This is a genomic window from Nocardiopsis sp. NPDC057823 (genome assembly GCF_042797335.1).
In the GTDB taxonomy this organism is placed as follows: Bacteria; Actinomycetota; Actinomycetes; order Streptosporangiales; family Streptosporangiaceae; genus Nocardiopsis; species Nocardiopsis changdeensis.
This window is the reverse complement of the sequence record NZ_JBHVLR010000003.1, coordinates 68622-295612: the sequence shown is the minus strand read 5'-3', so window position 1 is coordinate 295612 and position 226991 is coordinate 68622. Positions and strand designations below refer to the sequence as shown.

Genomic DNA, 226991 nt, shown 5'->3' with positions numbered 1-226991 from the left:
ACACCCCCCCCCTTGTGGCGGTGGGGGCTGTTTCTTGTGCCCCCGGGCCCCCCCCCCGCCGCCGGCGCCCCCCCCCGGCCGGGCGGGGCGGGGGGGCGCGCCGGCCCCGCCCCCCCCCCCCACGTCCGTGTCAGCCGCGGGTGCGGTAGCCGAAGAGCCGGACCGCGTACCCGGGGGAGTCGTTCTCGGCCTCCTGGATGAACCAGCGGTCGTCGTGCTCTCCCACCAGGAGCTCGTTCCACATCATGTCGATGAGCTTGAGCCGGGAGACCACCGACGCCTCGGGGTCCAGCACGATCGAGTAGGCCCGGTCGGTCAGCCGCTGCGTCACCATGCCCACGGACTGCCCGTCCCAGATGGCGGGGACGGGGGCGTGGCCGACCTCGACCCCGCACAGCCGCAGCTGCTCGACCTCTTCGTCCAGGGCCTCCGCGGCCAGCGCGCCGTCCAGGCGCAGGGCGTCCTCCAGCTCGTCGCGGTCCTCGTCGGCGCGCAGGTAGGCGTGGTACGTGCGACGGTTGCAGGTGCGGCACTTGCGCCAGACGACGCACCGGGCCAGTCCGTAGGCGGACTGGGCCTCGCCGACACTCTGGTAGTCGCTCACCTCGCGAATCGTGCCGCATTCGCAGCACAGGGCCGTGAGATCCTGCTTCATCAGAGTCCCCCCTCCCAGGTGAGTATGCGACGGATGCGGGTCGTTAGGGAACCCGTTCGGTGAGGAAGTCGCGGCAAGGACTCGTCATCAATGCCCAAAATGACCCGGTGACGGGTTTCGCGTGGGCAGGTCCCGGTTCTCGACGTGTCCGTTCTCACCTCCTTCGTCCGGGCGCGTCCCCGTCCGCAGGGGAGGGCGGGGGCGCCGAGTACGCATACAAGGTGACCTACGTCTCATGGATCCGGTCGGGGGAAGGGGGGATCGGGACGCGCCGGGATCAGTCCAGGGTCCGACCGTTCTTGTTGCGGGCGCTCCAGTCCCGCATCCGCTGGGGGTAGCCCATGATCTGCACGTCGTACACCGGGATGCCCCGCTTGGACGCCACCTTGCGGATGACCGCGGGGGAGCCGCAGCGGCGCCGGATCCACTCGCCGTCGGTGGCCACCGCCACCGCCGTGGTCTGGGTCGCGAAGGTCTCCGGCTCGACGAAGAACTCCACGCCCACCCTGCTCTGCGCGAACTCGATCAGAGCCTTGATGTCACCGTCCTCGGTGGCGCGGTCGAACCGGGCCTTGCCGGAACGATTGGCCTTGCGCAAGCCGAAGCGGTCTCGCCATCCCATCGGTGTCCTTGTCCCCTAACAGAGGTAGTGCGGTCGGGTGGCCCCGAGTCTATCGATGCGACTTTCATGATCAGAGGCCTCGACCGCCTGTCCTGCACCGGTTTCACGCGTTTTCCGGACAGGCCCGCACACCGGCTGCTACGTTCTGTTCCCACGGCACTACAGGGGGAGACGATGATGCCGATGTGGACGTGGGCGGGGGAGACCGCACGCCGACTCGCCAACGCAGGACAGGCCGAGCTGGCCGAGGCCGTCGTCGGCCTGCCCGAACTGGCGGAGGCGGGTGACGCCGTCCAAGTGGAGGCGGTCGCCCGCTCCGCACTGCGCACCGCCCGCCGCCTGGTGGCCGAGGCGGGCGCCGAGAACGCCGAGGTGCCCGGGGTGTTCGGCCCCGCCACCCTCTTCTTCCTGGCCCACTGGCCGCTGGCGGTCCGGGTCTCGGCCCTGGCCGAGGGCGGCCGGGCGCTGCCCCGCGCGGTGGCCGCCGCCGAGGACGCGCCGGGCCCGCACACCCACGGGCCGCTGCCGGTCTCCGCGCTGGAGACCCTGGTCCGCTGCCACGCCAACGTCGACGCCGCGGGCACCGTCGGCCTGCGCCGCGAACTGCTGTCGTCGCGCAACCTCGCCGGGTGGGAGCGTACCCCCGCCTGGCCGGCCTTCACCCTGGCCCGGGTGCACCTGCTCATCGACGAGGGCGACCCGGAGCGCGCCGAGGCCGAGCTGCGCCGCTACGAGCACACCGCCACCGGCCCCGCCCTGCTCGGCGCCGACGGCATCTTCACCCTGGTCCGCGCCCTGCGCCACCGCGACGCGCACACCCAGGCACTGGAGGTGCTGGACCGGATGGAGGCCGAGCTCGCGCTGGAGCCGAACAACCCGCGAAGGCCCGCCCTGCGCCGCCGGATCCGGTTCGAGCGCGCCCGGCTGCTGTCCTGGGTGGCCCGCCTGGGCCAGTGCCCGGCCCGCGACGCCGTGGCGCCCCTGCCCACCGTGGAGGAGGCCGAGGCCCACCCGGCCCTGCGGCCGGCCTGGGTGGAGGCGGTGGAGAACCTGGTCTGCCAGGGCATCGTCCGCAACGACTGGCGGCTGGGCGTGCGCGTCACCACCTGGTCCCGCTACTTCGAGCGCGTGGGCGCGCCCCGGCGCGGCGCCGAACTCGCCCTGGCCGCGGCCCGCCTGGCCGTGGGGCGCGGCGCCCTGTGGGTGGCGGGCTGCTCCGCCCGCCGCGCCGAACGCCTCATGGGCGACCTCGCCAACACGGGGGAGATCCGCGGCGACCTCGCCGAGGTGCACGCCATGATCGCCGCCATGCCGGCCGTGCGCCCCCTGGCCCCGCCCGACCGCATCCTGGACTTCCTGCGCGCCCAGCCCGCCGAGGAGGTCGACCCGGAGAACCAGGCCGAGCAGGTCAACGCCGCGCTGGAGCACCGGCCGCACGACACCCTGCTGCTCACCGCGCTGGGCCAGGTCGGCCGCACCCTGATGCTCTCCGACGCCGCCACCGAGCCCCAGTGGCGCCACGTCCGCGAACGGCCCGGCGACCAGCGCGCCGCGCTGTCCCTGCTGGAGACCCTGCTGCACGACAACGACACCGCGGGCGTGCGCGACCTGGTCCGCACCCTGGCCGCCGGCGCCCTGCCCGCGCACTCCGGCGACGTCCTGGCCGCCGACCGCGCCGCCGTGCTCGCCCCGCACAGCTGACCCGCCGACACCGACCCGCCGCGGACCCCGCCCCGTCCGCGGCAGGGCCCGTTCGCGCTAACGGGCGGGAGAGGGCTCCCCGGCGGCCAGTGCCCGGCCGGCCGGATAGGCCAGGGCGGCCGCGGGCAGGCGCGCCGGGCGGCCGCTGGCCAGCACCCGCACCCGGCCCCCGCCGACCGCTGCGGTCCCGGCGGCCCCGGCGTCTTCGGCGGCACCGATACGGCGCAGCGTCTGCGCGGCCACGGCGTCCGCCGCGGTGAACAGCTCCACCCCGGCCGCGGCGCCCGACCGGGCCCGCAGGGCCTCCGTGATCGCCTCACCGACCAGGTCGTAGTGCGTGCACCCCAGCACGATCCCGCGCACCCGGCCCGGCGTGCGCTCCGCCGCGTAGGCGACCGCGTCGGCGATCCGTCCCGGGTCGGCCGACTCCACCGCCTCCGCCAGCCCGACGCACGCCACCGGCGTCACGTCCACGCCCCGGGCGAAGGTCTCCACCAGCCGCCGCTGGTACTCGCTGCGCGTCGTCGCCTCGGTCGACCACACGGCGATCGGCGTGCCCGCGGCCGCCGCGGGCTTGATCGCCGGGACCGTCCCCACCACCGGCACACCCGGCTCGAACCGCTCCCGTAGCTCCGCCAGCCCGTGCACCGACGCCGTGTTGCACGGCACCACCACGGCGTCCACATCGCCCCCCGCCGCGTCCACGGCGGCCCGGGCGCCGGCCAGGGCGCGCTCGACGATCTCGTCGTGGGTGCGCGGCCCCCACGGCATGTGGTCCGGATCCATGGACAGGTACAGCTCGGCGTCCGGCCGGGCGGCGAACAGCGCCGCGGCGGTGGACAGCATGCCGATTCCGGAATCTACGACAGCGATGCGCATGAACCCCGATCCTATCCGCGGGCCCCCGTCCCCCACCCGACCCACCGCCCTGACCGGCGGCGCGGCCCCGGGGCGGGCCGTTTCCACCGCGACACGACATAAATGGGGTGGTCTCCTTCGTTACCGATAGGTAGAACTGAGGGGATCGGTCACTTCCGGCCCACCGCGACCGGATCCGACCGTTCCACGCTGTGCCTCACTCGCGCGCGCCACGACCGGGAACGGGATCAGGGATGAGTCCTCAACGGCAGGGAACGAACAGCGACACCGCCTCCGGCGGCGACACCGGGCTGGCCCGGCACATCGCAGCGGTCAACCGCCTGCGCCGCGACTACCGGTCCCTGCCCTCCGACGCGCCGGTCCGGCTGGCCAAGCCCACCTCCAACCTCTTCCGGTTCCGCGAGCCCACCTCCGCGCCCACCCTCGACGTCTCCGCCTTCACCGGCGTCATCTCCATCGACCCCGTCGAGCGCCTGGCCGACGTCGGCGGCATGACCACCTACGAGGACCTGGTCGCCGCCACGCTCCCGCACGGGCTCATGCCCACCGTCGTCCCCCAGCTGCGCACCATCACCCTGGGCGGCGCCGTCACCGGGATGGGCATCGAGTCCTCCTCCTTCCGCAACGGCCTGCCGCACGAGGCCGTCCAGGAGATGGAGATCCTCACCGGGTCCGGCGACATCGTCACCGCCACCCGCGACAACGCCCACGCCGACCTCTTCCACGGCTTCCCCAACTCCTACGGCACCCTCGGCTACAGCCTGCGCCTGCGCATCGAGCTGGAACCCGTCTCCCCGTACGTGCACCTGCGCCACCTGCGCTTCCACGACGCGGCCGAGGCCATGGACGCCCTGGCCCGCATCTGCGCCGACCGCACCCACGACGGACAGCCGGTCGACTTCGTCGACGGCGTCGCCTTCTCCCGCGACGAGCTGTACCTGACGGTGGCCCGCTTCACCGACCGGGCCCCCTGGGCGAGCGACTACACCGGGCAGGAGATCTACTACCGCTCCATCCAGGCCAACGCCGACAACGGCCCGGGCGACTACCTCACCGTCCACGACTACCTGTGGCGCTGGGATACCGACTGGTTCTGGTGCTCGCGCGCCTTCGGCGTGCAGAACCCGGTGGTGCGCTCCCTGTGGCCGCGCTCCCTCAAGCGCTCCGACGTCTACCGCAGGCTGGTGGCCTGGGACCGGCGCACCGCCTTCTCCCGGCTGCTCAACCACTATCGGGGCCGCCGCCCCCAGGAACCCCTCATCCAGGACATCGAGGTGGGCGTGGAGCGCGGGGCCGAGTTCCTCGACTTCTTCCACGGGGAGATCGGCATGACCCCGGTGTGGATGTGCCCGCTGCGCCTGAAGGAGCCGCGCCGGGCCGGCCTGGAGCCCGGCGGCCACGTGTGGCCGCTCTACCCGCTGGAGAACGACCGCCTCTACGTCAACTTCGGCTTCTGGGGCATGGTCGACATGAAGCCCGGCCAGCGCCGCGCCCACCACAACCGGCGGGTGGAGGAGCGCGTCGCCGAGCTCGACGGCCACAAGTCGCTGTACTCCGACTCCTTCTACACCGAGGAGGAGTTCTGGCGCCTCTACAACGGCTCCGCCTACGCCGACCTCAAGGAGACCTACGACCCGCGGGGGAGGCTGCTCGACCTGTACGCCAAGTGCGTACGCAATGGATGACACCGCACGGAAACGGGAGGCGACCCGTGGAGCGGGCCGCGTCCGCGAGAGGAAGGGAAAGAAGAACATGCGGCTCGCCGAGATCTTCGAGCGCGTCGTGGGACCCGACGCGCCCATCCGCTTCACGGCCTACGACGGCAGTGCCTCCGGAGACCCGGACAGCGACGTCCACCTGCACGTGCGCACCCCGGTCGCGGTCAACTACCTGGCCCAGTCGCCCAACGCGCTGGGCCTGACCCGCGCCTACGTCTCCGGGCACCTGGAGGTGGAGGGCGACATGTACACGATCCTCCGGCGGATGTCCGACTTCGTCTTCGCGGAGGGGTTCAACGTGTCCGCCCGCGACCTGGCGGCCATCGCCCGCTCCGTGGGCTGGGTCAAGTTCGTCAACCGGGTCGCCCCGCCGCCCCAGGAGGTGACGCGCGGCCGCCTGGCCGGGCTGGGCTGGCGCCACTCCAAGCAGCGCGACGCCGAGGCCATCCACCACCACTACGACGTCTCCAACGCCTTCTACGAGCTGGTGCTGGGCCCGTCCATGACCTACACCTGCGCGGTCTTCGACGACGCCGACGGGGTCCTGGACCGGGTGGAGGCGGACGACGGCGCCCTGGAGAGCGCCCAGTTCCGCAAGTACGAACTGGTCGCGAACAAGCTCGGCCTGGAGCCGGGCATGCGCCTGCTCGACGTGGGCTGCGGCTGGGGCGGCATGGTCATGCACGCGGCCCGCGAGCACAAGGTCAAGGCCCTGGGCGTCACCCTGTCCAAGGAGCAGGCCGAGTGGGCGGCCAAGCGCATCGCCCAGGAGGGGCTGTCCGACCTGGCCGAGGTCCGCCACATGGACTACCGGGACGTCCCCGACGGCGGCTTCGACCGGATCAGCTCCATCGGCCTGACCGAGCACATCGGCGCCCGCAACCTCCCCTCCTACTTCTCGTCGCTGAACGACAAGCTGGTGCCGGGCGGCCGGCTGCTCAACCACTGCATCACCCGGCCCCGCAACGACCTGCCCCCGATGGACACCGACGGGGTCATCAACCGCTACGTGTTCCCCGACGGCGAGCTGGAGGGGCCCGGGCAGATCCAGACGGCCATGAACGACGCCGGGTTCGAGATCCGGCACCAGGAGAACCTGCGCGAGCACTACGCGCTCACCCTGCGCCACTGGGGCGCCAACCTGGAGCGGAACTGGGACGCGGCGGTCGCCGAGGTCGGCGAGGGCACCGCCCGGGTCTGGCGGCTGTACATGGCCGGGTGCGTGCTCGGCTTCGAGCGGAACGTGGTGCAGCTCCACCAGATCCTGGGCGTCAAGCTCGACGGCACCGACGCCCACATGCCGTTGCGCCCGCGGTTCCAGTAGGGGGCGGGGCCGGGAACGCCGTTCGCCCGCGGCGATCCCGGCCTGTCCGCGCCCCGCCGCGGCCCGCGGCACGGCATCATGGACGCGAGACCCTACGAGGAGTGCCCGTGACCGAGAACGCCGGGGGGGAAGGCCCCCTCGTCCCGGACCAGCCGGACCACGTCAAGCGCACCGCGATCGACCTGATCGCGGCCTACGCCGACCGCAACCGGGACGAGCTGGAGCGGGTGATCCCGCGGGCGGCCGACGACGCCGGGGCGGTGCAGTCGGAGCTGCGCGTCATCTCCGCGTTCCTGGGCCGCCGGGTCCAGGAGACCGGAGTGGTGTGGAAGCCCGCCGACTCCCGGGAGGCCGTGGCCCGCACCGTCGCGGAGATGCTCCCGCCGGAGCTGGAGTTCGCGGTCTCCACCGCCTGGGAGGCCCACACGGTGGGCGAGGAGGAGGCCGCCGAGCGCTTCACCCGCGGCGACCCCATGGTCTACGTCCACATGCTCGCCGCCTTCTCCGCCGCCATCGGCCTGGCGGTGTACAAGCGCGCCGAGCTCATCTCCACCCTGCGCCAGGTGACCGGCCTCTCCGAGTAGGGGGCACGGGGCCCCGGGGCGGGGCCGGGGGAGGCGGGCCCTCCTCCGGCACGCCTCTCCGGAGCCCCGGAAACCCCTGCGGCACCGGGGTTCCCGGGCATGGCCGGCGGCGTCCCCTAACAGCTCAGACACAAAATGGAGTGGTTTACTTCACTCCGAGCCGTTCTTTACGTAGGTTTCCTACCAACCCCGAGGGGACCCACGACAGGAACGGGAGGCGAGCCCATGGCCCGCAGACGAACCCGAAAGCACGTTCCGCTCCCCGCAGCCGCACTCGCCCTGACCCTGGCCGCGACCGCGTGCGCGGGAGGCGGCGGCGACGGCGGCGGTGACACCGACAGCCTCACCGTGTGGATCATGGAGGGCACCAACCCCGACGCCACCGGCTTCTTCGACGAGGTCAACGCCGCCTTCACCGAGGAGACCGGCATCGAGGTGGTGGTCGAGTTCGTCCCGTGGGACGGCGCCCAGGACAAGATCTCCACCGCCATCGCCGGCGGCACCATGCCCGACGTCATCGAACTCGGCAACACCTTCGTCCCCGGCTTCGCCGACTCCGGGGCCCTGCACGACCTGTCCGCCTACGGGGTCGACACCTCCCTCTACGTGCCGGGCCTCATGGAGATGGGGGCCCTGGACGAAGGGGTCTACGGCGTCCCCTGGTACGCCTCCATCCGCTCCATGGTCTACCGCACCGACGTGTTCGAGGAGCACGACCTGGAGGTGCCCCGGACCTGGGACGAGCTCCGCGAGACCGCCCTGGAGATCAAGGAGGCCGAGCCGGACATGGTCGCCCTGCCGGTGCCGGGCGACGCCCAGTACTCGGTCATGCCGTGGATCTGGGGCGGCGGGGCCGAGATCGCCGTCCAGGAGGACGACGGCACGTGGGTGTCCGGGGTGGACTCCCCCGAGGCGCGCGAGGGCATCGCGTTCTTCACCGGCCTGGCCCTGGAGGACGGCACCTCCACCACCGGCGCCGTCAACTGGAACGAGATCAACATCATGGAGTCGTTCTCCGAGGGCGACGCCGCCATCGCGCTGCTCGGCAGCGCCAACCCCAAGGCCATCGTCGAGAACAACCCCGAGCTGGAGGGCCGGCTGGGCTCCTTCCCCATCCCGGGGCGGGAGGCCGGGACCTACACGCCGTCGTTCGCCGGGGGCTCGCTGCTGTCGGTGTTCGAGGGCACCGGCAACGAGGAGGCCGCCTGGAGCTACGTGGAGCACCTCACCGGCGAGGACAACATGATGCTCTGGGCCGAGCAGACCGGGTTCTTCCCCGGCCTCACCGGGAGCGTCGACGCGTTCACCGCCTCGGCCGACCCCGTCCTGGAGGCCTACGCCGTCCAGTTGGGGGAGGCGAGCAAGGGCGTGCCCACCGCACCCGCCTGGAGCCAGGTGGAGGCCGAGAAGGTCCTGGTCGGCATGCAGCAGTCCATCCTCAACGGCACCTCGGTGGAGGACGCCACCGCCCAGGCCGCCGACGACATCGAACGCATCCTCAACGGAGGTTGACACGTGGGAACACCGGTCGGGCAGGCGGTCGGCGGCACGGGCCCGGGGCTCCGGGCGCCGGCCGGCCCGCCCGGCCGGGGGCGGCGAGCTCCCGCCCTCGGCCTGAGGCGGCGCGGCGCACTGCTGCCCTGGGTGCTGCTCGCCCCCGCCCTGGCGGTCATCGCCGCCCTGCTGCTCTTCCCCCTCGCCCGGATCGTGTGGCTGTCGTTCCGCGAGTACCGGCTGCGCAACCTGGTGTCGGGGGAGTCGGACTTCATCGGCCCGGCCAACTACGTCACCCTGTTCACCGACTCCTACCTGTGGCGGGTCGCCCTGCCCAACACGGTGGGGTTCGCCGTGGTCGCGGTCGTCTCCACCGTGGTGCTGGGCACCCTCGTGGCCCTGCTGCTGTCCCGGCTGCGCCCGGTCACCCGGGTCGTCGTGGTCTCCTGCATCATGGTCGCCTGGGCCATGCCCGCCGTCAGCGGCACCTACGTGTGGCTGTGGATCTTCGACGTCGACGGCGGCGTCGTCGCCCAGGCCCTCAAGGGCGCCGGCCTGCTGGGCCCCGAGGGGTACAACTGGTTCGCCGACCGGCTGTTCTTCTATGCGGTCGTCGTGCTCAACGTGGTCCACGGCGGGTTCCCCTTCGTGGCCGTCACCGTCCTGGCCGGGCTGCTCACCGTGCCCCGTGAACTGCACGAGGCCGCCCTGCTGGACGGCGCCGGGGCGTGGAAGCGGTTCTGGCACGTCACCTTCCCGGTCCTGCGCCCGGTGTTCGCCGTCGTCACCATCCTGTCCACCATCTGGGACTTCAAGGTCTTCGCGCAGGTCTACCTGATGCCCGGCGGCGGGGTCGGCGGCTCGGAGATGCTCAACCTGGGCGTGTGGACCTACGTGAGCTCCTTCGGCCAGAGGGACTACGGAATGGGATCTGCCATCGCCGTGGTCCTCACCCTGCTCCTGCTGGCGGTCACCGCGGTCTACCTGCGGGCCCTGTTCCGAGAGGACGAACTGCGTTGAGCGCCCGGGCCGACACCGCCGCGGCCGCCGCCTGGGAGAGCCGGGTCCGCCGGGCCCGCCGCCGCGGCGGCGCCCTGCGCCTGACCCGGCTCGCCGGGCGGGCCGCCGGGGTGGCCGCGATCCTGCTGTTCACCCTGTTCCCCGTCTACTTCATGCTCGCCAGCGCGTTCTCCGACCGGATGACCTCCGCCGTCGGGACGCTGGTGCCCCGCGACCCCACCCTGGACAACTTCGTCCACGTCCTGACCGAGGGCGCCTTCGGGACGTACATGCTCAACTCGCTGGCGGTCGCCTGCATCACCGTCGCCGGGGCGTGCGTGCTGTCGCTGCTGGCGGCCGTGGCCGTGGCGCGCTTCCGGTTCCGGTTCCGCACCGCGATCCTGGTGATGATCCTCGTCGTCCAGATGGTGCCGCTGGAGGCCCTGGTCATCCCGCTCTTCCTCCAGGTCCGCGACCTCCGGCTGCTCAACACCGTGCTGGGCCTGGGCATCGTCTACATCGCCCTGTCGCTGCCGCTGGCGGTGTGGATGATGCGCGGGTTCGTGGCCGCGGTCCCCAAGGAGGTGGAGGAGGCCGCCTACATCGACGGCGCCTCGTGGCCGGTCATGTTCTGGAAGGTGCTGTTCCCGCTGGTCGCGCCCGGCCTGGTGGCGACCGCGATCTTCGCGTTCATCATCGCCTGGAACGAGTTCGTGCTCGCCCTGACGTTCATGCAGCAGAGCGACAAGTACACGGTCGCCGTGGGCCTGCGGCAGTTCTTCGGCGAGTACGCCAACGAGTGGGGGCACGTCATGGCCGCGTCCACCCTCATCACCCTGCCGGTCATGGTCTTCTTCGTCCTCGTGCAGCGCTGGCTGGCCTCCGGGCTGGTCCAGGGCGCCGTCAAGGGCTGAGCGGGCCCGGCGGCGGGCCGGGGGCGGGCCGGGGGCGAAGGGAAGGGGCGGGACCCGGCCGGGTCCCGCCCCTCGTCCGCACTGCGGGGTCAGTCGCGCAGCTCGCGCTTGAGGATCTTGCCGGTGGCGGTCATCGGCAGGCTCTCCCGGAACTCGATCTCTCGCGGGTACTTGTACGCCGCCAGGCGCTCCCTGGCCCACCCGGTCAGCTCCTCGGCGGTGAGCCCGGCGCCCTCCTTGAGGATCACGAACGCCTTGATCTCCTCGCCGTGGGTGTCGTGCGGGACGCCGACGACCGCCGCGAGGCTGACCGCCTCGTGCCCCATCAGGACCTCCTCGACCTCGCGCGGGTACACGTTGTACCCGCCGCGGATGATCATGTCCTTGGAGCGGTCGATGATGAAGTAGAAGCCCTCGTCGTCGCGGCGGGCGATGTCGCCGGTGCGGAACCAGCCGTCCCTGATCACCTCGGCGTTGACCTCGGGCCGGTTGTGGTAGCCCTTCATCACCAGGTGGCCGCGGATGGCGATCTCGCCGACCGGGTCCTCGTCGCCTGTCTTGACGACCTCGTTCCACTCCGGGTCGATCAGCTTCATCTCCACACCCCACACCGGCTTGCCGATCGAGCCGGTCTTGGCCTTGACGTTGGGGTTGTTGAAGGACGCCACCGGGGAGGTCTCGGACAGGCCGTAGCCCTCCTTGATGCCGACGCCGAAGGTGTCCTGGAAGTCCTGGGCGAGCTGGGCGGGCAGCGCCGCGCCGCCGGAGACCGCGTCGACGATGTTGTCCGCGATCGCCTTGATGTCGTACTTCCCCTCGCCGGCGGAGCGCACGGCGTTGAGCAGGCCCCAGTACATGGTGGGCACGCCCGCGAAGCCGGTGACGCCCTCCTTCTCCATTAGGCGCAGGGCCTCGTCGCCGTCGAACCGCGGCATCAGCACCAGGGTCGCGTGCCGGTAGAGGGCCGCGTTGAGCATGACGGTCTGGCCGAAGATGTGGAACAGCGGCAGCACCACCAGGGCCACGTCGCGGCCGTCCGGGTGGGGGTTGACCAGGCTGGAGGAGACGACCGCGTTCATCATCAGGTTGTTGTGGCTCAGCTCGGCGCCCTTGGGCTTGCCGGTGGTGCCGCTGGTGTAGATGATGACGGCCGTGTCGTCGGAGCTGGCCTGGACGGTCTCGAACTCGCCGGGCTGCCCCTCCAGGGCCTTCCACAGGGTCTGGGCGCCCTCGATGGCGGACTCGGTCGCCCCCGGGACGGCGGGCAGGTCGATGTAGGTCTCGCAGGTGTCCACCTGGCCGAACGCCTCGAAGGCGCGCTCGCCCAGCGGCAGCTCCGGGGTGCCGGTGAACGCGAAGATCGCCTTGGCGCCGGAGTCCTCCAAGTGGTAGGCGATCTCACGCGGCGTGAGCAGGACGTTGAGGGGGACGACCACCGCGCCCGCCTTGAGCGCTCCGTAGTAGACGAAGGGGAAGTACGGCACGTTGGGGCTGGCCAGGGCCACCCGGTCGCCGGGCCGGATGCCCCGGGAGACGAGGAGGTTGGCCACCTGGTTGGCGATCATGTTGGTGATCGCGTAGTTCAGGCGCAGATCGCCGAAGACCAGGCAGTCCTTCTCCGGGACGGATCTGGCACCGTCCTCCAGGACCACGGACAGGTTGAGCATGGGGCCTCCCGCAGGCAGATGTGTCCAGGGACGACAAGGGAACGGGACCCGGGTGTGATCCGGGTCGCGTGTTCTGCGCCACTCTCACGACTGAGTTGACGGAAGAGTAACAAACCGGACAGTCGGTGTGGAGGGGAAGGAGGTCCGTAATCTCACGCAATGTCAGGTGACGCACCGTGACGAACGCGGGGTGCCGCGGCCGGTCCGGGGGCGCCGTCCACAGGCGGGGAAACCCGTCCGCGTCCCGGTCCCCCAGCCGATAACCTGAGGGGGAACGGATCTCGCATGTTGGTCCGCGGATCCCATGTACGACCGAACCCGAGGGAACAAGCAGCGATGACAGCGGTAGACGGCGACCAGACGACGGGCGACACCTACGACGCCCGCGCCCTCCAGGACAAGTGGCAGGCGCGCTGGGCCGCCGAGCTCCCGTTCCAGGCCGACGAGGACCCCGGCGACACCCGCCCCCGCTCCTACATCGTCGACATGTTCGCCTACCCCTCCGGCGACCTGCACATGGGCCACGCCGAGGCCTACGCCATCGGCGACGTGATCGGCCGCTACCGCTTCCAGCGCGGCGACAACGTGCTGCACCCCGTCGGCTGGGACTCCTTCGGCCTGCCCGCCGAGAACGCCGCCATCAAGAACGACTCGCACCCCGCCGCGTGGACCTACGCCAACATCGAGACCCAGGCGGCCTCCTTCCGCCGCTACGGCATCGCCGTCGACTGGTCCCGGCGCATCCACACCAGCGACCCCGAGTACTACAAGTGGAACCAGTGGCTGTTCACCCGGTTCTTCGACCGCGGGCTGGCCTACCGCAAGGACGGCCAGGTCAACTGGTGCCCCAAGGACCAGACCGTGCTGGCCAACGAGCAGGTCGTCCAGGGGCGCTGTGAGCGCTGCGGCACCGAGGTCGTGCGCCGCAGCCTGAACCAGTGGTACTTCAAGATCACCGACTACGCGCAGCGCCTGCTGGACGACATGGACCAGCTGGAGGGCGGCAACTGGCCGGACGAGATCCTGGCCATGCAGCGCAACTGGATCGGCCGCTCCACCGGCGCGGACGTCGACTTCGCCATCGAGGGGCGGGAGGAGCCGGTCACCGTCTTCACGACCCGGCCCGACACCCTGTACGGCGCCACCTTCTTCGTGGTGGCCGCCGACGCCGACCTGGCCGACGAGCTGTGCGCCCCCGAGCAGCGCGAGGCCTTCGAGGCCTACCGCTCCGAGGTCGCCAAGCTCTCCGACATCGAGCGCCAGACCACCGAGCGCCCCAAGACCGGCGTCTTCCTGGGCCGCTACGCGGTGAACCCGGTCAACGGCGAGCGCATGCCCGTCTGGGCCGCCGACTACGTCCTGGCCGACTACGGCCACGGCGCCATCATGGCCGTCCCCGCCCACGACCAGCGCGACCTGGACTTCGCCCTGGCCTTCGGCCTGCCCGTGCGCGTCGTGGTCGAGACCGGCGAGCCCGACCCCGCAGAGACCGGCGTCGCCACCACCGGCGAGGGCAGCCTGCGCGACTCCGGCCCCCTGGACGGCCTGTCCAAGGCCGAGGCCATCGAGCGCATCATCGGCGTCCTGGAGGAGCGCGGCACCGGCCGCGGCACCGTCAACTACCGCCTGCGCGACTGGCTGCTGTCCCGCCAGCGCTACTGGGGCACGCCCATCCCGATCATCCACTGCCCCGCCTGCGGCCAGGTGCCCGTCCCCGACGAGCAGCTGCCCGTCACCCTGCCCGAGCTCAAGGGCGCCGAGCTGGCCCCCAAGGGCGTGTCCCCGCTGGCCTCCGCCACCGACTGGGTCAACGTCGACTGCCCGTCCTGCGGCGGCCCCGCCCAGCGCGACACCGACACCATGGACACCTTCGTGGACTCGTCCTGGTACTTCCTGCGCTACATCTCGCCGCACCTGGACACCGCGCCCTTCGACTCCGACCTGGTCAACGAGTGGGGCCCCGTCGACCACTACATCGGCGGCAAGGAGCACGCGACGCTGCACCTGATGTACGCGCGCTTCTTCACCAAGGTCCTGCACGACATGGGCATGGTGTCCTTCACCGAGCCGTTCCGCCGCCTGACCAACCAGGGCCAGGTCATCAACCAGGGCCGGGCCATGTCCAAGTCCCTGGGCAACGGCGTCGACCTGGGCAAGGAGATCGACGCCTACGGCGTCGACGCGGTCCGGCTGACCATGCTGTTCGCCAGCCCGCCAGAGGAGGACGTCGACTGGGCCGACGTGTCCGTCGTCGCCGCCCAGAAGTTCCTCAACCGGGCCTACCGGGTGATGAACGAGGCCGGTGCCGCCTCCAAGCCCGGCGCCGACCCGGCCGCCGGCGACATCGAGCTGCGCCGCGCCACCCACCACGCCATCGACCAGGTCACCAACCTGATCGAGGCCAAGCGGTTCAACGTGGCCATCGCCCGCGTCATGGAACTGGTCTCCGCCGCCCGCAAGGCCATCGACTCCGGCCCCGGCGCCGCCGACCCGGCGGTGCGCGAGGCCGCGGAGTTCGTGGCCGTCGCCCTGTCCCTGTTCGCCCCCTACGTGGCGGAGGAGGGCTGGGAGCGGCTGGGCCACACCGGCACCGTCGCCGTCGGGAACTGGCCCGAGGCCGACCCCTCCCTGCTGGTCCAGGAGACCGTGACCTGTGTCGTGCAGGTGCAGAGCAAGGTCCGTGACAAGCTGTCCGTTGCGCCCGACATCGACCCGGCCGAACTGGAAAGGCTCGCGCTGGCGTCAGAGAAGGCGCAGGGCTTCATCGGCGACAAGCAGATCCGCAAGGTGATCGTGCGCGCGCCGAAACTGGTGAACATCGTCGTCGGCTGACCACCGCGACGGCGGCCGCGACCCGCGGCCGCCGTCGCACCTCGGTCGATCGGCGGCCGGACAGGGAGGCGGTGACCGGTTGGGTCCCCTCGCACGGGCGGGTGTGATCGCGGCGGGCGCGGTGGTGGTGTCCGCGTTGGCGATCGGCGGCGGCCTGTGGGCCGCACAGGACGACCCGGACCGACCCCACCCCGGGGACGTCCACACCGCCGCGCCCGACTGCGGCGACCTCGGAGAACTGCTCGACGAGCACCTGCCCGGCGCGGTCCGCGACCTCGCCGAGCGCGGGCCGCTCACCGGAGGCGAGGGCACCGTGTGCCGGTGGACCTCCGCCGGGACCTCCGACACCCCCCGCCAGGGCGTCCTGCGGGTGGAGTACTCCGCCCTGTTCACGGACTCCACCGCCGAGGAGCCCGTCTCCGGTGAGGACCGGGTGAGCGCGGCCGCCGCCGCGCTGGCCCCCGACGCCGCCGAGACCGTGGACCTGTCCACCGGCCGGGGCCTGGTGTGGCGCGGCGGCTCCGGCGGCACCGAGCTCGCCTTCTGGGCCGACAACCTGCTGGTCCGGGTCTCCTACACGGCCGTCACCGGCGGCGAACCCGTCTCCCCCGACGAGGGCCGGGCCACCGCGGTCGCCTTCGCCGAACGGATCGGAGCCTCCCTGTGATGCCCCCCGGGCAGCCGCCCGAGACCGTGCCCTCCAGCCAGCCGCAGAGCCGGGGCTGCGCCACCGCCGGCGTGGTCGCCCTCGCCCTCCTGCTGCTCTCCGCCGCGGGCGGCGCCGCCTGGTACGTGCTGACCCGCGAGGACCCCGAGACCGGCGTGTACGACGCGGCCCCCGGCTGCGAGGTCGGCGAGACCGAGGCCCTGGACGCCCGGGTGCCCGAGCGCGAGCTCACCCTGGAGGAGCCCGTCGGCGGCGCCGCCGACCCCTTCGGCCAGGGCTGGCAGTGCCGCTGGGCCACACCCGGCGGCGACGGCGACTCCGTCCCCGCCACCGCCACCCTCGTCATGGTGGCCGCGCCCAACCCGGGCGGGGTGGTCACCGCGCGGGAGAACTTCGCCGAGACCACCGGGGCCCAGAGCACCTCCCCGGTCGACGACCTGGGGGAGGAGGCGGTGACCTGGCTCGACGAGACCGGTTACACCACCTCCTGCGTGGCGGTGCGGGTGTCCAACCTCTACCTGGAGAACTGCTACTCGGCCGCCGCCGGGTACGACGGCCGCGAACCCGCCGACGAGGAGCGCCTCTCCGCCGGCGCCGAGGAGATCGCCCGCGCCACCGTGGACGCCCTTCCCGAGGAGATCACCGCCGAGGGCGACTGACCCCGCCCCGGCGGATCGGGCCGCGGCGACGGACGCGCCGTCACCGCGGTCCGCCGCCGGTCACCAGGCGGTGTCGACGAACTCCGCCAGCGCCGGGGCGACCTGCGGGGCGAAGGGGCGCTCGGCGTCCAGCACCGTCGCCCCCGGCCCGTCCTCGTAGACGCGGAAGATGTGGTCGGCGTCGGGGATGTCCACCCGTTCGGCCTCGGGCAGGCCGGTCATCAGCCGGTCCACCTCCTCGCCGGTGATCTGGGCGTCGGCCTCGCCCCACAGCACCAGGACGGGGGTGTCCTCGGGCAGTTCCGCGGCCAGCTCCACCGGGTCCATCCGGTCCATCCGGGCCAGGAACCCGGTGTTCTGCGGCGAGTACAGGGTGCCGACGACGCCGGTGAGGTCGTCGGGGACCTCCCGGCCGCCGCGCACCGCGGCCCGACCGGCGCGGGCGTCGGAGAGCATGGTCACCGCCTCCGTCTCGGTGAGCTGCCCCGCCGCCTCGACCGCGCGCACCTGCTCGGTGAGCTGGCGGTCCAGCACGTCCAGGTAGCGGTCGCCCACCGGGGCGGCCAGCACCAGGGCCGGTGCGGCGTCCACCAGGGTGTGGGCGCGCAGCGCGTAGAGGGAGCCCTCGCTGTGCCCGACCACCGCGGTGCGGGCCGGGTCCACCTCGCTCTGCTCCACCAGCGCCTCGTAGGCCGCGGCCATCTGGGCGTCGAACACGTCCGGGTCCACCGGGGCGTCCGGGTCGAGGCCGCCCAGTCCGGTCTCGCCGCTGCCGAGCTTGTCGTAGCGCAGGGAGGCCACCCCCGACTCGGCCAGGAGGCGGGCGAAGTTGAGGTTGGTGTTCGCGTCGGGGCGCATGTCGGCGTTGCCGTCGCGGTCGGTGGGGCCGCTGCCCGAGACGATCAGCGCGCCCGGTACCGGGCCGGACGTGTCCGCGGGCAGGGTGAGGGTGGCGAACACCTCGATCCCGTCCACGGTGAAGCTCAGCTCCCGCTCGGAACCCGCCACCCCGGGCGGCGGGGCGGCCTCCTCCTCGGCCGGAGCGCAGGCGGAGGTCGACAGCAGGGCCGCGGCCGCGGCGACCGCCACGGCGCGCCCTCGGACACGCGGGAAGACGAGGGAAGCGAACACCCCCATAGCCTAGGCGCCCGGGAGGACGCCCGATGCCCCGGGCGGCCCGGAGCGGCGGGGGCCGCCACCCGTGTCCGGGACGGCCACCGGCCGCCGCCGCGGCGGCCCGCCGGTCGCACCCGTGGCCCCGCACGGGTGCGACATGTCCCGTACCGCCCGCGGACCCGCGCCCGGCGCCGCCCGGCGGGGCGGACCGGCCGGGGGACGACCGGGGGCGTATCGCTCAGACGCGGCGCATCACGGTGACGACCTTGCCCAGGATGGTGGCCGCGTCGCCGTTGATCGGCTCGTAGGCGTCGTTGCGCGGCATCAGCCACACGTGCCCGTCCTCGGTGCGGCGCAGCACCTTGACCGTGGCCTCCTCGTCCAGCAGCGCCGCGACGATGTCCCCGTTCTCGGCGTCCGGCTGCTGGCGGACCACCACCATGTCCCCGTCGGTGATGGCGGCGTCGGTCATCGAGTCGCCGACCACGGTGAGCATGAACAGCCGGCCCTCGCCGACCAGCTGCCGCGGCAGGGACAGCACGTCCTCCACCGACTCCTCGGCCAGGATGGGACCGCCCGCGGCGATCCGCCCCACCAGGGGCACCCGGGCGGCGTGCGCCGGGTCGGACTCCTCGGCGGCGACCAGCGCGCGCACCCCGGGGCGGCCCGGCTGGCGCAGCTCCACGGCCCGCGGCCGGTTCTGGTCGCGGTACAGGTAGCCCTTGCGCTGGAGCACCTTGAGCTGGTGCGCGACGCTGGAGGGGCTGGACAGGCCGACCGACTCCCCGATCTCCCTGATCGACGGCGGGTAGCCGCGCTCGCGCAGGTACCGCTGGATACAGTTCAGGACGCTCTGCTGGCGGGCGGTGAGCTTGGGCGCCTCCTCGGGCGCGCCCGCCTCGCCCACGGGCGCGAGAACGGTGGTGGTTGCGGAATCCAGGGGTCCGGGATTCTCCTCCGGCACGGCCGGCCTCCTCGGCATCGGTTCGGTCAGGGCCTGCTTGCACGACTGGCCACCACCGGTCTGCGACCGCTCCGGACCCTGTGTCCACGTGATGGCGAAACCGGCGTGAAATCAAGGCCAACGTTAGTCGTTGCGCACGGTGATATCAAACAAGCGTTCGAGGCCTGTGGACAATTGCCGAGAGGATTTTCCGCGGCGCTTTTCCGGCCTCACTTACGTGTGTACACGTGTTCACGTCGCGTCGCCCCCGGAATGGCGGAAGATGTGCCGACGGGTTCGAGAACGGGGGGATGCGGGGCGGATCACCCCCGGGCAAGGGCTCGACCGAAAACCCCGAGCCGCGCCGTGGAAGGGGATTCGCGGCGATATCCTGGGCGGCGCGCGGCTGTGACACGCGGGGCGCGCGAAAGTTGCGGTTCGTCCGACCCTCCGACTAGGTTCGACCACAACATCTGGTGTCGCTGTTTGAGGCGTCGGCCCAGGAGTTGTGGTTAAGTAGACCCAGGGTTGTCAGTTCGGCGAGGGAAGCAGGTGAGCCGGGATGCACTGTCCGTTCTGCCGCCATCCGGACACCCGGGTGATCGACAGCAGGTCCACCGACGACGGCGCGGCCATCCGCCGCCGCCGTTCCTGTCCTGCCTGCGAACGCCGTTTCACCACACAGGAGACCGTCCTGCTGATGGTCGCCAAGCGCTCCGGCGTCACCGAGCCCTTCAGCCGGACCAAGATCATCGCCGGGGTCCGCCGGGCCTGCCAGGGCCGCCCGGTCTCCGAGGACGCGCTGGCCAAGCTCGGCCAGCAGGTCGAGGAGGAGATCCGCGGCCGCGGCGTCGCGGAGGTCCCGGCCCACGAGATCGGCCTGGCCATCCTGGGCCCCATGCGCGACCTCGACGAGGTCGCCTACCTGCACTTCGCCAGTGTCTACCGCGGTTTCGAGAGCCTCGCCGACTTCGAGGCCGAGATCGCCAGCCTGCGCAGCGACCGCGAGGCCGAGGCCCGGGCCAAGGAAGAGGCCGACACCACGGCCTGACGCACCGCTCCCCGGGGGCGCCGAGGGAACGCCCCCGAGCGACGGTTCCGCGCGCGGGCCGCGCCCGCGCCCTATCTTCGGGGGACTCCGCCATGACGGAAACCACCAGCGGATCGACGGGACGCAAGGGCAAGGGGAGGCGCAAGGGGCTGAAGATCCCGCGGATCTTCACCACCGAAGGCGTTCATCCCTACGACACCCTGGAATGGGAGCGCCGGGACGTCGTCATGACGAACTGGCGCGACGGAACGGTGAACTTCGAACAGCGCGGGGTCGAGTTCCCCTCGACCTGGTCGATGAACGCCACACAGATCGTCGCCGGGAAATACTTCCGGGGCGCGCTCGGCACCCCGGAACGGGAGTGGAGCCTCAAGCAGCTCATCGACCGGGTCGTCGGCGTCTACACCCGCACCGGCCGCGAGCACGGGTACTTCGCAGGCGAGGCCGACGCCGAGGTCTTCGACCACGAACTCAAGTACGCGCTCGCCCACCAGCTCTTCAGCTTCAACTCACCCGTCTGGTTCAATGTCGGAACCCGCGCGAAGGCCCAGGTGAGCGCCTGCTTCATCCTGTCGGTCGACGACACCATGGAGTCGATCCTCGACTGGTACAAGGAGGAGGGGATCATCTTCAAGGGCGGCTCGGGGGCGGGGGTCAACCTCTCCCGGATCCGCTCCAGCAGGGAACTGCTCTCCTCCGGGGGCAGCGCCTCGGGGCCCGTGTCGTTCATGCGCGGCGCCGACGCCTCCGCGGGCACCATCAAGTCCGGCGGGGCCACCCGGCGGGCCGCCAAGATGGTGGTGCTCGACGTCGACCACCCCGACATCGGGGAGTTCATCGACACCAAGGCGCACGAGGAGCGCAAGATCCGGGCGCTGCGCGACGCCGGGTTCGACATGGACCTGGGCGGCGCCGACATGGCCAGCGTCCAGTACCAGAACGCCAACAACTCGGTGCGGGTCTCCGACGCGTTCATGCGCGCCGTCGAGGACGGCGGGCGCTTCGGCCTGGTCGCCCGCACCACCGGCGAGGTCGTCGACGAGGTCGACGCCAAGGCCCTGTTCCACCGCATGGCCGAGGCCGCCTGGGAGTGCGCCGACCCGGGCGTCCAGTACGACGACACCATCCAGGACTGGCACACCACCCCCGAGTCCGGACGCATCACCGCCAGCAACCCGTGCTCGGAATACCTCCATTTGGACGATTCGTCCTGCAACCTGGCGTCGGTCAACCTGCTCGCGTTCCTGCGCGAGGACGGCACGTTCGACGTCGAGGGGTTCACCCGGCTGACGGAGCTGGTCATCACCGCGATGGACATCTCCGTGACCTTCGCCGACTTCCCCACCGAGAAGATCGCCGAGACCACCCGCGCCTACCGCCAGCTCGGCATCGGCTACGCCAACCTCGGCGCCCTGCTCATGGCCACCGGCCACGCCTACGACTCCGAGGGCGGGCGCGCCGTCGCCGCCGCGATCACCTCGCTGATGACCGGCGTCGCCTACCGGCGCAGCGCCGAGCTGGCCGGTGTGGTGGGCCCCTACGAGGGCTACCGGCGCAACGAGGCGTCCCACATCCGGGTCATGCGCAAGCACGCCGCCGCCAACGGCGCACTGCGCACCGTCGGCGCCCTGGAGGAGCCGATCCACGCCGCCGCCACCCGCGCCTGGGCCGACTGCCTGGAGGCCGGCGAACGCCACGGCTGGCGCAACGCCCAGGCGAGCCTCCTCGCGCCCACGGGGTGCCTGACCGGGGACACCCTGGTCACCACCGACCGGGGGCTGACCCGGCTGACCGAGCTGGGCGATGTGCACGGCCCCCGTTGGCAGGACCTGTCCGCCACCGTCTCCACGGACGAGGGACCGAGGCGGGCCACGAAGTTCTACGTCAACGGCGAGGCGCCCACCCGCCGCATCGTCACCGAGGGCGGCTACCGGCTCCAGGGAACGCACACCCACCGGATCAAGGTGGTGGACGCGGACGGGGCCTGGAGGTGGAAGCGCTTCGCGGACATCGCCGAGGGCGACCTCGTCCCGCTGCAGCTGGGAACCCTCGTCGGCGTCCCGCGGAACGTGGCGCTGCCGGTCCTGGACCAGGCCTACTACACGGGCGACCGGGGGGTCACCGTCCCCGACACGGTCGATGAGGAGCTGGCCGAACTCGTCGGCTACTTCATGGGGGACGGCAGCCTGCACGCCGAGGGGATCCGGCTCTGCGTCGCCGACACCGACGAGGACGTCGTCGAACGCCTGGCCGTCCTGGCCAAAGGCTGCTTCGGGCTGGTCCCGAAGGTGACGCGCAGGCAGGGCTACCTGGAGGTCCTGCTCTCCTCGGTCCGGCTGGCCCGGTGGTGGAAGGCGGCCGGGTTCGCCAAGGGATCGCCCGGACAGGACCACACGGGCAAGGGGTGGACGCCCCGGGTGCCCCCGGCGGTCCTGGAGGCCAACGACCCCGCCGTGTACGCGGCCTTCCTGCGGGGCCTCTTCGAGGCCGACGGCACAGTGCTCGAAGGGGTCCCGAGCCTGTCCACCGCACACGACGCCTTCGCCGGGGAGGTGCGCACCCTGCTGCTGGCCCTGGGCATGGCGACCACCACCCGGACGACCCGCAGCGGCCTGGGCGGGGACCTGTACATCCTCCGGCTGCGCAACCTCGACCACGCCCTGCGCTTCGACGAGGCGGTCGGCTTCCTGGGCGACCGCAAGAACCGGCTCGTGGCGGACCTGGAACCTGACCGCGCGCCGAAGCGGGACCGGATCGTGCTGCCGCGTGCGGTCTGGGACGACCTGGTCCCGCCGGGGCACCCGCTCCGCGGCGACGTCCTGCAGGCCCTGCGCAAGTACGCGGGTGTGCCCCGCCGCACCGCCTCGCTGGTCCACGCCGAGACGCCGGACACCCGTCTGGGGCGCGCCCTCGGGTACCTCTTCGAGCGGGTGGCGGCCAACGAGGACGGGGGCGTGCAGCCCACCTACGACCTCTCGGTCCCCGACAACGTCACCTATGTGGCCAACGGGCTTGTCAGCCACAACACCATCGGGTTCATGATGGACTGCGACACGACGGGGATCGAGCCGGACTTCTCGCTGGTGAAGTTCAAGAAGCTGGTCGGCGGCGGGTCCATGCAGATCGTCAACCGCTCGGTGTCGCGGGCCCTGGAGCACCTCGGGTACCAGCCCGAGCAGGTCGAGGCGGTCGTCGAGTACATCGCCGAGCAGGGCCACGTGGTCGACGCCCCCGGCCTGCGCGAGGAGCACTACCCGGTCTTCGACTGCGCCATGGGCCGCCGGTTCATCGAGCCCATGGGCCACGTGCGCATGATGGCCGCCGTGCAGCCGTTCCTGTCCGGGGCGATCTCCAAGACGGTGAACGTGCCGGAGGAGGCCACCGTCGAGGACTTCGAGCACATCTACTTCCAGGGCTGGAAGCTCGGCCTGAAGGCGCTCGCCGTCTACCGGGACAACTGCAAGGTCGGGCAGCCCCTGTCCACCGCGAAGAAGGAGCCGCAGGAGGCCGAGGCGCCGGCGCGGCCGGTGCGGCGGCGGCTGCCCAAGAAGCGCCCCAGCGAGACCACGTCGTTCTCGGTGGGCGGCGCCGAGGGGTACATCACCGCGGGGTCCTACCCCGACGACGGGCTGGGCGAGGTGTTCATGAAGCTCGGCAAGCAGGGGTCCACCCTGGCCGGGGTCATGGACGCGTTCTCGATCGCGATCTCCATCGCCCTGCAGTACGGCGTCCCCCTGGACACGTACGTGGAGAAGTTCACCAACATGCGGTTCGACCCCGCCGGGATGACCGACGACCCCGACATCCGCATGGCGCAGTCGGTGATGGACTACATCTTCCGCCGCCTGGCGCTGGACCACCTGCCCTACGAGGAGCGGGCGGCCCTGGGGGTGTTCTCCGCGGCCGAGCGGCAGGCGCAGCTGGCGGGGGAGGACCCGGCGCAGGTCGCGGCGCAGGTGGAGTCCTACGCCCAGTCGGCGCCGACCGGCGAGCGGGAGCCGCGGGTCGCGCCGTCCGCGCGGGCTGACGACGCGCACTCCACCACGGAGGTGGTCGAGCGCGCGCAGGGGTTCGTCGCCGACGCCCCGCTGTGCGTCACCTGCGGGACCAAGATGCGCCCGGCGGGGAGCTGCTACGTCTGCGAGGGCTGCGGCTCCACCAGCGGCTGCAGCTGAACCCGGGGTGCCCCCTCCGCTACGCTCGCGGTGAGCGGAGGGAGCACCCATGGCGCGCACCGCCCACCACGCGCGGATCCACCGGGAGGGCAGGCCGCTGGCCGCCCTGCGGTACGCCCGCGGCCGCCCTCCGGAACGCGTGGTCCGCCGGGTGCGGGTCCACGAACTCGCCCGGGTCCTCGTCCGGGACGGGTCCCTGGCCGTGGAGGCGGCCGTCGCCGAGCGCCGCGAGCGACGCCGCGCCCGCCGGGCCGCCGGCCTGGCCCGGCACGCGGCCACCGCCGACGGGCGCCTCGTCCCCGACGCCGCCGAGGCGGTCCTGTGGCCCCCCGGCCGCCACCGCCGCGGCGCCCTCTGGTCCGTCTGAGCCCTTCTACGTACGCGACGTACGCGACGTACGTATAATGGGCCAGGGTTCGCCGACATCACCGGAGGTCTTCATGGGCGCGGTCCACTACGACAGCTACACCGAGGCCCGGGACCACCTGAAGCTCCTGCTGGACGCCGCGGAGCGCGGCCGGGTCGCCACCGTGCGCAGGCACTCGGCCAGAGCGGCCGTCGTCGATGTCGAGCGGCTGCGCCGGTACCTGACCGCGGTCACCCCGTGGCGGGCCGAGGTGGTGGCCGAGGGCGGCGGATTCTCGGTGTTCATTCCCGGGGTGCCGGTCGCGGCCGAGGGGGCCACACTGGAAGAGGCGGCCGCGGAGATGGTCGACGCCCTGCGCGAGTACGCGGAGGACTGGCAGGACCGCCTCCTCGATGCCCCCAACCACCGGGACAACTGGGCCCTGGTCCAGCTCGTCGAGTTCAGCGACGACCGCCAGCTGCGCGCCTGGATCCTCGGGGAGGCGCCGTGACCTGGCCGCCCCCCACACGTGACGACCACGAGCGGTTCTGCAAGGCGGAAGGGTGGGCGCCGGTCAGGGACTCCCGCGGCCGGACCGGTACCCACCACGTCACCTATGAGCTGGTGCTGCCCGACGGGCGGGTGCTGCGGACCCGCATCTCCCGCCCCGTGGACCGCACCGACTACGGCAGGAGCATGTGGGTGCACATCCTGCGGGACCAGCTGGGGGTGACCGAGGCGGTGTTCTGGGCGTGCGTCCGCGACGGAACGCCGCCCGACCGCGGATTCCCCGCCCCGGCCGCGGAGCCGCTGCCCGCCGAGCTGGTCCACCTCCTCATCACCCGGGTCGGCGTCCCCGAGGGGGAGATCGCCGGAATGAGCAAGGACGAGGCGGTGGCGCGCATGCAGAGGTACTGGACCGAGGGCACCTGAACCACGTCCGAACGCCTTGTGCGGGGCGGGGAGGCGTGGGAGCATTCCCCGCATGACCAACGGAAGCGAGTCCACGAACGCGTGGTGAGCCCGGCGCCCGGTGCCGGGATCCCCTTGTACGAGCACGCCCTGCGCCTGCACGCCCGCATCCCCGATCGTCCTCTGGAGCCGCAGAACGACCCCTTCCCCGAGGGGGCGATGAACCTGCGCCACGCACAACGCGGCCGGATCGGGATCGACGCCGCCGAGGCCGTGCGCGCCCACCTGGCCTGGCCGGACCTGCACCCTTGCTACCTGGGGTGGGCGGTGCGCGAGGTGGCCGTGCCGATCTTCCGGGACGAGCGGATCGCCGAGGCCGTGCGCGAGGCTGACCCGGCGCACGCCCGCCGGACGGGCCGCTGGCTGGTCCGCCGCGCCACCGACGTCAACTCCGTCCTCATCGGTCTGGCTCTGCTGCTGGAGAGCGCCGAACCCGCCGACATTCCGCTGGTACAGACGATCGCGCTGTACCCGGAGACCTTCGGCCCGCTGGCCTACCGGATCCTGGAGCGGCTGCCGGCCGCGACGGACTCCCTGCTCTGGGCGGCCGAGCGCTCCCAGGGGTGGGGGCTGGTGTACGCCGTGAAGGCGCTGCTGCGCCAGGACACGGAGGAGGCGCGGCAGTGGCTGCTGCGCCGCCCGGCGGACGGCGACATCGCCCAGGGGTACTTCGCGCACGCGGTCCTGGCCGGGACCCGGGCGCACGAGGAGGTGGCCCGGCCCGACGCCGACCCCGCCCTGGTGGACAACACCGGCCTGTTCCTGCTCACGCTCACCCACTGCCGGGGGATGGGCACCGACCTGCTCGGCTACGCGCACGCGCGGGTCGCCGTCACGGCGTTCTTCGAGCACGTGTCCCGGCTGGGGCCCACGTCCGCGAGGTTCCGCGCGGTGCAGGAGCTCACCCGCCACCTCCACGCGAACACGCCGGAGAGACTGGGCTGGGACCCGCGGCGGGCGCGCCGCCTGGGGCGCGCCCTGCTGGCGGCATGGGCGGGCCCCACCGAGCCCGTCCCGTGGGGCGGACACCGGTGGTTGGGCGCGCGGGGCGGCGGGTAGCCCTTCAACAGCGACACGCCCGCGGAAGGTGGACCCCATGCTGATCGCCGCGATCCTCCGGACCAAGGGACCCGACGTGGTGCGCGTCCCGCCCGACGCGACCGTCGCGCTGCTGCTCACCGAGCTCGCCCGGCACAACATCGGCGCCGTCGTCGTCACCGACGGCGACCGCCTGCTGGGCATCGCCTCCGAACGCGACGTGGTGCGCGGCCTGGAGCGGCACGGCGCCGACCTCCTGGCCGCGCCGGTCTCCTCGATCATGACCGCGGACGTGGTCACCTGCACACCGCGCGACACCGTCGAGGAGATCGGCGAGACCATGACCCGGCGCCGGTTCCGGCACGTCCCGGTGGTGGAGGGCGGCCGGCTGGCGGGCATCGTCAGCATCGGCGACGTCGTCAAGAGCCGGGTGCGGGGCCTGGAGTACGACCGCGCCCAGCTGGAGGCCTACATCCACGGCCGCTGACGCCCCGCCCGCGGTCAGTCGCGTTCGGCGGCGACCGCGACGGCGGCGGTGGCCGCGGTCACGCCCAGTACGGCCGGCCAGGAGCCGATCTTCTTGGCCAGCGGGTGGGACAGCCCGAACGCCGCCACGTAGACGCCGGTGAGGGCGACGGCGGTGCCCAGCCCGGGGCCGCGGCGCCAGGTCTCGAACGCGGCCGCGCCGAACCCGGCCAGGACGGCGCCGCCCAGCGGCCGGTTCCCGGTGGCCCTGGCCACGGTGTAGCCGCCGATGAGCCCGGCGGTGGTCAGGACGGCGCTCGGTACGGCGGCCATGGGAGCTCCTCGTGTTCGGGGACGGTACGCGCGAACGACGTTATCGCCCGCGTCCCGGGGGTGCCATTCGGCACGCTCCCGACGCGGGGTGATCACCGTACGGCCACGCTCCGGGGGCACCTCTGGGTTCCGGGCATCACATATGCGAAGGTCGGAACCATCCGCTATGGCATTCGCCCCACAGGAACCGCCGTCGACCTGGAACCGGTCCCCGATACGCGGCGTCGAAGCGGATAGTTCCCAGACATCTCCGAACCTAGGAGTTCCCGCCCATGTCGTTCGCGCAGACGGTGCGCGGCGCTGCCGCGGCGGTCGCCCAGGGAGGCGACCCGCGGCAGGCCGTGACCGACGCCCTGCAACAGACCTCCAGGCAGGTCACCGAAGGTGGTGGACTCGACCCGAGCGACTTCGTCGCCGCCCGCGACCAGGGCGGTTCCGTGGGCACTCGGATCGAGCAGAAGACCGCCTCGCTCAACAACGCCGGCGAGGCCATCAACCGCAGCAGTTACGAGCGCGGCCCCAACGGCCCGGTGCACGTGGTCTGCCCGATGGTCATCCCCCGGGGCCGCACGTTCGTCACCATGCTCCCGGCCGTCGCGCTCATCGCGCTGGGCCTGGTGGGCGCCCTCCTCGTCCTCCTGCCGTACTCCCTGGCCGGCGGCAACGCGCTGCTCAACCCGTTCTTCGGCCTCCACTACTGGATCATCACCATCGCGATCACCGCCTTCATGTGGTGGCGCCAGGGCATGGTCATGGTGCCGGAGGGCTGCGTCGCCATCGTCACCCACTTCGGGCGGATGGAGCGCATCTACCCGCCGGGCCTGGTGACCCTGTTCAACCCGTGGAAGCGGGTGTCCTACATCGTGAACGTGGTGCGCGAGTACCCGTTCAACGCGCCCATCCGCTCGGCCCCCACCAAGAGCGGGGTGCAGGCGTCGGTCGACCTGTTCGTCCAGTTCCAGATCAAGAACCCGGAGGGGTTCGTCTACACGCTGGGCGGCGTGCACGGCTTCCAGGAGAAGCTCAACAACGCGATCAGCGAGACCACCCGCAGCCTCATCTACGAGCAGGAGGCCTCGGCGATCTACGACCTGGTCGGGGAGAGCACCCAGGGGCTGCTGGCCCAGCTCAACCGCCAGTTCAGTGACATCGTCGTGCTGACCAGCGCCAACATCACCCACGCCGAGCCCTCCAGCCAGGAGTACCGGATGGACCTGGCGGCGTCGGAGATGGTGCGGGTCGCCAAGGACGCCTACACGTTCGAGTACGAGCTGCAGCTGCGCAAGGAGCAGAACGAGGGCGACCTGAACAAGGAGCTGGCCACCCTCAACGAGACGCTGTCGGCGATCCAGGCCGACATCGCCCAGTACCAGGCGCAGATGGACACCGCCCTGGAGCGGGAGACCAACCGCGCCCGCGCACTGGCCCGCCAGCGCTTCGTGGAGGCCGAGTCCGAGGCCAACGCCAACGCGGCCCTGCTGCAGGCCCAGGCCCTGGACATCCGCGCGGTCAGCGCGGCCGAGGCCCCGGAGATCCTCAACTACCGGTTCCGCGAGAGCCTGCTGGACAAGCTCTCGGAGGTCGCCGACAGCCTGCCCCAGGTCCTGCGGATCGGCTCGGGGGACGCGGCCAGCGTCGACTACCTGCGCATCGCGCAGGAGATCATCGGCCAGGCCGACGCCGCCCTGTTCTCCCAGGAGGACATGGAGGCGATCCGCTCCCGCCTGGGCGAGATCAACGCCCGCATCTCCGAGCGCCAGGGCGAGATCGACGCCCTGCTGCGCGAGGACGGCGCCGGACGGGAGCAGGCCGCGGCGGACGCGCAGGCCCCCGGCGAGGACCTGGTCGAGGAGATCCGCCAGTCGGTGTCCGACCAGGCCATCGACGAGCGGCTGGCCGAGGCGCGCGAGGCCGAGTCGGCGCCGCAGGAGCCGGCACCGGACGCCCCGCCCGCGGCCGAGCCCTACGCCGACCCGCAGGACCCGCCGCTGCCGCCGTGGTCCCAGGGACCCGACACGTTCGAGGGAGGCCGCTAGATGAGCCAGCAGGTCAATGTCAGGAGCGGCTCCAGCATCAAGGAGTCCCTCTCCTCCTGGAGCGATCTCGCCGGGCTGCTGCGCGGCGGCGACCAGGGCGCCGTGGTGCCCGTGGTCATCCCCAAGGACAACCGCGGCCTGCGGTGGATGGTCCTGGTGTGGATCGGGCTGTTCGCCCTCACCTCCGGCCTGGTCATGTCCATCAACGTGGCGATCGAGGGCGCGATGTCCGCGCCGATCAACGCGGTGCTGGCGCTGCCCGCCCTGTTCGTCGGCGTCATCTCCATCGTGGTGGCGGTGCTGTGGTGGTGGCGCAGCTCGATCATCGAGATCGAGCACGGCACCCAGGGCATCCTCACCAAGTACGGCAAGGTGCAGAAGGTCATCGCCCCGGGCCGCCACTACCTGTGGCACCCGTGGAAGCGCGTGGACTACGTGGTGGACACCAGCACGGAGATCCCGTACACCGCACCCGTGGTGGCCTGCCCGACCCGTGAGAACGTGCCGCTGAAGTCGATCGAGTTCTTCCTGAAGTTCCGCATCCACGACCCGCAGCGGTTCGTGCTGTCGATCGGCGCCAGCAACTTCGACCTGGTGCTGTCCAGCGCGGTGCAGGACGCCATCCGCCAGCGCAGCCGCCTGGTGCGCACCGAGGCCGCCTACGACCTGCGCGGGTCCAACGTCGAGGACATGCGCACCCTGCTCAACCAGCAGCTGGAGAAGTACGGTGTGGTCATCACCGGCTGCAACATCCCCGACGTGCAGCTGCCCAACCAGTACCAGCAGCACCTGGCCACCCGGGAGCGGGTGTCCAAGGAGCTGGTGGCCTACGAGCAGGAGTGGGAGCTGACCCGCAAGCGCCGCATCGACACCCTGCTGATGGACATCGAGCGGTCCAAGAAGGTCCGGGACGCCAAGATCGTCGAGGTCAACGCGTCCCTGAACAAGGCCCGCAAGGACGTCGCGCAGATGCTCCAGGAGCAGGAGACCGAGGCGCAGCGGGTGCGCTACGAGATCGAGACGCGCGGCCGGGCCGACCTGGTCGCCGCCGAGAACGAGGCCAAGGCCCAGCAGCGCCTGGCCACCGCCTACCGGGACAACCGGGCGGTGCTGGAGTACGAGCTGGCCCGCCGCCGCCTGGACGTGGGCGCGACCCTGGCCGAGCGCGCCCCGCGCCCGGTCGTGGTGCAGACCGAGGCCGGGTCGGGGGACTCCTCGGCGCTGTCGACGCTGCTCACCGCGCAACTGCTGCCGCAGGTGCTGGGCAACGGCGCGCGGGCCGCGAGCGCGACGGCCAAGGCGGTCGAGGGCCTGGAGTCCGCGCGCGGCGCGGTCGCCGCCGCTGCCGCCCGCCAGCAGCAGCTGGCGGACGAGTACCAGGAGCAGCAGGACATCGCCATGCGGCACCAGTTCGAGAACGGGGAGGGGTTCGGCGGCCGCCGCTGACCCGTACCCCCTGAGAGCGGAAGGGCTCCGCGACCGTCGTGGTCGCGGAGCCCTTCTCCGTTCCGGTCAGCCGCGGGGGGAGAGGTCGGCGTAGCCCGTTCCGATGTCGATGCCGTTGCGGGCGGCCAGTTCCACCAGGTCCTCGATCTCCCCGGCCTGGCCGAGGGCCAGGTCGTCGTCGCCCCGGGCGTGGGCCCGGCGCAGCGCAGTGATCGAGTCGTGGATGCGCAGGTGAAGGGTGAGCGTGAACTCGCGCATGAATCCTCTCCTCAGGGTCCGCCGTCGGGCCGGGGTCAGGGGGACCCCTCCCGGGCACCTCCCTGTCTACACGGCAAAGGTGAGAACCACGTTGGAGGAGCACAAGCCCCGGCAAAGGCACGGAGAAGGCCCGGCGGCCTGCGCCGCCGGGCCCTCGTCCGGATGTCGCGGTGCGCGGCTCCCCGGGGAGGGCCCCCGGCCGCGCGGCCCCGCCGCTAGTGCTCCACCCACACGTACCAGTCGTCGGTGACGTGCTCGTAGATGCGCGTGCCCTGCCCGCTGACGAACACGCCCTCGGGGAGGTCCCCGTCGCTGTGCGCCAGCCCGGAGCGGCCCACCAGCCCGGCGCCCTCCACCTCGTAGTGGAGCACCCCCTCGGTCACGCTGAGACTGCGCAGCGAGTACAGCCCGGCCCGCTCCCCGTTGAGGGGGATGGCGGAGGACTCGTCGGCCCGGTCGGCCATGGCCAGCAGGTCCTCGGCGGAGGCCTGCACCCGGGCGCTCAGCGGCACGTCGGCCGCGGAGACCCCGATGGCCAGGGCGGCGATCAGCGGCGCGGAGATCCAGCGCAGCCAGTAGTGGCGGATCATCGGCCGGGCGACGGCCAGGGCGATGCCCAGGCGCAGCGCGCCCATCCCGGCCAGCAGCATGCCGCCGACCAGGCCCACCACGAAGGTGGGCAGGTGGCCGGAGGGGACGCTGTCCTCGAAGAGGATGAGCAGGGCCACCACCGTGCAGGAAGGGATGTAGAGCCGCCCCGGGGGCCGGGAGGCCCAGCTGATGAGCCGCCGGCCCAGGGTGGGCTTCTCGGCGATCTCGATCAGTTTGGCCACGGACCCGTCAGGGGTCGGGCCGGAACCTACGGCGGACATGGTGTTCCCCCCACCGAATCCATGCTGGTGACGGACGCGGTCCCGGGAGGGCGTGAGAAGGAGGAGCCGGAACGGGCCGCGTCACAGTTGAGACGGCCGACGTACAGCGGCCTGTCCCACAGGATAGAGCAGCGGCGGAGCGTGTTCGGGGCGACGCGTGGAAATAGCGGGAGGTTTCCCCTCCGCCCGGTCCGGGCGGGGACGGGCCGCCCTGCGCCGTTCGGGGTGCTCGGCGGGTTCGGGGGCCAGGACGAGGTGGTCCCAGGACCACCGCCCGCCGTTGACCGCCATGAGCAGGCACACCGCCGTGACCAGCGCCGTCACCGGCCAGGAGTCGAACGGGGAGAGCCCGGGGGAGGCGGGGGAGAGGGTGCCCAGCACCGCGCACAGGGCGAGCAGGGGGCCTGCGAGCCATGTGAGCAGGCCCACGGCGAAGGACAGCGAGGTGGCGACCATGAGGGCGGGCAGCAGGTGGACCGCGAGGGAGGGCAGGGGCGTCCCGGACTCGGCCAGGTGGGCGGCCAGTCGCGCCTCCTGGCCGCGCAGGGCGAGGCCGTGGTCGGCGAACACCCAGCCGACGCCGATCCGGGTCAGCGCGGCCCCGATGTCGTACAGGCCGCGGCGGCGCAGGCGGACGCGCGACCGGGGGCGTGGCCTCTGGCTCCGGGGATGCCGGGTGGGGCGCTGCATGTCCATTCCTCCGGGTCACACCTGTGCGCGGTCCTGACAAGCGGAAACTACCGAAAGTCATGAGCCATGACGCGGTGTGATAAACGGCGAGTCGTGCAAAGACCCGTCCCGGACGCCCGTTCCCGGCGTTCGTCCGCTCCGCGGGCGCCCTGGCGGCGGCCCGCGGCCGGCCCGCGGTCGTCGCGGAGCCGCCCGGCCCCCGTGTCAGTCGGACGCGGCGCGCACCCCCGGTCGCCGCGAGGGCCTGTGGGCCTTCGGCGCGGCGGCCCTGCTCGTCGCGGGCTGCCTGCTGCTGGCCTCGGGGCCCGCCCTGCCCCTGGCCGCCCTGGCCCTGGCGCTGAGCGGGCTCCCGGTGGCCGCGCTGCTGGGCCTGCGCTCGCACATGATCGACCTCGCCGTCCCGCCGGGGCAGCGCGCCGGGTACTTCTCCTGGGCCTTCGCCGCCCAGAACGTCGGCTTCGCCGCCGGCAGCGCGGCCCTGGCCGTGGTCGGGCAGCCCGTGCTCCTCACAGCCGCCTCCCTGGCCACCCTGGCCTCACTGGTCGTGGCCGTGGGCCTGTCCCGGTCCTTGCGCGAACCGGCGGCGGAGCCCGCCGCCGCCCTTTAGGCTGGGGGCGTGTCGATCTCCGAGCCCGCCGCCAAGGCACCCGCCGCGGCCCCCGCCGCGCCCACCTACGAGGTGGAGGAGCAGCTCCGCGCCGCCGGGGCGCGCGTCGTCGCGGGAATGGACGAGGTGGGGCGCGGGGCCTGGGCCGGGCCGCTGCTGGTCTGCGCCGCCGTCCCCGGCGAGGGCGAGCCGCCCGCGGGCCTGACCGACTCCAAGCGCCTCACCCCCGCGCGCCGCCGCGACCTGGCCGCCCGGCTGGAACCCTGGGTGGCCGACCACGCCTTCGGCTGGGCCGAGGCGGCCGAGATCGACGAGGTCGGCATGACCGAGTCCCTGCGCCGCGCCGCCCGCCGGGCCCTGGCGGGGCTCACCGTCCGCCCGGACGCCGTCCTGCTGGACGGCTCCCACGACTTCATCGGCCGCCCCTGGCGGGTCCGCACCCAGGTCAAGGGCGACCTCACCTGCGTCAGCGTCGCCGCCGCCGCGATCCTGGCCAAGGTCCGCCGCGACGCGCACATGGCCGAGCTCGCCGAGCTGCACCCCGGCTACGCCTTCGAGCGGGCCGCCGGGTACCCCTCGCCCGTCCACCGCGCCCACCTGGCCGAACACGGCCCCACCCCGCAGCACCGGATGAGCTGGTCCTACCTCGACGACCTGCCCCGGTGGAGCCACCTGCGCAGGCCCCGGCCCGGCCCCGGGGGCCAGATCCCCCTGCTGTGACCGCCCGCGCCCCCGCGGTGCGCGGTGCGACACGCCGCCCCGCACTGGACAACCGGGGGCGGTTGGGGCAAGGCTGAAGGCGTGGCGTCGACCCCTCGACCCCCCTCCGGCCAGCGACCCCCGGCCGGAGGCCCGCCTCCGGACCCCCACGCAGGAAGGGGCACCGATGACGCGCGACACGCGCCCCGGTACCGAGGTCCCCGGACCTTCCGGGCTGGAACGCCTGCGCACCAGGTACCGGGCCGTCCCCCCGGCCAGACGGCTGGTCGCCGGGGTGGCCGTGCTCGCCGTCGTCGCGCTCGCCGCCCTGGTCGCCTCGGTGCCCGTGGTCACCGCGGTCTCGGTCGCGCTGGCCCTGATCCTGCTCTTCGCCGCGCTGATGCGCTCGGCCGACGCCCTGGTCACCGTGGTCGTCTGCCTGATCTGGACCGCGGTCGCCTTCCCGCTCTTCCAGCTCCCGCTGGCCGGGGAGCCGGTCACCCTGCTCGTCCTGCTGCTGCCGCTGCCGGTCGTGGCGGCGGCCGCCGCCGTGCGCGAGTTCCCGGTCTGGCACACCGCCGCGCTGTCCCTGACCGCGGGCCTCGTCTTCGGCTTCTCCCTGGCCCTGGTCGGCATGGTCGCCCCCACGCCGCCCTCCTCCTGGGGGATCGGGGCGCTCTACGCCGCCGCCGGCGCCTGCCTGCTGTGGCGGCTGTCCGCGTCCCGGCAGATCCGCAAGGAGTCCGAGGCCGCCCGGGAGAGCGCCCAGGCCGACACCCGCCCGGTCTCCCGCGGCGCCCGCCCCGAACGTGTGAAGGGCCGCGCCGACGCCTCCCGGCCCGCGGCACCCGCCCGCGGGCGCGCGGCGGCCGAGGGGGGAGGCGAGCCGGTGCCGGTCGACGAGGCCCTGGCCGAGCTGGAGGCGATGATCGGCCTGGACCCGGTCAAGCAGCAGGTCCGCGGGCTGGCCGCGTCCATCGAGGCGGCCCGGCTGCGCGCCGACGCCGGGTTCCCGGTCGAGCGGCCGCTGCGCCACCTGGTCTTCTCCGGCCCGCCCGGCACCGGCAAGACCAGTGTGGCCCGCACCCTGGCCACCATCTTCCACTCCTTCGGGCTGCTGCCCACGGCCCGCGTGGTGGAGGCCCAGCGCGCCGACCTGGTGGGGGAGTACCTGGGGGCCACCGCCATCAAGACCAACGCGCTCATCGACGGGGCCCTGGGCGGGGTGCTGTTCATCGACGAGGCGTACTCCCTGGTCAACGAGGGTGACGGACAGAGCGACCGGTTCGGCAACGAGGCGGTGCAGACCCTCCTCAAGCGCGCCGAGGACGACCGGGAGAACCTGGTCATCGTGCTGGCCGGGTACGAGAAGGAGATGGACGCCTTCCTGTCGTCCAACCCGGGCCTGGCCTCGCGCTTCTCCACCCGGATCACCTTCCCCAGCTACACCGCCGACGAGCTGTTCCGCATCGCCGGGAGCCTGGTCGCCCAGCGCGGCGACGTCCTGGACGCCGAGGCCGAGCGGACCCTGCGGCGAAGACTCGACCAGGCCGTGCAGCGCGAGGCCGTCGACGAGCTGGGCAACGGCCGGTTCGCCCGCTCCCTGGTGGAGAAGGCGGCCCAGGCCCGCGACGTGCGGGTGGTCACCTCCGGGGTGGCGGGCGACCGGCCCGCGCCCCGGCCCGAGGCCGAGGAGCTCATCACCCTGCGGTCCGCCGACGTGATCACCGCCTACGACGAGCTGACCGCGCACCTGCCCGGGTTCGGCGAGGCGCCGGGCATCGAGGAGGCCCTGGCCGAGCTCGACGCCATGATCGGGCTGGAGCCGGTCAAGGCCCAGGTCCGCTCGCTGGTCGCCCAGCTGCGGGTGGCCCGGCTGCGCGAGGAGCAGGGGCTGCTCAACCACGCGCCCATGCGGAACTTCGTCTTCACGGGGCCGCCGGGCACCGGCAAGACCACCGTCGCCCGCGTGCTGGGCCGGGTCTTCGCGGCCCTGGGCATGCTGGCCCGCGCCGACGTGGTGGAGGCCCAGCGCGCCGACCTGGTGGGCGAGCACCTGGGCGCCACCGCCATCAAGACCAACCGGCTGGTGGACCGGGCCCTGGGCGGGGTGCTGTTCATCGACGAGGCGTACTCGCTGATCAACCCGGGGTACGGCGGCGGGGACGCCTTCGGTGCCGAGGCGGTGCAGACCCTGCTCAAGCGCGCGGAGGACGACCGCTCCCGCCTGGCGGTGGTGCTGGCGGGCTATCCGGCGGAGATGGAGCGGTTCCTGGCCTCCAACTCGGGGCTGGCCTCGCGGTTCAACGTCCGGGTCCGCTTCCCGTCCTACAGCGCCGACGAGCTCACCGCGATCGCGGAGGCGCTGGCCGCCCGCACCGGCGACGCCTTCGACGACACCGCCGTGGAGGACCTGCGCAGCATCTTCTCCCACGTGTGCGCCGAGGGGTGGATCGACGAGCTGGGCAACGGGCGCTTCGCCCGATCCCTGTTCGAGAAGGCGTGCTCCCAGCGGGACCTGCGGGTCTCCCAGGAGGTCGGCGACGCGGCGACCGCCGCCGAACTGACCGTCCTCACCAGTGCCGACGTCCGCTCCGCCTACGCCGAGGCCACCCAGCAGAGCTGATCCGGCGGGCGCCGGTGGCGTACCGGCCACCGGATTCCGCGTACTGCTAGTGTCCGGGCATGACCGCTTCACCCTCAACCTCCGCGGCGCCCGTCACCCAGGCCCTGATCCTGGCCGGCGGGCAGGCCACCCGGCTGCGGCCCTACACCGACACCCGCCCCAAGGCGATGGTGGAGGTGGCCGGACGGCCCATCATCGACTACCAACTCGAATGGCTGACGGGCCACGGCGTCGAGCACGTCGTGGTCTCCTGCGGGTACAAGGCCGAGGTATTGCGCGAGTACCTGGCCTCCCGCGACGGCGGCCCCGAGATCACCCTCCTGGTCGAGGACGAACCCCTCGGCCGGGGCGGCGCCCTGCGTTACGCCTCCCAGGGGCTACCCGCGCAGGACGCGCCCTACTTCGCACTCAACGGGGACGTCCTCACCTGGTTCCCCCTGGACGAGATGACCGCCCACCACCGGGCCAAGGGCGGCCTGGCCACCCTGGCGCTGGCCCAGTTCCGCACCACCTGGGGCATCGTCGACGTCGACGGCCAGGACCGGATCGAGGGGTTCACCCAGAGCCCGCTGCTGCCGGTGTGGATCAACGCCGGCGTGTACCTGTTCGAACCCGGCATCACCCCGCTGCTGCCGGTCAAGGGCGACCACGAGTCGTCCACCTTCCCCGACCTGGCCGGGCAGGGGCGGCTCACCGCCTACCGCATCAGCGGGTTCTGGCGCGGGGTGGACACCGCCAAGGACGTCAAGGAGGCGGGGGAGGAGATCACCGCCATGCGGCAGGGGGCCTGACCCCGAACCGGGCTCGGGGCGCCGGGGAGGCGGTCGGTATCGTCGCCTTCGTGACGAACAACGGTTTCATCCTCTCCAGCGCCCCCAACTTCCGCGATCTCGGCGGCCACAGGACCGCCGGGGGAGGCACGGTCCGCCACGGCCTGCTGTACCGCTCCGACGCCCTGCACACCATCTCCGAGCCGGACCTGCCGGTCTACAACGGCCTGGGCATCCGCCAGCTCATCGACCTGCGCACCGCCCACGAGCGGGAGAGCCTGCCGGACATCACCCCCGAGGGCGCCGCCTACACCGCCATCTCGGTGCAGGACCCGACCGCGGCCGGGGCCAACTTCTCCCAGGCCCTGCTGGACCGTGAGCGAGCCCGGGCCATGTTCGCCGACGGCGCCGCCGAGCGCTTCATGTTCGGCGTCTACCGCGAGCTGGTCACCGACGGGGCCGCCCTGACCGGCTACCGCGACCTGGTCGAGCGCGCCGCCGAGGGCCCGACGGCCCTGGTCTTCCACTGCAGCGCCGGCAAGGACCGCACCGGGTGGGGCGCGGCCCTGCTGCTCACCCTGCTGGGCGTGGACCGGGCCGCGGTGGTCGCCGACTACCTGGCCAGCAACGAGCGCCAAGAGAACACCGACAAGTGGATGCGCATGCTGTCGGAGCACAGCGGCCTGGAGTGGGAGGAGGTCGTGCCGATGACCAGGGTGCGCGCCGAGTACCTCCAGACCTCGTTCTCCCACATCGACGAGGTGTACGGCTCCTTCGACGGCTACGTCTTCGACGGGCTGGGCCTGTCCCGGGCCACGGTGGACGCCCTGCGCGCCCGCATGGTCGCCTGACCCGCGCCTACAGGGCGTCGAGGCGGCGGCGCAGGTCGGCGCCGTCGGTGGCGGCGTCGAGCACGTCGCCCAGCTCGGCCAGGACCGAGGCCCGGTCGCGACCCCGGTCGAGCAGCCGCCGCGCGGCCGACCACAGTTCGGCGGGGCGCCCGGACCACAGCCGCTCGGCCAGCCGCTCGTGCCGGTCCAGTGCCCGCTCCCGGTCCGGGTCGTCGCCGGTCACCGGGCGGTACCAGTGGTCCTGTCCGGTGGAGTGGCGGCCGCTGGGCGGGGTGGCCGCCTCGTACTCGCCGAAGTGGTCCAGCCGCAGCAGCGCCCGGCGGCCCCGGGGGGTCGCCGGGTCGAACTCCTCGGGGGCCCACGAGATCAGGTCGCTGGCCAGCAGCGGGAACGCGAACATGCGCCGGGCCAGCGCCGAGAAGTCGCCGTCGGGCAGCAGTCTGCGCACCGCCTCCTGGCGCAGTCCCAGCGGTCGGGCGGGGTCCCGGTAGACCCTGGTGAACTCGGCGGTGGACTCCCACACCGCGTCCAGGGTCGCCCCGACGGCGACCTCGGGCAGGCCGGTGCGCGGACCGGCCCAGCGCACCCAGGCCGCCAGCACGTGGGGCATGGCCTCCTGCTCCTCGGGCAGCAGCACCACCCGGCCGGGCAGCCAGCGCAGCAGGAACGCCTCCACCTTGCGGGGGCTCACCCGCGTCGGCCGGCCGGCGTCCACGTCGCAGCCGTAGGCGATGATGTGGTCGACGCAGCGGCTCGCGGTGTAGGAGTCCGACAGCTCGGCGGCCTCGTCGGAGGACAGGAAGCGGGCGGCCAGCACCGCCCGTCGGTCGCGCCGCCACACCGGGACGCCGTCCTGCGCGTCCCGGCCGCAGGGCTCCGGCAGTGTCCGCACCCGGGCGTTGGCCAGGGCGAAGTGCGCGGCCAGGGAACCGCCCGCCAGGTCGGCGGCGGTGGGGCCGGCCGGCAGCGGGGCGGCGTCGGCGCCCCCGCCCGCGATCACCCGTTCGGTCACGCGCAGGGCGCGGACCAGGCGGCTGCGGGCCTGGGCGGGGTCCAGTTCGGCGAACCGGGTGAACTCGTCGGCGGCGGCCCGCTCCCGGCACCCCTGGAGGAGCTTCTCGACCTTGGTGGTGACCCAGGCGTCGCGCAGCACCCCGCCGGCGTTGTGGTCCACCACCAGGATGAGCGCGTGCTCGGGGACGGCCGCGGCTTCGCCCTCCCCGCGGCCGAACACGCACACCACGTCGTCGGTGTCCCCGAACAGGTCGCTGTTGACGTAGGCGCCCAGCGGTACGACCCGGCCCAGCTGGGACGCCCACTCGGGGACCTGGAGCCCCTGCCCGCGCAGCGCGATCATGCCCTGCTCGGCGAGGCGGCGCAGGCCGGGCGTGGTGCCCAGGGCGGCGACCGCGGCCAGCACGCCCAGTCCGGCGGGTTTGCCGGAGGCGGCGGCGTGGGTGATCAGGCCCTCGCCGAGCACCCGCTCGACGTCGAGCCCGGGCACGCGCTCGCCCCACCAGGTGCCGAGCAGCTCGCTGAAGGCGAGCTCGGCGTCGAGGGGGTGCCGCATGGCGAGCATCGCCCTGGCGGCGCGCAGCATCTCGTCGAAGGCGGCGCCGGGAACCGGTTCGGGGTTCGCGGATGAGGGAGGTGTAGGGGAGGGCACGGTCCGAGCGTATGACAGCCGGGGGCCCGTGATTCACGGTCCGGGGGTTTCACCCGGTTCCTCCCGGTGCGTCCGCCGCTCCGGAAAGGGGAGCGGGGCGTGCCCGGACGGGCACGCCCCGCTCGCCGCGGGTCGGGCGGATCACCGTGGCCGGGGCACCACCCGGTGGCCGGCGAACAGGGTCGGCCCCTGGGCCCGGGCGGCAGCTTTGGCCGCTTTGCGCGCGCCCTGGGAGGGCGGCACCGAGTTGACCATCGCCTCCAGGTGCTCGCGGGCGATGCGTTCGACGAGGTGCGGCGTGACCGCGATGCCCAGGTGTTCGGCGCAGTTCCAGGCGTCGCTGACGCACCGTTCGACGCAGCGGTGGGACAGACCGTTGAACTCGTCGTGCAGACGAGCCGAGATCCGTCGGAGATCCTGGACCGGGAAGGTCTGGAGCATTCTCGCTCACACTCCTGGTTGGTGATGGCCTGGACGGTGACCTCCACCCATTCCACTTGTTCTGAGCGGGCTGTCAACCCCTCTCCCGGCACGCTGTTGATAAAACCTGAGGTGGGCATCGTTTACTCGGACACCACCATCACCCCAGGTCAACAAGGCGAAAAGGACGTTTCGGGCATATAACGGAGCTGTTTCCAAGCTATGATCCCAAAGCGGACAAGTATCCCGATGCCTGGGAATTCGGGAGAAACCTCCTGTGGAAAACCAATGGTCTCCTCGTACGAGGTCCGCCGGTGGCCTACTATTTACCTCCCCGTCCGTGCGGGGCCCGCTCCCCGCGGGCCGTTGCGCCCGGACGGGCGTGTCCTATGCTTGAGCCGTGACAGCGGCCGAGAGGAGTCGTGGGAGTGACTCCCGAGGGCCGTGGAGCCCCCCGATCCCCTTTCGGCACCGCGCCGCGGATTCACATCACCCCCGCGCGGTCCGGTCCCCGGGACGAGGGGTCCGTGTGCTCGGTCGGTCGGGTCGGGAAATCCGAGGGTTCAGCGGAGGTGTCGAGCAGGTGAGCGCCGAGACGTCCATTCCTCCGCCCCGTTCCGACGGCGACGCCGTTCCGGACGACGCGGTCCGCGCACTTCTGGACGATTCCCCCATCGGATTCGCCCTGATGGATTCCACCGGGCGGATCATCGCCGCGAACCGCCTGGTCGCCGAGGTGCTCGGCCGCGCCCCCGAGCTGTGCCCGGGGCACGAGCCCGTCGAGCTGATGCGCGCCTGCGGCGTCCCGGCCGCCGGGTCGGCGGTCGCCGAACGCGCCGAGGACCGGGTGGTCCGCGTCCGCCACCGCACCGACGACGGCCGGCTGTGGGACCTCACCTGGTTCCCCGTCGTCGACCCCGTCACCGGTGACCCCCGGCTCGCCCTCATCGCGATCCGCGACGGCGGCGGCGTGCACCGCGACGAGCAGCGCCTGCGCGCCCTGCTCCAGATCGGCAACCAGGTCGTCTGGACCGCCGACGCCCGGGGCGAGGTCCACGAGGACAGCCCGCAGTGGCGCAACATCACCGGCCAGAGCACGCAGGACTACCTCGGCCGCGGCTGGCTCGACGCCCTGCACCCCGACGACCGGGCCTCCGTCGAGCGCGCCTGGGACGACGCCGTCCTGGACGGCACCCCGTTCGACGCGCTGTTCCGGGTGCGCACCCGCTCCGGCGGCTACGACCACTTCCGGGCCCGGGCCAAGCCCGTGACCGAGGGCGGAGCGCCCGTCGAGTGGGTGGGCAGCCTCGTGGACGTCACCACCGAGCGCGAGGCCGACGAGCTGCGCCGCCGGCTCAACCAGCAGCTCAGCGAGGCGGCCATGCGCACCGCCCGCCTCCAGCAGGCCACCTCCGACCTGGCCGAGGCCCTCACCGTCGACGAGGTCGTCGCCGCCATGTCCGAGATCGGCCGCTCCGGCGTGGGCGCCGACCACATCAGCGTGGTCCTGCTCGACCGCAACGGGGCGCGGCTGGACACCGTCGTCGCCGCCGGGGCCCACCCGCTGCCCCGCGCGTCGTTCCCGCTGGGCCACCCCGAGATCAGCGCGCTCGCCATCGCCGAGCGCGCCCCCCGCACCGCCGCCGACCCGGCCGGGCTCGCCGCCCTCCTGGAGGACGCGTCCGCGGTCGAGGAGCTGGTCCGCCTCACCCCCGAGCGGGCCTGGGCCGCGCTGCCCATGATGGTGGCGGGCCGCCCCATCGGGGCGCTGCGCCTGGCCTTCACCGCGCCGCGCGAGATCGGCGACGAGGAGCGCGTGTTCCTGGAGGCCCTGGCCGGGCAGTGCGCCCTGGCCATCGGCCGGGCCGCGCTCTACGAGCAGGAGCACAACACCGCGGAGGAGCTCCAGCGCAGCCTGCTCCCCGAGGAGCTGCCCGACGTGCGCGGGGTGCGCCTGGCCGCGTACTACCGGTCCGGCTCCCGCCACGTCCAGGTGGGCGGCGACTGGTACGACGCCTTCCCGCTGCCCGACGGGCGCATCGCCGGAGTGCTGGGCGACGTCATGGGCAAGGGCATCCCGGCCGCCGCGGGAATGAGCCGCATCCGCAATGCGTTGCGCGCACTGGCGTTCTCCATGCCGGAGCCCGCCGACGTCCTCACCGGGCTGGACCGCATGTTCAGCGCCACCGAGGCCATGGACCAGGTCACCACCCTGGTGTACTTCGTCCTGGACCCGGTCACCGGCCAGCTCGACCTCAGCAACGCGGGGCACCTGCCGCCGCTGGTCGTGGCGGGCGGGACCCGGCCCTCACTGCTGGACACCGACCCCGACACACCGCTGGGGATCACCTCTGTGCGAGGACACCACAAATTCTTCGTTCAACCCGGTAACACCGTCGCCCTCTACTCCGATGGACTGGTCGAGAACCGCAAACGGTCCGTCGACTCCGGGCTCGAGGAGCTCGTCGACGTGGCGTCCTCGGCTCCACCGGAAGTGGTGGGCGATCCACAGCAGATGCTGGAGTACCTTGTTGAGAGCATGCTCGAAGGGTATGAGCAGGACGATGACGTCACTCTGCTCGCCGTCCAGCTCCCGGTGATCGAGTCCGTCGCCGACCGTTGAGTCGCGTACGGAGGAGGACACCGTGGGGAGGAGCGGTGGACCGTACGAACAAGTCCATTCCTTTGCCTACAGTGAAGAAGCCGTTCCGCCCCGCACGGGGGTGATTCCGCGCAGCCGCCCGGAGAGCCGACCGCTCACCGTGCGTCTCCTGCGGGGAATGATCTCCGAGAGCGCATACGCTTGAAAGACAAACGGCTTCCCCGCCCCGGCGGGGACGATCCCAGGCCGCAGGTGGGAGAGGGCGCGGTGCCCGGTCCCGGCCAGGCGGACCACCGGGTCCGACAATCTCGCCACACGTCCGTTCGAGAGGTGTTTGTGTCATCTGCCAGTTCGACTCGCTCGAAGCAGTCCGAGTCACTGCAAGAGCCCGTCATTCAGCAGCTGATCGAGCGTGGGCGGTCCCAGGGCTATCTTGAGCCCGAGGACGTGCGCCGTGCCTTCGAAGAGGCCGAAATCCCGATGTCGCAGGCGCAGTCCGTGCTCCGCAGCCTCGCGAAGGAGGGCGTGACCGTACTCGTCCCCGAGTCCGCGTCCTCCCGGCGCAAGACCACGCGGCGCAAGACGACGGCCACGCGGTCCACCACCTCGACCAGGTCCACCAAGGTCACCACGACCTCCACCACGGCCCGGACCGCCAAGCCGGTGCGCGCCGCGGCCGCCCAGGAGCAGCCGGAGACGGTCACCGCCGTCGTCGACTCCGCCGAGGCCGCCGCCGACAAGAAGGCGCCCGTCCGCAAGGCCGCCGCCAAGAAGGCGACGACCGCGAAGAAGCCCACCGCGGCCGCCGCCAAGAAGACGGCCGCGCCCAAGAAGGCCGCCGTCGCCAAGGACCCCGCCGCGGCCAAGAAGACCGCCGGCCGCAAGACCGCGGGCAAGAAGGACCTGGAGCTCGCCCCGGAGGCGGACGCGGACGCGGAGGACTTCGACGAGGACGACCTCGACGACCTCGAGCACACCGGCGCCGAGCTGGAGCTGGTCGAGGACACCGCCGAGGAGGTGCCGGAGAAGGACCTCAAGCCGGCCCGCCCCGAGGCCGTCGGCGCCCCGGTCAAGACCGGGAACGAGGACGAGTCCTTCGTCCTGTACGACGATGACGACGACGCCCCCGCCGCGCAGGTGGTGGCCGCCGGCGCCACCGCCGACCCGGTCAAGGACTACCTCAAGCAGATCGGCAAGGTGCCGCTCCTCAACGCCGAGCAGGAGGTCGAGCTCGCCAAGCGGATCGAGGCCGGCCTGTTCGCCGAGGAGAAGCTCGCCGAGGAGGCCGACGGCCTCTCCTTCGAGCTGCGCGACGAGCTGGAGTGGATCGCCGAGGACGGCGGCCGCGCCAAGAAGCACCTGCTGGAGGCCAACCTCCGCCTGGTCGTCTCGCTCGCCAAGCGCTACACCGGCCGCGGCATGCTCTTCCTGGACCTGATCCAGGAGGGCAACCTGGGCCTGATCCGCGCGGTGGAGAAGTTCGACTACACCAAGGGCTTCAAGTTCTCCACGTACGCCACGTGGTGGATCCGCCAGGCGATCACCCGCGCGATGGCCGACCAGGCCCGCACCATCCGCATCCCGGTGCACATGGTCGAGGTCATCAACAAGCTGGCCCGCGTCCAGCGCCAGATGCTCCAGGACCTGGGCCGCGAGCCCACCCCGGAGGAGCTGGCCAAGGAACTCGACATGACCCCCGAGAAGGTCGTCGAGGTGCAGAAGTACGGCCGCGAGCCGATCTCCCTGCACACCCCGCTGGGCGAGGACGGCGACAGCGAGTTCGGCGACCTCATCGAGGACTCCGAGGCCATCCAGCCGGGCGAGGCGGTCAGCTTCACCCTGCTCCAGGAGCAGCTGCACTCGGTGCTGGACACCCTGTCCGAGCGCGAGGCCGGCGTGGTCTCCATGCGCTTCGGCCTGACCGACGGCCAGCCGAAGACTTTAGACGAGATCGGCAAGGTCTACGGGGTCACCCGCGAGCGCATCCGGCAGATCGAGAGCAAGACGATGTCCAAGCTCCGCCACCCGTCGCGCTCCCAGGTGCTCCGCGACTACCTGGACTAGGCCGTCCGGAGTACATCGCGGCCTGAGACGGCCTGAACCCGTGTGCCCTTCCGTTCGCTGAACGGGAGGGCACACGGGTTCCGCGGTGCCTTCGTCGGTCGACGGGTGTGGCGACGCCCGCGTTCCCGCACCATCGGCCGGCGCGTTCCCACACGCTCCGACCTGACCGGGTACCGCCCGGCCGCGGTGGATTCGATCCCAGGTGTTCCGTCGTCCATCCGACACCGACCATGCTCGCGCAGTGCCTGTAGGTGCGGGATAAAGTCGCGATGCCGGTTCGTTATCTCACGCAGAGCGACGGGGCGGTCTCCGGTCCTCCCGGTCCCTCCGGCTCAGTCGCGCACGACGACGTCGAGGACCCGCGGGGCCCCGGCCTTGGCCTCGGGCGTCTCCACCGTGTGCCCCAGGTCCCGCAGCGCCGCGGCCAGCTCCGCCACGCCGGCCGCCTCGACCCCCTCGGCCAGCAGCGACCGGGCGATGTCGCCGCGGGTGGCCTTGGCCATGTGGCTGACCACCGAGCGCCGGACCTCCGAGCCGACGACCCGCTCGCGCAGCACCCGCACCGACACCAGCCGCTCGGCCGCGGCGCCCCGGGGCTTGAACGCGGCGGCGTAGGTCGCCGACCGGCAGTCCACGAGCAGCCGGTCCCCGGCCAGTTCCCCCAGCGGGCCGGCCATGGCCCTGCGCCAGTAGGCGCCCAGTCCGCCCAGCGGCGGCAGCTTCACACCCATCGACAGCCGGTAGGGCGGCAGCGCGTCGTCGGGGCCGACCACGCCCCACAGCCCGGAGAAGACCAGGACCCGCTCCCGGACGCGGCCGGGGTGCTCCCGGAGCAGTTCGGGCAGGCCCAGGCGGTCGTAGAGGACGCCGGTGTACAGGTCGGCGGCGCGCAGGGTCGGCGCGGTGGCCGCGTCCAGGTCGCGCTTGACCGCGTCGGCCTGCCCCGGGGTGAGTCCCAGCACCTCCAGAGCGGTGTCCTCCGGACCCGAGCACAGCTCCTCCAGCGCCGCCAGCACCTCCCGGCGGGCGGGGGCCAGTGCGGGCAGCACCAGGGACTCCGGGTCCACGGCGGGACCGGTGCCGGAGGTGGCCTTGCCCTCGGACGGCGGCAGCAGGATGAGCATGGTCGAACGGTCTCCAGGTTCGATCGGGGTGGACGGTCCACATGCTAGGGCGTGACGGGCGCCCCGGCGGCCGGGGCGGGCCCGCGGCCCGCTAGGATCGCCGCTTCCGGAGAGAGGGAGGCGGCGGGCGTGCACGAGTGGGCGGCGCGGGTGGCGCGGGACTGGCCGGCGTTCGAGGTCGTCGAACGGGGCGGCTGGCGGTTCGGCACCGCGGAGGGGGTGACCAAGCGCGCCAACAGCGCCGTGCTCCTGGCGCCCGGTGCGGACCCGGCCGAGGTCACCGCGTTCTACCGGGAGCGGGGGCTCACCCCCTGCGCCCAGGTGTGGCCGGGGCAGGAGGAGGCGGACGCGCGCCTGGAACGCCACGGGTACGCGGTGGTGGAGCCCACACTGGTCCTGGCCCGGGAGCCGCTCGGGCGCCCGCCGGCCCCGGGCACCACGGCGGTCGCCGCCGCGCCCGGCGCCGACTGGCTCGCCCACGGCCCGGCCCGGGTGGACGTGGTCGCCCGCATCCTGGGCGGGACCACCGCGCTGTACGGGACCGCCCCCGGCGGCGCCGGCCGGGGCTGCGCGGTGCTGTCGGGGCGCTCGGCGGCGGTCTGCGCCATGGTCACCGCCCCCGGGGCCCGGCGCCGGGGCGTCGCCTCGGGGATCCTGGCCGACCTGTTGGCCGCGGCCCATGACAAGGGCGCGACCGACGCCTACCTGTGCGTGGTGACGGAGAACACGGCGGCGCGCCGCCTCTACGAGGGCTTCGGGTTCACCGAGGTGTCCGCGTACCACAACCGCGTCCTGGCCTGAGGCCGCTCCGCGGGCCGGGCACACGACGGGCGGCGGTCCCCTGTCGGGGGCCGCCGCCCGTGTCCGTGCGGTGCGACCGGCGCTACTTGTCGTCGTTGAGCTTGTCGGTCTCGTCGTGGATGTCCGAAGCGATCTTCCGGAGGGAATCGTCGTGCTTGCGCATGTGGTGCGCGCAGAACAGCAGCTCGCCACCGGAGTTCAGCAGCACCCGGACGTAAGCCTGTGCACCACAGCGGTCGCAACGGTCAGCAGCCGTCAGCGGCTGGGTGGGGGCAAGGGTTCCAGTCACTTCGCCATCCTCAATACTCGGCGTCGGTCACCTCAGACAACATCTAACCCGACCCAGACGTTCCCAACCCGGGGCCGTGTACGCCGACAGCGGAATCCGCCTGATTGGTGCCTGGAGATCTCCCTTTGGGGCCTTTGTGGCCGCTCGTCGTTTCTACTCCTTGGTGTACCCCCTGAACGCCCGACGCATCCCCGGAAAAGGGGAGTATCCAGGTCGCATCCACCGGAGGTGGTAGTCTCGCGCGGGGCAGGACCGTTCCGGCCGCCGCCGACCCCGCTCCCCGCGGTGTTCCCGGTCGCCGCCGACCCGCCCCGGGCGACCGTCCGGCACCGCCGCCGGACCCGTACGAACCCGCCCGAACCCTCCCCGGCGTACGAGGTGAACCGACCCGTACGCCGTGGCCTGGCCCTTTTCGTCGGTGCGGCGCGGTACAAAGGGCACGCACCGCATCCGAGCCCCGATGGCCCTCAAGACGCAGGAGATGTCCGAGTGACCGCCTTGACCGCAGCCGTCCACGACCCCGAGGACTATTCCGCCCGGCACCTGTCGGTCCTCGAAGGTCTTGAGGCGGTGCGCAAACGGCCGGGCATGTACATCGGCTCCACCGACAGCCGCGGCCTCACCCACTGCATGTGGGAGATCATCGACAACTCCGTCGACGAGGCCCTGGGCGGCTTCTGCACGCGTATCGACGTCGTCCTGCACAACGACGGCTCGGTGTCGGTGGCCGACGACGGCCGCGGGATCCCCGTCGACATCGAGCCCAAGAGCGGGCTCTCCGGTGTGGAGCTGGTCATGACCAAGCTGCACGCCGGCGGCAAGTTCGGCTCCGGCTCCTACACCGCCTCCGGCGGCCTGCACGGTGTCGGCGCCTCCGTGGTCAACGCCCTGTCCGCCCGCGTCGACGTGGAGGTCGACCGCCAGGGCCACACCCACGGCCTCTCCTTCCGCCGCGGCATCCCCGGCCGCTTCGCGGGGGCCGGGCCCGACGCCGAGTTCACCGCCGTCTCGGGGCTGGAGCAGTTCCGCAAGATCGCCAAGAAGCTCACCGGCACCCGCATCCGGTTCTGGCCGGACATGCAGATCTTCATCAAGGGCGCCGAGATCGCCCGGGAGTCCCTGCTGGAGCGGGCCCGCCAGACCGCCTTCCTGGTGCCCGGGCTCACCATCTCCGTCCGCGACGAGCGCGTGGAGGGCGAGGAGCAGCCCTTCGAGGAGGAGTTCCGCTTCGACGGCGGGATCAGCGAGTTCTGCACCTTCCTGGCACCCGACGACGCGGTCAGCGACGTGCTGCGCATCCAGGGCAGCGGCAACTTCACCGAGACCGTCCCCGTGCTCGACGACGCCGGGCACATGGTCCCCGCCGACGTGGAGCGCCGGCTGGACGTGGACGTCGCGCTGCGCTGGGGCACCGGCTACGACACCACGGTCCGCTCCTTCGTCAACGTCATCGCCACCCCCAAGGGCGGCACCCACATCACCGGGTTCGAGCGCGCCCTGGTCCGGGTCATCAACGACCAGCTGCGCGCCGTCAAGCTGCTCAAGAACAGCGACGACCCGGTCACCAAGGACGACACCCAGGAGGGGCTCACCGCGGTCGTCACCGTCCGCCTGCCCGAGCCCCAGTTCGAGGGCCAGACCAAGGAGATCCTGGGCACCTCCGCGGCCGCCCGCATCGTCTCCCAGGTGGTCGGCCGGGAGCTGCGCGAATTCCTCACCTCCACCAACAAGGCGGACAAGGCCAAGGCCCGCACCGTCATGGAGAAGGTGGTCAACGCCGCCAAGGCCCGCCTGGCCGCCCGCCAGCAGCGCGAGACCCAGCGGCGCAAGAACGCCCTGGAGAACTCGGCGCTGCCCGCCAAGCTGGTGGACTGCCGCAGCGAGGGGCTGGACCGCAGCGAGCTGTTCATCGTCGAGGGGGACTCGGCGCTGGGCACCGCCAAGCTGGCCCGCGACTCGGAGTTCCAGGCGCTGCTGCCCATCCGCGGCAAGATCCTCAACGTGCAGAAGTCGTCGGTCGCCGACATGCTCAAGAACGCCGAGTGCGCCGCCATCATCCAGGTGATCGGCGCCGGGTCCGGCCGCAGCTTCGACCTCGACGCCGCCCGCTACGGCCGGGTCATCCTCATGGCCGACGCCGACGTGGACGGCGCGCACATCCGGTGCCTGCTGCTCACCCTCATCTACCGCTACATGCGGCCGATGCTGGAGGCGGGCCGGGTGTTCGCCGCGGTCCCGCCGCTGCACCGCATCGAGCTCACCAACACCCGCCGCAAGCGGGGGGCCAAGCCCGAGGACAAGTACATCTACACCTACTCCGACGCCGAGCTGACCCGCACCCTCCTGGACCTGGAGAAGCGCGGCATCGCCTGGAAGGAGCCGGTGCAGCGCTACAAGGGCCTGGGCGAGATGGACGCCGACCAGCTGGCCGAGACCACCATGGACCCGCGGTACCGCACCCTGCGCCGCATCCGGGTGGAGCAGGCCGAGGAGGCCGCGAACGTGTTCAACCTGCTCATGGGCAACGAGGTCGCGCCGCGCCGCCGGTTCATCCAGCAGGGTGCCCAGGAGCTCGACGTCGCCCGCATCGACGCCTAGCCCCTGCGGCCGCCCCCGCCCGCCACGGCCCCCTCGGCCCCGGTCCCGGACACTCCGGGGCCGGGGCCGTCGGGGTCAGGCGGGCGGGGTCCAGACGCCCTCGCCGAGGAAGCGGTCGATGGCGTCCCGGTACGGGGCGGGGTCCAGCCCGCGCTCGGCCACCCAGGCGTCGTTGTAGTAGCTGTGCCGGTAGCGCTCGCCGCCGTCGCAGATCAGGGTCACCACGCTGCCCCGGCGCCCTTCGTCGAGCATCCGGGCCACCAGGTGCCACACGCCCCACAGGTTGGTCCCGGTGGAGCCGCCCGCCGACAGGCCGGTCCGGTCGTACAGGTGGCGCATGGCGGCGATGCTCGCGGCGTCGGGCACCGGCATCATCAGGTCGATCACCGACGGAACGAAGCTCGGCTCCATGCGCGGGCGGCCGATCCCCTCGATGCGCGAGGGCATCCCCGTGCCGTAGTCCGCGGCGCCGGTCACCCATCCCGGGAAGAACGCCGAGTTCTCCGGGTCCACCACCGCCAGCCGTGTGTGCAGCCGCTTGTAGCGCAGGTAACGGCCGATCGTCGCCGAGGTGCCGCCGGTGCCGGCGCCCACCACGATCCAGTCGGGGCACGGGTGCCGCTCCATCGACAGCTGCTCGAAGATCGACTCGGCGATGTTGTTGTTGCCGCGCCAGTCCGTCGCCCGTTCGGCGTAGGTGAACTGGTCCATGTAGTGGCCGCCGCTCTCCGCGGCCAGCCGCTCCGCCTCGGAGTACATGTCCGGCGGGGAGTCCACGAAGTGGCAGCGGCCCCCGTAGCGCTCGATCAGGGCGATCTTCTCCGGGCTCGTCCTGCGGGGGATCACCGTGACGAAGTCCAGGCCCAGCAGCCGTGCGAAGTACGCCTCCGACACCGCGGTGGAGCCGGAGCTGGCCTCCACGATCGTGGTGCCCTCGTCGATCCACCCGTTGGCCAGCCCGTACAGGAACAGGGACCGGGCGAGCCGGTGCTTGAGGCTGCCGGTCGGGTGGACCGACTCGTCCTTGAGGTAGAGGTCGATGCCCCATTCGGGGGGCAGCGGGAACACGTGCAGGTGCGTGTCGGCCGAGCGGTTCGCGTCCGCGATCACCTTGCGGACCGCCTCGTCGGCCCAGGAGCGCCGCGAGTCGCTGCATCGGTCCACCCAGGGGGTGCCGTCGGGGTCTGTCGGAGGTGCCATGACCAGCAGGGTAGCGGGCGGACACGGTGAGGCCCCCGGGACTTCGCGTCCCGGGGGCCCTCGGCGGGGTGCGGCCCTCAGTCGAGCGAGCCGCCCGACATCACCGCGTGCATGCGGCGGTAGGTGGCCGCCTCCTCGTGCCTGCTCTGGCGTTCCAGGGTGCGGGCGAGCGCGATGTGCGCCCAGTGGTCCACCGGGTCGAGCTCGATGATCCGGCGGAACGTCCGCTCCGCCTTGTTCAGCTGCGCGGAGTGGAAGTAGGCGCGGCCCAGGAGCTCCAGCAGGGAACGGCTCTCGGGCTCGTCCTCCACGGCCGGCTCCAGGGTTCTGGCCGCGTAGATGGGGTCGCCCAGCTCCATGAACATGCGGGCGCGGTTGAAGATGTCGTACGTGCTCTCTTCCACGAGTGCTCCTCCCGGCGGCACGGGGGCCGTCGTCGGGTCGAACGGTCGGGGGGACGACCGCATTCCCCTGATTGATCCCCGGTCACCGGGGGCGCACACGCCCGCGGGTCCCCCTCAGAAGTCGACGGGGGAGATCCGGCCGGTGTCCACGTCGTAGACCGCCCCCGCCACCGGCAGTCCGGCGGGCAGCAGCGGGTGGTGGCGGATGCGCTCCAGGTCGTGCCGCAGCGCCCCCAGCTGGTCGTTGTCGGTGTGGAAGTCCAGGCTGCGGGTGTCCACCCCGTACTCCTCCATGATGGTGTCGTGCACAGCGTCGTCGCTGGGGACGGACGCCATCTTGCACCTGGTGTGCGGCATGACCAGCACCCGCTCCACTCCCAGCAGGTACACGGCCAGCACCAGGGTCCGCAGGGTGTCATCGGTCACCCGGGCGCCCGCGTTGCGCATGATCTTGGCGTCGCCGGGCTTGAGGCCCAGCAGGTCCAGCGGCTCGATCCTGGAGTCCATACAGGTCACCAGGGCCAGGCCGCGCGCGGCGACGGGCTTGAGCCCGGCCAGCGAATACCGGGCCGCGTAGTCCTCGTTGGCGGCGATGACGTCGTCGAACGCGCCGCCCGCCGGGCCGCTCGTGCTGTCGTTGCTCATGAGATCCCCCTCAGTCCGTACCCAAGACGATGCCGTGCACATCGAACCAGGTCGGTGTGCACGGCATGTTGCGACTTCCTCAGGCCCCGGAACCCGGGGCCGTGATACCGAAGTCGGTCCGTCCACTCCCTACCGTAACGATCGCGCGCGGCAGAGCCTCACCCGACCCGTCCCGGCGCTCGGTCGTGTCGGGCAGGCGCACCGGCTTGCCGTCGGCGCGGGCGGCCCGCGCGGGGCTCCGGCCGATCCACGCCATGAGCAGGGTGTCCTCGCCCTTGAGGTAGCGGTGGCAGCGCACACCGCCGGTGGCGCGGCCCTTGGCCGGGTACGCGGAGAACGGGGTGACCTTGGCCGCTCCGGCCTGGGTGCCCTCCAGGGCGCTGCTCGCACCGGACACGGTCACCACGACCGAGTCCTCGGGGCTGCTCACCGCGCCGAACCACAGCACGCGGGCCTCCTCCGGCAGCCGTACGCCCGCCACACCGCCGGCCGGGCGGCCCTGCGGGCGCACCGCGGAGGCGGAGAAGCGCAGCAGCTGCGCCTCGGAGGTGACGAACGCCAGGTCTTCCTCGCCCGTGGACAGCTGGGAGACGCCGATGACGCGGTCGTCGTCCTTGAGGGTGATGACCTCGAAGTCGTCCTTGTTGGGCGGGTAGTCCGGGGCGACCCGCTTGACCACGCCGGCGACGGTGCCCAGCACGAAACCGGGCCCGGAGGCGTCCATGGACACCACCGAGACGACTCGTTCGTCCCCGTCCAGCTGGACGAACTCGGTGACCGGAAGGCCCGACGCCAGCGGCGGGGCCTCCTCGCCCTCGTCGGGCAGCTCGGGCAGCTCCACCACCGGTACGCGGATCATCCGCCCCAGGTCGGTGACCAGGCCGACGTCCGAACGGGAGGTGGTGGGCACCGACACGGCGATCGCGTCGTGCCGCACGCGCAGCCCCTCGAACATGGGCGGCGGGACGGCCCCCCGGCTGCGGCCGATCCGCCCGTCCACGTCCATGAGCACGTGGCAGGGCTGGTCGGCCATCTCCAGCGGGATCACCGCGGCGCGGGAGACGCCGTCGCTCTCGCGCAGCTGCGTGCGGCGCGGGGTGGCGAACTTCTTGGAGACGTCGCCCAGCTCCTTGGAGACGACCCGGCGCAGCTTCTTGTCCGACTCCAGGATCGACGTGAGCTCGTCGATCTCGCTGTTGAGCTGGTCGCGCTCGGTCTCCAGCTCCAGCCGGTCGAACCTGGTCAGGCGGCGCAGCGGGGTGTCCAGGATGTAGCGGGCCTGGATGTCCGACAGGTCGTAGGCCGACATCAGCGACTCGCGGGCCGCGGTGGAGTCATCGGCCTCGCGGATGAGCGCGATGACGCGGTCGATGTCGAGCAGGGCCACCAGCAGGCCGTCCACCAGGTGCAGCCGCTCGCGGCGCTTGCGGCGGCGGAACTCGCTGCGGCGGCGCACGACCTCCAGGCGGTGGCCGACGTAGACCTGGAGGAGCTCGCGCAGGCCCAGGGTCTGGGGCTGGCCGTCGACCAGGGCGACGTTGTTGATGCCGAAGGACTCCTCCATCGGCGTCAGCCGGTAGAGCTCCTCCAGGACGGCCTCGGGGTTGAAGCCGTTCTTGAGCTCGATGACCAGTCGCAGCCCCTGGTTGCGGTCGGTCAGGTCCTTCAGGTCGGAGATGCCCTGGAGCTTCTTGGACTGCACCAGCTCCTTGATGCGGGCGACGACCTTCTCGGGGCCCACGTTGTAGGGCAGCTCGGTGACGATCAGGCCGGTGCGCCGGGCGCTGACCTTCTCGATGGCGACGGTGGCGCGGGTCTTGAACGTGCCCCGCCCGGTCCGGTAGGCGTCGCGGATGCCGTCCAGTCCGACGATGGTGCCGCCGGTGGGCAGGTCCGGGCCCGGGACGAACTCGGTGAGCTCCTCCAGGGTGGCCTCGGGGTGGGCGATGAGGTGGCGGGCCGCCGCGATGACCTCGCCAAGGTTGTGCGGGGCCATGTTGGTGGCCATGCCGACCGCGATGCCGGCGGCGCCGTTGACCAGCAGGTTCGGGAAGGCCGCGGGCAGGACCTCGGGCTCGGTCTCCTGGCCGTCGTAGTTGGGCTTGAAGTCGACGACGTCCTCGTCGATGCCCGACACCAGCAGCTCGGCGGCCCGGTCCAGGCGGGCCTCGGTGTACCGCATGGCGGCGGGGGCGTCGTCGCCGCCCAGGGAGCCGAAGTTGCCGTGGCCGTCCACCAGGGGGACGCGCATGGCGAAGGGCTGGCTCAGGCGCACCAGCGCGTCGTAGATGGCGGAGTCGCCGTGGGGGTGCAGGCGGCCCATCACCTCACCGACCACGCGGGCGCACTTGACGTGCCCGCGCTCCGGGCGCAGCCCCATTTCGTTCATCTGGTACAGGATGCGGCGCTGGACGGGCTTCATGCCGTCCCGCGCGTCGGGCAGGGCGCGCTGGTAGATCACCGAGTAGGCGTACTCGAGGAAGCTGCCGCGCATCTCCTCGGAGACGTCGATGTCGATGATCTTCTCTGCGAGATCCTCGGGGGGGTGGGAAGTTGTACGGGCCATGTCCGTAATTCTGGCCCGAACCAGAGACTGAAACGTACGTGTGCGCGTGGTCGGGCGTGTGTGAGTCGCGCGACTGGCGGGTTTCGTCCGTGGCGGTGGCGCTTTATGACCTTCCCACTGAGGGGCGGCCCCGCTCCGGGAGCGAATCGGAGCGGGGCCGCCGGGGTGTCGTCGCGCGGGTCAGCCGCCGAAGGGGACGGTCAGGGTGGCACCCCCGTCCGCGCCGGTCCGCACGCTGGAGTCGGCCGTGCCCAGGGCGCTCCAGATCTTCAGGCGCACGGTCCCGCCGTCGAGGTCGGCGAAGCCGCCGGAGACGGAGGAGGGGCCCCGGCCCTGCGTGTAAGACTCCCACCCGGCGACGTCGTCGGTGGCGAAGTAGGGGTAGGTCTCGGTCCGGTCGACGGTCCCGTCGCCGTCGAAGTCGTACTCGACGCGCACCTGGACGGCGTTGGCGACCGAGGCCCCGGAGTCCACCGGCAGGGAGAAGGCGGTCTCCCCGCCGTCGAAGGAACCGCTCACACCCTCCAGTTCGAGGACCACGGCGTCCGCGGGCGGGTCGCCGTCGCGGTTGGCGCCCCCGGCGTCGGGGACCGTGATGACGCCCGCGGTGCCGGGGGGCTCGGCCGACAGGTCCGACCCGTTCGGGTACAGCACGCCGTCGCCCAGGTCGCCGCCCCCGGGGTCGGGGTCGGGCGACGGGTCGGGGCCGCCCGGGTCGCCCCCGCCGCCCTCGCCGACGGTGGAGGCCAGGGTGCTGGGGGCCACCTCCAGTTCGGTGCCGTCGGAGAAGGTGACCGTGATCGGCGAGCCGCCGGGGTTGAACGCGGTGTAGGCGCGCCCGTCGACGTCGGAGAACACCGCGTAGTGGGCGGTGTCGGCCGTGACGGACGTGTCCACGGTGCCGACCTCGGCCAGGGTGGAGATCCACTGGTAGGTGTGCGGCTTGGAGCCGCCCGCCTCCGGCTCGTAGGTCTGCCACTGCGCCTCGAACATGTCCAGGGCGGCGTCGCCGTCCGACAGCGCCCGGTGCGCCCAGTGGATGTCGCGCCAGATCTCGGGCTCGCGGCCCAGGCGGTCCACGAGGGACTCGTACATCGCCCCGGCGTGCGCCGGGTCGTGGCCCAGGTAGAGGGAGCCCGCGGTGATCGGCAGGTAGTTGATGCCGTAGTGCTCCTCGTCGCCGCCGTCCCACCAGATGCGGTAGTCGCCGCCGTCGCCCCAGACCATGCCGACCACGTCGTGGCCGAACCCGTCGGGGAAGGCCTCCCCGCCGTGGTCCTGCCAGTAGCGGGTGACGGTGGAGGCCTGGGTGGTGTGCAGGAAGACGCCCAGGTCGCGCAGCTCCTCGTCGCCGGTCAACGCGCCGAAGAGCGCGGTGGAGGAGGCGAAGTGCATGCCCTCGGAGGACGACTCCTGGTTGTTGCCCGCGGCGAACCCGGCGTGGCCGGAGGCCCAGCCGTGCCCGGCGTAGGGCGAGAAGGATCGCAGGCGGGGGAAGAGGCCGGCCTCGGTGGCGGCCACGTCGTCGATGACCATGCGCACCATGCCGCCCCAGGCGTTCTCGGCCGCCCAGTCACGGTCGTAGCGGGCGATGGTGGCGGCGGCCGAGACCAGGTAGCCGTAGTGGAAGTCGTGGTCGTTGAGCTCGGTGGTGGCGCCGAAGCTGTCCGGGTAGCCCAGGAGGGTCCCCCAGTCGGCCTCGTAGTGCAGGCCGCGGCCGCCCCCGGCGGTCAGCCAGTCCTCGACGCGCCCCTTGAGCAGGCCCAGGAGCTCGTCGCGGGCCTCGGTGTACCCGATGGAGTCCGCGATGGGCACCAGCTGGGCCAGGCGGCCCATGGCCTTGCCGTCCCAGTAGGTGTCCCCGGGGGAGGGGAAGTGCGCGTCCTCGGCGAGGACCTCGTCGATGAGCAGGCGCAGCCGGTCGTGGTCGGCGGAGTCGACGGTGGGCAGGCTCGGCAGGATGCCCTGTGTGGTCAGCTCCGTGGTGAAGGAGCCGCCCAGCGCCACGCGCATCTCCCCGCGCGGGGAGGCGTAGGACAGGCCGGCGACCTCGTCGTCGCTGTTGCCCCAGTGGTGGGGGTACATCGCCAGGACGGTGCCCTCGGCGCCGCCCTCCAGTGCCTCGGTCTCCACCCGGTAGGTGCTGGTGAGGGTGGCGGCCGCCTCGTCGTAGTCGTACTCGACGACGGAGCCGGTGACGGCGGAGTGGGCGTAGGGGGCGAAGTCGTCCAGCGCGTCCGGCGAGGGCAGCAGGGCGACGGAGTAGTGCCCGCCGTCCCCGGTGGGCGCGGTGAAGGTGTCCCCCGAGCGGGTCCAGGGGGACCCGGTGGGGGAGAAGAGGGCGTAGTGGTTGCCGTTGACGGTGGCGCCGACCGTCGAGCCCTCCTCGTGCCAGACGTCCGGCGAACCGGTGAAGGCCACCTCGGCGTCGCCGCCGTCGGTGCGGGCGTGCGCGAAGGGCAGGCCCTGGCCGATGGTGACGTCCAGGGTGGGGCCGCCCGACCAGCGGGCGGTCACGGTCCAGTCGCCGCTGTCGGCGACCCGGGTGTCGGGGGAGTCCAGGCCGACGGCGCCCAGGGAGAGGTCGGCGGTGTGCGGGAACTCGTACTTGAGGCCGTCCGCGACCAGCCGGGGTTCGCGGGGGTGGCCCATCTCCAGGCCCCCGGCGTGGGGCCGGTAGGTGGCCGGGTGGGCGTAGAGGTTCTCGCCGTAGGGGTTGTCCGGGTAGCGCTGGAAGATGAGTGAGGACCACCACTCGTTGGTGGGTGCCGGTCCTTCGAAATCCTCGGTGACCTTGGGGTCGACCGGCGCCCCGTTGAGGTCGGAGGGGCCGGTGGCGCCGGCGGGGAGGGCGTCGTCGTAGCTCCCGGCGCCGACCGGGACCAGGGCCGCGGCCGCGGCGGGGGCCGCGTTCGGGCCGGCGGTGAGGGCGGTGGTGGTGAGGGCGGTCGCGCCGCCGATCGCGAGCGCCGCCAGGACGGCGGCGGTGCCGCGGCCGGGGGACCGTCGGGAGGGGGCGGGGGGCGGGTGGTTGTCGTCCATCGGTTCGCCTCTCTGGGTTCAGCGGGGGGTTCGCGTATGGGAGCGCTCCCATGCGTGAGGAACCGTGCTCAGAGTGTGCTCAGGCGAAGATGTGAGCGCAATGGAGGAAACTTCGAAAGTTTCTGTTTTGTTACCGTCGTCGGCTCCCGTGGCCGGCGGGAACCGGAGCGACCCGCGAACCGGGCGGCGCGCGAGGGACGGGGGAGGTGCTTCGGGGGTACCGCTCGGCGGCGGTGGCGGGCGACGGGCAGGGGGGCCGCGCCGGAGGTGTCCGTTGAGGGCGGTGGTGGGCGACGGGCGGGAGTGGACGACGCCCCGGGCGTCGGCCCGCTCTGATACGAAGGGATCATGGCCACCACCCCTGACCCCACCCTCACCACCGACCCCGCCGACGGGGACCTGCGCGAGCGCGCCGAGGCGCACCTGCGCGCCCTGGCCGGGGACTCCGCCCGGCTGCGCGAGGACCAGTGGACCGCGATCCACGCCCTGGTCGCCGAGCGGCGCCGGGCCCTGGTCGTCCAGCGCACCGGCTGGGGCAAGTCGGCGGTGTACTTCGTGGCCACCGCCCTGCTGCGGGCCCGGGGCGCGGGGCCCACCGTCATCGTCTCGCCGCTGCTGGCCCTCATGCGCAACCAGATCTCCGCCGCCGAGCGCGCGGGCATCCGCGCCCGCACCGTCAACAGCGCCAACACCACCGACTGGCAGGCCGTCTACGCCGACGTGGAGGCGGGCGGGGTCGACGTGCTGCTGGTCAGCCCCGAGCGCCTCAACAACCCGGAGTTCCGCGACCGGGTGCTGCCCGAGCTGGCCGCCGGGGCCGGGCTGGTCGTCGTCGACGAGGCCCACTGCGTCTCCGACTGGGGCCACGACTTCCGTCCCGACTACCGGCGCATCCGCTCCCTGCTGCTGGACCTGCCCGACGGCGTCCCGGTGCTGGCCACCACCGCCACCGCCAACGAGCGCGTCACCCGCGACGTCGCCGAGCAGCTGCGGGCCGGGGCCGACCGGGACGAGACGCTCGTGCTGCGCGGGCCCCTGGACCGGGAGAGCCTGCACCTGTCGGTGGTGGACCTGCCCGAGCCCACCGACCGGCTGGCCTGGCTGGCCGAGCAGCTGCCCCGCATCCCCGGCTCCGGGATCGTCTACACCCTCACCGTCGCGGCGGCCGAGGAGACCGCCCGGTTCCTGGCCGAGCAGGGCATGGAGGTGCGCTCCTACACCGGGCAGACCGACCCCGACGAGCGCCGCGCCGCCGAGGACGACCTGCTGGCCGACCGGGTCAAGGCGCTGGTGGCCACCAGCGCCCTGGGCATGGGCTTCGACAAGCCCGACCTGGGGTTCGTCGTGCACCTGGGCGCGCCCTCCTCGCCGATCTCCTACTACCAGCAGGTCGGCCGTGCCGGGCGCGGGGTCGAGCGGGCCGAGGTGGTGCTGCTTCCCGGGCGCGAGGACACCCGCATCTGGGAGTACTTCGCGAGCCTGTCCTTCCCGCCGGAGGAGACCGTGCGCCGCACCCTGGACGCGCTGGCCGAGGGCGGGCCGCTGTCCGTCGCCCGCCTGGAGACCCGGGTGGACCTGCGCCGCAGCCGTCTGGAGCAGATGCTCAAGGTCCTGGACGTCGACGGGGCGGTGCGCCGGGTGCGCGGCGGCTGGGAGGCCACCGGGCGGGCCTGGTCCTACGACGCCGAACGCTACGAGGCGGTCGCCAAGGCACGGGAGACCGAGCAGCGGGCGATGCTGGACTACACCGCCCTGGACACCTGCCGGATGGAGTTCCTGCGCCGCCAGCTGGACGACCCGGAGGCGACCGCCTGCGGGCGCTGCGACAACTGCACCGGCCGCACCTGGGAGACCGGGGTCGACCCCGGCCGCCGGGAGGCGGCCGCCGCCCACCTGGACCGGCCGGGCGTGCTCATCGAGCCGCGCCGCCAGTGGCCCACCGGCATGGACACCCTGGGGGTGCCGCTGTCGGGGCGCATCAAGCCCGAGCTCCAGGCCGCGCCGGGCCGCGCCCTGGGCCGGTTCACCGACATCGGCTGGGGGGCCGAGCTGCGCGCCCTGCTCGCCGAGGACGCCCCCGAGGCCCCGGTGAGCGACCGCGTCCTCCAGGGGCTGGTGCGCGTCCTGGCCGCCTGGGACTGGGAGCAGAGGCCGGTGGGCGTCGTGGCCATGCCCTCGCTCACCCGGCCGCGGATGATCAACGACCTGGCCGGGCGCCTGTGCGCCCTGGGCCGCCTCGCCCCGGTGGGCTCCCTGGCCTACGCCACCCCGGAGGGCCCGGGGGAGCGGCGGCACAACAGCGCCATGCGCCTGGCCCAGGTGCACCGGGCCCTGGTCCCGGCCCCCGGCCTGGCCGAGGCCCTGGACGGCCTCCAGGCCGAGACGCCGGGGCCGGTGCTGCTCGTCGACGACCACACCGACACCGGATGGAGCCTCACCGTCGGCGCCGCGATCCTGCGCGAACTCGGCGCGCCCGCGGTCCTGCCCCTCACCCTCGCCACCACCGGCGGCTGACCCCCGCCCGGACGCGGTGTTCGCCGGCGCGTGCGCTCCCTTGCCTGCCGCGAACGGTCTTCGGCCGCCGCATCCCGGGTGTGCGGAGCCCCCGCCGGGCCGTGGTCGGTCCGACGGCCGGTCCTGGGGCACTCCGAAAACGCGGACGGGGCCCGGCCGAAGCCGGGCCCCGTCGCGGGACGTCATGGGGGTGCGGGTCAGCGGATGCGCTGGCCGCGCGGGGCGCCGCGCCGCACCGGCTGGCCGTTGCCCAGGTCCGGGCGGGCGCCCGGCTGGTGCAGGGCGCGCGCCGCCAGGCGGTGCGCCCGGGCCAGGGCCTCCTTGGGGTGGCGGCCCGCCAGCCACGCGGGCAGGAAGCCCGCGATGAACGCGTCGCCCGCGCCCACCGAGCCCGGCGAGGGGTCCACCTGGTCGGCCGGGGCCCACACCACGTCGTCGCGGGTCTTGGACGCCCACAGGCCGCCCTCCTCGCCCAGCTTCAGCACCACGTTCGGGAACCAGGCGGTGAGCACCTTGGCCGCCGCCTCCGGGTCCTCCCGGCCGGTCAGCACCTTGGCCTGGGCCAGGTTCGCGAACAGCAGGCGGGCGCCCTGCGTCCAGTCCAGGAAGTTCTCCGCGCCGGCGCGCTCCAGCGGGGCGTGCGAGCCGCCGTCCACCGAGATGGACATGCCGCTCTCGCGCGCCATCCGCAGCGCCACCCGCGCCGCCCGGCGCGAGTCCGCGTTGATCAGCGTGTAGCCCGACACGTGCAGGTGCCCGTCCGGGCCGAACACGTCGCGCGGCAGGTCCTCGGGCTGGAGGCGGGCGTTGGCGCCCGGGTCGCTCAGCATCGTCCGGTCGCCCCGGTGGGTGATCATCACCACGCAGGTCCCGGTCGCGACCTCGGGGTCCATCACCATCCGGGAGTCGAGCCCGTAGCCCATCAGCTCCATCTCGCGGGTGCGCCCGGTGATGTCGGATCCGCGCCGGCCCACGAACGTGGTCTCGGTGCCCTCCACGGCCAGCCAGGAGGCGATGTTGGCCCCCGAGCCGCCTCCGTACATCACCACCGACGCCGGGGTGTCGCTGCCGCGGGCCAACGGGTGGAACGCGCGCGCGACGGCGTCGGTCATCAGATCACCGATCACGACCACTCGTGTCATATCGCCAGCCACCACCGAGTCATGAGAATTCGTGCCCGCTCGACGTTAACAGGTGAATCGTCAGCGGTGTGTAACGAAGTGACGGCACCCCGGACACACGCCGATTCGGGGCCCTCGTCCCGGAGCCGAGCCCCGTGGACAAGCGTATCCGGCCATAGGGTGCTCGGTCCCGGATCGGGACCTCCGGCCCCCGGGGACGGGACGTACCGCGGGTGTTTTCGCGCCGACCGCATCGACTTTCCCCGGAATCGACCGATTGTCGTCTAGTCTCGCAGTCGTGCAGTCCTACCCGAACCACTGGGAAGCCGACGTCGTCCTCACCGACGGAGGCACCGCCCACCTGCGCCCCATCACCCCGGACGACGCCGACCTGCTGCGCGAGTTCCACGGCAGACTCTCCCCGGAGACGATCTACTACCGGTTCTTCGCGCCCTACCCCCGCCTCTCCGACCGCGACGTGAGACGTTTCACCACGGTCGACTACGAGGACCGGGTGGCCCTGGTCGCCACCATCTCCGACGCCCTCGTCGCGGTGGTGCGCTACGACAAGGTCGCCCCGGAGGAGGCCGAGGTCGCCTTCGTCGTGGAGGACGCCCACCAGGGGCGCGGGCTGGCCTCCGTCCTGCTGGAGCACATCGGCGCGGCCGCCCGCGAACGCGGCATCCGCCGGTTCATCGCCGACGTGCTCCCGGAGAACCGGCGGATGATCAACGTCTTCCGCGAGGCCGGGTACACCGCCCAGCAGACCTTCGACGAGGGGGTCATCCGGCTCACCCTCGACATCCAGCCCACCGACGACTCCACCGAGGTCATGCGGGCCCGCGAGCAGCGCGCCGAGTCGCGCTCCATCGCCCGGCTGCTGTTCCCGGAGTCCGTCGCGGTCATCGGCGCCAGCCGCACCGCCCACACCATCGGCCAGACCGCCCTGCGCAACCTCCTCGACAGCGAGTTCCAGGGCCCCGTCTACCCGGTCCACCCCGAGGCCAAGGCCGTCGTGGGCGTGCGCGCCTACCCCTCCGTGCTGGACATCCCCGACCAGGTGGACCTGGCCGTGGTCGCCGTGCGCGCCGACGCGGTCGCGGACGTGGTGGAGCAGTGCGCCGAGAAGGGCGTGCACGGCCTGATCGTGGTCAGCTCCGGCTTCGGCGAGACCGGTCCCGAGGGGCGCGCCCGCCAGGACGAGCTGGTGCGCACCGCCCGCGCCGCCGGGATGCGCGTGGTCGGCCCCAACTGCCTGGGCGTCGCCAACACCGACCCCTCGGTGTCCCTCAACGCCACCCTGTCGCCCGACCTGCCCCGCAGCGGTCCCATCGGGTTCTTCTCCCAGTCCGGCGCCCTGGGCCGGGCCATCCTTCAGCGCGTCGCCGACCGGGGCATGGGCCTGTCCACGTTCGTCTCCGCGGGCAACCGCGCCGACGTGTCCGGCAACGACCTCATGCAGTACTGGCAGGAGGACCCCTCCACCGAGGTCGTCCTCCAGTACCTGGAGTCCCTGGGCAACCCGCGCAAGTTCACCCGCCTGGCCCGGCGCCTGGCCAAGCTGAAGCCGGTCGTGGCGGTGCGCAGCGGCGGGTCCGCGCAGACCACCCCCACGGGGCACGCGGCGGGCGGGCTGGCGCTGCCCGACTACGCCGTCACCTCGCTGTTCCAGCAGGCCGGCGTGGTCCGGGTCGACGACATCACGCAGATGTTCGACGCGGCCCAGGTGTTCGCCTACCAGCCCCTCCCCAAGGGCCCCCGGGTCGGCGTCATCGGCAACTCCGACTCCCTGGAGCTGCTGGTCAAGGACGCCGCGGTCCGCCAGGGCCTCAAGCCGCACGACCCCGTCAACCTGGGCCCGCAGGCCACCGCGGACGACTTCGACCGGGCCCTGGAGGCGGCGCTGGCCGACGACGAGGTCCACTCCGTCGTGGTCGTGTTCGTCCCCGCCCTGCACCCCATCTCCGACGACGTCGCCCGGGTGCTGCGGGCCCGCTCGCTGGGCTCGGACAAGCCCATCGTCACCACCTACCTGGCCCGCCAGGGCGTCCCCGAGGAGCTGCGCCACGTGGGCGAGCGCGGGGAGACCCTGCGCGGCTCGGTGCCCTCCTACCCCGCGCCCGAGGACGCCGTGCGCGCCCTGGCCTACGCCACCCGGTACACCCAGTGGCGCGACCGCAAGCCCGGCCGCCACCCCGAGCTGCCCGACATCGACGGCGCCCGGGCCCGCGCCACCATCACCCGGGCGCTCAAGAACGCCCCGGGGGAGGAGGTCTGGTTCGGCGGCGAGCGCCGCTACGACGAGGACACCGCGGTCTCCGCCGAGGACACCCGCGAACTCCTCTCCTGCTACGGCATCACCGCCTACCCCGACATCCCCGTGTCCTCCGCCGACGAGGCCGTGGTGGCCGCCGGGCGGCTGGGCTACCCCGTGGTGGTCAAGGCCGACTCGCCCGACCTGCGGGTGCGGGCCGGGGGCACCTTCGTCCGCGCCGACCTGCGCACCCCCGACGACGTGCGCAGCGCCTACCTGTCGCTGGCCGACCGGTTCGGCGCGGAGGCCGACCTGGTCGTGCAGCGCATGGTCGCCCCCGGGGTGCCCACCGTGGTGCGCGCGGGCGACAACCGGTCGTTCGGCTCGGTGGTCTCCTTCGGCCTGGCCGACGTCACCGCCGAACTCCTCGACGACCGGGCGTTCCGGCTGGCCCCGCTCACCGACATGGACGCCGCCGACCTCATCCACGCCGTGCGCGCCGCGCCGCTGCTGTTCGGGCTGCCCGCCGGGGCCACCTCCCTGGCCGAGCAGCCCAACGTGGAGGCGCTGGAGGAGCTCCTCATCCGTGTCTCGCGCCTGGTGGAGGCGTTCCCCGAGATCGGCTACATCGACCTGGACCCGGTGCTGGTCAACGCCACCGGCGCGCACGTGCTCGGCGCCCGCATGTGGCTGCGCGAGGCCCCCGAGGTCCGGCCCGACGCCGGCCCCCGGCGGCTGCGCGGGGTGACGTTCTGATGCGGCGGCCCGCGCCCGGGTCCGGGCGAGGGGTGGCGTCCTGATCAGGCACTGGGCATCCCGTTTCTCCCAGCGGTCGCGAAGTGCCGCGGGGAGGAGGCAGGATAGGGATATGAGGAAAACACGCGCCGTGTCCACGGACTGGCGGCTGGAGATCGAACGCAGCGGCTACTATCCCGCGCTGGTGATCGACGCCGTCGCCACGGCCCTGGGCGACGAGAGCGCCGAGGCGTTCGTCGTGCACCACGAGGCGACCTTCGACCCGGCGATGGAGATGCGGCGGCACATCACCGTCATGCTGCTCACCGCCACCCGGCTCGTGGTGTGCCACACCGACGAGCACCCGCCCACCGAGCCCGGCGGCACCTCGCACGCGTCCACCACCACCGACAGCATCCAGCTCGGCAACATCCAGTCGGTCGCCCTCACCAGGGTCGTGCCCAACCCCGCGCAGTACACGCCCGGGAGCATGCCCAGCGAGCTGGTCCTCAGCGTCAACCTCTCCGTCAACTGGGGCGCGGTCGCCCACATCGACCTGGAGCCGGCCTCCTGCGCCGACGAGAGCTGCGAGCTCGACCACGGCTACACCGGCGCCATCACCGCCGAGCCGCTCACCCTGCGGGTGAGCGAGGCGGCCGACGGGGCCGAGGCCGTCGCCACCATGCTGAACTTCGCGAACGCGCTGTCGGCGGCCACCCGCTGACACCGGGACCCTGCGGGGCCGGGGACCGCCGCGGTCCCCGGCCCCGCCGCGTTTCACGCGTTCGCCCCCCGGCCGTGACACGGACTTAACGAACACGGTTCACCCGGCCGTGGTGCCCCGGCGACCCGTCCGTCTAGGGTGGAACCGGATTCGTGCATTCCGCCACAAGAGAGGCGCGTCCGGTCACAAACCAGGCGTTTCCGTGCACGCCGTACCCCGACGGCGCGCCCGCTCTCACACACTCCCCGCACCCGCGGAGATGATGGACCCGGAGAAAGGTCGGTCTGCGATGACGCAGCACTCGTCCCCGACGCCCAAGGACGACACGCCCCTGGTACGCCTCGACGTGGACAGGGGGGTGGCCACGGTCACCCTCGACTCCCCCCGCAACCGCAACGCGCTGTCCGCGCGGCTGCGGTCGGAGCTCTCCAAGGCGCTGTCCGACGCCATGGCCGACGACGAGGTGCGCGCCGTCGTCCTCACCGGCACCGGGCCCGTGTTCTGCGCCGGGGCCGACCTCAAGGAGGTCGCCGCCGCGCTGGCCGGGGAGCCCGTCGAGCCCGCCCCGGAGCTGCCGGAGGTCTTCGAGCAGATCATGGGCGCCCCCAAGCCCGTCATCGCCGTCCTCAACGGCGCCGCCCGCGCCGGCGGCATCGGCCTGGTCGCCGCCGCCGACATCGCCCTGGCCCCCAAGAGCGCCACCTTCGCGTTCACGGAGGTGCGCATCGGCGTGGTGCCCGCGATCATCTCCGTCCCCGTGTCCGCCCGGATGCACTCGCGCCAGCTCAGCCGCTACTTCCTCACCGGCGAGCTCTTCGACGCCTCCGCCGCCGCCAAGGCCGGGCTCATCACCCAGGCGGTGCCCGACCGCGACATGGCGCACGCCCTCGACGCCGTCCTCCAGGGCATCCGCGGCTCCGCGCCCAAGGCGCTCTCGCGCACCAAGGAACTGCTCGGCGAACTCGGCGCCGGGGCGCTGGCCGCCCCCGAGCGGCGGGCCGAGGCGTTCGCCCGCATGGGGGAGCTGTCCGCCGAGTTCTTCGCCGGCGAGGACGCCGCCGAGGGCCGGCTGTCCTTCTTCGAGAAGCGCCCGCCGCGCTGGGCCAGGTGACCGCGGCCGGACGCCCCTCCTTTCGGGGCGTCCGGTGCGTCCGCTCCTGCGCAGAGGTCACAATGGTCGGGTGAGCTACTCCGGAGATACCAGGGTCGGCGGCCCCGCCGACCTGCGACGACTACCGCATCTGACCATCACCAAGATCAGCGTCGGCCCCATGGAGAACAACGCCTACCTGTTGCGTTGCCGCTCCACCGGCGAGGCCGCCCTCATCGACGCCGCCGCCGAGCCCGACCGCATCCTCGAACTCATCGGCGCCGACGGCCTCGACCGGGTGATCACCACCCACCGCCACCAGGACCACTGGCAGGCCCTGGCCGAGGTGGTCGGCGAGACCGGCGCCCGCACCGTGGCCCACCCCGAGGACGGCGAGGAACTGCCCGTCTCCGTCGACGAGCCCGTCGTCCACGGCTCGCGGATCTCCGTGGGGGACTGCCACCTCACCGTCATCCACCTGCGCGGCCACACGCCCGGGTCGATCGCGCTGCGCTACGACGACCCCGAGGGGCACGTCCACCTGTTCACCGGCGACAGCCTCTTCCCTGGAGGGGTCGGCCGCACCTGGTCCGACGAGGACTTCCGAACCCTTCTCGGCGACGTCGAGGAGCGCGTGTTCGGGGTCCTGCCCGACGACACCTGGGTCTACCCCGGCCACGGGCGCGACACCACTCTGGGAGTGGAGCGCCCCCACCTGGACGAGTGGCGCGAACGGGGCTGGTGAGTCAGGCCCCCAGACACACGAAGCCGTGCCGCCCCAGGTGGGCGGCCACCGCCTCGGGCGGGGCGGCGCCCGCCGCCAGCGCCCGGTGGAAACCGGCCACGGCCCGCCCGGTCCCGGCATCGCGTACCGGGGCCGGGCTGGCCACCACGGCGCGCACCCCCGCCTCCAGCAGTGCCCCGGCGAAGCGCCCGGCCCCGCACGAGGTCAGCACCACCACCTCCGGAGGCGCCGCCGACACCAGGTCCAGGGCCAGCAGCGGGCCGTCGGCCAGGGCGACCGACGACAGCAGCGGGGAGCGCTCGGCCACCCGGCCGTGCCCGGACAGGTGCACCAGGTCGCAGCCCGCGGCGCCCGCCGCCACCTCGCCGACCCGCACGGCCCTGTGCGCCCGGGAGTGGACCCTGCCCAGGTCGGCGACCTCGCGGACGGCGCCCCGCGGCGCCGGGCCCGCCGCCAGCAGCACCCGCCGCCACCGGGGGAGCGGCCGCACCACCCGGTCCGCCCACGCCCGCGCCGACGGCACCACCGCGACGGGCCGGCCGCGCAGCCCGGGCAGCGCGCCCCACGGCGGGTGGCCCAGCCGCGGGTCGGCGGCGACCACCAGCGGCCGGTCGTCCACCAGCTCCAGCACGGGGGCCAGCGCCGCGCCGAACTCCCGCGCCACCCGCGCGGGCGGGCCCAGCGACCGGGCGTGCACCCGGCCGTCGACCACGACCAGCGCCACCACGTCGCCCACGACCACCAGGCGCACGAACGCCCGGCCGCCCAGCAGCCCGGCCAGCCGGGCGCCCACCGGAGCGCACTCCCGCGCGGCCGCACCCTGCGCGTACCGCGCCCGCTCCCACCGCCGCGCGTACACCAGGCAGTGCCGGTCCCGTCCGTTCGCCAGCGCCTCCCGGTACCGCTCGACCACCGGGTCGCACCGCCCCGCCGGCACCCGCGGCGCCGGGGGCACGGTGAACTCGGCCCACTCCAGCGCACCGCGCAGGTCGCCCCGCGCCAGCGACACCTCCACCCCGGCCCGCGCCACCTGCGGGTCCCCGAGCACCCGGGGGTCCGCTTCGGCGGGCCCCGCGAAGGCGGTCCACGGGCCGCGGACCTCCTGTGACTCACGGGTCAGCCGCGAACCGGGGGCCGCCCGCCGGCCCCCGGCCCCCCGCGCACCGCCGGCCGGCCGGTGACCGGCGGATCCCTCGGGGAACCGGAGCGCCCGCGGTTCCGGGGGCGGCTGTTCGGTGCGGGCCGCCCGTGCGCCATCGGCCTTCCGCGGGGCCGGGGGCCACGGGGGGAGCTGCACGTCCACCGCCCGGTGCGCCGCGACCAGGCGGGGAACGGGCTCGGAGGCGCTCACCGGCCGCCGCAGTTCCAGTGCGGCGTGCGCCCGCTCCTGCGGCGACGCGGACGACCAGTCCAGCGGGGCCGCGCACACCCGTTCGGCCATCTCCTCCAGCCGCACGGCCAGGCGGTACCACAGCGACCCCGGGCCGTGGGTCTCCCGAACCCGGCGGGCCAGCTCCCGCGCCCGGTGGCGGTCGCCGCGCAGCAGCCGCAGTTTGGCCTCCACCAGCAGGGTGACCGGCTGCGCCGACCGGCCGTGCGCCCACGGGCCGTCCGCCAGGGTGAGCGCGGCCTCCTCCAGGTGTCCCTCGGCCAGCAGGGCCTCCGCCAGGTCGGCGCACAGCGCCTCGCGCCGGTCGGTCGGCAGCCGGTGCGCCAGGCCCGTGAACGTGGCGATCGCCCCGGCGGCGTCGCCCCTGCGCAGTGCCAGGCAGCCCAGGTTCTGCCGGGTGACCAGCTCCAACAGGTGCAGGTCCCGCTCCAACGCCAGGGAACGGGCCTCCTCCAGGTGGTCCTCGGCCGCGCCGAACCCTCCGCACAGGATCCGGGCCAGCCCCAGGTTGGCGAGGAACCCGGGCAGGACGGGCGCGGCCTCCTCCGCCAACGGGTGCCGCCGCAGCCGGACGTGGGTGTCGTCGAGGATCTCCACGGTCCGGTCGAACAGCCCGCGCTCGGCCAGGGCGACACCGAGGACCACCCGTTGGAGGAGGAGGCGGCCGGACCTTTCCACCCGCCCGTCCCGGCCTGTTCGCCAACGGACGGAGGGGGTCGAGGAACGGGGTGCGGGACGGGACGGGGGCAAGGTCCGGCCGCCTTTCTCCGAGGGGGAGGAGCACCTCTAGGAATAGCAGCGGGTGACGGTCCGTGTGGAGGTGAGAACATGAAGTCACCTCGGAGCCGGCCGCCCAAAAGCGGACAAGGGGGTGCGAAGGCCGACGAGCGCGCGGGGGTTCCCGGCGGGATGCAATGGCAATTCGGAACCGCCCCTTCTGTGACCGTCCGGCCCTGTCTGCGGACGGCGGTCAGAGGGTGAACCACTCCGTGCTGAGCGGGGCCTCGGCGTCGCGGCGGAGGGTGAGCCGGATCGGCCCGCGGCGCAGGTCCGGCAGGGCGAACTCGCCGGTCTCCTCGACGGAGGCGACGTCCTCGCCGCCGCCCGGCCGGTGGGCCTCCAGCAGGGCGTACTCGAAATCGCCCCGGACCGTCCCCGACAGGGTGCGGGAGGGGCCGCGGGCGTGCAGGGCCAGGTCGATGCGCACGTCCCCGAACTCGAAGGACAGCTCCCCGACGACCGGGTCGTCCACCGAGCGCACCTCCTCGGTGCGGGGGCCCCGCTCGGCCACGAGGACGGCGAGGTCCACGGCGTCCACGCTCCGGTCGAAGGCCGCCAGCGCGGCCTCCCGGCCCTCGAGGCCCTCCCGCTCCTCCCGGCTGCTCATATCTCGTCCTCCAGGGTGTTGCGCAGCCGGCGGACCATGCGGCGGCGCTCGTTGAACGCGGCCCGGCGGTCCTGCGGCGGCGGGGTGGAACCGGGTTCGAGGATGCGCAGCGCGGCCCGGCGCTCGGCGGGGTCGCGCAGGCGGTCGACCGCCCGGTGCAGCGCCTCGTCGCGCTCCTTGCGCAGGTACTCGGCCTCCGGGTCCGGGGCGTTCCCGCCGACGCGGGCGAACTCCTCCGGGTCGGTCGGGTACTGGCGGGCGTCGCGCCCGCGCTGGCGCAGGCACTTGTCGCGGGTGACCCGGGACAGCCAGGCTCGCAGGCGGTGCGGCTCGCGGAGCCGGGGCAGGTGCAGGTTGAGGGTCAGCCACACCGTCTGGACGACGTCCTCGCGGTCCGGCGCGGACAGCCCGAAGGAGCGGGCGATGCCGTTGACCATCGGCAGGTGGCGGTCGACGATGTCCCGCCAGGCCTCGCGGCTGCCATTCGCGGCCCGGCGCACGAGTTCGGCGTCGTCAAGGCCGAGTCCGCTTGTGGCCAATGTCGAGGGGTGTTCGTGCCGTAGGTCGCTGGAAAGTACGGTTTCAGGGTCCTCGTGCGACTGGTCTGGCAAACGCGCCCCCACTATGATCGGATTCCCCCATAGCACCTTCGGGGCACACGTTACTCCGGAGGGGCGGGGGATACTGGGAGATCCCAGAAGATCGCTGGTCCTCAGGGTGCCCTTCGGGCACAATGGGGCAAAGGCATTCAGGCGGGTATGCAACCTTCTCGTGGTACGAGGGCGTCGGGGAAGCGCACTCGTTCGTATCAGGAGGTTCGGTGTCCGCACGTGGCGTCTTGTACGTCCACTCCGCGCCCGCGGCGCTGTGCCCACACGTCGAGTGGGCGGTCGCGGGTGTCGTAGGAGTGCCCGTGAAACTCGATTGGGTCGCCCAGCCGGCGGCACCCGGCAACCACCGCGCCGAGCTGAACTGGCAGGGGCGGCCGGGGACCGCGGGGCAGGTGGCCTCGGCGCTGAACACGTGGCAGCGCCTGCGGTTCGAGGTGACCGAGGAGGGGTCGCCCGGCTGCGACGGCGTGCGCTACAGCTACACGCCGTCCCTCGGTATGTTCACCGCGGTCACCAGCGCCGCCGGGGAGGTCCTGGTACCGGAGGGCAGGCTGCGCCTGGCCGTGGAGGAGGCCGCCGGCGGCGGTTCCGACCTGGCCGCGGCGATCGACCGCCTCACCGGCCGCGCCTGGGACGAGGAGCTGGAGCCCTTCCGCTACGCCGGAGACGGCGCCCCCGTCCGCTGGCTCCACGCCGTGGGCTGAGTCTCCTCTGCCACTGGGGTTCGTGAGGCGCCCGATGGGGTTCTGGAGGCCCCGGAGGAGCGGTTCCCGAGGGAGGCCTGTGGCCGCAGGCCGTCCGTCGAGGACCTTCCGCCACTCGCCGGGCGGGCGAGGACCGCTCCGGAGGGGCCGAGGGTTCCCCTCCCTCAGGGGGCGCCGGGCGAGGTGGCCGGGCTGCGGCCGCAGGCCGTCCGTCGAGGGCGGTGGCGGGCGCCGGGCGGGCCGAGGCGCGGCGGAGGTTCAAAGAACCCGGCCTAGAGGGGTTCGCCCTCGTCGGGCCAGATGAGGGAGGCCAGCAGCACCGCCGCCCAGATCCCCAGGGGGACGAGCGGCCAGTACGGCACGGGTTCGCCGCCGATGAGGACCGCCGCGCCCCACACCCCCGTGAGGAGCACGGCGATGCCCAGCCACCACCGCCACTCGTCGGCGTGCTCCCACCGGGGTTCCTCCCGGGCGGACGGCACGAGCGGCGGCGGGGCGGGCGCGGGCAGGTCGGCGATGAGCCGGTCGAGCTCGCCGATCAGCACCGCGCTCAGTGCCGACTCCACCCGGCGCTCGTACTCGACCAGGTCCAGGCGGCCCTCCACGAACGCCGTGGTGAGCCGCTCGACGATCTGCTCGCGCTCGTCGTCGGAGGCGCGTGTGCGGTACCTGTTCTCCACTTCCCACCCCCCGGGGCGCGGTGCGGTGCCCACACGATACGCGTGACCCCCGGGACGGGGGAAGGGTCATCGGGCGGTGAGCCAGCGCGCGACCGTGCGGCAGGTCGCCGGGTCGGCTCCGCCGACCAAGCCGGTGTGCTCGTACCCTCCCCGGTAGGGGAAGGGCGTACCGTCCAGCCGGGTGAGCAGGCCCCCGGTCTCGGCCAGGACCAGGCCGGGCGCGGCCACGTCCCAGTCGCGCACGGGCACGTCCTTGACGAACAGGTGGGCGGTCCCCTCGGCGATCAGGCACAGTTTCAGGGAGATGCTGCCGCTCTCCAGGTAGCCGCCGTACCCGAAGCGCTCGGCGACCCGGGCGGCGATGCCGCGCGGTTCGGGGATGTTGTCGGTGAGCACCCCCTGCCCGGGCGGGACGGCCGGGTGGCGGGGCAGGGGGACGCCGTCGCGGCGGGCTCCGCGGCCGCGCACGGCGGTGTACAGGGTCCGGGACTCGGGGGCGTACACGGCGGCGACCTCGGGGCGGTCGCCGATGACCAGGGCGGCCTGGGTGACGTACCCGGGGAACCCGTGCGCGTAGCTGGCGGTCCCGTCGACGGGGTCGATCAGCCAGTACCGGGGCGGCCGCTCCCGGGCCAGGGAGCCGGGGTCCTCCTCGCTGACCACGGGGATGTCCGGGTCGATCGCGGTGAGCCGGTCGGACAGAGCCCGGTGCGCCCGGGCGTCGGCCCCGGCCTTGAACTGGCTCCCCTCCCACACCCCCCGCAGGGCCTCGGCGTCCCCGCGCCATTCGCGCAGCAGGGCGCCGACCTCGGTGACCGCTCCGGCCACCGCCTCCGCCAGCGGGTGCGCGCTCCCCGGGCCCTTTGCGGCCCCGTCGGCCGTTCCGCTCAACAGCTCGCTCACGGGTCCGCTCACCGCCCCGCGAGCGGGGTCGCCGGGGCCAGGGCGGGGTCCCGGACCGGGACGCCGACGGCCGCGGGCGCCGGGCTGATGCCGTGCGAGGTGAACTGCTCCTCGTCGATGAAGTCGTCGGTCCAGTGCCGCACCATGGCCACCCCCTCGCGCCAGTCGTCGGCGAGCCGCGGACCGCCCCCCACGGCCTGGCCCACCAGCCCGGCGATCTCGTCGACCCCGGCGGCGGTGGTGAGGGCGGAGGTGGAGGAGAAGCGCGGGTTGATCTCGAACACCCGGGGCGCGCCGTCCCCGTCCAGGCTCAGCTGGACGTTGAAGGGGCCGTCGGCCCGCAGGGACTCCTGGACCGCCCGGCAGGTCTCGATGACCGCCTCGTTGCGGCGGGTCACCGCGTACTTGGTGACGCCCTGCTTGAGGACGACCTCCTTGGGGACGACGGCCTGCACGCCGCCGTCGCGCCAGACCACCACGGACACGGTGTACTCGGGCCCGGTGATCCGCTCCTGGACGATGAGCTCGTCGGCGGGCAGGCCGCTCTCGGCCACGACCCGGGCCAGGTCGCCGACGGAGTCGACGAACCGCACCCCGCGGCTGCCCCGGCCGCTGCGCGGCTTGACCACCAGGCCCCGTGCGGCGTCGAAGGTGTCGGTGGGCCACTCGGAGGCGAGCCGGGTGCGGGGGACGCCGATCCCGGCGGCGTCGAGTTCGCGCATGAGCCGGTACTTGTCCAGGCAGGTGGCGACGAACCCGGGCAGCGGCAGCAGCACGGCGACGCCGTCCTCGGCCAGGCCGCCGACGTGCAGCAGCTCCTCGTCGACCAGGGGGACGACCGCGGCGGCGCCCTCCTCGGCGCACAGCGCGCGCATGCGGGGCAGGAAGGCCTCGCTGTCGCCCGGGGGGACGAGGTGGCCGCGGTCGGCGAGGTACAGGCCCGGTGCGGTCGGGTCGACGTCGGTGGCGACCACGCGGTAGCCCCGCGACCGCAGGTGGAGGATGGTGCCGGGGGTGGGCGCCGACCCCGCCGTCGTCACCACGATGGTCGGTTTCCTCGAAGACTTCTCTGGCACCGGACGAATCCTTCCAAGCCGTGTCGGGCGGATCGCGGGGGATGGACCGAGAGTAGTCCGCGGCGGGCGCGATGGCCCGTCATTGGCCGGTTCCGGCTCGGCGGTGAACCGCGGGGGCCCCTCGCGCGTGTATCCATCGGCCCCCGGGAGGAAGAGGGCCGAGGGCGGGTGCTCTCTGGGGAGAGGACACCCGCCCTCGACACGCCGTCCGACCGTCCTACCTCTGTTCGTAGACGGGGGTGACGATCGCGCGCCCGATGGAGTGCGAGAACAGGTTGAACCCGAGGAACGCGGGGCTGGCGGAGGCGTCCACGGACAGTTCGGGGACGTCCACGGCGTGCACCACGAAGAAGTACCGGTGCGGTCCGTGCCCGGCCGGCGGGGCGGCGCCGATGTAGCGGTGGGACCCGGCGTCGTTGCGCAGGGTGACGGCCCCGGCGGGCAGGGCGCCGGACTCGCCGGACCCGGCCCCCGCGGGCAGTTCGGTGACGTCGGCGGGGATGTTCGCCACCGCCCAGTGCCAGAACCCGCTCGCGGTGGGGGCGTCGGGGTCGAAGCAGGTCACGGCGAAGCTCCGCGTCCCCTCGGGGGCGCCGCTCCAGGACAGCTGCGGCGAGACGTCCTCGCCGCCCGCGCCCATGATCCCGCTGACCTGGGCTCGGGGCAGGGCGCGCCCGTCGGCGACGTCGGTGCTGGTCACGGTGAACGACGCGACCGGGGGCAGGAAGTCGTAGGGGGAGGGTGGCACGGCCACGGTGAGGGGCCTCCTTCGTTCGTTGCTGTTTCTCGGGCCCTACGAACATACGCCGGTGCGCGACCGCGCGTCCCGGCTCCCGGCCGCCGTGTCGCGGGGCCGCCCGAAGACGGCAGACCGACCGGGCGGTATGGTCGGGGGTCACCGGCACGGACGACACCGACAGGGAGCCACCATGACCAGTCGCTGGGGCATGACCGTTCCGCTCGAAGGGATCCCGCTCCCCGATCAGAGAGCGATCATCGAGCGCATGCCCGACCAGGGCTACACCGACCTGTGGTCGGCCGAGGCGGGCTCGACCGACGCGTTCACCCCCCTGGCCCTGGCCTCGGTCTGGGCCCCCGACCTGCGCCTGGGCACCGCCATCGTGCCCGCCTACACGCGCGGCCCGGCGACCCTGGCGATGAGCGCGGCGACGCTGGCCGCGGCCGCGCCCGGCCGGTTCGCCCTGGGGCTGGGCACCTCCTCCAACATCATCGTCGAGCGCTGGAACGCCGTCCCCTTCACCGAGCCCTACAAGAAGGTCCGCGACACCGTCCGCTTCCTGCGCGAGGCGTTCACCGGTGCCCGGGTCAAGGCCGACTACGACACGTTCTCCGTCCAGGGCTTCACCCTGGGGGCGGTGCCGCCGCAGGCCCCGCCGATCCTGGTGGCGGCGCTGCGCCCGGGCATGCTGCGGCTGGCCGGACGCGAGGCCGACGGCGCCATCATCAACTGGCTGTCCGCCGAGGACGTGCGCACCGTGGTCCCCCACGTGCACGAACAGGGCGAGGGCAAGGAGATCGTCGCCCGGATCTTCGTCATCCCCGAAGTGGACCCGGACACCGCCCGGGGGATCGGCCGCCGGGCGATCGCGGCCTACCTCAACGTCCCGGTCTACCGGGCGTTCCACGAGTGGCTGGGCCGAGAGGAGCTGGCCCCGATGTGGAAGGCCTGGGAGGAGGGCGACCGCAAGGGCGCGCTGGCCGCCATCCCCGACGCGGTGGTGGACGAGCTGATCGTGCACGGACCGGCCGGGTACTGCCGCGAGCGCGTCGCCGCCTACGTCGAGAACGGGGTGACCACCCCGGCCCTGGCCCCGATCCTGCCGCCGGGGACCGACCCGGCCCGGGTGGTGCGGGCCCTGGCCCCGCGGGACTGACCCCGCGGGGGCCGGCCCCGTTCGGCCCGGGACCCTCCGAGCGGCCCTCAGAGCCCTTCGGCGGTCCCGGGCAGCCCGCGGGCGCGCAGCACGAGTTCGAGCTCGAACCGCTCGCCGGGGTCGCGCAGCCGCGCACCGAACAGCTCCTCCAGCCGCCGCATCCGGTACCGCACGGTCTGCGGGTGGATGTGCAGCCGCTCGGCGGCCTCGTTGGCGTTGGACCCGGCCTCCAGCCAGGCCAGTAGGGTCTGGGCCATCCGCTCCCGCTGGTGCGGGCGCAGCTCGGCCAGCGGTGCCAGCCGGGACCGGGCCATCGCCGACAGCAGGGCGGGGTCGCGGGACAGCAGCAGCGCCAGCAGGTGGTCGTCCCAGCGCACCAGCCCCTCCCCGGGGACCGCGCCCGAACGCACGAGCTCGGCCAGTTCCCGGGCCCGCTCCAGCGACTCCGGGACGCGTTCCAGCGGCACGCTCGGCCCCAGCACCGCGCAGGAGCCCCGCAGCGACCGCTCCAGGGCCCGCAGCCTGCCGGGGCCCTCGGGGTCGGGCACCAGGGCGCAGGGCTCGGGGCGCTCCAGGTCCACCAGGGCATCGGGCGGCAGCGACGGGGGCAGGGCGTCGGACCGGGCGGCCCCCTCGCCCGCGGACCCGGGGTGGAGCAGCACCACGGCGGCGCGCTCGGGCGTGCGCCAGTGGGCGCCGCGGGCCAGCGCTGTGACCGCCGCCGGATCCCGGCCGACCCCGGCCAGCAGGGCCTCCAGGAACCGGGTGCGGCGGTGCCGGGAGGCGTCGGCGCCCGCGGCGCTCACCCGGGCGTGCCCCTGGGCCGCGGCCTCGCCGAGCTCCTCCTCGAAGAGCAGGACGGCCTCGCCCAGCGGCCCCAGCAGGTCGCGGGACAGGGTGTCGTCGTCGGACAGGACGCGCCAGACGGCGGCGGCGATGACGCGCATCCCGGCGTGCAGGCGCTCCAGGCCGCGTCCGTGCCCGGCCTCGTGGGCGCCGAACGCCCGGAAGCGCGCGAGCAGCGCCTCGTCGGGGCCGCGGCCGGTCCCCAACCGCTCCATGAACCCCTTCACCCCGATGTCGAGCAGGCGGCGCGCCCCCGCCTTCGCGTCCGGTGCCACCAGGGCCTCGCCGAGCCTGTGGTGGATGCCGGCGAGCGCCTCCTCCACCAGTACCGGTGCGAGGGAGCGCATGCGGGCGCCCACCTCCGGGGGGATGTCGGAGAACGGGTCCGTGCGGCCGCTCTCCCGCGGGGGACGGGTCATGTCTCCTCCGGCGCGGACGCACGGCGGAGCCGTCCGTGGCACGCCCGCGCGTGCTCCGTGCGCCAGATCGGGGTGCGCCCCGCCGAGGGTGACGGGGGACACATCCATACCACCAGAGCCGCGTTCCGGGGACAAGCCCGGCCCCCCGGAAACGCGGTCCCGGGCGGCACCGGACACGCGAGGGGCCCGCCACCGGTCCGGCCGGCGGCGGGCCCCTCGCGTGTCCCTCGGTACTAGACCGTGATTTTTGAACCTCCGCTTCGCTTCGGTTCGTGTTCGGCGCCCCCTGAGGGCGGGAACCTTCGGCCCTGCGTCGACATCCTCGTTCCTCGGACGTCTCCTCCGGGCCTCCAGAACCCCGCCGGGCGCCTCACGAACCCCCGGCGGCACAGGAGAGCATTCAAAGAACAGGTACTAGACCACCGCCCCTGCCAGGGCCACGATGATCGGCCCGGTCAACGGCAGCAGGATGTTGGAGATGGCGTAGGTGATCGTGTACGCGATCACGGGCACCGTGTTCCCGGCCGTCGACACCACCTGGCTGATCGCCGGGGTGCTGCACTGCTGCCCGGCCACCGCGCCGATCAGCAGCGGCGGCTCGATCCTCATCAGCCGGCGGCCCACGAACAGCGAGATCGACGCCGGGATCAGCGTGGTCAGCACCGCCGCCACCGGCAGCATCACCCCGTAGTGCTGCACCAGCTGCCAGGCCGAGGGGCCCGCGGACATGCCCACCGCCGCGATGAAGGTGGCCAGCCCCAGGTCCTTCATCGTCCCGGCGGCCGCCGGGTGCAGCGAGCCGAAGGTGGGCCGCCGGGCCCGCAGGTAGCCGAACACCAGCCCGGACAGCAGCGCCCCGCCGCCGGTGCCCAGGGTGAGGTCGGCGCCCCCGACCGGGATGACGATCTGGCCGACCAGGATGCCCAGCACCAGGCCCAGGCCCAGGTAGACGAAGTCGGTGGTCTTCTGGGAGACCACCGGGTACCCGAGCTTCTTCTCGACCGCCCGCACATCGGCGGGCGCCCCCACGATGGTGAGCACGTCGCCGGTGTGCAGCAGGGTCTTGGGCAGCGCCGGGATCTCCTGCTCGGTGCGGGTGAGCCTGCGGATGAACACGGCCTCGCGCAGGTCGGCGCCGAGCACCTCGCCCAGCGACTCCAGCGGCAGGTGGTCGGTGCCGCGGTGGGTGAGCACCACGTCCAGGCTCTGGAGGACGGTGTCGGGCTCCTCGGCCTGCTCGGGGCCGATGACCGCCTCGGCGCCCACCAGCGCCGCCCGGCGGCCCACCAGCACCAGCAGGTCGCCGGTGCGCACCCGGAACCCCGGGTCGGGGCGTTTGACGGTCTGGTCGCCGCGGCGCACCTCCTCGACGGTCGAATGGCCGTTCAGGGAGGCGTGGATGTCGTCCACGCTGCGCCCGTCGGACTGCTCGACCCGGTAGGCGCGGCCCACCAGGTCCGGCAGCGCCGGGGTCTCCCCGTCGGCCCGCTCCCGGCCGCCGCTCATCTTCTGCCACAGCTTCGCCGACTCCTCGCGCAGGTCGAACCGCATGATGCGGGGCGCGATCTGGCTGGTCAGCAGCACGATGGTGATGAGACCGCACAGGTAGCTGACGGTGTAGGCGGTGGCGACGTTGTTCTGGAGCTCCGTGGTCTCGTCGGCGGACAGGCCCAGGCGGCCGATCGCCTCGCTCGCCGTGCCCAGCGCCGCCGACTCGGTGGCGCCGCCCGCCATCAGCCCGGCGGCGGTGCCCTGGTCCAGCCCCAGCAGGACCGTGAACACCAGGACCAACCCGATCACCGAGACCACCTCGATGATCGGAAAGCCCAGGTAGCGCAACCCCTTGCGGTTGAGGTTGGCGAAGAACTGGGGCCCGCTGCTGAACCCCAGGGCGAAGATGAACAGCGCGAACGCGAGGTTCTTGACCCCGTCGTCGAGCTGGGCTCCGGTCAGGTAGCCGATGACCAGCGCCACCAGCAGGGTGCCGCACACCCCGCCCAACCGGATCGGTCCGAACGGCACCTTGCCGAACGCGTACCCCAGCGCCAGCGCGGTGAACAGCGCGATCTCCGGGGTGTTCTGGAACAGGTCGGTGATCCAACCGCCCACGGCGGCCTCCTCACGACTCGGGGCGGCCCAGGCCGTGCCCTTCGAATGTCCGTTCCGCACCGGCCCGCCCGCCGCCCGCCATCACCGTCGGCGGACGGCCCGGCGGCCGCGGCGCCGCCGCCCGCCGGGGGCGGGGACCTGCGGCCCCGCCGGCGCCCCGCGGACGCCGGACGGCACGGGAGGACACCCGAGAACAGGTCCTAGGCGCCGTGGGACGAAGTGAAGCGGCGGTGGTACTCCTCCCCGATCTCCCGCAGGGCCCGGCCGATCCGGGTGTAGGCGTCGTGGTCGAGGTTGGCCAGGCTGACCCGGACCGACCAGGCCGGGCCGTCGAAGCCGCCGCCGTTGAGCAGGACCACCCCGTCCTCCTCGGACAGGCGCAGCACCGGGTCCACGGGCTCGTAGTTCTCCCTCATCCAGGCCGCGAACTCCGAGCCCCAGTGCTGTTCGGCCCAGTACAGGAGGTCGAGCTCGACGTAGTAGCCGGCCCGCAGCGGGTTGTCGGGGAACTCCACGCCCAGGCTCTCCGACAGCGCGGCGAGCCTGCGGCGCAGCACCTCGTTGACGGGCCGGTGGTACTCCTCCGGCGCGTGGGTGAGGGCGAACAGCGCGAACAGGGCCATCTGCACCTGCTGGGGCGTGGACAGCCCGGCCGTGTGGTTGAGCGCCACCGAGCGGCTGTCGGCGACCATCCGGTCGATGAACTTCATCGACGCCGGGTCCAGGGTGAGGGAGGCGTAGCGGCGCCGGTGCGCCTCGGCGTCCTCCCCGCCCATCCGGGCGATCTGCGCGTCCACGGTGTTGTCCGGCTGGAGCGCGATGACCCCCAGCCGCCAGCCGGTCGCACCGAAGTACTTGGAGAACGAGTACACGCCGATGGTGTTGCGCGGACACACCTCCATCAGCGAGGTGAAGCCCTCCACGAACGTGCCGTAGACGTCGTCGGTGACGATGACCAGGTCCGGGTTGCGGTTCTCCACGATGTCGCGGATGCGGTCCAGGGCCCGCTCCGACAGGGCCACCGACGGCGGGTTGCTGGGGTTGACCAGGCAGACCATGCGGACCGAGGGGTCGGCGAGCTTGTCCAGCTCGGCGTCGTCGTAGTCCCAGGTGTGGAAGCCGTCCGCGGTCCCGCGCGAGGCGCTGACCTCGACGACGTCGAAGCCGTACCGGTCCAGGTGCGGGATCTCCAGGTAGGGCGTGAAGATCGGGGTCATCAGCGCGATCCGGTCGCCCGCCCGCAGCACCCGGTTCACCTGGAGCGAGTCGAAGATGTAGCACATGGCGGCGGTGCCGCCCTCGACCGCGAACAGGTCGTAGGGGGCCTCGGGCTGTCGGCCGCCCATGGCGTGCACCAGGTACTCGTGCACGGACTTCGCGACGAACGGCAGGATGCGGTCGGGCACCGGGTAGTTGTCGCCGATGATGCCGTCGACGAGTTCGTGCAGGACGGCGTCGGAGCGGTCGTGCGTCACCCGGTTGAGGATCCGCCGCAGCAGGTCGGCGCCGGGTTCTCCGGCGTTCTGGTCGAGGAACACCGAGAAGCGCTCGGTGATGCCCTCCCGTCGGGGCATGCCGGCGACGGCGGGCCACTCGTTCCAGGCGGCGCGGCTCTCCAGGACGGCGAACCGGCCCAGGAGGAAGAACGCCTCCCGCGGCGGCGCGGCGGTCCAGTTGGGGTTGCCCCGGCCGGCGTTGAGCATGGCGTGCGCGGTCTTGCGCTGCTCCGCCTCGGCCAGGTCGATGAGGTGCCCCTTGAGCTCGAAGGGGCTGAGCCCCTCCAGACGGCGCTGGGCCGCGCGGTCGTCCTCCAGGTGGGTCATTCCGGTTCCCCCGATGGTCGTCACTCGAAGTGAGTGATCAGTTGCCATGCGTGCGCCATCAGGGCGTGCCCGGCCCGGGGTCAAGGAGAACCGAGCCTCCCGCCATGCTTTGGCCGGGAGAGCGGGGGTGCCGGGTCAGCCGAACAGGAGGTAGCCCAGCAGCATGCCGCCCGCCACCACCACCAGGGCGGCCGCCGACCACAGCCGCTGGACCCCGGCCCCGCCCCGTTCCGGGGCGGCCGGGGCGGCGTCCGTGCCGGATGCGGGCGCGCGCTCGTCCAGGCGGCGGGCGCAGCGCTCCATGAGCCCGCCCGCGACCTCGGTGAGCACGGGCTCGCTCCAGCGGGTCAGCCCTCCGGTCAGCTCCAGGTCGGTGGTCACGGACACGACGGTGTCCTCCCCGCGTCCGCGCAGGCCGGCGGTGATGAGGGCCGAGCCGGTCCCCTCGCCGCGCCGGGACCGGCCGGTCGCCTCGACGACGATGCGGCGCGCGCCCTCGTCCTTCTCCACCAGGCGGGCGGTGCCGTGGCAGGCGACCACGGCGGGGCCGACCTTGATGCGCGCCTCGGCCAGGTGCGTGTCGCCGTCGGTCCCCACCAGGCGTACCCCGGGAACGCAGGGGACGAGGGACTCCACGTCGGTGAGCAGTTCCCAGGACCGCTCGACGGGTGCGTGGACGACGAATTCGTTGTTGATCCTCATGGGGGTGCTCTCTGTTCGGGCCCTGGGGGAGGAGGGGACCCGGCGGGCCTTGTCCCGGGTCCGGTGCGGCGGCAGGTCCTGCGCCCTGGGGCGGTGTCGCCGATGATACGGGCCGCGCCGACCGGGGGTTCCCGCGCGCCGGGACACGGTCCGCCTCCGGAGGGACCGCGCACCCGGGCGGCGGCGGTGGCCGCCCCGCGGCCGCCGGTTCCGGGCCCGGTGTCAGGTCCCGGTGGACTCCCGGGGCCGGCGGTCCCGGTCGGCCGGGCCGGGGGCCGGGTCCTCCCCGGGGTCCGCCCCGCGTCCCCGCACCGGGATGAACAGCCCGACGACGGTGCCCGCGGCGCAGGCCGCCACCCCCGCCCACAGCGCGGCGTCCATGCCCGTGCCCGACGGGTAGGGCACGCCGTCCACGGTGACCGTCAGCGAGGCGAACAGCAGGGCGAGCACCGCACTGGCCGAGGAGGTGCCCAGGGAGCGGACCAGGGAGTTGATCCCGTTGGCGGAGGCGGTTGCTCCGCGGGGCACCGCGCCCATGATGAGGACGGGCATGGCCGCGAAGGAGACGGCGGTGCCCACGCTGACCAGGGTGCTCCCCAGGACCGCGTTGGCCAGGGAACCGGGGGCCAGGACCCGGCCCAGGTAGGTCAGCCCCATGACGGCCAGCCCGAACAGCAGGGTCGGCTTGCCTCCCCAGCGGTCGAGCATGCGGCCGGCCACGGGGGAGAACACCAGCATCATCAGCCCGCTCGGCACCATGAGGAGACCCGCGGTGACCACCGGCAGCGCCAGGCCGTACCCGGTCTCCGCCGGGACCTGGAGCTCCTGGGTGAGGACGAGGCCGTTGAGGAACATCGCGAACCCGGTGAAGTACGACGCGATGTTGGTCAGCAGCACCGGCGGCAGCACCGCCGTGCGCAGGTCGACCATGGGGGCGCGGGTCCTGAGCTGGAGCGGGATCCACAGGGCCAGGAACAGGAGCGACACCCCGGTCAGGACGAGCACGCGCGGTCCGCCCCAGCCCCAGGCGGCGCCCTTGGACAGCACCAGGAGCAGGCCGACCAGGACGACGGACAGCACCAGGGCGCCCAGGACGTCGAAACGGCCCGGGGAGCGCTGCGGCGACTCGGCGACCGCCAGCCGGATGAGCAGGGTGAGCACGGCGCCGACGGCCGCGGTGGACCAGAACAGGGACGTCCATCCGAACGCGCCGTAGAGCACCCCCGACAGCGGGAGCCCCAGCGCGCCCCCGATGCCCAGGGTCGCGCTCATCAGGGCGATGCCCCCGGCCAGCCTCTCCCGGGGCAGCTGGTCGCGCATGATGCTGATGCCCACCGGGATCAGGGCGGTCCCGAATCCCTGCATGGCGCGCCCGACCAGGAGCGGCACGAAGCCCCCGCCGACGGCGGCGATGAGGGATCCGGCCGTCATCACCGCGAGCGAGACCAGCAGCATGCGGCGCTTGCCGTACATGTCGGCCATGCGGGCGACGATCGGGGTGGCCACGGCGCCGGTCAGCAGGGTGGCGGTGACCAGCCAGGAGGCGTCGTCGGCGGAGACGCCCAGGATGCGGGGCAGGTCGGGGAGCAGCGGTATGACCAGGGTCTGCTGGAGGGAGACGATCATGCCGCAGAGGGTGAGGACACCGGTGGTGAGCCGGACGGGCATCCGCGGTGCGGACGACATGGGGCCTCCGGGGAGGGGGGTGAACAGGCGTTCACCGCCAGGGTAAACACCGTTCAACCCGATGGACACCCCGGCGGTCGAACGTGGCGCGGATCACCCGGACCCCCGCGGAATCACGTACGCGCGGATACGTCGCACGCTGTACGCCGTGTCGCCGTCCCCTGCGGATACTGGCCGCACGGGCGAGGAGCGGAGGGGCCATGGACACGGCGGGGACCACGGAGAAGGCGCGGCAGGGCGGACGGGAGCGGTCGCGGCGGGCCCCGCGGCGGCGCGCGGGCAGGCTCGGCCCCCGCACCCGCAAGGCCGTCCTCATCGTCCACATCGCCGCCTCGGGTGCGTGGCTCGGGCTCGACCTGGTCCTGGGGATCCTGGTGGCCACCGCGCTGCTGGGCGGCGACGGGGCGGCCCTGGCGGTGGCGGTGGCGGCGTTCGCCACCTGGCCCATGGTGGCGGTCGGCGCCCTCACCCTGGCCAGCGGTGTGGTGCTGGGCCTGGGGAGCAGGTACGGACTCGTGCGCTACAGGTGGGTGCTGGTCAAGCTGGTGCTCAACGTGGTCCTGGTGTTCCTGGTGGTCGTCGCGCTCTCCCCGCAGGTCGGGGCGCTGGCCGGGGAGGGGCGGGCGGCGCTGGCCTCCGGGGGCGACCTGGCCTTCGATCCCGGGATGCTCTTCCCGCCGGTGGTCTCCTCCACGGCGGTCGCGTTCGCCATCGCGATCTCGGTCGTCAAGCCCTGGGGGCGGACCCTCCGCGGTCGGACGGCGGTCGAGGGCCCGGCTCACTGAGGCAGGGCGCGCACGAGCTCCAGGTCGTCGGGCGTCACCTCGAGCAGGGCGTCGTCGAATTCGCGGTGGCGTTCGACGTACCTGGCGACGTAGGGGCAGACGGGCACGATGCCCAGGCCCAGGGAGCGGGTCTCCGCCAGGGCCTCGGCGACCAGCGTGCCGGCCAGTCCGCGCCCGGAGAAGCGCTCGTCGATCTCGGTGTGGAAGAAGATGCGCCGCCGGTCGTCGGCGTCCACGAACTTCGTGAACCCCACGACCTCCCCGTCGACGCTGATCGTGTACCGGTCCGCTGCTTCGGCCACAGTGGCCCTGCCGTCCGCCATGGGCCCATCATGCCCCCGCCCGGCCCCCTTGTGCCGGTACGGCGCGCGGCCTAGAATCTTGAACGCCGTTCAATTATTGAACGCCGTTCAGAGAGGAAGGCGCCGATGAACGGACGACTGCTGGCACCCGACTTCGCCCGGGGCGGGATGCTCCTGCTCATCGTGCTGTCCAACACCGCGATCTTCTTCCACGGGGTCGCCGCCGTCGAAGGCGGGACCTCGGCGACCCCGGTGGCCGACCAGGTCGTCCGCTTCGCGATGATCGCCCTCCTCGACGTCCGCGTGTACCCGCTGTTCGCCTTCCTCGTCGGCTACGGGCTGGTCCGGGCCTACCAGGCCAGGTCCGCCGAACTGGGGGAGGACGCGGCGCGGGCCGTCATCCGCTCGCGCAACCGGTGGCTCGTCGTCTTCGGCCTCGCGCACGCGGCGCTGCTCATGGGCAGCGAGGTCCTGGGCGACTACGGCGTCATCGGCCTGATCCTGTGCGCGGTGTTCCTCGGCCGCGGCGAACGCCGGCTCAGGGCCGCGATCCTCACCGGAGCGGGCCTGCTCGCCGCGGTCCTGCTCGTGTCGGCGGCCGTCCTGGCCGCCTCGGTGATCCTGCCGCCCACCGGGGCGGCGCCGGCGCTCGAGCCGGGCGCGCAGGAACTGAGCCTCAACGGCTCCGGCACCACCGACTACCTGGAGTCCGTGGTCACCCGCCTGTGGGGCTGGGTCTTCCTGATGGTGTTCGCCAACGGGCTCGGGGTGGTGATGCCCACCGCGATCCTCATCGGCATGTGGACGGCCCGGAGGCGGATCCTGGAGGAGCCGCACCGGCACCGCCGCCTCATCACCACGACGGCCGCCGTCGGGGTGGGCCTCGGACTGGCGGGGTCGCTCCCCTCGGCACTGGCGTACGCGGGCGTGTTCACCCCGGCGTCGGAGGCCGCGGAGGCGGCGCTGTTCCTGCTGGCCTGGACCTCCGGGCTCGCGGGCGGGCTGGGGTACGCGGCCCTGTTCGTGCTCGCCGCCGGGCGTCTCACCCGGGAAGGCCGCACACCCCGGCCGGTCGCCGCCGTGGCGGCCCTGGGCAAGAGGTCCCTGAGCGGCTACCTCGCCCACTCGATGGTCATGGCCCCCGTGCTCTCGCTGTGGGGGCTGGGCCTGGCGGCGCACCTGACCGAGGCGACCGCCGCCCTGTTCGCGTTCTGCCTGTGGCTGCTCACCGTCGTCGTGGCCGCCCTCATGGAGAAGAAGGGGATGCGCGGGCCGTTCGAGGTGCTGCTGCGCGGGCTCGGCGCCCGCGCGGTGCGCCGCCGGACGGAGGCGGCGCGCTAGATTGGGCCGGTGCCGTCGACATCCCCGCCCCGCCGCGGTCCGCGCCGCAGCCTGACCCGAGAACGCATCGTCGACGAGGCGATCGCGGTCATCGAGGCCGACGGGCTGCCCGCCCTGTCCATGCGCCGCCTCGCCGAACGCCTCGACGTGGCCCCGGGCACCCTGTACACCTACGTCGCCAACCGGACGGCGCTGGAGACCCTCATCCTGGACACGGTGGTGGCCCGGGACGCGCTCCCGCACGAACAGCCGGGGCCGTGGTGGCACCGGCTGGAGGAGTGGGCCCGGCGGGACCTGGCCGCCTTCCGCGAGCGGCCGTGGATCCTGGATCTGCGCCGGTCCGCCCGCGGCGTCGGCCCGGCCCTGATCACCTGGCTGGACTCGGCGCTGCGGGTGTTCGACGGCACCGGCCTGCCCGAACAGGTCAAGCTCGACATCATCGAGGCCCTGGACGCCTACGTCTGCGGGGCGGCCACCAGCGACGCCCAGTCCGGAGAGGACGAGCGCGTCGCGGCCCCGGAGCTGGCCGCCGAGGTCGGGGAGGCCTACTCCGGCGCCCACGCCCTCCAGCGCGCCGTGGAGGGCGGCGCCCTCACCTCCCACGAGGGCCAGTTCGAGTTCGGCCTGCGCTGCCTGATCACCGGCTTCCGCGCCATCGCCGAGGAACACGGGAAGGCCGGGGAGGCCGGGAAGGGCCCCTGACCGGCTCCGCCGGCCCGGATCCCGCCCACGGCCCCCACATGACGAACGGGCCGGAGGTGTCCTCCGGCCCGCTGCGTACTGGTGGGCGATACAGGATTCGAACCTGTGACCTCTACCGTGTCAAGGTAGCGCTCTAACCAACTGAGCTAACCGCCCGCGTGAAGCGATGTGAGGTGGAGACGGGATTCGAACCCGTGTAGACGGCTTTGCAGGCCGCTGCCTCGCCTCTCGGCCACTCCACCGAGTTCCACGCGGCCACCGGGGTGGCCGCGCGTCTCCTCCGAGCGGACGACGGGATTCGAACCCGCGACCCTCACCTTGGCAAGGTGATGCTCTACCAGCTGAGCCACGTCCGCTTGTCGACCGGCCCGGCCTCGTTCCCTCGGCCGTTGCCCTGTCGCTGGTTAGAACTTTAGCGGAAAGTCGTCAGACGGCAAATCGGGTTTGCGCGGGCCCCGGCCCACACGCTGGGAGGAGGCGGAAACGCCGCCGTCACGGCCCCGGGTGGACAATGGTGGCCAGACCGCTGACGACGGGAGGGCGACGCCATGGGCGGGTGCGGATCGGACCGCGGCGGGCCGCTGGACTGGCCGGCGGCCCGGGACCGCGCGCGCGATGCGGGGGAGCGGGCGGCCGCCGCGGTGCGCGAGGTGCCGCTGGCGCAGGCGCTGGGCGCCGTGCTGGGCGCGGACGTGCGCGCGCTGACCGGGGTCCCGGCGTTCGACGCCTCCGCCATGGACGGCTTCGCGGTGGCCGGCCCCGGCCCCTGGGAGCTGGTGGGCGCGGGCCTGGCGGGCGCCCCGGTGGCCGCCGCGGGCCTGGCGCCCGGGGAGGCGGTGGAGATCGCCACCGGCGCGCGGGTGCCCAAGGGGACCGAGGCGGTCCTGCCCTACGAACTGGCCGAACGCTCCGGCGGCCGCGTCTCGGGCCCGGTACGGGCGGGGCGGCACGTGCGCTGGACGGGGGAGGAGACCGCACCGGGCGAGACGGTCCTCACCCGGGGACGTGCCGTGGGCCCGGCGGTCCTGGGCCTGGCGGCCTCCCTGGGCCACGAGACCCTGCCGGTGCTGGCACCCCGGGTCGGGGTGCTGGTCACCGGTGCCGAGGTCACCACGTCGGGCCTGTCCGGCGAGGGCCTCGTGCGCGACGCCATCGGCCCGATGCTGCCCGGCCTGGCGGCGTGGGCGGGCGGCCGGGTGGAGCGGACGGACCACCTGGACGACGACCGCGGCGCGCTGGCGGCGGCGATCGCCGCGGCCGACACCGACGTGCTCGTGGTGTGCGGCTCCTCCTCCAAGGGCCCCGCCGACCACCTGCGCTCCGTGCTGGCCGAGCTGGGCGCGGAGGTCCTGGTGGACGGGGTGGCCTGCCGCCCCGGGCACCCGCAGCTGCTGGCGCGCCGGGAGGGCACAACGGTCGTCGGCCTGCCCGGCAACCCCGGGGCCGCCCTGGTGGCGGCCCTCACCCTGGTCGTTCCGCTGCTGTGCGCGATGGCCGGGCGCCCCGACCCCGCGGCCGATCCGGACCCGGTGCCGCTGGACGGGGAGGTGGACGCCCATCCCCGCGACACCCGGCTGGTCGCCGTCCGCCTGGAGCGCGGCCGGGCCGTCCCGGTCGGCCACGACCGTCCGGCCAGCCTGCGCGGCGCGGCCCTGGCCGACGCCTACGCCGTGGTGCCGCCCCGCTGGAGTGGCGGGGCGGTCGATCTGCTGCACCTGCCCTGAACAGGCGGGAGGCCCCGCAGGACATCCCTGCGGGGCCTCCCGGGCCGGGGTCAGGACCGGTCGGCCGGCTCCTGCCCGTGCTGCTCGGCGAGCACCGGCGGCTCGGGCTGCTCGACCGCCGGGTTGCCCCGGCCGCGCAGCAGCAGCCACGCCTGGACCGCCGCCACCACCACGATCGCCACGGCGATCGCGCTGGTCATGTGCATACCGCTGGTGAACGCGGTGCGCGCGGCCTCCATCAGCGCCGCCCCGGAGGCCCCGCCCAGGTCGGCGGCGGTGTTCGCGGCGCCGCCCAGGGTTTCGCGGGCGGAGTCCACCGCGTCGGCGGGCACGCCCTCGGGGCCGTTCAGGTGCGAGCGGTAGAACGCGGTCAGCGCACTGCCCAGCACGGCCACGCCCAGGGCCGCGCCCAGCTCGTAGGCGGTCTCGGAGATGGCCGAGGCCGCACCGGCGCGCTCGGGCGGGGCCGCCGACATGATGGCGCCGTTGGTGAGCGTCTCGGCGAACCCGGCGCCGGTCGCGATCAGCGCGAACCCGGTGGTCACGACCGTCACGCCGAGCGTGACGTCGTTCACCGGCGCGATGACCAGCACCGCGAACCCGGCGGCGGTCACCAGCAGGGACCCGCCGATCACGGTGGCCAGGCTCAGCCGGCGCGACAGCCGCACCGCCACGAGGCCGGCCAGGACCGACAGCGTCAGACCCGGGATCAGGACGATCCCGGCCCGCATCGGCGAGATGTCCAGCACCAGCTGGAGGTACTGGGTCAGGAAGAACAGGGACGACACCAGCGAGAAGACGATCATCAGGTTGGTGACCACCGCCACGCTGAACACGTGGTTGCGGAACAGGTCCACGTCGATGAGCGGGTCGTCCAGCTTCTTCTGCCTGCGCACGAAGGCGTAGCCCAGGATCAGGCCGATCGCCAGCGAGGCGACGGGGACCACGGACAGGCCCTCGGTGGCGAGCTTCTTGACGCCGTACACGGCGGGCAGCATCGCGGCCAGGGACAGGGCCACGCTGACCGGGTCGAGGCGGCCCGCGTCGGGGTTGCTCGACTCGCGCACCAGCAGCGGCACCAGGACCAGGATCAGGGCCATCACCGGCAGGTTGATGAGGAACACCGAGCCCCAGAAGAAGTGCTCCAGCAGCCAGCCGCCCAGGATCGGGCCCAGCGCGGCGCCGCCGGAGAAACCGGAGGCCCACAGGGCGATGGCCAGCAGCCGCTGGCGCGCGTCCAGGAAGATGTTGCGCAGCAGGGACAGGGTCGAGGGCATGAGCGAGGCGCCGGCGACGCCCAGCAGGGCGCGGGCGGCGATGAGGACCTCGGGCGTCGGGGCGAAGGCGGCCAGCAGCGAGGCGGCGCCGAACGCGGCCGAACCGATCATCAGCAGCCGGCGGCGGCCGATGCGGTCGCCGAGCGAGCCCATGGTGATCAGCAGCCCGGCCAGGATGAAGCCGTAGACGTCGACGATCCACAGCAGCTGGCCCGCGGTGGGCGCCAGCTGTTCGCTCAGTGCGGGTACGGCGAAGCCGAGCACGGTCGAGTCGACCGAGATCAGGATCACGGGCAGGACCAGGACGGCCAGCGCGGTCCACTCGCGGGGACCGGCCAGCGCGGGGCTGCCGTTGCGTGCGCGGTCGTGACCGTTTCCGGCCTTGGCGGAAGTCATCTCTCCTCGTTACGTGTTCGCTGTTCCCGCGTTCCCGGCAGCGGCCGGGCGCGGCTCCGGCGGGATGGCGGGCTCCGGGCCGGACGGTGGGGACGGGAAGCGCTGTCGACCGTGCGGCGCGCGGGGCGCACCTCGGGGATTCTTCAACCGTCCAGACGGTACAGTACCGTCCAGCCGGTACAGTGTCAATCGTGAACACTTCCAACACCCGCGACCGCATCCTCGACGCCCTCCAGGAGATCCTCATCCGGGAGGGCTACTCATCGGTGACGCTCGAGGCGGTGGCCCGCGCCGCCTCGGTCTCCAAGGGCGGTCTGCTGTACCACTTCCCCTCCAAGGCCGCCATGCTCACCGGCCTCATCGAGCGCCTGTCCGTCCTGGCCGAGCAGGAGTTCCGCGAGGCGGTGGAGGGAGAGGAGGGCGTGGTCCGCGTCTTCCTGCGCACCTCGCTGCCGCAGAGCTCGGAGGAGCGCGAGCTCTACTGGGCGATCATCGCCGCGCTGCGCGGCCAGGACGACATGCCCCCCGAGGCCTTCGCGCACGTCCAGGACCTGTTCGACCGCTGGCGCCGCCTGCTCCACGAGGAGCTGGAGGACCCCGTCCTGGCCGAGATCATCCTGCGTGCCGGGGACGGGCTGTACCTGTCGGACATCGTCGGCCTGCCCTCCGCCGACCCCGCGCTGCTCCAGGCCGTGATCGACCGGCTGGCGGCCGAGTCCGACCGGGTCCGCCGCGTACGCTGACCCCTCCGGGAGCCCCCGGTCCCCTGCGCGGCCCCGGCGCGACGCCGTTCCGCCCGTCCGGCCCCCGGCTGTTCGCCGGACGGTGACACGGCGGTGCTGTCCATGTGTCCGGGATCATGATTTACTTCCCAGTAACTTCATTGCCGCCGCCGGGTCCCGGGACCGCCGGGCGCCCGCTCACACAGTGAGGTGACGCGTGCACCACCGCGGAAGTGGGGCGTGCCGGGTCGACGCAGGGGCGCTCCGTTCGCGAGACTGGCCCCACCTCGCCGGAGCGTCCACGGGGTGAGAACACGCAGACGGGAAAGCGGGGAGCGGATGCACAGGCTCACCAACCAGGTCCGACCGTACGCCTGGGGGGCGCGCACGGCCATCCCCCGGCTGCTGGGCCTGGAGCCGGACGGCACCCCGCAGGCGGAGCTGTGGCTGGGCGCCCACCACGGCGCCCCCAGCACCGCGCAGTGCGAGCAGGGCCCGCTCCCGCTGCCCGCGCTCATCGCCGCCGAACCCCACCGGGTCCTGGGCCCGGAGGTCGTCGACCGGTTCGGGGTGCGCCTGCCGTTCCTGCTCAAGGTCCTGGCGGCCGACGAGCCCCTCTCCCTCCAGGTGCACCCGAACGCCGACCGGGCCCGGGCCGGGTTCACCGCCGAGGAGGGCCGGGGCATCCCGGTCGACGCGCCGCACCGCAACTACCGCGACCCCCACCACAAGCCGGAACTGCTGCTGGCCCTGGAGCCCTTCGAGGCCCTGTGCGGCTTCCGGGAGCCGGCCGCCGCCCACCGCGACCTGCTGGACCTGTCCTGCGACCTGGCCGCCCTGCTGCGCGAGGACCTCTCCCGGGAGGACGACCGCGCCGCGCTGCGGGCGGCGCTCACCCGCCTGCTCACCCTGGACGGGGCCGACCGCGAACGGCTCATCGGCGGCTTCGTGGAGGAGTGGGAGCGGGTCCGCCCCCGGTGCGCCCACGCCGGCATCATCGGCGACCTGGCCGCCCGTTACCCGGGCGACCCCGGAGCGGTGGCGTCGCTGCTGCTCAACCGGGTCACCCTGTGGCCGGGCCAGGCCCTCTTCCTGCCCGCGGGCAACCTGCACGCCTACCTCCAGGGCACGGCCGTGGAGGTGATGGCGGGTTCCGACAACGTGCTGCGGGCCGGGCTGACCCGCAAACACGTGGACCCGGCCGAGCTGCTCGACGTGGTCGACTTCTCGGTCCTGCCCATCCCGTACTCCCTGCCGACCGTCCAGGACGGGCGGCGGCAGTTCCGCCCGGCCGCGCCGGAGTTCGCCCTGCACGAGATCGGCCCGGGCCGGGTCACCGCCCACCTGCCGGGGGAGGGGCCCGCCGTGGTGCTGGCCCTCAACGGCCGGGTCGAGCTGATCCCCGAGGTCGGCCGCCGGATCGAGCTGCGCCGCGGCGAGTCGGTGTTCGTCCAGGCCGACAGCGGGCCGCTCAAGATCGAGGGGCAGGGGCACGTCGTCGCCGCCACGGTCGGCGCGCTGCTGGACTGAGTCCCGGGACCGATACGCTGGCCCTCTCTGTTCACTTGTGTCACAGAAGAGGTAGCACCATGGCTCTGGAGCGCCCGGAGATCGACCCCATCGAAGGCCCGCCCCCGGCGGACCTGCAGATCACCGACATCGTGGTCGGCGAGGGGCAGCAGGCCGGACACGGCAACACCGTCGACGTGCACTACGTGGGCGTGGCCTTCTCCAACGGCGAGGAGTTCGACGCCAGCTGGAACCGCGGCGCCCCGCTGAGCTTCACCCTCGGCAAGGGCCAGGTCATCCCGGGCTGGGACCAGGGCGTCCTGGGCATGCGCGTCGGCGGCCGCCGCAAGCTGGTCATCCCGCCGCACCTGGCCTACGGCCAGCGCGGCGCGGGCGGCGCGATCGGCCCGAACGAGACCCTGATCTTCGTCTGCGACCTGGTCGCCGTCCGCTAGGACACACTCCCGGCGGAGCACGCGTGAAGGGCCCGTGCCTGCGCGGCACGGGCCCCGTCCCCGCGGTCAGCCCAGGGTTGCGCCCACCTTGACGTGGCCCTTGAGCAGGTCGCGGGCGATCGTGCGGCGCTGGATCTCGTCGGTGCCCTCGAAGATGCGCAGCAGGCGCAGGTCGCGGTAGAACCGCTCGATGGGCAGCTCGCGCGTGTACCCCATGCCGCCGTGGATCTGGAGCACGCGGTCGACGATCTCGTTGGCCTTGACGCCGCCGAAGAGCTTGGCGATGGACTGCGCGTGGCGCGAGTCGCGGCCCTCGCCCACCTGCCAGGCGGCGTGCAGCACGAGCAGGCGCAGCGCCTCGATCTCCACCTGGGAGTCGGCGATCATCCACTGGATGGCCTGGCGGTCGGCGATCGGCGCGCCGAAGGTCTCCCGGGTCTTGGAGTAGTCGACGGCCATGGTCAGCAGGCGCTCGCAGCTGCCGACGGCGCGCGCGGGCAGCAGGTAGCGGCCCTTGCCGATCCACTGCATGGCCAGCGCGAAGCCCTTGCCCTCCTCGCCGAGGATGTTCTCGTGCGGGACGCGCACGTCCTGGAAGACCAGCGCGGCCGGGCGGCGCTCGCCCATGGTGTCGATGGGCTCGGCGGTCCAGCCCATGTCGCGGTCCACCAGGAAGCAGGTCACGCCCCCGTTGGCGCCCTTCTCCGGGTCGGTGACCGCGAAGACCATGGCGAAGTCGGCCTCGTAGCCGCCGGTGATGAAGGTCTTCTCGCCGTTGATCACCCACTCGTCGCCCTCGCGGACGGCCCGGGTGCGGATGGCCTTGGCGTCCGATCCCGCGCCCGGCTCGGTGATGGCGAAGCAGGAGCGCTTCTCGCCGGCGATGGTGGGCAGCAGGTAGCGCTCCTTCTGCTCCTCGTTGCAGTGGTAGAGGATGTTGTCGGCCTCGCCGCCGAACTTGAAGGTCAGGAAGGTCCGGCCCAGCTCCATCTCGATGACCGCGGCCGTGACGGGGTCCAGGCCCATGCCGCCGTACTCCACCGGGGTCTCCACGCCCCAGAAGTCGGACTTGCGGGCGAGGTCGCGCAGTCTGGTGCGCTCCTCCCGGTTCAGGCCCGGGGGGTGCCCCTCGCGTTCGCGCCGCAGCACGTCGTTCTCGAGCGGCATCAGCTCCCGCTCGACGAAGGTCCGGACCCAGTCGCGGACGGCGCGCTGCTCTTCGCTCAACGAGAAATCGATCACGGCCTGCTCCCAATTAACCTAACAGTGTTCGGTTATGTGAGGGTACGACGATCCCCGCCGCCGGTGCAAGAGGGGGCCCGCCCTTCCGCGAACGGCCCGGCCGGCCCGGTAGCGTGCGATGATCGGGCCGGACACCGGTAGGGGCCGGTGCCGGCAGACCGCAGAGGGGACCTACGCCCGTGGCCCGACCCAAGACACCGATCCTGAGCCGTGAGGCCATCCGCCGCGCCGCGCTCGCGCTCATCGACCGGGACGGGCTGGACGGGCTGTCCATGCGCAAGCTCGCCGAGGAGCTCGACGTGCGGGCCGCCTCCCTGTACAGCCACTACCGCACCAAGGAGGAGCTGCTCACCGCCATCGCCGAGGAGGTCACCCGGGACATCGAGGTCTCCGCGTTCGAGAGCGGCGACTGGCGCCGGGGCCTCACCGCGTGGGCGCGCTCCTACCGCGACGCCCTGGTCGCCCACCCCAACCTGCTGCCGGTGATCGCCGCGGGCCCCGGCCGCCGGGAGGAGGCGCTGCGCCGCGCCGACGCCATCCACGGCGGCCTGGTGGGCGCGGGCTGGCCGCCCCGGTACGCCACCATGATCGGCGCCTCCACCCGGTACCTGGTCCTGGGGTCGGCCACCGGCTCCTTCGCCCGCGGCTTCGACGACGACGTGCGCGTCTACCGCGACCGCTACCCCAACCTGTCCCAGGCCCACCGGCTGGCCGAGCACGCCGCCGAGATCGACGAGGACAGCTTCGACCTGGCCCTGTCGTCGTTCCTGGACGGCCTCGACACCCTCTACGAGAAGGTCCGCACCGAGCCCGGGCGCTGAGCCGGGCCGCCGTCCGCGCCCGGGCCCGGCGCCGCGTTCACGCCCCCTGCGGCCGGGTCTCCCCGTTGCCGGAGATCGCCGTCCGTTCCAGCCGGTCCAGCAGGGACCCCCGCTCCGGCACCGACCGGAGCGCGACCTCCCTGCCGTAGCGGATGCGGGTGAACGTCTCCGGCAGGCGGGCCGCCAGCCGCCGGTGCGCGACCCGCCCCAGCCACCAGGCCCCGAGCAGGCCGTTGGCGACCCCCACCGGCAGCGCCGCCCACGGCGTCCCGGCCAGGCCCAGGAACACCGCCGCCAGCACCGCCGGGGCGGTCAGCACCGGCAGCGCCGCCAGGGACAGCCACACCTGGACCTGGTTGTCGCCGCTGTCGTTGGCGTCCACCCGCAGCTGCGGGTCCACACCGGGGGACAGGGCCACCACCGAGAACAGCAGGGACAGGCCCGACCCCACCCCGAACACCGCCGCCAGCCCGGTGAGCACGTAGGGCCAGGTCCAGTGCTCGCCGGTCGACACGATGAACAGCGCGCTCAGCACCAGCGCACCCGGAGCGCTCAGCAGCAGGACGGCGACCTGCCGGCCGCGCACGTCCGCCCTGGCGGTGTCCCGTCCCTGCCCCACGACCGCCTGCCACAGCGCCGTCCCGTCGTGCCCGTACATGTTCGCCGTGGCCAGCACCATGATGAACGCGCAGATCACCCCGGAGAACGGCGCGAAGAACGCGAACACCTCGCTCCACCAGCTCAACAGTCCGATGAACAGGCCCGCCCACAGCGCGGCGCGCACCTCCAGGCCCCGCCACGGATCGCGCCACCACTGGCGCACCTCCTTGCCGACCACCGCGCCCAGCGGCGTGTCCGGCAGCAGGCCGCGGGCCGGGCGGGACAGCGGCCGGGCGCCCAGGGGGCGCCCCCGGCGCCGCACCCCGCGCGCCGCGACCCGGGGGGCCAGCAGCACCGCGGTGACCGAGGCCAGGACCAGCGCGGTCAGGGCCGTGGCCGCCAGCCACCCCAGGGCCGCGCCCCAGTCGCCCGCCCCCGCCGCGTCCACCGCGTGCACCGGCCAGGAAGCGGGCAGCGCGGCCAGGACCGCGCCCGCCGTCCCCTCGCCCAGGCCGTGCTCGCGCAGCTCCAGGGTCGCCGCCAGCGCCGGCTGCACGGCCATCCACCCGAAGAAGAGCAGGGCCAGGATCAGCCCCCACTGCACCGAGGCGATCTCGACGCCGAGCCGCGAGTGCATCGCCGCGCCCAGGGCCCGGAACACCAGGCGCGACAGGGCGATCAGCGAGATCCACAGCAGCAGCGCCGCGGGCACCGCGACCAGGGCCGCGCCCGCCGACAGCGTCGCGCCGTGCCACACCAGGGCCGCGGCAGCGACCAGGGTCAGCGCGGGGCCGATGTCCACGAAGGCCGTGACCAGCAGCAGCGCGCCGGTGCGGCGGCGGTCCATCGGCAGCAGCGCGAAATACTGCGACCGCAGCGTCCCCGCACCGTTGGCGACCGTCGGGCCCAGCGCCCAGCCCGCCGCCCAGACGGCGAAGACCAGGGCGAACAGGTCCGACCGGATCCCCGGGCCCGGGACGGCGAGGGCGAAGTACCAGGTCGCGGCGGTGCCCAGCAGGGCGAGGACCAGGCCCAGGACGCGCATGCCCGTGAAGGAGCGGCGCATCAGTGCCAACTTCAGGCGGATCAGGACGAGAGCCACGACAGCTCCTCCTCGCCGATCCCGCGCGCGCCGACCAGGCGCACGAAGGTGTCCTCCAGGGTGGCGTCCGAGCCGCGCACCCTGTCGAGAGTCCCGTCGGCCAGCATCCGGCCCCGGGCGATGATGGCCACCCGGTCGGCGAGCTGCTCCACCAGGGCCATCACGTGGCTGGAGACGACCACCGTGCCGCCGCCGTCGGTGAAGCGGCGCAGGATCGCGGTGAGCACCCGCGCCGACACCGGGTCGACCGCCTCGTAGGGCTCGTCCAGCACCAGTACGCGGGGGGCGTGCAACAGGGCCGTGGCCAGGCCGATCTTCTTGCGCATACCGGTGGAGTACTCCGCGACCAGGACCCCCTTGCGGTCGGCCTCGTCCAGCTCCAGCACCCGCAGCAGCTCCTCCGCCCGCTCGTGGACCAGGTCGCGGCCGAGCCCGCGCAGCCCTCCCCAGTAGGTGAGCAGCTCGCCGCCGGTCAGCCGCTCGGGCAGGGACAGGCCGTCGGGGAGCACGCCGAGCAGGCGCTTGGCGGCCACCGGATCGGACCACATGTCCACGCCCAGGACCCGGGCGGTGCCCGCGTCGGGGCGCAGCAGGCCGACGGCCATGGAGATCGAGGTGGTCTTGCCCGCGCCGTTGGGGCCCACCAGCCCCAGCAGGGACCCGCGGGGGACGGACAGGGACACCCCGTCGGCGGCCGTCGTCCCGTTGAAGGCCTTGGTCAGCCCGACCAGTTCGAGGGCGGGCACGTCTTCGGCAGCGGGCCCGGCGCCCGTCGGGCCGGTGTCCTTCGGCACAGCGTCTGTCGGCACAGCGTCGTTCACCATGCCACCGATCGTCCCGCCGCGGGGCGGGGCCGCACATCGGCCGATCGGACGCGGTCCGCCACCGCAGTGTCGGCCGATCGGCCGACGACCGCGCCGACCGCCCCGGACCGCGGGATCGGCCTTTCGGCCGAGGTGCCGCCGCCCGCCCCCGGCCTACCCTGGAAGGGACGTCGGTGACGGGGGGCGTGATGGCGGGCGGCGGGGCCGGGAGCGGGACCGGGGAGGACGGGAGCGCGGAGCACCGCGGTGTCCGGGCCGGCCGGTGGGGCGTGACCTGGCGGACGGTGGTGGCGGTCGCCGCCGGGCTGCTGTGGACCGTGCTGTACGCCCTCCTGTACGCGGCGGGGTACAACTCCTACGTGCCCCCGTGGCTGAGGGGCGTGGACGTGGCCCTGGGCGCGGCGGCCTCCGTGGCGCTGCTCGCGCGGCCCCGGCACCCCCTGGGCACGGCGGTGGCCGTCGGGCTGATCTCGGCCGTGTCCTCGGCCTCGGTGGCGGCGCTGGTCATCGCGCTCATCGGGCTCGCCGCGCGCCGTCCCTGGTGGCAGGCGGCCGCGGTCGCGACGGGCACCCTGCTCGCCGGGCTGCCCTGGTTCCTGCTCCTGGTCCCCGGCCACCAGGTCTCCTTCGCGATCGCGGTCACCGTGCTCCTGCTCTCGGGCTGCCTGGGCTGGGGGCTGGCGATCAAGTCCCGGCTCCGGCTGGTCGAGCGGCTGCGCGAGGACGTGCTGCGCGCCCGCGCCGACCGGGACCGCAGGCTGGACGAGGCCCGCGCGGACGAGCGCCGGCGCATCGCCCGTGAGATGCACGACGTCCTCGCCCACCGGATGTCCCTGCTGTCGGTGCACGCGGGGGCCCTGGCCTACCGGGTCCGCCAGAGCGAGCAGGGCCAGGCCCCGCCGCCGACCGCCGAGGAGCTCGGCGCGGCCGTCCAGGTCATCCGCGACAACGCCCACCGGGCGCTGGACGAGCTGGGCGGGGTGCTGGCGGTGCTGCGCGCCGCCGACACCGCCCGGGACGGGGTCGGCGACGGCCCGGGGGAGGAGGGCACCGCCCCGCCCCAGCCCACCCTCGCCGACCTGGACCGGCTGCTGTGCGAGGCCGCCGACTCCGGGCAGCGCGTGACCGCCCGGGTGGAGCTGCCCGAGGGTGCCGCCCCCGCCGACCGGGTGGGCCGTAGCGCCTACCGGGTGGTGCAGGAGGGGCTGACCAACGCCCGCAAGCACGCCCCGGGGGCCCGGGTGGAGGTGCGGGTCCACGGCGGTCCGGGCCGGGGGCTGGCGGTGTCGGTGCGCAACCCGCTGCCGGTCGGGGTGGCCGTGTCCGAGATCCCCGGGGCGGGCGCCGGGCTCACCGGCCTGGCCGAACGCGTGGGCCTCGACGGCGGCGCCCTGGCCCACGGGCCCGACGGGGGCGCCTTCCGCCTGGACGCGGAGCTGCCCTGGCCCGAGGGCGTCCCGGCCCCGCGACCATCCGGGACGGCGGCCCCGGGGGAGGCCGCCCGCCCACCGGTCCCGGCGGGCTCCGCGGTCCGCAGGCCGGGGGTGCGATAGTGGGGAGCGTGGACACACCCGTGCGCGTTCTCCTGGTCGACGACGACCCGCTGGTGCTGACCGGGCTGCGGATCATGCTCTCCGGGGCGCCCGGCCTGGCCGTGGTCGGGGAGGCCGCCGACGGGGAGCAGGTGGTCGCCGCGGTGGCCGAACACCGGCCCCACGTGGTGCTCATGGACGTGCGCATGCCGGGCATGGACGGGATCGCCGCCACCCGGGCGCTGCGCACCGGCGGCGCCGACGACCCCCAGGTCATCGTGCTGACCACCTTCGACGCCGACGACACCGTCGCCCGGGCGCTGCGCGCCGGGGCCGCCGGGTACCTGCTCAAGCACACCGAACCGGAGAGGATCGTCGAGGCGGTGCACCGGGCCGCCTCCGGGGAGCCGGTGCTCTCGCCCGCCGTCGCCCGAGCCCTCATGGACCGGGTCGCGGCCGACACCGGGCCCGGTACCGGAACCCGGGGCGGCGGCGCCGGTCCGGGCGATGCCGACCCGGGCGGCCCCGCCGGTGCCGGGGCGGCCGGGCCGGGCTCCGGGGGCGGACGGGACGCCGAGCGCCGCCGCGCCGCCCGGGAGCGGCTGGCCCTGCTCACCGTCCGCGAGCGCGAGGTGGCCGACGCGGTCGCCGCCGGACTGTCCAACACCGAGATCGCCCGGGCGCTGCACATGTCGCTGGGCACGGTGAAAGCGCACATCTCCAGCGCGCTCACCAAACTCGACCTGGCCGGGCGGGTGCCGCTGGCGCTGCTCGCCCACGACGCCCGCGACCCCGAACTGCCCTGACCGAGCCCCGCCCTGACAGCGGTCCCTTGACCCCGTACCGCCCTGAAGGTGCCCCGCCCCGGCGGCGGCCCCTGAGCGCGGCCTGTCCCGCCCCTCATCCGCCCTGATGGCGGCCCGCTCCGGCGGCGGCCCTCCGCCCCCGGCCTGCTGCGCCGGCGGCTCCCCGACCGCGGTCCGCCCTGGCGGCGGCCTGTCCTGGCCTCGGTCTGTTCCGGCGGCGGCCGGGGCCGCCTCTCACAGGCGGGCGGACCGTCGCAGGAAGGCCGCGGTCTGGCCCACGACGAGGCCGGCGTTGGCCACCGCGTAGGCGGTCCAGACCCCGGCGAGTCCGCCCAGCGCGGCGGCGGGCGCCGCCGCCAGGCACAGCAGCCCGTAGCAGACCGCGAACGTGTACATCGAGTACCGCGCCTGTTTGAGCCCCAGCAGCCCCATCCCCGGCAGCGACTGCACGGCGTCGGCCGCCACCGCCGCCGCCAGCACCGGCAGCAGCGCGACGACCGCCTCCCGCACCTCCGGGTCGGGCGTGAACACCCCGACCGCGGACCCGCCCGACGCCCACAGCAGCACCAGGCCGACCGCCACAGCGGGCACCGCCACCAGGTACCCGGCGGTGATGGGGCGGCGCACCCCCGCCACCGACCCCCGCTTGGCGGCCCGGGCCGTGAACGGGATGCCGGACTGGCCCACCGCGACCGCCGGGAGGAACAGCAGGTTGGCGACGACCACCAGCACCTGGTGCGCGGCCGCCTGCTCCGTGCCGACGCGGGCCACCACCAGGCCCAGCAGGCTCAGCGCCCCGAACTTGATGAGCAGCGTGGCCCCGGTGGGCAGCCCGACCCGGGCGATTTTCACGACGCCCGCCCACTCGGGCGCGCCCGTCCCCACCCGGTGTCCGCGCAGCACGGTCCGGCGGCGCGAGACGTACAGGAACAGCGCCGCCATGAGGCAGCCGTCCGCGAACAGCGCCAGCGCCGCCCCGGTCAGCCCCAGCCCGGGGACGGGGCCCGCGCCCAGCACGAGCAGCGGGGTGACGGTCACCGCCACACCGGTGTTGACCAGACTCAGCAGCATCACCGACCGGTTCCGCCCCAGGCCGATGAGCAGCACCGTCACCGATGCCTTGAGCGCGGAGGCCACCAGGGCCAGACCCGTCAGCACCGCGGGCAGCACGCCCAGCGCCGCCAGGGTCGGCCCGGCCACCCCGATCGCACGTGCCCACAGCGGGGCCAGGGCCAGGACGGCCCCGCCCGCCCCGCCCATGAGCAGGGCCAGCCAGGTGGAGTCGCGCACCACGGGCGCCAGCGCGGCCGGATCGTCGCCGTTCTCGGCGATGAACGGCATCGACCCGCGCAGCGCACCCTGCACCACCATGAGCAGCGGGTTGAACACTGTGATGAGCAGCGCGTAGGCGGCCAGGTCGGCGGTGGCGGCGTTGCCGATCACGCCGACCGTGACCATGCTCCCGGCGGTCCCGGCGAGCATCGAGCAGTACAGGGGGAACGCCTTGCCCCCCAACCGCAGCGCGGTCCGTCCCAGCGGTGCGGGGGAGTCGGCCTGTTCGGACGCGGTCGGGGGTTCCGTGGTCACGGCGGGGGCCTCCCGGGGTGGTTCCCGATGGGTCCCGGAAAACGTAGCATCCTTTTTCTTGCGGCTCCGGAAGAATGTGTCGATAAAAGCCCTCTCCATCACGGCGGCGATTCTTCTGAAAAGGGCCTCCCGCCGTTCGGGGGCGGACGGTGCCGAACGGCCTCCGCCGCCCCGCCGGCGCGCGGCCCGCGGTGCCGGAAAGGGCGGCCCCGGCCCCGGGAAGAGCCGCGTCGTCGCGTATGTTGCCGGTAGTGCGGGCCGTGCGGGCCCGCCCCGACCGAGGAGGAGCCCCGTGTCCCAGAACCGCATCGTGTGGTCCAAGCAGGTCCCGGAGATCTATTCCAAACTCGACGAGGTCGACGCCCTCGTCGCCGAGCACCTCGACATCACCCTGCTCGAATTGGTGAAACTGCGCTCCTCGGTCCTCAACGGCTGCTCGTTCTGCGTCGACCTGCACACCCGCCGGGCGCTCAAGGAGGGCGAGTCGCAGCAGCGCCTCTTCCTGGTGTCGGCCTGGTACGAGGCGGGGGAGAACTTCACCCCGGCCGAGCGCGCGGCGCTGGCCCTCACCGACGAGATGACCCGCCTGGGCGACCGCGGGGTCTCGGACGAGGTCTACGCGGAGGCGGCCGAGCACTTCGATGACAAGCAGCTGGCCGCCCTGGAGGTCGCGATCTCGATGATCAACCTCTACAACCGGCTGGCGGTCACCTCGCAGCTGCACCCGCGTCCCCGCAGGGGCTGAGTGCCGTTCGGGGTCTGTCCGGGGCGGGGGCCCGGTGTTACGCTCGCCTGTGCTCTAGATCACATGTGAGTGCAGTGACGACCGTCAGGAGCCCTCCGTGCCCCCAGCCGTCTCCCCTGACCACACCCTCGCGCACCTCCTCGAACACAACGCCGCCGTCCACCCCGACCTGCCCGCCCTGTCCTGGCGCTCCGGCACCGACTGGGAGACCCTCACCTGGTCCGAGGTGAACGCGGCCGTCGCCCGCCTCGCCCAGGGCTACGCCTCGCTCGGCGTGGCCCCGGGCGACCGCGCCCTGCTGATGATGGGCGACCGGCCCGAGCACTGGCTCTCCGACCTGGCGCTGGTGCACATCGGCGCGGTCCCCACCACCGTCTACGGCACCGCCGCACCCGAGCAGGTCGCCTACATCGCCCGGCACAGCGGGGCCCGCCTCGCCGTCGTGGAGGACGCCGCCGTCGCGGCCGCCTGGGAACCCCTGGCCGCCGACCCGGGCACGGCGCTGGAGTCCCTGGTCGTGGTCTCGGGGGCCGACCCCGGCCGCGGCCACCTCGACTACGCCGCCCTGGCCGCCACCCCCGCGGGCGACGCGTTCGGGCGCCGCCACGACCTCAAGCCCGACGACCTGCTCACCGTCGTCTACACCTCCGGGACCACCGGCGACCCCAAGGGCGTGGCGGTCACCCACCGGCGGATGCTCGCCAACCTGGCCGCCCTGGACTCCCTCATCGACCTGCCCGAGCACGCCGCCCACATCTGCTACCTGCCGCTGGCCCACATCGCCGAGCGCGTCCTGGGCCTGTACCTGCCGCTGCTGCGCGCCTCCCACGTGTGGATGTGCGACGACCCGGCCCGCCTGGTGGAGGTGCTGCGGCACGTGCGCCCGCCCCAGTTCTTCGGGGTGCCCCGGGTGTGGGAGAAGCTGGCCTCGGCGCTGCGGGCGGGCATCGCGGGGCTGCCCGAGGAGCAGCGCGCGGGGATCGAGGCCGCCATGGCGGTGGCCACCGAGCACACCGCCCACCTGGAGCGCGGCGAGCCGGTCCCGCCGGACCTCGCCGAACGGTTCGCGGCGGTCCGCGGCCTCGCGCTGGCCCCGCTCCTGGAGAAGGTCGGGCTGGACCGCGTGGTGTGGGCCTCCAGTGCCTCCGCCCCGATGCCCCAGGAGGTCGTCCGTTTCTGGGCGGGCCTGGGCGTGCCGGTCATGGACGCCTGGGGCCTGACCGAATCCCTGGGCGTGGCCACCGTCAACACCCCGACGGCCGGGTTCCGGCTGGGCTCGGTGGGGCGCCCGCTCGCCACGGTGGAGGTCCGGGTCGCCGACGACGGCGAGGTCCTGCTGCGCGGCGAGACGGTGTTCGACGGGTACGTGGACGCCGGGGGCGCGGTGCGCCCGGCCACCGACGCCGACGGCTGGTTCGCCACCGGCGACGTCGGGCGCCTGGACGGGGACGGCCACCTGTGGATCACCGACCGCAAGAAGGAGATCATCGTGACCAGCGGGGGCAAGAACGTCTCGCCCGCCCTGGTGGAGAACACCCTCAAGGAGCACCCGCTGGTCGGCCAGGTCTACGCCCACGGGGACGGCCGGCCCTACCTGGTGGCGCTGGTGGTGCCCGACCGCGAGGTCGCCCCGGTGTGGGCGGCGGCCCGGGGCATCGACACCGGCGGGGACTGGGACGCCCTGGTCGCCCATCCGGAGGTGAACGCCGAGCTGGAGCGCGCCATCGCCGCGGCCAACGCCCGGCTGAGCCGGGCCGAGCAGGTCAAGCGCCACCGCGTGCTGGCGGGGGAGTGGGGCCCGGACACCGGTGAGCTCACCCCCTCCCTCAAGCTTCGGCGGCGCGTCATCCGGGACAGGTACGCGGAGGAGCTGGACGCCCTCTACCGGGACTGACGCCGCTCTCCGCCGCGGCGCCGCGACTGCGGCGCCCGGGCGGAACCGGCGGGAACAGGCGGGAGGGGCGCCCCGTACGGGGCGCCCCTCCTGTCCGTGTTCCGCGGGGCCGGCCTGTTCTCGGCCGGCCGGTGTCCGGTCGGTCCGGGCTCAGCCGGCGGGCCGGCCGCGCTCGGTCGGGTGCCCGGCGGTCTGCTCCGGGGCCCGCGCGGGCCGGGGCGCCTCGTGCGCGGCCTGGTAGCCGCTCCGGTAGGCCTCCTGCTCGGCGGCGCTCATCCCGGCCGTCGTTCCGGAGCCGTCCCGAGCGGCCTTGCTCGGCCACCCGGCGGTCAGGCCGTAGATCACCAGGATGTCGATGGCGATGGCCACCATCGACCACACCGGCATGGCCATGACGAACGCCAGCTGGGCCAGGGCGTTGAGGCAGGCCAGCACGATGGCGAAGACCCGGGCCCAGGTGCTGCCGGACAGCAGGGACAGCCCCGAGGCCACCAGGACCACGCCCCACAGGCCGAGCAGGACGCCCCAGGCGCCGTAGCCCATGACGAGCATCTCCGTGTCGCCGACCACGTAGAACTCCGGCGTGAACAGGGCGACCAGCCCCTGGATGATGTTGACCGCCCCGATCACGATCATCAGGGTCGCGGCGAAGAACTGCCATCCGTTGGGTGAATCTCCACGCATCTCGTCTCCTCACCGACCGGGCGCGACGGTCCGGGCCCCGGCCCTTCGGACGTGCACGGAAGACGCGGGTCGCGCTCCGCCCCTTCATGATCTGCCGGTCCGGGTCAGCGGAACGCCAGCGATCGTTCCGCATCCGGCAAAGTCGGACGGGTCCTTGTGTTTCTACGGAATTACGTAATTACGGACTTTCTGGTACCGTCCGGGTGTGGCAGATGAGACGACCGAACGCAGGCTGGCCGACCTGGAGGCCAGGATCGCCGCGCTGGAGGCGCGGGGCGCGGCCGGGCCCGCGCCGGAGGCCGAGGGCGATCCGTTCTTCGCCCTGGACGCCCTGAAGCGGCGCGTCACCGGAGCCGGAGGCGTGGCCTTCGCCGGGGTCGTCGGCTCGGGCCCCGAGGCCGTCGAGTGGCAGCAGGGCCTGCCCGCGGAACGCCTGGCCGCGGAGGACTGGTCCCGCCGCGCCGGGGCGCTGGACGCCCTGGGGCACCCGGTCCGCCTCCAGCTGCTCCAGGCGGTCTGGCAGGGCACCGACACCGTCGCCGCCCTGGCCGAACGCTCCGACTTCGGCACGACCGGCCAGATCTACCACCACGTCAACCTGCTGGCCGCCGCCGGATGGCTCGTCACCGTCCGCCGCGGCCACTACGCCGTCCCTCCCGAACGCCTCGTCCCGCTCCTGGTGATCCTCACCGCCGCGGGCGGGGCCGTCTGACCCGAGAGAGAGGTGGCCCGTGCACACCCGCACCGCCGTGGCGGCCCTCCTGGCCGCGCTCCTGGTCATCGCCCTGGGCGTCGCGGTCGCCCCGCGCGTCCCGACGCTCTCCGCCGCCGGGACCGGTGACCCGGACCTGCTCGACCGCGCCCGCGACCTGTACGCCGACGGCCCCCGCGACCTGCTCGCCGTCGTCGAGGTCGACGGCGCCGACACCGCCGCCGCCCACTTCGGCGGCGGGGCCGACACCGACTTCGAGATCGGCTCCATCACCAAGACCATGACCGCCCTGCTCCTGGCCGACGCGATCGAGCGCGGCGAGGTCGCCGAGGAGACGCGGCTGGGCGACCTGCTCGACCTCGGCGACGCCCCGGCCGCCGACGTCACCCTGGCCGAACTGGCCTCCCACCGCTCCGGGCTGCCCAGGCTCCCCTCCCGGTTCCGGGACGTCGTGAACGCCGCGGTCGCCGCCAACTTCCTGGGACGCGACCCCTACCGCTACGACGAGGCCGCCCTGCTGGACCAGGCGCGCGCCGCCGAGCTCACCGACCGCGGCGAGTCCCGCTACTCCAACCTGGGCTTCGCCCTTCTGGGCCTGGCCCTGGCCGAGGCGGCCGGGGCCGACTACCCGGACCTGCTGCGCGAACGCCTGCTGGACCCGCTCGGCATGCACGACACGTACCTCCCCCGCACCGAGGCGGACCTGCCCGCCGGCGCGACCCTCGGACACACCGCGAAGGGCCGCACCGCCGCCCCCTGGCTCGCCATGGCCTACGCCCCCACCGGCGGCGTCCGCTCCACCCCGGCCGACATGGAGCGGTTCGCCCGCGCACTGCTGGACGGCACCGCGCCCGGTGCGGCGGCCCTGGAACCGCGCTGGCCGGACGGCGAGGACCGCATCGGCTACGCGTGGGTCGCCACCGACGTCGAAGGAACCGAGGTGACCTGGCACAACGGGGGCACCGGAGGGTTCACCTCCATGCTGGCCCTGGACCGGGAGGCCGGCCGGGCGGTCATCGTGCTCTCCAACACCACCGCCGAGGTGGAGGGGCAGGCCGTCGAGCTGCTCACCGGAAAGGAGTGGTCGTGAACACCGAATCGATCGCCGTCGTCATCAGCGCCTTCTTCTGCCTCTGGTGGGCCGTCGCCGCCGTGTCCCTCGTCCTGGCCGCCCGCCCGGGCTCGGGCGGGCGCCGTCTCGCCGACCGCTGGGACGCGCTGTCCCGCACGGCCTCGCTGGTCTTCCTCGTCCCCGTCTGCCTGGTCGCCGTCACCTGGACGGCCGTCCCGGTCGCCCTGTGGTACCTGCTGACCGCTCTGACCGCCGCGGCGGTCGCCCTCGTCGTGCTGCGCCTGCCCGGCCTGCCCGCCCGCGGGCAGGACGCCGGGGCGCCCGGCCGCCGCGCCTCGGCGATCGGCAACACCGCGCTGGCCGTGGCGCTCGTCTGTGCGCTCGCCCTGTTCCTGCCCTGAAAAGGCCCGAGGGGAATCCGGGCTGACGGGACGACGCCTGGGCCGGTGAATGTATTGTCCTGACAAATGGCGAATTCGACGATCAAGGTACGTGACGACCTGGGGGAATCCCGCTTTTTCGGCGGGGATTCCTTTTTGTAAGCCCCGCACCGAGCGCGAATGTGGTCTAACGTGAAAATCGTCCGACCGCGCGTTCCCGGCGAGCGCCGTGGCCCGTCGAACGCGCGGCGGGACCCCGTTCCGTTCGACCCGAGGACCCCATGCCGACCGACTCCCGCGACCGGACCCGGACCTCCGTGCACCCCGCCCACCAGGCCCTCATCGCCCTCCTGGCCACCGCCGTCCTCGTCGTCCCCGCCTGGACGTGGACGGTGGCCGCGGTCGGCGTCCGGGACCGCCCCCTGGTCGCCGCGGCCGCCGGGGCTTTCGGCGCCGCCCTGTGCGCGGCCGTCGCCGTGGCCGCCCACCGCGCCGCCACCGTCCACGTGGTCCGGGACGGGCGCATCCGGGCCCAGACCGCGGGCGAGACCCTCGAACACGAGGCCGCGCTGCTGGCCGACCACCTCCTGCCCGCCCTGGCCGAGGGCGTCCGCGCCGGGCGCACCGTCCGGGAGGTCCTGGCCGCGCACCCCCCGGTCCGGCACGCGGCACTGGACCGGCTGCTGCGCGTGGCCGGGGGAGAACTCGACCTGGCCGCCCGCCGGGCCGAGCACGCCCGGGCGCTCATCGCCCGCTGCGAACGGCGGATCACCGACCTGGACCGCACCTGGCTGCCGCTGCTGACCGCCCGCATCCGCGCCGACCGCCGCGCCGCCGCCGAGGCCGCCGACCCGCCGCCCCCGCCCAGCGGACACCAGCCCATCGACGACGCCCTGACCCGGCTGAGCGACCACGTCCGGGACGAGCTGCTGACCGCCGCCCGCCGCACCGACACCGCGCTGGCCGCCACCGCCGCCTGCGGAGCCCGCCTGCGCGCCGGGCTGGAGACCGCCGCCGAGCACCTGCACACCCTGCGGGAGACCCACGGCGACCGGCCCGAGGTCCGCGAGGACCTGGTGGAGGCGGGCCGGGTCCTGGCCCGCACCGTCCGGACCGCCGACACCCTGGTCACCCTCGCGGGCGGCGGCCTCGGCCGCCGCGACACCGGGACCGTCCCCCTGCCCGAGGTCCTGCGCCGGGCGACCCGGCGCATCGGCGCCCACCGGCGGGTGCGCGCCCGCGGCGCCGAGGGGGTGGAGGTCCTCGGCCAGGCCGCCGAGCCGCTGGCCCGCGTCCTGACCGAGCTGCTCGACAACGCCGCCTCCTTCTCCGGACCCGACACCGAGGTGCTCGTCCGGGCCGAGGAGGGGGAGGAGGGGGTCCTCCTGAGCGTCGAGGACGGCGGCCCCGGGATGCGCCGCCGCGAACGCGAGGCCGCCCGGGCCCGCATCGACTCCCCGGGGGGGCTCCAGACCCTGGACGGGGAGCGCACCGGACTGGCCGTGGTCGGCCTCATCGCGGCCCGCCACCGCTTCTCCGTGGACTTCGGCGCCTCCGCGCAGGGCGGGCTCAGGGTCGGCGTCCTGGTCCCGCGGACCCTGGTCGCGGCGGTCGGCCCGGTGACCGCGGGCGCGGGGATCGCCTCGTGAGCGCGGACGACCCGTTCCGGTGGCGGAGGGCGCCCGACACCCCGGACCCGGCGAGCAGCGGCCCGCCGCCGCCCTCTCCCGACCACGCCGACGCGCCCCGCCTGTACGGGGACGGGGCCCACAGCGACGTCCCGGGCCTGTACGCCCGGCTGCGCGCGCTCGGCCCGGTCGCCCCGGTCCTGCTGGAGCGGGACGTCCCCGCCTGGTTCGTCTCCGGCGTGCGCGAACTGCGGCAGGTGATGGGGCGGCCCGAATGGTTCTCCCGGGACCACCGCCGGTGGAACCTCTGGGACCGGGTCGGCGCCGACCACCCGGTGCTCGAACACGTGCTGTGCGCGCCGGTGCCGTTCGGGGAGGACGGCGGGGAGCGGGCCGACGCGGTCGGCGACGCCCTGGCCGCCGTCGACGGGACCGACCTGCGCGACCTGGCGGTGCGGGTCTGCCTGGAACGCATCGACGCCTTCGCCGCCGCGGGGAGCGCCGACCTGGTCGCCGACTACGCCCGGCACGTCCCGGCGCGCGTCTTCGCCCGCCTGTGCGCTCCGGGGGACGACCCGTCCCCGTTCGCGGACCTGGTCGCCGCGGCGGACACCGGTCCGGGGGCCGCCCCGGCCCGCCGCCGCCTGCACGCCCGCCTCACGGAGCTGCTGCTGGACCGCCGCCGCCTGCCGCGCGCCGACCCGCTCTCCCTGCTGGCCGCCCGCCGGACGCCGGCGGATCCGGGGGAGCCCGCCCTGGACCTGCTCCTGGCACTGGTCCACGGCCAGGCCACCACCGGCGACTGGATCGCCGGCGCCCTGCGCCTGGCCCTGGCCGGCGACGGCCCGGCGGCGGCGCTGGCCGCAGGGCGGACCACCGTCCCCGGGTTCCTCGAGGAAACGCTGTGGCGGGACACCCCCGCCCGCAACACGGCGGGCCGCTGGGCGGTGCAGGACTGCGACCTGGGCGGCCGCCGGATCCGCCGCGGCGACCTGCTCGTGCTGGGGCTGGCGGCGGCGGGCCGCGACGCGCCGCGCACCGCGCGGGAGCGGCCCCGGGTCTTCTTCGGCCACGGGGAGCGCGGCTGTCCGCACCCCGCGCCCGGGGTCGCGGCGGCGATCGCCGCCGCCGCGGTGGAGACCGCCCTGGAGCACCTGCCGGACCTGCGGGCGGTCCCGTCCGGACCGGACCGCGGGCCCTCACCGTGGGCGGGCGGCCCGGACCGCCTCCCGGTGGCCTTCACGCCCCGCCCGCGGTGACGCCCCGGTCCGCCCCCGGGGAAGCGGGGGCGGACCGGGGGTCACTCCCCGCGCAGGTCCTGGTAGTCGACGGGCACCGCCGGCTCGCCGATCTCCTGGACGAACCCGGCCTCCTCGTAGGCCACCCAGATCTCGCCGCCGGCGCGGTGCTCGCTCAGCAGCGTGCCGGTCTCGGGGTCGATGACCCAGTACATGGCCAGCTCCTCGTTCTGGGGGTCGGGCGGGTAGGGGACCTCCACCTTGTAGCCCGCCCGCCCGAGCGGGTCCTTGTCCGGTCCGATCAGCCGGATCCCCTCCAGCTCCCCGGCCAGGGCGAAGAGCGCCCCCCGGGTGTCGTTCCGCACGGGATCGGTCACCAGCCCCGAGAAGGCGTCGCTCAGGAACGAGTCGAATGCCGCATCCGTGACCCGGGACGTGTCGCCGCCCTGTTCCCTTTCCGCCTGCAGGGTTTCGCGGAGCAGGGACTCCAGGCGTTCGGCGTCGCCCGGAAGCCCCCCCAGTTCGGAGACGCCCAGTCCGAGTCGCCCGATCCCCTCCCCCCGGTAGGCGGTGCTCACCGGGGTGGTGTGGTCCAGTTCGGGTGATCCCGCCGCCTCCCAGGCCCTCCGGTCCGCCTCGCTGGGGAAGGTGGTCTCCGTGCGGAGGTTGAGGTTGTTCAGCAGCCGGAACTCACCGCCCACTTCGACCCATTTCTCCTCGGTGAAGGTCTGGAGGGCGGTGTACTCGGCCTGGCCGTAGTCCAGCGGGCTAGCCGGGCGGTGGTTGCGGGTGCGCACGTACCAGAAGCCGCCCTGCTCCTCCTCCTGCGCCGCGGCCGCCTCGGCGGCGGCCGCGAGCAGCTCCCGCGCGTCCGCGTAGGCGGGGGCCTCCGTGCCGCTGTTCTGCACGTCGGCGCCGCCCGGCTCGCCGGGGACCACGAGCCGTCCCGGGGAGTACACGAAGAGTCCGGCGGCGACCGCGGCGGCGGTGGCCAGCGCGCCCACCGTCACCGGGAGCCGCCAGCGGCGGTCGGCGGCCGCACGCAGGAACGCGCGCCGGCCGCCCGCCGCCCGGGCCCGCGCCAGGACCTGTTCCCGGTTCGCCCGGCTCAGTTCTTCGGCGCGCTCGCGCAGGGCCGGGGGCTCCAGCGCGGACACGGTGTCGAGGATGTCTTCCTGGATCATCGGGCCTCCTGGTGCACGGTGCGGACGATGGTGTGGTCGGGGGTGCGGGGGCCGGGCGGCCGGGGATCGGGGGAGCCGCGCCCCCGCCCCCGGCGGGCCGCGGAGCCCTCCAGAGTCTCCAGTTCCTTGAGCAGTGCGCGGCGGGCGCGGTGCAGGCGGACCGAGAAGGTCCCGGCCGAGCAGCCCACGACCCGGCCCGCCTCGGCGGGGGAGAGCCCGTTCCAGGCGACGAGGGTCAGCGCCTCCACGTGCTTCTCGGACAGCTCGCTCAGGGCCCGGACGGCGCTCTCGCGCAACACGAACCGCTCGGCGACGTCCCACTCCTGCTCGTCGCGCCGGTCGGCCAGCTCGGCCAGCCGCCGCAGCAGGGTCTCCCGGCGCATCCGGGCGCCGTACTGCTTGCGCAGCAGGTTGCGGGCCACGCCCAGCAGCCAGGGCAGCGGCGGGTCCGGGATGGCGGACAACTTGCGCCAGGCGATCACGAACGTCTCACTGGCCACCTCCTCGGCCACCGTCTCGTCCGCGCGCAGGAGACAGAACGCCAGGATCCTGGCGTGATATCGGTCGTAGAGATCCGCCAACCGGTCGGTGGGCGGGGCATCGGCCCTGTCGGTCCTCATCGGTCTCCTTCGCCGTCATCGGACTCTCGGGGAAGTAGTCCTCGGCGGGGCGGGCGGGATTACCGCCGGGGCCCCCTTTTCCTCTGGCATCCGCCGACGTGTCCGAGAACGTTCGCTCCGTGTCGCCCGGGAGGGCGGACGGGGCGGCGGCCCGCACAGTAGCGTGGCCGTGACCCCCCGACCGATCGGGTAACGGACGGTGGACATGGCGCACAGGGACATCCGGGGCAACGGAGTCCGACTGCACATCGCGGAGCAGGGGAGCGGGCCGCTGGTCCTGCTCCTGCACGGATTCCCCGAGGGCTGGTACTCCTGGCGGTACCAGCTCACGGCCCTGGCCGAGGCCGGATACCGGGCCGTCGCCCCCGACCAGCGCGGGTACGGCCGCAGCGACCGCCCGAAGGAGGTGTCGGACTACACCCTGCCGCACCTGGTGGGCGACGTGGTCGCGCTCATCGACGCACTGGGGGAGGAGCGGGCCGTCGTGGTGGGCCACGACTGGGGCGCCCCGGTCGCCTGGGCCACCGCGCTCATGCGCCCGGACCTGGTGCGCGGGGTGGTCGGCCTGAGCGTGCCGCCGGCGCCCCCGGCGATGATGCCGCCGCCCTCGGTGACGCGGAAGATCTACGGCGAGGGCTACTACCAGGTCTACTTCCAGGAGCCGGGCCGGGCCGACGCGGAGATGGCTGCCGACCCGGTCCGGTTCCTGCGGCGCATCCTGGCGGGTGCGTCCGACGACGACCCCGACGCCGACGAGCCGAGGGTGTGGATGATCCCCGAGGGGACGACGGCCGTGGACAGCCTGCCCGAGCCGGAGTCGCTGCCCGGCTGGCTCACCGAGGACGCCGTGCGGTTCTTCGCCCGCGAGCACGCCCTGCACAAGGAGCACGCCTACACCGGGCCGCTGAACTGGTACCGCAACATCGAGGCCAACCAGGGGCTGATGTCCCCCTTCCAGGGGCGCACCATCGACGTGCCCGGGCTGTACATGGTGGGCACGATGGACCTGGTCCTGGCCATGCGCGGGGTCCCGGAGCTGCGTGCGGCGCTCACCTCGATCGTCCCGGACCTGCGGGGGGACATCACCCTGCCGGGCTGCGGCCACTGGACGCAGCAGGAACGGCCGGAGGAGGTCAACGCGGCCCTGCTGGAGTTCCTCGCCGGGCTCGACTGAGCCCCCGGCCCCGCCGCGCCCTCAGCCGGTGTAGGAGTCGGCCAGGGCGGTGAGCACCTCCGAGCAGCCCGCGTCGACGGTGAGGTCGGCCAGCGCGTCGCCGCGGGTGGCGCCCCGGTTGACGATGACGATCGGCAGGTGGCGGTCGGCGGCCGCCTTGACGAACCGCCGCCCCGACAGGACGGTCAGCGACGAGCCGACGACCAGGAGCGCGGCGGCCTCCTCCACCAGCCGGTACCCGCGGCGGACCCGCGCGGGGGGCACGTTCTCGCCGAAGTAGACGATGTCGGGCTTGAGCATGCCGCCGCAGTCGGCGCAGTCGGCCACCCGGAAGCCCTCGGTGGCCGACAGCGCCGCGTCGGCGTCGGGGGCGATCTCGACGTCGTCCACCCCGCCGGTGAAGCCGGGGTTGAGCGCGGTCAGCCGCTCGGCGAGCCGGTCGCGGGGGATCACCGCGGCGCACCCCAGGCACACCACCCGGTCGTAGCGGCCGTGCAGGTCGATCACCGAGCGGCTGCCCGCCGCCTCGTGCAGGGTGTCCACGTTCTGGGTGATGACCGCCGAGACGACCCCCGCGGCCTCCAGCCTCGCCAGCGCGCGGTGGCCGTCGTTGGGCCGGGTGCGGTGCACGTGCCGCCAGCCGACGTGGTTGCGCGCCCAGTAATGGCGGCGGAAGGCCGGGTCGCCGACGAACTGCTGGTACGTCATGGGGGTGCGGGGCGGCGAGCCGGGCCCCCGGTAGTCGGGGATGCCCGAGTCGGTGGAGATGCCGGCCCCGGTCAGGGCCAGGACGGGGCCGTCCCCCAGGACCCGGCGGATCCGGTCGGCCGCGGTCGCGGGGTCGGTCGTCGCGAGTGCGTTCGTCACGCCTTCGAGGGTAGGCGCCGCACCCGCCGGGGGCGACGCCCTCCCGCCCTCACCCGGCGGAGGCGGCCTCCTCCCGGATCCGGTCGAACCGCGCGTTCATGGCGTCGGCCAGGGCCTGGAGGCCCGACAGCGGGCGGACCATCACGGTGAGGGCGTCGATCCGGCCGTCGTCGGCGTAGTGGAGCAGGTCGCAGCCCTCCACCTCCCTGCCCGACACCGAGGCCCGGAACCGCAGCACGTGCTCGCGGCCGTCGTCGGAGGCGTACTCGCCGATGTAGCGGAAGTCCTCGAACACCTCCAGCACCGCGCGCAGGATCGCGGCCGTGACGGCCCTGCCGTGGTGGGGCCTGAACGCCACGGGGCTGGTGAAGACGACGTCGTCGGCGAGCAGGCCGGCGACGGCGTCGGGGTCCCGGGCCTCGACTGCTTCGCGGAAGGTCCCCACGGCGCACACTCCTTATTCAAAAAATTGAGTAGGTGGACGGGAGGCTAACAGCTCCCGCGCGGCCTGTACACGGGTGCGGGCCGCACGGAGCGGCCGGCCGGAGGCGCGGCGGCGGGCCCGGCGCTACAGTGACCGGATGGCACTGCGCAACGCCGTCATGGCCGCCCTGCTGGAGGGGCCGGCCTCCGGGTACGACCTGACGAAGGTCTTCGACTCCTCGGTGGGCAACTTCTGGATGGCCACCCCCCAGCAGATCTACCGGGAGCTGGAGCGGATGGAGGGCGAGGGCCTCATCGAGGCGACCGTGGTCCGCCAGGAGCGCAGACCCGACAAGCGCGTCTTCACCCTCACCGGGCACGGGCACGCGGAGCTGCGGGCCTTCACCGCGCGCCCGCCGCGGCACATCGCCATCCGCGACGAGCTCATGGTCCAGGTGCAGGCGGTGGACGCGGGCGACACCGACGCGGTGCGCACCGCCGTGACCGAGCGCACCGCCTGGTCCAGCGCCCGCCTGGGCCACTACCTGCGCCTGCGCGAGCGCCTGCTCCAGGGGCGCGGCGAGGAGGAGCACCTGGCCCGGGCCGAGCGGATCGGCCCCTACCTCACCCTGCTCCGCGGCATCGCCCTGGAGGAGGAGAACCTGCGCTGGTACGAACGGGTGCTGGAGATCCTGGAGCGCCGCGCGGCCCTGCGCTGACCACCGGGAAAGCCCGCCGTGTCCGTGCTATGACTGTGGGTCATGGCCTTCGTGAGCGGGCGGAGCCCGTCCCGGCGCCGGTGGGAGTACGCGTCCCTCGCGGGAGAGGTGCTCCTGATCGGCGCGCTGTACTACCTCGTCCCCCTGGAGGGCACCGGCCCGGCCTGGCAGCTGTGGCTGCGCTGGACGGGGCTGGTCCTCGGGCTCGGACTGATCGCCCTGCTGGTGGTCCGCGCGGCCCGGCTCCAGGCGAGCGAGGACCCGGCGGCGCTGCCCCTGCGCCCGCCGGTCCTGCTCGCCGCCTGCGGGATCGCGCTCTTCGCCCTGGCCGACCACGGGGTGGCGCTGACCCGCCCCGGCGAGTTCAGCGGACTGGAGACCCGGACCGACGCCCTCTACTTCGCCCTCTCCACACTGGCCACCATCGGTTTCGGCGACGTCCACGCGCAGGGCCAGTGGGCGCGCGCACTGCTCATCGTCCAGATGCTCTTCAACGCCGGGGTCATCGCGGCCGCGGTACGCCTGGTGGCCGTACGCCTCCAGGCCCGCGGGCGCCCGGGGGACGGCTGAGGGTCAGCGGTGGAGCCGCCTCGTCCAGTCGGCGGGCACCCGGCCCTCCGGCCCCGGGGACGGCTGGTCCGCGGGGTGCGAGGTGGGCTCCGCCAGCTCCGGGCCGTCGCCGGCCTCCCGGCTGCGGAAGTCGTAGAACCACGCCTCGCCCGGCTCGTAGCTCTGGATGAGCGGGTGCCCGGTCTCCTCGAAATGGCGGGTGGCGTGCTGTCCCGGGGAGCTGTCACAGCAGCCCACGTGCCCGCAGGCCGCGCAGCGGCGCAGGTGGAACCACCAGCCCTCGCCGGCCAGGCACTCCTGGCAGCCGGGGCCGCTGGGCGGGACGGAGGTGTCGATCTCGGATTCGCTCATGGACCCACGGTAGACGCCGACCGCCCGTTCCGGGAGGATGCGCCGCCGCGGTGTCAGCCGCCGTGTCAGCCGCCGCGCCCGGAGCGGCCCGGCCGCCGGACACCCCCCGTTGGACTTCCCCGGTCCGGGCTCCTAACGTCGTGACCGCCGGATCGAAAGGAAACCCGTGAAGACCCTCACCCTGCCCGGGACGGACATCACCGCCCCCAACGTCGTGCTCGGCCTCATGCGCATCGCGGACAGGACCGACGACGAGATCCGCACCCTCGTGCGCACCGCCCGGGAGGCGGGCATCGACTTCGTCGACCACGCCGACATCTACGGCCGCACCCTGCACGAGTGCGAGCGCCGCTTCGCCGAGGCGATGCGCCTCACCCCGGCCGAGCGCGACGCCCTCACCATTCAGACCAAGGTCGGCATCGTCCCGGAGGGACCGTACTTCGACTACTCGTACGAGCACATCGTCGGGTCCGTCGAGGGCTCGCTGCGGGCCCTGGACACCGACCGCATCGACATCCTGCTGCTGCACCGGCCCGACGCCCTCGTCGAGCCGGAGGAAGTCGCCCGGGCGTTCGACGAACTGGAGGCCGCCGGGAAGGTCCGCGCCTTCGGGGTCTCCAACCACACGCCCCGCCAGATCGACCTGCTGCGCCGGTACGTGCGCCAGCCCATCGTGGTGAACCAGCTCCAGCTGTCGATCACCCACGCCCCGATCATCGCCCAGGGGGTGGCCGCCAACATGCTCGGGGAACCGCAGTCGGCCACCCTGGACGGCGGCGGGGTCCTGGACCACGCCCGGCTGCACGACATCACCGTCCAGGCGTGGTCGCCGTTCCAGGCCGGGTTCTTCAACGGGGTCTTCCTCGGTTCGCCCGAGTACCCGGAGCTGAACGCCGTCATCGACCGGCTCGCCGGGAAGTACGGGGTGCCGCCCGTGGCCGTCGCCACCGCCTGGATCACCCGCCACCCCGCCCGCATGCAGGTCGTGCTGGGCACCACCACCCCCGAGCGGGTGACCGGGGCGGCCCGGGGGTCGGACCTGCCCCTGACCCGCCCGGAGTGGTACGAGCTGTTCCGCGCCGCGGGCCACCGCGTCCCCTGACGCCTGCGCGGACACCGGGAAGGCGGGGGCGGCACGCCGTGCCGCCCCCGCCGACCGGTCCCGGGACGCCGGGCGTCAGACCGCGGAGACCTGGGCGGGCCGGGGTCCGGCGGGGGTCAGCGCGGGCCCGGTCCGCCGGGTGCGCCACCACACCACCGCCGTGACCGCGACGAGCAGGACGCAGGGGACGAGCATGATCGCGGACCCGGTGCCCACCGAGCGGTCGAACCCGGCGGCGAGGTCGGAGTGGGTGAGCACGGAGATCAGGAACGCGAGCGTGTTGTTCACCGCGTGGATGACGATCGCGACCTCCAGCCCGCCCGTGCGCCAGGTGATGAGGGCCAGGGTGGCGCCGAACGTGAAGTAGTAGAGGTTGAGCCACGGGTCGGCCGCGAAGTGCGCCGCCATGAACACCAGGCTGGAGACGGTGACGCCGATGGCCAGGGCCGCACGCGGGCCGCGGCTCCAGCTCCCGGCGACCCGGAAGATCAGCCCGCGGAAGCCGTACTCCTCGCCGGCGGCCTGGAGCGGCACCAGCAGCATGATGATGCCGAAGCTCAGGAACAGGTCGGTGGTCGACCAGACGCCCTCCTCGTAGGGCGTGACGAACGAGAAGGCGGTCATGTAGACGACCCAGATCGGGCCGATGACCAGCAGGGAGCGGGTGAACGGCCCGGACCGGAAGTGCGCCAGGACCGAGTGCAGGGACGCCCCCCTCACCCCGTACAGCCACCGCTGGACGAGCATGCTCCAGGGGGTGAGCAGTGCCATCGCCAGCAGGCCCGAGGCGTTGAGCAGCGGGGTGAGCTCGAACTCGCCCGACGTCGGGTCGGTCCTGCCCGTCAGCATGTCGACGGCGACGGCCAGGAAGGAGAGGACGGTGCTGAACAGCAGCATCCCGACCACGAGCAGCACGATCGCGAGGATGCCACGCCAGATGCCGCGCTTCTCCCCGGCCAGGACGCGGTGGTAGGGCACCCCCTCGGGGACCGGCCGCGGTCCGCGGCGCCGCGGGGCGGGCGGCGGGACGGGGGCGGATTCCTGTGCGGGGGCGGGCGGCGCGTCGGTCGGCCGCGCGGTCGGGGCGGGGTGGAGGTGGTCGTCGCTGTTCATGCCTCGAACCTAACGAGGGGGCCGCCGCGCCCGGCAGAGGCGGCCATCACCGGTTTCCCCTGTGATTCGCACGCCCCCACCGATGACATCTGTCATCGCCCCGGACCCCGCCCCGGGAACGGGCCCCGGGACGGCCCCGGTGAGGACCCCCGGGAAAAGCAGAAGGCCCGCACGGTGTCGCTGTGCGACGTCCGTGCGGGCCGGGCGTGGGCGATACAGGATTCGAACCTGTGACCTCTACCGTGTCAAGGTAGCGCTCTAACCAACTGAGCTAACCGCCCTCATGGGAGATGAGGTGCATGGAGGCGGAGACGGGAATCGAACCCGTGTGCAGGGATTTGCAGTCCCTTGCCTCAACCACTCGGCCACTCCGCCAGGAAACGACATGGGGGAGCCGCCTTGTGGACACCCATGCGGGCCTCTCCGAGCGGACGACGGGATTCGAACCCGCGACCCTCACCTTGGCAAGGTGATGCTCTACCAGCTGAGCCACGTCCGCGTGTGCTCCGGGACCGGGTCCCGGGGCCGGTCCCACTCCGCCACCTCGCGGCGGCCGAGTCGGACCGTTGGAGCGGACGACGGGATTCGAACCCGCGACCCTCACCTTGGCAAGGTGATGCTCTACCAGCTGAGCCACGTCCGCGCGGCGAGTTCCGCGGGCCTCCCGGTCGTGCCGGTCCGCCCCGCTCGCTGCGTTAAGAACTCTAGCGGATTCCGGGCCGAGCGCGAAATCGGCGGCCCGGACGCGCCCGGCCCCCCTGCCGTGGCAGGGCCGGCGGGCGGCCCGCCGCGGCGGCGGGGGAGGTCACTTCTCGACGTGTGCCGGGGTGGAGGGCATGTCGGGCCGGGGCGGTGCGGAGAGGTACTGGCCGACCCTCTCGATCACCTTGTTCATCTCGTAGGCGATCAGGCCCACGTCGCTGTCGGAGTCCGACATCAGGGCCATGCACGCCCCCTCGCCCGCTGCGGCGACGAAGAGGAACGCGCGGTCCATCTCGATGATGCTCTGGCGGATGTTCCCCGCGGAGAACTGCTTGCTGGCCCCTCCGGCGAGGCTGTGCAGGCCCGAGGCGATCGCCGACAGGTGTTCGGCGGCCGGGCGGTCCAGACCACTGGAGGTCGCCATGAGGAGTCCGTCGGTGGACAGGACGATGGCGTGCTGCGTTCCGGAGGCCCGGGTGAGGAGGTCGTCCAGCAGCCAGCTGAGTTCTCCGCGGGCGGTGCTCGGTGGGGTCATGTCTCTCTTTGCTCTGTCGGGTCGGAGCGGTCAGGGGACCTGCGGGGCCCGTGCGCCGCGGGACGGTCGTCCGAGGGGGGAGAGCACGACCGGTCACCGCCGGGTCCCGCATAAGCGTTGCCCAGATGATAGCCATTCGTAACTTATCTTTTCGGCCCTCCGGGCGTCAGGGGACCGGGCCGCCTTTTTTCGGTGTGCGCCTGACCAGTCACGATGCGATGATGGGCGGACCTGGAGAACCGGACCACGGCCGGTGCCGGTCATGACCTTGCCAAGCCCGACGGGCTGCCGGTAGGCACCCGGGCGTCGCCGCCGCCCCTGAGGTGGGAGGATCGTGCCGCGGCCCGGGCCCGTCCGGGCACCCGAGAAGCGTGGGGGTTGGGACAATGAGGGTGTGGATCGCCGGGGCCGGCTACGGCCGTGGCACCGTCGTCGACGCGGCCGAGGCGCGGATTCCCGTGGCCGACCACGGCATCACCGTGGGCGACGGCGTCTTCGAGACCGTTCGGGCGCGGCAGGGCCGCACGTTCGCGCTCACCCGCCACCTGCGCCGCCTGGCCCGCTCCGCCGAGGGGCTGGGCATGGAGACGCCCGACCTGGAGCTGGTCGCCTCGGGCGTGGAACAGGCGGTGGCCGCCAACCCCGAGCTCTCCGACGCCCGGGTGCGCATCACCGTGACGGACGGCGCCGGCCCGCTGGGCTCGGACCGGTCCGCCGGCGAGCAGACCATGATCGTGGCGCTGGGCCCCTTCCCGCCGATCCCCCCGCACACGAACGTCGCCCTGGCCCCCTGGCCGCGCAACGAGTTCGGCGCCCTGGCGGGGCTCAAGACCACCTCCTACGCCGACAACGTGCGCGCCCTGGCCTACGCCAAGGCCCGCGGGGCGAGCGAGGCGGTCTTCCGCAACATCTCGGGGAACCTGTGCGAGGGCACCGGCAGCAACATCTTCGTGGTGCTGGACGGCCGCCTGGTGACCCCGCCGCTGTCCGCGGGCCCGCTGGCGGGCATCACCCGCGAGCTCGTCCTGGAGTGGTACGGCGGCGAGGAGGAGGACGTGCCGATGGAGCGCCTGCCGGAGATCAGCGAGGCGTTCCTGACCTCCACCGGTCGCGACGTGCAGCCGGTCCTCGGCATCGGCGACCTGGAGGTGTCGCAGGCCCCCGGGCCGGTCACCCTGGAGGCGATGAAGGTGTTCGCCGAGCGCTCGGCGGCCGACCTGGACCCGTGACGGGCCCGCAGGACACACGAAGGGGGACGGCGCTCGGCGCCGTCCCCCTGCCGTTGGACTGTGCGGTGCTGTGACCGTGCGACCCCGTGGCCCGCGGGCCCTAGGAGGCCAGGTGCTGCTGGATCTCCTCGTCGAGGTCCACGAACTGGGCCTCCTGGCCGGCCGGGACGATCTCGTAGGTCCGGTGGAGGAACTCGGCCAGGGGCGACACCTGGGTGTCGAACTCGGCCTGCCCGAAGGGGGAGGAGAGCGCGATGCAGACGTTGCGCTCGCCGTGCTCGTCCTTGGAGGGCCACACGCGGACGTCGCCCTCGCCGACCGGGCGGACGATGCCGACGGTCAGGAGCTCACGGGCGAAGATCCACTCGACGGGGTCCTCCTCGCCGGTGTGGAAGGCCACGCGGATCGCGTACGGGTCCTCCGCGCTGTAGTCGAGCCGTGCGACCAGGGGAACCGCGGTGCGCTCGGGAACCACGAGCCGAAGGCCCAGCTCGGCGGTGGCAGTGGTGTCGCTACTGTTCATGTTCGCCAAACCTTTTCTCGTCCGGCCCTCGCCTGCGGCGGTGCGGGTCGGTGCCGTCTCACTCGCTCCAACGGGGTCGCTCGCGGACTATGACGTGAGTACGGGGACTTTCTTCGATCGGACCGGAGGTCTCGCCGCCCGCCCTGCGGGCGCGGCGCGCCGCTCGGCGGCTCCGCGATCCTTCGTCACTGTAATGACCAGGAGAAACCAAAGATTTCCCAATGTCGGGTGGCCCGCGTCACGAAGACTGCGCTATACGGGGTCGCGCCGGGCGCCCATCGGGCCGTGAACTCCTTCTATCTGTGGGGATGCACGCCCGACGGGTGACTCTGCCATGAACCCGACGGTAGCGTAATGTGACCTCGGTCACAGGGGGTATCGGAGGGAGGGATCCGGGGTGGAGCGACCACCCTCCGGGATGCGCTAGAGTTTTCCTTGTCCGAACGACAGGGCGGACACCGAAACGGCGGAACACCGCGGTTCTCGGGCGATTAGCTCAGTTGGTTAGAGCGCATCGTTCACACCGATGAGGTCACAGGTTCGAGTCCTGTATCGCCCACTCGCTTCACGGAACGGCTCTGCTCGGAGGCTTCGGCCCCCGCGCGGGGCCGTTTCGCCGTTCGGGCCGGAAGAGGGTCCCGGCGCGCGAGGCGGCGGCCGCGATCGGTCCCCGGCCGGGACGCGGCCCCTCCGGGCGCTCCGGCCGCGCCGGACGCGGCGAAGGGCCCGTGCGGGCCCCGGTTCAGCGGACGGGTGCGCTCACCCGGCGAGTCTTTTGCGCCGCAGCTCCCGGCGGGCGCGGTAGCGCCTCATCGCCTCGGCCCGCAGCCGCATGCCGAACCGCTCCGCCCGGTGGAACCAGATCTGGGCCGGGCGCACCACCTTCCGGGCCCACAGGAACTCGGTGCTGAGCACCACCAGGCCGAGGATGACCGCCGCGACCCCCGGTCCGGGGGCCACCATCATCAGCAGGCCGGCGAGGATGATCACGGCTCCCGCCGTGCCCACGAGGATGCGCCAGGGCAGGTGCAGCACCGGATGGGTGTGCATGCGCCTGCGGAAGAGGCGGAGCCGTGCCCTGGTGCGCCGCCACACGCGGGCGCGGCGATTGCTGCGGGACGTGCTGGGGGATGTCTCCGGGGTCGATGGTCCGTTCGGTGGGCTCGGTGACATGCGCTCACGGTATTCGGTCGAAGCGAGTGGGTGCATTCGGGTCGACTGGGACGGTGGTCGGATGTCTGCTGATTGTCACCGATCCCCGGAAGGGGATCAATGGCCCTCGGCGAAGCTGTGGACGACTCGCTGAAAACCTGACAATTCGTGACAGATTCGTCTTGCCCGCGGGTGCCCCACCGAGTGCCCTGCACGGTCGTCCCGGCTCGGGCCTCCTGTTACGGTCCCTCGGACACGGCGACACCCGGGTCCGAATCATGCGATCTCCAGGGGAACGATCGTGTCGGCACACCGGTTCCCGACGCCTCCCATTCCCCTGGGGAAACCCCCGCCCCCTTCCGCGCATACGCCGTATACCGCAAGGTGGAACGCCGTTCCCGTCCCGCGCGGACCGCGGGGCGGCCGCCGCCCGGAGCCGATAGCATCGTTCGCAGACGCGGCGCCGCCCGCAAGGGACGCGGCGCCCGGCGTCACCACCTGTTCGCGTCTTACGAGGAGTCACCGTGTCCGCCGCGCCCGAGCTGCACATCACCATCGCCGGAACACCGCGTGTGGTGGCGGCCACCACTACGGCGGGGCAGGCACTGGAGGCGGACGGCCGGACCGTCATCGCCGCGCTGGTCAACGGCGAGCCGCGGGACCTGTTCCGCGAGCTGCACGAGGGCGACGCCGTCGAGCCGATCACCATCGACTCCGAGGAGGGCCGGGCGATCCTGCGCCACTCCACCGCGCACATCCTCGCCCAGGCCGTCCAGGAGCTGTTCCCCGAGGCGAAGCTGGGCATCGGCCCGCCCGTCGAGAACGGCTTCTACTACGACTTCGACGTCGCCGAGCCCTTCACCCCGGCCGATCTCAAGAGCATCGAGAAGAAGATGCAGCAGATCATCAAGCAGGGGCAGCGCTTCGACCGCCGGGTCGTCGGCGACGACGAGGCCCGCGCCGAGCTGGCCACCGAGCCCTACAAGCTGGAGCTGATCGGCCTCAAGGGCGGCGCCGCCGAGGCCGCCGAGGGCGCCTCCGCCGAGGTCGGCGCGGGCGAGCTGACCATCTACGACAACATCGACCCGCGCAGCGGCGAGCAGTGCTGGAAGGACCTGTGCCGGGGTCCGCACCTGCCCACCACCCGGGTCGTCCCGGCGTTCAAGCTCATGCGCACCGCCGCCGCCTACTGGCGCGGCAAGGAGACCAACCCGCAGCTGCAGCGCATCTACGGCACCGCCTGGGAGAGCAAGGACGCCCTCAAGGAGTACCTGGCCTTCCTGGAGGAGGCCGAGAAGCGCGACCACCGCAAGCTCGGCGCCGAGCTGGACCTGTTCTCCATCCCGGACGAGATCGGCTCGGGCCTGGCGGTCTTCCACCCCCGCGGCGGCATCGTCCGCCGCGTCATGGAGGACTACTCGCGCCGGCGCCACGAGGAGAGCGGCTACCAGTTCGTCTACACCCCGCACGCCACCAAGAGCGCCCTGTTCGAGAAGTCGGGGCACCTGGACTGGTACGCGGACGGCATGTACCCCCCCATGCAGCTCGACGGCGGCCAGGACTACTACCTCAAGCCGATGAACTGCCCGATGCACAACCTGATCTTCGACGCGCGCGGGCGCTCCTACCGTGAGCTGCCGCTGCGCCTGTTCGAGTTCGGCACCGTGTACCGGTACGAGAAGTCCGGGGTGGTCCACGGGCTCACCCGCGCCCGCGGCTTCACCCAGGACGACGCGCACATCTACTGCACCAAGGAGCAGATGGCGGACGAGCTCGACTCGCTGCTGACCTTCGTGCTGGACCTGCTGCGCGACTACGGGCTCGAGGACTTCTACCTGGAGCTGTCCACCAAGGACCCGGAGAAGTCCATCGGCTCCGACGAGGTCTGGGAGGAGGCCACCGAGACCCTGCGCCAGGCCGCCCAGAAGCAGGGGCTGGAGCTGGTCATGGACCCGGGCGGCGCCGCCTTCTACGGCCCCAAGATCTCCGTCCAGGCCAAGGACGCCATCGGCCGGACCTGGCAGATGTCGACCATCCAGGTGGACTTCAACCTGCCCGAGCGGTTCGACCTGGAGTACACCGCCTCCGACGGCTCCCGCCAGCGCCCGGTGATGATCCACCGCGCCCTGTTCGGCTCCATCGAGCGGTTCTTCGCCGTCCTGCTGGAGCACTACGCGGGCGCCTTCCCGGCCTGGCTGGCCCCGGTGCAGGCCGTCGGCATCCCGATCGCCGACGAGCACGTGCCGTACCTGGAGGAGGTCGCCGCCAAGCTGCGCTCCCAGGGCATCCGCGTGGAGGTCGACTCCGGCGACGACCGCATGCAGAAGAAGATCCGCAACGCCCAGAAGCAGAAGGTGCCCTTCATGCTGCTGGCGGGCGACGAGGACATCAGCAAGGGCGCGGTCTCCTTCCGCTACCGCGACGGCTCCCAGAACAACGGGGTGCCGGTGGACGAGGCGGTCGCCGAGATCGTCGCGGCCGTCCGCGAGCGCCGCTGAGCCCGCCCCTCCGCACGCGAAGAGCGCCCGTCCGGTCCGCCGGGCGGGCGCTCTTCGCGTCGCGGGCCGCGTCAGTCGTCGTCGCGGAACAGGTCCGCGCGGGAGATGCGCGCGGTGGAGTTCGGGTCGGGCGCCTGGGCGGCGTCCTGGTCGCGGAACAGTTCGGCGCGGGAGATGCGCGCCGTCGAGTCGGGGTCGGGGGCCTCCTCGTCGCGGAAGAGGTCGGCACGGGAGATCCGGGCCGTCGAGTCGGGGTCGGGGACCTCCTCGTCGCGGAACAGGTCCGCGCGGGAGATGCGCGCCGTCGAGTTGGGGTCGCTCAAGACGGATGTCACTCCTTGCTGCGTTGGGGCAAGCCGGATTCTAGCGCTCCCCCCGGCGGCGTGAGCGGTGTACGGCCGGGTCAGGAGCCGGTGGCGTGCGTCCCCCAGGCCTGCGCGGGGACGCGGTCGATGAGGTCGATGAGGTAGTCGGCCGCCGTGAGCGCCCGGTCCGGGTCCAGCCGCATGACGGCCCAGGTGAGCACGTGCTCCCCGGTGAAGCGGACCGGGAAGGAGCGCGAGCGGGGGTCGGAGAGCAGCCACTCCACCGTCTCCGGTCCCAGGGCGGCGCGGGCGAACCCGTTGCCGCCCGACACCTGGAAGGCCCGTGCGAAGTCGGTCGTGGCGCCGGCCGCCGCGTCGTCGCGGCGGCGGATCTCCAGGTCGGTGTCGGTGCCGGGGGTGCGCACGGCCACCACCCGGTAGGTGTGCGGGGCCTCGTCCGCGCCGCGGGCGGCCGGGCGGGGGGTGTGCTCGAAGAAGGTGACGCGGTGGCCGCCGTGCCGTCCGTCCAGGACGTGGTGGAAGCGCGGGGAGCGCCCGCCCAGGGGGCGGGGCAGGGCGGCGTCGCCCAACGGGGCGGGGTGGTGTTCGGTGTAGGTCCATCCCTGTGCGCGCGCCCAACCGCGGAGTTCGGCGACGCGTTCCTTGCGAAAGTGCGCGGAGACCGCGACCGCGCCGGCCGTCACCACGACGACGACCAGGGCGAGGACGGGCAGGGCGCCTTCCATCCGGTGACTCCTCCGGCCGGGGATACGGGCGGCCGTGGACCCGTGGCGGGGGCCGCTGCGTGGGCGGACCGGGTCTTCCGGGTCCGGAACGCAGGGGACCCGCACTGGCCGTACGGAGTCCATTCTGTGCCGATTGTGGGTACTTGTCACCCCTGCCCTTCACCGAACGGCGGGCGGAGGCCGGTCCCGGCCACGGACGCCGCCCGCGACCGGGCGGGCGGCGTCCGCGCGTCGGGGCCCGGAGCAGAGCGCCGGCGCGTTCCCGGGCGCGGCAGTCGGCGCCCCCGTCACCGCCGGGGGCGCCGTGGCGGAGCCGTTCGCCCGAGCCGCCCGGGCGCGACCGTCCCGCGCCCGGGCCCCGCGCACCCGTCAGGCCGGAAGGCCCAGTTCGCGGGCGATGAGCATCTTCTGGACCTCGCTGGTGCCCTCGCCGATCTCCAGGATCTTGGCGTCCCGGTAGAAGCGGCCCACCGCGTAGTCGTTCATGAACCCGTACCCGCCGAACACCTGCGTGGCGTCGCGGGCGTTGTCCATGGCCGCGTTGGAGGCCACCAGCTTGGCGATCGCCGCCTCCTTCTTGAACGGCTCGCCCGCCAGCATCCGGGAGGCGGCGTCGTAGTAGGCCAGCCGGGCGGTGTGCGCGCGGGCCTCCATCTCGGCGATCTTGAACTGGATCGCCTGGTAGTGGCCGATCGTGTTCCCGAACGCGCTGCGCTCGTGGGCGTAGCGCACGCTCTCGTCCACGCAGCCCTGGGCCAGGCCCACCGACAGCGCGGCGATGGCGATGCGCCCCTCGTCGAGGATGCGCAGGAACTGGGCGTACCCGCGGCCGCGCTCGCCCACCAGGTTGGCCTCGGGCACCCGGCAGTCCTCGAACACCAGCTCGTTGGTGTCGGAGGCGTTCCACCCGACCTTGGAGTACTTCTGCCCGACCGAGAACCCGGGGGTCCCCGTGGGCACCAGGATGGAGGAGATCTCCGGTCGCCCGTCCTCCCGCCGCCCCGTGACGGCGGTGACCGTGACCAGCGCGGTGATGTCGGTGCCGGAGTTGGTGATGAACGACTTGGTCCCGTTGATGACCCACTGCCCGTCCTCCAGGCGGGCCGTGGTGCGGGTGGCCCCCGCGTCGGACCCGCCGTCGGGCTCGGTCAGCCCGAACGCGCCCAACGCCTCGCCGGAGGTCAGCCGTGGCAGGTAGGTCTTCTTCTGCTCCTCGGTGCCGAACCGGTACAGCGGCATCGCGCCCAGCGACACCCCGGCCTCCAGGGTGATGGCCACCGAGGAGTCCACCCGGGCCAGCTCCTCCAGGGCCAGGCACAGCGCGAAGTAGTCTCCGCCCATGCCCCCGTGCTCCTCGGGGAACGGCAGGCCGAACAGGCCCATCCGCCCCATCTTGGCGATGACCTCGTAGGGGAAGGTCCCGTTCTCGTAGTGCTCGGCGATGACCGGGGCGACCTCGGTCCGGGCGAACTCCTCCACGGAGGCCCGCAGGTCGGCGTGCTCGGTCGACAGCTGGTGGCGGTTCAACGCTGGTTCTCCTCGCTGGTGGCGGGGGCGGACGGGGCCCCGGGGGTGTCCGGGGACCCGGTGGGCTCGACGACGACCAGGACGGCGTCCATCGGTACGGACGCGCCGGGCCGGACCGCGACGGTGGCCACGGTGCCGTCGACGGGTGAGGTGACGGAGTGCTCCATCTTCATGGCCTCGACGACGGCCAGCGCCTGGCCGGCGGTGACCGTGTCGCCGACCGCGACCGGCACGGCGAGCACCGTGCCGGGCATCGGGCTGCGCACGGTGCCGTCGGCGGCGGTCTCGTCGCCGCGCAGGGCGGCGTCGACGGGCTCCTCGTGCAGGGTCCAGGCGGAGCCGTCGGCGCCCAGCCACCGGTGCGCGGTGGCGGGGTCGTCGGCCCGCAGGTAGGTGCGGGTGCGGCCCGCGTAGGACACCGTGAGCCGGTCCCCGTCGCGGCGGGCGCGGGCGTCCACAGCCTCCGCCTCGCCCACGGCCACCGAGAAGCCGGACCCGGTGCGGCGCACCCGGACGGTCACGGCCTCGCCGCCGGGGGCCCGCAGCCGCCACGGCGTCCACGCGGCCCCGCCGATCCGCCACCCGTCGGGGACGGCGAACCGGTCCGCGGTGGGCGCGGGCGGCTCCAGGTCGAGCATGTGGTCCAGGGCGACGGCCGCGTACACCGCGTCGGGCACGCCCTCGGGGGCGGGCTCGGGCGGTTCCGACCCGATGAGGTCGGTGCTCAGGTCGCCGGCGACCACCCGCGGGTGGCGCAGCAGGCGGCGCAGGAACGCGGTGTTGGTGACGCACCCCAGCAGCAGGTACCCGCCCAGGGCGTCGTCGGCGCGGCGCAGCGCCGCGCCGCGGTCCGGGCCCCACACGATCACCTTGGCGAGCATGGGGTCGAACGACGAGGTCACCTCGCTCCCGGCGGCGATGCCCGAGTCGACCCGCACCCCCTCGCCGGCGGGCTCGGCCAGGGCCAGCACCGGGCCGCCGCTGGGCAGGAAGCCGCGGTCGGCGTCCTCGGCGTAGATGCGCGCCTCCACCGCGTGCCCGACCCAGGACACGTCGTCCTGCCCGAAGGGTAGCGGCTCCCCCAGGGCCACCCGCACCTGGAGCTCGACCAGGTCCAGGCCGCGCTCGCCGCGGACCGCGACGACCTCCTCGGTGACCGGGTGCTCCACCTGGAGCCGGGTGTTCATCTCCAGGAACGAGAACGACAGCCCGCCGTCCTCGCCCGCCTCGGCGATGAACTCGACGGTGCCCGCGCCCACGTACCCGCAGGAGCGGGCGGCGGCCACGGCGGCCTCGCCCATGGCGGCCCGCTGCCCGTCCGTGAGCAGCGGGGAGGGCGCCTCCTCCACCACCTTCTGGTGGCGGCGCTGCAGGCTGCACTCGCGCTCGCCCAGGTGGAGCACGGTTCCGTGGGCGTCCGCCAGCACCTGCACCTCGATGTGCCGGGGGCGCTGCACCAGGCGCTCCACCAGCAGCGTGGAGTCGCCGAACGAGGCCAGGGCCTCGCGGCGGGCGGCCGCGGCGGCGTCGGGCAGCTCCGCGGGGGAGTGGACGGCGCGCATGCCCTTGCCGCCGCCGCCCGCGGAGGGCTTGATGAGCAGGGGGTAGCCGGTGCCGGCGGCCAGCTCCAGCAGGGCGTCGTCGGGCAACGGGGCCCCGGGCTCCTCGGTGAAGCCGCCCAGCACCGGCACCCCGGCGGCGGCCACCGTCTCCTTGGCGCGGATCTTGTCGCCCATGGCGTCGATGGCGGCGGGCGGCGGGCCGATGAACACCAGCCCGGCGTCCGCGCAGGCGCGGGCGAACACGGCGTTCTCCGACAGGAAGCCGTAGCCGGGGTGGACCAGGCGGGCCCCGGTCTCCAGGGCGGCGGCGACGATGGCGTCGGCGTCCAGGTAGGAGGGCACGCGCACGGCGAGGTCGGCGGCCCCCACGTGCGGGGAGCCGGCGTCGGCGTCGGTGTGCACCGCCACCGCGCCCAGGCCCATCCGGCGCAGGGTGCGCATCACCCGCAGGGCGATCTCGCCCCGGTTGGCGACGAGTACGGTCGTGGTCAAGGGTTCCTCACATCCGGAAGACGCCGTAGCCCACGGGCTCCAGCGGGGCGTGGCGGGCGGCGGACAGGGCCATGGCGAGCACGTCGCGGGTGTCGGCGGGGTCGATGACGCCGTCGTCCCACAGCCGGGCGGTGGAGTAGTAGGGGCTGCCCTGCTCCTCGTACCGGTCCCGGATGGGGGCCTTGAACTCCTCCTCGGCCTCGGCGGACCACTCCTCGCCGCGCGCGCTCATCTGGTCGCGGCGCACGGTCGACAGCACGGACGCGGCCTGCTCGCCGCCCATGACGGAGATGCGGGCGTTGGGCCACATCCACAGGAACCGGGGCGAGTACGCCCGGCCGCACATGGAGTAGTTGCCCGCCCCGAACGAGCCGCCGATGACGACGGTGAACTTGGGGACGCGGGCGCAGGCCACCGCGGTGACCATCTTGGCGCCGTGCTTGGCGATGCCCCCGGCCTCGTAGTCGCGGCCCACCATGAACCCGGAGATGTTCTGCAGGAACACCAGCGGGATGCTCCGCCGGTCGCACAGCTCGATGAAGTGGGCGCCCTTGAGCGCCGACTCGGCGAACAGGATCCCGTTGTTGGCGATGATCCCCACCGGGTGCCCGTGGATGTGCGCGAAGCCGGTGACCAGGGTGGTCCCGTACTCGGCCTTGAACTCGGTGAACTCGCTGGCGTCGACGACGCGGCCGATGACCTCGCGCACGTCGTAGGGGGTGCGGGTGTCGGCGGGCACCACCCCGTACAGCTCCTGCGGGTCCAGCGCGGGCGGGCGCGGCTCGCGGATCTCCCAGGCGGGCGCGCCCTGCGGGCCGAACGTGTCGGCGATGCGCCGCACGATGGACAGCGCGTGCGCGTCGTCGTCGGCCAGGTGGTCGGTCACGCCCGACACCCGGGAGTGCAGGTCGCCGCCGCCCAGCTCCTCGGCGGTGACGACCTCGCCGGTGGCGGCCTTCACCAGCGGCGGACCGCCCAGGAAGATGGTGCCCTGATCGCGGACGATGACGGCCTCGTCGCTCATCGCCGGGACGTAGGCGCCCCCCGCGGTGCAGGAGCCGAGCACCGCCGCGATCTGCGGGACGCCCAGCCGCGACATGGTGGCCTGGTTGTAGAAGATCCGCCCGAAGTGCTCGCGGTCGGGGAACACCTCGTCCTGCATGGGCAGGAACGCGCCGCCGGAGTCGGCCAGGTAGACGCACGGCAGCCGGTTCTGGAGGGCGACCTCCTGCGCGCGCAGGTGCTTCTTGACGGTCATCGGGTAGTAGCTGCCGCCCTTGACGGTGGCGTCGTTGGCGACCACCACCGTGGGGCGCCCGGCCACCCGGCCCACCCCGGCGATCATCCCGGCGCCGGGGGCGTCCTGCCCGTCGGCCCCGTACAGCCCGTAGGCGGCCAGGGGGGCGATCTCCAGGAACGGGGAGCCCGGGTCCAGGAGGTGGTCGACACGGTCGCGCGGCAGCAGTTTGCCGCGCTCGACGTGGCGGGCTCGGGACTTCTCGGGGCCGCCCAGGGCCGCGGTGGCGATCCGCTCGCGCAGCTCCGAGGCGAGGGCGCGGTTCGCCGCGTCGTTGGCGGCGAACGCGGGGCCGGCGGTGTCGACCGCCGAGCCGAGTACGGATGCCCTGCTCATGCTGTCCTCTCGTGGAGGGGTGTTAATGCTCACTAACATCAGTGATGTTAGTGACCATTAACATGGGTGTCCACAGTCCGGCGCCGCGAACCGCCGGGCGGGGTGAGGAACGGAGCGGGCATGGTGTCCAGACCGACGGGCGACCGCCGCGCGGCGCTGCTGGGCGCGGCGGCGGAACTGTTCGCCGAACGCGGCTACCGGAGCGTGCTCATCGACGACATCGGCCGGGCCGTCGGCACCACCGGTCCGGCCCTGTACCGCCACTTCTCCGGCAAGCAGGCGCTGCTGGGCGCGATCCTCATCGACGTCAGCGAACGCCTGGCGGGCCGCGGGCGGGAACTGGTCGCCGCCGCCCCCGACCCCGCGTCCGCGCTGACCGCCCTGCTGCGCGGGCACATCGCGTTCGCCCTGGACGAGCCGGCGCTGATCACCGTGCACGACCGTGAGCTGCACCACCTCACCGAGGGGGACCGGCGCCGCGTCCGCCGCCTCCAGCGGGGCTACGTCGAGGAGTGGGTCGGCGTGCTCTCCCAGATGCGCCCGCACACCCCGGCCCCCGTGCTGCGGGCCGCGGTCCACGCCGTCTTCGGCCTGCTCAACTCCACCCCCCACAGCCGCGGCGAGCTGCCCCGCGCGCGCATGGCCGACCTGCTGCTGGACATGGGCGCCGCCGCGCTGACGGCCCCCGAGTCCCCGGCGGGCGGCGCCGGGCCCGCCTCCGCCGACGGCGGCCGCTGACCGCGGCCCGCGCCCTTCCCGGACAGGCCGCCGCTCCGGTCCCCGGAGAGGACCGCCGCAGGACGGCCCTCCCCTTCACCCGCACAGGGCGAAGTCCGACAAAAAGGTCACCAAGAGGTGGGAACGGACCGGCTCTGCGGTTTCGGGGGCGTCCGGGCGCGGCTCTACATTCGGCCGTATCGGGTAGGGCCGCCTGTGACGGCGACCGACACGGAGAAGGAGCAACACATGGCTCGGCCTCGAATCGTGGTGGTCGGCGCGGGGTTCGGCGGTATCCACACCCTGCGTCGTCTGGAACGCCGCATCCCGTCGGGGGCGGCGGACATCGCCTTGATCGCCCCCCACGACTACATGCTCTACAGCCCGCTGCTACCGCAGGTGGCCTCCGGACTGCTGACACCGCAGTCCGTGGCGATGTCGGTGCACCGGCTGACGCGGGACACCCGGCTCATCCCCGGCAATGCCGTGGGGGTCGACACCGACGACCGCGTCGTCGTGGTGTGCCGGCCCACCGGCGAGCTGATCCCCGTACGCTACGACCGCCTGGTGCTGGCCCCCGGCGGCCTCACCCGGGCCTTCGACATCCCCGGCCTGACCGAGCACGCCTACGGGGCCAAGACCCTGGCCGAGGCGGTCCTGCTGCGCGACCACGTGCTCGCCCAGCTGGAGCTGGCCAACGACACCGCCGACCCGGTCGAGCGGGAGGAGCGCTGCCGGTTCATCGTGGTCGGCGGCGGCTACACGGGGGTGGAGACCGCCGCCTCGCTGATGCGCCTGTGCGAGGAGGCGGCCAAGCGCTACCCCGAGCTGCGCTCGGTGATCCGCTGGCACCTGGTGGACATCGCGCCCAAGGTGCTGCCCGAACTCGGCGACCGGCTCGGCCGCAAGGCCCTGGACCTGCTCCGCCGCATGGGCATCGAGGTCAAGCTCAAGGTGTCGGTGCGCGAGGTCACCGCCGACAAGGTGGTGCTCACCGACGGGCGGGCGCTGCCCTGCCGCACCCTGATCTGGACCGCGGGGGTGTCCCCCAGCCCGCTGGTGGAGACCCTGGGCAGGCCCACCCAGCGCGGCCGCCTGGAGGTGGACGCCGACCTGCGGGTGCCGGGCGTGCCGGAGGTGTTCGCCCTGGGCGACGCCGCGGCGGTGCCGAACCTGTCCGGTGACGCGCCCTACTGCCCGCCCACGGCCCAGTACGCGACCCGGCAGGCGGTGACCGCGGCGGACAACGTGGTGGCCTCGATCCTGGGGCGGCCGCTCCGGGAGTTCCGCCACCGGGACCTGGGCCTGGTGGTGGACCTGAGCGGCAGGGACGCGCTGGCCCGGGTGATGGACATGGAGCTGACGGGGCTCCCGGCGCTGGGCGCCACCCGCGGCTACCACCTGATGGCGGTGCCCTCGCCCAACGCGCGGGCGCGCATCCTGGCCAACTGGGGCATCCGGGCCCTCATCGGCGGGGACGTGTCCCGGATGGGCTTCGCCGACGACGGGCGGCCGTCGTCCTTCGTGGCCAACGAGGCCGTGGACTACCTTGACGCGGAATCGGCCGGACGCGAGGGCGCGAGGCTGCTGGAGAACCTCAGGGCCCGCTACGGCGAGGACTGACACGGCGAGGGGCGGCGGCCGTGGCGGCCGCCGCCCCCGGAACGACGCGTGGCGGGCGGGTCAGGAGCGGACCAGCCGGGCGATGGCCTCCGACGCCTCCTTGACCTTGGCGTCGGCCTCCTCGCCGCCGTTGGCGACGGCGTGGGCCACACAGTGCTTGAGGTGCTCGTCCAGCATGGCCAGCGCGAAGGAGCGCAGGGCGCTGTTCACGGCCGAGGTCTGGGTGAGGATGTCGATGCAGTACTGGTCGTCCTCGACCATGCGCTGCAGGCCGCGGATCTGCCCCTCGATGCGGCGGAGTCGATTGATGTGGCTCTGCTTGTCATTGCTGTAACCGTGGGTCGCAGCCATGGTCCCGCTTCCGTGTCGTTCCTGCTCGATTGCCATGAACAATACCCCCTCGAGGTATTGAACCACCCGGGTCGGCGGAGCATTCCGCCGTCGGGTGCCCTAGGAGGAGTTTCCCAGACGAACAGGGGCGTAGGGTGTGCCGCGTCCTGCCGGGTCTCCGGGCATCCGTTACCTAGAGTGTTCCCTACGGCCGGGATCAACTACGGGGAGTGTTGAATTGGTTGCGGTGAGAGATCGCTCATTGGTGCAGCGGCGTGCCGGGGCCGCCGCCGTCACGTCGGTCCTGCTGGCTTCGGGAGCCCTCGCCGCGGGCGCGGTCTTCGGGGCCCGCGACGTGGTGGCGGCGCCCGCGACCCCCTACGCGTCGAGTGTCTGGAGCCGACTGTCGCTGGACGGCTCCGTGTACGGGAGCCCGGTGAACGAGACCCTCCGGGCCATCGAGGTCTCGGGGAACGGCAACGACTCCTGGAACACGCTGCCGGAGTCGCCCTACCTGACCTCCGCGACGGCCACCGGCGAGGTGAACGTCGTGACCGACCCGGAGAGCGCCATGACCAACGCCAACGGCGCCTTCACCAACCTGACGGTCCCCGACTCAGGGATCCCCTGGGTCTCGCAGCTGCTCGACCAGGGGACCCCGAGCGGCGGCGGCAGCACCGTCCTCCAGGTCTCGACCTGGAACAACCGGGTGCAGTGCGCGCCGCCCGCCGACGTCATCGCGCAGACGGCGACCACGGCGCCCTACGTCCTCGGCCGCCTGGTCGACGCCCCGCCCGCGAACCAGGCGGGGACCGGGACCTCGGAGCTGACCTTCGCCGGGGACTACGGCGACGGGGCCACCGAGGTCCGGGTCACGTCGCGCATCGAGCACGTCGAGGAGATCGTCGACCCCTACTTCGGGCACATCTACACCGACTTCACCGCGACGGCCCAGCGCTACGACGCGGCGGGCGCCCCGGTGGGAGACCCGGCGACCCTGTACGACCTCGTCCTGGGCGACGTGACGGTCGACTGCAATCCGCCGGAGCCGTCTCCGAGCCCGAGTCCGTCCCCGAGCCCCAGCCCGTCTCCCTCGCCGACGGAGTCGCCCTCGCCGAGCCCGTCGCCGAGTCCGAGCCCGTCGCCCACGGAGTCGCCTTCTCCGAGCCCGAGCCCGAGCCCGAGTCCCAGCCCCTCGCCGAGCCCGAGTCCCTCGCCCAGCCCGAGCCCGTCTCCGTCCCCGTCGCCCACGGAGTCGCCTTCTCCGAGCCCGAGCCCGAGCCCCAGCCCCTCGCCCAGTCCGAGTCCCTCGCCGAGCCCGAGTCCCTCGCCCACGGAATCGCCCTCGCCGACTCCCAGCCCGTCTCCGTCGCCGACGGAGTCGCCCTCGCCGAGTCCGTCGCCGTCCCCGTCGCCCACGGGGTCGCCTTCGCCGAGTCCGTCACCGACCGGCCCGCCCTCGCCGAGCCCCTCGCCCACGGGGTCTCCGTCGCCGACGGAGTCGCCGACCGTGTCGCCGGAGCCGCCCCCGCCGCCCAAGCCGGGGTACAAGCCCTCGCTGCCCGTCACCGGGCCCGGCCTGGCCGCCCTGGTCTCCGGCGGTCTGATCACCATCGGCGCCGCCATCGCGGTGCTGGCCGCCGCCCGTAAACGTCGGGCCTGATCTGGGCAAGCCCGGGGCGGGGGGCTTGCCCCCGCCCCGGGGCCGCACCACCATGGCCCTATGGATCGAAGCGCCGACAACGACATCCTGTCCACCATCAAGGGCCTGATGGACGAGGAGCACGCCCTGCGCGCCACACCGGGCGGCCTGTCCGACGAGGAGCGCGGCCGCATGAAGGAGGTCGAGCAGGCCCTCGACCAGTGCTGGGACCTGCTCCGCCGGCGGCGGGCCCGCGAGGAGTTCGGGCAGGACCCCAACGAGGCCGAGGTCCGGCCGGTGTCCGAGGTCGAGAACTACCGCCAGTGAAGCGCCGCCGGCCGCAACCACAGGGCCCCGGCCGGCATCAACCACGGTGAACCGGCGCGGGCCGGGACCGGCCCGCGCGCCCGGACCGGCCCCGCGCCACGGATCCGGAAGGGCCCCTCTTGCTCACTGCACTCACCGGCATCGGTCTGTCCACCGCGGCCGGGCTCAACGCCTACATCCCCCTGCTGCTGGTGGGCCTCATCGCCCGCTTCACCGACCTGCTGGTCCTGGGCGACTCCTGGACCTGGCTGGAGCACCCGGTCACCCTCGTCCTGCTGACCGTGCTGCTGGTGGTCGAGTTCCTCGCCGACAAGTTCCCGGCGATCGACAGCATCAACGACGTGATCCAGACCGTCGTGCGCCCCACCTCCGGCGGCATCGTCTTCGGCGCCGGGGCCTCCGCGGTGGAGCTCTCCGAGATCACCGGCGCCGCCTCCGGCGCGACGGCGCAGGACGGGGTCTCCTGGGGACCCGTCATCGCGGGCGTGGTCATCGCCCTGGTGTTCCACCTGCTCAAGTTCCTGGGCCGGCTGGCCGCGAACTCGGTCACGGCGGGCTGCGCGGCTCCGTTCGTCTCCCTCATCGAGGACGTCGTCAGCTTCTTCACCTCGCTCGCGGCCATCCTGCTGCCGGTCCTCATCCTTCTGGTGGTCCCGGCGCTGGCCGCGGTGGGCGCGCTGCTGGTGCGGCGCAGCCGCCGCCTGCGGGCCGAACGCGCCGCGGGGGGCGGGGACGCCGGCCCCGGGGCGCCCGCCTGAGGCGACCGGCACACGGCGCCGGCCGATCAAGGCCGCGTAAAGTGCAGGTGATGACAGAGCTGACTTTCGATCCGAACGACATCACCCACATCGTCTGGGACTGGAACGGCACCCTCCTGGACGACAACCACGCGAACCTCTCCGCGGTCAACGCCGTGTGCGCCGCCTACGGCGTCGACCCCGTGGAGCTGGACCACTGGCGCAGCGTCTTCCGGCGCCCGCTCGTCCCCCTCTACGAGGAGCTGCTGGGCCGCGCCCTCGCCGTGGGCGAGTGGGAGCGCCTGGAGAAGCTCTACGACGAGGACTACCTGCGCCACCTGCCCGCGTGCCGGCTGGCGCAGGGCGTTCCGGACGTGCTGCTCGACTGGGCGGGCCTGGGGCGCACCCAGTCGCTGCTGTCGATGGCCTCGCACGACCACGTCGTCCCGCTCATCGCCGAACGCGGCCTGGCCGCGCACTTCACCCGGGTCGACGGCCGCAGGTACGACACCGAGGTCGACTCCAAGGCGGAGCACCTGGTGCACCACCTGTCGGGCCAGGACATCGACCCCTCCCGGGTCGTGCTCATCGGCGACATCGACGACGACGCCCGGGCCGCCCACGCGGCCGGCGCGCACGCGATCCTGGTGTCCACCGGCCTGATGGCGCCCGAGCGGCTGGCCGCCACGGGCGCCCCGGTGGCCGAGTCCCCGGTGGCGGCGGTCCGCGCGCTGCGCGGCCTCTGAGCCGGGCGGGCGGGACCCGCCCCGCGGTCGGCCGAAAGAACCCATGACCGGTTCTCCCGGCCGGCCGCACCGCGGGGGAGAGGGCTGTCAATGGTGGTCCCCCACCCTGTGCGGGCGCCCGGCAGTGGGCCCGCCACAGGGGCCGTGAACGTGGTGTGACCTGGGAACTTCCCGTCGTCGTCCGGTCCCTGTTCCGGGGAGCCCGGGGGGTGGCCCCCGTCATGGTGTGCTGTTAGATGGACCTCACAGCAACACACAGCCACGCGAATGGAAGGCGGGCCAATGACGGAGAGCAGCGTGCCCCGTGTGCTCTGGCGACCCGACGAGGAGACGGTGGCGTCCTCCAACATCGTCGCGTTCGCCCGGTGGGCCGAGGAGCACAGGGGCGTCGAGGCCTTCGGCGCCGACGGCGACTTCGACTACGACGCGCTGTGGCGCTGGTCGGTCACCGACACCGACGGTTTCTGGGACGCGATCCGCGTGTACTACGGCGTCCGCTTCGACACCCCCGCCGAGGGCGTCCTGGCCGAGGACGCTATGCCCGGCGCCCGCTGGTTCCCCGGGGCCACCCTCAACTACGCCCGGCACGTGTTCGAGGGCCGCGACCCCGACCGGGTCGCGATCCGCCACGCCACCGAGCTGCGCCCCCTGGCCGAGTGGACCTGGGGCGAGCTGCGCGCCCGCACCGCCGCGATCGCCGCCGGCCTGCGCGAGCTGGGCGTGGGCCCCGGCGACCGGGTCGCGGCCTACCTGCCCAACCTGCCCGAGACCGCCGCCGCGTTCTACGCGGTCGCCTCCCTGGGCGCGATCTGGTCCTCCTGCTCTCCCGACTTCGGCGTGCGCAGCGTCATCGACCGCTTCGCCCAGATCGAGCCCAAGGTCCTGCTGGCCGTCGACGGCTACCGCTACGGCGGCAGGGACTTCGACCGCGGACCCGTCGTCGAGGAGCTGCGCACGGCCCTGTCCACGGTCGAGCACACCGTCGTGCTCGACCACCTCCGCCCGGGCGCCGAGCCGGCCGAGGGCACCCTGGCCTGGTCGGCCCTGGAGGCCTCCGGGGCGGGCGCCGACCTGGAGTTCACCCCGGTCGCCTTCGACCACCCGCTGTGGGTGCTCTACTCCTCGGGTACCACCGGCCTGCCCAAGGCCATCGTGCAGGGCCACGGCGGCATCCTCCTGGAGCAGCTGAAGAACCTCCACCTGCACCTGGACGCGCAGGAGCACGACCGCGTCTTCTGGTTCACCACCACCGGCTGGATGATGTGGAACTTCCTGGTCAGCGTGCTGCTGACCCCGGCGTCCATCGTCCTGTACGACGGCAGCCCCGCGGCCCCCGACCTGGGGGCGCTCTGGGACCTGGCCGACGAGGCCGGGATCACCGTGTTCGGCACCAGCGCGGGGTTCCTCTCCTCCTGCATGAAGGACGGCGTCCACCCCCGCCGCGGCCGCGACCTGTCCCGCCTCAAGGCGATCGGCTCCACCGGCTCCCCGCTCAGCCCCGAGGCGTTCGCCTGGGTCTACGAGGAGTTCGGCGACGACCTGTGGCTGTTCTCCACCAGCGGCGGCACCGACGTGTGCAGCTGCCTGGTGGGCGGCACCCCCACCCTGCCGGTGTACGAGGGCGAGATCCAGTCCCGGGCCCTGGGCATGGCCGTCGCCGCCTGGGACCCCGACGGCAAGGAGCTGGTCGGCGAGGTCGGGGAGCTCGTCGTCACCCGCCCGGCCCCGTCCATGCCGGTCTTCTTCTGGGGGGACGAGGACGGGGAGCGCCTGCGCGACAGCTACTTCTCCATGTACCCGGGCGTCTGGCGGCACGGCGACTGGATCGAGATCACCGACCGCGGCACCGCGATCATCTACGGCCGCTCGGACTCCACCATCAACCGCGGCGGCGTCCGCATGGGCACCAGCGAGATCTACCGCGCCGTCCTGGCCCTGGAGGACGTCACCGACGCCCTGGTCGTGGACGTGCCCCGCAGTGACGGCTCCTCGCGCATCGAGCTGTTCGTCGTCCTGCGCGAGGGCGCCGCACTCGACGACGCCCTCGTCAAGGAGATCGCCCGGCGCATCCGCACCGACTGCTCGCCCCGCCACGTGCCCGACCGGGTGCGGGCCGTCCCCGCGGTGCCGCGCACGCTCTCCGGCAAGATCCTGGAGGTGCCGGTCAAGCGCATCCTCATGGGCCAGAGCCCGGACAAGGTCGCCAGCCGCGACTCCCTGGCCGACCCCGAGGCGCTGGACCTCTTCAGCACGCTGGCCGACTGAGCGGCCGGGCCCCGGGCGCCGTCCCGGGGCCCCGGCCGCCGGTCCCGCCCGGCGGCGGTGTGGCCGGACCCGGCCACACCGGGGCGAACGGTCTTGATTGTGGCCCTACCGCCGGAGGCATAGCCTGGCCCGCGTGGCACAGAAGCGACCAGACGACACCACCGCGCCGGCCTCCGGCCCGGCCCCCGCCCGGACCAGGATCGACGGCATCGACGCGGCCCGGGCCCTGGCGGTCTTCGGCATGTTCATCGTCCACCTGGGCGTGGACTCCATGGGCCTGCTCTCCCCGGAGGACTACGCCTGGGACCTGCACGGCATCGTGCGGGGCAACTCGTCGGCGCTCTTCGCCTTCCTGGCCGGGGTCTCGCTGGCGATGATGACCGGCCGCACCCGGCCGCTCGCGGGGGAGCCGCTGTTCCGGGCGGTGGTGCGGATCGTCACCCGCGCGGTGCTCATCGCCCTGCTCGGCCTGATCCTGGACCTGATGGCGGTGCCGGTCGCCATCATCCTCACCTACTACGGCGGGTTCTTCCTGCTCGCCCTGCCCCTGGTCAGGCTGCGCTCGTGGATGCTGTGGACGGTCGCGGGGGCGCTGGCCGTCGTTGGCCCGCCGCTGTCGTTCCTGCTGCGCGACACCCTGTTCCCGGTCCAGCCGCGCACCGGTGCGGTCACCTCGTTCACCGAGTTCTTCCTCACCGGCTACTACCCGGCGATCACCTTCATGGTCTTCATGACCGCGGGGATGGCGGTGGGCCGCCTGGACCTCACCGACCGCGCCGTGCGCCTGCGCCTGCTCGCCGGCGGCGCCGTCGCCGCGGCCTGCGGCTACCTGGGCTCGTGGCTGGCCCTGGGGCCGCTGGGCGGCATGGAGCGGCTGATGGAGCTGCGCGCCCCCGAGCTTGCCGGAGCCCCGCTGTCGGCGGTCACCGATCCCGTCGCGCTGGAGGAGCTGCGCTACGCGGTCGACCAGGAGGCCGAGTCGATCTCCGGACAGGTGCCCACCGACTCGTGGTGGTGGCTGGCGGTCAACACCCCGCACACCGGCACGACCTTCGAGATCCTGGAGGCGGTGGGGCAGGGCCTGGTGGTGCTCGTCCTGTGCATGTGGCTGTGCGAACGGGCCCGCCCGGTGATGTACCCGCTGGTCTCGGTGGGGCGCATGCCGCTGACCGTCTACACGGGCCACCTGGTGGTGATCGCGATGCTCGTCGCGGCCGCCGGGTACGAGTTCCACACCCCGTGGCTGACCGAGCGGTTCATCCTCGGGGCGCTGCTCTTCGCCACCTTGTGGCGTCTGGCGTTCGACCGGGGCCCCGCCGAGTTCCTCCTGGGCGAGGCCGCCGACGGGACCGTGCGCCTGGTCGACTCCCTGCGCGACCGGGCCTGACCCGGGATCACCGCTCGGGGCGGCGGATGGTGGACGAGGTCCGGTCCCGGTGGGCCAGCGTGTCGGAGGTGGTGCGCGCGTTCTGCCGGATGAGCCGGCGGGCGTCGTCGGCCGCCGACCGGGCCACCGCCGGGCTGGCCACCGGCCGCAGCGCGGGCTCGGCGTCCTCGGGCAGGCCGAGGTCCACCGGCAGCCCGGCCCTGCCGATCACCCGCAGCTGGGCGCCCTCCTGGGAGAGGGAGGGACGGATGTCCCCGTCCGGGGTGCGCCAGGCGCGCAGCCGGGCCGCCAGCCACTCGGTGCCCCGGCGCTCGGGGCCGGTCGGCCACGGCTCGCCGTCGGGCCGGTGGCCCAGCGCGTGCAGCACGTCCTCGGTGGTCCACCCGGCGGAGAACAGCCGGGCCGCCTCCGTGCGCAGCGACGCGAAGTCCACCCCGCGCAGCGTCGGGTCCTCGGCGTGGATCATCTCGCAGGCCCGGTGCACGTCGCGCGGCGTGTGCAGGGGCCGGGTGCGCAGGTCCGGCTCGGGGCGGCGCAGCAGGGCGTCGTCGACGGTGACGATGACCTCCCCGCGCCGGTTGTCCCAGATGCCCACGTCCTCCCGCGCCCACCCCTGGGACTCCGCCAGGGCCGTCGCCAACCTGCGCAGGTCGACCTGCGCGTCCTCGCTGCTGATCCGGAACTCCGCCATGGGGCAAGGGTACGCACGGGAGGCGCCCGGACGCGCCGCGGCGGGGGCCGGGGGAGGGGCGCACAGGGACAGTCCGGTATAGACCGCCCTCGGCCCTCCTGTGACCGAGGACATGGCCGGGAGTCCCCTTTCCGGGGGTTCGCACCAAGGAATTGGAGGAAAAGACCATGGTTCGGTCAAGCTTCGGTTGGACTCTCCTCCAACCTTGGACGGTGCGTCGTCGAGGGGTACCGGCGGCCCGCGCCCCCGGGGTTATGGTGACCACCTGACGGCCCGGAGGGGATCGCCGATCCCTCCCGCGCCGCCCCCGCCGACCCGGCGGAGGAGCCCGTCCCATCGTTCGACCGAGCTGTAGGTGCCCGTGTCCCACACCGCATCCGCGCCCGAGGCGATGACCGACCGCGCGCTCCGGGCGTTCCTGCACGGACTCCCGGGCGTCGATGAGGTCGGCGCCCGCGCCCGTGCCCAGGACCTGTCCACCAGGTCCGTCAAGACCACCGCCAAGGCCCAGGCGATCGACCTGGCCATCTCCATGGTCGACCTGACCACCCTGGAGGGGGCCGACACGCCCGGCAAGGTGCGCTCGCTGTGCGCCAAGGCCGCGCTGCCCGACCCCGCCGACCGCTCCGTGCCGCACGTGGGCGCCGTCTGCGTCTACCCCGACATGGTGTCCGTCGCGGTCGCGGCGCTGCGCGGCACCGGCATCGGCGTCGCCTCCGTCGCCACCGCCTTCCCGTCCGGGCGCGCGCCCCTGGAGGTCAAGCTCGCCGACACCGCCCGCGCGGTGGCCGACGGCGCGACCGAGATCGACATGGTCATCGACCGCGGCGCCTTCCTGTCCGGCGACTACCTGAAGGTGTACGAGGAGATCGGGGCCGTCAAGGAGACCTGCGGCGACGCCCACCTCAAGGTCATCCTGGAGACCGGGGAACTGGTCACCTACGACAACGTGCGCCGGGCCTCGCACCTGGCCATGCGCGCGGGCGCCGACTTCATCAAGACGTCCACCGGCAAGATCTCCCCGGCGGCCACCCTGCCCGTCGTCCTCGTCATGCTGGAGGCGGTGCGCGACCACCGCGCCGAGACCGGCCGCTACGTGGGCGTCAAACCGGCGGGCGGCATCCGCACCACCAAGGACGCCATCCGCAACCTGGTCCTGGTCAACGAGACCGCCGGACCCGCCTGGCTCACCCCGGACCTGTTCCGGATCGGTGCCTCCAGCCTGCTCAACGACCTGCTCATGCAGCGGACCAGGCTGACCACCGGCACCTACCCGGGCCCCGACTACTACACGCTGGACTAGCCGTGATCTTCGAGTACGCGCCCGCCCCGGAGTCCCGCTCCGTCGTCACCCTGCGCGAGTCCTACGGGCTGTTCATCGACGGGGAGTTCACCCCCGCGGCGAGCGGCGAGAACCTGACCAGCCTCAACCCCGCGGACGAGACCAAGCTCGCGCAGGTCGCCGTCGCCGGCCCCGAGGACGTGGAGCGGGCGGTCGCCGCCGCCCGCCGCGCCCAGGAGACCGTGTGGGGCCGCATGTCCGGCGCCGAGCGGGGCAAGTACCTGTTCCGCATCGCCCGCATCGTCCAGGAGCGCTCGCGCGAGCTGGCGGTGCTGGAGTCGCTGGACAACGGCAAGCCCATCAAGGAGACCCGCGACGTCGACCTGCCGCTGGTCGCCGCCCACTTCTTCTACTACGCGGGCTGGGCCGACAAGCTCGCCCACGCCGGGCTGGGGCCCGACCCCAGGCCCCTGGGCGTGGCCGCCCAGGTCATCCCGTGGAACTTCCCGCTGCTCATGCTGGCGTGGAAGATCGCCCCGGCGCTGGCCACCGGCAACACGGTCGTCCTCAAGCCCGCCGAGACCACCCCGCTGACCGCGATGGTCTTCGCCGAGATCTGCCAGGAGGCCGACCTGCCCCCGGGCGTGGTCAACATCCTCACCGGCGCGGGCGAGACCGGACGCACCCTGGTCGAGCACCCCGGCGTGGACAAGGTCGCGTTCACCGGGTCCACCGAGGTCGGGCGGCGGATCGCCCGCTCCGTGGCGGGCACCGACAAGCGCCTCACCCTGGAACTGGGCGGCAAGGGCGCCAACATCGTCTACGACGACGCCGCCATCGACCAGGCCGTCGAGGGCATCGTCTCGGGCATCTTCTTCAACCAGGGCCACGTGTGCTGCGCCGGGTCCCGGCTGCTGGTGCAGGAGTCCGTCGCCGACGAGGTGCTGGCCAGGCTCAAGGAGCGCGTCGCCAGGCTCCGGCTGGGCGACCCGCTGGACAAGAACACCGACATCGGCGCCGTCAACTCCGCGGCCCAGCTGGAGCGCATCCGCGAGCTGGCCGACAGCGGCGAGGCCGAGGGCGCCGAGCGCTGGTCGCCCGCCTGCGACATCCCCGAGAGCGGCTACTGGTTCGCGCCGACCATCTTCACCGGCGTGTCCCAGGCCCACCGGGTGGCCCGGGAGGAGATCTTCGGCCCGGTCCTGTCGGTGCTGACCTTCCGCACCCCCGACGAGGCCGTGGCCAAGGCCAACAACACGCCCTACGGGCTGTCGGCCGGGGTGTGGACCGAGAAGGGCTCGCGCATGCTGTGGACCGCGGAGCGGCTGCGCGCCGGCGTCGTGTGGTCCAACACGTTCAACAAGTTCGACCCGACCAGCCCCTTCGGCGGCTACAAGGAGTCGGGCTACGGCCGCGAGGGCGGACGGCACGGATTGGAGGCCTACGTTGGCTGAACGACGCGGCGGCAAGAAGGCCGGTGCGGCCAAGGCGGCGGAGGCGCCCGCCGTCCCCGCCCGCCTGGCGGTCCGCAAGACCTACAAGCTCTACCTGGGCGGGGCCTTCCCGCGCTCGGAGTCGGGCAGGAGCTACCCCGTGACCTCGAACGACGGAACGCACCTGGCCAACGCCGCACTGGCCTCGCGCAAGGACGCCCGCGACGCGGTGGCCGCCGCGCGCAAGGCGTTCGCCGGGTGGTCCGGGCGCACCGCCTACAACCGGGGCCAGATCCTCTACCGGGTCGCCGAGGTCCTGGAGGGGCGGCGCGACCAGTTCGCCGCCCAGGCCGTCGCCGCGCAGGGGCTGAGCAGGGCCCGCGCGCAGGAGGTCGTCTCCGCCGCCATCGACCGGTGGGTGTACTACGCCGGGTGGACCGACAAGGTCGCCCAGGTCGTGGGCGGGGCCAACCCCGTCTCGGGCCCGTACTACAACCACTCGGCCCCCGAACCGGTCGGCGTGGTCGTGGTGTTCGCCCCGCAGAACGCGCCGCTGCTCGGCCTCACCTCGGTGGTCGCCCCGGTCATCGCGACCGGCAACACCGCCGTGGTCGTGGCCTCGGAGGCCGCCCCGCTGGCCGCGGTGGACCTGGCCGAGGTGCTGGCCACCTCCGACCTGCCCGGCGGGGTGGTCGACCTGCTCACCGGGCGGGTGCCGGAACTGGGCCCGCACCTCGCCTCGCACGCCGACGTCGACGCTCTGGACCTGACGGGGGCGGGCCCGGACGCGGTCGCCTTCGAGGAGGCCGCCGCGCAGACCCTCACCCGGGTGGTGCGCCCCGGACCGGGCGCCGACGCGGGCGAGGAGGCCTGGCTCGACCCCGACCCCGGCACCTCGCGGATGACGCCCTTCCTGGAGACCAAGACCGTCTGGCACCCCGTCGGCGTGTGAGGCCGTGCTTCTTCGGGCCCCCGGAACCCCGTGGGCGCCCTCGCGGCCCCTCCCGCCGCCGTCCGCGGGCGGCCGGCCCCGGCTTGCGCCGGACCCGGATCGAACGCCAGTGTGAGGCGGGGCGGGTCGTGTCCGCCCCACACGGGAGAGGAGCCCACGGTGGGCGATGCGGTCGAGGATGTGATGGAGACGGTGCGGACCCCGGGCGGTGCGGCGCCGCGCCTGGTGCGGCTGGACCTGGACACGCGGGAGGCCGCCCTGCTGCGCGCGGCCGTGCTGCGCCACCGGCTGGCCCCGGGCCAGACCCGGTTCGTGGGCCTGCCGGTGGCCACCCTGCCCGCCGCGGACGCCGACCCCGACCGGGTGCCGTTCGCCATCGCGGTCGGCCCGGTCGCCGACGCGGCCGGGGCTGCGGAGGCCGCGGTCGGGTTCGGCGTGCTGGACGGCGGGGCCGGCCTGCGCGAGCTGGTCGACGAGCCACAGCGCGCCGTACTCCTGCGCGCCTACTACGTCACGCCACAATGGCAGGGCCGGGGCATCGGCCGGGCCGCCTGTTCCGCGCCCCTGCTGGACCGCCTGGCCGCCGAGGCCGCGCCGTACGCGGCCGAGGCGGTGCTGTGCGTCAACACCGCCAACCCCGGCGCCCGGCGGGTCTACGAGGCCGCCGGCTACACCGACACCGGGCGCGTCATCTCCAGTGACACGGGCCCGCAACACGTGATGTCGCGCCCCCTGGACACCGGGGCGCACCCCGCGCCGCGCCAGCGGCCCGAACGAACGGAGAACCCGCTGTGACCACCGGACCCGAGGCCCTCGCCGAGCAGGCCGCCGCCGCGCTGCGCTCGCGCACCGGCGTGGACTCCTACGACATCGCCCTGGTCATGGGCTCGGGCTGGGCGCCCGCGGCCGACCTCCTGGGCGAGGGCAGGGACGAGCTGCCCACCGCCGAGCTGCCCGGCTTCCTGCCGCCCGGCGTGGAGGGGCACAGCGGCACCGTGCGCGGCATCGTCGACGGCGACCGCAACGTCCTGGCCTTCCTGGGCCGCACCCACCTGTACGAGGGGCACGGCACCGACGCCGTCGTGCACAACGTGCGCACCGCCGTCGCCGCCGGGGCCAAGACCATCGTCCTCACCAACGCCGCGGGCGGCATCAACTCCACCTACTCGGTGGGCTCGCCGGTGCTCATCGCCGACCACCTCAACATGACCGCCCGCTCGCCGCTCACCGGGGCCACCTTCGTCGACCTCACCGACACCTACTCGGCCGAGCTGCGCACCCTGGCCCGCGAGGTGGACCCGCGCCTGCCCGAGGGCGTCTACGCGGCCATGCCCGGCCCGCACTTCGAGACCCCCGCCGAGATCCGCATGCTCCGCGCCATGGGCGCCGACCTGGTCGGCATGTCCACCGTGCTGGAGGCCATCGCCGCCCGCGAGGCCGGTGCGCGGGTGCTGGGCATGTCCCTGGTGACCAACATCGCCGCCGGGCTGGAGGGCGCCAACCTCGACCACGAGGAGGTGCTGGCCGCCGGTCGCGACGCCGCCGACACCGTGGGCCGCCTGCTCGCCGACATCGTCGCCCGTATCTGACCCGAGCCGGCCCCGAGGAGACCCGACATGACCACCGACACCGTCGCCCGCGCCCGCGCCTGGCTGGAGGCCGACCCCGACCCCGCCACCCGGGAGGAGCTGTCCGCCCTGCTGGAGCGGGTGGCCGCCGGAGACGCCGAGGCCGCCGCCGACCTGGGCGACCGCTTCGCCGGGCGGCTGGAGTTCGGCACCGCCGGCCTGCGCGGCGCGCTGGGCGCCGGACCCAACCGGATGAACCGGGCCGTGGTCATGCGCGCCGCGGCCGGCATCGCCGCCTGGCTGCACGGCCGCGGCGGGGCCGGGCACGTGGTCGTCGGCTACGACGCCCGGCACCGGTCGGCGGACTTCGCCCGCGACAGCGCCGCCGTCCTCACCGGGGCCGGGCACCGGGTCTCCCTGCTGCCGGGCCCGCTGCCCACGCCGGTGCTGGCCTTCGCCGTCCGGGACCTGGGCGCCGACGCCGGGATCATGGTCACCGCCAGCCACAACCCGCCCCAGGACAACGGCTACAAGGTGTACGTGGGCGGGGACCGCGACGACGCCGGGGCCCAGATCGTCGCCCCGACCGACATCGAGATCTCCGCGGCCATCGACGAGGTCGGCCCGCTCTCCGCACTGCCCCTGGGCACCGAGTGGACGGTGCTGGGCCGGGAGGCCGTCGACCGCTACCTGCGGGCGGTCACCGCACTGGTCCCGCCCGGCCCCAGGGAGCTGTCGGTGGTCTACACCGCGATGCACGGGGTCGGCGGCGCGGTCCTGGTGGAGGCGATGGAGCGGGCCGGGTTCCCCGCGCCCGAGAGGGTGGCCGCCCAGTTCGACCCCGACCCGGACTTCCCGACGGTGGCCTTCCCCAACCCGGAGGAGCCCGGGGCGCTGGACCTGGCGCTGGCCGCGGCCGCGGAGGTCGGCGCCGACCTGGTGGTCGCCAACGACCCCGACGCCGACCGGCTGGCGCTGGCGCTGCCCGGGCGCGGCCCGCTCACGGGCGACGAGGTGGGCGGACTGCTCGCCGAGTACGTGCTCGACCACACCACCGGGGACGACCGGGTGGTGGCCGCCTCCATCGTCTCCTCCAGCCTGCTCGGCAAGATCGCGCGCGAGCGCGGGGTGCACTACGAGGAGACCCTCACCGGGTTCAAGTGGCTGGCCCGGGCCGGCGCGCCCGGCTCCCGGCGCGTCTTCGCCTACGAGGAGGCCCTGGGCTACTGCCTGGGGGGAGACGGCGGCCGCCCCGTCGCGGACAAGGACGGCATCGGCGCTGCGCTGGCGGCGGCGGCGCTGGCCGCGGCGGCCAAGGCGGACGGGCGGACGCTGGCGGACCTGCTCGACGACCAGGCCCGCAGGTACGGGCTGCACCTGAGCGACCAGCTCTCGGTGCGGGTGACGGACCTGTCGCTCATCGACACGGCGATGCGGCGGCTGCGCGCCGAACCGCCCGCCGCGTTCGGTCCCCTGAAGGTCGCGGGGATCGACGACTTCGCCGCCGGGCACGCGGGCCTGCCGCCGACCGACGCCCTGCGCTTCCGTCTGGAGGGCGGGGCCCGGGGGCGTGTGACGCTACGGCCTTCGGGCACCGAGCCCAAGCTGAAGGCGTACGCCGAGATCGTGATGGACGTGGAGGGCGAGGTCGCGGCCACCCGCGCGCAGGGTTCGGCGCTGCTCGCCGAACTGATGGCCTCGGTCGCCCTGGTGGTACGGGGGTAGTGGGGGGTTCGGGGGGATAGGGGTCCGTTTCACTCGGTGTCGCCGGGCTCCACGACGGGACGGTGCACGACCTCGTCGATGACGGTGAGCGTCTGGGTGGACGTCACGCCGGGGAGCGATTGCAGGCGGGTCAGGATCAGGTCCCGCAGCTGGTTGGTGTTGGCGACGCGGACCAGCAGGACGATGTCCGCCGAGCCGACCACGTACCAGCAGTATTCGATCTCGGGGTAGGAGGAGAGGATCTCCCGGTTGGCCCGCCAGTCCGGCTGGCTGCCGGAGATGAGCACGAGCGCGGTGACGCCCAGGCCCATCTTGGAGTGGTCGGTCACCACGGAGTAGCCGCGGATGACGCCCTCGTCGGTCAGGCGCTTGATCCGGTTGTAGGCCGTGGCGCGGGAGACGTTGGCCAGCGCGGCGATCTCCGTGATCCCGGTCCGCGCGTCCTTGGCGAGCGCGCTGAGGATCGTCTGGTCGGTCGCATCCGGCCGCCGGCCGTTCCGGCGTTGCTCGCCCATGGCCATGTGGGTGCTCCTCGTGTCTTCTCGTTCCAGTGCAAGCCCCTTTCCATCGTCGTCGACCGGGGCTAACGAACTACCAGGTAAACATCGTTTGCTTCCATCGGGGTCTCAGTCGCCGAGACGATGTCCGTCTGCGTATGCGCCCGATCACCAGGGGGTGCGTACAGGTGGTCTCACCATGCGGAATCTTCTTCTCGCGCTCCCGGCGCGCGCCGGCGCCGGGGTCAACCGACTGTACCCAGGGTTGACGCGGCGATCGGTGCGGGGGTTTCCGGTGGCCGGGGGCGCTCGCGCGCGGGTTCCGCGGCGGTGACCGGTGTTCTCGCGGGATGGCCGCTTTCGGTCGTCTCTGTCGTGCCGCGCCGCCTTTTCCTGGTCGGACTGCTGGGGTGCATCCGAACGTATGCGCTCCACTGTCGAACGGGGCACCCATCGTGGCCAACTGCGATCGTTCTGTGATGATGGGCGCCGATTAGTGGTGTATAGGCGCACCTGTCGTTTTCGCCGGTGGCGTGGGTCACTCGTTGGACGATGGCGAACCAGACGTGCTTTTTCGTTCCCATCTGTATCAAGTTTTCCAGATTATCTGGCGCAAGTGTCGAGTGATCCGGACAATCGCCTCATCAGTCAACAGACCACCCAGGAGTCCGGCGCTTGCGACGGACCATGTTGGGAGCCGCTGCACATGTCGACCCACGAGCCGCCGGGCCGGGACTCCGTCTCCGTGGACCACCTGGACCCCGACCTCACCCGCGCGCTGTACACGCACATGCGGACCGCACGCGACCTGGACGCCGAGGCCGTCGCCCTCCAGCGCCAGGGCGTCTTCCCGGCCTACGTGTCCGTCCGCGGACAGGAGGCGGCCCAGGTCGCCAGTGCGGCGGCGCTGGACCCCGAGCGCGACTTCGTCTTCCCCACCTACCGCGAGATGGCCTCGGCGCTCGCCTACGGGGTCGAGATGGTCGGCTACATGGCCACCCACCGGGCGCTGTGGCACGGCGGGCTCTACGACGTCATGGAGTCCCGCTTCGGCGCCATCAACGCCGTCGTCGGCGGCCCCGTCCCGCACGCCGTCGGCTGGGCGGTCGGCGAGCGCATGCGCGGCGGCGAGGGCGTCGCCCTGGCCTACTTCGGCGACGGCGCCAGCTCCGAGGGAGACGTCCACGAGGCCATGAACTTCGCCGGGGTCTACGGCGCGCCCGTCGTCTTCTTCTGCCAGAACAACCGCTGGGCCCTGTCGGTGCCCAACGAGCGCCAGGTCGCCGGCGGCTCCGTGGCCGCCCGGGCCCGGGGCTACGGCATGGCCGGGGTGACGGTGGACGGCAACGACGCCGCCGCCGTGTACGACGCCGTCACCGAGGCCGCCGCCCGCGCCCGCCGCGGCGAGGGCCCCACCCTCATCGAGGCCCTCACCTACCGGGTGGAGCCCCACTCCACCTCCGACGACACCGGCCGCTACCGCGACGAGACCGAGGCCGACCTCTGGCGGGCGCACCGCGACCCGGTCGCGCTGCTGCGCGCCGCCCTCCTCGAGGCCGGCCACGCCACCGCCGAGGAGCTCGACGCGATCGACGCCCGGGCGAGGAAGCGCGCCGAGGAGATCCGCGACGGCGTCTCCGCCGCACCCGAGCCCGACGGCTCCGAACTGTTCACGCACGTCTTCCGGGAGACCACCCAGGAGCTGACCCGGCAGCGCCGCATCTGGGAGGAAGAGGTCCAGCCGTGACGGAACTCATCGACCGCACCGACGCCGCCGCCGAGACCCCCGTGCTCGAAGAGCTGTCCATGCAGCAGGCCATCAACCGGGCCCTGCGCGTCCTCCTGGCCGAGGACCCGGACGTCCTGGTGTTCGGCGAGGACGTGGGCGCCCTGGGGGGCGTCTTCCGGGTCACCGACGGACTCCAGAAGGAGTTCGGCGACCAGCGCGTCTTCGACACCCCCCTGGCCGAATCGGCGATCATGGGGATGGCGGTGGGCCTGGCCATGAACGGCTGGCGCCCCGTGCCCGAGCTCCAGTTCGACGGGTTCGCGTATCCGGCCATCGACCAGATCGTCAACCAGGTGGCGCGCATGAACTACCGCACCCGCGGCGCCGCACCCATGCCGATCACCCTGCGCCTGCCGTCCTTCGGCGGCATCCAGGCCCCCGAGCACCACGGGGAGAGCCTGGAGGCGCTCTTCGCCCACACCCCCGGGCTGAAGGTCGTGGCCCCCTCCGACCCCGCCGACGCGTACAGCCTGCTGCTGCAGTCCGTGCGCTCCGACGACCCGGTCGTCTACATGGAGCCCAAGGCCCGCTACTGGGACCGCCGCCCGGTCCGGCTCACCGAGCCGACCGACCCCATCGGCACCAGCCGAGTCGTCCGGCCCGGCCGCCACGCCACCCTCATCGCCTGGGGCGCCATGGTCCACCGGTGCGTCCAGGTGGCCGAGCTCGCCGCGGAGGACGGCGTCGAGCTGGAGGTCCTGGACCTGCGCTGGCTCAAGCCCATCGACGCCGCCGGGCTGGCCGCCTCGGTCGCGCGCACCAAGCGCGCCGTGGTCGTCCACGAGGCCCCGCTCACCGCCGGGCTCGGCGCGGAGGTGGCGGCCCTGGTCACGGAGCAGTGCTTCCGCGACCTGGCCGCCCCCGTGCAGCGCGTCACCGGTTTCGACGTCCCCTATCCCGCGGGTCCCCTGGAGCCGCAGTACCTGCCGACGATCGACCGCATCCTGTTCGCGGTGCAGAGAACCCTGGAGTACTAGAACGACCATGGCTGAAGAGAACGTCACCTTCACCCTCCCCGACCTCGGGGAGGGCCTCGTCGAGGCCACCGTCCTGGAGTGGCAGGTGTCCGTCGGCGACGTCGTCGAGCGCAACGCCCCGCTCGTGGAGGTGGAGACCACCAAGTCGGCCGTGGTCATCCCCTCGCCCAAGGCCGGGCGGATCGTCGAGCTGCACGCGCGGGAGGACCAGGTCGTCCCCGTGGGGGACCCGCTGGTCACCTTCGCCGTCGAGGCGCAGGAGCAGCAGGCGGGCATCGTCGGCAGGGTCCCCGCCGAGGAGGCCCGCCCCGCCCGCCGCGTCCGGCTCAGGCCGCCGTCGGACTGACCCGGTCCGCACACGGGGTCCGTTCGGAGGAAGCCACGAGCGGAGGCGGATTTTCCGCCTTCCGTTTATCGGAACCTCTGAAAGGACCCCGTTCCTTCTCCTGTTAATACATACGGCCGCACAAGGATTGAGGGATTCATGTCTGCGAATCTCATCGGCGACGTGACAATGCGCTATGTGGATTTGCGTCCGCAGTCCCCGGCGGACGCCGTCCCCGTGCTTCTGCTCCACGGTTTCGGGACGAACTTCGACATGAATTGGCAGGCCGCCGGGTGGCCCCGGCTGCTGGACTCCGCGGGGTTGCGCGTGCTCGGCCCGGACCTGCGAGGGCACGGCGCCAGCGGGAAACCCGGCGACGACGCCTCCTATCTCCCCGAATGCTTCGTCTCCGACCTCGTCGCCCTGCTCGACGAACTCGGAGTGGAGCGGGTCGACGCCGTCGGATACTCCATGGGCGCGCGGCTGGCCTGGGAATTGGCGCTCACCCGGCCCGAGCGGGTGCGCCGCCTGGTCCTGGGGGGATTCGGCCCGGTGAACGCGTTCGACGGCACCGACCTGTCCGCACCCGGCGAGGGGGCGACGCCCTTCGACCACGTGTTCCGCACGGTCGCCGCGCTGCCCGGCAACGACCCGGCCGCGCTGGCCGCCTGCGCCCGCGGCCAAGCGGCCCGGCCGTTCTCCGCAGAGCCCCCCGTCACGGTGCCGACACTGCTGGTCACGGGCGCCAAGGACGCGATCGCGGCGGGCGCCGCCGAGCTGGCGGCGGCGGTCGACGGGGCCCACGTGGAGATCCCCGGGCGGGACCACCTCAACGCGGTCTCCTCGCGGCTCTTCAAGCAGGCCGTGCTCGACTTCCTCGCCTCCTGAGAGGCGGGGTCGCGCCCCGGTCCGGTCCGCCGCTCCCAACGCCGGGCCCCGGGGCGCCGGTCCGGGCTCCGGCGGGACCGCCCGCCGGAGTCCAGACCGGTCTAGACCGGCACCGCCCCACGTGCCGTTGTGACCCGTTGTGGCGGCCGGAGGGCCTTGTGTAGTAGTGGCTCGTCGGGGCCCCGCAGGGGGCGGGAATATACCTCCCCGGCAAACGTGGTCGCCCCCGTCCGGGTGTGTGCTTGGTAACTTCCGAGTAAGGCCCCGTGTCATTCAGCTCTCGCCTTCATAACAAGTCTGTGTGCCGGTTGGGTGTACTTTCCACTACCGGATATCGTCCGACCGCAGAACTCAGCCCGGCCCCCGGTTGAAAGCGGGCCGCTGAGAGGGCGAAGGGGAGTTAACAAGTGAAGCGCAGCAACACGCTCAGGTTCGCCGCCATCGCGGCGGCCGGTGTGCTTGCCCTCACCGCGTGTGACAACGCGGCCCAGGAGGGATCGGGCGAAGGGGGCGGCGACGGCGGCGAGGAGGCCTCCGAGCTCCGCGTCGGACTCGCCTACGACGTCGGCGGTCGTGGCGACCGCTCGTTCAACGACTCGGCCTACCGCGGCCTGGAGCAGGCGATGAACGAGCTGGGCATCGACGCCCAGGAGTTCGAGCCCACCGACGGCGAGGCCGACTCCGCCAAGGTGGAGCGCCTGTCCACCATGGCCGAGGAGGGCTACGACGTCATCATCGCGGTCGGGTTCGCCTACGACGGCGCCGTCCGCGAGGTCGCGCCGGAGTACCCGGAGGTCGACTTCGCGATCGTCGACTCCGAGATCGCCGACGTCGACAACGTCACCAGCCTGGTCTTCGCCGAGGAGCAGGCCTCCTTCCTGGCCGGTGCCGCCGCGGCGCTGTCCACCGAGGAGGACCACGTCGGCTTCGTCGGCGGCGTCGAGACCCCGCTGATCCACAAGTTCGAGGCGGGCTACGCGGCCGGTGTCGCGCACGTCAACGAGGACATCACGGTCGAGGTCGACTACCTCAGCCAGCCGCCGGACTTCAGCGGCTTCAGCGACCCGGCCCGCGGCCGCGAGCTGGCCCAGGCCCAGTACGACCGCGGCGCCGACGTGATCTACCACGCCGCCGGCGCCTCGGGCAACGGCGTCCTGGAGGCCGCCGTCGCCAACGACTTCCTGTTCATCGGCGTCGACAGCGACCAGTACGAGAACGCCGAGGACGACCAGAAGCCGTTCGTGCTGACCTCCGCGATCAAGCAGGTCGACGTGGCCGTGTTCGAGCTGATCCAGTCCGCCGCCGAGGGCGACGTCGCCGCAGGCATCGAGCGCTTCGACCTCGCGGGCGGCGGTGTCGACTACACCACCTCCAACGAGGAGCTCATCAGCCCGATCCAGGCCGAGCTCGACGAGATCAAGCAGCAGATCATCGACGGCGAGATCGAGGTTCCGACCGAGCCGTAAACGCGCGATCGCGCACCTGAACCGCGGGTAGGACCCGTGGTGACTCACGGCCTGGGACGGCCGCCGGACGGGGGACCCCCGCTCCGGCCGCCGTCCCGGCCGTCGTTACGCGGACGAGGGCGTCCGGCGGTGGCGACCGGCCCCGCGCCGCTCCGCATTCCTCAAGGAGACAGATGAGCAGCACGCCATCGGGCGATGGGGGCCAGGCGCCCCCCGCCGTTGAGCTGCGCGGGATCACCAAGCGTTTTCCCGGGGTCGTGGCCAACCACGACATCGACATCTCCGTGGCCCCCGGCACCGTGCACGCCATCGTCGGCGAGAACGGTGCGGGCAAGTCCACGCTGATGAAGACCCTGTACGGGATGCACCGTCCCGACGAGGGCACCATCGCCGTCAACGGCGTCCAGGTGAAGTTCAACTCGCCGTCCGACGCCATCAAGAACGGCATCGGCATGGTGCACCAGCACTTCATGCTGGCCGACAACCTCACCGTCCTGGAGAACGTGGTGCTGGGCGCCGAGCGCCTGCACGGCATCGGCTCCAAGGCGCGCACCGAGATCCTCCGCCTGTCCGGGCAGTACGGCCTCGGGGTCGACCCGGACCGCCTGATGGAGGAGCTGGGCGTCGGCGACCGCCAGCGGGTGGAGATCCTCAAGGTCCTCTACCGCGGCGCCCGCACCATCATCCTGGACGAGCCCACCGCCGTCCTGGTCCCGCAGGAGGTCGACGAGCTCTTCGACAACCTGCGCGAGCTCAAGAGCGAGGGCCTCACGGTCATCTTCATCTCGCACAAGCTCGACGAGGTGCTGTCCGTCGCCGACGAGATCACCGTGATCCGCCGCGGCACCACAGTGGCCACGGCCGACCCGCGCACCACCACCGCGCGGGAACTGGCCACGCTCATGGTGGGCGGCGAGCTGCCCGTCCCCGAGCTGCGCGAGTCCACGGTCACCGACAACGTGGTCCTCTCCCTGGACGGGGTCACCGTGCGCTCCGCCGACGGCCGCGCCGTCGTCGAGGGCGTCACCCTCGACATCCACGAGGGCGAGATCGTCGGCATCGCCGGCGTCGAGGGCAACGGCCAGTCCGAGCTCATCGAGGCCATCATGGGCATGCGGCCGGTCGCCGGCGGCCGCATCCGGCTGGGCGGCGACGACGTCACCGGCTGGCACACCCTGAAGATCCGCGAGGCCGGGGTCGGCTACATCCCCGAGGACCGGCACCGCCACGGCGTGCTGCTGGAGTCCTCCCTGTGGGAGAACCGCATCCTGGGCCACCAGACCAAGCCGCCGAGCGTGCGCGGCCCCTGGATCGACAGGGCCGGGGCGCGCGCCGACGCCGAGCGCATCGTCGCCGAGTACGACGTGCGCACGCCCAACATCGACGTCATCGCCGACGCCCTGTCCGGCGGCAACCAGCAGAAGTTCATCATCGGCCGCGAGATGAGCGGGAACCCCCGCTTCCTCGTCGCCGCCCACCCCACCCGGGGTGTGGACGTCGGCGCCCAGTCCGCGATCTGGGAGCAGCTGCGCGAGGCGCGCGCGGCGGGCCTCGCGGTGCTGCTGATCTCCGCCGACCTCGACGAGCTCATCGGCATGTCCGACACACTGCACGTCATCCTGCGCGGCCGCCTGGTCGCCCAGGCCGATCCGGCCACCGTCACCCCCGAGCAGCTCGGCTCCGCCATGACCGGCGCCACCCTCGGCGGCGACGGGGCCACCGACAGCACAGAAGGTGGCAGCGGTGACGACACCGCCGACCGGAACGGGGGTGGATCGTGACTGAGAAGAGCACCCGCCCCGGAACGTCCCGGGCACTGCTCCCGGCACTCCTCATCGCCCTGCTGGGCACGGGCGTCACCGCCGCCCTCGACACGGTGCTGCTGTGGTGGGCGGCACTGATCATCGGGGTCGTCCTGGCGTTCGCCGCCGTGGTCCTGGTGGACCGCCGGATCCCCGACGCCAGGCGGGCCGGCGCCGCGGGGACCAAGGAGGAGGGCACCACGCTGCACCGCACCCTGGTGGTCCCGACCGCCCTGGTGCTGTCGGTGGTCTCCGGCCTGCTGGTGGCCTGGTTCCTCGACCTGTCCCTGATCGAGCCGGTGGCCGCCGCCGTGGGCGCGCTGGTCGGCTCGGGCGCCGCCTTCCTGCTGTACCGCCGCCTGGCGGCGATGCTCGCGCTGTCCTTCGCCGCGGTGTTCGCCGCCGGGATCATCGCGATCGCCGTCACCGCGCTGGTGCTGTTCTTCAGCGGGATCGCCCCGGGCGCCACCTTCGCCCGGATGATCGAGTACGGCACCCGGCCCAACAGCCTGGTGCAGATCATCAACGACGGCACCACCTACTACCTGGCCGCCGTCGCCGTGGCGATCGGCTTCAAGATGAAGCTGTTCAACATCGGCGTCGACGGACAGTACCGGCTCGCCGCCCTGCTGGCCGCCGCCGTCGGCGGCTGGCTGGTGCTGCCGCCGGTGCTGAGCCAGATCGTCATCATCCTGGTCGCCGTCGCGGTGGGCGGGGCCTGGGCCGGCATCGCCGGGTACCTCAAGGTCACGCGCGGCGTGTCCGAGGTCATCTCGACGATCATGCTCAACGCCATCGCCACCGGCATCACCGCCTACCTGCTGAACACCGACCGCCTGGCGGTGGAGATCAGCACCAACAACATCGGCACCCCGCCGCTGCCGGAGGGGTCCTGGGTGCCCGGCGTCCCGGCCCTGTTCCTCGGCTCGGAGCGGGAGATCTTCGGCCTGGTGTTCCTGGCGATCGCCGTGGGCATCGGCTACGCGGTGATGCTCAACCGCACCCGCTTCGGCTTCGAGCTGCGGGCCACCGGCCAGTCGCAGAGCGCCGCCGAGGCCAGCGGTGTCAACGTCAAGAAGATGGTGTTCCTGTCCATGCTCTTCTCGGGCATGGTCGCGGGCCTGGTGGGCATGCCCCAGCTGCTCGGGAGCTCCCACTACTACGCGCTGGACTTCCCGACCGGCATCGGCTTCATCGGCATCGCCATCGCGCTGCTGGGCCGCAACCACCCGGTGGGCATCGCCTTCGCGGCCCTGTTCTGGGCCTTCCTCAACCAGGCGGCGGGCATCCTGCCCTTCGACGGCATCCCGCAGGAGATCGCCGTCATCGCCCAGGCCACCATCGTCCTCACGGTCGTCGTGGTCTACGAGATCGTCCACCGCTGGGGCCGCCGGTACCAGCAGCAGCAGATCGGCAAGGAGCTCGGCACCACCGTCGCCGGGCCCGCCGAGGAGACCGTGCCGGCCGGCACGGCGTCCGACAGCGGTGACGCCACCGGGGACGACACCCCCGGCGGCGACCGCGGCGGGGAGGCGAAGTGAGCCAGGAACTCAACGTGATGGAGCCGGTGGCCGCGCCCCCGGCCCGCTCCGGCGGCCGGTCGGTGTGGCGCCTGCTCAGCCTGTTCGGCGCGGTCCTGGTGGCCCTGGCGGGCCTGCGGGTCGTCACCGGCCAGGACATGCTCACCGACGCGGGCACCGTCCGCACCACCCTCACCTTCGCGGTGCCCATCGCCCTGGCCGCCCTGGGCGGCCTGTGGGCCGAGCGGGCGGGCGTCATCAACATCGGCCTCGAGGGCATGATGATCCTCGGGACCTGGTTCGGCGCGTACTTCGCGTGGTCGACCGGCAGCCCGTGGATCGGCCTCGCCGCCGGTGTGCTGGCCGGTATGGCGGGCGGCCTGCTGCACGCCGTCGCCACGGTCACCTTCGCCGTGGACCACATCGTGTCCGGTGTGGCGATCAACATCCTCATGCTCGGCGCGATGCGCTACCTGTCCATCCTGGTCTACGCCGACGTGCCCGGGGCCGGCGCCTCGCAGTCGCCCACCGCGCCGCCCTTCCCGCAGCTGAGCCTGCCCGGGGTGGCGGACGCCCTGGGGCCCGTCGCCGCCAGCGGGATCCCCGTGGTCGGCGACCTGGCGTCCCTGGTCATCGGCGTCACCACACGGCTGTCGGCGCTGACGGTCATCGCGATCCTCATGATCCCGGTGACCTACCTGGTGCTGTGGAAGACCGCGTTCGGACTGCGGCTGCGCTCGGTCGGCGAGAACCCCGACGCCGCCGAGTCCCTGGGTGTGCCCGTGTACACCTTCAAGTACATCGCGGTGATCATCTCCGGCGGCCTGGCCGGCATGGGCGGGGTGTTCCTCGCCGTCGTCGCCTCGCAGATCTACCAGGAGGGGCAGACCGGCGGCCGCGGCTACATCGGTCTGGCCGCGATGATCTTCGGCAACTGGCGGCCGGGCGGCCTGGCCATGGGCGCCGGGCTGTTCGGGTACACCGACGCCCTCCAGATCCGCGGCGGCGGCGCGGCGATCCACGCCCTGCTGCTCCTGCTGGCCGTGGTGCTGCTGCTGGTCGCCCTTTGGCAGGTCCGCCAGGACCGCAAGGGCCTGGCGATCGCCGGCGCGATCGCGGCCGTGCTGCTGCTGGTCTGGTACTTCACCACCGACTCGCTGCCCCGCGAGCTGGCCACCTACAGCCCGCACATCGCGACGCTGCTGGTGCTGTCGCTGGCCTCCCAGAGGCTGCGGCCGCCCGCCGGGGTCGGCAAGCAGTGGAGGGCGAGCCGGTCATGAGCACTGCGGAGGCCGTGGACTGGGAGGCGCTGCGCGGCGCCGCCCGGGAGGCCATGACCCGCGCCTACGCGCCGTACTCGCAGTACCCGGTGGGCGCGGCGGCGCTGGTCGACGACGGCCGCACCGTCAGCGGCTGCAACGTGGAGAACGCCTCCTACGGGGTGGGGCTGTGCGCCGAGTGCGGCCTGGTCAGCGCCCTGCACGCCACCGGCGGCGGCCGACTGGTCGCGTTCGCCTGCGTGGACGGCCAGGGGGCGACCCTCATGCCGTGCGGGCGCTGCCGCCAGCTGCTGTACGAGCACGGCGGGCCGGACCTGCTGGTGGACACCCCCGAGGGGATCCTGACCATGGACCGGGTCCTGCCGCAGGCCTTCGGTCCGCACAACCTGGCCTGAGAACCAAGAGAACAGGCACCATCCCTCTCCCCGGTCGCCGCCCGAACGGCGGCGGCCGGGGAGACCCGTTTTCTCCCGGAAGGAATGACATGGACGTCATCGAGATCATCCGCGCCAAACGCGACGGGGGAGAGCTCACTCCGGAGCAGATCGACTGGGTGATCGACGCCTACACCCGCGGCGCGGTCGCCGAGGAGCAGATGTCGGCGCTGGCCATGGCGATCTTCCTGCGCGGCATGAACCGCGCCGAGGTGTCCCGGTGGACCGAGGCGATGCTGGCCTCCGGCGTCCGGCTCGACTTCTCCGACCTGGACCGGCCCACCACCGACAAGCACTCCACCGGGGGCGTGGGCGACAAGATCACGCTGCCGCTCACCCCCACCGTCGCCGCCTGCGGCGCGGCGGTGCCCCAGCTGTCCGGCCGGGGCCTGGGGCACACCGGCGGCACCCTGGACAAGCTGGAGTCCATCCCGGGCTGGCGGGCAGCCCTGAGCACCGACGAGATGCGGTCCGTGCTCGCCGACACCGGCGGGGTGATCTGCGCGGCCGGCGAGGGGCTGGCCCCGGCCGACCGCAAGCTGTACGCGCTGCGCGACGTCACCGGGACCGTGGAGTCGATCCCGCTGATCTCGGCCTCCATCATGAGCAAGAAGCTCGCCGAGGGCACCGGCGCCCTGGTGCTGGACGTCAAGGCGGGGTCGGGGGCGTTCATGAAGGACGTCGACTCGGCCCGCGAGCTGGCCCGCACCATGGTGGACATCGGCACCGACCACGGGGTGCGCACGGTCGCGCTCATCACGGACATGTCCGTGCCGCTGGGACGCCAGGTGGGCAACGCCCTGGAGGTCGCCGAGTCCGTGGAGGTGCTCTCCGGGGGCGGCCCGGCCGACGTGGTGGAGCTGACCGTGGCCCTGGCCCGGGAGATGCTCGCCGCCGCGGGGCTCACCCCGGGCGAGAACGGGGTCAAGGACCCCGCCGAGGCGCTCCGGGACGGCAGTGCCCTGGAGTCGTGGAAGCGGCTGATCCGCGCCCAGGGCGGCGACCCGGACGCCCCGCTGCCGCAGGCGGCCGAGCGCCGCACCGTGCTCGCCCCGGCCTCGGGCGTGCTCACCCGCCTGGACGCCTACCAGGTGGGCCTGGCAGCCTGGCGCCTGGGCGCGGGCCGCGCCCGCAAGGAGGACGCGGTGTCCTTCGGCGCGGGAGTGACCCTGCACGCCAAGCCGGGGGAGACCGTCGCGGCCGGCGAGCCGCTGTTCACCCTGCACGCGGACGAGCCGGAGCGCTTCGAGCGCGGCGCGGCCGCGCTGGAGGGCGCCTTCGACATCGACCCGGACGGCGTCTTCGAGCCGGGCCCGATCGTCATCGACCGCATCGCCTGACCGCCGTGCACGCCGCGGGGCGGGCACCGGGACCCCCGGCGCCCGCCCCGCGGGGAGCGGGTCAGGAGCCCAGGGAGAACGTGCGGACCTCGGTGTCCACGGGCTCGCCCTCGCCGTGCAGGCGTACCACCTCGAACGGCACGTCCACCAGCAGGTTGCCGTCGTCCCAGGTGAGCGGACCGCGCGGGCCGACGTAGGCGATGTCCTGCCCGGCGCGGACACGGGCCACGCAGTCCTCGTACCCGGTGCACTCCCGGCCGCCCGCGCTCACCGCGGGCATCCGGGCGGCGACCTCGGCGGGCTCGACCGAGCCCGCGGCCTCGGCGGCCAGGGCGACCAGGTTCACGCAGTCGTACAGCGCGGCCGTCACCCCGCCGAACTGGGCGGCGTAGGACATGTCCCCGCTGTCGGAGGAGCCCCACTCGATCTCCGGGAAGCGCTCGCCGCCCGAGTGGTGGCGGACCACGGTCGACCCGGCCGGGCCGAGGGAGTCCAGCGGGGCGGTCGGGTTCGCGACGAGCGGGAGGCCGGGGAGGTAGACGCCCTCGGCCGGAAGGCCGTGGTCCATCAGGGATTCGGTGACCACCACGGCGGTCGGGTCCAGGGGGATGACGGCGTCCGCCCCCTCCTCCAGCAGCTCCGCCGCCCCCGTTGCGTCGGAGAACGGGTCCGCCATGGCCCGCAGGAGGTCCACTCCGACGACCTCGACGCCGTGGGCCTGGGCCTCGGCGGTGATGGCGTCCAGCCAGACCTCGCTGCCCGGCGTGTGCGGTACCACGATCTTCTCGCGGCCGTCCTCGGCGGTCAGCCGGACCAGCGCCCGCACCATCTGGTCCTGGCCCGGGATCGCGGAGAAGTACAGGCCGTCCCCGAAGCCCGGTGTCGTGGTGTAGGGCTCGGCGTTGCCGCAGTAGAGGGTGCCCGCCTCGAGCAGCCCCGGGAGCAGCTGTTCGCCGCCCATCGCGTGGGAGCCCAGCACGGCGTCCAGGTCGGCGCCCAGCAGGTCCCCGGCGTCCTCCGACGCGACCGGGGCGGCCACCTCGTGGCCGAGCACACCGCCGACGGCGTTGATCTCCTCCAGGGCGAGGGCGATGGCCTCCTGCTTGGGCCCCGTGCTGCCCTCGGCGGAGAACAGCCCCAGGGCCAGGGGCTCGGGGGAGACCGCCAGGGGGTCGCCGACCGACGGGGTGCGCAGCCAGTAGGCCGCGCCCGCGGCGGCGCCCATGAGGACGACGGCCAGGGCCACCGCGCCGATGACCAGCGGGCGCCGGTTCGGCGCCTTCGGCGCGGCGGGCGCGGGTGTCTCGGGCGGGGGAGGGGGAGGGGTGGTCATGGTTCTCCGAAGGGGGAATGGGGATGCCGGCGGCGGGTGCCGCCGTGGTCGGTTCGGCGGGCCGGAGGCCGGGTCCGGGCCAGGGGGGTTCGGGACGCGCGGGCCCGCGGGCGCCGCGCCTTCCTCAGCGTCGTGCGCGGGGGTTCGCCCGCCGGGCACGGCCGGGACGGTGGTGTGGAGCCGCTCCGCCGGGGTGCCCGGGCGGATGTTCCCGCCGGCGTGGACCCCGGCGGGCCCTCGGCGGGGATCACCGCGCCGGTGCCGAAGGGGCCGACACGTGCCGGCCCGCGCGGCGGGTCCGCGAGGGTGCCCCCTGGGGGTCCGTCCGGTGCGCAGGGCGGGGGCAGTTCGCACGGCGGGTCCGCGGAGATGCCCCCTCGAGGGCCGTCCGGTGCGGAGGGCGGGGTCGGCCCGCGTGGAGGGGCCGCGAGGGTGCCCCCCGGGCGGTCCATGCGGGCCACCCGGACGCGGACGGGCGCGGCCTCCTCGCCGGTGACGGGGCCGTTCTCCTCGCATGGCCCGGGGGCGCGTACCCGATGGCAGGGGGCCCGGGGGGAACCTCTGGGGAGGAGGCCGGGGCCGGCCCGCCGGTGGGGACCCGGGCGGCACCGGTGCGGCCGGTGGCGGGGGAGCGGGCCGGGGCCGTACCGGCGGCGGCCATGACGATGATGAGGGGGGCGACGCGGGCACCGGGCAGGGGCCGGGGGCGGCGCACCGGGGAGGGGGATGCCAAGGGGGATGGTCTCCGGGGCACGGGAGAAGGCGGCCTTTATGTGGCTTATGCCTTACTTGTCAGGGTTTGCGCATCCTAGCAGTCCCGACCCTCGGCGGGCCCGTCAGATCCGGCCCGCCGCGATGACGTAGGTGACGATGGCCAGGACCACGAACAGGCCGCCGGCCAGCACCGTCGCCGAGGACAGCCAGCGCGCCCAGGGGCGGGTCGTCGCCCGGCCCAGGAACAGCGACAGCGACGCCGTCAGCACGGTCAGCACGCCCAGCCCGCCGTAGGCGAGCAGGTCGGCGTTGACGGAGGCCAGGTGGCCCTCGGTCTCCAGCGTGACATCGGTGAAGGCGAACCGGCCGAAGAGCTCGAACAGGCGCTGCCCGGTCGCCGCCGGTGCGAGCAGCAGCAGGGAGGCCAGGGCGAAGGTCTCGGCCGACAGGACGCCCGGCGCGCTCGCCGCGCGCCCGGCGTCCAGGAAGGCGTCGGCGGCCGGGGCGTTCGCCTCGGGGGCGTCGTCGGCGGGGGCGGCCGCGGCGGGGGTGTCGTCGGAGGCGGCGTCGTCGGCGGGGGTGGTGTTCTCGGAGGTGCTCACCCGGACAAAATATCCGCTCGCTCCCCGGTTCCCCGAGGGTGATAACCCACGCTCCGTGGCCGGTTCCGGCCATATCGTGATGAAAAGCGCGATAACAGAAAAACAATCACGAGTGCTTGTTTTTTCATGTGTCCGGTGTCACTCTCATCACCATGACCGATACGCCCTCGCTGTGGGTCGGCAACGCCTCCGGTTTCTACGGGGACCGCCTCTCCGCCGTCCACGAGATGATCACCGGAGGACCGGTCGACGTCCTCACCGGTGACTACCTGGCCGAACTCACCATGGCCATCCTCGGCCGGGACCAGCTCGCCGACCCCGGCCGCGGCTATGCCAGGACCTTCCTGCGGCAGATGCGCGAGAGCCTCGCCCTCATCCTGGAACGCCGCATCAGGGTCGTCACCAACGCGGGCGGCCTCAACCCCCAGGGCCTGGCGGACCGGCTCACCGAGCTCGCCGAATCCCTCGGCTTCGACCCCCGCATCGCCTACGTCACCGGCGACGACCTGCTGCACCGCGCCGAGGAGCTGGGCCTGGACGGCCCCCTCACCGCCAACGCCTACCTGGGAGCGTTCGGCATCGCCGCCTGCCTGGACGCCGGGGCCGACATCGTCGTCACCGGCCGGGTCACCGACGCCTCCCTCGCCGTCGGCCCCGCCATCTCCCACTTCGGCTGGACCCGCGACGACCTCGACGCCCTGGCCGGGGCCACCGTCGCCGGGCACGTGATCGAATGCGGCGCCCAGGCCACCGGCGGCAACTACGCCTTCGCCGGCGAGCTGCGCCGCGAGGGGTACGACCTGGACCGGCCCGGCTTCCCGGTCGCCGAGATCCACGCCGACGGCTCCGCGGTCATCACCAAGCACCCCGGCACCGGCGGCGCCGTCACCACCGGAACCGTCACCGCCCAGCTGGTGTACGAGATCGCCGGGGCCCGCTACCCGGGCCCCGACGTCACCGCCCGCCTGGACACCGTCCGCCTGGAGCAGGAGGGCCCCGACCGGGTGCGCCTGTCCGGGGTCCGCGGGGAGGCCCCGCCGCCCGACCTCAAGGTCGGCCTCACCGGCCTCACCGGCTTCCGCAACGAGGTCGACCTGCTCATCACCGGCCTGGACGCCCGGGAGAAGGCCGCCTGGGCCGAGCGCCAGCTGCGCGCCGCCCTGGCGCGGCGCCGCCCCGAGGAGCTGGACTTCGAGTTCGTCCCCGCCGCCGACCCCCACGGCGACACCCAGGACGCGGCCACCGCCCGACTGCGCGTCACCGCCCGCGACCACGACCCCGCGGTCGTCGGCCGCCCCTTCGGGGCCGCCGCCGTGGAACTGGCGCTGGCGGGCTACGCCGGGTTCCACCTCACCTCCCCGCCGCGCGACGCCCGCCCCGACGGGGTGATCGCGAGCCACGCGTTCGTGCCCGCCGCCGAGGTCGAGCACACCGCGATCCTGCCCGACGGCGACCGCCTCGTCATCGCCCCTCCGAAGACCACCCGGCCGCTGGAGGAGGTGCCCGAGCCCCCGCTGCCGCCGCCGCTGCCCGAGGGGCCCGTGCGCGAGGCCCCGCTGGGGCTGGTCCTGGGCGCCCGCAGCGGCGACAAGGGCGCCGACGCCAACCTCGGCGTCTGGGCCCGCGACGACGAGGGATGGCGCTGGCTCGCCCACCGGCTCACCGTCGACCTGCTGCGCGAGCTGCTCCCCGAGACCGCCGGCCTCGAGGTCACCCGCCACCTGCTGCCGCACCTGCGCGCCGCCAACTTCTGGATCGAGGGCATGCTCGCCCCCGGCACCGCCCGCCGCGGGGGACCGGACCCGCAGGCCAAGGGCCTGGGCGAGTGGCTGCGCGCCCGCCGCCTGCCGCTCCCGGAGTCCCTTCTGCCCGCACCCGGGGAGGCCCGCCCGTGACCGTGCTCGACAGCAGGATCGACACCGGGTCCGCGGAGTTCGCCCGGGCCCGCGAGGCCATGCTCGGCAGACTCGCCGAGATCGACGCCGAACACGCCAAGGCGCTGGCCGGGGGCGGCGACAGGTACGTCGAGCGCCACCGCTCCCGCGGCAAGCTCACCGCCCGGGAGCGCGTCGAACTCCTCCTCGACGAGGGATCGCCCTTCCTGGAGCTGTCGCCGCTGGCGGGCTGGGGCAGCGAGTACACCGTCGGCGCGAGCCTGATCACCGGCGTCGGCGTGGTCTCGGGGGTCGAGTGCGTCATCGTCGCCAACGACCCCACCGTCCGCGGCGGCGCCAGCAACCCCTGGACGCTCAAGAAGTCCCACCGGGCCGGGGAGATCGCCGCGCAGAACCGGATGCCGATGATCAGCCTGGTGGAGTCCGGCGGCGCCGACCTGCCCTCCCAGAAGGAGATCTTCATCCCCGGCGGGCGGACCTTCCGCGACCTCACCCGGCTGTCCGCCGAGGGGATCCCCACCGTCGCGCTGGTGTTCGGCAACTCCACCGCGGGCGGCGCCTACATCCCCGGCATGAGCGACCACGTCGTCATGGTCCGCGACCGCGCCAAGGTGTTCCTCGGCGGCCCGCCCCTGGTCAAGGCCGCCACCGGGGAGGAGAGCGACGACGAGTCGCTGGGCGGCGCCCGCATGCACGCCGAGGTGTCCGGCCTGGCCGACCACCTCGCCCGGGACGAGCACGACGCCCTGCGCATCGGCCGCCGCATCGTCGCCCGGCTGGGCCACCGCAAGGCCGGGCCCGCGCCCGCCGCGGGCGCCCGCGAGCCGCTCCACCCGGTCGAGGACCTCGTCGGCGTCATGCCGCCCGACCTCAAGGTCCCCGTCGACCCCCGCGAGATCATCGCCCGCATCGTCGACGGCTCGGAGTTCGACGAGTTCAAGCCCGCCTACGGCGGCGGACTGGTCACCGGCTGGGCCGACCTGCACGGGTACCCGGTCGGTATCCTCGCCAACGCCAACGGGGTGCTGTTCAGCGCCGAGGCGCACAAGGCCACCCAGTTCATCCAGCTCGCCAACCGGGCCCACACCCCGCTGGTGTTCCTGCACAACACCACCGGCTACATGGTCGGCCGCGAGTACGAGCAGGGCGGCATCATCAAGCACGGCTCGATGATGATCAACGCCGTCTCCAACAGCACCGTCCCCCACTTCTCGGTGCTGGTGGGCGCCTCCTACGGGGCCGGCCACTACGGCATGTGCGGCCGCGCCTACGACCCCAGGTTCCTGTTCGCCTGGCCCAGCGCCCGCTCCGCCGTCATGGGCCCCCGCCAGCTCGCCGAGGTGCTGTCGATCGTCGCCCGCCAGTCCGCGGCCCGCAAGGGGCGGCCCTACGACGAGGAGCAGGACGCCCTGGTCCGGCAGATGGTCGAGGGACAGATCGAGGCCGAGTCCCTGCCCCTGTTCCTGTCCGGGCGGGTCTACGACGACGGCGTCATCGACCCCCGCGACACCCGCACCGTCCTGGGACTGTGCCTGTCCTTCGCCCACAACGCCCCGGTGCGCGGCACCGACCGCTTCGGCGTCTTCCGAATGTGAGGGCACCCGTGACCACCACTCCGACCGAGCACCCCCGACCCATCACGATCCTGCTGGTCGCCAACCGCGGCGAGATCGCGCGCCGCGTCATGCGCACCTGCCGCACCCTGGGCATCGGCACCGTCGCCGTGCACGCCCCGGGGGAGGAGGCCGCCGCCCACGTCGCCGAGGCCGACACCGCCGTCCCCCTCCCGGTCCCCGCCGGGGGCGGGCCCGTGGACGCCTACCTCGACCCCGGCGCGATCGTGGCCGCGGCCCGCACCGCCGGGGCCGACGCCGTCCACCCCGGCTACGGCTTCCTGTCCGAGAACCCCGCCCTGGCCCGCGCGGTCACCGCCGCCGGGCTCACCTGGGTGGGGCCCGGCGCCGACGCCATCGAGGGCATGGGCTCCAAGAACCGCGCCAAGGAGACCGCCCGCGCGGCGGGGGTCCCCGTCGCCGCCTCCCTGGACCCCGCCGACGTGCGCGCCGAGGACCTGCCCGTCCTGGTCAAGGCCTCCGCCGGCGGCGGGGGACGGGGCATGCGCGTGGTCCGCGACCTCGCCGACCTGCCCGCCGAGGCGGAGGCCGCCCGCGCCGAGGCCGCCGCCGCGTTCGGCGACCCGGAGGTGTTCTGCGAGCCGTACGTGGAGCGCGGGCGCCACATCGAGGTGCAGATCCTCGCGGACGCCCACGGCACCGTGTGGGCCGTCGGCGAACGCGACTGCTCGGTGCAGCGCCGCCACCAGAAGGTGGTCGAGGAGGCTCCCGCCCCGGGCCTGCCCGAGGACGTGCGCCGTGGACTGCACGAGGCCGCCCGCGGTCTGGCCCGCGCCATCGGCTACGTCGGCGCGGGGACCGCCGAGTTCCTCGTCCCGGTCCGTCCGCCCGGCGAAGGGGGCGGCGGCGCGTTCGGCACGCCCGTGTTCCTGGAGATGAACACCCGGCTCCAGGTCGAGCACCCCGTCACCGAATGCGTCACCGGGCTGGACCTGGTCGAATGGCAGATCCGGATCGCGGAGGGCGAGCCGCTGCCCGACGGCGGCCCGCCCCCGCCCGCCGGGCACGCCGTCGAGGTGCGCCTCTACGCCGAGGACCCGCGGCAGGGGTGGCGGCCGCGCACCGGCGTGCTCACCGCGTTCGAGGTCCCCGCCGCCACAGCGCGCTTCGACCGGCCCGCGGGCCCCGGCGTGCGCCTGGACTCCGGGGTGGAGGCCGGGGACGCCGTCGGCACGGACTTCGACCCCATGCTCGCCAAGGTCGTCGCCCACGGCCGCGACCGCCGCGACGCCCTGCGCCGCCTGGCCGCGGCCCTGGTCGGCGCCCGCGTCCACGGCGTGGGCACCAACCGCGACCTGCTCGTGCGCGTCCTGCGCCACCCGGTGTTCGCCCGGGCCGCCGAACGCCCCTGGGAACTGCACACCGGCTTCCTCACCGGGGACCGCCTCACCGCGCTGGCCACCCCGCTGGCCGCCCCCGACACCGAGGAGCTCGCCGCCCTCGCCGCGGCCCTGGTCGGCGCCGAGGCGTCCCGCGGGAGCGGGCCCCTGCCCGCCGGGATCCCCGCGTACTGGCGCAACCTGCCCTCCGGGGCGCACCTGCGCCGCTACACCACCGACGACGGGCGCGAGGTCACCGCGGTCCACCGCACCGTCCGCGGCGCCCCCGTCCCCGAACGGCCCGGCGTGCGCGTCCGGTCGGTCACCGCCGACCGGGCCGACCCCGCCGCGGCCACCGCCGGCCGGGCCGTCCTGGAGGTGGACGGGCTGGTGCGCGCCTTCGACGTCCGCGGCTCCGGCGACCGGATCCACGTCGACACCCCGCACGGGTCGGTCGCCCTCACCCGCGTCGACCCCCTGCCCGTCCCCGAGGCCGCCGTCGACCCCGGGGCGCTGCCCGCGCCCATGCCGGGCACCGTCACCTCCGTCGACGTCGCGGCGGGGGAGAAGGTCCGCGCGGGACAGACCCTGCTGCGGATGGAGGCCATGAAGATGGAGCACCGCATCACGGCGCCCGCCGCCGGAGCCGTCCGGGAGATCCCGGTCGCCCCGGGGGAGCGGGTCGCCGCCGGAACCCCCCTGGCCGTACTCGACTACGAAGGGCAGCACAGCCGATGACCGGAGCCATGACCTTCAACGAACCCCCCGAGCGCGTCGAACTGCGCGCCGTGGTCTCCGCGTTCGCCGGCGGCTACGGGTCCGCGTACTACCGGGCCAAGGCCAAGGAGGACGCCTACCTCACCGAGCTGTGGAGGGAGGCGGGCAAGCTCGGCTACCTCGGCGTCAACCTCCCCGAGGAGTACGGCGGCGGGGGCGGCGGCATCGGCGACCTGGCCGCCGTCCTGGAGGAGCTCAGCGCCGCCGGGTGCCCGACCCTCATGATGGTCGTGTCCCCGGCCATCTGCGGCACCGTCCTGTCCCGCTTCGGCACCCCCGGACAGCGCGAGCGCTGGCTGCCCGGGATCGCCACCGGCGAGACCATCATGGCCTTCGCCATCACCGAACCCGACGCCGGGTCCAACTCCCACCGGATCACCACCACCGCCCGCCGCGAGGGCGACCAATGGGTCCTCAACGGGCGCAAGACCTTCATCTCCGGGGTGGACGTCGCCGACGCGGTCCTCGTGGTGGGCCGCATCCAGGACGAGGACACCGGCAGGCTCTCCGCCGCCCTGTTCGTGGTGCCCACCGACACCCCCGGGTTCGAGAAGCACCGCATCGAGATGGACCTGGTCAGCCCCGACCACCAGTACCAGCTGTTCCTCGACGACGTCCGGCTGCCCGCCGACGCCCTGGTCGGCGACCCCGACGCCGGGCTCCTGCAGCTGTTCGCCGGACTCAACCCCGAACGCATCATGGCCGCCTCCCTGGCCGCCGGCAGCGCCCGGCACGCCCTCGACAAGGCCGTGGCCTACGCCAAGGAGCGCACCGTGTGGCGGGACACCCCCATCGGCGCCCACCAGGGCCTGGCCCACCCCCTCGCCCAGGTGAAGATCGAGCTGGAACAGGCCCGGCTGATGACCCAGCACGCCGCGTTCCGTTACGATTCCGGCGACGACGCGGGGGCGGGCGAGGCGGCCAACATGGCCAAGTACGCCGCGGCGGAGGCGTGCGTGCGGGCCATCGACCAGGCCGTGCAGACCCTCGGCGGCAACGGCCTGGCCAGCGAGTACGGGCTGGGGTCGGCGATCGCCAGTGCCCGCCTGGCGCGGATCGCCCCGGTCAGCCGGGAGATGGTCCTCAACTACGTGGCGCAGCAGTCCCTGGGGCTGCCCAAGTCGTACTGATTCGGGTGCGGGCGCCCGGGGGCCGGGCGTCCGCACGGTGGCGAGCGAGGGGGCGACGGTTGGGGACCGCAGCGGAGCGCGAACCCAGACAGGAGCGCAGCCGGGCCACCCGCGCCCGGCTGCTGGAGGCGGCCGTGGGCCGCCTGGCCGGGCACGGGGTGGCCGGAGCCACCGTCGGGGCGGTCGCCGAGGCGGCCGGGGTGTCCCGGGGGGCGGCACAGCACCACTTCCCGACCCGCGAGGACCTGTTCCTCGCGGTCATGCGGCACATGCTCGACACCCGGGGCGCCGAGCTGCGCCGCCGCATCGCCGAGGTCCCCGAGGGGCCCGGGCGGACCGAGGCCGTGGTGGAGGTGGCCGTGGACGCGTTCACCGGGGACGACTTCCGGGCCGCCCTGCAGCTGTGGGCGGCCGCCGCCAGCGACCCCGCCCTGCGCGAGAGCGTGGTCCCGATGGAGGAGCAGGTGGGGCGCGAGTTGCACCGGGCCGCGGTGGAGCTGCTGGGGGCGGACGAGTCGCGGCCCGGGGTGCGCGAGGCCGTCCAGGCCACCCTCGACCTGGCCCGCGGCCTGGGGCTGGCCAACCTGCTCACCGACGACACCGCACGTCGCAGGCGCATCGTGCGCCAGTGGGCCGGAATGCTCGACACGGTCCTGGCCGGATGAGGCCGCGCGTCCGGGCCTCCCGCGATGGCGGCACCGCGAACGCGGTGTTTATCATCGGAAGCCCGGCCGTCACCGAACGTGCCGACACCCCCGGTGGCGCCTCCCCCGAGAGAACAGCCTCACAACAGGAAAAGGCGGTGGACAGGTGAGTGCGGACGCGGGCAGGGACATCCCCGCCCTGGCCAGGAGAGCACTGGACGCCTTCGCGGAGAGCGCCGCGCGCCGCAGGGACCGGGACGCGCTCATGGACGAGGCCTTCGCCGCGCTGTTCGACCTCTACCGGGCGACCGACCGCGCCGCGCGCCGGTCGCCCGCCGGCCGCGAGTTCACGTCCACCCTCGCCGAGCTGCTGGTCAGCGGGAACAACCCCGACCGGCTCGGCCTGTACGTGGTGCGCAGCCAGACCGCCGCCGAGAACGGCCGCTACGAGGGCTACCGGCCCGCCTGCTGGCGCCGGTCCATGCTCCAGATCCTCGCCGAGGAGTTCGTGCCCTGGCGCGAGTTCCTGCGCCAGGAGGACCTGGAGGCCGTGGTGCGCATCGACGACGCGCTGGAGGCGGTGGCCGAGACCGCGGTGTCCTCCGCGGGCGAGGAGGTGCCCGACTGGGTGCCCGATTCGCACTGGTGGTGGTGGGAGCCCGCCCGCAAGCGCGGCGAGCACGCCCCCGAGCGGTTCGACAGCGGCCCCCTGGACCCCGTCGCCGAGTAGCCCCCGGTCGGTGCCGCGTGGCAGCGCGCACGGCCGCCGACCGGCCGCGGTGCCGCTGATGCGGATGTGACTCCGGTGCACCCTAATGGTGCGCGTGGGTCCTTTCCGGCGGAGCCGACGGGTCGGTGCGCGGCCGTCGGGTGGCCCTGGGGCCGTCGACACGGATGTGGCTCCGGTGCGCGCGGGGGCGCGGCCGGTGGGTCGGCCGCGCCCCCGCGGCGGTCAGGCGGGGGAGTCCGGCGCCCCGGTGCGGGCGGCGATGATGTCGCGGTAGCGGGCGAAGGAGTCCTTGGGCGTGCGGACCTGGGTCTCGTGGTCCACGTGCACGAGGCCGAACCGCTGGTGGTAGCCCTCCGCCCACTCGAAGTTGTCGGTGAGCGTCCACACGAAGTAGCCGCGCACGTCCGCTCCCCGCGCGCGGGCCGCGTCCACGGCGGCGATGTGCGACTCCAGGTAGGCGATGCGCCCGGGGTCGGCGACCCGGCCGTCGACCACGGTGTCCTCGCAGGAGCAGCCGTTCTCGGTGACGTACAGCGGCGGCAGCGCCTCCCCGTACCTCTCCGACAGCCCCACCAGCGTGTCGGTCAGCCCCTCGGGGACCACCGGCCACCCGAACGCCGTCGTGGGCACGCCGGTGATCTCGCCCAGCGCGAACGGCAGCCCCGCGCCCTCCTCCGGCGCCAGGACCAGGCTCGGGTTGTAGTAGTTGACACCGATGCCGTCCGCGCTGCCCGCGATGACCCCGAGGTCCCCCTCGCGCACCCCCGGCACCTCCGCCGCGCCGAACGCCGACAGGTCCGGGTAGGAGCCCAGCAGCACCGGGTCGGTGAACAGCCGGTTGTGCAGGGCGTCGTAGGCCGCCCCCGCCGCCAGGTCGGCGCCGGTCGGGTCCTGGGGGCCGCGCACCGGGCTCAGGTTGTTGGTGAGCAGCGCCTCCAGGCCGCGCGAGCGCAGCTCCGCGGCGGCCAGCCCGTGGGAGAGCAGCAGGTGGTGCGCCACCGCCAGGACTCCGGGGACCTCCAGGGTGTGACCCGGGGCGTGGGTCCCGAACGCGTGCCCGTAGGCCATGTGGACCACCGGCTCGTTCAGGGTGATCCACCGCGGGACCCGGTCGCCCATCCGGTCGGCGACCACCGCCGCGTAGTCGGCGAACGCCCGCGCGGTGTCCCGCGACGACCAGCCGCCCGCGTCCTCCAGGGCCTGGGGCAGGTCCCAGTGGAACAGGGTCGGGAACGGGGTGATGCCCCGCTCCAGCAGGGCGTCGACCAGCCGGTCGTAGAAGTCCAGGCCCGCCTTGTTCACCGGCCCGGTGCCCTGCGGCACCACCCGCGGCCAGGCGATCGAGAAGCGGTAGGCGTTCACGCCCAGCCGGTCGAGCAGGTCCACGTCCTGCGGCCAGCGGTGGTAGTGGTCGCAGGCCACGGCCGGGCTGTGGCCGTCGCGGACGGCGCCCGGGCGGGCGGCGAAGGTGTCCCAGACCGACGGGCCGCGGCCGTCCTCGGCCAGGGCCCCCTCCACCTGGAACGCGGCCGAGGCCACACCCCACAGGAACGGTGACGACATAACGGATCCGCCTTTCGTGCACGGGTGCCCTCGGGTGCCGGGTCCGGGAGCGGAGACCGGCCGGGGAGGGCGGGGACAGGGGTACGGGGTACGGGCGGGGGCGGGGCGCGGGTCAGGCCACCCCCTTGATGCGCCACACCAGGACGGCGCCCAGCAGGGTCAGCAGGCCGCAGACCGTGTACAGGACCGGGTAGCCGCCCAGGTACACCACGATCGGGCCGGCCAGCGCCGGGGCGATCACCTGCGGGCCGGCGCTGGCGATGTTCACGATCCCCAGGTCCTTGGCGCGGCCCTCCGCGGCCGGGAGGACCTCGGTGACCAGGGCGTTGTCCACCGACAGGTAGATGCCGAACCCGACGCCCAGCACCACCGCGCACGCGACCGTCATCGGCCAGGACGGGAACAGCGCCACCAGGAACGCCGGGAGCGCGCACACCGCGCCGGACACGCACACCGGGCCGCGGCGGCGCCCCCAGCGGTCGGAGAGCACGCCCGCGACCACGGTGGTCGCCACCACCGCGGCCGTGTAGACCAGGATCAGCAGGAGCAGGCCGTCGGTGGCCGAGGAGCCGGGGAAGAGCTCCTCGTAGCCGATGCCGTCGCGCAGGAAGTACAGCAGGTAGAGGGTGAACATGGCGTTGCCGGTCTGCATGAGGAACCGGGTGAGCCAGGCCCAGGCGAAGTCGGGGTGGCGGCGCGGGGACACCCAGAAACCGCGGCCGAGGTCGCGCCAGGGCGGGCGGGCCCCGCGCGGCAGCGGGGGGTCCGGGGACAGCAGGGCGAAGGGCAGGGCGCAGGCGATGAGCAGCACGCCGATGAGCGTGTAGCCCGGGGCGACGCGGGTGACCACCGCGGTCACCAGCACCACGGCGACCACCACGCCCGCGGACTGGGGGATGCCGACCCAGCCGGAGACCGCGCCGCGCTGGCGGACCGGGACGCGGTCCGGGACGGCGGCGAGCAGGGTGGCGTTGAGCAGGGACAGGGCCGCCTGGACCAGCGACCAGCCGACGAGGACGCCGGCCACGCTGTCCTGGCGGCCCAGGACGGTCAGGCCGATCCCGCCCAGGACGGCGCCCAGCAGCACCCACGGGCGGCGGCGGCCCAGGCGGCCGGTGGTGCGGTCGGACAGCGCCCCGGCCAGGGGGGTGCCGAGCGTGGCCACGAGGGCGCCGACTCCCGTGACCCAGGCCAGGGCGGTCTCCTTGCCCTCCGGGGCGATGGCCCCGACCTGCTCGGGGAGGAGGACCTGGAGGGGGCCGAAGAACGCCATCCACATGCCGAGGTTGGCCAGGCTGATCCCGGCCACCCACAGGGCGCCGACGGGGGAGGCGGGCTCGGCGAGGGCCTCGGGGACCGGTTCGGAGGCGGTCGCGGCCCCGGCCGGGGAGGCGGCCGCGGTGTCGGGGGCGGTGCCGGTGCCGGGGGGCGGGTCGGCGGGGCCGGGGCGTTCGGAGGGCGGGGGCGCCGGGGGTGTGCGCACGGATCACCTGCCTAACGTGAATTGTCTTCATGTTAGGTGGGTCACAGGCGCGGGTGGAAGTCCGAGGCGGCATTTCCCGTGATTGATCAAACTTGATTAGTGGGAGTGGTGTGGTCTAGGCTCGCACCACTGGTCAAACTTGATCACTCCCGTGGGTCGGGGTGTCGATGGCCCGGGCGCGGACTGTGGGGCCGGGGCGGTCGGGGCTTTCGGGTCTTGTGGTGTCAGGGGGAGTGGTGTGGCGAAGGAGGGGTCGTGGGCGAAGGCGTCGCGGAGGCCGGGGGCGGGATCGACGGAAGCGCGGAGGGGGGTGGGTCGGCGGTGCGGGACGCGCCGCCGGGCGTGCGCCCGAACGAGACCACGGTCCCCCTGCTGCCGTGCGTCTCGGCGGAGGAGACGCTGGACTTCTTCCAGTCCCTCGGGTTCGAGGTGACCTACCGGCAGCACCGGCCCTACCTCTACCTCGCATTCCAGTGGAGCGGAATCCACCTGCACTACGGGCGGGCGCCCAAGGGGCTCGACCCCGCGCTGGAGGAGAGCGGCGGCTGCCTGGTCCTGGTCGACGACGTGGCCGCCTACCACGCGGCGCTGGTGGCGTCCGTGCGCGCGGCCAAGGGGCGGGTGCCGACCCGGGGGCTGCCCCGGATCACCCGCTACCGGCCCGGGGCGAGCCGGTTCACGGTGATGGACCCCTCGGGCAACTCGATCATGGTCATCCAGCGAGACGAACCCGAAGACCTGGAGTACGGGGGGTCGCCGGACCTTGAGGGCCTGGCCCGGGTCCTGGACGGCGCACGCATCATCCGCGACTTCAAGCTCGACGACCGGATGGCCTGGCGCTTCCTCAAGTCGGGGCTGCGCAGGCACGGCGACGGGGCTCCGCCCGTGGAGCGGGCGATGGCGCTGGCGATGCTGATCGAGCTGTCCGTCCCGCTCGGGGAGGGGGAGCGGAGCGCCGAGTGGATCGGGCGGCTGCGGGGGATCGGGCTCACGGAGCCGGAGCGGGCCCGTGTCGAAGCGGAGCTCCGCAACGCCGGAGAGCTCCGGCGCTGGCTGTCCGACTGAGCGGCAACGCGCCGTCGGTGGGCCGGGCGTTTGAAGAACATCAGGTAATCAAGTTTGACTAGGAGGCGGTATGGGCAGTACCCTCCTCCGAGTAGTCAAACTTGATCAGTCATGGGGAGGGTCCATGGAGAATCGCGAGCCCGCCGTTCTGGTGGAGGGGCTGTACAAGGCCTACGGCGACACGCGCGCGCTGGACGGTCTCGACATGACCGTGGAGCGGGGGACGGTGCACGCCATCCTGGGGCCCAACGGCGCGGGCAAGACCACGCTGGTCCGGACCCTGGCCACCCTGCTGCGGGTGCAGCGGGGGCGGGTGGAGGTGGACGGGATCGACGTCGCCGCCCGGCCGCGCGACGTCCGGCGCCGCATCGGGCTGCTCGGCCAGCACGCGGCACTGGACGAGGAGCTGTCCGGGCGGCAGAACCTCGAACTGTTCGGCCGCCTGCACCACCTGGGCGGCCGCCGGGCCGCCGCCCGAGCCGGCGAACTGCTGGAGCGGTTCGGCCTGGCCGACACCGGCAAGCGCCCGGTGTCCGGGTACAGCGGGGGCATGCGCCGCCGCCTGGACCTGGCGGCCTCGCTCATCGTCGACCCGGCGGTGCTGTTCCTGGACGAGCCGACCACGGGCCTGGACCCGCGCGGTCGCACCGAGGTCTGGGAGTCGGTCCGCTCGCTGGTGGGCGCGGGGACCACGGTGCTGCTCACCACCCAGTACCTGGAGGAGGCGGACCAACTGGCCGATCTCATCAGCGTGGTCGACGGCGGCCGGGTGATCGCCGAGGGCACCGCCGACCGGCTCAAGGGGCTGGTCGGCGGCGACCGGCTCGACGTGGTCGTCGCGAACCCGGGCCGCCTGGCCGAGGCCGCCGCCGTGCTGGGGCGCCTCTTCGGCGGCTCCGGCGCGTTCGACCTTGACCAACTGGTCAAGTTTGACCAGTCGCCCGGGGAGGGGGAGCGCCCACGCCGCATCAGCCTCCCGGTCGCCGACCGGCGGGGCGCCCTGGCCCGCGCCGTCCGGGCGCTGGACGCGGAGGGGATCGAGGCGGAGGACCTGGCCGTCCGCCGACCCACCCTGGACGAGGTCTTCCTCCGCCTCACCGGATCCCCCGCCGAGTCCCCCGCGGACGCCGCCGGGGCCCCGGCCCCGCCCGCCGCGGGCGTCCCCGCCGCCCCGGGCACCACGTGACCGACCCGCACGCCCCGGCTGGCGGGGGCGGTGCCTCACGGGGTGGGGACGGACATCCGGGGCGGGCCCCGGCCGCTGACGACGATCGGAGAAGGACATGACACGCACGACCGACCTGTACGACGCCCGGGCGCACGAGGAGGAACTCGGAGCCCTCGCCCGCTGGGCGGGCGACTCCTGGACGATGACCCGCCGGGAGTTCGCCCGCTGGGCCCGCAACCCGTGGGGCCCGGTCATCGGGCTGCTCTTCCCGGTGATGATGCTGGTGCTCTTCGCGCTCTTCCTCGGCGGGAGCATGACCGTCGCCGGCGGCGGCGACTACACCGAGTTCCTGGTCCCCGGCCTGCTGGTGCTCACCATGGCGTTCGGCCTGGAGGGCACGATGACCGCCATCACCCGCGACCTGGAGCGCGGGGTGCTGGACCGGTTCCGCTCCCTGCCCATGGCCTCCACCGCCGTGCTGGTCGGGCGCGGGGTCGCCGACCTCCTGGAGTCCGTCGCGGGCCTGCTCATCGTGCTCGCCGCCGGCTTCGCCCTCGGCTGGCGCTGGCACGGCAGCCTGGGCGCGGCACTGGGCGCGGTGGGCCTGCTGCTCCTGCTGCGCGCCGCGATGCTGGCCTGCGGCGTCTGGCTGGGGCTGGTGGTGGGGCGGCCGGAACTGGTGATGGCGGTGCAGATCCTGGTGTGGCCGGTGGCCTTCACCTCCAGCGCCTTCGCCTCCCCCGAGGCCATGCCGGGGTGGCTGGGCGCGGTCGCCGAGTGGAACCCGATGTCGGCGACGGCCACCGCGGTCCGCGACCTGTTCGGCAACCCCGGCGCGGCGGGCACCTCCTGGGCGGCGGAGAACGCCCTGTTCCTGGCGGTGCTGTGGCCGGTGCTGCTGCTCCTGGTCGCCTGCCCGATGGCCGCGGCCCGCTTCCGGTCCCTGTCCCGCTGACCCCGGCCGCGGGTGTCCGCGGGGTCCGACCGGATCCCGCGGACACCCGCCCCGCGCTCGCACGCCCGGGGGAGGACGACCTGTCCGCCCCCGGGCTCCCGGGCGTTCTCCCGCACCGCGTACGCCGCTCCGGGCCGGTGCCCGGCCCCTCCCGGACAACGCCTCCCCGGGCGCCGGGGTCAGGCCGGGGGCTCGCCGATCCGCCAGGCCGCCATGAGCTCGGGGTTGTCCTCGGCGAACACGCCCTCGAAGGGGTTCCCGCCCTCGCCCGCGAACGAGTGCGCGCCCGTCTCGATGCGCTCGATCAGCCTCCGCGTCCACTCCGCCTCCGCGCGGCCCACGGCCAGCCACATGCCCATGATCTCGCCGATATGGCCCATGGTGTCGGCGTACTCGTCGGGGATGTAGTGGGTGCTGACCGAGTCCTGCCAGGCCTTCAGCCCCTCCTCGCGGACGCTCAGCAGCTCGATCACCTCGTGGCGGGGCAGGTCCACCATGAACCCCAGGCCGGCCGAGAGCATGTCCCGCCGTTCGTCGTGCGCGGACAGCGCCCGCCGCAGCAGCGAGAAGTACTCCTCGACGCCCTCCGGGGTGATCTCGTACTCGGTGCGGGGCGGGCCGCCCGCGGTGGAGGGCGCGGTGTCGTGCGCGCGCAGCAGGCCCTGCTTGGCCAGCTGCTTCAGGGCGTGGTAGACCGACCCCGGCTTGGCGTTGGACCACTCGTCGGCGCCCCAGAACTCCAGGTCGTTGCGCACCTGGTAGCCGTGCGCCCGGCCGTGCAGGCGGACCGCCCCCAGGACCAGCAGCCGGATGGCCGACATGCCACACCCTCCCCGTTCGGCAACGGAATGCTAATCAACTTTGACTACTCTATCCGACGGGTGCGGCCCTCGCCCAGGGCCGCACCCCCGATCACCCGCGGGCCGGGGCCGCGTCGCCCTGCCGCCGGTGCTCGGAGCCCAGCGCGATCGGCGCCGCCAGCCACTCGTCGCGCAGCCCGAACGCGTCGACCAGCTGCACCGCGTACGGCCGCAGCCCCCGGCACAGGTCGTCCACCGCCCGCGTCACCGCCTTGGTCCGCGCCGTCGACAGCCGCTCGTGCTCCAGGAACCAGGCGCGGTCCTCCTCGATCACGGACATCACGTACAGGTCGCACACGCGGTTGAGCAGCTTGGCCGTCGCCTTGTCGCCGCACCGGTCGATCCCGGCCACGAACGCCTCCAGCACCACCCGGTCCATGTGCGCCCGCCCGGCGGCCAGCACGTGGTCCTGGGCCCGGTTGAACACCTCGAACGCGTCGCCGCCGTCCTTCCCGGCGCGGCGCAGCCGCCCGGCCAGGCCCTCGATGATGTGCTCCTCCCGGTCCTCGAACAGCTCCAGGTGCCAGCCCCGGTTGTACAGGTCGGCGCCGTCGCGCCCGGGGGAGGCCGCGATGAGCCGGTCGATCAGCGGGATCGCCGCGGTCCGCTCGATCACCGTCTCGAACACCCTGCCCGCCATGAACCGGGCCAGCCCCATCGTGTCCAGGTCGCCGAACGAGTCCTGGAAGTTGGTCAGCAGGCCCTTGGTGAGCTGCTGCAGCAGGACCGTGTTGTCGCCCTCGAACGTCGTGAAGATGTCGGAGTCGGCCTTGAGCTGCGGAATGCGGTTCTCCGACAGGTACCCGGCGCCGCCGCACGCCTCCCGGCAGGTCTGGATGGTGGCGGTCGCGTGCCAGGTGGAGACGGCCTTCAGCCCCGCCGCCCGCGACTCCAGCTCCCGCTGGGCGTGCTCGTCGCGGCGCGGTGCCCGCGACAGCTCGTGCAGCCGCGTCACCAGCTCCTCCTGCGCGAAGTGCAGGGCGTAGGTCCGGGCCAGCGCGGGCAGCAGCTTGCGCTGGTGCGCCAGGTAGTCGAGGATGCGCACCTCCTGCTCGGGCGCACCGTCGCCGCCGGGCCGGGTGAACTGGCGCCGGGTGTCGGCGTAGCGCACCGCGATGGCCAGCGCGGCCTTGGCGGCGCCGCCCGCGCCCCCGGCCACGCTGATGCGGCCGCGGATCAGCGTGCCCAGCATGGTGAAGAACCGCCGGTTGGGGTTCTGGATGGGGCTGGAGTAGGTGCCGTCGGGCGCCACGGTGCCGTACCGGTTGAGCAGGTTGGCGCGGGGCACCCGCACGCCCTCGAACCACAGCCGCCCGTTGTCCACGCCGTTGAGCCCGGCCTTGGGGCCGCAGTCCTCGATCCGCACCCCGGGCATCGGCTCGCCGTGCTCGTCGCGGATCGGCACGAGCAGGGCGTGCACGCCGTGCTCCTCGCCGTCGGCGTGCAGCTGGGCGAACACGACCGCCATGCGGCCGTCCCGGGCGGCGTTGCCGATGTAGTCCTTGCGCGCCGACTCGTCGGGGGTGTCGATCACGAACTCTTCGGTGACCGGGTTGTAGGTGGCCGTCGTGCGCAGGTTCTGCACGTCCGAGCCGTGGCCGGTCTCGGTCATGGCGAAGCAGCCGGGCAGCTCCACGGACATGACCCGCGGCAGGTACTCGGTGTGGTGCCGCTCGGTGCCCAGGGCGCGGATCGCCCCGCCGAACAGGCCCCACTGCACGCCCATCTTGACCATGAGGGACAGGTCGGCGACGAGCATCTCGAAGGCGACCACGGAGGCGCCGATGTCGTCCTCGCCGCCCACGGAGGCGGGGAAGCCGTACCCGGGCAGGTCGGTCTCGGCCAGCGCGAGCAGCTGCTTCAGGGTGCGCTCGCGGTGCTCCTCCACGGACAGGCCGTACACCGGGGCGTACAGCTCTCCCCGCAGGACGTCCCGGACGCGTTCGCGCACGTGGGCCCACCGGCCGTCCAGGAGGCCGCGGAGTTCGGCCTCGTCCACCCGCAACGCCTGTTCGCTCATGTCTTCCCCCTGCTGGTCCTCGTCGACGCGGCCCCCTCGTGCCTACCACCCGCGCGGCCGGAGGGGTCGGGAACACGCCCGGTACGGGCGTGTGATCCCAACCTAGCCCCAGGGCCCCGCGCTGGACCGGAGAGGTCCGCCGCCCCGGGGCCGCCCCCGCGCGGGTCGCCGGGTCCGCGAGGGGACCGCCGGACCGGCGGTCCCCCGGGCGCCTCAGTCTCCGGAGGCGGCCGTGCGGGCGGCGGCCGAGCCGGTGGGGTCCGGGCCGAACGCCGCGCGCACCTCCCCGGCGGTGAGGCCGTAGCGGTCGAGCCCGTACCTGTGGCCGCCGGGGTTCCGGCGCCGGTCCCGCCGCGTGTAGGCGAGCGCCCGGGCCCGGCTGTCCGCGTCGAACTCCTCGCCCAGGCTCCGCCAGACGCGTTCGGCCGCGCCGAGCGGGTCGGACGTCAGCTCGTCGTAGGGAAGGTCGAGGAAGCGTTCGGGGGCGCTCTCGCGCCGCACGGCGCGGGCGCGCTCGGCGGCCCGCGCCCAGATGTCCAGCCACTCGCGGCCGATCCGGCGCGGGTCCACCCCGCGGCAGTGCAGGCGCATCCCCGCCTCGGTCAGGCTCGCCCACGACGGCATCGCCCGCGCGGGGTCGCGGTCGGTCAGGACCACCACCGCGTCGGGGAAGACCGACAGCAGGACGTCCAGGTTGGGCAGGTGCAGTGGCGACTTGAGCACCCAGCGCCGTGCGGGCCGCCCCCACTGCAGAGCCTGGAGCTGCTGTTTGAGGTAGACGTAGTCGGGGGTGGCGTCGCGCCGCTCCAGCCACGCGCGGTAGCCGGGGACGGGGGCGCGGACGTGGTTGTTCAGACCGTGCGGCAGGAGGAAGACGCACTCCTCCGGTTCCATGGGGTGCATGGGGTGGATCGTCGCGAAGCCCGGGCCCAGGGCGTTCATGCCCCGGATCTGCGTCCGGGCCGAGGCGAGGCGCTCGCGCCTGCCCACCGTGCGCTCCCCGGGCCTGCCCGTGTCGGGGACCGGGCTCAGCAGCTCCCACAGCATCGGGGCGCGGCCCCGGACGTGTCGGGCGAGGAGCCCGTGCCCGAACGTGGTGCCGGTCCGGGGCAGGCCGGTGATGAACACCGGCCGGTCGACGGTCTCGGCGGCGACCTCGGGGCGGGCGTCGAGCAGGTGGAGCATGCGCAGGCGCGTCTCCAGCCGCCGCCGGATCTCGCTCCGCAGGGCGAACCGGCCGACCGGGGTGAGGTCGGGCGACGCCTGCCAGGCGTCGTGGAGGACCTTCAGGTCGGACAGGAAGGGCTCGTCGGGGAGCCGGGGCAGGCCGCTGCGGGAGGAGGCCGCCCGCAGCGCGGCGTCGAAGGACCCCCCGTCCCCGGACCGCCCCTCGAACGGGGCGAGCAGCGCGTTCACGGGTTCCAGCCACCACGCGGGGCGCACGCTCTGAGACGGTCTCTCCACTGGTCCTCCTTCGGTCGCGGACGTGCGGCCACCGGATTGGACCACGGCGGCGGGCGCCGGCGAAAGAGGGGGAGGGGCCCTCGTTCAGGCGCTCACCGGGGCCGCGGCGGCGTCGTCCACGCGGCGCAGCAGGTCGTCCAGGGAGAGGTCGAGGGCGGCGGCGATGGCGGCGACGGTGAAGAAGGCGGGGGTGGGGATGCGCCCGCCCTCGATCTTGCGCAGCGTCTCCACGGAGATCCCGGCCTGCCGGGCCACGTCCACCATGGTGCGGTCGGCACGGGCGCTGCGCAGCAGCCCGCCGAGCAGGCGTCCGCGTTCGATCTGGGTCTGGGTCAGCGGCTCTCTCACCATGCCGTCGAGTCTAGACTCCCGCCCCGGATTCCGCCGGTATAGGTATCCGAGGGCGCGGACGGGCGGGCCGCCCGACCCGCCGGCGCGGCCGGTGCCGGGCGCCGCGCCCGGCACCGGCCGGCTCAGGCCAGGCCGGGGACGGCGAACTCCAGGGTGCCGTTCTCGGCGTCGAGCAGGGCCGGGACACCCAGCGGCACCGTCAGCTGCGCGGCGCAGTGCCCCGTCTCCAGCCCCCACAGCACCGGTACCCCCAGCGGGGCGAGGCGGTCGCGCATCAGGTCGGCGATCGCCCCCGGGTCCGGCGGGCAGTCGGTCCACGTGCCCAGCACCACCCCGGCCAGGCCGTCCGTCCACCCGGTGCGCAGCAGGTGGGTGAGCATCCGGTCGACCCGCGCCACGTCCTCGCCGACGTCCTCCAGCATGAGGATCCCCCCGGCGGCCGACGCCCGGCTGTGCGGCGTCCCCAGGCCGTCGTTGAGCAGGCTCAGGTTCCCGCCGAACACCACCCCCTCGGCGCGCCCGGGCACCAGCGCGTGCGCGCCCGACGAGGTCAGCACCGTGCGCCGCTCCGGCTCGAACAGGGTCACGCGCAGCTCCTCCTGCGCCACCGGGTCGCCCACGAAGTACTTGGTGCCGATCACCGGCCCGTGGACCGTCGCCACGCCCAGCTCCACCGCGAACGCCTCGTGCAGCGCCGTGACGTCGCTGAACCCGATGAGCGCCTTGGGAGCGGCCGCCCGCAGCGCCGCGAAGTCGAGCAGGTCCAGGGTCCGGTGCGCCCCGTCCCCGCCCCGCACGCAGAACACCGCGGCCACGTCCGGGTCGCACCACGCCTCCTGGAGGTCGGCGGCCCGGTCGGCGTCCTCGCCCGCCAGGTACGGCAGCACGGGGTGCCGGTCGCGCACGTGCTCCCCGAACTCCACGGCCAGGCCCCAGCGGCGCAGCTCCTCGGCCGCCGTCTCCAGCATCGGCTCCGGGACCGGACTGCACGGCGCCACCAGCCGCACCCGGTCGCCCCTGCGCAGCCTCGGCGGCCGGACCCCCGCCGCCACCCCCCGGTCGGCCACCGCCGTCGGTTCCGTCACGCGTTCCCCCTCATGGATCCCGGTATCGCCGCGCCCGCCCCGACGGCGCGCGCCCACCCATAACGCTCGGCCGCTCAGGCCCGCAGGAAGCGGTCCAGGGCCCGCACCCCGAACCGCAGGCCCTCCAGCGGCACCCGCTCGTCCACCCCGTGGAGCAGCCCCGTGTAGTCCAGGCCCTCCGGCTGCCAGGACGGCGAGAACCCGTAGCAGTCAATCCCCAGGCGCGCGAACACCTTGGCGTCGGTCCCGCCGGACAGGCACACCGGCACCACGTGCGCCCCGGGGTCCTGCTCCAGCAGGGCGGCCCGCAGCGCGGCGAACGCGGGCGAGTCCACCGGGGCGGACACCGGCGGCGAGGAGTGCGCGTACTCCCACGACACCCGGTCCCCGGTGAGCGCGTCCATCGTGCGCTCGAAGTCCGCGGCGGCCCCCGGCAGCACCCGGCCGTCCACCCCCGCGGTGGCCTCGCCCGGGACCACGTTGACCTTGTACCCGGCGGAGAGCATCGTGGGCGCGGCGCTGTTGCGCAGGGCGGGGGAGACCAGCGGGGCCGCCGTGCCCAGCCGGGCCAGCAGCGCCTCCACCGCCTCGTCGGTGTCGGCGTCCCCGGGGGCGCGCTCCACCCCCAGGGCGGCGGCGATGCCGTCCAGGGCGGCCCGCACCACGGGGGTGGGGTGCAGCGGCCAGCGGTGGCCGGCGATCCGCACGACCGCCTCGGCCAGGCTCGCGACGGCGTTGTCCCGGGGCGGGCGCGACCCGTGCCCGGCGGTGCCCGCGGCGCGCAGCGTCAGCCAGGCGCTGCCCCGCTCGGCGGCCCCCACCGGGTACAGCCGCACGGTCCGCCCGTCGACGCCGCGGGCGTACACGGTCTCGCCGCCGCCCTCGCCGACGGCCTCGGTGCAGCCCTCGAACAGGTCGGCGTGCCGCCGCACCAGGAACTCGGCGCCGTGCTCGGAGCTGTCCTCCTCGTCGGCGACGAACGCCAGCACGATGCCGCGGCGCGGCCGCACCCCGGCGCGGGCCCATTCCCGGACGACGGCGGTGACCATGCCGACGGTGTTCTTCATGTCCACGGCGCCGCGCCCCCAGAGCGCGGGCAGCCCGGTGACGGGGCAGTCGGCGATCTCCCCGGAGAACGGGGGCACCGTCCAGTCGGCGGCGTCGGCGGGCACCACGTCCAGGTGGCCGTGGACGAGCAGGGCGGGCGCGTCCGGGTCGGTGCCGGGCACCCGGGCCACCACGTTGGCCCGGCGCGGCTTCGACTCCAGCACCACCGGGGCGAGCCCGGCGTCGGTCAGCGCCTCGGCCGCGTACTCGGCGGCGGCCCGTTCGTCCCCCTCGCCCCCGCCCCGGTTGGTGGAGTCCCGGCGGATCAGCCCCCGGGTGAGGACGACGGCGTCCTCACCGGCCCGGGCGGTGTCGGTGGCGGAGGAGGTGGGGGCCACGGCGCGGCCTTTCTGCGGTTCTGCGGTGCGGGAGGGTGTGCGGGTCCGGGAGCGGGCGCGGGGCGGCCGGTCAGCCGTAGTCCTGCTCCATCGCCTGGGAGATCATCGTGGTGACGGTCTTGAAGCAGCGGATCATCTCGTAGGCGTCCGGCGAGGTGTAGCGGACGCGGCGCGCCCCGGTCCGGGTGACCCCGGGGACGAGGGCGGCGGCCTGCGCCAGGTGGGCGGCGTCCACCTCGACCTCCACGGTCCGGGTGACGGGCTCCGCGGGGTCCAGGCGCCCGGCGAGCAGGGTGGCCTTCGACGCGGCCAGCCGGATGTCCTCGGCGGTGCGCGCGGGCGGGCGGCAGCGGGCCGCGTACCGGCTCACGTACTCCTTGACCGCGACGGTGCGGGCGAACGGGGCGTAGGTCTCGGCGTCCTCGCAGGCGCGGTCGTCGCCGGTGACCAGGATGACGGGGGTGCCGTACTCGGCGACCACGGCGGCGTTGAGCCGGCCCTCGCTCGCGGGCTCCCCGTCCAGCCACACCCCGGTGACGGCGTTGGGCAGGTAGGTGTGGGCGAGCACGCCCTCCTCGCCCGCGCCGCAGTGGTAGCCCAGGAACACGGCGCCGTCGCAGTCGCCGTGCTGGACGCCCTCCACCATCGACAGCTCCTTGTGGCGGCCGGTGATCATGGTGGCGCGCCCGTCCAGCTCCTCCAGCAGCAGGTTGCGCATGGTGGAGTGGGCCTCGTTGACCAGGACCTCGGTGGCGCCGCCGTCGAACAGCCCGGCGATCGCCGCGTTGACGTCGCCCGTGAACATCGCCCGGCAGCGCTGCCACTGCTCCGTGCCGGGTTCGCAGTCGGCGGGCCAGGTGACGCCGGTGGCGCCCTCCATGTCCGCGGAGATCAGGATCTTCACCCGCCCGACACTAGCCCCCACCGCACTGACCGCGCCAGACATCGCCGGAACAGGCCCGGACTACCGGTCCCCGCGGATCTCCCGGACGTCCCCGGCGGCCTCCCGCACCCCGGGGTCGGGGTCGGCGGCCAGCAGGGAGATCAGATCGCCGGTGCCGGGGGTGGACCACCCGCAGACCGCCCACACCAGGGCGGAGCGCACCCGCGGGTCGGGGTGGCCGGCCAGCGGGAGCAGCCGGTTCACGGGACCGCGCCGCCGATGGCCGAACCCCTCCAGCGCCGCGCACAGCGCCGCCGCGTCGCCGTCGGCCGACGCCCGGTCGATGCGCTCCAGCAGCACCCGGGGCGGCGGCCAGGGGCCGTCCGCCGGATGGGGCCTGCGTTCGAGCAGCCTCCGCGATCCGTACGCACCGCGCACCCGGCAGCCGGCGCACGTGCACGGCGGCCGCCCGTGGGCCCCGGGCAGGTAGCGCCAGCCGACCCCGCGGCGCACGGTCCGGACCGCGCGCACCTCCCGGGCGGTCACCGCCCGGGGCACGAACACCTCCCAGCCGCGCGGGTCCTCCAGCGCGGCGACGGCGCCCACAGCCCCGGCCGCGGTCGTCCGGCGCCCGGGGCCGCCGTAGTGCCCGACCAGGACGGGTTCGCCGTCGGGCAGCAGCAGGTGCACGGCGGCCATGCCCCGGGCGTCCTTCCAGCGGGACAGCTCGCGCAGCCACTGGTGGGTGAGCGTGTAGGAGGGCAGCACCGGGAAGCAGTACACCCCGCGCCCCCCGTCGCGTCCGGGGTTCGCGCGCAGTCCGGACCGCGCCGCGCGCCGGGCGGCAGCGGCGGGCGCCAGGTGGACGAACCGCGCCATGGGACCTCCGGGGGCGCACGGGGAGGGGAGCCGGGGGACGGCGGCTAAGGGAGGGTGAGGATCTCCGCGCCGGTGTCGGTGATGACCAGGGTGTGCTCGAACTGGGCCGTCCATTTGCGGTCGGCCGTCACGGCGGTCCAGCCGTCGTCCCACATGTCGTAGTCGACCCCGCCCAGGGTGATCATCGGCTCGATCGTGAACGTCATCCCGGGCACCATCTCGGTGTCCGCGCGCGGGTCGTCGTAGTGCGGCACCACGAGGCCGGAGTGGAACTCCGGGCCGACGCCGTGCCCGGTGAAGTCGCGCACCACCCCGTAGCCGAACCGCTTGGCGTACGACTCGATGACCCGGCCGATCACGTTGATCCGCCGCCCCGGGCGGCACGCCTTGATGGCGCGCATGGTGGCCTCGCGGGTGCGCTCCACCAGCAGGCGGTGCTCCTCGGACACGTTCCCGGCCAGGAACGTGGCGTTGGTGTCGCCGTGCACGCCGTCCTTGTAGGCGGTGATGTCGATGTTGACGATGTCGCCGTCGGAGACCACCGTGTCGTCCGGGATGCCGTGGCAGATGACCTCGTTGAGCGAGGAGCACAGCGACTTGGGGTAGCCCTTGTACCCCAGCGTGCTCGGGTAGGCGCCGTGGTCCAGCAGGAACTCGTGGCCGATCCGGTCGAGCTCGTCGGTGGTCACCCCCGGCACGACGTGCCTGCCGACCTCCTCCAGCGCCTGCGCGGCGATCCGCCCCGCCACGCGCATCCGCTCGATGGTCTCCGGGGTCTGCACGTCGCCCAGGACGCCCTCCACGGGGTGCTTCCGCCCGACGTACTCGGGGCGGACGATGTGGGAGGGGACCGAACGTTGCGGCGAGATGCGCCCGGGAACCAGCGGAGTAGTCATGGACACGGATTCTAGTTCGTGGCGCCGGCCGGCAGCGGCCGCTCGGGTGTGAGGAACACCCCCGCCCGGGTAGGTGACCGACCAGGAACGAGGAAAGGCGGACGCGGTGGCCGACGTACAGGAAGACGGCTGGTGGTACTGCCTCAGGCACAACACCGTCGAGCACGGGGCCGGCTGCCCCAACCGGGAGCGCCTGGGGCCCTATCCGGACGAGGCCACGGCGGCGCGGGCGCTGACCATCGCCGCCGAGCGCAACAGCGACTGGGAGGACGAGGACGAGAAGGACAGGTGGTGAGGGGGCGCGCACCGGATTCCGAACCCGGTTCTGACAGGATCGGCGCATGACCGAAGTGAGCACACCTGAGACCACCGACATCACCGGGCGCACCATCTCCGTTTTGGGCGGCACGGGCGACCAGGGGCGCGGGCTGGCCCGCCGGTTCGCCCTGGCCGGGCACACCGTGTACCTGGGGTCGCGCAGCGCCGAGCGCGCCGAGAAGGCCGCCCGCGAGCTGGTGGAGGCCGAGTCCGCCGCCATCGACGTCCGCGGCCTGGACAACGCCTCCGCCGCGGCCGAGGGCGACATCGTCATCGTGGCCGTTCCCTGGGACGGGCACCGGGAGCTGCTGGAGTCCCTGGCCGGGCCGCTGGCGGGCAAGCTCGTGGTGGACTGCGTCAACCCGCTCGGCTTCGACAAGCGCGGCCCGTTCGCGCTGGACGTGCCCGAGGGCAGCGCGGCTGAGCAGGCCGCCGCGGTGCTGCCGGACAGCACCGTCACGGCGGCGTTCCACCACGTCTCCGCCGTGATCCTCCTGGACCCGGAGGTGGAGACCGTGGACCTGGACGTCCTGGTGCTGGGCGAGGACCGGGCCGCCACCGACACGGTGCGGGCCCTGGCCGAGCTCATCCCGGGCGTGCGCGGGGTGTTCGGCGGGCGGCTGCGCAACGCCCACCAGGTGGAGGCGCTCACCGCGAACCTCATCGCGGTCAACCGCCGCTACAAGACCCACGCGGGGATCCGGATCACCGGCCTGTGAACACCGCGGCGGGGCCGGGGGAGCGCCCCCGGCCCCGCGCCGCGCCCCGTCCGGGTCAGGACACCCAGCCCTTGACCTTCTCGATGAGGGCGGCCGGGTCCTCGCCCACCGGGATGACGTTGAGGCTGGTGACCCCGGCGGCGCGGAACGCCTCCACGCGCTCGCGCACGTACGACTCGGGGCCGACCATGTTGGTCAGCTCCACGAACTCCTCGGGGACGGCGGCGGCCGCCTCGTCCTTCTTCCCGTCCAGGTACAGGTCCTGGATCTTCTCGGCCGCCTCCTCGTAGCCGTAACGGCGGGCGACGGTGTTGTAGAAGTTCTTGCCCTTGGCGCCCATGCCGCCGACGTACAGGGCGATCATCGGGCGCACGAGGTCGAGCAGCTTCTTGGTGTCCTCGCCCTCGCCGATGGCGAGCAGGCCGCCCGCGGCGATCTCCAGCCGGCCCAGCGACGCGTCGCGCCTGCCCTCGCCCGCGGCCAGGGCCCCGCCCCACACGGTGTTGGCCTTCTCGGGGATGAAGAGGTGGGGGAGCCAGCCGTCGGCGATCTCGGCGGTCATCTCCACGTTCTTGACGCCCAGGGACGCCACGTAGATCGGGATCTCGGACCGCACGGGGTGGTTGATGATCTTGAGCGGCCGACCCAGGCCGGTGCCCTGGTCGGCGGGCAGCGGCAGCCGGAACACCGGACCGTCGTGGGTGAGGCGCTCCTCGCGCTTCCACACCTTGCGGCAGATCTCGATGGTGTCGCGGGTGCGGGCCAGCGGCTTGACGTAGGGGACGCCGTGGAAGCCCTCCATGACCTGCGGGCCGCTGGCGCCCAGGCCGAGGATCGCCCGGCCGCCGGACAGGTGGTCCAGTCCCGCGGCGGTCATCGCGATGAGCGTGGGGGTGCGGGTGTACAGGGGCAGGATCGCCGAGCCGATGTTCACGGTCTCGGTCCGGGCGGCGATGTAGCCCATGAGGGTGGCGGCGTCGAAGCCGTAGGCCTCGGCGACCCAGACGGTGTCCAGCCCGGCCTTCTCCAGTTCGACCACCTGGTCGACCGCGGCCTTGGGCTCGCCCTCGTACTGGAGCGGCATCGAGATGCGCATGCGTCCTCCCAAGGGCCGGGTGCCCCGGCCCGCGTAGGTGCTGGGATATGAGGCGACTCTACTCCCGAGTACGATTCGGTTCGTGTCCCGCCTCACATGAATCCGGCACCCCGGCGCCCGGACCGGACGCACACGGCGGACGCCGGCCGGGGCGGGTGCCCCGGCCGGCGTCCGTTGCGAGGGACGACCCGCGGGTCAGCTCGCGTACGAGTGCTCCGCGTCGGGGAAGACCCCGTTGACGACCTCGTCGGCGAACGCCGACGCCGCGTCGCGCAGCGTGTCGTGCAGGTTGGCGTAGGTCTTGACGAACTTGGCCACCCGCGGGCTCAGACCGGCCATGTCCTGCCACACCAGCACCTGGGCGTCGGTGGCCTTGCCCGCCCCGATGCCCACGGTCGGGATGCCCAGCTGCTCGGTGACCTGGGCGGCCAGGTCGCTGGGCACGCACTCCAGGACGACGGAGAACGCGCCCGCACGCTCCAGCTCCTTGGCGTCCTTGAGCAGGGCGGCGGCGGCCTCGCCGCGGCCCTGCACCCGGTACCCGCCCAGCGTGTTCACCGACTGGGGGGTCAGGCCCAGGTGCGCCATCACCGGGATGCCCGCCGAAACGAGCAGCTCCACCTGCCGGGCGACGGCGTGGCCGCCCTCCAGCTTCACGGCCTGGGCGCCGCCCTCCTTCATGAACCGGGAGGCGGTCGCCAGGGCCTGCTCGGGGGAGCCCTGGTAGGAGCCGAACGGCAGGTCCGCCACCACCAGCGCCCGCTTGGTGGAGCGGGACACCGCGGCGGTGAGGGGCACCAGCTCGTCCACGGAGACCGGGACGGTGGTGTCATAGCCGTACACGACGTTGGCCGCCGAGTCGCCGACGAGGAGGACGGGGATGCCCGCCTCGTCGAACACCCGCGCGGTGAGGGCGTCGTAGGCGGTCAGCATCGGCCAGGTCTCGCCGCGCCGCTTGGCGGCGGCCAGGTCGCGGATGGTGACGCGCCGGTTGGTGACCCCGCCGTACAGGGCGGAGGGGGTCTTGTCAGTGGTGCTCATGATGTCTTCCTCCGTTGTCTCGAAGCACCGCGTGGGTGTCCCCGGACGTGTGGACGAAATAGATGTGCGCCGCGCGGACGCGGCGGATGTGCGGCCCCGCGGGGCCGGGGGCGGTCGGGCTCCGGCCGCCGCCGTCGGCGGTGGGAAGGGCCGGGCCCGCGTGCCGTGTGTGCATCATCGCACGGTCGCGCGCGTCCGCTTCCTTCGGGATACAACCGGGACCCGGGGCGGGAACTTCCCCCGTGCCCCCCTCTCTCGGACGGGCGTGCGTCACGCCGCCCGCCCCCGCCGGGCGGTCGCGGTCACCGGGAGCGCGCCGCGGGGCCGGGAGGGCCAGGCCGCTACCATGGCGATCCCGTCGGGCGGGTCCTCCGCCCGCGCGCGGACGGGTTCGTGGAGAACGAGGGTGCTCACGTGGACGCTGGGACGGCTTATCGACGGCGGTGGGGCGGACTGGCGGTCCTCATCATCTGCCTGCTGGTGCTCGTCGCGGACAACACGATCCTCAACGTCGCCCTGCGCACCCTCTCCGACCCCGAGCTCGGGGTCGGCGCCAGCCAGTCCGAGCTGGCCTGGGCGATCAACTCCTACACCCTGGTCTTCGCCGGGATGCTGTTCACCTTCGGCGTCCTGGGCGACCGGTGGGGGCGTAGACGGATGATCACCGCCGGACTCGCTGTGTTCGGCGCGGCCTCGGCGCTGTCCGCCTACTCCCAGAGCCCCGAGCAGCTCATCGCCGCCCGCGCGGTGATGGGCTTCGGCGCCGCCATGGTGATGCCGCAGACCCTGTCGATCATCACCGCCGTCTTCCCGGCCGAGGAGCGCGGCCGCGCCATCGGCCTGTGGTCGGGCTCGGTCGGGCTGGCCATGGCGATCGGGCCGTCGGCGGGCGGCCTGCTGCTGGAGAACTTCTGGTGGGGGTCGATCTTCCTCGTCAACGTGCCGTTCGTGCTGCTGGGCCTGGCCCTGATGTACTTCCTGGTCCCGGAGTCCAGGGACGAGGCCCCCGGCCGCCTGGACGTCCCCGGGGTGCTGCTGTCCGTCCCGGGCCTGGTCCTGCTCATCTACGGCATCATCACCGCGGGCGAACGCTCCTCCCTGGCCGGGCCCGACGTGTGGGGCAGCCTGCTGGCCGGGGTGGCGGTCGTCGCCCTGTTCCTGTTCCACGAGTCGCGCACCGAGAACCCGTCGCTGGACGTGCGGTTCTTCCGGAACCCGCGGTTCAGCGTCGCCATGGCCACCGTCATGCTGATGTTCTTCAGCATGTCCGGGCTCATCTTCTTCATGAGCTTCTACTGGCAGAGCGTGCGCGAGTTCAGCCCGTTCGTCGCCGGGCTGCTGGTGCTCCCGGCCGCGGTCGGCCAGATGCTCCTGGCGCCGCTCAGCCCCAACCTGGTCCGGCGGTTCGGGCCGCGCGCCGTCGCCGCAACCGGCATCCTCATCGTCTGCGCCAGCCTGGCGTTCTTCACCCTGCTGGAGGCGGACACCCCGCTCTGGCTGATCCTGGTCTTCTTCTTCACCCAGGCCAGCGCCATGGCGGTGGTCCTCACCCCGTCCACCGACGCGATCGTCTCGTCGGTGCCGCCCGGCAAGGCGGGCGCGGCCTCGGCGATGCAGAACACCGTCCGCCAGGTGGCCACCGCCATGGGCGTCGCGGTGCTGGGCGCGGTCATCTCCTTCCGCTACCGGGCGGACATCACCCCGGCCCTGGAGGAGGCCGCCGCGCAGGAGGGCTCCGCCGCGCACCCGGGCGACCCGGGGCTGCACGCGGCGGGCGAGTCGATCGAGGCCACCATGGCCGTGGCCCGGAGCCTGGGCGAGGCGGGGACGGCGCTCGTGGCGCCGGCCAAGGAGGCGTTCCTGTCGGGGCTGCACGCGGCGGCGCTGGTGTCGCTGTGCTGCGCGGCCGTCGGGGTGGTCATCGTGCTGGTGTGGATGCCGCGCGAGGCCGGAGCGCACCAGGCCGCGGACGGGCCCCGCACGCCCGCGCCCGAGGCGGACGGCCAGGGCTGAGTGGGCCGGTACGCCTAGATCCAGCCCTCCTCCCAGGCGCGGTGCGCGGCCGCGTGCCGGGACGACACCCCCAGCTTGCCCATCGCCGACGACAGGTAGTTGCGCACCGTCCCGGGCGCCAGGTGCACCCGGGCGGCGATCTCGTTGACGGACGCCCCGCCCCGGGAGTGCCGCAGTACCTCCAGCTCCCGCTCCCCGAGCGGGCAGTCGTCCTCGGTCAGCGCGGACGCGGCGATGTCGGGGTCCACGTACCGGCGGCCCGCCGCCACCTCCCGCAGGATCTCGGCGAGCCGCTCCGCCGGGGTGGTCTTGGGCACGAAACCGCTCGCCCCGGCCCGCAGGGCGCGCCGCAGCACGCCGGGCCGGGCGTGCCGGGTCACCAGCACCACCCGGCAGCCGGGGTCGTCCCGGATCTCCTCGGCCGCCCGCAGCCCGTCCGCCGGGGGCATCTCCAGGTCCAGGACCGCGATGTCGGGCCGGTGCGCGCGGGCCAGCCGCACCGCTTCGGTGGAGGTGGCGGCCTGGGCCACGACCTCCAGGTCGGGCTCCAGCCCGAGCAGGGCGGCCAGGGCGCCGCGCAGCAGGTCCTCGTCGTCGGCGACCAGCAGCCGGATGCTCATCCGTTCCCCTCCCAGGGCAGGACGGCGGTCACGGTGAACCGGCCGCCCGTGTCGTCCCATGTCAGCGTGCCCCCGGCGGCCCCGACCCGCTCGGCCAGGGAGCGCAGGCCGGTGCCGTCGCCGCCCCCGGCGGGGTCGGCGCCGTCGTTGGCGACCCGCAGCCGTACGCCGTCGCCCTCGGGGCGCAGGGCGATCTCCACCTCGCCCGCCCGGCTGTGCCGCAGCACATTGGTGGTGGCCTCGCGCACGACCAGCCCCAGCAGCCCCCGGACCCCGTCGCCCCCGCCCTCGACCGCCTCCACCGACGAGCGCACCCGGATCCCGGCGGACTCCAGGACCCTGGCGGCGTTGGCGACCTCCCGCTCCAGCGAGGTGCCCCGGTAGCCCCGGACCACGGCGCGGGTGTCGCGCAGCGCGTCGGCGGCCAGGCCGGCGACCTCCCGCATCTCCCCGGCGGCCCGCTCCGGATCGGTCCCGGCCAGCCGGGCGGCCAGCTGGGCCTTGAGCGCGATCACCTGGAGGTGGTGGCCCTGCACGTCGTGCAGCTCGGCGGCGAACCGCAGCCGCTCCCCGGCGACCGCGAGCCGGGCGGCCAGCCGGCGGGACTCGTCGAGGCGCGCGGCGACGTCCCAGGTCCACAGCAGGCCGAGCACCGCCCAGGCCACGACCAGCGCCAGCCCGGGAGGGAACAGCACCCCGAACGCGTCCGACCCGCGCAGCAGCCCGGGCACGGCCAGGGCGAGCGCGACCGCGGCGACGGACACCCAGGCCGGGCGCGGGCGCAGGAACATCGCCACGGGGGCGGCCACCGTCGCGGGGGCCACCGACCACAGCACCTCGTCCAGCGGCCACAGGACCAGGGCGGTGGCCAGCGCACCCGCGCACCCCGCGGCGGCCCACCCGGCCGGGAAGGGGCCGTCGGTCCCGCCGGCCAGGCGGCGGCCGAACAGGGCGAACAGCGAGAGCGAGGTCAGGGCCAGGGCCGCGCCGCCGGCGGCCGCGGCCCACGGGGACAGGCCGGGGTCCCACAGGGGCGGGGCCAGCACCGGGGCCATGAAGGCCACCGTCACCCCGGCCAGGCTCCACCAGGTGAAGCGGCGCAGGCCCCCGGTCCCGGGTCCGTCGTCGGCAGTGTCCACCGGGCCATTGTCGCAGCGGGCCCGGGGCCGCGGCAGGGGGCGCATGACGGATGTCATGCCGGGAGGTGACGCGCGCACGCCGACGCCGGTGGTCCGGCACTACCGGGCGGGGCCCGCCGGGAGGAGTCTGGAGACACGACGGAAGATACCCCCTCCGGGTACCGGGGGGCGATGCAGAGGAGACCTCCCGTGAACGCGTACGAGACCGCACCCGAACCGAACGACACCCGGACCGCCGGGCCCGGGCCCCGGGCCGGCCGGTCCGGGGAGAGCGGCCCGCGCCGGGCCGGACGCTTCCTGCTCGCCCGCTGGCCCACCGCGGTGGCGCTGCTCTCCGCGGCCGTCCTCGGCGGCGGAGGGGGCGGGGAGGCCGACGCCGCGTACGGCTACGCCGAGATCCTCCCGCTGCTGCCCCTGATCTACCTGCTCATGGCCAAGGTGGGGGAGAAGTACCGGTACCTCACCTGGCCCCTGGTCCTCGCCTCCTTCGTGGTGGTCACGGTCCTGCGGGCCACCGAGCTCGCCGCACCCTCCACCGTCTTCACCGCCCTGGCCCTGCTGGTCCTGGTCTGGTCGGCCCTGGACGGGCACCTGTTCCGCCCCGGCACGTACCGGATCCAGGCGCTGGGCATGCTGTTCTTCGGCGGGCTGGGACTGGTCGGCCTGGCGGTCGACCCCGAGGCCGCCCGCTACCTGATCGCGGCGGGCTGGCTCCTGCACGGGTTCTGGGACTTCTACCACCTGTGGAAGGACCGCGCGGTGTCCCGCTCCTTCGCCGAGTGGTGCGGCGTGGTCGACGTCTGGGTCGCCGCCGAGCTGGTCTTCCGCCTCTGAACCGCACCGCCCGCACCGCCCCGCGCTCCGCGCCCGCCCCGGGCGCGGAGCGCCGTGCGCCCGGAGGGTGCGGCTACGCTCGCGGACATGCGCCTGACCGCCTTCACCGACGTGTCCCTGCGCCTGGTCATGCGGCTCGCCGTGGCCGGGGAGGGCGAGCTCCTCACCACGCGCGCCGTCGCGGACATGACCTCGGTGCCCTACACCCACATGGCCAAGGCGGTGGCGCGCCTGTCCGAACTGGGCGTGGTGGAGGCCCGCCGGGGCCGGGGCGGCGGCCTGCGGCTCACCGCGCGGGGGCGGCGGACCCCGGTCGGCGCGATCGTCCGCGAACTGGAGGGCGCGGGTGATCTGGCCGGGTGCGAGGACGACCCGCCCTGCCCGCTGCGCGCCGCCTGCCGCCTGCGCGGCGCCCTGCACCGGGCCCGCGAGGCGTTCTACGCCTCCCTCGACGAGGTGACGGTGGAGTCCCTGGTGTCGTCCCCGGCCCGGGAGGCCCTGGTCCTGCTGCGCCCGGAAGCGCCCGATCGGGACGCCTCCGGAATGTGACCGAGCTCTCCGCGGGCCCCCGCCGCGGACCTTTCCCGGCCCCGCCGGGGACCCGCGCCCCACCGCCCGCGGGACCGAAGACCCTGGCCCCGGCGCCGCCCGCCGGGCACCCGGCCCCGCCCGGGACCCCGCCCGGCCGGGCCCCGGCGGAGGGGGTCGCGGAGCCGCTCTTAATGTGCATTTCAGATGCAAATTAACGAGTGCGAGGAGGTCGCATGCTCTCCGCCGAGTCCGCCGCCACGGTCCGGGCCACCCTGCCGGTCGTCGCGGAACACCTGGACGCCGTCACCGCCCGCTTCTACGACACCATGCTGGGCGAACACCCCGAACTCCTGGACGGCCTCTTCAACCGCGGCAACCAGGCATCGGGCGAGCAGCGCCGCGCCCTGGCCGGGGCCGTCGCCGCCTTCGCCTCCGCCCTGCTCGCCCACCCCGGCGAGCGACCCGACGCCCTGCTCGGCCGGATCGCCCACAAGCACGCCTCCCTCGGCGTCACCGAGGACCAGTACACCGTCGTCCACAAGTACCTGTTCGGCGCCATCGCCCACGTGCTCGGCGAGGCGGCCACCCCCGAGGTGGTCGCCGCCTGGGACGAGGTCTACTGGCTCATGGCCGGCGCCCTCATCGCCCTGGAGGCGCGCCTGTACGCCGACGCCGGGCACGCCACCGGCCGCGACGTGTGGCGCCCCTGGACCGTCACCGAGCGCAGCGAGCAGACCCCCGACACCGTCAGCCTCACCCTCGAACCCGGGGACGGCGCCGGGGCCCCTCCCGCCCCGCTCCCCGGCCAGTACGTCAGCGTCCGGGTGCGCATGCCCGACGGCGTCCGCCAGGCCCGCCAGTACACCCTCACCGGCTGGGACGGCACCCGCCGCCGCATCACCGTCAAGCGCCTGCGCGCCGGGTCGGCCCCCGCCGGGGAGGTCTCCACCCTCCTGCACGGGACCGCCCGCCCCGGCGACACCCTCATGGTGTCCGCCCCGGCCGGCGACGTGGTCCTGCCCGGCGGCGACCACCCGCTGCTGTTCGCCTCCGCAGGGATCGGCTGCACCCCCGTGGTCGCCCTGCTGCGCGGCCTGGCCGAACGCGGCGACACCCGGCCCGTCCTGGTCCTGCACGCCGACCGCTCGCCCGAGGACCACGCCCACCGCGACGAGGTCGCCGCCCTGGTCGATGCGCTGCCCGGCGCCCGCGCCCTCACCTGGTACGAGACCGGCGGCGGCGACCGCACCGGCCGGATGGACCTTTCCGGGGTGGACGTCCCCGAGGGGGTGGAGGCGTTCCTGTGCGGCCCCCTGCCGTTCATGCGCGGGGTGCGCGCCCGGCTGCTGGACGCCGGGGTCCCCGCCCGGCGTGTCCGCTACGAGGTGTTCGGCCCCGACCTGTGGCAGGGCACCGCCTGACCGCGGCCCGGTGCGGGGCGGTGCGGGACGCCGTACTGTGACGGGATGCAGGACGACTCCCCCCGCCCCGTGTTCATCGGCCGCGACCGCCAGCTCGCCGCCCTGGTCGAGGACGCCCACCGCGTCCGGTCCGAGGGCGCCCGGGCCCTGCTGGTCTGCGGCGACGCCGGGATCGGCAAGACCCGGCTCGTCGACGAGTACCGGGACCGGACGCCGCTGGGCCGCACCGCCGTCGGAGGCTGCCTCGAACTCGGCGGCGACGGCATCCCCTTCGCGCCCTTCACCGCGCTGCTGCGGGACCTGTCCCGCGACGGCGGCGCCGGGCCGGTGCCCGGGGCCGGCCCGGTCCCGGAGGCCGACGGCACCGGCCGGGCGCGGCTGTTCGAGTCCGTCCTCACCTTCCTGGAGGAGCGGGCGCGCGGGGACGGACTCCTCGTCGTCGTGGAGGACCTGCACTGGGCGGACGCCTCCACCCGCGACCTGCTGGTGTTCCTGATGAGCAACCTGGGGGAGGCCCCGGTCCACCTGGTGGCCACCGTGCGCACCGACGACCTGCACCGCACCCACCCGCTGCGCCGCCTGCTGCCCCAGGTCGAACGGCTGCCCCGGGTCTCGCGCCTGGACCTCGAACCGTTCAGCCGGGACGAGGTCGCCGCCCAGGCCACCGCCCTGCGCGGCGACCCGCCCGCCGACCCCGACCTGCTGCACGAGCGCAGCGGCGGCAACCCCCTGTTCGTGGAGGCCTTCCTGGACGGACCGGGCGGTCCGCTGCCCGACGGGCCCCGCGAGCTGCTGACCTCCGCCGTCGACCGGCTGCCCGACGACACCCGCCGGGTGGTCGGGCTGATCGCCGCCGCCGGGGACCGCATCGGCCACACCCTCCTGTCCGCGGTGGCCCGCCGGGCCGGGACCGGCGAGGAGGCCCTGGACGCCGCGCTGCGCCCGGCCGTGGACGCGCGGGTGCTGCGCGCCACGGCGGAGGGGTACGTGTTCCGGCACGCCCTGCTCGCCGAGGCCGTCTACACCGACCTGCTGCCCGGCGAGCGCATCCGCGCGCACCGGCGCTACGCCGAAGCGCTCCAGCGGGGGGTGCCGGGGCTGGACGCGGCCGGCACCGCCCTGCAGCTGGCCCACCACGCGCACGCCGCCGGGGACCAGCCGCTGGCCCTGTCCACCGCCTGGGCCGCGGCCCGGCACGCCGCGGACGCGGCCGCCCACCCCGAGCGGCTGGTCCTGCTCGAACGGGTCCTGGAACTGTGGGACCTCGTCCCCGACGCCGCCGAACGGGTGGGCGCGCCCCGCGCCGAAGTGCTGCGCCTGGCGGCCGCCGTGTGCCTGCTGGCCGGGTCGCTGCGCCGCGCGGTGGACTACGCCACCGAGGGCCTGGAGGAGCTGGGGGTCACCGGCCACCACGACCCGGGCGTCAAGGAGCCCCCGCCGCACCGCGCGCTCATCGCGGGCCTGCGCTACGTCCGCGCCTACGCCTACAAGGACCTGGGCAGCGACGGGGCGCTGGAGGACCTGGCCGACGCGTTCGTGGTGATGGAGAGGGGCGACCCCCACCAGGCCGCGGCCGGGGCGCTGCTGGCGTCCACGTTCATGGTGCGCGGCCACCCCACCCGGGCCCGCCACTCCGCGGAGAGGGCGCTGCGCACGGCCCGCGAGGCCGGCGACCGGGGCAGTGAGGCCGACGTGCTCGTCACCCTGGGCAGCCTGGCCCCGCAGGAGGACCCGGACAGGGCGCTGCGGCTGCTCACGGAGGGCATCGCCCTCGCCCGCGCGACCGGTTACGTCCATGCGGAGCTGCGGGGGTGGATCAACCTCTCGGGGGCCCTCTCCGCGGAGGGGAGGGCGGCGGAGGCCTACGACACCGCGCGGCGCGGCCTGGAGCGCACCGGGGAGCTGGGGCTGGCGCGCACCCAGGGCCCGGCGTTCCGCCTGAGCATGGGGCTGAGCCGCTTCTACCAGCTGCGGGTGGAGGAGTGCGAGCGGCTGCTGGACCCGGCCGCGGGCGACCGGCTGATCCGGGCCCGGACGTGGACGCTGATCCAGCAGCTCGCCTTCTACCGGCAGGACGCCGCGGGCGCGGAGAGGGCCTTGGAGGAGTTCCGCCGCCTGCTGCCCGAGGAGAGCAGTTCCCCGACGGAGTACACGCCCATCCGCTTCACGGAGATGATGCGCACGGCGGTCGAGGGGCGGTTCGACACGGCGGCCGGTATCGCCCGGCGCCTCCTGGACGAAGGCGACCGGGACGCCCCCCACCTGGACGGCCGGTACATGAGCAACCTCTCCTCCGTGGCCGAGGTGGTGGACATGATGCGCGACGAGCCGGAATGGCGGGAACGGGCGGCCGACCTGACCGCGGTCCTGCGCGAGGCCGCCGCCGCGCTGCCCCGGGACATGCCGCACCCGGTGGACCGGCTGGTCCGCGACCAGGCCGCGGCCCAGTCCTCGCAGGACGCGGCCGCGGCCTTGCGGACCCTGGAGGGACTGCTGCCGCAGGTGCGCGAGCACCGCTTCCACCGCGTGCACCTGCTGCTGGCGGCGGCGCGCGCCGCGGCCCGGGCGGGGGAGCCGGAGCGGGCCGCCGCACACCTGGAGGAGGTGGAGGGGGCCGCCCGGGAGAGCGGCCTGACCCTGTTCGCGGAGCTGGCCGACCGGGTCCGCCGCGCACACGGCCTGCCCCGGCCGCGCACGCGGGCCGCGGGGGAGGCCCCGGCGGGGCTGACACAGCGGGAGGCGGAGGTGCTGCGCCTGGCGGCCCTGGGGATGACCAACCGGCAGATCGGGGAGAAGCTGTTCATCTCGGCCAAGACGGTGAGCGTCCACATGTCCAACCTCATGGGCAAGCTCGGGGTGGCCAACCGCGGCGCGGCCGCCGCGAAGGCCCGGGACCTGAACCTGGCCTGATGTCCGATATGTGATCTATGTCGTAAAGGTGGGGGTCGTTGCGCGGCCCGGGCATACTGGCGCCATGACCCCCACTCCCACGGCGTTCATCGGACGCGGCCCCGACCTGGCCCACCTGCTGGCCGAGGGGGACCTCGCCGCCCGCGGGGACGCCCGGGTCACCCTGGTCCTCGGGGACGCCGGGGTCGGCAAGACCCGCCTGCTGGAGGAGTACCTGAGGCGCACGCCCCTGCCCCGCACGGCGGTCGGCGCCTGCCTGGAGACCAGCGGCGGCACCGTCGCCTTCGCCCCCTTCACCGCCGCCCTGCGCCACCTGGTCCGCGAGGTCCCGCCCTCCCCGGCCCGGGCCGGGGCGCTCGCCCGGCTGCTCCCCGAACTCGGGACCGCCGCCGCGCCCGACGAGGACCGCACCCGGCTGTTCGAGGCCGTCCTGTCCTACCTGGAGGACACCGCCGCCGACGGCGGCGGCCTGGCCCTGGTGGTCGAGGACCTGCACTGGGCCGACGCCTCCACCCGCGACCTCCTGCTCTTCCTGGTGCGCAACCTCGGCCCCGCCCCGGTCCACCTGCTGGCCACCGTCCGCACCGACGACCTGCACCGCGCCCACCCCCTGCGCCGCCTCCTGCCCGACCTGGAGCGCCCGGCCCGGGCCACCCGGCTGGACCTGGGGCCCTTCGGCCGCGAGGAGGTCGCCGCCCAGGCGGCCGCCCTGCGTGGCGGCGCCCGCCCCGACCCGCGCGCGCTCGACCTGCTCTGCGAGCGCAGCGGCGGCAACCCCCTGTTCGTGGAGGCCCTGGTGTCCTCCCCGGACGACGGGCTCCCCGACACCTCCCGCGACCTGCTGCTGCGCGCCGTCGACCGCCTCCCCGACACCGACCGCGCGGTGCTGGGCCTGGCCGCGCTGTCGGGGGTCCGCGTGCACCACGCGCTGCTGGCGGCGGTGGCCGGCGACCTCTCCGAGGACGAGCTGGACGGGGTGCTGCGCCGGGCCGTCGACGCCCGGGTGCTGCGCGTGGCGGGGGAGGACTACCGGTTCGGGCACGCGCTGCTGGCCGAGGCGGTGCGCGAGGACCTGCTGCCGGGGCGGCGGGTGCGCGGCCACCGCCGCTACGTGACCGCCCTGGAGGCGGGGGTGCCGGGCCTGGCCGAACCGGAGCGGGTGCTGCGCCTGGCCCACCACGCCGACGCGGTGCACGACCACCCCCGCGCCTTCGCCGCCCTGTGGGCGGCGGCCGGGCACGCGGCGGGCGCGTTCGCCCACCCCGAGCACCTGGCCGCGGTGGAGCGGCTGCTGGAGCTGTGGGAACTGCTGCCCGACCCGGAGGCCGTGGCCGCCCCGCTGGGCGTCACGCGCGCACGGCTGCTGCTGGACGCGGCCCGGGCGGCCGTGCAGATCGGCGGCTCCTCCCACGAGGCGCTGCGCTACACCGCCGAGGGGGCGGAGCAGTCCGCGGACCCCGTCTCCCGGGCGGGCTTCCTGCTGCTGCGGTCCCAGGCGCTCAAGGCGCTGCACCGCCGGAACGAGGGCCTGGAGGTACTGGACGAGGCGTCCGCGCTGCTGCCCCGGGGGCACCCGGACCACATCGCGGTCAGCGGCGCCCGGGCGGCGCTGCTCTACCTCGTGGGCCGGGACGCGGAGGCGCGGCGGGCCGCCCGGGACGTCCTGGACCGGGCGCGCGCTGCGGGGGACCGGCGCAGCGAGGCCGAGGCCCTCATCACCCTGGGCAGCACGCTGGAGGTGGGGCGTGCGGACGGCTCGCTGCCCCTGCTCACCGGGGGGATGGGGCTGGCGCGGGAACTGGGGATGGTCGACGCCGAGCTGCGGGCCCGGAACAACATCGCGGTCCACCACCTGTACCGGCTGGAGTGGCACGAGTGCCTGCGGGCGGAGCGGGAGCTCCTGGACCGGTGCGCGGAACTGGGGGTCCTCCGGACCCGCGGGCCCGTCCCCGAGACGGAGAGGGCGGGGGCGCTCCTGGACCTGGGGAGGATGCGCGAGGCCGAGGAGGTGCTGGCCGGGTCCTCCGGGGGGCGGCTCGACGAGGGGACCCGCCGGTTCGTGCTCGCCGAGATCCGGCTGGCCCAGCGGGACACCGCGGGGGCGCGGGAGCACTGGGAGAAGGCGGTCGAGGCGGTCCGGGACACCGACGCGCACCTGTTCGCGGCGGTGGACCAGGTGGGGGTGCGGGTGCTGACCGCGGAGGGGGACCTGGAGGCCGCGCTGGAGACGGCGTACCGGATGGTCGAGCGTGAGGAGGGAGGGCGGCCGACGCAGTCGTCGCTGAACGGGCCGGGGCCGCTGGCCGGACTGGTGCGCGCGCTGCGGCGGGCCGGCCGGGCCGGGGAGGCGGAGGAGCTGGCCGGGCGGGTCGGGGTGTACCTGCGCCCGTCGCAGTGGTGGACCACCCCGTACGGGGAGCTGCGGCGCGCCCAGGCGCTGGCGCGCCTGACGGCCGACCCCGCCGTCTCCCTGGGGCACTGGGAACGGGCGCTGGCGATGGTGCGCGGCAGGGGTCTCCACGCGGAGGAGTTCCTGATGCTGGAGGAGGCCTGCCGGGCCGCCGCCGAGGCGGAGGAGGGCGCCCGGGCACGGGAGCTGTTCGGTCGGCTGGAGGGGGCCGTGGGGCTGCTGGACACCGACGCCCCGCTGCGCGAGCGGTACGTGGAACCGCTGCGCGCGGTGGCCGGGGAGCCGCGCCTCCCGGCGGGGCTGACGCCCCGGGAGGCCGAGGTGCTGGTGCGGGCGGCCGCGGGGCTCAGCAACACCGAGATCGGGGAGAAGCTGTTCATCTCGGCCAAGACGGTGAGCGTGCACATGTCCAACCTGATGGGCAAGCTCGGCGTGACCAACCGCCACGCGGCCGGGGTGCGGGCCCGGGAACTGGGGCTCATTCCTCCCGCAGGGTGACCACGACCTTGCCGCGGGCGTGGCCCCCGGAGACGTGGGCGAGCGCGTCGGCGGCCTCCTCGAACGGGTGGGTGCGCTCGACCCGGGCGCGCAGGCCGCCCCCGGCGATCCGGGCCAGCAGGTCCCCGACGTCCTCCCGGGCCGTCCGGGCCAGGAACGGGCGCAGGCGCTGCCGCGTGAACGGCGAGGCCAGGGACGCGGCGGCGTTGCGCCACAGCGGGCCCATCATCCGTGTCCCGTTGCCCGAGGACAGCACCAGCGTGCCGTCGGGGGCGAGCGCGCCGCGCAGTTCGCGCAGGGTGCGGTTCCCGGCCAGGTCGATGACGGCGTCGTAGGGCCCGGTGCGGGTGAAGTCCTCGGCCGCGTAGTCGATCGCGCGGGCGCCGAGCGAGCGCACGAACCCGCTGCCGCCGGCGCTGCACACCCCGGTGACCTCGGCCCCCGCGGACGCGGCCAGCTGCACGGCGAAGGAGCCCACGCCGCCCGCCGCGCCGTTGACGAGCACGCGGTCGCCGGGCCCCACTCCGCCGTTGCGCACCGCCTGGAGGGCGGTCACCCCGGCCAGCGGGACGGCGGCGGCGTCGTGCAGCGGCACGGTGTCGGGCACGCGCGCCGCCCGTGACGCCTTGACGCAGGCGTACTCGGCGAGCGACCCCTCGCCCTCGCCGGCCACGCGGTCGCCGGGGCCGAGGCCGCGGACCCCGGGGCCGACGGCGTCGACCACGCCCGCCAGGTCCCGTCCCCGGATCGGCTGCCGCGGCCGGGACGGGCCGAACGCGAGGCGGCCCACGACGGGCTCGCCGCGCATGATGTACACGTCGGCGGCGTTCAGCGCCGCGGCGTGGACCCGGACGCGCACCTCGCCCTCACCGGGTTCGGGCACGGGGGCCTCGGCGAACGCGAGGACGTCGCGGGCCTCGCCGTAGGCGGTCTGTACGAGTGCTCGCATCAGGTCGGACATCGTCATTCCACCGTTCGCAGGATCTGCTCGATCGAGGCGGCGCGGGCGCGCAGTTCGGCGACGTCCGCGGCGGTGCGCTGCTGGGCGTCGAGGGTGGTGGCGGCCAGTTCCTCGTAGCGGGCCACCAGGCTCCGGAGTTCGTCGGCGCGGGCGGCGCCGATGGTGGTCTTGCGGGACTCCTGGCGGCCGGCCTCGATCGCGATGCCGATGAAGGTGGCGATCGTGAGCAGGCCGAGGATGAGGATCACGGTGGGCCAGTCCATTACTGCTTCTCCTTGACGGTGAGGCTCGCGGCCGCGGTGGCGATCAGTTCCGGGGTGAGGTGCAGGTCCAGGTCGGCGAGCTCGAAGTACTTCATGGCCTTGCCGTCGTCGGACAGCTCCAGGCTGCCGACGACCACTCCGGCCGCTTCGAGGCGCTGCAGGTGCATGTGGAGCAGCGGGCGGCTGATGCCGATGACGCGCGCGAGGTTGCTGACGTAGTCGCGGCCGCCCCGGAGCGTCGCGATGATCCGCAGGCGTACCGGGTTGGCGAGTGCGGCGAACAGTTCGACGAGCTCGTCACCGGTGGGTTCGCGCTGTGTCATGTCTTCCCTATACGTGTAAGAAACTTCTTACATATGAAAGATAAGGCCGCCCTGCCCGCCGGCACAAGCCCCCGGCGGCGGCCGGCGCCCTCACACGGGGCGGGGGGACCGACGGCGGTGCGGGTCCTGCACAGGGCGGAGCGGTCGGGCCCGGCGGCCCCGGGGCCGAAGCGGGAGCGACCGCTCCTTCACGGCACCCGGCGGCCGGGCGGCTCCCAGACCGGGCCGGGCGGGACCGTGCGGCGGGCGGCGAGGTGGCGGCGGAGCAGGTCCAGGGCCGGGTGCGGGTCCCCGGTGCGGAACAGCAGCGAGTGCGGGTACACCGGCACCGGGTCGGCCAGCGGGATGCGGCGCAGGCCGCAGGAGTCGGGCCACACGTACCGGTCCCCGGCGCACACCAGCGTCGCCACGGTCGCCGACTCCGCGATGGCGTCCAGCAGGGCGTCGCTGCCGAAGTCCGGGCCCGTGGCGTCGATGCCCAGGCCGAACTCCTCCGCCAGGGCGTCGTAGTAGTCGGCCCACTCGGTGCCCGGGCGGATGCCGGGGATCCGGATCCGGTACCCGGCCAGGTCCGCCGGGCGCAGCGTCCCCGCCCCGGCCAGCGGGTGGCGCGGCCCCGTCAGCAACTGGAGGGGGTCGTCCAGGGCGCGTTCGGCGGTGACGCCCGCGGGCGGGTCGGCGACGGCGCGGAAGGTGGCGTCGATCCGCCCGGCCAGGAGTTCCGCGACGGCGGCCCCGGCGCCGGCGTTCGGCAGTGAGACCACGTCCAGCCCGGTGTCCGGGTGGTCGAGGTGGAACCGGTGCAGGGCCGCGCCCGGGGCGATGCGCCGGCTCAGCACGTCCACCCGCAGCGCCCGCCTCCCCGGGCGTACGGAGGCCGCCGCGTGCTCCACGGCGCGCAGCACCCCGCGGGCGTGCGGGAGGAAGGCGCGGCCCTCCGGGGTGAGCCGGGCGCCGCCCGCGGTGCGGGTGAACAGCACCGCGCCCAGGGAGCGCTCGAGGTTCGCGACCCGTTTGGAGGCGGCCTGCTGGGTGACGCGCAGGTCGGCGGCGGCGTCCTGGAACCGCCCCGTCTCGGCGACGGCGACGAAGGTGCGCACGGCCTCGATGTCCATGCCCGCATCGTAGGGGGCCACAACGCGCGGTTGTGGACCACCCGTCCCGCCGTTGTTGGATCACGGGCGGGCCGGTCTGCTCTGATCTCTCCGTCAGCGGACGGCCGTCGGAAGGGACCGGATGTCGCGGCAGAGGCTGGGGAGCGCGTTCGGGTGGCTGTGGACGGGGTTCGCCGTGTCCACGGCCGGCACCTGGCTGGGGTTCGGGGCGTTCCCCCTGATCGCGGTCACGGTGCTGGGGGCGGGACCGGCGCAGGTGTCGGCGCTGGCCGCCGCGGGGACCGCGGCGGGTGCGCTGCTGGCGCTGCCGCTGGGGCCGTGGGCGGAACGGCGGCGCAAGAGGCCGGTCATGATCGGGGCCGACGCCGTCAGGTGCGCCGCGCTGCTGTCGGTCCCGGTCGCCTACTGGTGCGGCCTGCTGACGTACACGCAGCTGCTCGCGGTGTCGGCGGTCACCGCGGCGGCCGGGATCACGTTCACCTCGGTCGGCGGCGCCCACCTCAAGCAGATCGTGCGGCCCGAGCACCTGGTGGTGGCGCACGGCCGGTTCGAGGCGACGACCTGGACCGCGACGACGGTCGGGCCGGTGGCGGGCGGAGCGGCCGTCGGACTGCTGGGACCGGTGGCCACGGTGGCCGCGAACGCCCTCGGGTTCCTGGCGTCGGCGCTGGCGGTCGCGGCGATCCGGGGCCGCGGACCTGGTCCGGGGATGGCGGTTCATCCACGCCGACCCCGTGCTGCGGCCGCTGTTCCGGAACACGGTGGCGGTGAACGCGCTGATCATGGCCACCGAGCCGCTGCTGGCGGTGCTGCTGCTGGGAGAACTCGGCTGGTCGGCCTGGCAGTACGGGATGGCACTGGGCCTGCCGTGCCTGGGCGGGCTCTGCGGGGCGCGGCTCGCCCCGCGGCTGGAGGCGCGTTACGGGCGCCGCCGGGTACTGCGGGCCGCCGGGGCGCTGCGGGCGGTGTGGCCGCTCGGGCTGGTCCCGGTGGTGCCGGGCCCGGCCGGGATGGTGCTGGTCATCGCGGTGCAGGCGGCGATGATCACCTGCATCGGGGTGTTCAACCCGCTGTTCGCCGCCGAGCGCCTGCGGCGCGTCCCGGCGGAGCGGGCGGCCCGGGTCCTGGTGGCCTGGACCGTGACGAGGTCCGTGGTGGTCGCCGCCGTGACGGCGTTGTGGGGCCTGCTCGCGGCGGTGACGGGCGCGCGGTCCGCGATCGCCGCCGCCGGGGTGCTGCTGCTCCTCACCCCGCTCCTGCTGAGTGCGGGTACTCATGCGCCCGCCCGGCGGGCGGCGGGAGGATCAGGGGCATGAAGACGACCCGCACGCGCCCGCCCCGCCCGCTGTTCGCGCTGTACACCGCACTCCTGCTGGCCGGTGCCGCGCTCGCCGTGTGGTGGGCGGCCCGGACCTCCCCGGAGGAGGCGCGCCGCTGGGGGATCACACCGCAGGAGGCGGACTACGCGATCACCCCGCCGCCGCTGCCGGAGTGGTCCGTGCCCGTCATCGGGGGCGCCGGGCTGCTGCTCGCTCTGGTCGGCGGGGTGCTGGCGGCCCGTGAGCTGCGGGCGGGCCGGACGGCCCCGGCCTGGGGGCTGGCGGCCTTCCTGCTGCTGCCGGTGGCCCTGTTCGGGGGCCTGTGGTGGGCCGTGGCGACCGCCCCCGCCATCGGTGCCAACATCGGCCTGGGGCTGGTGCTCATCGTCCTGGGCCCGCTCGCCCTGGTCTTCCTCCTCGGCGCCCTGGGCGCCGCCCTCACCGCCCTCCTCAAGCGCTGACGGCGCCCCGGACAGGGCGCGGGCCCCGGCCGGGCGGCCGGGGCCCGCGGTGTCCTGGGCCTACAGGGTGGGCAGGTAGCGCTGGAGTTCGTACGGGGTCACCTGGCGGCGGTAGTCGTGCCACTCCGCCTTCTTGTTGCGCAGGAAGAAGTCGAAGACGTGCTCGCCCAGCGTCTCGGCGACCAGCTCGCTGTTCTCCATCAGGCGCAGCGCCTCGTCCAGGCTCTGCGGCAGCGGCCGGATCCCCAGCGCCCGGCGCTCGGCGTCGGTGAGCGCCCACACGTCGTCCTCGGCGCCCGGGGGCAGCTCGTACCCCTCCTCGATGCCCTTCAGGCCCGCGGCCAGGATCACCGCGTACGCCAGGTACGGGTTGCAGGCCGTGTCCAGGGACCGGATCTCGATCCGGCTGGAGTTCGACTTGCCCGGCTTGTACATGGGCACCCGCACCAGCGCCGACCGGTTGTTGTGGCCCCAGCAGATGTACGCGGGCGCCTCGCCGCCCATGCCAGCCGAGGCGGCGGGGTCGTCCCACAGCCGCTTGTAGGAGTTCACCCACTGGTTGGTGACCGCGGTGATCTCGTCGGCGTGCCGCAGCAGGCCCGCGATGAACCCGCGCCCGACCTTGGACAGCTGGTACTCGGCGCCGGGCTCGTAGAACGCGTTGCGGTCGCCCTCGAACAGCGACAGGTGGGTGTGCATGCCCGACCCCGGGTACTGGGTGAAGGGCTTGGGCATGAACGTCGCGTACACGTCCTGCTCCATCGCCACCTCCTTCATCACGAGCCGGAAGGTCATGATGTTGTCGGCGGTGGTCAGCGCGTCCGCGTACCGCAGGTCGATCTCCTGCTGGCCGGGCCCGCCCTCGTGGTGGCTGAACTCCACCGAGATGCCCATGGCCTCGAGCATGTTGATGGCGTTGCGCCGGAAGTCGTGCGCGCTGTTGTGCGGGGTGTGGTCGAAGTAGCCGCCGGAGTCGTTGGGCACGGGCAGCTCGCCCAGCTCGGGCATCTTCTTGAGCAGGTAGAACTCGATCTCGGGGTGCGTGTAGAACGTGAACCCGAGGTCGGAGGCCTTGCCGAGCTGGCGCTTGAGGACGTGCCGGGGGTCGGCGGAGGACGGCGAGCCGTCGGGCATGAGGATGTCGCAGTACATGCGCGCGGTGCCGTGCGGCTCGTTGCGCCAGGGCAGCACCTGGAACGTGGACGGGTCGGGCTGGGCCAGCATGTCGGCCTCGTACACGCGGGCGAAGCCCTCGATGGCGGAGCCGTCGAACCCGATGCCCTCGGAGAAGGCCGCCTCGAGCTCGGCGGGTGCCACGGCGACCGACTTGAGGTACCCGAGCACGTCGGTGAACCACAGCCGTACGAACCGGATGTCGCGCTCCTCCAACGTGCGGAGCACGAATTCCTGCTGTCGATTCACGATCAACCTTCCTCGATGACGGTCGGCCCTGGTCGGGTGTCCCGGGCCCAGTCTGCCGTGTGCATATTTCCGGGGTATTTCCGCGCCCGTCCCGTCGGCCGTCCGGTTCGTCCCCCTGTCGCTCCTCTTCCTCGCATTATGGCCGGTGACGGCGCGTTGCGGGGACTCCCGCACGGGCGCGGCCGGGAACCCTCCGGCTAGGCTCGTGGTCGTGGCACAGCTGAGAATCGCACTCGCCCAGGTCAACCCGACGGTCGGTGACCTGGAGGGCAATCTGAGGATCGTCGTGGACTCCGCGCGGGAGGCCCGGGACCGGGGGGCGCACCTGCTCGCCCTGCCGGAGATGGTGGTCACCGGCTACCCGGTGGAGGACCTGGCCCTGCGCAACTCCTTCGTGTCGGCCTCGGTCAAGGCCGTGCACCGCCTGGCCGGGGAGCTGGCGGAGCAGGGGCTGGGCGGCCTGCCGGTGGTGGTGGGCTTCCTGTCCCGCCGGGAGGGGCCCGGGGCCAGGTACGGCCAGCCCGCGGGCGCGCCGCAGAACTCGGTGGCGGTCCTGCACGAAGGCGCGGTGGTGGTCACCTCCGCCAAGCACCACCTGCCGAACTACGGGGTGTTCGACGAGTTCCGCAACTTCGTGCCGGGCGACACCTTCCCGGTGGTGCGGGTGCGCGGCGTCGACGTGGGCATCGCGGTGTGCGAGGACCTGTGGCAGGAGGGCGGCCCGGTGACGGCGGCCCGCGCGGCCGGGGTGGGGCTGCTGCTGTCGCTCAACGGGTCCCCGTACGAGCGGCACAAGGACGACGTGCGCCTGGAGCTGTGCCAGCGGCGTGCCCGGGAGATCGGCGCGGCGCTGGCCTACGTGAACATGGTGGGCGGCCAGGACGAGCTGGTCTTCGAGGGCGACTCGCTGGTGGTGGACGCCGAGGGCGAGCTGGTGGCGCGCGCCCCCCAGTTCACCGAGACGCTGCTGGTGGTGGACCTCGACCTGCCCCTCGGCTCCGCACCCGGCACGGGCTCCGACACCGCGCCCCATACGGGCTCCGACACGGCCTCCGGCGCCGACCCGGCCCCCGGCGGGGTCGTGGACGGCCTGGCCATCGTGCGCCGCACCGTGTCGAGCACCCCGGTCGAGCCCTACGAACCCCTGGAGAACGTGGTCACCCCGCGCCCGGACCCCCTCTCCGACGTGGGCGAGGTCTACCGGGCCCTGGTCACGGGCCTGCGCGACTACGTGGCCAAGAACGGCTTCGCCTCGGTCCTGGTGGCGATCTCCGGGGGCATCGACTCCGCGCTCACCGCCACCATCGCCGTCGACGCGGTCGGCGCCGACCGGGTGCACGGGGTGCTGCTGCCCAGCGAGCACTCCAGCGGCCACTCGGTCACCGACGCCGAGGAGCTGGCCCGGCGCCAGGGCTTCGCGGCCCGCACGATCGCGATCGCGCCGGTGGTGGACGCCTTCGAGGCGGCCACCGCCGCCGCGGACGCGCCGCTGGACGGACTGTCGGCGGAGAACCTCCAGGCGCGGGTGCGCGGCACCCTCGTGATGGCGCTGTCCAACCAGGAGGGCCACCTGGTGCTGGCCACCGGCAACAAGAGCGAGGCGGCCACCGGGTACTCGACGCTGTACGGCGACTCGGTGGGCGGGTTCGCGCCCATCAAGGACTGCTGGAAGACGCTGGTGTGGGAGCTGTCCCGGTGGCGCAACGCCGAGGCCGTCCGGGCGGGGGAGGTGCCGCCGATCCCGGAGAACTCGATCGAGAAGCCGCCCAGCGCGGAGCTGCGCCCGGACCAGCTCGACACCGACTCGCTGCCCGACTACGAGCTGCTGGACGCGGTCCTGGACGCCTACATCGGCACCGACAAGGGCGAGGCGGAGCTGGTCTTCGCCGGCTACGACCCGGACCTGGTGCGGCGGGTGATCCGGCTGGTGGACCGGGCCGAGTACAAGCGCCGCCAGTCGGCGCCGGGCACCAAGATCAGCGCCCGCAACCTGGGCCGGGACCGGCGGCTGCCGATCACCAACCGCTGGACGGTCTGACCCCGGTCTGACCCCGGTCCGGTCGCCTCAGCCCAGCCGGCCCAGGGCCTGGCGGCCCAGCTCGCCCAGGAGCCGCACCTCGACGCTGCGGTCCGCGCCCTCCCCGCCGCCGGGGCCGGGCGTGAAGGCGCGCACCACGGTGACGTGCACCTCCCCCTGGTGGGCCAGCAGGGTCGCCAGGAAGGCGCCGTCCCGTTCCGCCAGGGCCAGACGGCTCTGTTCACCGGCGTTGGAGCTCTGGTCCCAGTGGACGCCCTCCTCGTCGCCCCGGACACGGGCGAACTCCTCGTCGAAGCGGTGCCGTGCCCGGTCGGCGTCCTCCCAGGCGGTGTAGGACACGGACAGGCCGTGGAGGCCGCCGTCCGGGCTCAGGGCGCTCCAGGAGCAGCCGCGCTCGCCGGGGACGCCGGAGGACGCCGTGTGCCCCAGTCCGGCCAGGGTCTCCTCGGTCAGAGCGGTGCAGGGGTCGTCGGGGAGCGTGTACGGCCCCGGGCCGAGGTCGAGCCGGCTCGCCTGCTCCGGTCCCGCGTAGGCGAGCAGGTCGGCCGAGGGGGCGCCCTGGGCCGGGGAGACCGCGTCGGTGGGGGAGTCGGCGCCGGCCGGGACGGCGGGCCCGGTCCCGGGGCCGGAGCCCAGGATGAGGGCGCCGGCTGCGAACAAGAGGGCGACGGCGGCCGCGGACACGACCGCGGTCTTCCGGGTGCGGACACGTCGGGCGGGCACGGCGGAGGTGGGCATGGGGGATACCTCGTCGGTGGGGGAGCGCCTGGCATCGTGGTCTTCCCGCCACCCTATGCCGCCCCCCGGGCCCGGCTCCAGACCGGATCCGGGCCCGGGGGGCGGGGCTACCCCAGGCCGAGTTCGCGCAGCCGGGCGCCGGCGGTGGCGCGGTTGGGCACGCCCAGCTTGGCGAGGATGTTGGACACGTGGACGCTGGCCGTCTTGGCGGAGATGAACAGCTCCTCGGCGATGCGGGCGTTGGTGCTCCCGGCGGCGAGCAGCCGGGCGACCTCCAGTTCGCGGGCGGTCAGCCCGGCGGGGGCGGGGGCGGGCGCCCCGCCGGCGGGGCCGACACCGAGCCGGCGGGCCAGGTCGGCGGCGGAGGCGGCCAGCGGGACGGCCCCGTGCCGGTCGGCGGCCTCGTGGGCCGCGCGCACCAGCTCCCGGGCCCGGTCGCGCTCCCCGGCGGCCACGGCGGCGCGGGCGGCCCGCAGCCGGGCGGAGGCCAGGTGGAGGGGCATGGGGGTGTCCTCCCAGGCGGCCACCGCCTTCTCCCAGAGGCCGAGGCGGTCGGCGGGTCCGCCGCCGTCGAGGTCGGCGGCGTAGGCCAGGATCCGGGCGCGGTGGGCGCGCTGCGGGGTGCCGGTGACGGCCATGGCCCCCATGATCTTCACCGCCATGGCCATGACGCGGCGGGCCCGGTCACCCCCTGCGCCGCCGTCCCCCGCGCCGTTCCCGCCGGTGCCGGCCCCGGCCGCCCGCGCGGCGGCCTCGGCCATCACGTCGACCAGCGGCCAGGTGTAGCCGCGCGAGGCCTCCAGCTCCAGCTGTTCCAGGGCCTGCTCGGACAGGGCCAGGACGGCGTCCACCGAGCCCTCCGCCAGGCCCGTCTCCAGCTTGGCCAGCAGGTCCAGCTGGATGATGTTCATGCGCTGCGCGCCGGGGACGCGCTCGCCCGGCGCCCAGCGGGAGACCCGCCGGGCGGTCTCCAGGTCGCCGGTGGCGGCGGCGCTGCGGGCCAGCACCGCGTCCACGTAGGAGCGGTCCTTGACGGGGCCGCGGGTGCGCAGGATCATCTCGCAGATCTCTCGGGCCTCGGCCAGGTTGCCGAGCTCGAAGTGGATCTCGGCGCGGTTCTGGTGGTTGAACGTCTTGTGGACCGACGCCCAGCCCATCTCCTCGTGGCGGGCCAGGGACTCCTCCAGCACCCGCAGCCCCTCCTCGTGGCGGCCCAGCTCGCGCAGGAAGTGCCCGAGGTTCCCGGCGCCGCGCGCCTCCAGGGAGGGCTCGGAGACCTCGGCGGCGATCCTCATGGCCTCCTCGATGAGCGGGCGGCCGCGCTCCAGGTCGCCCTCGCCGATGTGGAGGCTGCCCAGGGTGATGCGGGCGTCGGCGGCCGCGCACCGGTCGGTCGGGTCGGAGGTCTCGGCCAGGGCGATCGCCTTCTCGGCCAGCTCGCGCGCCGAGTGCCCGGTCTCGCGCAGGTCGCGCAGCCGCTCCTGGTCGGGCGGGACGAGGCGGTCGGCGCGGTGGCGCAGGCTCTCGCGAGCCAGGACGGACAGCAGGGACGCGTAGCCCGGCATGTGGGGCGGGTGCAGGTCCAGGGCGGCCACCAGGTCGTCGATGCCGCCGCCGCAGGTGGTCAGGGAGCGGGCCAGGCCGCGGCGGCGCAGCAGGGTGGCCTTGACGGCGCGGGTGTGGTCGTCGGCGGGGTCCTCGGGAAGGGTGGCCAGGGCCTCGTCGGCGAGTTCGAGGGCGCGGCGGCCGCGCCCGGCGTCCACGGCGGCGCCGGCGGCGCGGGAGACGACCTCGGCCCAGGTGTGGTCCTGGACCCGTTCCCGGGCGTCGGGCACCTGGTCCCACAGGGACAGGACCCGCTCCAGCATGTCGAGCTCCTCGCTGGAGGCGAGGGTGTCCCCGGCGCGGACGGCGGCCCACCAGGCGGCCTGCAGCGCCCGGGGCAGCTCGCGGGCGGCCATGTAGTGGTGGGCCTCCTCCGAGGCGCGCCGCTCGTAGGGGAACAGGTCGGGCCGCTCGTCGATGAGCAGGGCGAAGCGCAGGTGCAGGCGGGTGTGCGGGCCGGGCAGGAGCTCGCCGTGCACGGCGTCGCGCAGCAGGGCGTGCCGGAACCGGTAGCCCTCGCCGTCGACCTTGAGGACGTTGGCGTCGACCAGGGCGTGCAGGGCGGCCTCGAGGTCGCCGTCGGGCAGGCCGGCGGCCTGGCGCAGCACCTCGTGGTCGATACCGCCGGAGACGGCGCCCACGGAGGCCGTGCGCAGGACGGACCGTGCGGTGTCGTCGAACCCCTGGAGGGGCTCCAGGAGCAGGTCGCGGAACCGGTCGGGGACGTCGCCGTGCCCGGCGGGGGCGTCGGCCAGGGACTCCACGAACAGGGGCACGCCCTCGGTGCGGCGGTAGAGCTCGTCCAGCTCGTGCGGGGCCAGCGGGCGGCCGCCGCGCAGGGCGGCGGCGTGCTCGCCGGTCTCGGTGAGGGTGAGCGGGGCCAGCCGCAGGGACTCCACGCCCGGGACGCGTTCGAGTTCGGGCAGCAGGCGGCGCAGCGGATGGGCGCGGTGCAGGTCGTCGCTGCGGTAGGTGGCGATGATCTGCACACCGGGCAGTTCGAGGTTGCGGATGAGGAAGACGAGCAGGTCGCGGCTGGCGCTGTCGGCCCAGTGCAGGTCCTCCAGGACGAAGGTCACGCCCTCGTCCCCGGCGCTGTGGTAGAGCAGGCGCAGCACCTGTTCGAAGAGGATGCCGCGGTTCTCGGGCTCGTGGAAGGCGCCCCGGCCGCCGGTGCGGTTGGCGGAGAGTTCGCCCAGCTCGGGCAGGAGGCGGGCGAGTTCGCCGGTGCCGCCGGGGGCGGCGGCCGCGAAGAGCTCGGGCCCGCGCTCGCGCAGGAGCCTGCGCAGGATCGCGGTGAAGGGGGCGTAGGCGAGGCCGTCGCCGCCCAGTTGCAGGCAGGCGCCGACGTGCACCGCCCCCGGGGGGAGGGTGGCGGCGAACTCGCTGATGAGGCGGCTCTTGCCGACTCCCGCGTCGCCGCCCAGGAGGATCATGCCGGGGCCTGTGGTGCGGGTGCGACGGGCGTGGTCGCGCAGGGCTCCGAGTTCGGCCTCGCGGCCGATGAACACGGGACCGTTGTCGACAAGAAGGGGCATACCGCTCATTATGCCGACCCCGGGTGTCGGTCCGATGGGAATTTCCGGTCGTGGCGGCGGGGCAGTGGGCCGGTCGGTGCCGGCCGGGCCCGGCCGGGCGGCCCGTCAGGCCGCCCGGCCGAAGCGCTCGGCCCTGCGTTCGTCCCGCTCGCGTCGGCGCGCCTCGGCGCGCTGCTCCCGGGCCTCCTTGCGCAGCTGCGCGGAGCGCAGGCGCTCCTCGGTCATCGCGCGGGCGGTGGCGTTGAGCAGTTCGGGGTTCATGCTGTGCTCCTCGAAGCGGTGTGTCGTGCCGGTGTCCCTCACCGACGTCTCCACGATCCCGCTGAGAACCCCGCCCCCACATCGGGAGAACACCCAGTCCCGAGCACCGTCCCGGGCGGCGGGGCGGACCCCGTCTAAGACATCCGGGCCCGGACCGGGCATCCGGCGGCCCCGGTCTAAGACGTCCCGCCCCGGTCCTGAGACCTCTCCGGCGACCTGCGGGGAGCCGTTCGGTCCGGGCTCAGGCCAGGCCCAGGTCGCGGGCGCGGGCGCCGGCCGCGGCCCGGTTGGGGGCGCCGAGCTTGGCGAGGATGTTGGAGACGTGCACGCTCGCCGTCTTGGGGGAGATGAACAGCTCAGCGGCGATCTGCGCGTTGGTGCCCCCGGCGGCCAGCAGCCGCAGGACCTCGGCCTCGCGCGGGGTCAGCCCGGCGGGCGCCGCCCGGACCGGGGCGGTGAACCCGGCCCGGCGGCCCAGGTCGGCGGCCTCCCGCGCCAGGGGCTCGGCCCCGCTCGCGGCGGCGGCCGCGCCCACCGGCTCCCACCAGGCGCGGGCCCGCTCCGGGTCGCGCACGGCCAGGGCGGCGCGGGCGGCGCGCAGGCGGGCCGCGGCCAGGTTCAGCACCAGCGGGGTGGCCTCCCAGGCGGCCACCGCCGCCGCCCACCGCTCCAGGACCTCCCGCGGGTCGGCGGCCCCCTCGGCCAGCCGGGCCGCGGTCGAGGCCCGGAACGCCTCCTGCACCGGGCCGTGCACGGGCATCTCCAGGAGTTCCTCCACCCGGGCGCGAGCGGGGTCGCCGGGCCCGGCGCCGGAGCGGCGCACCGCTTCGGCGGCCAGCTCGGTGATCACCCACCCGTACCCGGCCGACCCGGCGAACCCGGGGCGCTCCAGGACCTGCACGGCGTAGGCGCGGGCGGTCTCGGCGTCGCCCTCGGCCAGGAGGAGGTCCAGCCAGGCGGAGGCCGCCTGCTGGGCCTGGTCCACGCGCTCCAGGCTCAGCACGGAGGCGCGGTCGAGCGAGGCGATGCCCGCCTCCCCCAGCTCCCCCCGGGCCGTCCCGGAGCGGGCCGCCTCCAGGTCGCCCTGGGCGATGGCGGCCCGGGACGCCGGGACCAGGAGGAACACCCGGTGCGTGGGGGAGGGGCTGTGGCCCAGAGCCCGGACGGCGATGGCGCGCGCCCCGGCCAGGTCCCCCATCTCGTAGTGGAGTTCGGCGAGGTTCTGCGAGGTGAAGCCGCCGTGCACCCATCCGGAGTCCCTGTGGCCGGGGGCCGCCAGGAAGTCCTCCAGGAGTTCCAGGGCGCGGGTGTGCTGCCCCTGCTCGCGCAGGTAGTGGGAGAGGTTGTTGACGCCGCGGGCCTCCATCATCGGGTCGCCGATGCGGCGGCTCAGCTCGATGGACCGCTTCAGGTAGGGGCGGCCCCGGTCCTCCTCCCCCTGGGCCATGAGGACCGAGCCCAGGGTGACCAGGGCGGCGGCCAGGGCGCTGTCGTCGCCGACCCGCTCGGCCGCGGTGATGGCCTCCGTCGCCAGCTCCTCGGCGGAGCGGTCCAGCGGGCCGCGGCCGTCGGCGCGGACCATGGTCTCGCGGGCCAGGATCGACAGCATGCGCGCGTACCCGGGCATGTGCGGCGGGTGCAGGCGCAGCGCCTCGGCCAGGTCGTCCTCGGCGCCCGGGTCCACACACTGGCTGCGGGCCTGCCCGCGGCGGCGCAGCAGCAGCGCCCGCAGCTCCAGCCCGGCGTCGTCCGCGGGCTCCTCGGGGACCGCGGCCAGGGCCTCGTCGCACAGCTCCCACGCCATGCGGGGGTGTCCGCCCTCCAGGGCGGACAGGGCGGCCTCGGCCAGCACCGCGGGGCGTTCGCGCCCGCCCAGCAGCGCGGCGGCGTCGGGCACCCGGTCCCACAGCTCCAGGACGCGGCGGAGCATCGCCAGGCGCTCCCCGTGGGCCAGGGTCTCCCCGGCGCGCTCGGCCGCGGCCCAGGCGGCGGTCACCGCGCGCGGCAGGTCGTGGGCGGCCTGGAAGTGGTGGGCCAGCTCGGCGGCGCGGCGCTCGGGCGGGACCGTCCCCGGGTGGTCCCCGACGATGCGGGCCAGCAGCAGGTGCAGGCGGGTGCGGGTGCCGGGCAGCAGGGACTCGTGGACGGCCTCGCGCAGCAGCGCGTGCCGGAACCGGTAGCCGTCGCCGTCCACGTGCAGCAGCCGGGCGTCGATCAGGGTGTGCAGGGCGATCTCCAGGTCCCGGTCGCCCAGGTCGGAGGCGTGGCGCAGGGCCTCGTGGGAGACGGTGCCGGAGACCGCGCCGACGGCCGACAGGCGCAGCACGGACAGCGCGGCGTCGTCCAGCCGGTCCACGGGGGCCAGCAGCAGGTCGCGGAAGGCGTCGGGCACGCCGCCGGGCCGGTGCGGGGAGGCGGCCAGGGCCTCCACGTACAGCGGGATGCCGTCGCTGCGCCGGTACAGGTCGTCGAGTTCGGCGGGGGCGGGGGAGCGGCCGGTGAGGGCGCGCACGTGCTCCTCCACCTCCGCGCGGGTGAGCGGCTCCAGCTCCAGCCGGGTCACCGAGGGCAGGCGCTCCAGTTCGGGGAGCAGGCGGCGCAGGGGGTGGGTGCGGTGCAGGTCGTCGCTGCGGTAGGTGGCGACGATCTGCACGCCGGGCAGGTCGAGGTTGCGGATGAGGTAGACGAGCAGGTCGCGGGTGGCTCCGTCGGCCCAGTGCAGGTCCTCCAGGACCAGGGTCAGGCCCTCCTCGCCCGCGACGGTCCGCAGCAGGTGCAGGACCAGCCCGAACAGCAGGCCCCGGTCCCGGTGGCCGCCCTCGGGGACCGGGCCCAGCTCGGGGAGCAGGCGGGCGAGCTCGCCCGCCCGCCCCCCGGCGGCGAAGGGCTCCGGCCCGCGCTCGCGCAGGAGCTGGCGCAGGGCTGCGGTGAAGGGCGCGTAGGCCAGGCCGTCCACGCCCAGCTCCAGGCAGCCCCCGACCAGCACGGTCCCCGGCCGCCGCGTCCGGGCGAACTCGGCGACCAGCCGGGACTTGCCGATCCCGGCGTCCCCGCCCAGCAGCAGCGCCCCGGAGCGCTCGGTGCGGCAGAGGTCGGCGTGCTCGGTGAGCGCCGCCAGCGGGGCGGCCCGGCCGACGAGCACCGGAGCGGTTCCAGGGAGTAGGGGCATGGGCGCCATTATCCCCAACGGCGCCGTGTCCGGGGCGCCCCGCGGGGACCGGGCGGCGGCGGGCTCAGGCGGCACGGGCGTAGGCCCGGGGGCCGCTGTCGCGGCGGGGCCACCAGCGGCGGCGACGGGCGCGGCGTTCGGCGCGGGCCCTACGGCGCGCGGCGGCGCGGTGCCCCAGGCGGCGGACGTCCTCCTCGGTCAGGGGCGGATGGTGGGCCAGGAACAGGGCTTCGTGGTACACGTTCTCCTCCTCGCGGCGGGGCCGGGTGCCCCGCCCTCCTTCCTCACTCCACGATCGGTCTGAGGAGGTGGGGCGCGCATCGGGAGAAATCCCCGTTCGCGGTGGAGTATCGGGGTCTTAGGGGGTCTTAGGCGCCCGTGGCGCCTTGTCCGGGTCCGGGACCCCCGGGCGCCCGGTCCGGGACCCCGGACCGGCGTGTCACACATGGTGATCCTGCATGCGCGCATAGTTGTCTTGGGTGGTGTCGTGACCGCACGGACGGAAGGCGCGGATGATGGACGGGATCGGAGGCGGCCTGCGCGGCCGCCGACTGGCGGCCGGGGCGGCCGCCCTGATGGGCGCCGGCCTGGTGGTGTCGGCGCCTGCGGCGCTCGCCGACGCGGGCGGGGACGTGCACACCGCTCCGTCGGCCGAGGAGTCCCCGGAGGCCTTCGTCGGGCTGTCCCTGGCGGTGGAGGGGGAGGCGCCGCTGCCCGGGCACGAGGCGGTACTGCGGGCGACGGTGGCCAACGGCGACTCCGGCGAGGCGGTGAGCGGCGCGCAGCTCGCCCAGCACGTCCCCGACGACCTGGAGGTCCTGGAGGTGGGCGCCGGCGGGGTGCTGGAGGACGGCATCGTCAACTGGCGGGTGGACGTGCCCGCCGGGGGAGAGCGGGACTACACGGTCCGGGTCCGGGTGGCGGAGGACGTCCAGGGGGCGGAGCGGCTGATGAGCACGGCCTGCCTGCTGCTGGACCGGAACGCCGACCCGACGGCGTGCGCCAGCGACACGGTCGTGGTGGCCTCTCCGACGGTGCTGTCGCGGGTGACGGAGACGGTGGACGGCGCGCTGCTGGCGCGGGTGGCGGGGGCGGCACTGCTGGTGGGGCTGGGGTGGCTGGTGTGGCGGCGCCGGGTGGCGTGAAGTCCACCCGATCGTTACGTCAGAGTGTCAGGAAAAATCCCACCAGTACTACACGCGGTAGTAGTCTAGGGCCATGGCAATCCTCTACTCCGCGCTCGTCTTCCTGCACATGATCGGCCTCGCGGGCATCATCGCGGGCTTCCTCATGCAGCTCATGACCGACAACCCCAAGTCGACCAAGGTCCTGCTGCACAGCTCCCTGCTCCAGCTCGTCACCGGCCTGCTCCTGGTGGGCGTGGCCGAGATGGGCGACCTGGGCGACCTGAACCACATCAAGATCGGCGTCAAGCTGATCATCGCCCTGGCCGTCGTGGTGGTGGGCGTGCTCAACCTGCGCAAGCCCGCCAAGAACCTGGCGATCATCGCCGGCGTGCTCGCCATCGTCAACATCGGCGTCGCCGTCTTCTGGGGATAGGACCCCGCCGGTCCCCGACCGGCGCCGGCGCGGAGCCCGTGAACCGCGCCGGCGCCGGTTTTTCTTTACCCGTGACGCAAGATCTTGCGCGGGCGCCACCGGTGACCCGACGTGGCGGAACGCGATCGCCTCCGGTCCCGGCCGCTGGAGGGACCACGTCCCATTTCGAAGCGCGGGTAGTGCTCTATTCACAAAGCCGTAACGGGCCGGTAGTGTGCTCGGCATCACGCAATTTCTTGCATTTCACGCAAGAGGATGCGCGACCCCCCGCAAGCGACACTGGAGCGCCGATGCACCGACGCACCCCCCTGAACGCGGCCGCCGCCGCGGCCCTGCTCCTCCTCCCCCTGACCGCCCTCCCCGCGTCCGCGGCACCCCTGCCGGCCCCGGCGGAGGCCGCGGCCGCCCGGACCACACCCGACGACGAGGCCCTCGTCCAGCTCTTCCAGTGGAACTGGGACTCCGTCGCCGCCGAGTGCGAGGACTTCCTCGGACCCAACGGCTTCTCCGGGGTCCAGGTGTCCCCGCCCCAGGAGCACGTCGTCATCCCCTTCGCGGAAGGCGGCAACCACCCCTGGTGGCAGGACTACCAGCCCGTCTCCTACCGGCTCGACAACACCCGGCGCGGCACCGCCGAGGAGTTCGCCGCCATGGTCCGGACCTGCCGCGACAACGGCGTGCGCGTCTACGTCGACGCCGTGGTCAACCACATGACCGGCGACGGCGACGGCGTCGGCAGCGCGGGCACCTCCTGGGCCAAGTACGACCACCCCGACCTTTTCGGCGACGGCACCGCCTCCTACGGGTACGACGACTTCGGTCCCTGCTACGAGGAGATCGCGAACTGGAACGACAAGGAGGAGGTCCAGAACTGCCAGCTGGTGGGCCTGGCCGACCTCGACACCGCCGACCCGCGGGTGCGCGACCACATCAAGCGCTACCTCAACGGCCTCGTCGACCTGGGGGTGGGCGGTTTCCGAGTCGACGCCGCCAAGCACGTCCCCGAAGCGCACATCGCCGACATCTTCGGGAACCTGAACACGGTGCCCGGCTTCGGCGGCACCCCCCGCGTCTTCTACGAGGTCTACGGCGACGCCACCGTCCCCTACACCGCCTACGCCCCCTACGGCGAGGTCACCAACTTCGACTACCAGCGCGACGTGGCCGGGAAGTTCAAGGACGGGAACATCGCCGGGCTGGCGCACATGCCGGACTACGGCGGGCTGACCTCGGAGCAGGCCACCGTCTTCATCGACAACCACGACACCCAGCGCTACCACCCGACCCTCACCTACAAGGACGGGGACCGCTACCACCTGGCGACCGCGTTCATGCTGGCCCACCCCTACGGCACCCCCGTGGTGACCTCCGGCTACGACTTCGGCGACAACGTCACCGAGGGCCCGCCCAGCACCGGGTACGCCGAGGGCAACCCGGCGGGCTGGATCACCGAGGACACCGACTGCTCCACCGGCGCATGGGTCTGCTCCCACCGCCACCCCACCGTCGCGGGCATGGCCGCCTTCCGCGCCTCCGCCGGCGACACCGCCCTGGTCCAGCGCGCCACCGACGGGAACGGGCGCCTCGCCTTCGACCGCGGGGCGCGCGGCTTCGCCGCCTTCAACGCCACCGGCGACACCTGGCGGCTGACCTCCGACACCTCCCTGCCCGACGGCACCTACGACAACGCCGCGGGCGGCGGCACCGCCACCGTCTCCGGCGGACGCGTCACCGTCGAGGTGCCCGCGAACGGGGCCGTGGCCCTGCACGTCGACGGCGAGTGCGAGGACGACTGCGGAGGCCCCGACCCGGGCACCGGGGACACCCTGCGGGCGGTCGTCCACACCGTCTGGGGACAGGAGGTGTACGTGGTGGGCTCCACTCCCGGACTCGGGTCCTGGGACCCCTCCCGGGGCGTGAAGCTGTCCACCGACGCCGCCACCTACCCCACCTGGTCCGGCACGGTCGACATCGGAGCCGGCACCGAATGGAAGCTCGTCAAGGTCGACGGCTCCGGCAACGTGGAATGGGAGACGGGGTCCAACCGGGTCGGCCCCGCCGCCACCGTCACCTGGAACCACCGGTGACCGCCTGAGAGGACCCGCCCCGAACGGCGCCCCCGTGCCTCACCCCTCCGGCACGGGGGCGCCCGCGTTCCGCTCGGAGGCGTCGGAGACCGGGTGCGGGCAGGGCCCGCCCGGCTCCACCGCCAGCTCGTAGTGCCACAGCTCGTTGGCGTAGGTCTGGCACAGCCCGTACTCGTGCCCGAACCGCGAGAACCAGTCCGCGGCGTTGGTGTACCCGATGTCCACCGCGTCCCCGCTGACGTGGGTGGACTCCTCGGGCGAGGCCACCCACCGGCTCGCCTCCTCCTCACCGCCGTGCTCGCGCAGCGCCTCCTCCCACAGGTGCTCCTGGTAGCGCTCGCTGCGCCAGCCGCCGGTCACGATCACCACGTCGATCCCCGCGTCCAGGGCGTCCGCCGCGGCCTCCTGGACAGCCGCCAGCAGCTCGGGGTCCAGGTTGGCCAGCGCCGGGACGTCGGCGTCGACCTCCAGCCCCTCGCCCACCGGCACGAACCCGTCCTCCTCGGTCAGCGGCTCGGAGCCGAATGACAGCCGGCCCGCCGCGGCGCCCCCGCCGCCGGCCTCCTGGGACGCGCAGCCCCCCGACACCAGCACGGCCGCCACGGCCGCGGTCGCCGCCCAGCGGCGCACTGCGTTCAACGAACTCCCCCTCGTCCGGAGCCGGGCCCGGCGCCCGGCCTGCGGGGGCCACACCATCAAAGGGGGAGTTGCGTCCGTGTTGAGCGTTCGCGCAACACTTGCGCAACCCAACACTTCCGCAACAGGCGCGCTCCTAGACTCGGGGCCGAGCGGGCCCGGGGAGCCCGCCGGGAAGAGGGGGCAGCACCGTATGCGCGTACTGGTCGTCGAGGACGAGCCCTACATGGCCGAGGCCCTCCAGGCGGGCCTGCGGCAGGAGGCCATCGCCGCCGACATCGCCCTGGACGGGGACCGGGCGCTGGAACGCGTCGCCGTCAACGACTACGACGCGGTCGTCCTGGACCGGGACATCCCCGGCGTGCACGGCGACGAGGTGTGCGCCGTCCTGGTCCGCGACCACCCCGGCACCCGGATCCTCATGCTCACCGCCGCCGGACGGCTGCGCGACAAGGTCGACGGGTTCTCCCTGGGCGCCGACGACTACCTCACCAAGCCGTTCGCCCTGGAGGAGCTGGTGGTGCGCCTGCGCGCCCTGGCCCGGCGCCCGGCCACCGCCGTCGACCCGGTGCTGCGGGTCGGCGACCTGCGCCTGGACCCCTACCGGCGGGAGGCCCACCGGGGGGCCCGCCCGCTGCGGCTGCCCCGCAAGCAGTTCGCCGTCCTCGAACTGCTCATGCGCGCCGACGGGGCCGTGGTCACCGCAGAGACCCTGCTGGAGAAGGTGTGGGACGAGCACGCCGACCCCTTCACCAGCGCGCCCCGGGTCGCGGTCTCCCACCTGCGCAAGGCCCTGGGCGCCCCCGACCCCGTCGTCACCGTTCCCGGCGTCGGCTACCGCCTGGTCGACCCCGGGCGGGAGCGGTGAACCGGGCCCCGCTGCGGCGGCCGGGACTGCCGGTCAGCGCCCGCCTGCGCCTGACCCTGGGCTACGCCGCCTTCCTGGTCGTGTCCGGGATGGCGGTCCTGGCCGGGGTGTACATCGTCGTCCGCTACATCCCCGACTACCCGCTGACCACCGCCGACCCCAGTGTGACCCACGTCAACATCACCTCCCGGGGGCAGATCGTGGACGCCCTGGTGGACGTGACCCTGTGGGTGCTGCTCGCGCTGGCCGCCATCGGCCTGACCGGGGGCTGGTTCCTGGCCGGGTGGGTGCTCAGGCCCCTGCACCGCATCGACGCGGCGGTCCGCACCGTCGCCGCCGGCCGGCTGGACCACCGCATCCGCCTGACCGGTCCCGACGACGAGTTCCGGCGGCTGGCCGACGCCTTCGACCACATGCTCGACCGGCTCCAGGACGCCTTCGCCGTGCAGGAGCGGTTCGCCGCCAACGCCTCCCACGAACTGCGCACCCCGCTGGCGATCACCGCCACCATGCTCGACGTGGCCCGCCGCGAACCCGGCCACGACCCGGTGCTCGACCGGCTGACCGAGGTCAACTCCCGCGCGGTCGGCATCACCGAGGCGCTGCTGCGGCTGGCCGACGTGGACGCCGTCACCGCGGCCGCCGAACCCCTGGACCTGGCCGACCCGGTCCACCGCGCCGTCGCCGAGGCCCGGGAGGAGGCCGGACGGCGCGGCGTCGGCCTGCGCCTGGACGCGGCGCCCGCGCCGGTGACCGGGGACGCCGAACTGCTGCTGCGGCTGGCCGACAACCTCGTGCGCAACGCCCTGCGCCACAACGTGGAGGACGGCACCGCCACCGTCTCCGTCGGCCGAGCCCCGGACGGGTCCGCCGTGCTGCGCACCGAGAACACCGGCCCCGTGCTGGCCCCGGAGACCGTCGCCCGGCTCACCGAGCCGTTCCTGCGCGGCGAGGGCCGCACCAGGCGCGGCGGCGATGGCTACGGGCTGGGCCTGGCCCTGGTCTCCCGGGTCGTGGCCGTCCACGGCGGGACCCTGGACCTCGCACCCCGCCCCGGTGGGGGCCTGACCGCCACCGTCACCCTCCCCGGCCGTTCCTAGGCTGTGCTCTTTCGAACCTCCGCCGCGCTTCGGCCCGCCGGGCGCCTCGCGAACCCCCGGCGGCACAGGAGAGCGTTCGAGAACAGGTCCTAGTCGTCGTAGAAGACGCGCTCCATCACGGCCCGCGCCCGGCGGGTCGTGCGCAGGTACGCCTCCGTCAGCTGCTCGGCGGGCCCCGCCCACAGGCCCTCCTCGTCCTGGGCGCTGCGGCAGCCCATGGCGGTGGCCAGCGCCGCCCGCACCCGCAGGTCGGTGGGGAGCGAGTCGCCGCCCCGGCCGCGCACCAGCATCACCATGCCGCGCACCCGCGAGGCCAGCCGCCAGGCCTGCTCCAGGACGGCGCCGTCGTCGGCGGTCAGGAACCCGTGGGCGACCGCCGCCTCCAGCGCCTCCAGGGTGCCGGTGGTGCGCAGGTCCGGGTACTCGTGGGCGTGGCGCAGCTGGGTCAGCTGCGCCACCCACTCCACGTCCGACAGCCCGCCCCGGCCCAGCTTGGTGTGCAGGGTCGGGTCGGCGCCGCGCGGCAGCCGCTCGGCCTCCATGCGCGCCTTGAGCTTGCGGATCTCCAGCACCGACGCGGAGTCGATCCCGCCCGCCGGATAGCGGATCGGGTCGATGAGCGCGGTGAACGCGGCCCGCAGCTCCGGGTCGCCGGCCACCGGCCGGGCCCGCAGCAGCGCCTGGCTCTCCCACACCTGCGACCAGCGGCCGTAGTAGGCGGCGTAGGAGTCCAGGGTGCGCACCACCGGGCCGCTCCTGCCCTCGGGCCGCAGGTCGGTGTCGACCTTCAGCGGCGGCTCGGCCGCGGGCATCTCCAACAGCCGCGCCAGCTCCCGGACGACCGCCATCGCCTGCCGGGTCGCCGCGGTGGTGTCCACGCCGGGCAGCGGGGCGTGCACGTACATGACGTCGGCGTCGCTGGCGTAGGTCAGCTCACCGCCCCCGAACCGGCCCATCGCGACCACGCACACCCGGGTCAGCTCCTCGCCGTCGGCCTCCAGCACCCGGGCGGTGGCCACCCGCAGGGCGGCGTCGATGGTCACCGCGGAGATGTCGGTGAGGGCCGAGCCCACCTCCCGGACGTCGGAGACCTCCAACAGGTCGGCGGCGGCGGTGCGCAGCAGCTCGCGGCGGCGCAGCGCCCGCACCGCCGACACCGACTCCTCGGCGGTGGCGTAGCGGCGCAGCGCCGCGTCGGCCTCGGCGGCCAGCGACCCGGGGTCGCGGCGCGCCAGGTCGGCGTCGTCGGCGAGCACCTTGATCGCGTCGGGGGCGCGCAGCAGCAGGTCGGTGACGTAGCGGCTGGTGCCCAGCAGCCACGCCATGCGCTCGGCGACCCGGACGTCGTCGCGCAGCAGCCTCAGGTACCACGGGGTGGTGCCCAGCGAGTCGCTGACCTGGCGGAACCCCAGCAGCCCCGCGTCGGGGTCGGGGGCGTCGGAGAACCAGCCCAGCATCACCGGGAGCAGGGTGCGCTGTATGGCCGCGCGCCGGGACACGCCCGAGGTCAGCGACTCCAGGTGGCGCAGCGCCCCGGCCGGGTCGGCGAATCCCAGCGCCTCCAGCCGGTCGCGGGCCTGCTCGGGGGACAGGCGCACCTCCCCGCCGGGCAGCTTGGCGACGGCGTTCAGCAGCGGCCGGTAGAACAGCTTCTCGTGCAGGCGGCGCACCTCGGCGGCGACCTTGCGGCGGGCCTCGGTCAGCTCCCGCACCGGGTCGGCGACGAAGCCCAGGGCCCGGCCCAGCCGCCGCAGCTCCGCCTGCCCGTCGGCGGTCGCGCCGTCGGGCATCAGGTGGGTGCGGCGCAGCCGCTCCAGCTGCAGCAGGTGCTCCAGCCGGCGCAGGAACCGGTAGGCGTCGGCGAGCCCGGCGGCGTCCTGGCGGCCCACGTACCCGTGCTCGGACAGGGCGGCCAGCGCCACCAGGGTGGTGCCCGACCGCAGCCGGTCGTCGGCCCGGCCGTGGACCAACTGGAGCAGCTGCACGGAGAACTCGATGTCGCGCAGCCCGCCCGGGCCCAGCTTGAGCTCCCGGTCGGCCTGCCCGGCGGGGATGTGCTCCAGCACCCGGCGGCGCATCGCCTGCACGTCCTCGACGAAGTCCTTGCGCGCGGACGCCTGCCACACCATGGGCGTGATGACGTCCATGTAGGCGCGGCCCAGCTCCGCGTCCCCGGCGATCGGCCGCGCCTTGAGCAGGGCCTGGAACTCCCAGGTCTTGGCCCAGCGCTCGTAGTAGGCGCGGTGCCCCGACAGCGGGCGCACCAGCGGGCCGTTCCTGCCCTCCGGGCGCAGCGCCGGGTCCACCTCCCACAGGGTGCCCTCGGCGTCGGTCTCGACGGGCACCCGCATCATGGCGGTGGCCAGCCGGGTCGCCGAACGCATCGCCGCCTGCTCGTCCGCCGGCTCCCCGTCCCCGGGGTCCCCGGCGGGCTCGGCCACGAACACCACGTCCACGTCGCTGACGTAGTTGAGCTCGCGGCCCCCGCACTTGCCCATGCCGATGACGGCCAGGCGGCAGCGGGCGGCGTCCTCGGGGTGCTCGGCGCGGGCCACCGCCAGCGCGCCGTCCAGCAGGGCGGCGGCCAGGTCGGCCAGCTCGGCGGCGACCGCGTCCACGGTGACCAGCCCCGTCAGGTCGCGGCCGGCCAGCCGCAGCACCCGGCGCCGGTAGGCGACGCGCAGCACGTGGCGCAGCTCGGCGGCGGAACGGGTGCCGGAGAGGTCGGCGGCCGGAGCGGGGGAGTGGGGGTCGGCGCCCACGGTGTGCAGCAGCCCCCGGCGCAGCTCCTCCGGCTCGGGGGTGCGGGCGGCGTCGGCGCCGCGCAGCTCCCGCCAGTCGCCGGGGTGGCGCACCAGGTGGTCGGTGAGGGCACCGCCGGTGCCCAGCACCCGGCACAGCCGCTCCCGCAGGTCGGGGTCCTCGCGCAGGGCGTCGCGCAGGACGTCCGGGTCGGGGTCGCTCTCCAGGACCCGGATGAGCCCCAGCAGGGCCTGGTCGGGATCGGGGGCCGCCGCCAGGGAGTCGATCACGGCCGTGTCGGCGGAGGAGTCCAGCCCTGCCCCCGTCAGCAGCCGCAGGGCCCGCGGGCTGTCACTGAAGCCGCGCCGTGCGAGCGAGCCTGCCGTCATGGTGTCTGTTCCGTCCCTTGCCACGCGTCAACGGTAGCCGCACGGCCCCGGGACGGCCGCACGGTGAGGGCCGGAACACCTCCACGCGCCCCCGTCGCCGGGTTCGCCCGGGGATGGTCCGGAACCGGGTCGGGGGGGGGGGGCGAACCGCGCACCGCCCCCGGCGGGGGGGGGGGGGGCGCCGGGGCGGGGCGCCCCCGCGGCGGGGGGGCGCGCGGCGCAGAGGGGGATGGGGGAAAAACAGAAGCCGGACCCCA

191 protein-coding genes, 8 tRNA genes and 1 pseudogene are annotated in these 226991 nt (G+C 74.0%); 108 read left to right on the top strand and 92 right to left on the bottom strand.

All coding sequences use genetic code 11. From position 1 onward, the window contains the following. Positions 1–130 precede the first annotated feature (130 nt). Together ACFVNO_RS07825 and ACFVNO_RS07820 are read right to left on the bottom strand one after the other, a co-directional pair. Positions 131–655 carry a DUF6315 family protein gene (locus tag ACFVNO_RS07825; RefSeq protein WP_220559674.1) on the bottom strand — a complete coding sequence of 175 codons (525 nt, stop codon included), beginning with the start codon at positions 653–655 and terminating at the stop codon, positions 131–133. 277 nt (positions 656–932) lie between these two features. Then, entirely contained in the window at positions 933–1277 is a 345-nt protein-coding gene (locus tag ACFVNO_RS07820; protein ID WP_355268008.1) for a hypothetical protein, read from the bottom strand. Positions 1278–1454: 177 nt separating this feature from the next. On the opposite strand from ACFVNO_RS07820, the gene ACFVNO_RS07815 reads away from it, so the two are divergent. Continuing rightward, on the top strand, positions 1455–2978 hold the full coding sequence (locus tag ACFVNO_RS07815; RefSeq protein ID WP_378890355.1) for a hypothetical protein: 1524 nt from the start codon (positions 1455–1457) through the stop codon (positions 2976–2978). 57 nt (positions 2979–3035) lie between these two features. Here the strand turns inward: ACFVNO_RS07815 and ACFVNO_RS07810 are convergent, their stop codons facing one another. Next, entirely contained in the window at positions 3036–3857 is an 822-nt protein-coding gene (locus tag ACFVNO_RS07810; protein ID WP_378890352.1) for a glutamate racemase, read from the bottom strand. A 233-nt stretch (positions 3858–4090) separates the two neighbouring features. Here ACFVNO_RS07810 and ACFVNO_RS07805 point away from each other — a divergent pair, with 233 nt between their 5' ends. From ACFVNO_RS07805 to ACFVNO_RS07780, 6 genes are all read left to right on the top strand, one after another. Next, positions 4091–5542 carry an FAD-binding oxidoreductase gene (locus ACFVNO_RS07805; RefSeq protein ID WP_378890349.1) on the top strand — a complete coding sequence of 484 codons (1452 nt, stop codon included), beginning with the start codon at positions 4091–4093 and terminating at the stop codon, positions 5540–5542. Positions 5543–5609: 67 nt separating this feature from the next. After that, the gene (locus tag ACFVNO_RS07800) at positions 5610–6899 is read left to right on the top strand and encodes a cyclopropane-fatty-acyl-phospholipid synthase family protein (protein WP_355267996.1); all 1290 of its coding nucleotides are present in this window, start codon (positions 5610–5612) and stop codon (positions 6897–6899) included. Positions 6900–7000: 101 nt separating this feature from the next. Continuing rightward, positions 7001–7483: a hypothetical protein gene (locus ACFVNO_RS07795; RefSeq protein WP_220559680.1), complete on the top strand. Its 483-nt coding sequence runs from the start codon at positions 7001–7003 to the stop codon at positions 7481–7483. A gap of 225 nt (positions 7484–7708) precedes the next feature. Beyond that, on the top strand, positions 7709–8995 hold the full coding sequence (locus tag ACFVNO_RS07790) for a sugar ABC transporter substrate-binding protein (protein WP_355267992.1): 1287 nt from the start codon (positions 7709–7711) through the stop codon (positions 8993–8995). 102 nt (positions 8996–9097) lie between these two features. Beyond that, the gene (locus tag ACFVNO_RS07785; RefSeq protein ID WP_355268023.1) at positions 9098–9997 is read left to right on the top strand and encodes a sugar ABC transporter permease; all 900 of its coding nucleotides are present in this window, start codon (positions 9098–9100) and stop codon (positions 9995–9997) included. Further along, a complete protein-coding gene (locus tag ACFVNO_RS07780) occupies positions 9994–10890 on the top strand; it encodes a carbohydrate ABC transporter permease (RefSeq protein WP_378890344.1) in 897 nt (298 codons plus the stop codon). The genes ACFVNO_RS07785 and ACFVNO_RS07780 overlap by 4 nt, the downstream gene beginning before the upstream one ends. An 89-nt stretch (positions 10891–10979) precedes the next feature. Here the strand turns inward: ACFVNO_RS07780 and ACFVNO_RS07775 are convergent, their stop codons facing one another. Continuing rightward, positions 10980–12557, bottom strand: a complete 1578-nt coding sequence (locus ACFVNO_RS07775) for a long-chain fatty acid--CoA ligase (RefSeq protein WP_355267989.1) — start codon at positions 12555–12557, stop codon at positions 10980–10982. A 336-nt stretch (positions 12558–12893) separates the two neighbouring features. Here ACFVNO_RS07775 and leuS point away from each other — a divergent pair, with 336 nt between their 5' ends. From leuS to ACFVNO_RS07760, 3 genes are all read left to right on the top strand, one after another. Then, entirely contained in the window at positions 12894–15389 is a 2496-nt protein-coding gene (leuS, locus tag ACFVNO_RS07770; RefSeq protein ID WP_355267986.1) for a leucine--tRNA ligase, read from the top strand. A gap of 79 nt (positions 15390–15468) precedes the next feature. Next, positions 15469–16056 (top strand): hypothetical protein, encoded by a 588-nt coding sequence (locus tag ACFVNO_RS07765; RefSeq protein WP_378890340.1) that lies wholly within the window; start codon positions 15469–15471, stop codon positions 16054–16056. Beyond that, entirely contained in the window at positions 16056–16715 is a 660-nt protein-coding gene (locus ACFVNO_RS07760; RefSeq protein WP_355267980.1) for a hypothetical protein, read from the top strand. The genes ACFVNO_RS07765 and ACFVNO_RS07760 overlap by 1 nt, the downstream gene beginning before the upstream one ends. 60 nt (positions 16716–16775) lie before the next feature. On the opposite strand, the gene ACFVNO_RS07755 is transcribed toward ACFVNO_RS07760, so the two are convergent. Beyond that, positions 16776–17852: an alpha/beta hydrolase family protein gene (locus ACFVNO_RS07755; RefSeq protein WP_378890337.1), complete on the bottom strand. Its 1077-nt coding sequence runs from the start codon at positions 17850–17852 to the stop codon at positions 16776–16778. Positions 17853–18069: 217 nt separating this feature from the next. After that, complete coding sequence (gene lexA, locus ACFVNO_RS07750) at positions 18070–18795, bottom strand: transcriptional repressor LexA (protein ID WP_355267974.1); 726 nt, start codon at positions 18793–18795, stop codon at positions 18070–18072. Positions 18796–19336: 541 nt separating this feature from the next. Here lexA and nrdR point away from each other — a divergent pair. The 7 genes from nrdR to ACFVNO_RS07715 all read left to right on the top strand — a co-directional run bounded on the left by nrdR (position 19337) and on the right by ACFVNO_RS07715 (position 26843). Continuing rightward, a complete protein-coding gene (nrdR, locus tag ACFVNO_RS07745; protein WP_220559688.1) occupies positions 19337–19825 on the top strand; it encodes a transcriptional regulator NrdR in 489 nt (162 codons plus the stop codon). Between the two features lie 92 nt (positions 19826–19917). Further along, complete coding sequence (locus ACFVNO_RS07740) at positions 19918–24000, top strand: vitamin B12-dependent ribonucleotide reductase (protein WP_378890332.1); 4083 nt, start codon at positions 19918–19920, stop codon at positions 23998–24000. A 49-nt stretch (positions 24001–24049) separates the two neighbouring features. After that, positions 24050–24367, top strand: coding sequence for a hypothetical protein (locus ACFVNO_RS07735; RefSeq protein WP_378890329.1), 318 nt, complete (start codon positions 24050–24052; stop codon positions 24365–24367). 73 nt (positions 24368–24440) lie between these two features. After that, positions 24441–24857 carry a prevent-host-death protein gene (locus ACFVNO_RS07730; RefSeq protein WP_355267964.1) on the top strand — a complete coding sequence of 139 codons (417 nt, stop codon included), beginning with the start codon at positions 24441–24443 and terminating at the stop codon, positions 24855–24857. Next, positions 24854–25279 carry a cytotoxic translational repressor of toxin-antitoxin stability system gene (locus ACFVNO_RS07725; protein WP_378890326.1) on the top strand — a complete coding sequence of 142 codons (426 nt, stop codon included), beginning with the start codon at positions 24854–24856 and terminating at the stop codon, positions 25277–25279. Before ACFVNO_RS07730 ends, ACFVNO_RS07725 begins: the two co-directional genes overlap by 4 nt. 84 nt (positions 25280–25363) lie before the next feature. Beyond that, positions 25364–26377, top strand: a complete 1014-nt coding sequence (locus ACFVNO_RS07720; RefSeq protein ID WP_378890323.1) for a hypothetical protein — start codon at positions 25364–25366, stop codon at positions 26375–26377. Between the two features lie 37 nt (positions 26378–26414). Beyond that, the gene (locus tag ACFVNO_RS07715) at positions 26415–26843 is read left to right on the top strand and encodes a CBS domain-containing protein (RefSeq protein ID WP_220559692.1); all 429 of its coding nucleotides are present in this window, start codon (positions 26415–26417) and stop codon (positions 26841–26843) included. A gap of 14 nt (positions 26844–26857) precedes the next feature. Here ACFVNO_RS07715 and ACFVNO_RS07710 read toward each other — a convergent pair whose 3' ends face one another. Further along, on the bottom strand, positions 26858–27154 hold the full coding sequence (locus ACFVNO_RS07710) for a hypothetical protein (protein ID WP_220559693.1): 297 nt from the start codon (positions 27152–27154) through the stop codon (positions 26858–26860). Between the two features lie 272 nt (positions 27155–27426). On the opposite strand from ACFVNO_RS07710, the gene ACFVNO_RS07705 reads away from it, so the two are divergent. Beyond that, on the top strand, positions 27427–29190 hold the full coding sequence (locus tag ACFVNO_RS07705; RefSeq protein WP_378890319.1) for an SPFH domain-containing protein: 1764 nt from the start codon (positions 27427–27429) through the stop codon (positions 29188–29190). Then, positions 29191–30636, top strand: a complete 1446-nt coding sequence (locus ACFVNO_RS07700; RefSeq protein ID WP_378890316.1) for an SPFH domain-containing protein — start codon at positions 29191–29193, stop codon at positions 30634–30636. 66 nt (positions 30637–30702) lie between these two features. Here the strand turns inward: ACFVNO_RS07700 and ACFVNO_RS07695 are convergent, their stop codons facing one another. From ACFVNO_RS07695 to ACFVNO_RS07685, 3 genes are all read right to left on the bottom strand, one after another. Further along, positions 30703–30894 carry a hypothetical protein gene (locus tag ACFVNO_RS07695; RefSeq protein WP_220559697.1) on the bottom strand — a complete coding sequence of 64 codons (192 nt, stop codon included), beginning with the start codon at positions 30892–30894 and terminating at the stop codon, positions 30703–30705. 215 nt (positions 30895–31109) lie between these two features. Beyond that, positions 31110–31766: a hypothetical protein gene (locus ACFVNO_RS07690; protein ID WP_220559698.1), complete on the bottom strand. Its 657-nt coding sequence runs from the start codon at positions 31764–31766 to the stop codon at positions 31110–31112. Between the two features lie 81 nt (positions 31767–31847). Further along, positions 31848–32456, bottom strand: a complete 609-nt coding sequence (locus ACFVNO_RS07685) for a DoxX family protein (protein ID WP_378890312.1) — start codon at positions 32454–32456, stop codon at positions 31848–31850. A 76-nt stretch (positions 32457–32532) separates the two neighbouring features. Between ACFVNO_RS07685 and ACFVNO_RS07680 the strand changes: the two genes are divergently transcribed. From ACFVNO_RS07680 to ACFVNO_RS07660, 5 genes are all read left to right on the top strand, one after another. Further along, on the top strand, positions 32533–33063 hold the full coding sequence (locus tag ACFVNO_RS07680; protein WP_378890309.1) for a hypothetical protein: 531 nt from the start codon (positions 32533–32535) through the stop codon (positions 33061–33063). 9 nt (positions 33064–33072) lie between these two features. Then, positions 33073–33783 (top strand): ribonuclease HII, encoded by a 711-nt coding sequence (locus ACFVNO_RS07675; protein ID WP_355267941.1) that lies wholly within the window; start codon positions 33073–33075, stop codon positions 33781–33783. Between the two features lie 166 nt (positions 33784–33949). Then, the gene (locus ACFVNO_RS07670; protein ID WP_378890305.1) at positions 33950–36388 is read left to right on the top strand and encodes an AAA family ATPase; all 2439 of its coding nucleotides are present in this window, start codon (positions 33950–33952) and stop codon (positions 36386–36388) included. Positions 36389–36447: 59 nt separating this feature from the next. Continuing rightward, complete coding sequence (locus tag ACFVNO_RS07665; protein WP_220559704.1) at positions 36448–37179, top strand: nucleotidyltransferase family protein; 732 nt, start codon at positions 36448–36450, stop codon at positions 37177–37179. 50 nt (positions 37180–37229) lie between these two features. Further along, positions 37230–38009: a tyrosine-protein phosphatase gene (locus tag ACFVNO_RS07660; protein WP_255646407.1), complete on the top strand. Its 780-nt coding sequence runs from the start codon at positions 37230–37232 to the stop codon at positions 38007–38009. A gap of 7 nt (positions 38010–38016) precedes the next feature. On the opposite strand, the gene ACFVNO_RS07655 is transcribed toward ACFVNO_RS07660, so the two are convergent. Continuing rightward, positions 38017–39609 (bottom strand): hypothetical protein, encoded by a 1593-nt coding sequence (locus tag ACFVNO_RS07655; protein ID WP_355268017.1) that lies wholly within the window; start codon positions 39607–39609, stop codon positions 38017–38019. A gap of 207 nt (positions 39610–39816) precedes the next feature. Further along, entirely contained in the window at positions 39817–40116 is a 300-nt protein-coding gene (locus tag ACFVNO_RS07650) for a hypothetical protein (RefSeq protein ID WP_220559706.1), read from the bottom strand. 562 nt (positions 40117–40678) lie between these two features. Here ACFVNO_RS07650 and ACFVNO_RS07645 point away from each other — a divergent pair. Then, on the top strand, positions 40679–42718 hold the full coding sequence (locus ACFVNO_RS07645; protein ID WP_355267933.1) for a SpoIIE family protein phosphatase: 2040 nt from the start codon (positions 40679–40681) through the stop codon (positions 42716–42718). Between the two features lie 315 nt (positions 42719–43033). Continuing rightward, positions 43034–44761, top strand: a complete 1728-nt coding sequence (locus tag ACFVNO_RS07640; RefSeq protein WP_378890299.1) for an RNA polymerase sigma factor — start codon at positions 43034–43036, stop codon at positions 44759–44761. Between the two features lie 332 nt (positions 44762–45093). Here ACFVNO_RS07640 and yaaA read toward each other — a convergent pair whose 3' ends face one another. Next, positions 45094–45885, bottom strand: coding sequence for a peroxide stress protein YaaA (gene yaaA, locus ACFVNO_RS07635; RefSeq protein ID WP_378890296.1), 792 nt, complete (start codon positions 45883–45885; stop codon positions 45094–45096). A gap of 129 nt (positions 45886–46014) precedes the next feature. Here yaaA and ACFVNO_RS07630 point away from each other — a divergent pair, with 129 nt between their 5' ends. Further along, on the top strand, positions 46015–46686 hold the full coding sequence (locus ACFVNO_RS07630) for a GNAT family N-acetyltransferase (protein ID WP_355267924.1): 672 nt from the start codon (positions 46015–46017) through the stop codon (positions 46684–46686). An 82-nt stretch (positions 46687–46768) separates the two neighbouring features. Here ACFVNO_RS07630 and ACFVNO_RS07625 read toward each other — a convergent pair whose 3' ends face one another. Then, on the bottom strand, positions 46769–46975 hold the full coding sequence (locus tag ACFVNO_RS07625) for a hypothetical protein (RefSeq protein WP_220559712.1): 207 nt from the start codon (positions 46973–46975) through the stop codon (positions 46769–46771). 489 nt (positions 46976–47464) lie between these two features. Between ACFVNO_RS07625 and ACFVNO_RS07620 the strand changes: the two genes are divergently transcribed. Beyond that, entirely contained in the window at positions 47465–49573 is a 2109-nt protein-coding gene (locus ACFVNO_RS07620; RefSeq protein ID WP_220559713.1) for a type IIA DNA topoisomerase subunit B, read from the top strand. A 75-nt stretch (positions 49574–49648) separates the two neighbouring features. Here the strand turns inward: ACFVNO_RS07620 and ACFVNO_RS07615 are convergent, their stop codons facing one another. The 5 genes from ACFVNO_RS07615 to ACFVNO_RS07595 form a co-directional block, all read right to left on the bottom strand. Beyond that, entirely contained in the window at positions 49649–50773 is a 1125-nt protein-coding gene (locus tag ACFVNO_RS07615; RefSeq protein ID WP_355267920.1) for a PLP-dependent cysteine synthase family protein, read from the bottom strand. Positions 50774–50850: 77 nt separating this feature from the next. Then, positions 50851–51177 carry a tetratricopeptide repeat protein gene (locus ACFVNO_RS07610; RefSeq protein ID WP_220559714.1) on the bottom strand — a complete coding sequence of 109 codons (327 nt, stop codon included), beginning with the start codon at positions 51175–51177 and terminating at the stop codon, positions 50851–50853. A gap of 114 nt (positions 51178–51291) precedes the next feature. Further along, on the bottom strand, positions 51292–51822 hold the full coding sequence (locus ACFVNO_RS07605; RefSeq protein ID WP_355267917.1) for a carbonic anhydrase: 531 nt from the start codon (positions 51820–51822) through the stop codon (positions 51292–51294). 79 nt (positions 51823–51901) lie between these two features. Further along, positions 51902–54388: a DNA topoisomerase IV subunit A gene (locus ACFVNO_RS07600; RefSeq protein WP_355267914.1), complete on the bottom strand. Its 2487-nt coding sequence runs from the start codon at positions 54386–54388 to the stop codon at positions 51902–51904. A gap of 180 nt (positions 54389–54568) precedes the next feature. Beyond that, complete coding sequence (locus ACFVNO_RS07595) at positions 54569–57430, bottom strand: glycosyl hydrolase (RefSeq protein ID WP_378890289.1); 2862 nt, start codon at positions 57428–57430, stop codon at positions 54569–54571. Between the two features lie 348 nt (positions 57431–57778). Here ACFVNO_RS07595 and ACFVNO_RS07590 point away from each other — a divergent pair, with 348 nt between their 5' ends. Next, positions 57779–59944, top strand: a complete 2166-nt coding sequence (locus ACFVNO_RS07590; protein WP_355267908.1) for a RecQ family ATP-dependent DNA helicase — start codon at positions 57779–57781, stop codon at positions 59942–59944. Between the two features lie 197 nt (positions 59945–60141). Here the strand turns inward: ACFVNO_RS07590 and ACFVNO_RS07585 are convergent, their stop codons facing one another. Continuing rightward, the gene (locus ACFVNO_RS07585) at positions 60142–61077 is read right to left on the bottom strand and encodes a carbohydrate kinase family protein (protein WP_220565624.1); all 936 of its coding nucleotides are present in this window, start codon (positions 61075–61077) and stop codon (positions 60142–60144) included. 286 nt (positions 61078–61363) lie between these two features. Here ACFVNO_RS07585 and ACFVNO_RS07580 point away from each other — a divergent pair, with 286 nt between their 5' ends. The 4 genes from ACFVNO_RS07580 (at position 61364) to ACFVNO_RS07565 (ending at position 66613) form a co-directional block, all read left to right on the top strand. Further along, on the top strand, positions 61364–64075 hold the full coding sequence (locus ACFVNO_RS07580; RefSeq protein ID WP_355267905.1) for a GNAT family N-acetyltransferase: 2712 nt from the start codon (positions 61364–61366) through the stop codon (positions 64073–64075). A gap of 130 nt (positions 64076–64205) precedes the next feature. Beyond that, a complete protein-coding gene (locus ACFVNO_RS07575; protein WP_220565625.1) occupies positions 64206–64778 on the top strand; it encodes a DUF5998 family protein in 573 nt (190 codons plus the stop codon). A gap of 289 nt (positions 64779–65067) precedes the next feature. Continuing rightward, positions 65068–65889, top strand: coding sequence for an enoyl-CoA hydratase-related protein (locus tag ACFVNO_RS07570; RefSeq protein WP_220559721.1), 822 nt, complete (start codon positions 65068–65070; stop codon positions 65887–65889). A gap of 70 nt (positions 65890–65959) precedes the next feature. Further along, on the top strand, positions 65960–66613 hold the full coding sequence (locus ACFVNO_RS07565; protein WP_220559722.1) for an MBL fold metallo-hydrolase: 654 nt from the start codon (positions 65960–65962) through the stop codon (positions 66611–66613). Position 66614: 1 nt separating this feature from the next. On the opposite strand, the gene ACFVNO_RS07560 is transcribed toward ACFVNO_RS07565, so the two are convergent. From ACFVNO_RS07560 to ACFVNO_RS07550, 3 genes are all read right to left on the bottom strand, one after another. After that, complete coding sequence (locus tag ACFVNO_RS07560; protein ID WP_378890283.1) at positions 66615–68648, bottom strand: CHAT domain-containing protein; 2034 nt, start codon at positions 68646–68648, stop codon at positions 66615–66617. A 325-nt stretch (positions 68649–68973) separates the two neighbouring features. Next, positions 68974–69390: a hypothetical protein gene (locus tag ACFVNO_RS07555; RefSeq protein WP_355267898.1), complete on the bottom strand. Its 417-nt coding sequence runs from the start codon at positions 69388–69390 to the stop codon at positions 68974–68976. After that, the gene (locus tag ACFVNO_RS07550; protein ID WP_355267895.1) at positions 69387–69929 is read right to left on the bottom strand and encodes a sigma-70 family RNA polymerase sigma factor; all 543 of its coding nucleotides are present in this window, start codon (positions 69927–69929) and stop codon (positions 69387–69389) included. Before ACFVNO_RS07550 ends, ACFVNO_RS07555 begins: the two co-directional genes overlap by 4 nt. Positions 69930–70210: 281 nt before the next feature. Between ACFVNO_RS07550 and ACFVNO_RS07545 the strand changes: the two genes are divergently transcribed. Further along, on the top strand, positions 70211–70705 hold the full coding sequence (locus ACFVNO_RS07545) for a DUF3145 domain-containing protein (RefSeq protein ID WP_355267892.1): 495 nt from the start codon (positions 70211–70213) through the stop codon (positions 70703–70705). Between the two features lie 272 nt (positions 70706–70977). On the opposite strand, the gene ACFVNO_RS07540 is transcribed toward ACFVNO_RS07545, so the two are convergent. From ACFVNO_RS07540 to ACFVNO_RS07525, 4 genes are all read right to left on the bottom strand, one after another. After that, the gene (locus tag ACFVNO_RS07540) at positions 70978–71385 is read right to left on the bottom strand and encodes a DUF1707 domain-containing protein (protein ID WP_355267889.1); all 408 of its coding nucleotides are present in this window, start codon (positions 71383–71385) and stop codon (positions 70978–70980) included. A 66-nt stretch (positions 71386–71451) separates the two neighbouring features. After that, positions 71452–72288, bottom strand: coding sequence for a 3'(2'),5'-bisphosphate nucleotidase CysQ (locus ACFVNO_RS07535; protein WP_378890278.1), 837 nt, complete (start codon positions 72286–72288; stop codon positions 71452–71454). A gap of 8 nt (positions 72289–72296) precedes the next feature. Continuing rightward, positions 72297–73331, bottom strand: coding sequence for an ATP-grasp domain-containing protein (locus tag ACFVNO_RS07530; protein WP_355268014.1), 1035 nt, complete (start codon positions 73329–73331; stop codon positions 72297–72299). 250 nt (positions 73332–73581) lie between these two features. Then, positions 73582–74118, bottom strand: a complete 537-nt coding sequence (locus ACFVNO_RS07525) for a YbhB/YbcL family Raf kinase inhibitor-like protein (RefSeq protein WP_355267883.1) — start codon at positions 74116–74118, stop codon at positions 73582–73584. 175 nt (positions 74119–74293) lie between these two features. Here ACFVNO_RS07525 and ACFVNO_RS07520 point away from each other — a divergent pair, with 175 nt between their 5' ends. Further along, a complete protein-coding gene (locus tag ACFVNO_RS07520; RefSeq protein WP_355267880.1) occupies positions 74294–75259 on the top strand; it encodes an LLM class F420-dependent oxidoreductase in 966 nt (321 codons plus the stop codon). Between the two features lie 47 nt (positions 75260–75306). On the opposite strand, the gene ACFVNO_RS07515 is transcribed toward ACFVNO_RS07520, so the two are convergent. The 5 genes from ACFVNO_RS07515 to ACFVNO_RS07495 form a co-directional block, all read right to left on the bottom strand. Beyond that, positions 75307–76524, bottom strand: a complete 1218-nt coding sequence (locus tag ACFVNO_RS07515) for a helix-turn-helix domain-containing protein (protein ID WP_355267877.1) — start codon at positions 76522–76524, stop codon at positions 75307–75309. A gap of 414 nt (positions 76525–76938) precedes the next feature. Beyond that, a complete protein-coding gene (aspT, locus tag ACFVNO_RS07510) occupies positions 76939–78633 on the bottom strand; it encodes an aspartate-alanine antiporter (protein ID WP_378890273.1) in 1695 nt (564 codons plus the stop codon). Positions 78634–78833: 200 nt separating this feature from the next. Further along, positions 78834–80456 carry a bifunctional aspartate transaminase/aspartate 4-decarboxylase gene (locus tag ACFVNO_RS07505; protein WP_378890270.1) on the bottom strand — a complete coding sequence of 541 codons (1623 nt, stop codon included), beginning with the start codon at positions 80454–80456 and terminating at the stop codon, positions 78834–78836. Between the two features lie 135 nt (positions 80457–80591). After that, positions 80592–81158, bottom strand: coding sequence for an SRPBCC domain-containing protein (locus ACFVNO_RS07500; protein WP_355267868.1), 567 nt, complete (start codon positions 81156–81158; stop codon positions 80592–80594). Between the two features lie 222 nt (positions 81159–81380). After that, positions 81381–82844, bottom strand: coding sequence for an MFS transporter (locus tag ACFVNO_RS07495; RefSeq protein ID WP_355267865.1), 1464 nt, complete (start codon positions 82842–82844; stop codon positions 81381–81383). Between the two features lie 200 nt (positions 82845–83044). Between ACFVNO_RS07495 and ACFVNO_RS07490 the strand changes: the two genes are divergently transcribed. Continuing rightward, on the top strand, positions 83045–83629 hold the full coding sequence (locus tag ACFVNO_RS07490; protein ID WP_378890265.1) for a hypothetical protein: 585 nt from the start codon (positions 83045–83047) through the stop codon (positions 83627–83629). On the opposite strand, the gene ACFVNO_RS07485 is transcribed toward ACFVNO_RS07490, so the two are convergent. Next, positions 83623–83952, bottom strand: coding sequence for a GNAT family N-acetyltransferase (locus ACFVNO_RS07485; protein WP_355267859.1), 330 nt, complete (start codon positions 83950–83952; stop codon positions 83623–83625). The two genes, ACFVNO_RS07490 and ACFVNO_RS07485, sit on opposite strands and share 7 nt — an antisense overlap. Positions 83953–84057: 105 nt before the next feature. Between ACFVNO_RS07485 and ACFVNO_RS07480 the strand changes: the two genes are divergently transcribed. Together ACFVNO_RS07480 and ACFVNO_RS07475 are read left to right on the top strand one after the other, a co-directional pair. Then, positions 84058–85272: a DUF418 domain-containing protein gene (locus ACFVNO_RS07480; RefSeq protein WP_355267856.1), complete on the top strand. Its 1215-nt coding sequence runs from the start codon at positions 84058–84060 to the stop codon at positions 85270–85272. A 9-nt stretch (positions 85273–85281) separates the two neighbouring features. Further along, entirely contained in the window at positions 85282–85974 is a 693-nt protein-coding gene (locus tag ACFVNO_RS07475) for a TetR/AcrR family transcriptional regulator (RefSeq protein WP_355267853.1), read from the top strand. A gap of 79 nt (positions 85975–86053) precedes the next feature. Here the strand turns inward: ACFVNO_RS07475 and ACFVNO_RS07470 are convergent. The 3 genes from ACFVNO_RS07470 to ACFVNO_RS07460 all read right to left on the bottom strand — a co-directional run bounded on the left by ACFVNO_RS07470 (position 86054) and on the right by ACFVNO_RS07460 (position 86330). Next, a tRNA-Val gene (locus ACFVNO_RS07470) sits at positions 86054–86130 on the bottom strand. Positions 86131–86145: 15 nt separating this feature from the next. Beyond that, positions 86146–86216 (bottom strand) — tRNA-Cys (locus ACFVNO_RS07465). Positions 86217–86257: 41 nt separating this feature from the next. Continuing rightward, a tRNA-Gly gene (locus tag ACFVNO_RS07460) sits at positions 86258–86330 on the bottom strand. A 192-nt stretch (positions 86331–86522) separates the two neighbouring features. On the opposite strand from ACFVNO_RS07460, the gene ACFVNO_RS07455 reads away from it, so the two are divergent. Continuing rightward, entirely contained in the window at positions 86523–87698 is a 1176-nt protein-coding gene (locus ACFVNO_RS07455) for a molybdopterin molybdotransferase MoeA (protein ID WP_378890260.1), read from the top strand. 50 nt (positions 87699–87748) lie between these two features. Here the strand turns inward: ACFVNO_RS07455 and ACFVNO_RS07450 are convergent, their stop codons facing one another. Next, the gene (locus tag ACFVNO_RS07450; protein WP_378890257.1) at positions 87749–89371 is read right to left on the bottom strand and encodes an MFS transporter; all 1623 of its coding nucleotides are present in this window, start codon (positions 89369–89371) and stop codon (positions 87749–87751) included. Between the two features lie 191 nt (positions 89372–89562). On the opposite strand from ACFVNO_RS07450, the gene ACFVNO_RS07445 reads away from it, so the two are divergent. From ACFVNO_RS07445 to ACFVNO_RS07435, 3 genes are all read left to right on the top strand, one after another. Continuing rightward, positions 89563–90114 carry a TetR/AcrR family transcriptional regulator gene (locus ACFVNO_RS07445; protein ID WP_355267833.1) on the top strand — a complete coding sequence of 184 codons (552 nt, stop codon included), beginning with the start codon at positions 89563–89565 and terminating at the stop codon, positions 90112–90114. 318 nt (positions 90115–90432) lie between these two features. Continuing rightward, positions 90433–91623, top strand: coding sequence for a mannose-6-phosphate isomerase, class I (gene manA / locus ACFVNO_RS07440; RefSeq protein WP_355267830.1), 1191 nt, complete (start codon positions 90433–90435; stop codon positions 91621–91623). 59 nt (positions 91624–91682) lie between these two features. Next, positions 91683–92057 (top strand): FKBP-type peptidyl-prolyl cis-trans isomerase, encoded by a 375-nt coding sequence (locus ACFVNO_RS07435; RefSeq protein ID WP_355267827.1) that lies wholly within the window; start codon positions 91683–91685, stop codon positions 92055–92057. Positions 92058–92123: 66 nt separating this feature from the next. Here ACFVNO_RS07435 and ACFVNO_RS07430 read toward each other — a convergent pair whose 3' ends face one another. Continuing rightward, positions 92124–93299, bottom strand: coding sequence for an acyl-CoA dehydrogenase family protein (locus ACFVNO_RS07430; RefSeq protein WP_355267824.1), 1176 nt, complete (start codon positions 93297–93299; stop codon positions 92124–92126). 179 nt (positions 93300–93478) lie between these two features. On the opposite strand from ACFVNO_RS07430, the gene ACFVNO_RS07425 reads away from it, so the two are divergent. Then, complete coding sequence (locus tag ACFVNO_RS07425; protein WP_355267821.1) at positions 93479–94120, top strand: TetR family transcriptional regulator; 642 nt, start codon at positions 93479–93481, stop codon at positions 94118–94120. 37 nt (positions 94121–94157) lie between these two features. Here ACFVNO_RS07425 and ACFVNO_RS07420 read toward each other — a convergent pair whose 3' ends face one another. Further along, positions 94158–95822, bottom strand: a complete 1665-nt coding sequence (locus ACFVNO_RS07420; RefSeq protein WP_378890251.1) for a hypothetical protein — start codon at positions 95820–95822, stop codon at positions 94158–94160. Next, complete coding sequence (locus ACFVNO_RS07415; RefSeq protein WP_378890756.1) at positions 95807–96568, bottom strand: ABC transporter ATP-binding protein; 762 nt, start codon at positions 96566–96568, stop codon at positions 95807–95809. Before ACFVNO_RS07415 ends, ACFVNO_RS07420 begins: the two co-directional genes overlap by 16 nt. 251 nt (positions 96569–96819) lie before the next feature. Here ACFVNO_RS07415 and ACFVNO_RS07410 point away from each other — a divergent pair, with 251 nt between their 5' ends. Both ACFVNO_RS07410 and ACFVNO_RS07405 read left to right on the top strand, forming a co-directional pair. Continuing rightward, positions 96820–98199, top strand: coding sequence for a sensor histidine kinase (locus tag ACFVNO_RS07410; protein WP_378890248.1), 1380 nt, complete (start codon positions 96820–96822; stop codon positions 98197–98199). Then, positions 98199–98984, top strand: a complete 786-nt coding sequence (locus ACFVNO_RS07405) for a response regulator (protein ID WP_378890245.1) — start codon at positions 98199–98201, stop codon at positions 98982–98984. Before ACFVNO_RS07410 ends, ACFVNO_RS07405 begins: the two co-directional genes overlap by 1 nt. A 234-nt stretch (positions 98985–99218) precedes the next feature. Here ACFVNO_RS07405 and ACFVNO_RS07400 read toward each other — a convergent pair whose 3' ends face one another. After that, the gene (locus ACFVNO_RS07400) at positions 99219–100571 is read right to left on the bottom strand and encodes an MATE family efflux transporter (protein ID WP_378890242.1); all 1353 of its coding nucleotides are present in this window, start codon (positions 100569–100571) and stop codon (positions 99219–99221) included. A 292-nt stretch (positions 100572–100863) separates the two neighbouring features. Between ACFVNO_RS07400 and ACFVNO_RS07395 the strand changes: the two genes are divergently transcribed. Further along, positions 100864–101316 (top strand): carboxymuconolactone decarboxylase family protein, encoded by a 453-nt coding sequence (locus tag ACFVNO_RS07395; protein WP_220559753.1) that lies wholly within the window; start codon positions 100864–100866, stop codon positions 101314–101316. Between the two features lie 97 nt (positions 101317–101413). Then, positions 101414–103210 (top strand): AMP-dependent synthetase/ligase, encoded by a 1797-nt coding sequence (locus tag ACFVNO_RS07390; RefSeq protein WP_378890238.1) that lies wholly within the window; start codon positions 101414–101416, stop codon positions 103208–103210. Between the two features lie 150 nt (positions 103211–103360). Here ACFVNO_RS07390 and ACFVNO_RS07385 read toward each other — a convergent pair whose 3' ends face one another. After that, on the bottom strand, positions 103361–103894 hold the full coding sequence (locus tag ACFVNO_RS07385) for a hypothetical protein (protein WP_378890235.1): 534 nt from the start codon (positions 103892–103894) through the stop codon (positions 103361–103363). A 205-nt stretch (positions 103895–104099) separates the two neighbouring features. Between ACFVNO_RS07385 and ACFVNO_RS07380 the strand changes: the two genes are divergently transcribed. The 5 genes from ACFVNO_RS07380 (at position 104100) to ACFVNO_RS07360 (ending at position 108945) form a co-directional block, all read left to right on the top strand. Beyond that, positions 104100–104606 (top strand): ArsR/SmtB family transcription factor, encoded by a 507-nt coding sequence (locus tag ACFVNO_RS07380; protein WP_378890232.1) that lies wholly within the window; start codon positions 104100–104102, stop codon positions 104604–104606. A 19-nt stretch (positions 104607–104625) separates the two neighbouring features. Beyond that, positions 104626–105696: a serine hydrolase domain-containing protein gene (locus ACFVNO_RS07375; protein ID WP_378890229.1), complete on the top strand. Its 1071-nt coding sequence runs from the start codon at positions 104626–104628 to the stop codon at positions 105694–105696. Beyond that, positions 105693–106079: a hypothetical protein gene (locus ACFVNO_RS07370; RefSeq protein ID WP_355265982.1), complete on the top strand. Its 387-nt coding sequence runs from the start codon at positions 105693–105695 to the stop codon at positions 106077–106079. The genes ACFVNO_RS07375 and ACFVNO_RS07370 overlap by 4 nt, the downstream gene beginning before the upstream one ends. A gap of 260 nt (positions 106080–106339) precedes the next feature. Beyond that, entirely contained in the window at positions 106340–107707 is a 1368-nt protein-coding gene (locus ACFVNO_RS07365; protein ID WP_355265979.1) for an ATP-binding protein, read from the top strand. Continuing rightward, positions 107704–108945, top strand: a complete 1242-nt coding sequence (locus ACFVNO_RS07360; RefSeq protein WP_355265976.1) for a cytochrome P450 — start codon at positions 107704–107706, stop codon at positions 108943–108945. Before ACFVNO_RS07365 ends, ACFVNO_RS07360 begins: the two co-directional genes overlap by 4 nt. A gap of 41 nt (positions 108946–108986) precedes the next feature. Here ACFVNO_RS07360 and ACFVNO_RS07355 read toward each other — a convergent pair whose 3' ends face one another. Together ACFVNO_RS07355 and ACFVNO_RS07350 are read right to left on the bottom strand one after the other, a co-directional pair. Continuing rightward, entirely contained in the window at positions 108987–110108 is a 1122-nt protein-coding gene (locus ACFVNO_RS07355; protein WP_378890224.1) for a hypothetical protein, read from the bottom strand. Next, on the bottom strand, positions 110105–110728 hold the full coding sequence (locus ACFVNO_RS07350) for a sigma-70 family RNA polymerase sigma factor (protein WP_355265970.1): 624 nt from the start codon (positions 110726–110728) through the stop codon (positions 110105–110107). Before ACFVNO_RS07350 ends, ACFVNO_RS07355 begins: the two co-directional genes overlap by 4 nt. Positions 110729–110927: 199 nt before the next feature. On the opposite strand from ACFVNO_RS07350, the gene ACFVNO_RS07345 reads away from it, so the two are divergent. Next, positions 110928–111902: an alpha/beta fold hydrolase gene (locus tag ACFVNO_RS07345; RefSeq protein WP_378890221.1), complete on the top strand. Its 975-nt coding sequence runs from the start codon at positions 110928–110930 to the stop codon at positions 111900–111902. A 21-nt stretch (positions 111903–111923) separates the two neighbouring features. On the opposite strand, the gene ACFVNO_RS07340 is transcribed toward ACFVNO_RS07345, so the two are convergent. Then, positions 111924–112769, bottom strand: a complete 846-nt coding sequence (locus ACFVNO_RS07340; RefSeq protein WP_355265964.1) for an NAD-dependent protein deacetylase — start codon at positions 112767–112769, stop codon at positions 111924–111926. A 49-nt stretch (positions 112770–112818) separates the two neighbouring features. Beyond that, positions 112819–113214: a nuclear transport factor 2 family protein gene (locus tag ACFVNO_RS07335; protein ID WP_355265961.1), complete on the bottom strand. Its 396-nt coding sequence runs from the start codon at positions 113212–113214 to the stop codon at positions 112819–112821. 136 nt (positions 113215–113350) lie between these two features. Between ACFVNO_RS07335 and ACFVNO_RS07330 the strand changes: the two genes are divergently transcribed. Beyond that, positions 113351–113911, top strand: coding sequence for a PadR family transcriptional regulator (locus tag ACFVNO_RS07330; protein WP_355265959.1), 561 nt, complete (start codon positions 113351–113353; stop codon positions 113909–113911). Between the two features lie 42 nt (positions 113912–113953). Beyond that, on the top strand, positions 113954–114481 hold the full coding sequence (locus tag ACFVNO_RS07325; RefSeq protein WP_355265956.1) for a potassium channel family protein: 528 nt from the start codon (positions 113954–113956) through the stop codon (positions 114479–114481). A 3-nt stretch (positions 114482–114484) separates the two neighbouring features. Here ACFVNO_RS07325 and ACFVNO_RS07320 read toward each other — a convergent pair whose 3' ends face one another. Continuing rightward, on the bottom strand, positions 114485–114832 hold the full coding sequence (locus tag ACFVNO_RS07320) for a UBP-type zinc finger domain-containing protein (protein ID WP_355265953.1): 348 nt from the start codon (positions 114830–114832) through the stop codon (positions 114485–114487). A gap of 166 nt (positions 114833–114998) precedes the next feature. On the opposite strand from ACFVNO_RS07320, the gene ACFVNO_RS07315 reads away from it, so the two are divergent. Next, positions 114999–115934: an aldo/keto reductase gene (locus tag ACFVNO_RS07315; RefSeq protein WP_355265950.1), complete on the top strand. Its 936-nt coding sequence runs from the start codon at positions 114999–115001 to the stop codon at positions 115932–115934. Positions 115935–116009: 75 nt separating this feature from the next. Here ACFVNO_RS07315 and ACFVNO_RS07310 read toward each other — a convergent pair whose 3' ends face one another. The 6 genes from ACFVNO_RS07310 to ACFVNO_RS07285 form a co-directional block, all read right to left on the bottom strand. After that, positions 116010–117047: a CPBP family intramembrane glutamic endopeptidase gene (locus ACFVNO_RS07310; RefSeq protein WP_355265947.1), complete on the bottom strand. Its 1038-nt coding sequence runs from the start codon at positions 117045–117047 to the stop codon at positions 116010–116012. Between the two features lie 207 nt (positions 117048–117254). Continuing rightward, positions 117255–117328, bottom strand: a tRNA-Val gene (locus tag ACFVNO_RS07305). Positions 117329–117347: 19 nt separating this feature from the next. After that, a tRNA-Cys gene (locus ACFVNO_RS07300) sits at positions 117348–117422 on the bottom strand. A 51-nt stretch (positions 117423–117473) separates the two neighbouring features. Then, positions 117474–117546: transfer RNA gene (locus tag ACFVNO_RS07295), tRNA-Gly, on the bottom strand. Positions 117547–117614: 68 nt separating this feature from the next. Next, positions 117615–117690: transfer RNA gene (locus ACFVNO_RS07290), tRNA-Gly, on the bottom strand. 162 nt (positions 117691–117852) lie between these two features. After that, positions 117853–118284 carry a roadblock/LC7 domain-containing protein gene (locus ACFVNO_RS07285; RefSeq protein WP_017546789.1) on the bottom strand — a complete coding sequence of 144 codons (432 nt, stop codon included), beginning with the start codon at positions 118282–118284 and terminating at the stop codon, positions 117853–117855. Positions 118285–118670: 386 nt separating this feature from the next. On the opposite strand from ACFVNO_RS07285, the gene ACFVNO_RS07280 reads away from it, so the two are divergent. Continuing rightward, on the top strand, positions 118671–119513 hold the full coding sequence (locus tag ACFVNO_RS07280; RefSeq protein WP_355265943.1) for an aminotransferase class IV: 843 nt from the start codon (positions 118671–118673) through the stop codon (positions 119511–119513). A gap of 100 nt (positions 119514–119613) precedes the next feature. Here the strand turns inward: ACFVNO_RS07280 and ACFVNO_RS07275 are convergent, their stop codons facing one another. After that, entirely contained in the window at positions 119614–120036 is a 423-nt protein-coding gene (locus tag ACFVNO_RS07275; protein WP_220559771.1) for an SsgA family sporulation/cell division regulator, read from the bottom strand. Between the two features lie 485 nt (positions 120037–120521). Between ACFVNO_RS07275 and ACFVNO_RS07270 the strand changes: the two genes are divergently transcribed. Then, positions 120522–120595: transfer RNA gene (locus tag ACFVNO_RS07270), tRNA-Val, on the top strand. A 200-nt stretch (positions 120596–120795) separates the two neighbouring features. Here the strand turns inward: ACFVNO_RS07270 and ACFVNO_RS07265 are convergent. Beyond that, the gene (locus ACFVNO_RS07265; protein ID WP_355265939.1) at positions 120796–121086 is read right to left on the bottom strand and encodes a PGPGW domain-containing protein; all 291 of its coding nucleotides are present in this window, start codon (positions 121084–121086) and stop codon (positions 120796–120798) included. Between the two features lie 626 nt (positions 121087–121712). Between ACFVNO_RS07265 and thrS the strand changes: the two genes are divergently transcribed. Continuing rightward, positions 121713–123686, top strand: coding sequence for a threonine--tRNA ligase (gene thrS / locus ACFVNO_RS07260; protein ID WP_355265936.1), 1974 nt, complete (start codon positions 121713–121715; stop codon positions 123684–123686). Between the two features lie 71 nt (positions 123687–123757). Here the strand turns inward: thrS and ACFVNO_RS07255 are convergent, their stop codons facing one another. From ACFVNO_RS07255 to ACFVNO_RS07235, 5 genes are all read right to left on the bottom strand, one after another. Continuing rightward, positions 123758–124009 (bottom strand): hypothetical protein, encoded by a 252-nt coding sequence (locus tag ACFVNO_RS07255; RefSeq protein ID WP_378890210.1) that lies wholly within the window; start codon positions 124007–124009, stop codon positions 123758–123760. A gap of 80 nt (positions 124010–124089) precedes the next feature. Beyond that, a complete protein-coding gene (locus tag ACFVNO_RS07250) occupies positions 124090–124737 on the bottom strand; it encodes a hypothetical protein (protein ID WP_378890207.1) in 648 nt (215 codons plus the stop codon). Between the two features lie 369 nt (positions 124738–125106). Next, a complete protein-coding gene (locus ACFVNO_RS07245) occupies positions 125107–126264 on the bottom strand; it encodes an acyl-CoA dehydrogenase family protein (RefSeq protein ID WP_355265930.1) in 1158 nt (385 codons plus the stop codon). Next, positions 126261–128318 (bottom strand): acetyl/propionyl/methylcrotonyl-CoA carboxylase subunit alpha, encoded by a 2058-nt coding sequence (locus ACFVNO_RS07240; RefSeq protein ID WP_378890204.1) that lies wholly within the window; start codon positions 128316–128318, stop codon positions 126261–126263. Before ACFVNO_RS07240 ends, ACFVNO_RS07245 begins: the two co-directional genes overlap by 4 nt. 7 nt (positions 128319–128325) lie before the next feature. Beyond that, the gene (locus tag ACFVNO_RS07235; RefSeq protein WP_378890201.1) at positions 128326–129951 is read right to left on the bottom strand and encodes a carboxyl transferase domain-containing protein; all 1626 of its coding nucleotides are present in this window, start codon (positions 129949–129951) and stop codon (positions 128326–128328) included. 120 nt (positions 129952–130071) lie between these two features. Between ACFVNO_RS07235 and ACFVNO_RS07230 the strand changes: the two genes are divergently transcribed. Next, positions 130072–130689: a TetR/AcrR family transcriptional regulator gene (locus tag ACFVNO_RS07230; RefSeq protein ID WP_355265924.1), complete on the top strand. Its 618-nt coding sequence runs from the start codon at positions 130072–130074 to the stop codon at positions 130687–130689. A gap of 228 nt (positions 130690–130917) precedes the next feature. Next, complete coding sequence (locus ACFVNO_RS07225) at positions 130918–132291, top strand: NAD(P)/FAD-dependent oxidoreductase (protein ID WP_220559779.1); 1374 nt, start codon at positions 130918–130920, stop codon at positions 132289–132291. Positions 132292–132351: 60 nt separating this feature from the next. On the opposite strand, the gene ACFVNO_RS07220 is transcribed toward ACFVNO_RS07225, so the two are convergent. After that, positions 132352–132642 carry a metal-sensitive transcriptional regulator gene (locus ACFVNO_RS07220; RefSeq protein ID WP_073380305.1) on the bottom strand — a complete coding sequence of 97 codons (291 nt, stop codon included), beginning with the start codon at positions 132640–132642 and terminating at the stop codon, positions 132352–132354. A 241-nt stretch (positions 132643–132883) separates the two neighbouring features. On the opposite strand from ACFVNO_RS07220, the gene ACFVNO_RS07215 reads away from it, so the two are divergent. The 6 genes from ACFVNO_RS07215 to ACFVNO_RS07190 all read left to right on the top strand — a co-directional run bounded on the left by ACFVNO_RS07215 (position 132884) and on the right by ACFVNO_RS07190 (position 139725). After that, positions 132884–134284, top strand: a complete 1401-nt coding sequence (locus ACFVNO_RS07215; protein ID WP_378890197.1) for a hypothetical protein — start codon at positions 132884–132886, stop codon at positions 134282–134284. A gap of 60 nt (positions 134285–134344) precedes the next feature. Then, the gene (locus ACFVNO_RS07210; protein WP_378890194.1) at positions 134345–134590 is read left to right on the top strand and encodes a DUF2630 family protein; all 246 of its coding nucleotides are present in this window, start codon (positions 134345–134347) and stop codon (positions 134588–134590) included. A 119-nt stretch (positions 134591–134709) separates the two neighbouring features. Next, a complete protein-coding gene (locus ACFVNO_RS07205; RefSeq protein WP_355265917.1) occupies positions 134710–135348 on the top strand; it encodes a DUF4126 domain-containing protein in 639 nt (212 codons plus the stop codon). 50 nt (positions 135349–135398) lie between these two features. Next, positions 135399–136073: an HAD hydrolase-like protein gene (locus tag ACFVNO_RS07200; protein WP_355265914.1), complete on the top strand. Its 675-nt coding sequence runs from the start codon at positions 135399–135401 to the stop codon at positions 136071–136073. Positions 136074–136355: 282 nt separating this feature from the next. Further along, on the top strand, positions 136356–138338 hold the full coding sequence (locus ACFVNO_RS07195; protein WP_355265911.1) for an acetoacetate--CoA ligase: 1983 nt from the start codon (positions 136356–136358) through the stop codon (positions 138336–138338). A gap of 133 nt (positions 138339–138471) precedes the next feature. After that, positions 138472–139725 carry a heparan-alpha-glucosaminide N-acetyltransferase domain-containing protein gene (locus ACFVNO_RS07190; RefSeq protein WP_355265908.1) on the top strand — a complete coding sequence of 418 codons (1254 nt, stop codon included), beginning with the start codon at positions 138472–138474 and terminating at the stop codon, positions 139723–139725. Positions 139726–139732: 7 nt separating this feature from the next. Here the strand turns inward: ACFVNO_RS07190 and ACFVNO_RS07185 are convergent, their stop codons facing one another. Beyond that, the gene (locus tag ACFVNO_RS07185) at positions 139733–140416 is read right to left on the bottom strand and encodes a hypothetical protein (protein WP_220559786.1); all 684 of its coding nucleotides are present in this window, start codon (positions 140414–140416) and stop codon (positions 139733–139735) included. A gap of 355 nt (positions 140417–140771) precedes the next feature. Between ACFVNO_RS07185 and deoC the strand changes: the two genes are divergently transcribed. From deoC to ACFVNO_RS07155, 6 genes are all read left to right on the top strand, one after another. Continuing rightward, on the top strand, positions 140772–141719 hold the full coding sequence (deoC, locus tag ACFVNO_RS07180) for a deoxyribose-phosphate aldolase (protein ID WP_220559787.1): 948 nt from the start codon (positions 140772–140774) through the stop codon (positions 141717–141719). A 2-nt stretch (positions 141720–141721) separates the two neighbouring features. Beyond that, complete coding sequence (locus ACFVNO_RS07175) at positions 141722–143152, top strand: aldehyde dehydrogenase family protein (protein ID WP_220559789.1); 1431 nt, start codon at positions 141722–141724, stop codon at positions 143150–143152. Next, positions 143145–144083, top strand: coding sequence for an aldehyde dehydrogenase family protein (locus ACFVNO_RS07170; protein WP_378890187.1), 939 nt, complete (start codon positions 143145–143147; stop codon positions 144081–144083). Before ACFVNO_RS07175 ends, ACFVNO_RS07170 begins: the two co-directional genes overlap by 8 nt. Positions 144084–144266: 183 nt before the next feature. Beyond that, positions 144267–144878, top strand: a complete 612-nt coding sequence (locus tag ACFVNO_RS07165; protein ID WP_355266024.1) for a GNAT family N-acetyltransferase — start codon at positions 144267–144269, stop codon at positions 144876–144878. Beyond that, positions 144875–145672, top strand: coding sequence for a purine-nucleoside phosphorylase (locus ACFVNO_RS07160; protein ID WP_220559791.1), 798 nt, complete (start codon positions 144875–144877; stop codon positions 145670–145672). The genes ACFVNO_RS07165 and ACFVNO_RS07160 overlap by 4 nt, the downstream gene beginning before the upstream one ends. 27 nt (positions 145673–145699) lie before the next feature. Next, complete coding sequence (locus ACFVNO_RS07155) at positions 145700–147376, top strand: phospho-sugar mutase (RefSeq protein ID WP_355265900.1); 1677 nt, start codon at positions 145700–145702, stop codon at positions 147374–147376. Between the two features lie 29 nt (positions 147377–147405). Here ACFVNO_RS07155 and ACFVNO_RS07150 read toward each other — a convergent pair whose 3' ends face one another. Further along, on the bottom strand, positions 147406–147897 hold the full coding sequence (locus ACFVNO_RS07150; RefSeq protein WP_220559793.1) for an Lrp/AsnC family transcriptional regulator: 492 nt from the start codon (positions 147895–147897) through the stop codon (positions 147406–147408). Positions 147898–148579: 682 nt separating this feature from the next. Between ACFVNO_RS07150 and ACFVNO_RS07145 the strand changes: the two genes are divergently transcribed. From ACFVNO_RS07145 to ACFVNO_RS07100, 10 genes are all read left to right on the top strand, one after another. Further along, on the top strand, positions 148580–149620 hold the full coding sequence (locus ACFVNO_RS07145; protein ID WP_378890182.1) for a thiamine pyrophosphate-dependent dehydrogenase E1 component subunit alpha: 1041 nt from the start codon (positions 148580–148582) through the stop codon (positions 149618–149620). Beyond that, positions 149617–150639, top strand: a complete 1023-nt coding sequence (locus ACFVNO_RS07140) for an alpha-ketoacid dehydrogenase subunit beta (RefSeq protein WP_220559795.1) — start codon at positions 149617–149619, stop codon at positions 150637–150639. The genes ACFVNO_RS07145 and ACFVNO_RS07140 overlap by 4 nt, the downstream gene beginning before the upstream one ends. Positions 150640–150646: 7 nt before the next feature. Then, positions 150647–150985 (top strand): biotin/lipoyl-containing protein, encoded by a 339-nt coding sequence (locus ACFVNO_RS07135; protein ID WP_355265890.1) that lies wholly within the window; start codon positions 150647–150649, stop codon positions 150983–150985. 168 nt (positions 150986–151153) lie between these two features. Next, positions 151154–151852 (top strand): alpha/beta hydrolase, encoded by a 699-nt coding sequence (locus tag ACFVNO_RS07130; protein ID WP_355266021.1) that lies wholly within the window; start codon positions 151154–151156, stop codon positions 151850–151852. A gap of 407 nt (positions 151853–152259) precedes the next feature. Beyond that, entirely contained in the window at positions 152260–153318 is a 1059-nt protein-coding gene (locus tag ACFVNO_RS07125; protein ID WP_355265887.1) for a BMP family ABC transporter substrate-binding protein, read from the top strand. 173 nt (positions 153319–153491) lie between these two features. Further along, complete coding sequence (locus ACFVNO_RS07120) at positions 153492–155099, top strand: ABC transporter ATP-binding protein (RefSeq protein ID WP_355265884.1); 1608 nt, start codon at positions 153492–153494, stop codon at positions 155097–155099. Continuing rightward, entirely contained in the window at positions 155096–156661 is a 1566-nt protein-coding gene (locus ACFVNO_RS07115; RefSeq protein WP_220559801.1) for an ABC transporter permease, read from the top strand. The genes ACFVNO_RS07120 and ACFVNO_RS07115 overlap by 4 nt, the downstream gene beginning before the upstream one ends. Continuing rightward, on the top strand, positions 156658–157920 hold the full coding sequence (locus tag ACFVNO_RS07110; protein ID WP_378890175.1) for an ABC transporter permease: 1263 nt from the start codon (positions 156658–156660) through the stop codon (positions 157918–157920). The genes ACFVNO_RS07115 and ACFVNO_RS07110 overlap by 4 nt, the downstream gene beginning before the upstream one ends. After that, positions 157899–158315: a cytidine deaminase gene (locus tag ACFVNO_RS07105; protein WP_220559803.1), complete on the top strand. Its 417-nt coding sequence runs from the start codon at positions 157899–157901 to the stop codon at positions 158313–158315. The genes ACFVNO_RS07110 and ACFVNO_RS07105 overlap by 22 nt, the downstream gene beginning before the upstream one ends. A gap of 89 nt (positions 158316–158404) precedes the next feature. Beyond that, positions 158405–159694: a thymidine phosphorylase gene (locus ACFVNO_RS07100; protein ID WP_355265879.1), complete on the top strand. Its 1290-nt coding sequence runs from the start codon at positions 158405–158407 to the stop codon at positions 159692–159694. 61 nt (positions 159695–159755) lie between these two features. Here the strand turns inward: ACFVNO_RS07100 and ACFVNO_RS07095 are convergent, their stop codons facing one another. Continuing rightward, positions 159756–161027: an ABC transporter substrate-binding protein gene (locus ACFVNO_RS07095; RefSeq protein ID WP_378890171.1), complete on the bottom strand. Its 1272-nt coding sequence runs from the start codon at positions 161025–161027 to the stop codon at positions 159756–159758. An 836-nt stretch (positions 161028–161863) separates the two neighbouring features. Next, a complete protein-coding gene (locus ACFVNO_RS07090) occupies positions 161864–162343 on the bottom strand; it encodes a hypothetical protein (protein WP_378890166.1) in 480 nt (159 codons plus the stop codon). Between the two features lie 152 nt (positions 162344–162495). On the opposite strand from ACFVNO_RS07090, the gene ACFVNO_RS07085 reads away from it, so the two are divergent. The 6 genes from ACFVNO_RS07085 (at position 162496) to ACFVNO_RS07060 (ending at position 170472) form a co-directional block, all read left to right on the top strand. Beyond that, positions 162496–164238: an acyclic terpene utilization AtuA family protein gene (locus ACFVNO_RS07085; protein WP_378890163.1), complete on the top strand. Its 1743-nt coding sequence runs from the start codon at positions 162496–162498 to the stop codon at positions 164236–164238. Continuing rightward, positions 164235–165833 (top strand): acyl-CoA carboxylase subunit beta, encoded by a 1599-nt coding sequence (locus ACFVNO_RS07080; RefSeq protein ID WP_378890160.1) that lies wholly within the window; start codon positions 164235–164237, stop codon positions 165831–165833. Before ACFVNO_RS07085 ends, ACFVNO_RS07080 begins: the two co-directional genes overlap by 4 nt. A gap of 8 nt (positions 165834–165841) precedes the next feature. Further along, the gene (locus ACFVNO_RS07075) at positions 165842–167929 is read left to right on the top strand and encodes a biotin carboxylase N-terminal domain-containing protein (RefSeq protein WP_378890157.1); all 2088 of its coding nucleotides are present in this window, start codon (positions 165842–165844) and stop codon (positions 167927–167929) included. Further along, the gene (locus tag ACFVNO_RS07070) at positions 167926–169098 is read left to right on the top strand and encodes an acyl-CoA dehydrogenase family protein (protein WP_355265864.1); all 1173 of its coding nucleotides are present in this window, start codon (positions 167926–167928) and stop codon (positions 169096–169098) included. The genes ACFVNO_RS07075 and ACFVNO_RS07070 overlap by 4 nt, the downstream gene beginning before the upstream one ends. Positions 169099–169157: 59 nt before the next feature. Continuing rightward, positions 169158–169763: a TetR/AcrR family transcriptional regulator gene (locus tag ACFVNO_RS07065; protein WP_355265861.1), complete on the top strand. Its 606-nt coding sequence runs from the start codon at positions 169158–169160 to the stop codon at positions 169761–169763. Between the two features lie 145 nt (positions 169764–169908). Continuing rightward, a complete protein-coding gene (locus ACFVNO_RS07060) occupies positions 169909–170472 on the top strand; it encodes a hypothetical protein (RefSeq protein ID WP_220559812.1) in 564 nt (187 codons plus the stop codon). A 222-nt stretch (positions 170473–170694) separates the two neighbouring features. Here ACFVNO_RS07060 and ACFVNO_RS07055 read toward each other — a convergent pair whose 3' ends face one another. Both ACFVNO_RS07055 and ACFVNO_RS07050 read right to left on the bottom strand, forming a co-directional pair. Further along, positions 170695–172035 (bottom strand): GH1 family beta-glucosidase, encoded by a 1341-nt coding sequence (locus ACFVNO_RS07055; protein ID WP_355265858.1) that lies wholly within the window; start codon positions 172033–172035, stop codon positions 170695–170697. Between the two features lie 112 nt (positions 172036–172147). Next, positions 172148–173518 carry an MFS transporter gene (locus tag ACFVNO_RS07050; protein ID WP_378890151.1) on the bottom strand — a complete coding sequence of 457 codons (1371 nt, stop codon included), beginning with the start codon at positions 173516–173518 and terminating at the stop codon, positions 172148–172150. 255 nt (positions 173519–173773) lie between these two features. On the opposite strand from ACFVNO_RS07050, the gene ACFVNO_RS07045 reads away from it, so the two are divergent. The 3 genes from ACFVNO_RS07045 (at position 173774) to ACFVNO_RS07035 (ending at position 176706) form a co-directional block, all read left to right on the top strand. Next, the gene (locus tag ACFVNO_RS07045; RefSeq protein ID WP_378890148.1) at positions 173774–174583 is read left to right on the top strand and encodes a glyoxalase; all 810 of its coding nucleotides are present in this window, start codon (positions 173774–173776) and stop codon (positions 174581–174583) included. Between the two features lie 124 nt (positions 174584–174707). Beyond that, positions 174708–175769, top strand: a complete 1062-nt coding sequence (locus tag ACFVNO_RS07040) for an ATP-binding cassette domain-containing protein (protein WP_378890145.1) — start codon at positions 174708–174710, stop codon at positions 175767–175769. A gap of 97 nt (positions 175770–175866) precedes the next feature. Further along, complete coding sequence (locus ACFVNO_RS07035; protein WP_220559816.1) at positions 175867–176706, top strand: ABC transporter permease; 840 nt, start codon at positions 175867–175869, stop codon at positions 176704–176706. Between the two features lie 179 nt (positions 176707–176885). Here ACFVNO_RS07035 and ACFVNO_RS07030 read toward each other — a convergent pair whose 3' ends face one another. The 9 genes from ACFVNO_RS07030 to map all read right to left on the bottom strand — a co-directional run bounded on the left by ACFVNO_RS07030 (position 176886) and on the right by map (position 186589). Continuing rightward, entirely contained in the window at positions 176886–177527 is a 642-nt protein-coding gene (locus ACFVNO_RS07030) for a PadR family transcriptional regulator (RefSeq protein WP_355265852.1), read from the bottom strand. A gap of 91 nt (positions 177528–177618) precedes the next feature. Further along, entirely contained in the window at positions 177619–179586 is a 1968-nt protein-coding gene (locus ACFVNO_RS07025; RefSeq protein ID WP_378890140.1) for an acyl-CoA dehydrogenase, read from the bottom strand. A 213-nt stretch (positions 179587–179799) separates the two neighbouring features. Continuing rightward, a complete protein-coding gene (locus ACFVNO_RS07020; protein WP_355265846.1) occupies positions 179800–181050 on the bottom strand; it encodes a sulfotransferase in 1251 nt (416 codons plus the stop codon). An 84-nt stretch (positions 181051–181134) separates the two neighbouring features. Continuing rightward, positions 181135–181401 (bottom strand): helix-turn-helix domain-containing protein, encoded by a 267-nt coding sequence (locus tag ACFVNO_RS07015; RefSeq protein WP_220559820.1) that lies wholly within the window; start codon positions 181399–181401, stop codon positions 181135–181137. 122 nt (positions 181402–181523) lie between these two features. Continuing rightward, positions 181524–182486, bottom strand: coding sequence for an LD-carboxypeptidase (locus ACFVNO_RS07010; RefSeq protein WP_355265843.1), 963 nt, complete (start codon positions 182484–182486; stop codon positions 181524–181526). Between the two features lie 74 nt (positions 182487–182560). Then, positions 182561–183931 (bottom strand): M20/M25/M40 family metallo-hydrolase, encoded by a 1371-nt coding sequence (locus ACFVNO_RS07005; RefSeq protein WP_378890135.1) that lies wholly within the window; start codon positions 183929–183931, stop codon positions 182561–182563. A 70-nt stretch (positions 183932–184001) separates the two neighbouring features. Further along, entirely contained in the window at positions 184002–184835 is an 834-nt protein-coding gene (locus tag ACFVNO_RS07000) for a M55 family metallopeptidase (RefSeq protein WP_355265837.1), read from the bottom strand. A 60-nt stretch (positions 184836–184895) separates the two neighbouring features. Next, a complete protein-coding gene (locus ACFVNO_RS06995; RefSeq protein ID WP_378890132.1) occupies positions 184896–185693 on the bottom strand; it encodes a HEAT repeat domain-containing protein in 798 nt (265 codons plus the stop codon). 44 nt (positions 185694–185737) lie between these two features. Further along, entirely contained in the window at positions 185738–186589 is an 852-nt protein-coding gene (gene map / locus ACFVNO_RS06990; protein ID WP_220559826.1) for a type I methionyl aminopeptidase, read from the bottom strand. A 106-nt stretch (positions 186590–186695) separates the two neighbouring features. On the opposite strand from map, the gene ACFVNO_RS06985 reads away from it, so the two are divergent. Next, positions 186696–186884 (top strand): hypothetical protein, encoded by a 189-nt coding sequence (locus ACFVNO_RS06985; protein ID WP_355265830.1) that lies wholly within the window; start codon positions 186696–186698, stop codon positions 186882–186884. A gap of 46 nt (positions 186885–186930) precedes the next feature. Continuing rightward, complete coding sequence (gene npdG / locus ACFVNO_RS06980) at positions 186931–187626, top strand: NADPH-dependent F420 reductase (RefSeq protein ID WP_220559828.1); 696 nt, start codon at positions 186931–186933, stop codon at positions 187624–187626. A 55-nt stretch (positions 187627–187681) separates the two neighbouring features. Here the strand turns inward: npdG and ACFVNO_RS06975 are convergent, their stop codons facing one another. Both ACFVNO_RS06975 and panB read right to left on the bottom strand, forming a co-directional pair. Continuing rightward, positions 187682–188722 carry an LLM class F420-dependent oxidoreductase gene (locus ACFVNO_RS06975; RefSeq protein ID WP_378890126.1) on the bottom strand — a complete coding sequence of 347 codons (1041 nt, stop codon included), beginning with the start codon at positions 188720–188722 and terminating at the stop codon, positions 187682–187684. Positions 188723–188917: 195 nt separating this feature from the next. Next, complete coding sequence (panB, locus tag ACFVNO_RS06970) at positions 188918–189763, bottom strand: 3-methyl-2-oxobutanoate hydroxymethyltransferase (RefSeq protein ID WP_220559830.1); 846 nt, start codon at positions 189761–189763, stop codon at positions 188918–188920. Between the two features lie 414 nt (positions 189764–190177). On the opposite strand from panB, the gene ACFVNO_RS06965 reads away from it, so the two are divergent. Then, positions 190178–191776, top strand: coding sequence for an MFS transporter (locus tag ACFVNO_RS06965; protein ID WP_355265824.1), 1599 nt, complete (start codon positions 190178–190180; stop codon positions 191774–191776). A gap of 14 nt (positions 191777–191790) precedes the next feature. Here the strand turns inward: ACFVNO_RS06965 and ACFVNO_RS06960 are convergent, their stop codons facing one another. Both ACFVNO_RS06960 and ACFVNO_RS06955 read right to left on the bottom strand, forming a co-directional pair. Then, the gene (locus tag ACFVNO_RS06960) at positions 191791–192396 is read right to left on the bottom strand and encodes a DNA-binding response regulator (RefSeq protein ID WP_220559832.1); all 606 of its coding nucleotides are present in this window, start codon (positions 192394–192396) and stop codon (positions 191791–191793) included. Further along, entirely contained in the window at positions 192393–193535 is a 1143-nt protein-coding gene (locus ACFVNO_RS06955; protein ID WP_378890121.1) for a sensor histidine kinase, read from the bottom strand. The genes ACFVNO_RS06960 and ACFVNO_RS06955 overlap by 4 nt, the downstream gene beginning before the upstream one ends. 189 nt (positions 193536–193724) lie before the next feature. Between ACFVNO_RS06955 and ACFVNO_RS06950 the strand changes: the two genes are divergently transcribed. From ACFVNO_RS06950 to ACFVNO_RS06930, 5 genes are all read left to right on the top strand, one after another. After that, positions 193725–194369 (top strand): hypothetical protein, encoded by a 645-nt coding sequence (locus tag ACFVNO_RS06950; protein ID WP_378890118.1) that lies wholly within the window; start codon positions 193725–193727, stop codon positions 194367–194369. An 87-nt stretch (positions 194370–194456) separates the two neighbouring features. Continuing rightward, positions 194457–194918, top strand: a complete 462-nt coding sequence (locus tag ACFVNO_RS06945) for an RrF2 family transcriptional regulator (RefSeq protein WP_378890115.1) — start codon at positions 194457–194459, stop codon at positions 194916–194918. 215 nt (positions 194919–195133) lie between these two features. Beyond that, positions 195134–196321: a globin domain-containing protein gene (locus tag ACFVNO_RS06940; RefSeq protein WP_378890112.1), complete on the top strand. Its 1188-nt coding sequence runs from the start codon at positions 195134–195136 to the stop codon at positions 196319–196321. 45 nt (positions 196322–196366) lie between these two features. After that, on the top strand, positions 196367–199231 hold the full coding sequence (locus ACFVNO_RS06935; RefSeq protein WP_378890109.1) for an AAA family ATPase: 2865 nt from the start codon (positions 196367–196369) through the stop codon (positions 199229–199231). A 64-nt stretch (positions 199232–199295) separates the two neighbouring features. Continuing rightward, complete coding sequence (locus ACFVNO_RS06930; protein ID WP_378890106.1) at positions 199296–202139, top strand: helix-turn-helix transcriptional regulator; 2844 nt, start codon at positions 199296–199298, stop codon at positions 202137–202139. Here the strand turns inward: ACFVNO_RS06930 and ACFVNO_RS06925 are convergent. From ACFVNO_RS06925 to ACFVNO_RS06910, 4 genes are all read right to left on the bottom strand, one after another. After that, positions 202120–203088, bottom strand: coding sequence for an NAD(P)-dependent alcohol dehydrogenase (locus tag ACFVNO_RS06925; protein ID WP_378890103.1), 969 nt, complete (start codon positions 203086–203088; stop codon positions 202120–202122). The genes ACFVNO_RS06930 and ACFVNO_RS06925 overlap by 20 nt on opposite strands. Positions 203089–203102: 14 nt before the next feature. After that, the gene (locus tag ACFVNO_RS06920) at positions 203103–203363 is read right to left on the bottom strand and encodes a hypothetical protein (protein ID WP_220559841.1); all 261 of its coding nucleotides are present in this window, start codon (positions 203361–203363) and stop codon (positions 203103–203105) included. Next, the gene (locus tag ACFVNO_RS06915; protein WP_355265800.1) at positions 203363–203686 is read right to left on the bottom strand and encodes a winged helix-turn-helix domain-containing protein; all 324 of its coding nucleotides are present in this window, start codon (positions 203684–203686) and stop codon (positions 203363–203365) included. The genes ACFVNO_RS06920 and ACFVNO_RS06915 overlap by 1 nt, the downstream gene beginning before the upstream one ends. Positions 203687–203874: 188 nt before the next feature. Further along, positions 203875–204801, bottom strand: coding sequence for a LysR family transcriptional regulator (locus tag ACFVNO_RS06910; protein WP_355265797.1), 927 nt, complete (start codon positions 204799–204801; stop codon positions 203875–203877). A 121-nt stretch (positions 204802–204922) separates the two neighbouring features. Here ACFVNO_RS06910 and ACFVNO_RS06905 point away from each other — a divergent pair. Together ACFVNO_RS06905 and ACFVNO_RS06900 are read left to right on the top strand one after the other, a co-directional pair. Beyond that, positions 204923–206117, top strand: a pseudogene (locus ACFVNO_RS06905) (MFS transporter). Continuing rightward, positions 206114–206581, top strand: a complete 468-nt coding sequence (locus ACFVNO_RS06900) for a hypothetical protein (RefSeq protein ID WP_378890098.1) — start codon at positions 206114–206116, stop codon at positions 206579–206581. Before ACFVNO_RS06905 ends, ACFVNO_RS06900 begins: the two are co-directional and overlap by 4 nt. A 60-nt stretch (positions 206582–206641) precedes the next feature. On the opposite strand, the gene ACFVNO_RS06895 is transcribed toward ACFVNO_RS06900, so the two are convergent. Further along, positions 206642–208003: a glutamine synthetase family protein gene (locus ACFVNO_RS06895; RefSeq protein ID WP_220559845.1), complete on the bottom strand. Its 1362-nt coding sequence runs from the start codon at positions 208001–208003 to the stop codon at positions 206642–206644. Positions 208004–208214: 211 nt separating this feature from the next. On the opposite strand from ACFVNO_RS06895, the gene ACFVNO_RS06890 reads away from it, so the two are divergent. After that, complete coding sequence (locus tag ACFVNO_RS06890) at positions 208215–210041, top strand: NAD+ synthase (RefSeq protein WP_378890094.1); 1827 nt, start codon at positions 208215–208217, stop codon at positions 210039–210041. 27 nt (positions 210042–210068) lie between these two features. On the opposite strand, the gene ACFVNO_RS06885 is transcribed toward ACFVNO_RS06890, so the two are convergent. The 5 genes from ACFVNO_RS06885 to ACFVNO_RS06865 all read right to left on the bottom strand — a co-directional run bounded on the left by ACFVNO_RS06885 (position 210069) and on the right by ACFVNO_RS06865 (position 217593). Next, positions 210069–210779: a hypothetical protein gene (locus ACFVNO_RS06885; RefSeq protein ID WP_378890091.1), complete on the bottom strand. Its 711-nt coding sequence runs from the start codon at positions 210777–210779 to the stop codon at positions 210069–210071. A 107-nt stretch (positions 210780–210886) separates the two neighbouring features. Then, positions 210887–213931, bottom strand: a complete 3045-nt coding sequence (locus ACFVNO_RS06880) for an AAA family ATPase (protein ID WP_355265782.1) — start codon at positions 213929–213931, stop codon at positions 210887–210889. A gap of 96 nt (positions 213932–214027) precedes the next feature. Further along, positions 214028–214183: a hypothetical protein gene (locus ACFVNO_RS06875; protein ID WP_220559850.1), complete on the bottom strand. Its 156-nt coding sequence runs from the start codon at positions 214181–214183 to the stop codon at positions 214028–214030. A gap of 241 nt (positions 214184–214424) precedes the next feature. After that, complete coding sequence (locus ACFVNO_RS06870; RefSeq protein WP_378890087.1) at positions 214425–217352, bottom strand: ATP-binding protein; 2928 nt, start codon at positions 217350–217352, stop codon at positions 214425–214427. A 64-nt stretch (positions 217353–217416) separates the two neighbouring features. Continuing rightward, on the bottom strand, positions 217417–217593 hold the full coding sequence (locus ACFVNO_RS06865; protein WP_355265776.1) for a hypothetical protein: 177 nt from the start codon (positions 217591–217593) through the stop codon (positions 217417–217419). Positions 217594–217867: 274 nt separating this feature from the next. On the opposite strand from ACFVNO_RS06865, the gene ACFVNO_RS06860 reads away from it, so the two are divergent. The 3 genes from ACFVNO_RS06860 to ACFVNO_RS06850 all read left to right on the top strand — a co-directional run bounded on the left by ACFVNO_RS06860 (position 217868) and on the right by ACFVNO_RS06850 (position 220999). Further along, positions 217868–218497 carry a hypothetical protein gene (locus ACFVNO_RS06860; protein ID WP_355265773.1) on the top strand — a complete coding sequence of 210 codons (630 nt, stop codon included), beginning with the start codon at positions 217868–217870 and terminating at the stop codon, positions 218495–218497. Between the two features lie 73 nt (positions 218498–218570). Beyond that, the gene (locus ACFVNO_RS06855; RefSeq protein ID WP_355265770.1) at positions 218571–218912 is read left to right on the top strand and encodes a hypothetical protein; all 342 of its coding nucleotides are present in this window, start codon (positions 218571–218573) and stop codon (positions 218910–218912) included. 290 nt (positions 218913–219202) lie between these two features. Continuing rightward, entirely contained in the window at positions 219203–220999 is a 1797-nt protein-coding gene (locus ACFVNO_RS06850; protein ID WP_378890082.1) for a carbohydrate-binding module family 20 domain-containing protein, read from the top strand. 39 nt (positions 221000–221038) lie between these two features. Here ACFVNO_RS06850 and ACFVNO_RS06845 read toward each other — a convergent pair whose 3' ends face one another. Next, positions 221039–221629, bottom strand: coding sequence for a M15 family metallopeptidase (locus ACFVNO_RS06845; RefSeq protein ID WP_355266009.1), 591 nt, complete (start codon positions 221627–221629; stop codon positions 221039–221041). 199 nt (positions 221630–221828) lie between these two features. Here ACFVNO_RS06845 and ACFVNO_RS06840 point away from each other — a divergent pair, with 199 nt between their 5' ends. Together ACFVNO_RS06840 and ACFVNO_RS06835 are read left to right on the top strand one after the other, a co-directional pair. Then, entirely contained in the window at positions 221829–222503 is a 675-nt protein-coding gene (locus tag ACFVNO_RS06840) for a response regulator transcription factor (RefSeq protein ID WP_355265764.1), read from the top strand. Continuing rightward, complete coding sequence (locus ACFVNO_RS06835; RefSeq protein ID WP_378890077.1) at positions 222500–223603, top strand: sensor histidine kinase; 1104 nt, start codon at positions 222500–222502, stop codon at positions 223601–223603. The genes ACFVNO_RS06840 and ACFVNO_RS06835 overlap by 4 nt, the downstream gene beginning before the upstream one ends. An 89-nt stretch (positions 223604–223692) precedes the next feature. Here ACFVNO_RS06835 and ACFVNO_RS06830 read toward each other — a convergent pair whose 3' ends face one another. Beyond that, a complete protein-coding gene (locus ACFVNO_RS06830) occupies positions 223693–226734 on the bottom strand; it encodes a bifunctional [glutamine synthetase] adenylyltransferase/[glutamine synthetase]-adenylyl-L-tyrosine phosphorylase (RefSeq protein WP_378890073.1) in 3042 nt (1013 codons plus the stop codon). Positions 226735–226991 lie beyond the last annotated feature (257 nt).

What these genes read in the sequence shown, in the direction of transcription:
- ACFVNO_RS07700 (WP_378890316.1), top strand. Translation starts at nt 29,191, where the DNA reads ATGAGCCAGCAGGTCAATGTCAGGAGCGGCTCCAGCATCAAGGAGTCC.
- ACFVNO_RS07070 (WP_355265864.1), top strand. Translation starts at nt 167,926, where the DNA reads ATGACCGGAGCCATGACCTTCAACGAACCCCCCGAGCGCGTCGAACTG.
- ACFVNO_RS07500 (WP_355267868.1), bottom strand. Translation starts at nt 81,158, where the DNA reads ATGAGGATCAACAACGAATTCGTCGTCCACGCACCCGTCGAGCGGTCC.
- ACFVNO_RS06855 (WP_355265770.1), top strand. Translation starts at nt 218,571, where the DNA reads ATGGCAATCCTCTACTCCGCGCTCGTCTTCCTGCACATGATCGGCCTC.
- ACFVNO_RS07800 (WP_355267996.1), top strand. Translation starts at nt 5,610, where the DNA reads ATGCGGCTCGCCGAGATCTTCGAGCGCGTCGTGGGACCCGACGCGCCC.
- ACFVNO_RS07615 (WP_355267920.1), bottom strand. Translation starts at nt 50,773, where the DNA reads ATGGCACCTCCGACAGACCCCGACGGCACCCCCTGGGTGGACCGATGC.
- ACFVNO_RS07040 (WP_378890145.1), top strand. Translation starts at nt 174,708, where the DNA reads ATGGAGAATCGCGAGCCCGCCGTTCTGGTGGAGGGGCTGTACAAGGCC.
- ACFVNO_RS07230 (WP_355265924.1), top strand. Translation starts at nt 130,072, where the DNA reads ATGGTGTCCAGACCGACGGGCGACCGCCGCGCGGCGCTGCTGGGCGCG.
- ACFVNO_RS07365 (WP_355265979.1), top strand. Translation starts at nt 106,340, where the DNA reads ATGCCGACCGACTCCCGCGACCGGACCCGGACCTCCGTGCACCCCGCC.
- ACFVNO_RS07235 (WP_378890201.1), bottom strand. Translation starts at nt 129,951, where the DNA reads ATGAGCAGGGCATCCGTACTCGGCTCGGCGGTCGACACCGCCGGCCCC.
- ACFVNO_RS07330 (WP_355265959.1), top strand. Translation starts at nt 113,351, where the DNA reads ATGGCACTGCGCAACGCCGTCATGGCCGCCCTGCTGGAGGGGCCGGCC.
- ACFVNO_RS07085 (WP_378890163.1), top strand. Translation starts at nt 162,496, where the DNA reads ATGACCGATACGCCCTCGCTGTGGGTCGGCAACGCCTCCGGTTTCTAC.
- ACFVNO_RS07590 (WP_355267908.1), top strand. Translation starts at nt 57,779, where the DNA reads ATGGCCACCACCCCTGACCCCACCCTCACCACCGACCCCGCCGACGGG.
- ACFVNO_RS07600 (WP_355267914.1), bottom strand. Translation starts at nt 54,388, where the DNA reads ATGGCCCGTACAACTTCCCACCCCCCCGAGGATCTCGCAGAGAAGATC.
- ACFVNO_RS07595 (WP_378890289.1), bottom strand. Translation starts at nt 57,430, where the DNA reads ATGGACGACAACCACCCGCCCCCCGCCCCCTCCCGACGGTCCCCCGGC.
- ACFVNO_RS07310 (WP_355265947.1), bottom strand. Translation starts at nt 117,047, where the DNA reads ATGAACAGCGACGACCACCTCCACCCCGCCCCGACCGCGCGGCCGACC.
- ACFVNO_RS07325 (WP_355265956.1), top strand. Translation starts at nt 113,954, where the DNA reads ATGGCCTTCGTGAGCGGGCGGAGCCCGTCCCGGCGCCGGTGGGAGTAC.
- ACFVNO_RS07280 (WP_355265943.1), top strand. Translation starts at nt 118,671, where the DNA reads ATGAGGGTGTGGATCGCCGGGGCCGGCTACGGCCGTGGCACCGTCGTC.
- ACFVNO_RS06880 (WP_355265782.1), bottom strand. Translation starts at nt 213,931, where the DNA reads ATGAGCGGTATGCCCCTTCTTGTCGACAACGGTCCCGTGTTCATCGGC.
- ACFVNO_RS07730 (WP_355267964.1), top strand. Translation starts at nt 24,441, where the DNA reads ATGGGCGCGGTCCACTACGACAGCTACACCGAGGCCCGGGACCACCTG.
- ACFVNO_RS07130 (WP_355266021.1), top strand. Translation starts at nt 151,154, where the DNA reads ATGCGCTATGTGGATTTGCGTCCGCAGTCCCCGGCGGACGCCGTCCCC.
- ACFVNO_RS07710 (WP_220559693.1), bottom strand. Translation starts at nt 27,154, where the DNA reads ATGGCCGCCGTACCGAGCGCCGTCCTGACCACCGCCGGGCTCATCGGC.
- ACFVNO_RS07520 (WP_355267880.1), top strand. Translation starts at nt 74,294, where the DNA reads ATGACCAGTCGCTGGGGCATGACCGTTCCGCTCGAAGGGATCCCGCTC.
- ACFVNO_RS07055 (WP_355265858.1), bottom strand. Translation starts at nt 172,035, where the DNA reads ATGTCGTCACCGTTCCTGTGGGGTGTGGCCTCGGCCGCGTTCCAGGTG.
- ACFVNO_RS06850 (WP_378890082.1), top strand. Translation starts at nt 219,203, where the DNA reads ATGCACCGACGCACCCCCCTGAACGCGGCCGCCGCCGCGGCCCTGCTC.
- ACFVNO_RS06900 (WP_378890098.1), top strand. Translation starts at nt 206,114, where the DNA reads ATGAAGACGACCCGCACGCGCCCGCCCCGCCCGCTGTTCGCGCTGTAC.
- ACFVNO_RS07485 (WP_355267859.1), bottom strand. Translation starts at nt 83,952, where the DNA reads ATGGCGGACGGCAGGGCCACTGTGGCCGAAGCAGCGGACCGGTACACG.
- ACFVNO_RS07350 (WP_355265970.1), bottom strand. Translation starts at nt 110,728, where the DNA reads ATGAGGACCGACAGGGCCGATGCCCCGCCCACCGACCGGTTGGCGGAT.
- ACFVNO_RS07025 (WP_378890140.1), bottom strand. Translation starts at nt 179,586, where the DNA reads ATGAGCGAACAGGCGTTGCGGGTGGACGAGGCCGAACTCCGCGGCCTC.
- ACFVNO_RS06925 (WP_378890103.1), bottom strand. Translation starts at nt 203,088, where the DNA reads ATGCGAGCACTCGTACAGACCGCCTACGGCGAGGCCCGCGACGTCCTC.
- ACFVNO_RS07455 (WP_378890260.1), top strand. Translation starts at nt 86,523, where the DNA reads ATGGGCGGGTGCGGATCGGACCGCGGCGGGCCGCTGGACTGGCCGGCG.
- ACFVNO_RS06885 (WP_378890091.1), bottom strand. Translation starts at nt 210,779, where the DNA reads ATGCCCACCTCCGCCGTGCCCGCCCGACGTGTCCGCACCCGGAAGACC.
- ACFVNO_RS07670 (WP_378890305.1), top strand. Translation starts at nt 33,950, where the DNA reads ATGACGCGCGACACGCGCCCCGGTACCGAGGTCCCCGGACCTTCCGGG.
- ACFVNO_RS06860 (WP_355265773.1), top strand. Translation starts at nt 217,868, where the DNA reads ATGGACGGGATCGGAGGCGGCCTGCGCGGCCGCCGACTGGCGGCCGGG.
- ACFVNO_RS07035 (WP_220559816.1), top strand. Translation starts at nt 175,867, where the DNA reads ATGACACGCACGACCGACCTGTACGACGCCCGGGCGCACGAGGAGGAA.
- ACFVNO_RS07810 (WP_378890352.1), bottom strand. Translation starts at nt 3,857, where the DNA reads ATGCGCATCGCTGTCGTAGATTCCGGAATCGGCATGCTGTCCACCGCC.
- npdG (WP_220559828.1), top strand. Translation starts at nt 186,931, where the DNA reads ATGACCGAAGTGAGCACACCTGAGACCACCGACATCACCGGGCGCACC.
- ACFVNO_RS07490 (WP_378890265.1), top strand. Translation starts at nt 83,045, where the DNA reads ATGGACACGGCGGGGACCACGGAGAAGGCGCGGCAGGGCGGACGGGAG.
- ACFVNO_RS06960 (WP_220559832.1), bottom strand. Translation starts at nt 192,396, where the DNA reads ATGAGCATCCGGCTGCTGGTCGCCGACGACGAGGACCTGCTGCGCGGC.
- panB (WP_220559830.1), bottom strand. Translation starts at nt 189,763, where the DNA reads ATGAGCACCACTGACAAGACCCCCTCCGCCCTGTACGGCGGGGTCACC.
- ACFVNO_RS07150 (WP_220559793.1), bottom strand. Translation starts at nt 147,897, where the DNA reads ATGGCCATGGGCGAGCAACGCCGGAACGGCCGGCGGCCGGATGCGACC.
- ACFVNO_RS07185 (WP_220559786.1), bottom strand. Translation starts at nt 140,416, where the DNA reads ATGGCGGAGTTCCGGATCAGCAGCGAGGACGCGCAGGTCGACCTGCGC.
- ACFVNO_RS07275 (WP_220559771.1), bottom strand. Translation starts at nt 120,036, where the DNA reads ATGAACAGTAGCGACACCACTGCCACCGCCGAGCTGGGCCTTCGGCTC.
- ACFVNO_RS06875 (WP_220559850.1), bottom strand. Translation starts at nt 214,183, where the DNA reads ATGAACCCCGAACTGCTCAACGCCACCGCCCGCGCGATGACCGAGGAG.
- ACFVNO_RS06870 (WP_378890087.1), bottom strand. Translation starts at nt 217,352, where the DNA reads ATGCCCCTACTCCCTGGAACCGCTCCGGTGCTCGTCGGCCGGGCCGCC.
- ACFVNO_RS07250 (WP_378890207.1), bottom strand. Translation starts at nt 124,737, where the DNA reads ATGGAAGGCGCCCTGCCCGTCCTCGCCCTGGTCGTCGTCGTGGTGACG.
- ACFVNO_RS07735 (WP_378890329.1), top strand. Translation starts at nt 24,050, where the DNA reads ATGGCGCGCACCGCCCACCACGCGCGGATCCACCGGGAGGGCAGGCCG.
- ACFVNO_RS07695 (WP_220559697.1), bottom strand. Translation starts at nt 30,894, where the DNA reads ATGCGCGAGTTCACGCTCACCCTTCACCTGCGCATCCACGACTCGATC.
- ACFVNO_RS07135 (WP_355265890.1), top strand. Translation starts at nt 150,647, where the DNA reads ATGGCTGAAGAGAACGTCACCTTCACCCTCCCCGACCTCGGGGAGGGC.
- ACFVNO_RS07225 (WP_220559779.1), top strand. Translation starts at nt 130,918, where the DNA reads ATGGCTCGGCCTCGAATCGTGGTGGTCGGCGCGGGGTTCGGCGGTATC.
- ACFVNO_RS07690 (WP_220559698.1), bottom strand. Translation starts at nt 31,766, where the DNA reads ATGTCCGCCGTAGGTTCCGGCCCGACCCCTGACGGGTCCGTGGCCAAA.
- ACFVNO_RS07285 (WP_017546789.1), bottom strand. Translation starts at nt 118,284, where the DNA reads ATGACCCCACCGAGCACCGCCCGCGGAGAACTCAGCTGGCTGCTGGAC.
- ACFVNO_RS06830 (WP_378890073.1), bottom strand. Translation starts at nt 226,734, where the DNA reads ATGACGGCAGGCTCGCTCGCACGGCGCGGCTTCAGTGACAGCCCGCGG.
- ACFVNO_RS07820 (WP_355268008.1), bottom strand. Translation starts at nt 1,277, where the DNA reads ATGGGATGGCGAGACCGCTTCGGCTTGCGCAAGGCCAATCGTTCCGGC.
- ACFVNO_RS07120 (WP_355265884.1), top strand. Translation starts at nt 153,492, where the DNA reads ATGAGCAGCACGCCATCGGGCGATGGGGGCCAGGCGCCCCCCGCCGTT.
- ACFVNO_RS06915 (WP_355265800.1), bottom strand. Translation starts at nt 203,686, where the DNA reads ATGACACAGCGCGAACCCACCGGTGACGAGCTCGTCGAACTGTTCGCC.
- ACFVNO_RS07155 (WP_355265900.1), top strand. Translation starts at nt 145,700, where the DNA reads ATGACCACCGACACCGTCGCCCGCGCCCGCGCCTGGCTGGAGGCCGAC.
- ACFVNO_RS06920 (WP_220559841.1), bottom strand. Translation starts at nt 203,363, where the DNA reads ATGGACTGGCCCACCGTGATCCTCATCCTCGGCCTGCTCACGATCGCC.
- ACFVNO_RS07655 (WP_355268017.1), bottom strand. Translation starts at nt 39,609, where the DNA reads ATGCTGCGCGCCGCCAGGGCGATGCTCGCCATGCGGCACCCCCTCGAC.
- ACFVNO_RS07815 (WP_378890355.1), top strand. Translation starts at nt 1,455, where the DNA reads ATGCCGATGTGGACGTGGGCGGGGGAGACCGCACGCCGACTCGCCAAC.
- ACFVNO_RS07760 (WP_355267980.1), top strand. Translation starts at nt 16,056, where the DNA reads ATGCCCCCCGGGCAGCCGCCCGAGACCGTGCCCTCCAGCCAGCCGCAG.
- ACFVNO_RS07320 (WP_355265953.1), bottom strand. Translation starts at nt 114,832, where the DNA reads ATGAGCGAATCCGAGATCGACACCTCCGTCCCGCCCAGCGGCCCCGGC.
- ACFVNO_RS07685 (WP_378890312.1), bottom strand. Translation starts at nt 32,456, where the DNA reads ATGCAGCGCCCCACCCGGCATCCCCGGAGCCAGAGGCCACGCCCCCGG.
- ACFVNO_RS07505 (WP_378890270.1), bottom strand. Translation starts at nt 80,456, where the DNA reads ATGACCCACCTGGAGGACGACCGCGCGGCCCAGCGCCGTCTGGAGGGG.
- ACFVNO_RS06975 (WP_378890126.1), bottom strand. Translation starts at nt 188,722, where the DNA reads ATGCGCATCTCGATGCCGCTCCAGTACGAGGGCGAGCCCAAGGCCGCG.
- ACFVNO_RS07145 (WP_378890182.1), top strand. Translation starts at nt 148,580, where the DNA reads ATGTCGACCCACGAGCCGCCGGGCCGGGACTCCGTCTCCGTGGACCAC.
- ACFVNO_RS07220 (WP_073380305.1), bottom strand. Translation starts at nt 132,642, where the DNA reads ATGGCTGCGACCCACGGTTACAGCAATGACAAGCAGAGCCACATCAAT.
- nrdR (WP_220559688.1), top strand. Translation starts at nt 19,337, where the DNA reads ATGCACTGTCCGTTCTGCCGCCATCCGGACACCCGGGTGATCGACAGC.
- ACFVNO_RS07165 (WP_355266024.1), top strand. Translation starts at nt 144,267, where the DNA reads ATGGAGACGGTGCGGACCCCGGGCGGTGCGGCGCCGCGCCTGGTGCGG.
- ACFVNO_RS06930 (WP_378890106.1), top strand. Translation starts at nt 199,296, where the DNA reads ATGACCCCCACTCCCACGGCGTTCATCGGACGCGGCCCCGACCTGGCC.
- ACFVNO_RS07450 (WP_378890257.1), bottom strand. Translation starts at nt 89,371, where the DNA reads ATGACTTCCGCCAAGGCCGGAAACGGTCACGACCGCGCACGCAACGGC.
- ACFVNO_RS07435 (WP_355267827.1), top strand. Translation starts at nt 91,683, where the DNA reads ATGGCTCTGGAGCGCCCGGAGATCGACCCCATCGAAGGCCCGCCCCCG.
- ACFVNO_RS07755 (WP_378890337.1), bottom strand. Translation starts at nt 17,852, where the DNA reads ATGGGGGTGTTCGCTTCCCTCGTCTTCCCGCGTGTCCGAGGGCGCGCC.
- ACFVNO_RS07355 (WP_378890224.1), bottom strand. Translation starts at nt 110,108, where the DNA reads ATGATCCAGGAAGACATCCTCGACACCGTGTCCGCGCTGGAGCCCCCG.
- ACFVNO_RS07210 (WP_378890194.1), top strand. Translation starts at nt 134,345, where the DNA reads ATGGATCGAAGCGCCGACAACGACATCCTGTCCACCATCAAGGGCCTG.
- yaaA (WP_378890296.1), bottom strand. Translation starts at nt 45,885, where the DNA reads ATGCTCATCCTGCTGCCGCCGTCCGAGGGCAAGGCCACCTCCGGCACC.
- ACFVNO_RS07385 (WP_378890235.1), bottom strand. Translation starts at nt 103,894, where the DNA reads ATGCGTGGAGATTCACCCAACGGATGGCAGTTCTTCGCCGCGACCCTG.
- ACFVNO_RS06945 (WP_378890115.1), top strand. Translation starts at nt 194,457, where the DNA reads ATGCGCCTGACCGCCTTCACCGACGTGTCCCTGCGCCTGGTCATGCGG.
- ACFVNO_RS07715 (WP_220559692.1), top strand. Translation starts at nt 26,415, where the DNA reads ATGCTGATCGCCGCGATCCTCCGGACCAAGGGACCCGACGTGGTGCGC.
- ACFVNO_RS07705 (WP_378890319.1), top strand. Translation starts at nt 27,427, where the DNA reads ATGTCGTTCGCGCAGACGGTGCGCGGCGCTGCCGCGGCGGTCGCCCAG.
- ACFVNO_RS07805 (WP_378890349.1), top strand. Translation starts at nt 4,091, where the DNA reads ATGAGTCCTCAACGGCAGGGAACGAACAGCGACACCGCCTCCGGCGGC.
- ACFVNO_RS07740 (WP_378890332.1), top strand. Translation starts at nt 19,918, where the DNA reads ATGACGGAAACCACCAGCGGATCGACGGGACGCAAGGGCAAGGGGAGG.
- ACFVNO_RS07015 (WP_220559820.1), bottom strand. Translation starts at nt 181,401, where the DNA reads ATGGTGAGAGAGCCGCTGACCCAGACCCAGATCGAACGCGGACGCCTG.
- ACFVNO_RS07100 (WP_355265879.1), top strand. Translation starts at nt 158,405, where the DNA reads ATGGACGTCATCGAGATCATCCGCGCCAAACGCGACGGGGGAGAGCTC.
- ACFVNO_RS06940 (WP_378890112.1), top strand. Translation starts at nt 195,134, where the DNA reads ATGCTCTCCGCCGAGTCCGCCGCCACGGTCCGGGCCACCCTGCCGGTC.
- ACFVNO_RS07480 (WP_355267856.1), top strand. Translation starts at nt 84,058, where the DNA reads ATGAACGGACGACTGCTGGCACCCGACTTCGCCCGGGGCGGGATGCTC.
- ACFVNO_RS07200 (WP_355265914.1), top strand. Translation starts at nt 135,399, where the DNA reads ATGACAGAGCTGACTTTCGATCCGAACGACATCACCCACATCGTCTGG.
- ACFVNO_RS06840 (WP_355265764.1), top strand. Translation starts at nt 221,829, where the DNA reads ATGCGCGTACTGGTCGTCGAGGACGAGCCCTACATGGCCGAGGCCCTC.
- ACFVNO_RS07665 (WP_220559704.1), top strand. Translation starts at nt 36,448, where the DNA reads ATGACCGCTTCACCCTCAACCTCCGCGGCGCCCGTCACCCAGGCCCTG.
- ACFVNO_RS07095 (WP_378890171.1), bottom strand. Translation starts at nt 161,027, where the DNA reads ATGACCACCCCTCCCCCTCCCCCGCCCGAGACACCCGCGCCCGCCGCG.
- ACFVNO_RS07605 (WP_355267917.1), bottom strand. Translation starts at nt 51,822, where the DNA reads ATGAGCAACGACAGCACGAGCGGCCCGGCGGGCGGCGCGTTCGACGAC.
- ACFVNO_RS06995 (WP_378890132.1), bottom strand. Translation starts at nt 185,693, where the DNA reads ATGGCGCGGTTCGTCCACCTGGCGCCCGCCGCTGCCGCCCGGCGCGCG.
- ACFVNO_RS07265 (WP_355265939.1), bottom strand. Translation starts at nt 121,086, where the DNA reads ATGCACACCCATCCGGTGCTGCACCTGCCCTGGCGCATCCTCGTGGGC.
- ACFVNO_RS06935 (WP_378890109.1), top strand. Translation starts at nt 196,367, where the DNA reads ATGCAGGACGACTCCCCCCGCCCCGTGTTCATCGGCCGCGACCGCCAG.
- ACFVNO_RS07555 (WP_355267898.1), bottom strand. Translation starts at nt 69,390, where the DNA reads ATGAGCAGCCGGGAGGAGCGGGAGGGCCTCGAGGGCCGGGAGGCCGCG.
- ACFVNO_RS07030 (WP_355265852.1), bottom strand. Translation starts at nt 177,527, where the DNA reads ATGTCGGCCATCCGGCTGCTGGTCCTGGGGGCGGTCCGCCTGCACGGC.
- map (WP_220559826.1), bottom strand. Translation starts at nt 186,589, where the DNA reads ATGACTACTCCGCTGGTTCCCGGGCGCATCTCGCCGCAACGTTCGGTC.
- ACFVNO_RS07790 (WP_355267992.1), top strand. Translation starts at nt 7,709, where the DNA reads ATGGCCCGCAGACGAACCCGAAAGCACGTTCCGCTCCCCGCAGCCGCA.
- leuS (WP_355267986.1), top strand. Translation starts at nt 12,894, where the DNA reads ATGACAGCGGTAGACGGCGACCAGACGACGGGCGACACCTACGACGCC.
- ACFVNO_RS07570 (WP_220559721.1), top strand. Translation starts at nt 65,068, where the DNA reads ATGACGCAGCACTCGTCCCCGACGCCCAAGGACGACACGCCCCTGGTA.
- manA (WP_355267830.1), top strand. Translation starts at nt 90,433, where the DNA reads ATGCACAGGCTCACCAACCAGGTCCGACCGTACGCCTGGGGGGCGCGC.
- ACFVNO_RS07195 (WP_355265911.1), top strand. Translation starts at nt 136,356, where the DNA reads ATGACGGAGAGCAGCGTGCCCCGTGTGCTCTGGCGACCCGACGAGGAG.
- ACFVNO_RS07775 (WP_355267989.1), bottom strand. Translation starts at nt 12,557, where the DNA reads ATGCTCAACCTGTCCGTGGTCCTGGAGGACGGTGCCAGATCCGTCCCG.
- ACFVNO_RS07825 (WP_220559674.1), bottom strand. Translation starts at nt 655, where the DNA reads ATGAAGCAGGATCTCACGGCCCTGTGCTGCGAATGCGGCACGATTCGC.
- ACFVNO_RS07495 (WP_355267865.1), bottom strand. Translation starts at nt 82,844, where the DNA reads ATGTCGTCCGCACCGCGGATGCCCGTCCGGCTCACCACCGGTGTCCTC.
- ACFVNO_RS07515 (WP_355267877.1), bottom strand. Translation starts at nt 76,524, where the DNA reads ATGACCCGTCCCCCGCGGGAGAGCGGCCGCACGGACCCGTTCTCCGAC.
- ACFVNO_RS07650 (WP_220559706.1), bottom strand. Translation starts at nt 40,116, where the DNA reads ATGCTCCAGACCTTCCCGGTCCAGGATCTCCGACGGATCTCGGCTCGT.
- ACFVNO_RS06910 (WP_355265797.1), bottom strand. Translation starts at nt 204,801, where the DNA reads ATGGACATCGAGGCCGTGCGCACCTTCGTCGCCGTCGCCGAGACGGGG.